The organism is Rhodanobacter sp. TND4EL1 (assembly GCF_054061035.1).
Genome location: NZ_JBSSDT010000002.1, coordinates 339,264 through 567,025 on the forward strand (window position 1 = coordinate 339,264; position 227,762 = coordinate 567,025).

The 227,762-nt window shown below is 64.8% G+C and carries 195 protein-coding genes and 1 riboswitch (2 of these 196 cut by a window edge); of the genes, 129 read left to right on the forward strand and 66 right to left on the reverse strand.

Going from position 1 to position 227,762, the window contains the following annotated elements:
• The 5 genes from ACVWWQ_RS08155 to lpxC all read left to right on the forward strand — a co-directional run.
• Positions 1 to 526, forward strand: partial view of a D-alanine--D-alanine ligase gene (locus ACVWWQ_RS08155; RefSeq protein ID WP_457383357.1) — the 3' portion only. It extends 458 nt beyond the left edge of the window; only the last 526 of its 984 coding nucleotides appear in the window; the start codon falls outside the window, past its left edge; it ends in the stop codon at positions 524 to 526.
• Positions 523 to 1,257, forward strand: coding sequence for a cell division protein FtsQ/DivIB (locus ACVWWQ_RS08160; RefSeq protein WP_099652685.1), 735 nt, complete (start codon positions 523 to 525; stop codon positions 1,255 to 1,257). The genes ACVWWQ_RS08155 and ACVWWQ_RS08160 overlap by 4 nt, the downstream gene beginning before the upstream one ends.
• A 10-nt stretch (positions 1,258 to 1,267) precedes the next feature.
• Complete coding sequence (gene ftsA / locus ACVWWQ_RS08165; protein WP_099652684.1) at positions 1,268 to 2,500, forward strand: cell division protein FtsA; 1,233 nt, start codon at positions 1,268 to 1,270, stop codon at positions 2,498 to 2,500.
• Positions 2,501 to 2,623: 123 nt separating this feature from the next.
• Complete coding sequence (gene ftsZ / locus ACVWWQ_RS08170) at positions 2,624 to 3,817, forward strand: cell division protein FtsZ (protein WP_099652683.1); 1,194 nt, start codon at positions 2,624 to 2,626, stop codon at positions 3,815 to 3,817.
• A 478-nt stretch (positions 3,818 to 4,295) separates the two neighbouring features.
• Entirely contained in the window at positions 4,296 to 5,210 is a 915-nt protein-coding gene (gene lpxC / locus ACVWWQ_RS08175; RefSeq protein WP_133948205.1) for a UDP-3-O-acyl-N-acetylglucosamine deacetylase, read from the forward strand.
• A gap of 182 nt (positions 5,211 to 5,392) precedes the next feature.
• Here the strand turns inward: lpxC and ACVWWQ_RS08180 are convergent, their stop codons facing one another.
• Positions 5,393 to 5,875 carry a DciA family protein gene (locus ACVWWQ_RS08180; RefSeq protein ID WP_099652681.1) on the reverse strand — a complete coding sequence of 161 codons (483 nt, stop codon included), beginning with the start codon at positions 5,873 to 5,875 and terminating at the stop codon, positions 5,393 to 5,395.
• A gap of 27 nt (positions 5,876 to 5,902) precedes the next feature.
• On the opposite strand from ACVWWQ_RS08180, the gene ACVWWQ_RS08185 reads away from it, so the two are divergent.
• Both ACVWWQ_RS08185 and secA read left to right on the forward strand, forming a co-directional pair.
• On the forward strand, positions 5,903 to 6,832 hold the full coding sequence (locus ACVWWQ_RS08185) for a M23 family metallopeptidase (protein ID WP_099652680.1): 930 nt from the start codon (positions 5,903 to 5,905) through the stop codon (positions 6,830 to 6,832).
• A 195-nt stretch (positions 6,833 to 7,027) separates the two neighbouring features.
• Complete coding sequence (gene secA, locus ACVWWQ_RS08190) at positions 7,028 to 9,763, forward strand: preprotein translocase subunit SecA (RefSeq protein ID WP_133948203.1); 2,736 nt, start codon at positions 7,028 to 7,030, stop codon at positions 9,761 to 9,763.
• A gap of 94 nt (positions 9,764 to 9,857) precedes the next feature.
• Here secA and ACVWWQ_RS08195 read toward each other — a convergent pair whose 3' ends face one another.
• The 9 genes from ACVWWQ_RS08195 to ACVWWQ_RS08235 all read right to left on the reverse strand — a co-directional run bounded on the left by ACVWWQ_RS08195 (position 9,858) and on the right by ACVWWQ_RS08235 (position 19,046).
• Positions 9,858 to 10,709, reverse strand: coding sequence for a symmetrical bis(5'-nucleosyl)-tetraphosphatase (locus ACVWWQ_RS08195; protein WP_133948201.1), 852 nt, complete (start codon positions 10,707 to 10,709; stop codon positions 9,858 to 9,860).
• A gap of 15 nt (positions 10,710 to 10,724) precedes the next feature.
• On the reverse strand, positions 10,725 to 11,108 hold the full coding sequence (gene apaG / locus ACVWWQ_RS08200) for a Co2+/Mg2+ efflux protein ApaG (protein WP_099652677.1): 384 nt from the start codon (positions 11,106 to 11,108) through the stop codon (positions 10,725 to 10,727).
• Between the two features lie 57 nt (positions 11,109 to 11,165).
• Positions 11,166 to 11,954, reverse strand: coding sequence for a 16S rRNA (adenine(1518)-N(6)/adenine(1519)-N(6))-dimethyltransferase RsmA (gene rsmA / locus ACVWWQ_RS08205; protein ID WP_133948199.1), 789 nt, complete (start codon positions 11,952 to 11,954; stop codon positions 11,166 to 11,168).
• A gap of 51 nt (positions 11,955 to 12,005) precedes the next feature.
• Entirely contained in the window at positions 12,006 to 13,010 is a 1,005-nt protein-coding gene (pdxA, locus tag ACVWWQ_RS08210) for a 4-hydroxythreonine-4-phosphate dehydrogenase PdxA (protein ID WP_133949319.1), read from the reverse strand.
• Between the two features lie 15 nt (positions 13,011 to 13,025).
• Positions 13,026 to 14,363: a peptidylprolyl isomerase gene (locus ACVWWQ_RS08215; RefSeq protein WP_099652675.1), complete on the reverse strand. Its 1,338-nt coding sequence runs from the start codon at positions 14,361 to 14,363 to the stop codon at positions 13,026 to 13,028.
• A 33-nt stretch (positions 14,364 to 14,396) separates the two neighbouring features.
• The gene (locus ACVWWQ_RS08220) at positions 14,397 to 16,811 is read right to left on the reverse strand and encodes an LPS assembly protein LptD (RefSeq protein ID WP_133948197.1); all 2,415 of its coding nucleotides are present in this window, start codon (positions 16,809 to 16,811) and stop codon (positions 14,397 to 14,399) included.
• Positions 16,812 to 16,939: 128 nt separating this feature from the next.
• Positions 16,940 to 17,860 carry a histone deacetylase family protein gene (locus tag ACVWWQ_RS08225; RefSeq protein ID WP_133948195.1) on the reverse strand — a complete coding sequence of 307 codons (921 nt, stop codon included), beginning with the start codon at positions 17,858 to 17,860 and terminating at the stop codon, positions 16,940 to 16,942.
• Positions 17,861 to 17,867: 7 nt separating this feature from the next.
• Positions 17,868 to 18,440, reverse strand: a complete 573-nt coding sequence (locus ACVWWQ_RS08230; protein WP_133948193.1) for a cob(I)yrinic acid a,c-diamide adenosyltransferase — start codon at positions 18,438 to 18,440, stop codon at positions 17,868 to 17,870.
• 9 nt (positions 18,441 to 18,449) lie between these two features.
• Positions 18,450 to 19,046, reverse strand: coding sequence for a hypothetical protein (locus ACVWWQ_RS08235; protein WP_099652671.1), 597 nt, complete (start codon positions 19,044 to 19,046; stop codon positions 18,450 to 18,452).
• An 88-nt stretch (positions 19,047 to 19,134) separates the two neighbouring features.
• Here ACVWWQ_RS08235 and ubiH point away from each other — a divergent pair, with 88 nt between their 5' ends.
• From ubiH to ACVWWQ_RS08250, 3 genes are all read left to right on the forward strand, one after another.
• On the forward strand, positions 19,135 to 20,364 hold the full coding sequence (ubiH, locus tag ACVWWQ_RS08240; RefSeq protein ID WP_133948191.1) for a 2-octaprenyl-6-methoxyphenyl hydroxylase: 1,230 nt from the start codon (positions 19,135 to 19,137) through the stop codon (positions 20,362 to 20,364).
• A complete protein-coding gene (locus ACVWWQ_RS08245) occupies positions 20,361 to 21,572 on the forward strand; it encodes a UbiH/UbiF/VisC/COQ6 family ubiquinone biosynthesis hydroxylase (RefSeq protein ID WP_133948189.1) in 1,212 nt (403 codons plus the stop codon). The genes ubiH and ACVWWQ_RS08245 overlap by 4 nt, the downstream gene beginning before the upstream one ends.
• A gap of 62 nt (positions 21,573 to 21,634) precedes the next feature.
• Positions 21,635 to 22,429: a dienelactone hydrolase family protein gene (locus ACVWWQ_RS08250; protein ID WP_133948187.1), complete on the forward strand. Its 795-nt coding sequence runs from the start codon at positions 21,635 to 21,637 to the stop codon at positions 22,427 to 22,429.
• Between the two features lie 87 nt (positions 22,430 to 22,516).
• Here the strand turns inward: ACVWWQ_RS08250 and ACVWWQ_RS08255 are convergent, their stop codons facing one another.
• Both ACVWWQ_RS08255 and ACVWWQ_RS08260 read right to left on the reverse strand, forming a co-directional pair.
• Positions 22,517 to 22,969, reverse strand: coding sequence for a hypothetical protein (locus ACVWWQ_RS08255; protein WP_133948185.1), 453 nt, complete (start codon positions 22,967 to 22,969; stop codon positions 22,517 to 22,519).
• A 48-nt stretch (positions 22,970 to 23,017) separates the two neighbouring features.
• A complete protein-coding gene (locus tag ACVWWQ_RS08260; protein WP_133948183.1) occupies positions 23,018 to 24,484 on the reverse strand; it encodes a GTPase in 1,467 nt (488 codons plus the stop codon).
• A 173-nt stretch (positions 24,485 to 24,657) separates the two neighbouring features.
• On the opposite strand from ACVWWQ_RS08260, the gene ACVWWQ_RS08265 reads away from it, so the two are divergent.
• Both ACVWWQ_RS08265 and ACVWWQ_RS08270 read left to right on the forward strand, forming a co-directional pair.
• Positions 24,658 to 28,215, forward strand: coding sequence for a hybrid sensor histidine kinase/response regulator (locus ACVWWQ_RS08265; protein ID WP_166669705.1), 3,558 nt, complete (start codon positions 24,658 to 24,660; stop codon positions 28,213 to 28,215).
• Between the two features lie 140 nt (positions 28,216 to 28,355).
• Entirely contained in the window at positions 28,356 to 31,925 is a 3,570-nt protein-coding gene (locus ACVWWQ_RS08270; protein ID WP_133948181.1) for a two-component regulator propeller domain-containing protein, read from the forward strand.
• A 1-nt stretch (position 31,926) separates the two neighbouring features.
• Here ACVWWQ_RS08270 and ACVWWQ_RS08275 read toward each other — a convergent pair whose 3' ends face one another.
• Positions 31,927 to 32,349, reverse strand: coding sequence for a DNA polymerase III subunit chi (locus ACVWWQ_RS08275; RefSeq protein WP_099652664.1), 423 nt, complete (start codon positions 32,347 to 32,349; stop codon positions 31,927 to 31,929).
• Positions 32,350 to 32,425: 76 nt separating this feature from the next.
• Positions 32,426 to 33,910 carry a leucyl aminopeptidase gene (locus ACVWWQ_RS08280; RefSeq protein ID WP_133948179.1) on the reverse strand — a complete coding sequence of 495 codons (1,485 nt, stop codon included), beginning with the start codon at positions 33,908 to 33,910 and terminating at the stop codon, positions 32,426 to 32,428.
• A gap of 98 nt (positions 33,911 to 34,008) precedes the next feature.
• Between ACVWWQ_RS08280 and lptF the strand changes: the two genes are divergently transcribed.
• The 3 genes from lptF (at position 34,009) to ltaE (ending at position 37,612) form a co-directional block, all read left to right on the forward strand.
• Positions 34,009 to 35,124: an LPS export ABC transporter permease LptF gene (gene lptF / locus ACVWWQ_RS08285; protein WP_099652662.1), complete on the forward strand. Its 1,116-nt coding sequence runs from the start codon at positions 34,009 to 34,011 to the stop codon at positions 35,122 to 35,124.
• Positions 35,121 to 36,221, forward strand: coding sequence for an LPS export ABC transporter permease LptG (lptG, locus tag ACVWWQ_RS08290; protein WP_133948177.1), 1,101 nt, complete (start codon positions 35,121 to 35,123; stop codon positions 36,219 to 36,221). Before lptF ends, lptG begins: the two co-directional genes overlap by 4 nt.
• A gap of 371 nt (positions 36,222 to 36,592) precedes the next feature.
• Positions 36,593 to 37,612 (forward strand): low-specificity L-threonine aldolase, encoded by a 1,020-nt coding sequence (gene ltaE, locus ACVWWQ_RS08295; protein ID WP_133948175.1) that lies wholly within the window; start codon positions 36,593 to 36,595, stop codon positions 37,610 to 37,612.
• Between the two features lie 163 nt (positions 37,613 to 37,775).
• Here ltaE and ACVWWQ_RS08300 read toward each other — a convergent pair whose 3' ends face one another.
• The 3 genes from ACVWWQ_RS08300 to ACVWWQ_RS08310 all read right to left on the reverse strand — a co-directional run bounded on the left by ACVWWQ_RS08300 (position 37,776) and on the right by ACVWWQ_RS08310 (position 40,441).
• Positions 37,776 to 39,029 carry a polyhydroxyalkanoate depolymerase gene (locus tag ACVWWQ_RS08300; RefSeq protein ID WP_133948173.1) on the reverse strand — a complete coding sequence of 418 codons (1,254 nt, stop codon included), beginning with the start codon at positions 39,027 to 39,029 and terminating at the stop codon, positions 37,776 to 37,778.
• Positions 39,030 to 39,109: 80 nt separating this feature from the next.
• A complete protein-coding gene (locus tag ACVWWQ_RS08305) occupies positions 39,110 to 39,886 on the reverse strand; it encodes a methyltransferase domain-containing protein (protein WP_133948171.1) in 777 nt (258 codons plus the stop codon).
• 51 nt (positions 39,887 to 39,937) lie between these two features.
• Positions 39,938 to 40,441: an RDD family protein gene (locus ACVWWQ_RS08310; RefSeq protein ID WP_133949315.1), complete on the reverse strand. Its 504-nt coding sequence runs from the start codon at positions 40,439 to 40,441 to the stop codon at positions 39,938 to 39,940.
• A gap of 49 nt (positions 40,442 to 40,490) precedes the next feature.
• Between ACVWWQ_RS08310 and xerD the strand changes: the two genes are divergently transcribed.
• The 6 genes from xerD to ACVWWQ_RS08340 all read left to right on the forward strand — a co-directional run bounded on the left by xerD (position 40,491) and on the right by ACVWWQ_RS08340 (position 49,026).
• Complete coding sequence (gene xerD, locus ACVWWQ_RS08315) at positions 40,491 to 41,408, forward strand: site-specific tyrosine recombinase XerD (RefSeq protein ID WP_133948169.1); 918 nt, start codon at positions 40,491 to 40,493, stop codon at positions 41,406 to 41,408.
• 133 nt (positions 41,409 to 41,541) lie between these two features.
• Positions 41,542 to 42,318: a DsbC family protein gene (locus ACVWWQ_RS08320; protein ID WP_208321592.1), complete on the forward strand. Its 777-nt coding sequence runs from the start codon at positions 41,542 to 41,544 to the stop codon at positions 42,316 to 42,318.
• Between the two features lie 100 nt (positions 42,319 to 42,418).
• Complete coding sequence (gene purL / locus ACVWWQ_RS08325; protein WP_133948165.1) at positions 42,419 to 46,285, forward strand: phosphoribosylformylglycinamidine synthase; 3,867 nt, start codon at positions 42,419 to 42,421, stop codon at positions 46,283 to 46,285.
• A 29-nt stretch (positions 46,286 to 46,314) separates the two neighbouring features.
• On the forward strand, positions 46,315 to 47,058 hold the full coding sequence (locus ACVWWQ_RS08330) for a hypothetical protein (protein WP_133948163.1): 744 nt from the start codon (positions 46,315 to 46,317) through the stop codon (positions 47,056 to 47,058).
• Between the two features lie 65 nt (positions 47,059 to 47,123).
• On the forward strand, positions 47,124 to 48,044 hold the full coding sequence (locus tag ACVWWQ_RS08335) for a glycosyltransferase family 2 protein (protein ID WP_133948161.1): 921 nt from the start codon (positions 47,124 to 47,126) through the stop codon (positions 48,042 to 48,044).
• 64 nt (positions 48,045 to 48,108) lie between these two features.
• On the forward strand, positions 48,109 to 49,026 hold the full coding sequence (locus ACVWWQ_RS08340; protein ID WP_133948159.1) for a DMT family transporter: 918 nt from the start codon (positions 48,109 to 48,111) through the stop codon (positions 49,024 to 49,026).
• A gap of 7 nt (positions 49,027 to 49,033) precedes the next feature.
• On the opposite strand, the gene ACVWWQ_RS08345 is transcribed toward ACVWWQ_RS08340, so the two are convergent.
• The 3 genes from ACVWWQ_RS08345 to ACVWWQ_RS08355 all read right to left on the reverse strand — a co-directional run bounded on the left by ACVWWQ_RS08345 (position 49,034) and on the right by ACVWWQ_RS08355 (position 51,929).
• Complete coding sequence (locus ACVWWQ_RS08345; RefSeq protein ID WP_457383358.1) at positions 49,034 to 49,495, reverse strand: DUF2127 domain-containing protein; 462 nt, start codon at positions 49,493 to 49,495, stop codon at positions 49,034 to 49,036.
• Between the two features lie 153 nt (positions 49,496 to 49,648).
• Positions 49,649 to 49,843 (reverse strand): YbdD/YjiX family protein, encoded by a 195-nt coding sequence (locus ACVWWQ_RS08350; RefSeq protein ID WP_099652652.1) that lies wholly within the window; start codon positions 49,841 to 49,843, stop codon positions 49,649 to 49,651.
• Between the two features lie 10 nt (positions 49,844 to 49,853).
• Positions 49,854 to 51,929, reverse strand: coding sequence for a carbon starvation CstA family protein (locus tag ACVWWQ_RS08355; RefSeq protein WP_133948155.1), 2,076 nt, complete (start codon positions 51,927 to 51,929; stop codon positions 49,854 to 49,856).
• 172 nt (positions 51,930 to 52,101) lie between these two features.
• Between ACVWWQ_RS08355 and ACVWWQ_RS08360 the strand changes: the two genes are divergently transcribed.
• From ACVWWQ_RS08360 to ACVWWQ_RS08380, 5 genes are all read left to right on the forward strand, one after another.
• Positions 52,102 to 52,899 (forward strand): DUF4197 domain-containing protein, encoded by a 798-nt coding sequence (locus tag ACVWWQ_RS08360; protein ID WP_133948153.1) that lies wholly within the window; start codon positions 52,102 to 52,104, stop codon positions 52,897 to 52,899.
• A 78-nt stretch (positions 52,900 to 52,977) separates the two neighbouring features.
• Positions 52,978 to 53,517, forward strand: coding sequence for a peptide deformylase (gene def / locus ACVWWQ_RS08365; RefSeq protein ID WP_099652650.1), 540 nt, complete (start codon positions 52,978 to 52,980; stop codon positions 53,515 to 53,517).
• Entirely contained in the window at positions 53,514 to 53,795 is a 282-nt protein-coding gene (locus ACVWWQ_RS08370; RefSeq protein WP_133948151.1) for a DUF427 domain-containing protein, read from the forward strand. The genes def and ACVWWQ_RS08370 overlap by 4 nt, the downstream gene beginning before the upstream one ends.
• 66 nt (positions 53,796 to 53,861) lie before the next feature.
• Positions 53,862 to 55,058, forward strand: coding sequence for an acyltransferase family protein (locus tag ACVWWQ_RS08375; protein WP_133948149.1), 1,197 nt, complete (start codon positions 53,862 to 53,864; stop codon positions 55,056 to 55,058).
• Between the two features lie 279 nt (positions 55,059 to 55,337).
• Positions 55,338 to 55,706 carry a hypothetical protein gene (locus ACVWWQ_RS08380; RefSeq protein ID WP_133948147.1) on the forward strand — a complete coding sequence of 123 codons (369 nt, stop codon included), beginning with the start codon at positions 55,338 to 55,340 and terminating at the stop codon, positions 55,704 to 55,706.
• Positions 55,707 to 55,806: 100 nt separating this feature from the next.
• On the opposite strand, the gene ACVWWQ_RS08385 is transcribed toward ACVWWQ_RS08380, so the two are convergent.
• On the reverse strand, positions 55,807 to 56,556 hold the full coding sequence (locus ACVWWQ_RS08385) for a hypothetical protein (RefSeq protein WP_133948145.1): 750 nt from the start codon (positions 56,554 to 56,556) through the stop codon (positions 55,807 to 55,809).
• 200 nt (positions 56,557 to 56,756) lie between these two features.
• On the opposite strand from ACVWWQ_RS08385, the gene ACVWWQ_RS08390 reads away from it, so the two are divergent.
• A complete protein-coding gene (locus ACVWWQ_RS08390) occupies positions 56,757 to 56,990 on the forward strand; it encodes a hypothetical protein (protein WP_099653336.1) in 234 nt (77 codons plus the stop codon).
• 34 nt (positions 56,991 to 57,024) lie between these two features.
• On the opposite strand, the gene pyrF is transcribed toward ACVWWQ_RS08390, so the two are convergent.
• Both pyrF and ettA read right to left on the reverse strand, forming a co-directional pair.
• A complete protein-coding gene (pyrF, locus tag ACVWWQ_RS08395) occupies positions 57,025 to 57,843 on the reverse strand; it encodes an orotidine-5'-phosphate decarboxylase (RefSeq protein ID WP_133948143.1) in 819 nt (272 codons plus the stop codon).
• Positions 57,844 to 58,023: 180 nt separating this feature from the next.
• Complete coding sequence (ettA, locus tag ACVWWQ_RS08400; protein WP_099652644.1) at positions 58,024 to 59,691, reverse strand: energy-dependent translational throttle protein EttA; 1,668 nt, start codon at positions 59,689 to 59,691, stop codon at positions 58,024 to 58,026.
• A gap of 211 nt (positions 59,692 to 59,902) precedes the next feature.
• On the opposite strand from ettA, the gene glyA reads away from it, so the two are divergent.
• From glyA to ACVWWQ_RS08605, 41 genes are all read left to right on the forward strand, one after another.
• Positions 59,903 to 61,156: a serine hydroxymethyltransferase gene (gene glyA, locus ACVWWQ_RS08405; protein ID WP_133948141.1), complete on the forward strand. Its 1,254-nt coding sequence runs from the start codon at positions 59,903 to 59,905 to the stop codon at positions 61,154 to 61,156.
• A gap of 90 nt (positions 61,157 to 61,246) precedes the next feature.
• Positions 61,247 to 61,759 (forward strand): transcriptional regulator NrdR, encoded by a 513-nt coding sequence (gene nrdR, locus ACVWWQ_RS08410; protein ID WP_099652642.1) that lies wholly within the window; start codon positions 61,247 to 61,249, stop codon positions 61,757 to 61,759.
• Between the two features lie 76 nt (positions 61,760 to 61,835).
• Positions 61,836 to 62,897 (forward strand): bifunctional diaminohydroxyphosphoribosylaminopyrimidine deaminase/5-amino-6-(5-phosphoribosylamino)uracil reductase RibD, encoded by a 1,062-nt coding sequence (ribD, locus tag ACVWWQ_RS08415; RefSeq protein ID WP_133949313.1) that lies wholly within the window; start codon positions 61,836 to 61,838, stop codon positions 62,895 to 62,897.
• 108 nt (positions 62,898 to 63,005) lie between these two features.
• Positions 63,006 to 63,186, forward strand: a riboswitch (FMN riboswitch).
• Between the two features lie 130 nt (positions 63,187 to 63,316).
• A complete protein-coding gene (locus tag ACVWWQ_RS08420; RefSeq protein ID WP_133948139.1) occupies positions 63,317 to 63,958 on the forward strand; it encodes a riboflavin synthase in 642 nt (213 codons plus the stop codon).
• Positions 63,959 to 64,093: 135 nt separating this feature from the next.
• Positions 64,094 to 65,185, forward strand: coding sequence for a bifunctional 3,4-dihydroxy-2-butanone-4-phosphate synthase/GTP cyclohydrolase II (gene ribBA, locus ACVWWQ_RS08425; RefSeq protein ID WP_099652639.1), 1,092 nt, complete (start codon positions 64,094 to 64,096; stop codon positions 65,183 to 65,185).
• A gap of 154 nt (positions 65,186 to 65,339) precedes the next feature.
• On the forward strand, positions 65,340 to 66,269 hold the full coding sequence (ldcA, locus tag ACVWWQ_RS08430) for a muramoyltetrapeptide carboxypeptidase (protein ID WP_133948137.1): 930 nt from the start codon (positions 65,340 to 65,342) through the stop codon (positions 66,267 to 66,269).
• A 108-nt stretch (positions 66,270 to 66,377) separates the two neighbouring features.
• Positions 66,378 to 66,842 (forward strand): 6,7-dimethyl-8-ribityllumazine synthase, encoded by a 465-nt coding sequence (gene ribH / locus ACVWWQ_RS08435; RefSeq protein ID WP_133948135.1) that lies wholly within the window; start codon positions 66,378 to 66,380, stop codon positions 66,840 to 66,842.
• Positions 66,839 to 67,285, forward strand: a complete 447-nt coding sequence (gene nusB, locus ACVWWQ_RS08440) for a transcription antitermination factor NusB (RefSeq protein ID WP_099652636.1) — start codon at positions 66,839 to 66,841, stop codon at positions 67,283 to 67,285. The genes ribH and nusB overlap by 4 nt, the downstream gene beginning before the upstream one ends.
• Positions 67,285 to 67,863 carry a GNAT family N-acetyltransferase gene (locus tag ACVWWQ_RS08445; RefSeq protein WP_133948133.1) on the forward strand — a complete coding sequence of 193 codons (579 nt, stop codon included), beginning with the start codon at positions 67,285 to 67,287 and terminating at the stop codon, positions 67,861 to 67,863. Before nusB ends, ACVWWQ_RS08445 begins: the two co-directional genes overlap by 1 nt.
• Positions 67,864 to 67,872: 9 nt before the next feature.
• Positions 67,873 to 68,841, forward strand: coding sequence for a thiamine-phosphate kinase (thiL, locus tag ACVWWQ_RS08450; protein ID WP_133948131.1), 969 nt, complete (start codon positions 67,873 to 67,875; stop codon positions 68,839 to 68,841).
• Positions 68,838 to 69,353: a phosphatidylglycerophosphatase A family protein gene (locus ACVWWQ_RS08455; protein WP_133948129.1), complete on the forward strand. Its 516-nt coding sequence runs from the start codon at positions 68,838 to 68,840 to the stop codon at positions 69,351 to 69,353. The genes thiL and ACVWWQ_RS08455 overlap by 4 nt, the downstream gene beginning before the upstream one ends.
• An 87-nt stretch (positions 69,354 to 69,440) precedes the next feature.
• Positions 69,441 to 70,415, forward strand: coding sequence for a potassium channel beta subunit family protein (locus ACVWWQ_RS08460; RefSeq protein WP_133948127.1), 975 nt, complete (start codon positions 69,441 to 69,443; stop codon positions 70,413 to 70,415).
• Between the two features lie 73 nt (positions 70,416 to 70,488).
• Entirely contained in the window at positions 70,489 to 70,695 is a 207-nt protein-coding gene (hemP, locus tag ACVWWQ_RS08465) for a hemin uptake protein HemP (RefSeq protein ID WP_099653334.1), read from the forward strand.
• Positions 70,696 to 70,794: 99 nt separating this feature from the next.
• Positions 70,795 to 71,376, forward strand: a complete 582-nt coding sequence (locus tag ACVWWQ_RS08470) for a hypothetical protein (RefSeq protein WP_133948125.1) — start codon at positions 70,795 to 70,797, stop codon at positions 71,374 to 71,376.
• Between the two features lie 173 nt (positions 71,377 to 71,549).
• A complete protein-coding gene (locus ACVWWQ_RS08475; protein ID WP_099653333.1) occupies positions 71,550 to 72,821 on the forward strand; it encodes an efflux RND transporter periplasmic adaptor subunit in 1,272 nt (423 codons plus the stop codon).
• A 177-nt stretch (positions 72,822 to 72,998) separates the two neighbouring features.
• On the forward strand, positions 72,999 to 73,718 hold the full coding sequence (locus ACVWWQ_RS08480; protein ID WP_133948123.1) for an ABC transporter ATP-binding protein: 720 nt from the start codon (positions 72,999 to 73,001) through the stop codon (positions 73,716 to 73,718).
• A gap of 152 nt (positions 73,719 to 73,870) precedes the next feature.
• Complete coding sequence (locus tag ACVWWQ_RS08485; RefSeq protein ID WP_133948119.1) at positions 73,871 to 75,184, forward strand: ABC transporter permease; 1,314 nt, start codon at positions 73,871 to 73,873, stop codon at positions 75,182 to 75,184.
• Between the two features lie 10 nt (positions 75,185 to 75,194).
• A complete protein-coding gene (locus ACVWWQ_RS08490; protein ID WP_133949311.1) occupies positions 75,195 to 76,427 on the forward strand; it encodes an FtsX-like permease family protein in 1,233 nt (410 codons plus the stop codon).
• Between the two features lie 124 nt (positions 76,428 to 76,551).
• Complete coding sequence (locus ACVWWQ_RS08495; protein ID WP_133948117.1) at positions 76,552 to 77,874, forward strand: ABC transporter permease; 1,323 nt, start codon at positions 76,552 to 76,554, stop codon at positions 77,872 to 77,874.
• Between the two features lie 10 nt (positions 77,875 to 77,884).
• Positions 77,885 to 79,141 carry an ABC transporter permease gene (locus ACVWWQ_RS08500; RefSeq protein WP_133948115.1) on the forward strand — a complete coding sequence of 419 codons (1,257 nt, stop codon included), beginning with the start codon at positions 77,885 to 77,887 and terminating at the stop codon, positions 79,139 to 79,141.
• An 81-nt stretch (positions 79,142 to 79,222) separates the two neighbouring features.
• Positions 79,223 to 79,726 carry a nuclear transport factor 2 family protein gene (locus ACVWWQ_RS08505; RefSeq protein WP_133948113.1) on the forward strand — a complete coding sequence of 168 codons (504 nt, stop codon included), beginning with the start codon at positions 79,223 to 79,225 and terminating at the stop codon, positions 79,724 to 79,726.
• A 37-nt stretch (positions 79,727 to 79,763) separates the two neighbouring features.
• Positions 79,764 to 81,068 carry an ABC transporter permease gene (locus ACVWWQ_RS08510; protein WP_133948111.1) on the forward strand — a complete coding sequence of 435 codons (1,305 nt, stop codon included), beginning with the start codon at positions 79,764 to 79,766 and terminating at the stop codon, positions 81,066 to 81,068.
• 7 nt (positions 81,069 to 81,075) lie between these two features.
• Positions 81,076 to 82,305: an FtsX-like permease family protein gene (locus ACVWWQ_RS08515; protein ID WP_133948109.1), complete on the forward strand. Its 1,230-nt coding sequence runs from the start codon at positions 81,076 to 81,078 to the stop codon at positions 82,303 to 82,305.
• Between the two features lie 75 nt (positions 82,306 to 82,380).
• Positions 82,381 to 83,679: an ABC transporter permease gene (locus ACVWWQ_RS08520; RefSeq protein ID WP_133948107.1), complete on the forward strand. Its 1,299-nt coding sequence runs from the start codon at positions 82,381 to 82,383 to the stop codon at positions 83,677 to 83,679.
• A 1-nt stretch (position 83,680) separates the two neighbouring features.
• The gene (locus ACVWWQ_RS08525; RefSeq protein WP_133948105.1) at positions 83,681 to 84,904 is read left to right on the forward strand and encodes an FtsX-like permease family protein; all 1,224 of its coding nucleotides are present in this window, start codon (positions 83,681 to 83,683) and stop codon (positions 84,902 to 84,904) included.
• 102 nt (positions 84,905 to 85,006) lie between these two features.
• On the forward strand, positions 85,007 to 86,329 hold the full coding sequence (locus tag ACVWWQ_RS08530; protein ID WP_133948103.1) for an ABC transporter permease: 1,323 nt from the start codon (positions 85,007 to 85,009) through the stop codon (positions 86,327 to 86,329).
• 86 nt (positions 86,330 to 86,415) lie between these two features.
• On the forward strand, positions 86,416 to 87,630 hold the full coding sequence (locus ACVWWQ_RS08535) for an FtsX-like permease family protein (RefSeq protein ID WP_133948101.1): 1,215 nt from the start codon (positions 86,416 to 86,418) through the stop codon (positions 87,628 to 87,630).
• 34 nt (positions 87,631 to 87,664) lie between these two features.
• Positions 87,665 to 88,978 (forward strand): ABC transporter permease, encoded by a 1,314-nt coding sequence (locus ACVWWQ_RS08540; RefSeq protein WP_133948100.1) that lies wholly within the window; start codon positions 87,665 to 87,667, stop codon positions 88,976 to 88,978.
• An 11-nt stretch (positions 88,979 to 88,989) separates the two neighbouring features.
• On the forward strand, positions 88,990 to 90,222 hold the full coding sequence (locus ACVWWQ_RS08545; RefSeq protein ID WP_133948098.1) for an FtsX-like permease family protein: 1,233 nt from the start codon (positions 88,990 to 88,992) through the stop codon (positions 90,220 to 90,222).
• Between the two features lie 61 nt (positions 90,223 to 90,283).
• Positions 90,284 to 91,603 (forward strand): ABC transporter permease, encoded by a 1,320-nt coding sequence (locus ACVWWQ_RS08550; protein ID WP_133948096.1) that lies wholly within the window; start codon positions 90,284 to 90,286, stop codon positions 91,601 to 91,603.
• Positions 91,604 to 91,611: 8 nt separating this feature from the next.
• A complete protein-coding gene (locus ACVWWQ_RS08555; protein ID WP_133948094.1) occupies positions 91,612 to 92,847 on the forward strand; it encodes an FtsX-like permease family protein in 1,236 nt (411 codons plus the stop codon).
• An 86-nt stretch (positions 92,848 to 92,933) separates the two neighbouring features.
• Positions 92,934 to 94,763: a DUF885 domain-containing protein gene (locus ACVWWQ_RS08560; protein WP_133948092.1), complete on the forward strand. Its 1,830-nt coding sequence runs from the start codon at positions 92,934 to 92,936 to the stop codon at positions 94,761 to 94,763.
• 201 nt (positions 94,764 to 94,964) lie between these two features.
• Positions 94,965 to 96,311, forward strand: a complete 1,347-nt coding sequence (locus ACVWWQ_RS08565) for a sigma-54-dependent transcriptional regulator (protein ID WP_133948090.1) — start codon at positions 94,965 to 94,967, stop codon at positions 96,309 to 96,311.
• A 436-nt stretch (positions 96,312 to 96,747) separates the two neighbouring features.
• Positions 96,748 to 98,133: an ATP-binding protein gene (locus ACVWWQ_RS08570; RefSeq protein WP_133948086.1), complete on the forward strand. Its 1,386-nt coding sequence runs from the start codon at positions 96,748 to 96,750 to the stop codon at positions 98,131 to 98,133.
• Positions 98,134 to 98,412: 279 nt separating this feature from the next.
• Entirely contained in the window at positions 98,413 to 98,796 is a 384-nt protein-coding gene (locus ACVWWQ_RS08575; RefSeq protein WP_133948083.1) for a hypothetical protein, read from the forward strand.
• A gap of 71 nt (positions 98,797 to 98,867) precedes the next feature.
• A complete protein-coding gene (locus ACVWWQ_RS08580) occupies positions 98,868 to 100,154 on the forward strand; it encodes a TolC family protein (protein ID WP_133948081.1) in 1,287 nt (428 codons plus the stop codon).
• Complete coding sequence (locus tag ACVWWQ_RS08585; RefSeq protein WP_133948079.1) at positions 100,151 to 101,275, forward strand: efflux RND transporter periplasmic adaptor subunit; 1,125 nt, start codon at positions 100,151 to 100,153, stop codon at positions 101,273 to 101,275. The genes ACVWWQ_RS08580 and ACVWWQ_RS08585 overlap by 4 nt, the downstream gene beginning before the upstream one ends.
• The gene (locus tag ACVWWQ_RS08590) at positions 101,275 to 104,388 is read left to right on the forward strand and encodes a CusA/CzcA family heavy metal efflux RND transporter (RefSeq protein ID WP_133948076.1); all 3,114 of its coding nucleotides are present in this window, start codon (positions 101,275 to 101,277) and stop codon (positions 104,386 to 104,388) included. Before ACVWWQ_RS08585 ends, ACVWWQ_RS08590 begins: the two co-directional genes overlap by 1 nt.
• Positions 104,389 to 104,520: 132 nt before the next feature.
• Complete coding sequence (locus ACVWWQ_RS08595; protein WP_133949309.1) at positions 104,521 to 105,465, forward strand: SPFH domain-containing protein; 945 nt, start codon at positions 104,521 to 104,523, stop codon at positions 105,463 to 105,465.
• A gap of 10 nt (positions 105,466 to 105,475) precedes the next feature.
• Positions 105,476 to 105,922: an NfeD family protein gene (locus tag ACVWWQ_RS08600; RefSeq protein ID WP_133948074.1), complete on the forward strand. Its 447-nt coding sequence runs from the start codon at positions 105,476 to 105,478 to the stop codon at positions 105,920 to 105,922.
• A complete protein-coding gene (locus tag ACVWWQ_RS08605; protein WP_133948072.1) occupies positions 105,919 to 107,202 on the forward strand; it encodes a threonine/serine exporter family protein in 1,284 nt (427 codons plus the stop codon). The genes ACVWWQ_RS08600 and ACVWWQ_RS08605 overlap by 4 nt, the downstream gene beginning before the upstream one ends.
• Positions 107,203 to 107,375: 173 nt before the next feature.
• On the opposite strand, the gene ACVWWQ_RS08610 is transcribed toward ACVWWQ_RS08605, so the two are convergent.
• The 3 genes from ACVWWQ_RS08610 to ACVWWQ_RS08620 form a co-directional block, all read right to left on the reverse strand.
• Positions 107,376 to 107,699, reverse strand: coding sequence for an H-NS histone family protein (locus tag ACVWWQ_RS08610; RefSeq protein ID WP_099652602.1), 324 nt, complete (start codon positions 107,697 to 107,699; stop codon positions 107,376 to 107,378).
• Positions 107,700 to 107,972: 273 nt separating this feature from the next.
• The gene (locus ACVWWQ_RS08615) at positions 107,973 to 109,670 is read right to left on the reverse strand and encodes a proline--tRNA ligase (protein ID WP_133948070.1); all 1,698 of its coding nucleotides are present in this window, start codon (positions 109,668 to 109,670) and stop codon (positions 107,973 to 107,975) included.
• Positions 109,671 to 109,780: 110 nt separating this feature from the next.
• Entirely contained in the window at positions 109,781 to 110,203 is a 423-nt protein-coding gene (locus tag ACVWWQ_RS08620; protein WP_457383359.1) for a DUF4124 domain-containing protein, read from the reverse strand.
• A gap of 111 nt (positions 110,204 to 110,314) precedes the next feature.
• Here ACVWWQ_RS08620 and ACVWWQ_RS08625 point away from each other — a divergent pair, with 111 nt between their 5' ends.
• Genes ACVWWQ_RS08625 through rimI form a run of 3 tightly spaced genes read left to right on the forward strand, consistent with a single transcriptional unit; the run spans position 110,315 to position 112,073 of the window.
• On the forward strand, positions 110,315 to 111,097 hold the full coding sequence (locus ACVWWQ_RS08625) for a CDP-alcohol phosphatidyltransferase family protein (protein WP_099652599.1): 783 nt from the start codon (positions 110,315 to 110,317) through the stop codon (positions 111,095 to 111,097).
• Positions 111,094 to 111,585 carry a hypothetical protein gene (locus ACVWWQ_RS08630; protein WP_133948066.1) on the forward strand — a complete coding sequence of 164 codons (492 nt, stop codon included), beginning with the start codon at positions 111,094 to 111,096 and terminating at the stop codon, positions 111,583 to 111,585. The genes ACVWWQ_RS08625 and ACVWWQ_RS08630 overlap by 4 nt, the downstream gene beginning before the upstream one ends.
• Before the next feature lie 5 nt (positions 111,586 to 111,590).
• Positions 111,591 to 112,073: a ribosomal protein S18-alanine N-acetyltransferase gene (gene rimI / locus ACVWWQ_RS08635; RefSeq protein ID WP_099652597.1), complete on the forward strand. Its 483-nt coding sequence runs from the start codon at positions 111,591 to 111,593 to the stop codon at positions 112,071 to 112,073.
• A 79-nt stretch (positions 112,074 to 112,152) separates the two neighbouring features.
• Here the strand turns inward: rimI and ACVWWQ_RS08640 are convergent, their stop codons facing one another.
• From ACVWWQ_RS08640 to ACVWWQ_RS08665, 6 genes are all read right to left on the reverse strand, one after another.
• Positions 112,153 to 114,984 carry a valine--tRNA ligase gene (locus tag ACVWWQ_RS08640; protein ID WP_133948064.1) on the reverse strand — a complete coding sequence of 944 codons (2,832 nt, stop codon included), beginning with the start codon at positions 114,982 to 114,984 and terminating at the stop codon, positions 112,153 to 112,155.
• Positions 114,985 to 115,174: 190 nt separating this feature from the next.
• Entirely contained in the window at positions 115,175 to 115,525 is a 351-nt protein-coding gene (locus ACVWWQ_RS08645; RefSeq protein ID WP_133948062.1) for a DUF3147 family protein, read from the reverse strand.
• 23 nt (positions 115,526 to 115,548) lie between these two features.
• The gene (gene hemE, locus ACVWWQ_RS08650; protein WP_133948060.1) at positions 115,549 to 116,619 is read right to left on the reverse strand and encodes a uroporphyrinogen decarboxylase; all 1,071 of its coding nucleotides are present in this window, start codon (positions 116,617 to 116,619) and stop codon (positions 115,549 to 115,551) included.
• A gap of 5 nt (positions 116,620 to 116,624) precedes the next feature.
• Positions 116,625 to 116,885 carry a WGR domain-containing protein gene (locus ACVWWQ_RS08655; RefSeq protein ID WP_133948058.1) on the reverse strand — a complete coding sequence of 87 codons (261 nt, stop codon included), beginning with the start codon at positions 116,883 to 116,885 and terminating at the stop codon, positions 116,625 to 116,627.
• Between the two features lie 199 nt (positions 116,886 to 117,084).
• The gene (gene aroB / locus ACVWWQ_RS08660; RefSeq protein ID WP_133948056.1) at positions 117,085 to 118,176 is read right to left on the reverse strand and encodes a 3-dehydroquinate synthase; all 1,092 of its coding nucleotides are present in this window, start codon (positions 118,174 to 118,176) and stop codon (positions 117,085 to 117,087) included.
• Entirely contained in the window at positions 118,173 to 118,727 is a 555-nt protein-coding gene (locus ACVWWQ_RS08665) for a shikimate kinase (protein ID WP_099652592.1), read from the reverse strand. Before ACVWWQ_RS08665 ends, aroB begins: the two co-directional genes overlap by 4 nt.
• Before the next feature lie 133 nt (positions 118,728 to 118,860).
• Between ACVWWQ_RS08665 and ACVWWQ_RS08670 the strand changes: the two genes are divergently transcribed.
• From ACVWWQ_RS08670 to ACVWWQ_RS08680, 3 genes are all read left to right on the forward strand, one after another.
• Complete coding sequence (locus ACVWWQ_RS08670; RefSeq protein WP_133948054.1) at positions 118,861 to 119,694, forward strand: SDR family oxidoreductase; 834 nt, start codon at positions 118,861 to 118,863, stop codon at positions 119,692 to 119,694.
• Between the two features lie 18 nt (positions 119,695 to 119,712).
• A complete protein-coding gene (locus tag ACVWWQ_RS08675) occupies positions 119,713 to 120,057 on the forward strand; it encodes a YbjQ family protein (RefSeq protein ID WP_099653327.1) in 345 nt (114 codons plus the stop codon).
• Positions 120,058 to 120,166: 109 nt separating this feature from the next.
• Entirely contained in the window at positions 120,167 to 120,370 is a 204-nt protein-coding gene (locus tag ACVWWQ_RS08680) for a dodecin domain-containing protein (protein ID WP_099652591.1), read from the forward strand.
• A 119-nt stretch (positions 120,371 to 120,489) separates the two neighbouring features.
• Here the strand turns inward: ACVWWQ_RS08680 and ACVWWQ_RS08685 are convergent, their stop codons facing one another.
• Positions 120,490 to 121,320, reverse strand: coding sequence for a kinase (locus tag ACVWWQ_RS08685; RefSeq protein ID WP_099652590.1), 831 nt, complete (start codon positions 121,318 to 121,320; stop codon positions 120,490 to 120,492).
• A 233-nt stretch (positions 121,321 to 121,553) separates the two neighbouring features.
• On the opposite strand from ACVWWQ_RS08685, the gene pdxH reads away from it, so the two are divergent.
• From pdxH to ACVWWQ_RS08700, 3 genes are read left to right on the forward strand one after another with little or no spacing between them, the layout of a single operon-like run.
• On the forward strand, positions 121,554 to 122,141 hold the full coding sequence (gene pdxH, locus ACVWWQ_RS08690; protein WP_099652589.1) for a pyridoxamine 5'-phosphate oxidase: 588 nt from the start codon (positions 121,554 to 121,556) through the stop codon (positions 122,139 to 122,141).
• Complete coding sequence (locus ACVWWQ_RS08695) at positions 122,138 to 122,578, forward strand: secondary thiamine-phosphate synthase enzyme YjbQ (protein ID WP_133948052.1); 441 nt, start codon at positions 122,138 to 122,140, stop codon at positions 122,576 to 122,578. Before pdxH ends, ACVWWQ_RS08695 begins: the two co-directional genes overlap by 4 nt.
• 4 nt (positions 122,579 to 122,582) lie before the next feature.
• Positions 122,583 to 123,410, forward strand: a complete 828-nt coding sequence (locus ACVWWQ_RS08700) for a cobalamin-binding protein (protein ID WP_099652587.1) — start codon at positions 122,583 to 122,585, stop codon at positions 123,408 to 123,410.
• A gap of 89 nt (positions 123,411 to 123,499) precedes the next feature.
• Here ACVWWQ_RS08700 and ACVWWQ_RS08705 read toward each other — a convergent pair whose 3' ends face one another.
• Together ACVWWQ_RS08705 and proC are read right to left on the reverse strand one after the other, a co-directional pair.
• On the reverse strand, positions 123,500 to 124,075 hold the full coding sequence (locus ACVWWQ_RS08705) for a YggT family protein (RefSeq protein ID WP_099652586.1): 576 nt from the start codon (positions 124,073 to 124,075) through the stop codon (positions 123,500 to 123,502).
• Complete coding sequence (proC, locus tag ACVWWQ_RS08710; RefSeq protein ID WP_133948050.1) at positions 124,072 to 124,896, reverse strand: pyrroline-5-carboxylate reductase; 825 nt, start codon at positions 124,894 to 124,896, stop codon at positions 124,072 to 124,074. The genes ACVWWQ_RS08705 and proC overlap by 4 nt, the downstream gene beginning before the upstream one ends.
• A gap of 378 nt (positions 124,897 to 125,274) precedes the next feature.
• On the opposite strand from proC, the gene ACVWWQ_RS08715 reads away from it, so the two are divergent.
• Both ACVWWQ_RS08715 and ACVWWQ_RS08720 read left to right on the forward strand, forming a co-directional pair.
• A complete protein-coding gene (locus ACVWWQ_RS08715; RefSeq protein ID WP_099652584.1) occupies positions 125,275 to 126,312 on the forward strand; it encodes a type IV pilus twitching motility protein PilT in 1,038 nt (345 codons plus the stop codon).
• Positions 126,313 to 126,473: 161 nt separating this feature from the next.
• Positions 126,474 to 127,643, forward strand: coding sequence for a PilT/PilU family type 4a pilus ATPase (locus ACVWWQ_RS08720; RefSeq protein WP_099652583.1), 1,170 nt, complete (start codon positions 126,474 to 126,476; stop codon positions 127,641 to 127,643).
• An 80-nt stretch (positions 127,644 to 127,723) separates the two neighbouring features.
• On the opposite strand, the gene ACVWWQ_RS08725 is transcribed toward ACVWWQ_RS08720, so the two are convergent.
• The 7 genes from ACVWWQ_RS08725 to gshB form a co-directional block, all read right to left on the reverse strand.
• Entirely contained in the window at positions 127,724 to 128,092 is a 369-nt protein-coding gene (locus tag ACVWWQ_RS08725; protein WP_099652582.1) for a BON domain-containing protein, read from the reverse strand.
• A gap of 241 nt (positions 128,093 to 128,333) precedes the next feature.
• Complete coding sequence (locus ACVWWQ_RS08730) at positions 128,334 to 130,115, reverse strand: hypothetical protein (RefSeq protein ID WP_457383360.1); 1,782 nt, start codon at positions 130,113 to 130,115, stop codon at positions 128,334 to 128,336.
• 83 nt (positions 130,116 to 130,198) lie between these two features.
• Positions 130,199 to 131,125: an aspartate carbamoyltransferase catalytic subunit gene (locus tag ACVWWQ_RS08735; RefSeq protein ID WP_099652580.1), complete on the reverse strand. Its 927-nt coding sequence runs from the start codon at positions 131,123 to 131,125 to the stop codon at positions 130,199 to 130,201.
• On the reverse strand, positions 131,122 to 131,601 hold the full coding sequence (gene ruvX, locus ACVWWQ_RS08740; protein ID WP_133948046.1) for a Holliday junction resolvase RuvX: 480 nt from the start codon (positions 131,599 to 131,601) through the stop codon (positions 131,122 to 131,124). Before ruvX ends, ACVWWQ_RS08735 begins: the two co-directional genes overlap by 4 nt.
• Positions 131,598 to 132,167, reverse strand: a complete 570-nt coding sequence (locus ACVWWQ_RS08745; protein ID WP_133948044.1) for a YqgE/AlgH family protein — start codon at positions 132,165 to 132,167, stop codon at positions 131,598 to 131,600. The genes ruvX and ACVWWQ_RS08745 overlap by 4 nt, the downstream gene beginning before the upstream one ends.
• A 53-nt stretch (positions 132,168 to 132,220) precedes the next feature.
• Positions 132,221 to 133,090, reverse strand: coding sequence for an energy transducer TonB (locus ACVWWQ_RS08750; protein ID WP_133948042.1), 870 nt, complete (start codon positions 133,088 to 133,090; stop codon positions 132,221 to 132,223).
• Positions 133,087 to 134,064 (reverse strand): glutathione synthase, encoded by a 978-nt coding sequence (gene gshB / locus ACVWWQ_RS08755; RefSeq protein WP_133948040.1) that lies wholly within the window; start codon positions 134,062 to 134,064, stop codon positions 133,087 to 133,089. Before gshB ends, ACVWWQ_RS08750 begins: the two co-directional genes overlap by 4 nt.
• 359 nt (positions 134,065 to 134,423) lie before the next feature.
• Between gshB and pilG the strand changes: the two genes are divergently transcribed.
• The 7 genes from pilG to ACVWWQ_RS08790 all read left to right on the forward strand — a co-directional run bounded on the left by pilG (position 134,424) and on the right by ACVWWQ_RS08790 (position 146,528).
• Positions 134,424 to 134,822 (forward strand): twitching motility response regulator PilG, encoded by a 399-nt coding sequence (gene pilG, locus ACVWWQ_RS08760; RefSeq protein ID WP_099652575.1) that lies wholly within the window; start codon positions 134,424 to 134,426, stop codon positions 134,820 to 134,822.
• A gap of 22 nt (positions 134,823 to 134,844) precedes the next feature.
• The gene (locus tag ACVWWQ_RS08765) at positions 134,845 to 135,216 is read left to right on the forward strand and encodes a response regulator (RefSeq protein WP_099652574.1); all 372 of its coding nucleotides are present in this window, start codon (positions 134,845 to 134,847) and stop codon (positions 135,214 to 135,216) included.
• The gene (locus ACVWWQ_RS08770) at positions 135,213 to 135,752 is read left to right on the forward strand and encodes a chemotaxis protein CheW (protein ID WP_099652573.1); all 540 of its coding nucleotides are present in this window, start codon (positions 135,213 to 135,215) and stop codon (positions 135,750 to 135,752) included. The genes ACVWWQ_RS08765 and ACVWWQ_RS08770 overlap by 4 nt, the downstream gene beginning before the upstream one ends.
• A 125-nt stretch (positions 135,753 to 135,877) precedes the next feature.
• A complete protein-coding gene (locus ACVWWQ_RS08775) occupies positions 135,878 to 137,908 on the forward strand; it encodes a methyl-accepting chemotaxis protein (RefSeq protein WP_099652572.1) in 2,031 nt (676 codons plus the stop codon).
• Between the two features lie 103 nt (positions 137,909 to 138,011).
• Entirely contained in the window at positions 138,012 to 144,245 is a 6,234-nt protein-coding gene (locus ACVWWQ_RS08780) for an Hpt domain-containing protein (protein ID WP_133948038.1), read from the forward strand.
• Positions 144,238 to 146,004, forward strand: a complete 1,767-nt coding sequence (locus tag ACVWWQ_RS08785; protein WP_133948036.1) for a chemotaxis protein CheB — start codon at positions 144,238 to 144,240, stop codon at positions 146,002 to 146,004. Before ACVWWQ_RS08780 ends, ACVWWQ_RS08785 begins: the two co-directional genes overlap by 8 nt.
• Positions 146,001 to 146,528 carry a chemotaxis protein CheW gene (locus ACVWWQ_RS08790; RefSeq protein WP_133948034.1) on the forward strand — a complete coding sequence of 176 codons (528 nt, stop codon included), beginning with the start codon at positions 146,001 to 146,003 and terminating at the stop codon, positions 146,526 to 146,528. The genes ACVWWQ_RS08785 and ACVWWQ_RS08790 overlap by 4 nt, the downstream gene beginning before the upstream one ends.
• Before the next feature lie 21 nt (positions 146,529 to 146,549).
• Here the strand turns inward: ACVWWQ_RS08790 and ACVWWQ_RS08795 are convergent, their stop codons facing one another.
• Both ACVWWQ_RS08795 and ACVWWQ_RS08800 read right to left on the reverse strand, forming a co-directional pair.
• On the reverse strand, positions 146,550 to 147,284 hold the full coding sequence (locus tag ACVWWQ_RS08795) for a 16S rRNA (uracil(1498)-N(3))-methyltransferase (protein ID WP_133948032.1): 735 nt from the start codon (positions 147,282 to 147,284) through the stop codon (positions 146,550 to 146,552).
• Positions 147,285 to 147,354: 70 nt separating this feature from the next.
• Positions 147,355 to 148,734: an adenosylmethionine--8-amino-7-oxononanoate transaminase gene (locus ACVWWQ_RS08800; protein WP_133948030.1), complete on the reverse strand. Its 1,380-nt coding sequence runs from the start codon at positions 148,732 to 148,734 to the stop codon at positions 147,355 to 147,357.
• Positions 148,735 to 148,800: 66 nt separating this feature from the next.
• Here ACVWWQ_RS08800 and ACVWWQ_RS08805 point away from each other — a divergent pair, with 66 nt between their 5' ends.
• The 5 genes from ACVWWQ_RS08805 (at position 148,801) to mazG (ending at position 152,673) form a co-directional block, all read left to right on the forward strand.
• Positions 148,801 to 149,586, forward strand: a complete 786-nt coding sequence (locus ACVWWQ_RS08805) for a type II secretion system protein N (RefSeq protein WP_133948028.1) — start codon at positions 148,801 to 148,803, stop codon at positions 149,584 to 149,586.
• Positions 149,587 to 149,600: 14 nt separating this feature from the next.
• Positions 149,601 to 150,377: an inositol monophosphatase family protein gene (locus ACVWWQ_RS08810; RefSeq protein ID WP_133948026.1), complete on the forward strand. Its 777-nt coding sequence runs from the start codon at positions 149,601 to 149,603 to the stop codon at positions 150,375 to 150,377.
• Positions 150,378 to 150,400: 23 nt separating this feature from the next.
• Positions 150,401 to 150,958, forward strand: a complete 558-nt coding sequence (gene nudE / locus ACVWWQ_RS08815) for an ADP compounds hydrolase NudE (RefSeq protein WP_099652565.1) — start codon at positions 150,401 to 150,403, stop codon at positions 150,956 to 150,958.
• A complete protein-coding gene (gene cysQ / locus ACVWWQ_RS08820; protein ID WP_133948024.1) occupies positions 150,955 to 151,767 on the forward strand; it encodes a 3'(2'),5'-bisphosphate nucleotidase CysQ in 813 nt (270 codons plus the stop codon). The genes nudE and cysQ overlap by 4 nt, the downstream gene beginning before the upstream one ends.
• Positions 151,768 to 151,860: 93 nt before the next feature.
• Positions 151,861 to 152,673, forward strand: coding sequence for a nucleoside triphosphate pyrophosphohydrolase (gene mazG / locus ACVWWQ_RS08825; protein WP_133948022.1), 813 nt, complete (start codon positions 151,861 to 151,863; stop codon positions 152,671 to 152,673).
• A 54-nt stretch (positions 152,674 to 152,727) separates the two neighbouring features.
• Here mazG and ACVWWQ_RS08830 read toward each other — a convergent pair whose 3' ends face one another.
• Positions 152,728 to 153,219, reverse strand: a complete 492-nt coding sequence (locus ACVWWQ_RS08830) for a hypothetical protein (RefSeq protein ID WP_099652562.1) — start codon at positions 153,217 to 153,219, stop codon at positions 152,728 to 152,730.
• Positions 153,220 to 153,365: 146 nt separating this feature from the next.
• Between ACVWWQ_RS08830 and ACVWWQ_RS08835 the strand changes: the two genes are divergently transcribed.
• Positions 153,366 to 154,142: a DUF4097 family beta strand repeat-containing protein gene (locus ACVWWQ_RS08835; protein WP_133948020.1), complete on the forward strand. Its 777-nt coding sequence runs from the start codon at positions 153,366 to 153,368 to the stop codon at positions 154,140 to 154,142.
• A 92-nt stretch (positions 154,143 to 154,234) separates the two neighbouring features.
• Here ACVWWQ_RS08835 and ACVWWQ_RS08840 read toward each other — a convergent pair whose 3' ends face one another.
• Genes ACVWWQ_RS08840 through ACVWWQ_RS08850 form a run of 3 tightly spaced genes read right to left on the reverse strand, consistent with a single transcriptional unit; the run spans position 154,235 to position 158,589 of the window.
• Complete coding sequence (locus tag ACVWWQ_RS08840) at positions 154,235 to 155,356, reverse strand: SLC13 family permease (RefSeq protein ID WP_133948018.1); 1,122 nt, start codon at positions 155,354 to 155,356, stop codon at positions 154,235 to 154,237.
• A 60-nt stretch (positions 155,357 to 155,416) separates the two neighbouring features.
• A complete protein-coding gene (locus tag ACVWWQ_RS08845) occupies positions 155,417 to 157,894 on the reverse strand; it encodes an FtsX-like permease family protein (protein WP_133948016.1) in 2,478 nt (825 codons plus the stop codon).
• Positions 157,891 to 158,589 carry an ATP-binding cassette domain-containing protein gene (locus ACVWWQ_RS08850; protein WP_133948014.1) on the reverse strand — a complete coding sequence of 233 codons (699 nt, stop codon included), beginning with the start codon at positions 158,587 to 158,589 and terminating at the stop codon, positions 157,891 to 157,893. The genes ACVWWQ_RS08845 and ACVWWQ_RS08850 overlap by 4 nt, the downstream gene beginning before the upstream one ends.
• On the opposite strand from ACVWWQ_RS08850, the gene ACVWWQ_RS08855 reads away from it, so the two are divergent.
• The 3 genes from ACVWWQ_RS08855 (at position 158,588) to ACVWWQ_RS08865 (ending at position 161,098) form a co-directional block, all read left to right on the forward strand.
• A complete protein-coding gene (locus ACVWWQ_RS08855; protein ID WP_133948012.1) occupies positions 158,588 to 159,211 on the forward strand; it encodes an arylesterase in 624 nt (207 codons plus the stop codon). The genes ACVWWQ_RS08850 and ACVWWQ_RS08855 overlap by 2 nt on opposite strands.
• A gap of 107 nt (positions 159,212 to 159,318) precedes the next feature.
• Positions 159,319 to 160,050 (forward strand): response regulator transcription factor, encoded by a 732-nt coding sequence (locus tag ACVWWQ_RS08860; RefSeq protein WP_099653325.1) that lies wholly within the window; start codon positions 159,319 to 159,321, stop codon positions 160,048 to 160,050.
• 82 nt (positions 160,051 to 160,132) lie between these two features.
• Positions 160,133 to 161,098 (forward strand): sensor histidine kinase, encoded by a 966-nt coding sequence (locus ACVWWQ_RS08865; RefSeq protein ID WP_457383361.1) that lies wholly within the window; start codon positions 160,133 to 160,135, stop codon positions 161,096 to 161,098.
• A 61-nt stretch (positions 161,099 to 161,159) separates the two neighbouring features.
• On the opposite strand, the gene ACVWWQ_RS08870 is transcribed toward ACVWWQ_RS08865, so the two are convergent.
• Positions 161,160 to 162,521: a 3-oxoacid CoA-transferase gene (locus ACVWWQ_RS08870; protein ID WP_133948008.1), complete on the reverse strand. Its 1,362-nt coding sequence runs from the start codon at positions 162,519 to 162,521 to the stop codon at positions 161,160 to 161,162.
• A 200-nt stretch (positions 162,522 to 162,721) separates the two neighbouring features.
• Between ACVWWQ_RS08870 and ACVWWQ_RS08875 the strand changes: the two genes are divergently transcribed.
• From ACVWWQ_RS08875 to ACVWWQ_RS08885, 3 genes are read left to right on the forward strand one after another with little or no spacing between them, the layout of a single operon-like run.
• Positions 162,722 to 163,090, forward strand: coding sequence for a BlaI/MecI/CopY family transcriptional regulator (locus ACVWWQ_RS08875; RefSeq protein WP_099652554.1), 369 nt, complete (start codon positions 162,722 to 162,724; stop codon positions 163,088 to 163,090).
• Positions 163,080 to 164,615 (forward strand): M56 family metallopeptidase, encoded by a 1,536-nt coding sequence (locus ACVWWQ_RS08880; RefSeq protein ID WP_133948005.1) that lies wholly within the window; start codon positions 163,080 to 163,082, stop codon positions 164,613 to 164,615. Before ACVWWQ_RS08875 ends, ACVWWQ_RS08880 begins: the two co-directional genes overlap by 11 nt.
• Before the next feature lie 47 nt (positions 164,616 to 164,662).
• On the forward strand, positions 164,663 to 165,715 hold the full coding sequence (locus ACVWWQ_RS08885) for an isoaspartyl peptidase/L-asparaginase family protein (protein ID WP_457383362.1): 1,053 nt from the start codon (positions 164,663 to 164,665) through the stop codon (positions 165,713 to 165,715).
• Positions 165,716 to 165,801: 86 nt separating this feature from the next.
• Here the strand turns inward: ACVWWQ_RS08885 and ACVWWQ_RS08890 are convergent, their stop codons facing one another.
• From ACVWWQ_RS08890 to ACVWWQ_RS08900, 3 genes are all read right to left on the reverse strand, one after another.
• Positions 165,802 to 166,260 carry a hypothetical protein gene (locus ACVWWQ_RS08890; RefSeq protein ID WP_133948003.1) on the reverse strand — a complete coding sequence of 153 codons (459 nt, stop codon included), beginning with the start codon at positions 166,258 to 166,260 and terminating at the stop codon, positions 165,802 to 165,804.
• Complete coding sequence (locus ACVWWQ_RS08895; protein WP_133949305.1) at positions 166,260 to 167,423, reverse strand: sialidase family protein; 1,164 nt, start codon at positions 167,421 to 167,423, stop codon at positions 166,260 to 166,262. Before ACVWWQ_RS08895 ends, ACVWWQ_RS08890 begins: the two co-directional genes overlap by 1 nt.
• Positions 167,424 to 167,487: 64 nt before the next feature.
• Positions 167,488 to 169,701: a TonB-dependent receptor gene (locus ACVWWQ_RS08900; protein WP_457383363.1), complete on the reverse strand. Its 2,214-nt coding sequence runs from the start codon at positions 169,699 to 169,701 to the stop codon at positions 167,488 to 167,490.
• 263 nt (positions 169,702 to 169,964) lie between these two features.
• On the opposite strand from ACVWWQ_RS08900, the gene ACVWWQ_RS08905 reads away from it, so the two are divergent.
• From ACVWWQ_RS08905 to ACVWWQ_RS08940, 8 genes are all read left to right on the forward strand, one after another.
• Positions 169,965 to 170,939 (forward strand): DedA family protein/thiosulfate sulfurtransferase GlpE, encoded by a 975-nt coding sequence (locus ACVWWQ_RS08905; protein ID WP_133947999.1) that lies wholly within the window; start codon positions 169,965 to 169,967, stop codon positions 170,937 to 170,939.
• A 258-nt stretch (positions 170,940 to 171,197) separates the two neighbouring features.
• Positions 171,198 to 171,290, forward strand: coding sequence for a K(+)-transporting ATPase subunit F (gene kdpF, locus ACVWWQ_RS08910; protein WP_133947997.1), 93 nt, complete (start codon positions 171,198 to 171,200; stop codon positions 171,288 to 171,290).
• The gene (gene kdpA, locus ACVWWQ_RS08915; RefSeq protein WP_133947995.1) at positions 171,287 to 173,071 is read left to right on the forward strand and encodes a potassium-transporting ATPase subunit KdpA; all 1,785 of its coding nucleotides are present in this window, start codon (positions 171,287 to 171,289) and stop codon (positions 173,069 to 173,071) included. The genes kdpF and kdpA overlap by 4 nt, the downstream gene beginning before the upstream one ends.
• Before the next feature lie 4 nt (positions 173,072 to 173,075).
• Positions 173,076 to 175,148, forward strand: a complete 2,073-nt coding sequence (gene kdpB / locus ACVWWQ_RS08920) for a potassium-transporting ATPase subunit KdpB (RefSeq protein WP_133947993.1) — start codon at positions 173,076 to 173,078, stop codon at positions 175,146 to 175,148.
• Positions 175,149 to 175,274: 126 nt separating this feature from the next.
• Positions 175,275 to 176,087 carry a TorF family putative porin gene (locus ACVWWQ_RS08925; RefSeq protein ID WP_133947991.1) on the forward strand — a complete coding sequence of 271 codons (813 nt, stop codon included), beginning with the start codon at positions 175,275 to 175,277 and terminating at the stop codon, positions 176,085 to 176,087.
• A gap of 74 nt (positions 176,088 to 176,161) precedes the next feature.
• Positions 176,162 to 176,746, forward strand: a complete 585-nt coding sequence (kdpC, locus tag ACVWWQ_RS08930) for a potassium-transporting ATPase subunit KdpC (RefSeq protein WP_133947989.1) — start codon at positions 176,162 to 176,164, stop codon at positions 176,744 to 176,746.
• Between the two features lie 42 nt (positions 176,747 to 176,788).
• Entirely contained in the window at positions 176,789 to 179,455 is a 2,667-nt protein-coding gene (locus ACVWWQ_RS08935; protein WP_133947987.1) for a sensor histidine kinase, read from the forward strand.
• The gene (locus ACVWWQ_RS08940; protein ID WP_133947985.1) at positions 179,452 to 180,147 is read left to right on the forward strand and encodes a response regulator transcription factor; all 696 of its coding nucleotides are present in this window, start codon (positions 179,452 to 179,454) and stop codon (positions 180,145 to 180,147) included. Before ACVWWQ_RS08935 ends, ACVWWQ_RS08940 begins: the two co-directional genes overlap by 4 nt.
• A 44-nt stretch (positions 180,148 to 180,191) precedes the next feature.
• Here the strand turns inward: ACVWWQ_RS08940 and ACVWWQ_RS08945 are convergent, their stop codons facing one another.
• Entirely contained in the window at positions 180,192 to 182,396 is a 2,205-nt protein-coding gene (locus ACVWWQ_RS08945) for an AAA family ATPase (RefSeq protein ID WP_133947983.1), read from the reverse strand.
• Between the two features lie 140 nt (positions 182,397 to 182,536).
• Positions 182,537 to 183,055, reverse strand: coding sequence for a hypothetical protein (locus ACVWWQ_RS08950; protein ID WP_133947981.1), 519 nt, complete (start codon positions 183,053 to 183,055; stop codon positions 182,537 to 182,539).
• A gap of 261 nt (positions 183,056 to 183,316) precedes the next feature.
• On the opposite strand from ACVWWQ_RS08950, the gene ACVWWQ_RS08955 reads away from it, so the two are divergent.
• The 4 genes from ACVWWQ_RS08955 to ssb all read left to right on the forward strand — a co-directional run bounded on the left by ACVWWQ_RS08955 (position 183,317) and on the right by ssb (position 186,592).
• A complete protein-coding gene (locus tag ACVWWQ_RS08955; protein WP_133947978.1) occupies positions 183,317 to 184,261 on the forward strand; it encodes a hypothetical protein in 945 nt (314 codons plus the stop codon).
• Positions 184,262 to 184,475: 214 nt separating this feature from the next.
• Positions 184,476 to 184,943: a DoxX family protein gene (locus tag ACVWWQ_RS08960; RefSeq protein WP_208321576.1), complete on the forward strand. Its 468-nt coding sequence runs from the start codon at positions 184,476 to 184,478 to the stop codon at positions 184,941 to 184,943.
• Positions 184,944 to 185,051: 108 nt separating this feature from the next.
• Complete coding sequence (locus ACVWWQ_RS08965; protein ID WP_133947976.1) at positions 185,052 to 185,426, forward strand: DoxX family protein; 375 nt, start codon at positions 185,052 to 185,054, stop codon at positions 185,424 to 185,426.
• Between the two features lie 632 nt (positions 185,427 to 186,058).
• Positions 186,059 to 186,592 (forward strand): single-stranded DNA-binding protein, encoded by a 534-nt coding sequence (ssb, locus tag ACVWWQ_RS08970; RefSeq protein ID WP_133947975.1) that lies wholly within the window; start codon positions 186,059 to 186,061, stop codon positions 186,590 to 186,592.
• Positions 186,593 to 186,685: 93 nt separating this feature from the next.
• On the opposite strand, the gene ACVWWQ_RS08975 is transcribed toward ssb, so the two are convergent.
• From ACVWWQ_RS08975 to ACVWWQ_RS08995, 5 genes are all read right to left on the reverse strand, one after another.
• On the reverse strand, positions 186,686 to 188,659 hold the full coding sequence (locus ACVWWQ_RS08975) for a M1 family aminopeptidase (RefSeq protein WP_133947972.1): 1,974 nt from the start codon (positions 188,657 to 188,659) through the stop codon (positions 186,686 to 186,688).
• 25 nt (positions 188,660 to 188,684) lie between these two features.
• Entirely contained in the window at positions 188,685 to 189,926 is a 1,242-nt protein-coding gene (locus ACVWWQ_RS08980; RefSeq protein WP_133947970.1) for an AGE family epimerase/isomerase, read from the reverse strand.
• Positions 189,923 to 190,903 carry a carbohydrate kinase family protein gene (locus tag ACVWWQ_RS08985; protein WP_133947968.1) on the reverse strand — a complete coding sequence of 327 codons (981 nt, stop codon included), beginning with the start codon at positions 190,901 to 190,903 and terminating at the stop codon, positions 189,923 to 189,925. The genes ACVWWQ_RS08980 and ACVWWQ_RS08985 overlap by 4 nt, the downstream gene beginning before the upstream one ends.
• A 1-nt stretch (position 190,904) precedes the next feature.
• Positions 190,905 to 192,161 (reverse strand): L-fucose:H+ symporter permease, encoded by a 1,257-nt coding sequence (gene fucP, locus ACVWWQ_RS08990; protein ID WP_457383409.1) that lies wholly within the window; start codon positions 192,159 to 192,161, stop codon positions 190,905 to 190,907.
• A gap of 97 nt (positions 192,162 to 192,258) precedes the next feature.
• The gene (locus ACVWWQ_RS08995) at positions 192,259 to 193,311 is read right to left on the reverse strand and encodes a LacI family DNA-binding transcriptional regulator (protein WP_099654585.1); all 1,053 of its coding nucleotides are present in this window, start codon (positions 193,309 to 193,311) and stop codon (positions 192,259 to 192,261) included.
• A gap of 147 nt (positions 193,312 to 193,458) precedes the next feature.
• On the opposite strand from ACVWWQ_RS08995, the gene ACVWWQ_RS09000 reads away from it, so the two are divergent.
• The 4 genes from ACVWWQ_RS09000 (at position 193,459) to ACVWWQ_RS09015 (ending at position 199,741) form a co-directional block, all read left to right on the forward strand.
• Positions 193,459 to 195,744 (forward strand): GH92 family glycosyl hydrolase, encoded by a 2,286-nt coding sequence (locus ACVWWQ_RS09000; protein ID WP_133947964.1) that lies wholly within the window; start codon positions 193,459 to 193,461, stop codon positions 195,742 to 195,744.
• 113 nt (positions 195,745 to 195,857) lie between these two features.
• The gene (locus ACVWWQ_RS09005; protein WP_133947962.1) at positions 195,858 to 197,651 is read left to right on the forward strand and encodes an ATP-binding protein; all 1,794 of its coding nucleotides are present in this window, start codon (positions 195,858 to 195,860) and stop codon (positions 197,649 to 197,651) included.
• Positions 197,648 to 198,094: a response regulator gene (locus tag ACVWWQ_RS09010; protein ID WP_099654588.1), complete on the forward strand. Its 447-nt coding sequence runs from the start codon at positions 197,648 to 197,650 to the stop codon at positions 198,092 to 198,094. Before ACVWWQ_RS09005 ends, ACVWWQ_RS09010 begins: the two co-directional genes overlap by 4 nt.
• Positions 198,095 to 198,178: 84 nt before the next feature.
• On the forward strand, positions 198,179 to 199,741 hold the full coding sequence (locus ACVWWQ_RS09015) for a response regulator (RefSeq protein ID WP_199107578.1): 1,563 nt from the start codon (positions 198,179 to 198,181) through the stop codon (positions 199,739 to 199,741).
• A 42-nt stretch (positions 199,742 to 199,783) separates the two neighbouring features.
• Here the strand turns inward: ACVWWQ_RS09015 and ACVWWQ_RS09020 are convergent, their stop codons facing one another.
• Together ACVWWQ_RS09020 and ACVWWQ_RS09025 are read right to left on the reverse strand one after the other, a co-directional pair.
• On the reverse strand, positions 199,784 to 201,184 hold the full coding sequence (locus tag ACVWWQ_RS09020; protein ID WP_133947960.1) for a sigma-54-dependent transcriptional regulator: 1,401 nt from the start codon (positions 201,182 to 201,184) through the stop codon (positions 199,784 to 199,786).
• A 57-nt stretch (positions 201,185 to 201,241) separates the two neighbouring features.
• Positions 201,242 to 202,891, reverse strand: a complete 1,650-nt coding sequence (locus tag ACVWWQ_RS09025) for a sensor histidine kinase (RefSeq protein WP_099654590.1) — start codon at positions 202,889 to 202,891, stop codon at positions 201,242 to 201,244.
• 240 nt (positions 202,892 to 203,131) lie between these two features.
• Here ACVWWQ_RS09025 and sucC point away from each other — a divergent pair, with 240 nt between their 5' ends.
• From sucC to ACVWWQ_RS09040, 3 genes are all read left to right on the forward strand, one after another.
• A complete protein-coding gene (gene sucC / locus ACVWWQ_RS09030; RefSeq protein WP_457383410.1) occupies positions 203,132 to 204,343 on the forward strand; it encodes an ADP-forming succinate--CoA ligase subunit beta in 1,212 nt (403 codons plus the stop codon).
• 11 nt (positions 204,344 to 204,354) lie between these two features.
• Complete coding sequence (sucD, locus tag ACVWWQ_RS09035; RefSeq protein WP_099654592.1) at positions 204,355 to 205,227, forward strand: succinate--CoA ligase subunit alpha; 873 nt, start codon at positions 204,355 to 204,357, stop codon at positions 205,225 to 205,227.
• 88 nt (positions 205,228 to 205,315) lie between these two features.
• Positions 205,316 to 206,947, forward strand: a complete 1,632-nt coding sequence (locus ACVWWQ_RS09040; protein ID WP_133947956.1) for an NAD+ synthase — start codon at positions 205,316 to 205,318, stop codon at positions 206,945 to 206,947.
• Between the two features lie 123 nt (positions 206,948 to 207,070).
• Here ACVWWQ_RS09040 and ACVWWQ_RS09045 read toward each other — a convergent pair whose 3' ends face one another.
• Positions 207,071 to 207,901, reverse strand: a complete 831-nt coding sequence (locus ACVWWQ_RS09045; protein WP_457383364.1) for an outer membrane protein assembly factor BamD — start codon at positions 207,899 to 207,901, stop codon at positions 207,071 to 207,073.
• 104 nt (positions 207,902 to 208,005) lie between these two features.
• On the opposite strand from ACVWWQ_RS09045, the gene rluD reads away from it, so the two are divergent.
• Both rluD and pgeF read left to right on the forward strand, forming a co-directional pair.
• The gene (gene rluD, locus ACVWWQ_RS09050) at positions 208,006 to 208,980 is read left to right on the forward strand and encodes a 23S rRNA pseudouridine(1911/1915/1917) synthase RluD (protein WP_133947954.1); all 975 of its coding nucleotides are present in this window, start codon (positions 208,006 to 208,008) and stop codon (positions 208,978 to 208,980) included.
• Between the two features lie 69 nt (positions 208,981 to 209,049).
• Positions 209,050 to 209,805: a peptidoglycan editing factor PgeF gene (gene pgeF / locus ACVWWQ_RS09055; RefSeq protein ID WP_133947952.1), complete on the forward strand. Its 756-nt coding sequence runs from the start codon at positions 209,050 to 209,052 to the stop codon at positions 209,803 to 209,805.
• Here pgeF and ACVWWQ_RS09060 read toward each other — a convergent pair.
• Genes ACVWWQ_RS09060 through otsB form a run of 3 tightly spaced genes read right to left on the reverse strand, consistent with a single transcriptional unit; the run spans position 209,796 to position 213,788 of the window.
• Positions 209,796 to 211,187, reverse strand: a complete 1,392-nt coding sequence (locus tag ACVWWQ_RS09060; protein ID WP_133947950.1) for a trehalose-6-phosphate synthase — start codon at positions 211,185 to 211,187, stop codon at positions 209,796 to 209,798. The genes pgeF and ACVWWQ_RS09060 overlap by 10 nt on opposite strands.
• Positions 211,184 to 212,989, reverse strand: coding sequence for a glycoside hydrolase family 15 protein (locus ACVWWQ_RS09065; protein WP_133947948.1), 1,806 nt, complete (start codon positions 212,987 to 212,989; stop codon positions 211,184 to 211,186). The genes ACVWWQ_RS09060 and ACVWWQ_RS09065 overlap by 4 nt, the downstream gene beginning before the upstream one ends.
• Positions 212,949 to 213,788, reverse strand: a complete 840-nt coding sequence (gene otsB / locus ACVWWQ_RS09070) for a trehalose-phosphatase (RefSeq protein ID WP_133947946.1) — start codon at positions 213,786 to 213,788, stop codon at positions 212,949 to 212,951. The genes ACVWWQ_RS09065 and otsB overlap by 41 nt, the downstream gene beginning before the upstream one ends.
• A gap of 147 nt (positions 213,789 to 213,935) precedes the next feature.
• Between otsB and clpB the strand changes: the two genes are divergently transcribed.
• Complete coding sequence (clpB, locus tag ACVWWQ_RS09075) at positions 213,936 to 216,533, forward strand: ATP-dependent chaperone ClpB (protein WP_133947944.1); 2,598 nt, start codon at positions 213,936 to 213,938, stop codon at positions 216,531 to 216,533.
• A gap of 133 nt (positions 216,534 to 216,666) precedes the next feature.
• Here the strand turns inward: clpB and ACVWWQ_RS09080 are convergent, their stop codons facing one another.
• On the reverse strand, positions 216,667 to 219,111 hold the full coding sequence (locus ACVWWQ_RS09080; protein ID WP_133947942.1) for a TonB-dependent receptor: 2,445 nt from the start codon (positions 219,109 to 219,111) through the stop codon (positions 216,667 to 216,669).
• 280 nt (positions 219,112 to 219,391) lie between these two features.
• Between ACVWWQ_RS09080 and ACVWWQ_RS09085 the strand changes: the two genes are divergently transcribed.
• The 9 genes from ACVWWQ_RS09085 to ruvB all read left to right on the forward strand — a co-directional run.
• Positions 219,392 to 219,718, forward strand: coding sequence for an FmdB family zinc ribbon protein (locus ACVWWQ_RS09085; protein WP_099654601.1), 327 nt, complete (start codon positions 219,392 to 219,394; stop codon positions 219,716 to 219,718).
• A gap of 141 nt (positions 219,719 to 219,859) precedes the next feature.
• Positions 219,860 to 220,381 carry a DUF3011 domain-containing protein gene (locus ACVWWQ_RS09090; RefSeq protein WP_457383365.1) on the forward strand — a complete coding sequence of 174 codons (522 nt, stop codon included), beginning with the start codon at positions 219,860 to 219,862 and terminating at the stop codon, positions 220,379 to 220,381.
• Between the two features lie 120 nt (positions 220,382 to 220,501).
• A complete protein-coding gene (gene aspS, locus ACVWWQ_RS09095) occupies positions 220,502 to 222,271 on the forward strand; it encodes an aspartate--tRNA ligase (protein WP_133947938.1) in 1,770 nt (589 codons plus the stop codon).
• 114 nt (positions 222,272 to 222,385) lie between these two features.
• A complete protein-coding gene (locus ACVWWQ_RS09100; RefSeq protein WP_133947936.1) occupies positions 222,386 to 223,024 on the forward strand; it encodes an alpha/beta hydrolase in 639 nt (212 codons plus the stop codon).
• Between the two features lie 83 nt (positions 223,025 to 223,107).
• Complete coding sequence (locus ACVWWQ_RS09105) at positions 223,108 to 223,842, forward strand: YebC/PmpR family DNA-binding transcriptional regulator (protein ID WP_099654605.1); 735 nt, start codon at positions 223,108 to 223,110, stop codon at positions 223,840 to 223,842.
• A gap of 34 nt (positions 223,843 to 223,876) precedes the next feature.
• Complete coding sequence (gene ruvC, locus ACVWWQ_RS09110) at positions 223,877 to 224,398, forward strand: crossover junction endodeoxyribonuclease RuvC (RefSeq protein WP_099654606.1); 522 nt, start codon at positions 223,877 to 223,879, stop codon at positions 224,396 to 224,398.
• Positions 224,395 to 224,991, forward strand: coding sequence for a Holliday junction branch migration protein RuvA (gene ruvA / locus ACVWWQ_RS09115; RefSeq protein WP_133947934.1), 597 nt, complete (start codon positions 224,395 to 224,397; stop codon positions 224,989 to 224,991). Before ruvC ends, ruvA begins: the two co-directional genes overlap by 4 nt.
• A 51-nt stretch (positions 224,992 to 225,042) precedes the next feature.
• Positions 225,043 to 226,974, forward strand: coding sequence for a potassium transporter Kup (locus ACVWWQ_RS09120; protein ID WP_166669704.1), 1,932 nt, complete (start codon positions 225,043 to 225,045; stop codon positions 226,972 to 226,974).
• 130 nt (positions 226,975 to 227,104) lie between these two features.
• Positions 227,105 to 227,762, forward strand: the 5' portion of a protein-coding gene (gene ruvB / locus ACVWWQ_RS09125; protein ID WP_133947932.1) for a Holliday junction branch migration DNA helicase RuvB. The gene runs 392 nt beyond the window's last position; 658 of the gene's 1,050 nt are visible here — the first part of the coding sequence; it begins with the start codon at positions 227,105 to 227,107; its stop codon lies beyond the right edge, outside the window.

Below are 227,762 nucleotides of genomic sequence, written 5' to 3' on the forward strand. Positions count from 1 at the left end.
GCCCGCTTGTGAAGGCTCCAGCGTCGGCATTACCCGCGTGCTCGACGAGTCGCAGCTGGAGCAGGCGGTCGCGCTGGCTGCGAAGTATCCGGGCGACCTGCTGATGGAAACCCTGATCGAGGGCGACGAGCTGACCGTCGCCATCCTCGGTCGACAGGTGCTGCCATCGATTCACATCGTGCCCAAGGGTGCGTTCTACGACTACAACGCGAAATACATCGCCGAGGACACGCTGTATCTGTGCCCCGGCCAGGAAGGCGACGCCGAAGCGGAGCTGCGTGCGCTGGCGCTGCAGGCCTTCGATGCACTGGGTTGCGCCGGCTGGGGTCGGGTCGACGTGATGCGCGACCGCGCCGGCGGCAACTGGTTGCTGGAAGTGAACACTGCGCCGGGCATGACGTCCCACTCGCTCGTGCCGAAAGCCGCCGCCGCGGCCGGCATCGACTATCAGGAACTGTGTTGGCGCGTGCTCGAGACCAGCTTCGCCCACGAGCCGGCACTCACCACCCGCGGAGGCGCCGAGTGAAAGGAGCCGTCCGCCTCGTCGCCTGGTGTCTGGCCATCGCGCTGGTCGCGCTGCCGATCGTCGGCGTGCTGCGCGGCTGGTTTGCGGCCGGCCGCTGGCCGGTGACCCAGTTGACGGTGCAGGCCGAGTTCAAGCACGTGAGCGAGAGCGACATCCGCGCCGCCGTGCGTCCCCGTCTGGGCAAGGGCTTCTTCGCGCTGGATCTGGACGCGGTGCAGAAAGCCGTGGCCGCGTTGCCGTGGGTGGAGTCGGTCGAGGCGCGCAAGCGCTGGCCGGACACGCTGCAGCTCCGCATTTACGAGCGCCAGCCGTTTGCCCGCTGGAACGACAAGCAGCTGATCAGCCGCCAGGGGCTGGTGTTCGATGCGCCCGGCATGGATCACATCGGCGACTTGCCGGAATTGCATGGTCCGGATGCGCGGCTGGCCGAAGTGGTGAGCTTCTACGCGGAAACGCGCAAGGCTTTCGCCGGCACGCATTTGCAGATCACCGGCGTATCGCTGACCGAACGTGGCAGCTGGAGCGTCGGCACCGCCAGTGGCGCGCAGATCGTGATCGGCGATCGCGAGGAGGCTGGCCGCCGCCTGCGCCGCTTCCTTGACGTCTACCCGCAACTGGTCGCCGGACGCACCGAGGGCTTCAGCTACGCCGATCTTCGTTACACCAATGGATTCGCCGTGCGCTGGCCGCAAGCGGCCGCCGCCAACGCCGGGGGCAAGCCCCGCACATGAGCATTTCTCTATGAAGCCGCGCAACGACAAACAACTGGTAGTCGGGCTCGACATCGGCACCTCCAAGGTGGTGGCGATCGTCGGCGAGTACGAGCCGGGCGAACCGATCACCGTGATCGGCATCGGCACGCACGTATCGCGCGGCATGAAGCGCGGTTCCGTGGTGGACATCGAATCCACCGTGCACTCGATCCAGCGCGCCGTCGAGGAAGCCGAGCTGATGGCCGGCTGCGACATCCGCTCGGTATACGCGTCGATTTCCGGCAGCCATCTGGAAACCCGCAACTCGCACGGCAACGCGGCGATCCGTGACCGCGAGGTCACCGCCGCCGACCTGGAGCAGGTGCTGGAAGCGGCCAGTGCCGTGGCGATCCCCGCTGACCGCAAGGTGCTCTACAAGGAGTCGCAGGAATACCGCATCGACGGCCAGGACGGCATCCGCTCCCCGGTCGGCATGAGCGGCGTGCGGTTGGAGGCCAATGTGCATCTGGTCACCGGTGCAGCCGCCGCGGTGCAGAACATCTCCAAGTGCATCCAGCGCTGCGGGCTGACCGTGGACGAGCTGGTGCCCTCGGCGCTGGCCAGTGCCAAGGCCGTGCTGACCGACGACGAGCGCGAGCTGGGCGTGTGCCTGGTCGACATCGGCGCCGGTACCACCGACATCGCGATCTATACCCAGGGCTCGATCCGCTACACCGCCTCGCTGCCGGTGGGCGGCGACCAGGTCACCAGCGACATTGCCTACGGCGTGCACACGCCGACCGCCCACGCGGAAGAAATCAAGATCAAGTACGCCTGCGCGCAGACCGGGCTGGCGCATGCCGAGGAAACCATCCAGGTGCCCAGCGTCGGCGATCGCCCGCCACGCCGCCTTGCGCGGCAGTCGCTGGCGCAGAGCGTGCAGGCGCGTTACGAGGAAATCTTCGAGATGGTGCAGGACCAGTTGCGCCGCTCCGGTTACGAAAGCCTGGTGGCGGCCGGCGTGGTGCTGACCGGCGGCGCTTCCAAGATGGAAGGCGCGCTGGAACTGGCCGAGGAGATCTTCCACAAGATGGTGCGCATCGGCGTGCCGCAGCAGATCGATGGCCTTGGTGAAGTCGTTTCCAGTCCGCTGCACGCCACCGGCGTGGGTCTGCTGCTGCATGGCGCGCGCGCCGGCGGCATGCGGATGGGTGGACCGGTGGGCGGCAGCGTCGGCGGCCTGGTCGGCAAAGTGCGCGGCTGGCTGACCCGGAATTTTTGAGAACACGGTTTCGGGCGACGCAGGAAGCGTTGCCCAGGGCGGAGGGATATCCGCCCACCACCATGGACCGACAGGAGTCGTCATCCATGGTTAAAACGACAACAACTCTACGGAGGACGGGAAATGTTTGAATTGATTGAAAAACTCGCACCCAATGCAGTCATCAAGGTGATTGGCGTGGGCGGTGGCGGCGGCAACGCCGTGGCGCACATGTTGAACTCCAACATCGAAGGCGTCGAATTCGTCGTCGCCAATACCGATGCGCAGGCGATGACCAGCTGCGGCTCGCGGACCCACCTGCAACTCGGTGGCAACGTGACCAAGGGCCTTGGCGCCGGTGCAAACCCCGAAGTGGGCCGTCAGGCCGCGCTGGAGGATCGCGAACGCATCGAGGCGATGCTGGAAGGCGCCGACATGGTGTTCATCACCGCCGGCATGGGCGGCGGCACCGGTACCGGCGCGGCGCCGGTGGTGGCCCAGCTGGCCAAGGAAAAAGGCATCCTCACCGTGGCCGTGGTGACCAAGCCGTTCCCGTTCGAGGGTCGTCGGCGCATGCAGGTCGCCCTGAAAGGCATCGAGGATCTGCAGCAGCATGTGGATTCGCTGATCACCGTGCCGAACGAGAAGCTGCTCAGCGTGCTGGGCCGCGAAGTGACCTTGCTCAACGCGTTCAAGGCGGCCAACGACGTGCTGCAGGGCGCCGTGCAGGGTATTGCCGACCTGATCACGGCCCCGGGCCTGATCAACGTCGACTTTGCCGACGTGCGTACAGTCATGTCCGAAATGGGTCTGGCGATGATGGGTTCGGGCACCGCTCGCGGTGATGACCGCGCCCAGGCGGCGGCCGAGGCGGCGATCAAGAACCCGCTGCTGGAAGACGTCAACCTCAACGGCGCCTGCGGCATTCTGGTCAACGTCACCGCCGGCCCGAACCTCACCATGCGTGAATTCGACGAAATCGGCCGGATCATCCATGACTTTGCCAGCGAAGACGCTACCGTGGTGATGGGTACCTCGCTCGACCCGGAAATGAAGGACGACGTTCGCGTCACCGTGGTCGCCACCGGCCTCAACCGCGCGATGGCCTCGCGTCAGCAGCCGCCGATTCGCATGGTGGAAACCACCCAGCAGGTGCAGATGCGCCCGCGTCCGGTGGTGCTGCGCACGGGCACCGGCAACGAAGTGGTCGACTACGCCCAGCCTGAGGTGGTGCACGCCCCGCAGAGTCGGACGGAGTCCGCGCCGCCGGCCAAGCAGGCCGAGCCGGGCTTCGACTATCTGGACATTCCCGCGTTCCTGCGACGTCAGGCCGACTGAGCAAGGTGACGCTCGGCAGGCTGTTCCATGACCGGAAGGTTCGGTCGAGGAGTTGTGAAAAGTATTGAACAAACCCGCGTTGCGCCGGTCTTTCCTTGGATCGTGCCGCGTCGTCCACCCGGGCGGCCCGGCCAGGCCGGGTCTTCGGGGCAGGCTTTGCGCAGGTTTCACGATGCTTTTGCCGTTCGTTTGCCGTTTTCGTTCCAAGACTGTGCGTCAGGATGATGCACGGCCCGCCGCCACGCGTTCATGGTGATGGCGGGTCCGATACCCCGTGCCGGATTCCCGTCCCAGGCACGGGGTGTCGTGTCCCACGCCGTTCCCGTCGGGAAACAAAGGCATGGATACCCGGCCACTCAGGGATGAAGGAACCATGAAGCTTAATCAGACTGTACGGTACGGTTTGCTTTTATCGCAGGTTAAAACTGTGTTAGCATCCGCCCCTGATTGGCTGCTGCCTACACAGGTACCAACAAAAATGATCAAGCAGCGTACCCTCAAGAACATCATCCGGGCGACCGGTGTTGGCCTGCACACCGGCGACAAGGTCTACATGACCTTGCGTCCTGCGGCGCCAAATACCGGCATCGTGTTTCGCCGGGTCGATCTCGATCCGCCGGTGGACATCCGCGCTCGTGAAGACCACGTCGGCGACACCCGGCTTTCGACCACCCTGATCAACGGCGACGTCCGCGTCTCCACGGTCGAGCATCTGCTCTCGGCCATGGCGGGTCTGGGCATCGACAACGCGTATGTCGATCTTTCCGCGCCGGAAGTGCCGATCATGGACGGCAGCGCCGGTCCGTTCGTCTTCCTGCTGCAGTCTGCCGGCATCGAAGAACAGAACGTGGCCAAGCGCTTCATCCGCATCAAGAAGCCGGTGAAAGTGCAGGAAGGCGACAAGTGGGCCAAGTTCGAGCCGTTCGAAGGGTTCAAGGTCGGCTTCTCGATCGACTTCAACCATCCGATCATCAGCCAGCGCACCTCGCGCGCCGAGATCGACTTCTCCACCACCTCCTTCGTCAAGGAAGTGAGTCGCGCCCGGACCTTCGGTTTCATGCGCGACATCGAAATGCTGCGTGAACACAACCTGGCGCTGGGTGGCTCGATGGACAACGCGGTCGTGCTCGATGACTACCGCGTGCTCAACGAAGACGGCCTGCGTTACGAGGACGAGTTCGTCAAGCACAAGATCCTCGATGCCATTGGCGACCTGTACCTGCTCGGCCACAGCCTGATTGGCGCCTACCACGCGCACAAGTCGGGTCATGAGCTCAACAACAAGTTGCTGCGCACGCTGATGGCTGATGCTTCGGCTTGGGAAGAAGTGACGTATCACGAGGATCCGGCTGTTTCGCCGATCTCCTACGCCCATCCCGCGCAGGCCATCTGAGCCGCCAGCCGAACCCATTGCGGTTTGTCCGGATCAACGGTCGTGTCGAGAGACACGGCCGTTTTTTTTGTGACGAAGATCCCGCTTTGGCCGGGCGTGGCTTCACGGTCCGGACACATCCGCATTTATCCCTTAACAAAAGCCGTGCTATAAACCTTCACACCGAATTGACGGGCAGCACTTCAGTCCGTGTCGGGAACAGGGGAATCAGCGGTTTCGGCGAGGGACGCCAGCTCAAGGAACAGAGTCCGCAATTCGGGGTCTGTGAATGACGCGGCGGCCGCCACCAAGTGGGCGGCAGCGGCAGGCGAAAGCGGTTTTGACCGATCCGGCGGTGTTGCGGCTGGCGGTTGGGGGACCACTTTCACGGTGACTGAACTGGCGCGCGTGCCAATGGCGTGTGCGGCGGCAAGGATTTGTGTCTGCATCAACCGCAGGCGCGAGGCCCAGCCCGGTGAAGATGCCAGAAAGACGAGGCGGTCGTAGCGCAGGTCGGCGAATCTCACCTGCTCGCGCAACGGCGATGGCAACGTCTGGCGCAATGCGCGATCCAGCGCTTCCAGCGAAGCGGCCTTGCGGGCCAGCGTCGCGAAGGAGCCGCAATCGACAAGGGACCTTGGTCCGTTGTCCCTGCGGCGGGAAGTGGCCGGCGGAGCGCGTTGCATGGTGCCGAAATTCGATCTTGGAAAGACATGCAAATCATACTCGTATCACGTGCTCGCAAACTGCCGCAAACCCTTGATCTGGCAAATCGGCGCTTGCGCTGGAAGCTGTTCGGGGTAGTCTCGGTGGCGGTGCTGGGGTGCATGAGTGCCGGAGTGGCGCTTGCGCTGCTGGTGGCCAGTCCGAAAGACCGCTCCCTTGCCGAGATCCAGACGCTGCAGCATGAAATCCGGCAGCAGAAGGCGCAATTGGGCGGAGTGCGCGAAGATGCGCAGCGAGGACTGGACGCGCTGGCCGTGAAGCTTGGTCAGTTGCAGGCGCAGTCGACCCGCCTGAACGCGTTGGGCGAGCGTCTGGCTGAAGTCGGCAAGCTCGATGATGGCGAATTCAACTTCGACCAGCAGCCGGCGGTGGGTGGCGTGGAAGACGCCAGCGGCACCGCGTATGCGCTGCCGCCTGCGCTGGACAACAGCATCAACCAGCTGGCGACCCAGTTTGATCGCCAGCAGGCGCAATTGTCGGCGCTGCAGAGTCTGCTGCTGGACGCAAAGATCGAGTCGAACCTGAAACCCACCGGCATGCCGGTGCCGGGCTACATTTCCTCCTATTTCGGTGTTCGCGCCGATCCGTTTGATGGCCATTCCGCGCGGCATACCGGCATCGACATCTCCACCCCGCTGGGCACCGCGGTGCACACCGTGGCCGAGGGCATGGTGACCTTTGCCGGGGTACGCAGTGGCTATGGCAACGTGGTCGAGATCGATCATGGCAATGGCTACATGACCCGTTATGCGCATAACAGCGCGCTCGAGGTCCGCCCTGGCCAGCATGTTCAGGTGGGGGATGTGATTGCCAGGGCCGGCTCCACCGGCCGCTCCACCGGTTCACACGTGCATTTCGAAGTCTGGTACGACGGCCGCGTGGTCAATCCGCTGGCATTCGTGCGCAATCACCGCTGATCAACGCTTCGGCACGGAGCGGTGGCTCCCTTGAATCAGGTGCTGAGCGGCGCCATTCAGTAAAGCGGCGGCACGCCCTTGTGCCCCGAATCAGCGCCAGCCCTGCCTGACGGGCGGTGCCAGGTGGGCATGTAGTAACATGACCGATTGGCCCGCACCTGATGTGGGCGTTTCATTCCCCAACCCGGAAAATCGATGTTCAATCGTGCCCTGACGAGCCTGTTTGGTAGCCGCAACGAACGCGTGCTGCGCCAGATGTCCAAGAGCGTCAACCGCATCAATGCGCTGGAGCCCGAGTTCGAAAAGCTGAGTGACGACGAGCTGCGAGGCAAGACCGACGAGTTCAAGCAGCGCGTGGCCGCTGGCGAGTCTCTCGAAAAGCTGTTGCCCGAAGCCTTCGCGGTCGTGCGCGAGGCGGCCAAGCGCACTTTGGGCATGCGTCATTACGACGTGCAGATGATCGGTGGCATGGTGCTGCACCAAGGCAAGATCGCCGAGATGCGCACCGGCGAGGGCAAGACCCTGGTCGGTACGTTGCCGGTCTACCTCAACGCATTGGCCGGCCAGGGCGTGCACGTGGTCACCGTGAATGACTATTTGGCGCGACGCGACTCGGCGCAGATGGGCAAGCTGTACAACTTCCTCGGCCTGAAGGTCGACGTGGTGTACCCGGGGATGGATCACGCGGACAAGCACGCCGCGTATGCGGCCGACATCACCTACGGCACCAACAATGAATTCGGCTTTGACTACCTGCGCGACAACATGGCGCTCAGCAAGGAGCAGCGCTACCAGCGCGGCCTGCATTACGCCATCGTCGACGAGGTCGACTCGATCCTGATCGACGAGGCGCGCACGCCGCTGATCATTTCCGGTCCCGCCGAGGATTCCCCGGAGCTCTACATCGCGGTGAACAAGATCGTGCCGCAGATGATTCGCCAGACCGCAGAAGACGGTGAGGGTGACTACTGGGTCGACGAAAAGCAGAAGCAGGTGCATCTGTCCGAGGCGGGCATGCAGCACGCCGACGAACTGCTCCGTGCCGCAGGCGTCATCGATGAAGACAGTGGCCTGTACGACTCCAAGAACCTTGCCGTGGTCCATCATCTGAACGCTGCGCTGCGTGCCAATGGCATCTACCAGCGCGACGTCGACTACATCGTGCGCGATGGCGAAGTGATCATCGTCGACGAATTCACCGGACGCACGCTGGCCGGCCGACGCTGGTCCGACGGCCTGCATCAGGCGGTTGAGGCGAAGGAAGGCATGCCGATCCAGCGCGAGAACCAGACGCTGGCGACGGTAACGTTCCAGAATCTGTTCCGCATGTACAAGAAGCTGGCCGGCATGACCGGCACGGCCGACACCGAGGCGTTCGAGTTCCAGAGCATCTACGGCCTGGAGGTGGTGGTGATTCCCACCCACAAGCCGATGATCCGCAAGGACAACCCGGACATGATCTTCCTGTCGCAGACACCGAAGTACAACTCGGTGATCGAGGACATCAAGGATTGCCACAAGCGGGGCCAGCCGGTATTGGTCGGCACCACCTCGATCGAGGTGTCCGAGCTGCTCTCCGGCCTGCTGACCAAGGCGGGCGTGGTGCACGAAGTGCTGAACGCCAAGCAGCATGAGCGCGAAGCTCATATCGTGGCCCAGGCCGGCGCGCCGGGGCAGGTCACCATTGCCACCAACATGGCCGGTCGCGGTACCGACATCGTGCTCGGCGGCAGCCTCGAAGTGGCGTTGGCGGCACTGCCGGAAGGCGCCAGTGACGTCGACCGTGCCCGCGTCAAGGCGGAATGGAAGAAGCTTCACGAGCAGGTGCTGGCCGCCGGTGGCTTGCACATCATCGGCACCGAGCGGCACGAATCGCGGCGCATCGACAACCAGCTGCGTGGTCGCTCCGGCCGCCAGGGCGACCCGGGTTCGTCGCGCTTCTACCTGTCGCTGGAAGACAACCTGCTGCGCATCTTCGGCGGTGAAGGCCTGGTGCGCTGGATGAAGCGCTTCGGCATGAAGGACGACGACGCGCTGGAAGATCGCATGATCAGCCGGCAGATCGAAAAGGCCCAGCGCAAGGTCGAGCAGCACAACTTCGACATCCGCAAGCACCTGCTGGAATTCGACGACGTCGCCAACGACCAGCGCAAGGTGATCTACCGCCAGCGCGACGAATTGCTCGACGGCGAGGAAGTGCAGGCGACTGTGGCCGACATCCGCGATGACGTGGCGCAATCCATGGTGCGTGCCTACGTGCCGGATGAGAGCATCGACGATCAGTGGGACTTGGCCGGTCTTGATCGCGAGCTGGAAAGCGAGCTGGGCCTGTCACTCGATCTGAAGCACTGGATCGAGCAGCAGCAGGAGATCGACGCGAAAATGATCCTCGAGCACGTGCATGGCGCGGTGAACGAGTTGTTTGCGGCGAAGGAGGCACAGATCGGCTCCGAGACCATGCGTCAGCTCGAGAAGCACATCATGCTGACGGTGGTGGACAACGCCTGGAAGGATCACTTGGCAAGCATGGACTACCTGCGCCAAGGCATCTATCTGGTGGGTTACGCGCAGCAGGATCCGAAGCAGGCGTTCAAGCGCGAGTCGTTCAAGCTGTTCTCAGCGATGCTTGACCGCATCAAGTCCGAAGTGATCCAGATGCTGGCGCGCATCCGCGTCCGCAGCGAAGAGGAAGTGGCCGCGATGGAGGCCGAGCAGCAGCGCCTTGCCGATCGGCTGCAGCAGCAGATGCTGGCTTCCGGTGGCGGTGCGCCGCCGGCGGGTGCCTTCAATGGCGAGCCGAACGATGCCTCGGCGGCGGGCCTTGGTACCCAGATGGCACAAGCGTCGGATGGCCCCAAGGTCGGCCGCAACGAATTGTGCCCCTGCGGCTCCGGCAAGAAGTACAAGCACTGCCACGGTCAGCTCGCCTGAGCGCGAAGAGCAGGGGTGACTGAAGAGGAATGAGAAAGGGAGGAAGCCGAACAGCCTTCTCACTATTCACTCCTCTTCGTTCACTTCCTGCTGTTCAGTCTTCGCCGCCTGGTGGGCGCGTTCGGTGAGGTTCCGCGTCGATCGTGATGTAGCGAGGCTCGTCGCCATCCAGTTGCAGGGCGGTAAGCTGTCCGCCCCATACGCACCCGGTGTCGATCGCGTGCACGCCCAGTCCGGCGAAGCGGCCCAGCGCCGACCAGTGACCGCAAACAATGCGGGTATCGCGCCGCCGCATGCCCGGCACCGAGAACCATGGATACAGCCCCGGCTTCTGCGAACCGGGCATGCCCTTCGCGTCGAAGTCAATGCGCCCGTTGACGTCGCAATAGCGCATGCGGGTGGTTGTGTTGATGGTCGCGCGGAGGCGGTCCAGTCCCTGCAGGCGGCTGGACCACACGGCTGGACGATTGCCGAACAGATTGCGCAGCAGGCGCGGATGACGGGGACTGGATAGTTCGCGCTCCACGTCCTGGGCGGCACGCAGCGCCTGTCGCAGCGTCCACATCGGTGCCAGGCCGGCGTGCACCATGGTCCAGTTGAGCTTCTCGTCGTGGTGCACCAGTTTCTGCGAGCGCAGCCACTCGAACAGCACGGGGGCATCGTCGGCGAACAGTACCTCGCGCAACTCGGGATTGACCCGCGCTTGCGCTTCCGGACGTCGCTGGGAAATCGCCAGCAGGCTGAGATCGTGATTGCCCAGCGTGATGATGCTGGACTCACGCAGGCTGTGGATCAGCCGCAGGGTGTCGAGGGATTGGCCTCCGCGATTGACCAGGTCGCCGCAGAACCACAACTGGTCCTGCGCCGGATCAAAACGCAGTTTCTCAAGCAGGCGTTGCAATTCGGGATAGCAGCCCTGCACGTCGCCGATTGCGTACGTCGCCATGTCAGTCCCTGACCATCAATGCAGCGTACGCGGGATGGACAGCGTGAACGTCGGGATCGGCGCCTCGAACTCCGTGCCATCATCGGCCAGCATCTGGTAGCTGCCGCCCATGGTGCCTACCGGCGTTTCCAATACGGCGCCGGAGGTATATTCGAAATCATCACCAGGACGCATCCACGGCTGCTCACCCACCACGCCGTCACCGGTGACTTCTTCCACCTTGCCGTTGGCGTCGGTGATCATCCAGCGGCGCGCGAGCAGGCGCGCCGGCATCGCTCCGGCATTGCGCAGCGTGACGGTATAGGCGAAAACATAGCGGTTGTCGCCGGGCTTCGACTGGTCCGGAACAAAGCGGGTCTGGACCTGCACATCGATCGTGTAGGAGGGCTTTTCAGTCATGCGGTGATTGTACGGCCTGCCGCCACGCTTGGGTGGCGTTGCGCCGAACGTGTTGGATCAACGACTGCCGTACACCTTGGCCAGGCGCACGAAATCGGCGGGAGAAAGCGTCTCCGCGCGCGCGCGCGGATCGACATCCGCACTGCGTATCGCGTCGGAATCGAGCAATTGGCCAAGCGCGTTGGACAACGTCTTGCGCCGCTGTCCGAACGCGGCTTTGACGACGCTGTAGACGTGCTCGGGACGTGCGTCGTGCAGATCTTCCGGCGGAAGTGGCACCAGCCGGACCACGGCCGAGTTCACCTTCGGCGGCGGGCGGAAGGCTTCCGGCGGCACTTCGAAAAGCGGCTCCACCCTGCACGCCAGTTGCAGCATGACCGATAGCCGTCCATACGTCTTGCTGCCGGGCTCGGCCGCCATCCGGTCGACCACTTCCTTCTGCAGCATGAAGTGCATGTCCTGGATCGCGGCAGCGTGTTCGACGCAGTGGAACAGGATCGGGCTGGAGATGTAATAAGGCAGGTTGCCGGCGATGCGCAGACGGGGAACGCCATGGCTGTGCGCCATCGCGCTGAAGTCCACCTTCAAGACATCGGCATGCACGATGTGCAGCTCGCCGGCGCTGGCCGCGCGCGCCTGCAGACCGGGAATCAGGTCGGTGTCCAGTTCGATCGCGGTGAGCTTGCCTGCTGCGGCGAGCAGGGGCAGGGTCAATGCACCCTCACCCGGACCGATCTCCACGATGAAGTCATCGGCGCGGGGGCGGATCGCGCTGACGATCCAGTCGATGTAGCGGCGGTCGTGCAGGAAGTGCTGGCCGAAGCTTTTCTTGGGGCGCGCGTTCATAAGGCAGAAACGAGTGGGGAGAAGTAAGGAGTGAGTGCGACGAGCGGGCTTTCAGTCACGCGCCGCCCCGGACCACTCGCTTTTGCGCTGCACGAGCGCCAACGCCATGTTCGCCGCCGCGATCAGGCTGGACGGATCGGCTTTGCCCGTGCCCGCCAGATCCAGCGCGGTGCCGTGATCGACCGACGTGCGAATGAACGGCAGGCCCAGGGTGAGGTTCACGGTACGGTCGAACGCTTCACTCTTCAGCACCGGCAGGGCCTGGTCGTGATACATCGCCAGCACGGCGTCGTAGTGCCGACGCTGGGCCGGCACGAACGCGGTGTCCGCCGGCAGGGGGCCGATCAACCGCATGCCCTCGCGGCGCAGAGCGTCCATGACGGGGATGATCGTGTCGATCTCTTCGTGTCCCAGGTGGCCGCCCTCGCCGGCATGAGGGTTCAGGCCAAGCACCGCAATGCGCGGCTCGGCCAATCCGAACTTCGCCTGCAGTTCCGCGTGCACGATGCGCAGCGTGCGAATCAGCGCGGCCGGGGTGATCGCCGCAGACACGGCGGCCAGCGGCAAGTGCGTCGTGGCCAGTGCCACGCGCAACTCGGGGCTTGCCAGCATCATCACCACATCGGCATGCGCGCGCTCGGCGAAAAATTCGGTATGTCCGCTGAAGCGGATTCCCGCGTCGTTGATCGAGGCTTTCTGCAGCGGCGCGGTGACCACGGCGGCATAGCGCCCGGCTTCGCAGCCGTCGGCTGCTTCACTGAGCGTGTCGAGCACGTGGCGGGCGTTGCGCGGATCGGGTCGACCGGGAACTTCATCGACAGCAAGCGGGATGTGCCGCACGCGCAGCACGCCCGGCGGGCGCTCGGTCGTGGCGGCGCCATCGTCATCGATCAGGGTGATTGCCGCCGAACAGCGTGACGCAGTGCGTTGCAGCAGGTGGCGGTCGGTGATCGCGACGAGGCTGGCTGGCAGCGAGGTGCCAGCCAGCCGGATCAACAGCTCCGGGCCGATGCCTGCCGGCTCTCCGGCAGTGACCGCGAGGCGGGGCAACGGCAGGGCTTTCAACTTCGTTTACGGCGTTTTGGCGGACTGATCGTCCGCGCTGCGAAGTTCGGGCACCAGGATGTCGACGTAGGCATTGGAGCGCAGGTCGCGCAGATAATCGTCGTAGGCCTGCTCGGACTTGCGCGTGCCGATGGCCTGGCGCGCCTGGTCGCGGGCGATCTGGACTGTCTGGTCACTCTGGCGCTCGCCCAGGCGCTGCAGGATGTGCCAGCCGGCATCGCTCTGGAAGGGCTTGGACACTTCATTGTCCTTCAACTGTCCCAACTGGGCTTCGATGGTCTTGCCCCAGGCATCTTTCGGGAACCAGCCCATGTCACCACCCAGGTTGGCCGACGTGTCGTCCTTCGAGTATTCCTTTGCCAGCTTGGCGAAGTCCTCGTGCTTGTCGACGATGCGTTGATACAGGTCCTGCGCCTTCTGCTCGGCCTGTGCCGGCGTCACCAGCTCGCTCGGGCGAATCAGGATCTGACGGGCATGCAGTTCGGTCACCATCTTGCGGCTGTTTTCACGCTGGCCCATCAGCTTGAGAATGTGAAAACCGGTGGGGCCGCGCAGCGCCGGGCTGACTTCGCCAGGCTTCATGGTGGCGATCGTGTCCGCAAAAGCGGGCGGGATTTCGTCCATCCGGCGCCAGCCGAGATCGCCGCCATCCAGTGCGTCCGACGCGTCGGAGTAACGGATCGCGGCCGCGTTGAAATCCATGCCGCCCTTGATCGCGGCCAGTGCTGCCTCGGCCTTGGCCTGGCTGGCCTGGATGGCGGCGGCGTCGCCACCGCTGGGAATGCTGATCTGGATGTGGGCCAGGTGCACTTCGCCGGCCTTGTAGGTCGGGCTGCTGAGCAGGTTGTCGATTTCGCTGTCGGTGACCGACACGGAATCCTGCACCACGCTCTGGTGCAGGCGCTGCACGGTGATCTGGTCGCCGATCTGCTCGCGGAAGGCGGCGAAGCTGGCACCGCTGCGCTCGACCTCGGCGCGCAATTGCTCGGGCGTGAGATTGTTCTGCTGGGCCACGCCCTGGATGGCCTGGTCGATGTCGGCTTGCGATACGCGGATGCCCTGGTCCTGCGCCTTCTGCACCTGCAGGTGCATCAGCACCAGTCGGTTGAGTACCTGCTGCTGCAGCACGTTCATCGGCGGCAATTGTTCGGTGTGGCCCGCATACTGCTGCTGCACCGACGCCACGGCGTCGTTCAGCTGGCTTTGCAGGATCACGTCATCGTTGACCACGGCGACGATCCGATCCAGCGGCTGGCTGGCCGGCGCGGCCGGGGTCACCAGCTGCGCGTGGGCCGGGAGCATGATCGCGAGCGCGAGCAGGAGGGATGCGAGGGTTTGCTTCATCAGTGGAAAGCCTGGTCGCCGCAGCGAATGTGTTTATTGATAGCCGAGAATATCACGGCGCAGCAGGGGGTCGATCTGGCCACCGGTGGAACCCAGTCCCTTGAACACCACTTCGAACATCACCGCGTTGTCCCGCCGATCGAGCTGGCCGGCCGTCGCGACCGGGCCAATGCCGTAATAAGCCTGATTGACGTAGCTGCGTCCCATCAGCCGCAGCGAGACGCAACAGCTGTCGTATTCCACGCCGGCCAGCGCGTCGACACTCTGGCGATCTTTCACCGAGTAAGTCCACGATCCGATCAGCCGCCAGCGTTCGGACACGGGGTAGACCACGGAGGCGCTGTATTGTTCCAGCAGTCCGAGACGGTAACGGTAGGAGAAGTTGAAGATGCCGTCCGTGCCGATCCGGCGCTGCAATTCCAGCATACCCATGTCGGTTTGGCGGGTGTTCGGGCTCCACTGATACGAACTGGCAAGACGCCAGCGATCGCTCAGCCGGATGTCGAGCTGTGCCACGTAATCCGAGCGGGCCCAGTCAACGGGAGGCACCACGCTGTTCTGGCCGTTCGGGAGTTGCACCCGCTGCGGGCTGAAATAGTGGATCTGGCCGATGCTGGCCGACAGTCGCTCCACACCACCCTCGTCGAGCAGGCGTGTGGTCAGCGCGGCGGTAAGGTTGTTCGCATCCATCTGCCGGTCGGCACCGGAGAAGCGGTTCGGCGAGAACAGTTGCCAATAGTCGAACGTCATCGCGTTGGTGTTGAACAGCGGCAGATCGTTCTGGTTGCGATAAGGCACGTACAGGTAGTAGAGCCGGGGTTCAAGCGTCTGCGTGTAGCTGTTGCCGAACAGCGTGGCATCCCGATCGAACACCAGGCCACTGTCCAGGCTGACCACGGGAAGCGCGCGGCTCGGCGACTTTTCCGTGAACGGGGTGCTCCCTCCGCTGCCCAGCAAACCGAAGTAGCCGTAGTTCTGGTAGCCGCCATCAAGCTGATAGGCGGTATAGCGATAGGCCACCTTCGGCCGCACAAACCAGGCCGAAGTGCCGAAATCGGCGGCCAGATAGGGATAGAGGTCTTCGCGTTGACCCTCGACATAGCCGTTCTTGCGGAACGCAGCTGCTTCGCTGTCCATGCCGAACTCCAGCCAGCGCGACAGCGGCACGTTCATGCTGAAATGCGCATAGGGCAACTGCTTGTACGGCAACCCGGCATCGGTGATGAACGGGTTGACGTTTTGATAGATCGTGCCGCCGACTGATGCGTTCCACCACTTGCCACCACCGACGATCGCGGCCGTGGAAGTCAGCGTATAGATCGCGCTATGACTCAGTGTGTCGCCGAAATCGTAGAGATAGCTGCTGTCCGACGCGTGATTGTACGAGCTGACGAATTGCCAGCCTTTCCACAGTTGCGTGCTGTCGGAGAACTGCACCATGTAGCGTGAATCGCCCTTGGTGTCGGCCAGGCCGTCGTTTTCCCCGTGATCCTTCGGCACGTACTGGAGGTTGAGCTGGCCCACGCTGCCCGGCACCAGATAGCGGAACTCGCCGCCCAGCAATACGCCACGCCCGCTGTAGTAGCGCGGATCGAGCGTGGCGTCGTAATTCGGCGCGAGGTTGAGATAGTAGGGCGTACTGATTTCGTAACCGGAGCGACCGCTGTGGCCGATGGTCGGATACAGGAAGCCGCTCTTGCGTCGATCGTCGATCGGGAAGCTGAAGTACGGCAGATACAGGAACGGCACCTTGCCCACGCGCATGGTGGCATTGCGTGCCACGCCGACCCCGTTGGCCTTGTCGATGGTGATCGACTTCGCACGGAATTCCCACACGTGATGGCCAACGTCGCAGGTGGAGTAGGTGGCCTGCGAATAACGGGTGTGCTGCGCGTCCAGCATCTGGCCCTGGCTCGCCGTGCCGTTGCCACGCGCATCGAGCAACTGATAGCGCACGTCGTTGGCAAGGCCATGGCTGGCGTTCGTGTTGCCGCGCATGTGCGAGGCGGCCAGCAGCTCCCCGGCATCCTGGTAGCGCACGTTGCCACGTGCATCGTAATCGGTGCTGTCGTTGTTGTAGTCGATGCGATCGGCTCGAAGCAGCTGATCGGCCCGCTCCAGCCGCACGTCACCACTCAGGTGGTAAACCGATTGGTTCGAACTGTCCACGTGCTGCGCCTGGACCTGGGTCGGACTGGTGTCGCGCAGGCTGCTGTCCCGCATCAGGGTCGGGTCATAGAATTCCAGCAAGGCGTTCGGCCGGCACATCGTGTAATCGAGCGGGCGCGGGGCGCAATGGAACGAACCCAGCGGGCAGGCCAGTTCGGCTTTTCCGGAGGCGTCGCCGGGGGCGTGATTCTGGCGGCTGCGGGCATCAGCCTGCCCGCCGATCAGGGCGAGTGCGGCGGCGACCGCCAACAGGCGGCGTGGAGGTAGCTTGCGCGTCACGGGGAATCTGCCGTCTTCGGAGGCTCGTTAAGCTAACAGAAAGCCCTCTCCGGCGGCAGATGGCAGTTCGCCCGGCAGGTCGGCAATTCAGCGTCGGGCAGATGGCAGGCCGAGCTGGGTGACGGCCGTCAATCCATCAATGCGCTGACATGCGCACTGCTGCTGGCTGCCAGCGCAGCCAGGTCGTAGCCGCCTTCCAGCGAGGAAACCAGCCGGCCGCCAGCGTGGGCGTCGGCCAGCGCCACCAGCCGCTCGGTGATCCACGCGTAGTCTTCGTTGCCCAGCCGGATATCCGCCAGCGGATCGTTGCGATGGGCATCGAAGCCGGCAGAGACCAGCACCAGTTGCGGCTTGAAGGCGTGCAGCCGGGGTAGCAGCACGCCATCCCACAGTTCGCGGAACTCGTGCGAGCCGGAACCCGGAGACAAGGTGCCATTGCAGATATTGCCCACGCCCCGCTCGTCCTCGTGGCCGCTGTCCGGATACAGCGGGGATTGATGACTGGAGACGAACAGCACGCGCGGCTCGCGCTCGAAAATGTCCTGCGTGCCGTTGCCATGATGCACGTCGAAATCCGCGATCGCCACGCGCTTCAGCCCGTGCACGGCCAGCGCATGGGCCGCCCCTGTCGCCATATTGTTGAACAGGCAGAAACCCATCGAGCGGTCGCGGGTTGCATGGTGACCGGGCGGCCGCACCGCGCAGAAGGCGCGTCGCGCGCTCCCACCAAGCACCGCATCCACCGCCGCCACCACTGCGCCGGCGGCACGCAACGCTGCTTCCGTGGAACCCGGCCCCATCACGGTATCCTGATCCAGGGCAAGCATCTCGCCTGCTGGCGCGCCGGTCATTACTTCCCTGACGTGGGCGGCATTGTGCACGCGCAACAGTTGCTCGTCCGTGGCCCGGGGCGCCTCGATCCGGTCCAGGGCGGCGAAACGATCGTGGTCCAGGGCTTGCAGCACCGCGCGCAAGCGTGACGGCCGTTCGACATGGCCCGGACCGGGATCGTGGTCCAGGCATGCCGGGTGCGTATACAGCCGCAACATGCGGCGCTCAGGCGGTCGGCTTGGGCTTGCGGCGGCGCTCGTGCTGCCACAGCACTTCGCCGTGGCCGCTGGCGCGCGCCAGCACACGCGAGATCACGAACAGCAGGTCCGACAGCCGGTTGAGATAGCGCTGCGGCTGGCCGCGGATGTCTTCCACCCGGGCCAGCGCGATCACCTCGCGTTCGGCGCGACGACACACGGTACGGGCCAGGTGACCGCAGGCAGCGGCCATGCCGCCACCCGGGAGGATGAATTCCTTCAACGCCGGCAGCGGTTCGTTGAGCTTGTCCAGGATCGATTCCAGCCGGTTGATGTCGCTGTCCTCGACCATTGCCATGCCCGGGATGCACAGCTCGCCACCCAGATCGAACAGGTCGTGCTGCACCTGGGTCAGTGCTTCGCGCACGTCGTCGGTAACGCCGTCGGCCGCCAGCACCATGCCGATCGTGCTGTTGAGTTCATCCACGGTGCCGTAAGCATTGACCCGCAGGGAATCCTTGCCTACCCGCGAGCCGTCGCCCAGACCGGTGCTGCCGTCATCGCCGGTACGGGTGTAAATCTTCGAAAGCCGGTTGCCCATGCCCGAACGTCAGTGGCTCAGGCCGGTCTGGTCGGCCTGCCCGAGCGAGCGAGCCAGCAAGACCACGCCGACGTGCAGCACGGCGCCGATGCCGACATACATCGCGGTGGTGGACAGGAACGGCAGGTACCAGTCGCCGAGGTTGACGAACCAGCTGCCGAAGTTGCGCGGCAGCGGCACGCTGGCGCTGAGCCAGTAGAAGCTGCCGTTGGAGATCAGGTAGCAGACCGTTTCGCTGACCAGCAGCGCGACAGCTGCCAGACCCAGGGTTGCCGGACGCAGGCCGAGCTGGTGGCGGGCCAGCCAGCTGCCGCCCAGCCACAACGCGCCGAAGTAGACCGGCATGAACCAGTAGGCCGGCGACACGCAGTAGTGGCTCCAGAAATCGAGGCCGGCGCCGGTGATCACGAAGAAGTCGACCAGCACCGCCTCGGCGATCAGCAGCGGAAATGCCCAGCGGGCGGAGCCGCGCAGCCAGAAGCCGGCAAGGAAAAACACGCCCCACGACGCGTCGGGCAGGGCACCGAAATGATGCATGCGGGTTGCCGCCATCACCACGGCCAGCAGCAGGAAGATGCCGATGCGTTGGTTCCGCGTCTTGGTCATGGGGGTACTCCGTGTAGGCGATTGGACAGACCGCTAGTCTAGCCCAAGGCGCCGCGCCACAGTCAGCAGCAGCGGGTATCATCGCCGGATGGACGTCTCCGAAAACCTTCCCGGCAGCGACGCCGGTGTACTGATCGTCGGCGGTGGTCTGGTCGGCGCCAGTCTGGCCATCGCGCTGGATCAGGCCGGCATGGCGGCGACCCTGGTCGAAACCGCCGCGCCACGGGCCGATGCCCAGCCCAGCTACGACGAACGCAACCTTGCGCTGGCCCGGGCCACCGTCAATGGCCTGGTCTCGATCGGGGTGTGGCGCCACGCCGTTGCCGGTGCCACGCCGATCCGGCACATCCATGTCAGCCGCGCGGGCGAGTTCGGCAGCGCCCGGATCAATGCCGCCAGCCAGGGTGTCGACGCGCTTGGCTGGACCCTGCCAGCGCGCGAACTTGGCGCGGCGCTGCTGCGCCGGCTGGACGAATGTACCCGTTTGACAAGGCTGGCACCGGCCACCTTGTCGGCCCTGCAGCCACTGGCCGACGGCTGGCGTGCGCAGATCACCACCGCCGATGGCGTGCGCGCGCTCGATACGCCGCTGCTGGTCGGAGCCGATGGCACGCACTCGTTCGTACGCGCGCAACTCGGCATTGACGCCGAGCATCACGACTACTGGCAAAGTCTGTTCGTCTGCACGGTCACGCCCGAGCGCGACCATGCCCATCGCGCGTATGAGCGGTTTTCCGATGAGGGTCCGATCGCCCTGCTGCCACTGGCCGAGCGCCGTTGCGGCCTGGTGCTTACCGTATCCAGCGACGAGACCGACGCGATCACTGCGCTGGATGACGCCGGTTTCCTCGAACTGGCGCAGCGCCGCTTCGGCTGGCGGCTGGGTCGGCTGAGTCGGCCGGGCAAGCGCCATCCGTATGCGATTCACCGCGTGGCCGCCAACCGGCTCACCGCGCCCCGCGCGGTACTGGTCGGCAATGCCGCGCAAACGGTGCATCCGATCGGCGCACAAGGCTTCAATCTGGGTCTGCGCGATGCGCTGACCCTGGCCGAACTGGTGGCTTCGGCCGCTGATCCGGGCGCCGCCGAGCTGTTGGCGCGTTATGCCGCGCGGCGGGCACCGGACCGCGAAGGCACCATGGCAATGAGCCACGGTCTGGTCCGGCTCGCCTGCCTGCCGCAACCGCTGCTGGCGCCGCTGCGCTCGCTGGCCTTGCTGGCCTGCGACCGATTGCCGCCACTGCAACGTGCGCTGGCACGGCGCGGCATGGGCTTTCGCGGTGAGCCGCCCGCCGCCGTGCTGGAGCGCCTGCCATGAATGCGTCAGCGCAGGACGTTTCCTCGCGCCGTCGACCGCCGGCGCTGGACGTGGCCGTGGTCGGTGGCGGCATGGCCGGCGCCGCTGCGGCGTTGGGATTGGCGCGTGCGGGATTCAGCACCGCACTGCTGGAGGCGCGTGCGCCCGCGGCATGGGATGCGCAGGCCGAAGTGGATCTGCGCGTGGTCGGACTGGCGCCGTCCTCCGTCGAACTGCTTGACGATCTTGGCGTGTGGACGTCCATTCGCGACGCTCGGGCCGCTCCGTACACGCACATGCATGTGTGGGACGCCGAAAGCGGTGCCTCGATCGACTTCGATGCCGCCAGTGAAGGACGTGACCGGCTCGGCTATATCGTCGAGAACAGCCTCGTCCAATCAACACTGTGGCAGGCCTTGCCGGCGGCTGGCGTGCGTTGCCTGTGTCCGGCCGAGGTGAGGGGTTTCGAAGCGCGCGAGGATCGCATCCAACTGGAGCTGGCGTCCGGCGAAGTGTTGTCCGCCGGACTGCTGGTGGCTGCCGATGGCGCCGCCTCGCCGCTGCGTCAGCTGGCGGGCATCGGCACCCGCGGGCGGGATTACGCACAGCGCGCAGTGGTGGCTCACGTGGCAACGGAGCGCTCGCACGAAAGCACGGCATGGCAGCGCTTCCTGCCGGGCGGACCGCTGGCAATGCTGCCGTTGGCCGATGGCCGCAGTTCGATTGTGTGGTCGCTGCCCGAGGCCGAGGCGCAACGTGTCCTGGCGCTGGATGACCAGGCCTTTCTCGACGAACTCGGCGTGGCCAGCGATTTCCGGCTGGGGCGAATCGTCGCCAGTACGCGGCGTGCCGGCTTCCCGCTGAAGCTGCAGCTGGCGCAGCGTTACCAGGCTGAGCGCTTCGTGTTGCTCGGCGATGCCGCGCATACCGTGCATCCGCTGGCCGGGCAGGGGGTCAACCTGGGCCTGCGCGATGTCGCCGAACTGAGCGATACGCTGACCGCGGCACGCCTTGCCGGCCGCGACATCGGCGCTGCGCACGTGCTGCGTCGCTACGCGCGCCGCCGGCGCAGTGGCGACACGCTGGATGCGCTGGGCTTTGATGCGCTGGCGCGCATCTATGCCGGGCAGTCGCCGGCGCTGGTGGCCGCGCGCGGCATCGGTGTGCGCCTGCTCGACCGCCTGTCGCCACTGAAGCGGCGCCTGTCGGAACACGCTGCCGGACTTTGAATTCTGATCCTCTCCCCGGCTTTCAGCAGGAGAGGGTCTGTCGACCCGACCGAGGATGGATCATGCGCATTGCCCGACTTTGCTGTCTGCTGTTGCTGGCTGGTTCAAGCTTCGCCGTGCAGGCGAAGATGGTTCATCGTCCGGTCGAATGGACACAGGCCGGCACGCGCTTCCACAGCGTGCTGGTCTACGACGATGCCTCCGCTGCGAAACGCCCGGGCCTGGTGATGGTGCCGAACTGGTATGGCATCAACGACGCGGCGGTGCAGAAGGCCGAGATGATCGCCGGCAAGGATTACGTGATCCTGCTGACCGACATGTACGGCGCCAGCGTACGGCCGCAACAGGGCAATGCCGCGCAGGCGCAGGCTGCGGTGAAGCCGCTGTACGGCGACCGCGCGCTGATGCGCAAGCGGATCAACCTGGCGCTGGATCAGCTCAAGGCGCAGGCGTCGAGCGCACCGATCGATCTGAACCAGCTGGGCGCGATTGGCTTCTGCTTCGGCGGCTCGGCGGTGCTCGACCTGGCCCGCAGTGGCGCCGATGTCGCGGCAGTGGTCTCGTTCCACGGCGGGCTGGACACCGACAATCCGGCGCTGGCGAAGCACATCAAGGCGCGCGTGCTGGCGATGAATGGCGCCGACGACAAGGGCACCATGCCGGACGCGGACAAGTTCATGGACGAGATGCGGATGAGTCCGGCCGACTGGCAGTTCGTGGTGATCGGTCACGCCGTGCATTGCTTCACCGAAGTCGGCGAGAACTCGCCCGGCTGCCGTTACGACGAACGTGCCGCCACGCGCAGCTATCGGCTGATGCATGACTGGCTGCGTGCGGCGTTTGCGGGTACGCCGTAGCTCTGTGGCAATCGTGGGCTTCGACAGGTGCGGCGGGCATTGCCCGCCGTGCGCAGCGTTTACGGACACGCGGCAACGCCGTTGCGGTCAATCCAGTTCGCGCCAATGCGCCGCGGAGCGGATGCAACCGAAAAGCGCGTATATCGAGCCCACGGTGAACAGGAATATGTACGTGTAATAGATCCAGAAAACGGTCGGCTGGAACGTCATCGACACGAAATGCTGAAAGCTGTGGTGTCTGTGCCCCATGAGGTCGGTGAAGTCATAGCCGTGACAGCGCTTGCCCATGCACTTCACCGCGCCGCAAGTCAACGTTCGGTATGACACGTACGCCAGCAGGCCGGCGGTCAGTGATGAGGCGAACAGTCCCAGCAAGACGCCACTGCGAAAGCCGACCATTACCTTGCGCGTTTGCCTGAAGCGGATCGCTTCGAAAGCGAGGCCCGCGCCTATGGTGGCAACACCAATGGCGACCATCACCCAGACAGGCAGCCGATCGGCGTCCCGGGCAATCCCGAACGCATGGAAGAGGTTGGCCATTTCTGGCGGAAGTGGTTGGGGCATGGGCCATCCCTGGGTTGGACGCGATCAGTCGGTGCCGTCGCGCTCGCGTACCGCGTCCATCGTCAACGCGGCCAGCTGGCGCAGGCGGCCGCCGCCGGCGTCGGCGAGCAGTTCCTTCAGGCGCGCACCAGCGTCATCCTGGTCGAGGCTGTGCCGCTCGGCCAGCGAGGCGGCGAGTGCGCGGCCCATCGAATCGAAGATGAGCGCATAGGCGAAGGCGTGCAGCACGCCGCCGCCCAGCGTGCCCAGGCCGGGGAACGCTTTGAGCGCGTTGCCGGCGACGGCCAGCACGATCGAACTGCCGGTGCGCAGGGTGAGTTTCGCCTGCTGCACGAAATCCTCGATCTGCACGTCGCTGACCTTCACGCCGTACAACTCGGCCAGCGCGCGGGTGAGGCCGGTGGCCAGCACGCCCTGGATGACCAGGTCGCTGCCGGGCGCCACCGCGGCCAGCGCGCCGACGATCGCGCGACGCGCGTATTTGCGCACGATGCGTTCGGCTTGTTCGGCGCGGGTGCGCGATTCGAGGGTGCCGGTGCGTTCATGCAGCCCGGCCAGCACCGCGTTTTCACGCAGGTTTTCCAAGCCTTCGGCGCCGGGGGCACTGAGCCGCTCCAGCGCTTGCAGCAAGGGCTCGATCGCGGGCTTGCGCTGGCGTTCCACTGATTCGTTGCTGCCGTCGGCCAGCTGGCGCTGGTAGCGCTCAACGCCGCCGGCACTGATTGCCAGCACCGCGCTGGCGATGCCGCGTGCGCGCGTGCGCAGGCGCTCCAGCAATTGCGACTGTTCCTGGTCGCTCCACTGGTCGGCCTTGTTCAGCACCAGCAGCAAGGGTTTGCCGAAGTCGGCGAGCCAGTGGAGTTCATCGACCTGGCCGCGATTGAGGTCGCCGGCACACAGATAGACCACGGCGTGCGCCCGCAACGCTTCGTCGCGGGCGAGGGCTTCGTGCGCTTCGCCACCGGACTCGCGACTGCCAGGCACATCCGCCAGCACCAGCGTGCGGCCGTCGGGGAGCAGGCCATCGTAGTGATCGACCATGCGAGTGGTGCCGCCGCGGGCATCACTGGCGACCTGGGCTTGCGGAGCCAGCGCGCGGATCAGGCTCGACTTGCCGGTGGATATTTCCCCAAACAGTGCCACGTAGACGCGTGCCGTTGCGCGACGTCGATCCAGTTCGCCGAGTTCGGCAGCCAGTGCGCCGGTGTCTGCCCCGTGTTCGCGCAATTGATGGATGCGTTGTTCCAGCGTGCCGCGATCGGGTGCCGGAACCGGCCGGCGTTTTCGGCGTGGGCGCAGCAACCACCACAGCACGCTCACGCCGGCCGCAGCGAAGATCAGAAGCGCACTGCCGAGGGTCCATTGCAGCCACGTGGGAAGAGTCAGGAAACGCTGTGCCAACGCCAGTGCGCGTTCGGCGGCCGCGAATAGCAGCCAGAGCAGGGCGGCCAGGGCCAGGGCAGTGAAAAGCAATCGCAGGCGTCGAGACATGGCCCATTCTAGCCAGCTTGCATGCACGTGCCGGCGCCGGAAGTTTCGCCTCCTGCCGGTGTTTGGGTGACTCGCGTTACCAGTCGGGTTTTGGCACTATCGACGAGGGGAGTATTTGGAATGCCGACGTTGCGGGCGCTTTGCCAGGCAATGCGCCACAGGGGAGTCATGGCATGGGATCGAGGTTGTCTGCGTGGCTGCTGAGCGTCGCGCTGGCGCTGATGGCCACGGTAATTGTGGCCGCGCCCACTCCGGCTGACGTAGCGGGCACGCCCTCCAGCCGTCATCTGCCTACGCCGCAATTTCGCCGTTACCAGACCGCCGACGGCCTGCCCGGCAGCACGGTATATACCGTGGCCCAGGATCACCAGGGAGCGATGTGGTTTGGCGCCGGTGTCGATCTGGTGCGTTTCGATGGTGTCGAGTTTCAGGTGTTCGGGCATCGCTCGGATGATCCTGCCTCGTTGCCCGAAGGATCGGTATACAGCCTGTTCGTGGACCGGGATGGCGAGGTATGGGTGGGCGGATTCGGCTCCGGCTTGAATCGCTTCCTGCGCGAGAGCGGTGGCTTTGCGCATTTTCGACATGACCCGGGCGATTCCCGCAGCCTGGCTGGCGACAACGTATGGTCCATCGCGCAAACCACGGACGGTGCCCTGTGGGTGGCGACGGATGCCGGCCTGGATCGCCTGTCGGCCGATGGCAAGCATTTCGATCACGTCTCCAATCCGATCGCCCGGAACGTCGCCGACGGCTTTGGCGCGGTACGGGCGCTATTGGCACAGCCGGACGGCTCATTGTGGATCGGGACCAGCCAGGGCGTGTTTGTCCGCGAGAAGAGCGGGGACGTGCGCGAAGTGGTGATTGATCCTCGCGTCAAGCACCTCAAGGTGTGGCGCATCCAGTCGGACGGTGATGGCGTGCGCATTGCCGTGCGGGGCGGCCTGTTGAAGGTGAACGACAGGGGGGAAGCTTTGTTGCATGCGCCCACCCAGATCCCGTCGACCGATGTCTACAGCAGTACCCGGGATCATGCCGGGAACCTGTGGATCGCCACCCGCAGCGGGCTGTACCTGGATGACGGCAGTGGAAGGCTGCATGCCATTGCCGGTCAGCCATTGCTGCTGGGCAGTCTGCCGGCACAGCAGGTGTGGCAGTCGTTTTGTGACCGTGAGGGCGGTCTCTGGTTTGTCATGGGCGATGGCGGCATCGCCTATCTCGCCCCGGCTTGGAACCAGTTCACCCGGTTCACGCATGTGCCGGATGAGCCGAAGAGTTTGCGCAGCAATGCGGCGACGTCGGTGCTGGCGAGTTTTGATGGCTGGTTGTGGGTGGGTGGCCACGATCTCGTCGACAAGCTCGACCCGGTCAGTGGTGAAGTCCGGCATGTGGTGTCGGGGGTGCAGGGCAACGTCCTGGACATGGTCGAAGACTCGCGCCACCGCTTGTGGATCGCCAGTGAGGGCGGGGTTTACCGCTATGCCGATGACAAGCTGGAGGCGGTGGATCTGTCTGCGGCCGGCGCCAGTCATCCGCGACGGGTGGCGGTCGGGCCCGATCAGAAGATGTATCTGGTATCGGTCCGCGACGGTCTGTTCCGGATCGATCCGGACACGATGGTGGTGGATCCCCATCCGCTTGCCGCGGCCGATGAAACCGGTTTTATCGGAAACCGGCTGACTCCGTGGAACAGTCTGGAGTGGTTCGTCGACAAGGGGACATTGCTGCGCTGGAACGCGGTCCAAGCCAAGCCGGAACCGGTCGATGGCTTGTCTGACCAGGGCGACGTCTACGCTCTCGAGTTGACCGCCGAAGGCTTCTGGGCGGCGCGCAACCGGATGTTCGAGCACTACCGGGTGGATGGCGACAAGGTGGTGCGCGATCAGTTGATTCCCATCCCGCCCAGCTGGCCGTCCATGGTGTTGATCGCTTTGCATGTGGATCACGCGGGGCGCTTCTGGCTGTTCTGCAAGAATGGCCTGTGGCGATTTGATCCGGTCACCGGCGAACTCAAATCGTTCGGTTTGCGCCACGGTCTGGTCAATGGCGAGGTGCGAGGCGATTCACCGGCCATGATGTCTGACGGCACGATTTACGTGGCCAGTCTGGGCGGCGTGTTCGGCTTTCAACCGGATCGCGCCCCGGCCACTCCTGCTGCTGCCGCAGTAGTGATCACCGGAGTGAGGGTGCGCCGGCGGAATGCCATCGTGGATTTGCCCATCGGCGCCGCGCCGATCCGGCTTTCATGGAGCGATCGTGAACTGCGCGTGGAAGCGCGGTCGAGTTCCTACGTGGACCCCGCCGGCAATCGCTATCGGTTCCGCTTGCTGGGCTTTGACCGCAACTGGGTGGACACCGGCAATCACGGCGAGCGCGAGTTCGCGGGCATCGGTGCGGGCGACTACACGCTGGAAGTGGAGGCGGCGAGCGCCAACGGAACATGGGTGAGGCTGAAGCAGCCCTTGCACATCCAGGTGCAGACGCCGCCGTGGGAGCGATGGTGGGCACTGCTGGTCTACCTGCTCCTGCTCGTCACCGCGGTGGGCCTCGCCCTGCATGGCTGGCGTCGACGCCTGGCGCAGCGCCATCACATGCAGATGGCCGACCAGCAACGCCGGATGGCGGAAGCCGCCAGCGCGGCAAAGACACAATTTCTGGCCACGCTCAGCCATGAAATCCGCACCCCGATGACGGGCGTGATGGGCATGGCGGAACTGCTGTTGAGTACCCCGCTGAATCCCCTGCAACACGACTACACCCAGGCGATGCAGCGCTCCGGCACGATGCTGTTGAAGCTGCTCAATGACGCGTTGGACCTGGCCCGGATCGAAGCGGGCAAACTGGAGCTCGATCCGGGTGCGTTCGATCCGCGACAGCTGCTCGATGACGTGGCGCAACTGGAACAGGGATTGGCGCACGCGCGCGGCCTGCGCTTCGTGCTGGAGGTGGCCGAGTCCATGCCTGCGCAGTTGCTCGGCGATGCCTTGCGGATCAAGCAGGTGTTGCTGAATCTGGCCAACAACGCACTGAAGTTCACCGAGCAGGGCAGCGTGACGTTGCATGCGCAGCCTGTCGACGGGGGCGTGCAGTTCAGCATCAGTGACACCGGCCCGGGCATCCCCGAAGCCAGCCAGGCCCGCTTGTTCCAGCGCTTCGAGCAGGCCGCAGGGCCGCAGCGGCGTGCCGGCAGCGGCCTGGGATTGGCGATCTGCCGTGAGCTGGTCGACATGATGGGCGGCAGCATCGAACTGGAATCACGCCTGGGCCATGGCAGTACGTTCCGCGTGCGGCTGCCGCTGGTCGAGCCTTCGGTCGCGACTGCCTTGTCATCCCCTGCTTCGTCCGCCGCCAGCAGTTACCGATTGTTGCTGGTGGAGGACGACACCATCGTGGCGGCGGTGATCCGTGGGCTGCTTGAACGCGAACAGCACACGGTGGTGCACGTGGTCAACGGGCTGGCGGCACTGGCTGAATTGGCCCAGGCGGACTTCGATGCCGTGTTGCTTGATCTGGACCTTCCTGGCGTGGATGGCTTCCAGATCGCCCGCCTGATCCGCCAGCGCGAGCACGAAGGGCAGCGATTGCCCATCGTTGCCGTCACCGCGCGTTCGGGCGCCCGCGACGAAGTGCGCGCGCGCGAGGCCGGAATGGACGGCTTTCTGCACAAACCGCTTACCGGTGATCAGCTTGGCAACGTGCTGGCACGGGTGATCAGGCCGGTTACGCCGTGAGGACGGTGGATTGAGGCTCGCAGCGTGCGGCGGCATTTGGCATGATGGGCGGGGGACAACCTTTCGTTCGTCTGTTCAGTGGCGCGCCGCTGGCCTGTCTGGAGGGCGTGGCGGGAACGGAAGCCACAGGGGAAAATCGGATGTTATCGGCGGTCTTGCTGACCTTTGCGCTGGGTCTGAACGCAGCAGTCGCGGGCGTGCCTTCATCGGCTCCCGTGGCTCCGCCGGTCAGTCAACCCGCGACCAGCCTGCTGCCCACTCCCCAGTTCCGGCGGTACACCACCAGCGACGGCTTGCCCAGCAGTAGCGTTTACGTGGTGGTGCAGGATCGCGATGGCGCCATGTGGTTCGGGACGAAGGGCGGCATCGCCCGTTACGACGGCGTCGAGTTCAAGGTTTTTCGCCATGCCGTGGACGACCCGGATTCACTCTACGAAAACGGCATTTCGGCACTCGTGTTTGACCGCGAGGGCACGCTCTGGGCGGCCGGGATGGAGGCCGGACTCAATCGGCTGGATGCGGGCACCGGGCGCTTCACCCATTGGGGCAATGATCCGCACGATCCCGCCAGCCTGAGCAGCGACAAGGTCTGGTCGATGGCGGCCGATGACGATGGCAGCCTGTGGGTGGGCACGGTGCGCGGACTGGACCACATGGTGCCGGGGAAAAGCGGCTTCGAGCATGTCATCAACACCTTGCTCGGCCCTGACCCGGCCGACGTCGGCGCGGTTGCCGCGCTCTGTATCGACGATCAGCACCAGTTGTGGATCGGCAGCAAGTACGGTCTGTTCCGTCGGGACGTCGATGGGCGGATGCACCGGATTTCACGAGCAGACAGCGATTTGCCGATTGATGCGTGGCATATCGAAAGTGATTCCGGAGAACTTCGCGTCGAAAGCGCCGACGGACTGTGGCTGGTCGGGAAGGACGATGTTGCGCATCGGTTTTCGGCTGCGGGTGCACCGCGCGGAAACATCTTCGCCAGCATTCGTGACCGCAGCGGACGTTTGTGGGTCGGCTCGGCACGCGGCCTGTTCGTGCAGATGCAACCTTCAGGCCCGATGCTGGCCGTGACCGATCAGCCGGTACTGCATGGCGACCTGCCGGGTACCTGGGTGTGGTCGATCCTGGTCGACCATGAAGGCGGATTGTGGGTGACCCTGCTGGACGGTGGCGTCGGTTATCTGGCCCCGGGCTGGAACGACACCAGTCGCTTCACCCACATACCGGATGATCCGGCCAGCCTGCGAGATTCCATCGTCACCGCCATGGCGCGCGGGCGCAACGGGCGGATCTGGGTGGGTGAGCGTGCCGGGCGGGTCGACCGGCTCGATCCGCATACGGGCGACGTCGAGCATGTGCTTTCCGGCCTGCAGGGCGATGTGCTCGGCATGACCCAGGACCCGCAAGGGCGTCTGTGGATTGCCGTCCGCGGCGCACTTTATCGGTATACCCAGGGACAGCCGCCGGAACGGGTCGATCCACAAGGCCGCTGGCTGCGAAATCCGTTGGAGGTGGAGCCCGGTCCGGACGGGCGGATGTATGCACGCACCTTCGGCGAGGGCCTGTTTCGCGTCGATCAGGAAACACTCAAGGTAACGCCGGTCGGAATGGATCAACCAAACCAGCGCGTGTTGTGGGGTAGTCAGCTGACCCTGCACGAAGGGCTTTTCTGGTACGCCAGCGATGGCGGAATGCTGCGCATGTCCCCGCGGAGTGACCGCTTCGAAGTCGTCCCGGGGGTAAGCAACGATCGTGCGGTGAATGCCTTCGACTTCGACGAAGGCGGCATCTGGATGGTGCGCCCCGAGGGACTGGAGCACTACCACTACCGGGATGACACCCTGGTGCTTGATCGCACGGTGGATTCCACGCATGGCTGGCCATCGATCAACGTGCTCGACCTGCAGGTCGATGCCTTGCAACGCGTCTGGATGCTGGGCCACGATGGTTTGTGGCGATTCGATCCGGATACGGGCCGGTTCCGTTCGTTCGGCTTGCAAAACGGCCTGGCCAACGGTGAGTTTTCGCGGGGCTACGCCGCGATGCCCGATGGCAACATGTATGCACCCACGCTGGGCGGGGTGGTGGGCTTCAATCCCGACCGCATACGTGACGACACCACGGTTTCGCCGCTGGAAGTCACCCAGGTCAGTGTCCGCCGTGACGGCACGTTGCACCCCTTGCCATCGGGCGATCGGTCCGTCCAGCTGGGCTGGAGGGATCGCGGCCTGAACGTGGCGACCCGCCTGTTCTCCTACATTGACCCGGTCGCCAATCGCTATCGGTTTCGCCTGCGCGGTTTCGACAGCACCTGGATCGACAACGGCAACTACGCCGAGCGCGAGTTCACCGGGCTGGCTCCGGGCGATTACACCCTGGAAGTGCAGGCTGCCGGCGCAAACGGCCAGTGGGTACACCTGCGTCATCCCTTGCAGATTCACGTTCCTGCTCCACCGTGGCAGCGCTGGTGGGCCTGGCTGGGCTATGCGTTGATCGCGTTGCTGTGCATCTGGCTGGGCCTGTGGATCTGGCGTCGCCGACTCGCACGTCGCCACCATGTGGCCATGGTGGAGCAGCAGCGGCAGATGGCGGAAGCCGCCAGCGCGGCGAAGAGCCAGTTCCTGGCCACCCTGAGTCACGAGATTCGCACACCGATGACGGGCGTGATGGGCATGGCCGAATTGCTGTTGAGCACCTCGCTCAACCCGCTGCAGCACGATTACACGCAGGCCATGCAACGCTCGGGCGGGATGCTGCTCAAGCTGCTCAATGACGCACTGGACCTGGCCCGGATCGAGGCGGGCCGGCTGGAGCTGGAGCCCGCCCCCTTTGATCCGCGACAACTGTTGTGCGAAGTGGCGCAGCTGGAGCAGGGCATGGCGCACGCGAAGGGCGTTCCCTTCGTGCTGGAGATGGCGGACGACCTGCCGCCGCAATGGATAGGCGACGCGCTGCGAATCAAGCAGGTGCTGCTGAACCTCGCCAACAATGCACTGAAGTTCACCGAGCACGGCCAGGTGGTCCTGCGTGCGACGCGCATCGAAGGTGGCTTGCTGTGCAGCGTCAGTGACACCGGCCCGGGTATTTCCGGGGCCAACAAGGCGCGCTTGTTCGAGCGATTCGAGCAGGCCGAAGGTCCGCAGCGCCGTGTGGGCAGCGGTCTGGGCCTGGCGATCTGTCGCGAGCTGGCCGACATGATGGGCGGAAGCATCGAGCTGGAGTCGAGTCTGGGACGTGGCAGCACGTTCCATGTGCGTATTCCGCTGGCCGAGCCAACAGCCATCCCGATCCGCGAGATTGATACGGAGCGCAATTACCGCTTGCTGCTGGTGGAGGACGACCCGATCGTGGCGACGGTGATCTGCGCCTTGCTTGAGCGCGAGGGGCACGTGGTCAAGCATGTCGACAACGGACTGGCTGCGTTGGGCGAGGTGTCCAATGCCACCTTCGATGCCGTCCTGCTGGACCTGGACCTGCCGGGAGTCGACGGCTTCCAGATTGCCAGGCTGATCCGCCAACGCGAGCACGCCGGGCAGCACCTGCCCATGCTGGCGGTCACCGCCCGCTCGGGCAGCGGTGACGAGGCACGGGCACGCGAGGCAGGCATGGATGGCTTCCTGCGCAAACCGGTCACGGGTGAACAGCTGGTTGCGGCGCTGGCAGGCGTGATCATCCGAACCAGTGCCAAGGAAGCGCTTCCCGCCTGAACTACATGTCGTGCTTGCGCACCTCGAAGCCAAGACGCTGGTATTCGCGCCAACGCGTGCGCGATCCGTCGCGGGCGGCGGGATCCGCGGCCACCACTTCCAGCACGCGCTGATAGCGCCCGGCCGGGCAGGTTTCCCGCAAATTGATCACCAGCGGCCGGTCCGCCGTTTCCACGCCTGGTGGCACGATCAGCACCGCGGTGTGCTCGTCGTCGTCGTCGCCCGCGAGTTGGTGCGGGATCATCGCGTCTTCGTCGAACGCCCACAGCAAGTCGTCCAGCGCTTCGGCTTCGGCAAAGTCACGGGTAAGCATCAGCGTGGGCTGTTGTGCGGCAAACGCCTTTTTCGCCAGCTCGCAGGCCAGCAGCAATGGCTGCTCGCGAAAACGTGGCTTGTCGATCAGATAGAAATCGGCTTGGGGCATGAGTCGGGAGTGAGGTCAGTGACGTGAGAAACGAGTGTAGCCGCTCGGCAGCCACTCGTTTCCCATGCCTGATCGCTTACTGCTGATTGAGCAGCCACTGCGCCAGCAAGGCCACCGGCCGGCCCGTGGCCAGGCCCTTGCGGCCTTCATCCCAGGCGGTGCCGGCGATGTCCAGATGGGCCCAGCGCTGGCCGTCGGTGAAGCGGGACAGGAAGCAGCCGGCGGTAATGGCCCCGGCGCTCTTGCCGCCGATATTGGCGACGTCGGCAAAGCCCGAATCCAGCTGGGTCTGGTAATCGTCCCACAGCGGCAGGCGCCAGGCGCGGTCAAGCGTTTCTTCGCCTGCGGCCAGCAATTCCGCGGCGAGGTCGTCGTGCTTGCTCATCAGGCCGGTGGCGTGCTTGCCCAGCGCGACCACGCAGGCGCCAGTGAGCGTGGCGGCGTCGATCAGTGCCTTCGGCTGGTAGGTCTGGGCCGTCCAGGTCAGTGCGTCGCACAGGATCAGGCGGCCTTCGGCGTCGGTGTTGAGCACTTCGATGGTCAGCCCGGACAGGCTGGTCAGCACGTCACTGGGGCGATAGCTGTCGCCGTCGGGCATGTTCTCGACGCTGGGCACCACGCACACCAGATTCACTTTCACGCCCATCTTCACCGCGGCCACGAACGCGCCAAGCACGCCGGCGGCGCCGCCCATGTCGAACTTCATTTCCTCCATGCCGGCGCCCGGCTTGAGGCTGATGCCGCCGGAGTCGAAGGTGACGCCCTTGCCGACGAAGGCATACGGTTTGTCGCCCGCGTCGCCGCCGTGGTATTCCAGCGCGATCAGGCGCGGCTTGTTGACCGAGCCGCGGCCCACGGCGAGCAGCGAGCCGAAGCCCAGCTTCTCCATCTCCACTTCATCGAGCACCTTGCAGCTGACCTTGTCCTGCGCGTCGGCAAACGCCTGCGCCTGGCTCGCGATGTACGCCGGATTGCAGATGTTCGGCGGCAGGTTGGCCAGCTCGCGGGCGAAACGCACGCCCTCGGCGATCGCCAGCGCCTGGTCCAGGCCGCCCTGCGCGTCGGAGTTGGCAGCGAAGGTGAGCGCGGTCAGTTCCGGCTGGCGGCTCTTGTCGCGCGGCTTGAAAGTGGCGGTGTAGCGATAGGCCGCATAGTCGCTGGCCAGGGCCGCGATGCGCACGCGCCACGCGTTGTCGCGCCCGGGTACTTCGACCTCGGCGAGGAACGAAACGGCGCTCGCCAACGGCAGGCGACCCAGTGCACGGGACGCCTCGATATTCACCTTCTGGTAGCGCGCTGCGTCGAACGATTTCTGCGCGCCCAGACCCACGACCAGCACGCGCTGCGCGGTGACGCCCGTGGGTGCGAACAGCAGCGTGGTCGAGCCGGCCTTGCCGCTGATGTCACCCGATTCCACCTGACGCTTGATGGCGCCGCCGCTGGCGGTGTCCACCTGGGCAGCCGCGCTGGTCAGCACGCCCTGTTCGTAGACGCCGACCAGCACGCAGGGACTGTCGACGGTGGCGGGGGCGATGCTGGCGAGGCTGAACTGAAGTGTCATCGGATGGTTCCTGCATGGGCCCGGCTGCGGCCGGACAGGCTAGACTTGCGGTTTGCCGGCGATGGTGCCGGGCCGGTTCAAGCGGACAAGTTTATCGCATGCTGAGCATCCTCGACCGCTATTTCCTGCGCGAGCTGGCGCAAACCGTGGCTGCCACGGTCGTGGTGCTGCTGGTGATCGTGGCCGGCAGTGCGTTCGCGCGGGTCCTGCAGCAGGTCGCCAATGGCAGCTTTCCGGCCAGCGTGATGTTCCAGGTGCTGGGGCTGCGCACGCTCGATGGCCTGACCAACATGATGCCGCTGGCCAGCTTCATCGGCATTCTGCTGGGCCTCGGCCGCATGTACCGCGAAAGCGAGATGCATGTGCTGTCGTCATCGGGCATGGGGCCGCGCGGACTGCTGCGACCGGTACTGATTCTCGGCGCCGTGCTGGTGGCGATCACGGCGTTGGTTTCGCTGTGGCTGGGCCCGTGGGCGGTGCGCACCAGCGATGCGATGGTCGCCGCAGCGAACCGGTCGGTCATTGCCGCTGGCCTCGATGCAGGGCGCTTCACCGAATTGCCGGGCAAGGGAGGGATCATCTTTGTCGACAGCCTCAGTCGTGACGGCAGCAAACTGGGGCGCACCTTCGTGGCGACCCAGAGCGTGAGCAAGGATGGCCCCGTACACCTGAAACTGGTCAGCGCGACCAGCGGAGAGCTGTATCAGGAAAGCAATGGCGACGGTCGCTTCATCGCGTTCAAGGATGGCTGGCAATACGACATTCCACTGGGCGCCAACAACTGGCGTCAAATGCAGTACCAGCGCAACGACACCTCGCTGTCCAGTGTCCAGGCCGACGACGACGAGGATCCCGCGCATTCCAAGAGCAGTGCGGCGCTGTTCCAGTCCGACGATCCGGCCGATCGGGCCGAGTTCGCCTGGCGTGCCAATGCGCCGCCGCTGACCCTGGTGCTGCTGTTGCTGGCGTTGCCGCTGGCCCGGCAGAGTCCACGTGAGCCCCGATACGGTCGCCTGTTGCTGGCTGTGGTCACGTTCTATCTGTATTACACGCTGCTGGCACTGGGGCGCGCCCAGATCGGCAAGGGTCATTGGCACAACGAGGCGCCGTTGTGGGCCTTGCACATGCTGGTGCTCGCCTTGGGCGGCTGGATGTTGTGGAAGCAGTATTCCCCGCGCAAGCCGCGGACCACGTCACCCGGTGTGGCCGCATGAGCGTGTTCAACATCAAGCGGGTGGATCGACTGGTCGCGATGAGCGTGCTCGGCTCGATGCTGATGGTGTGGCTGGTGCTGACCGGCTTTGATGCGGTGACCCAGTTGCTGCGCCAGCTCGGCAACGTCGGCAAGCACGGCTATACGCTGAGCAATGCGGTGGCCTATGTGCTGGTGACGTTTCCGCGTCGCGCCTACGAGATGTTTGGCAATGCCGCGCTGATCGGCGGCCTGCTCGGCCTGGGTGGTCTGGCCGGCACGGGTGAGCTCACCGCGCTGCGCGCCGCAGGCATGTCGCGGCTGCGCATCGCCGGCTCTGCGGTCGGCGTGGTGGCGGTGCTCATCGTTGGCGTGGTGATCATGGGCGAGACGCTGGCGCCGTGGGGCGACCAGCAGGCCCAGGTGATGCAGGCGCGAATGAAGTCCGGCAACCTCGGCATGACCACCAGCAGTGGATTGTGGGCGCGCGACGGCGAGGATGTGATCAACGCACGCGGTACTTCGCTGAAGCGGCAAGATGGGCTGGCGAGCGTGCAATTGAGTGATGTGCGCGTCTTCACTTTCAGTGCGGACGGACAATTGCACCGTTTCATCTGGGCCAAGACGGCCGAGCACGATGGCCGGCAGTGGATGTTGCACGACGCGCGCATCAGCACGCTGGACGCCACGGGCACCCATGCCGTCACCGAAGCGGTGCTGCCGTGGAAGTCCAGCCTGAATCCGCAGGTGCTGGCGCAGTCGGTGATCCAGCCGCAATACCTGTCGATGCGCGATCTGCGCCGCAACATGGATTATCTGGAAGGCAACGGCCAGAGCGCCGGCAGCTATGCGGTGGCGTTCTGGGGGCGGGCGCTGTATCCGTTCAACGTGCTGGTGCTGGTGCTTTGCGCCATGCCGTTCGCGTTTGGCTCGCTGCGTTCGGGCGGCCTCGGCAAACGGATGTTCATCGGTATCCTGCTTGCGCTCGGCTGGTATTTCCTGCAGCAGGCGATGGTGAATTTCGGCACCGTGTACGGCATGCCACCGCTGCTGGCCAACTTGTTGCCGGCCCTGATCCTGATGCTTGTCGCCTGGCTGTACTTCCGCCGGCGCATTTGATCGTCGCGTCGGCAATCCCTCGACGGGCTCGGGCGTGAGCGGTTGCCCATCGGCAATGTGACTGCGTTCTCAGCCTCGTCAATCCGACAGCCTGCGCTATCGAATCGATACCGCGGCGGTGCGATGCTTGCCGGGCGTCATCGCAGGGCGGGAGCCATCTGCTCCGGCCATACCAACTCTCGGGGGGGAGTCATGTCCAAGCCTTTGTGGCACAAGGATGCCTGCGGATTCTGGTTTCTGGCCTGCATTCAGCTGAGCGCGTCGGCGGGCTGGGTAATGGTGCATTACCGATTGCTGTAAGGGCACGACCAACTTGCCGATGAACGCAGATCGCGCCAAGCTGCCGGCTTTGCCGACAGCAGGGGTGCATCGTGGAATGGGTTGATCTGCGCAGCGATACGGTGACCCGGCCGACGGCCGCGATGCGTGAAGCCATGCTTGGCGCCGAAATGGGCGACGACGTTTACGGCGAAGATCCCACGGTCAATGCGCTGCAGGAGCGCCTGGCCGACGAACTGGGTTTTGACGCGGGTCTGTTCGTGCCCAGCGGCACCCAATCCAATTTGCTGGCCTTGCTCGCCCATTGCGAACGCGGCGACGAGTACCTCGTCGGCATGGATGCGCATACCTACAAGTTCGAAGGTGGTGGCGCAGCCGTGCTGGGTTCGATCCAGCCGCAGCCGATCGTGCAGGCCGACGACGGCTCGCTGCCGTTGGCGCGCATCGAGGCGGCGATCAAGCCGGTCGATCCGCATTTCGCACGTACCCGTCTGCTGGCGCTGGAAAACACCTGGCATGGCCGCGCGCTGCCGCTGGACTATCTGGTCGCCGCTCATGACGTGGCGCGCTCGCATGGCCTCGGCCTGCATCTGGACGGTGCACGTTTGTTCAACGCGGCCGCGGCGTGCGGCGTGCCAGCGCGCGAGATCACCCGGCACTTCGACACCGTCTCGATCTGCCTGTCGAAAGGTCTGGGTGCGCCGGTGGGTTCGGTGCTGGTGGGCTCGCACGCGCTGATCGACAAGGCGCGACGCTGGCGCAAGGTCGCTGGCGGCGGATGGCGCCAGGCCGGCATCCTTGCTGCGGCGGGCCTGCACGCACTGGATCACCACGTGGCACGGCTGGCGCAGGATCATCATCGTGCCGAGTACCTTGCCGGTCGCCTGCGTGAGATCGCCGGCATCGACCTGCTTGGCCAGTACACCAACATGGTCTTCATCGACGTGCCGGCCGAACGTCTGCGCGATCTGGACGTCCATCTGCGCGAGGCCGGCATCCGCATCAGCATCGGCTACCTTCCCACGCTGCGGCTGGTGACGCATCTGGATATCGACGACGACGGCATCGAGCGCACGGCGACCGCGTTCCGCGAGTTCTTCGCGCGGCATTGATTGTTTGCGCTCTCGTCGAGCCACTGCGCGCAACATTTTCGCTTCCTCCCAAGCAAAGAGCTTTCGGCGCAAGAGCTTTTGTCCTCCTGGCTCTCCGAAGGAGGACGAAGGCTCTTGCTCGAAAAGCAACGAAACGCGCCGCGCAACGGATTACCCGCCAGCGTTACTTCGCCGCTTGATCAAACTGGCGGATGAAATCCCGCACCTGCGGATACACCGTCTCGCGCCAGCGGCGGCCGCTGAAGATGCCGTAGTGGCCGGCGCCCTCGATCACCTTGTGCGCGCGGCGCTTCGCCGGGATGCTGCTGCACAGGTCGTGCGCCGCTTCGGTCTGGCCCAGGCCGGAGATGTCGTCCAGCTCGCCTTCAATGGTGAGCAGGGCGCTGCGCTTGATCGCCGACGGGTCGACGCGTTCGCCGGCCACATCCCACACGCCGCGCGGCAGCAGGAATTGCTGGAAGACCTTTTCGATGGTGTCGAGATAGAACGTCGCCGGCATGTCGAGCACGGCGTTGTATTCGTCGTAGAACTTGCGGTGCGATTGGGCGTCGTCCTGGTCGCCGCGCAACAGGTCTTGGTAAAAATCCCAGTGCGACGTCATGTGGCGGCTCGGGTTCATCGCGATGAAGCCGGCGTGCTGCAGGAAGCCTGGATAGACCTCGCGTCCGCGACCGGGATAATTCGGCGGCACGGTGTGGATCACGTTGCCCTTGAACCACGACAGCGGCCGTTGCGTCGCCAGGTTGTCGACGCTGGTGGGGCTGCGCCGGGGGTCGATCGGACCACCCATCATGGTCAGGCTGCGGGGGGTTTCCTCACCGCGTGCGGCCATCAGCGAGACGGCGGCCAGCACCGGCACGGTCGGCTGGCATACCGAGATCACGTGAAGACTGGCGGCGCCGATGTGGCGGATGAAGTCCTCCACGTAGGCGACGTAATCGTCCAGTCCGAAGCTGCCTTCGGACGCCGGCACCATGCGCGCGTCGACCCAGTCGGTGATGTACACCTTGTGATCGCGCAGCAGGGTGCGCACGGTATCGCGCAACAAGGTGGCGTGATGGCCGGACAACGGCGCCACCACCAGCACGACCGGATCCTTCTTCATCTTCTCGATGGTGGACGGATCGTCGCTGAAGCGCTTGAAGCGCTTCAGCTGGCAGAACGGCTTGGCCAGCGCCACCCGCTCGATCACCGCAATTTCGTGATCATGTGCGGTGGCAGTGTGGATGCCGAATTCGGGTTTCTCGTAATCCTTGCCCAGCCGATGCATCAGCTCGTAACCGGCGGCCATCCGCTGCGCGCCCGGTACATTGGCGAACGGACTGCTGGTGTCGTTGAGCATGTCGGCGCTGGCTTGCGCGAAGTAGCTCAGCGGGCCGAGGAACGCGCGTTGCCACTCATGGATCTGATAGAGCATCAAGGGAGGATTGCCTGGGGCGAAAGGACCATCTTAGCGTCGTTTTCCCGCTTTGTGTTGCGACGCCGCAACCGCGGCTTTCAATCCAAACAGTGACTTGGCGCCGCCATGGGTCGATAAGTGCAGCGCAGCAGCACTTCATCGACCCCGTGCGTATCGCCCAGCCCGGCCCGCCATTGCAGCGGCTTCTGGAAGCGCAGGCCGAGCGGCATGAAGACCCGGTTGTACCACCACATGGCGCGCTCGCGCTGATGGGTCAGATACCACTGGCCGAGGGCGAGCAGGCGCGAGGAACCGGGTTGCATGCCATAGACGGCGCTCTGTTCAAGGATGAATCCGTGTCGTTCCAGCCGCGCGATGATCTGCGCCGGTTCGTAGCGTCGGTAATGCCCCACGAACTCGTCAAAGGCAGTCCATGCTTCCGGGTGCAGCGGCACCGACAGCAGCACGCTGGCACCGGGCGCGGCGACGCGTGCCAGTTCGGCCAGTGCGCCGTCGTCATCGGCCACATGCTCCAGGATGTCGAGCGCGCAGACCAGGTCAAAGCTGGCGTCGGCGCAGGGCAGGTTGCCGATCATGCCGTGCACCGCGTTGCCACCGCCAGCTTGCAGCCGGCGCAGGGCGGCGTGGCTCAGATCGACAAAGCAGGTCCCGCTCAGCGGCAGTCGCGGGCGCAGACCCGGGGCCACCTCCAGCCGGCGCGCTGCGCCGCTGGCCAACGCGCTCGACAACGGCCAGGTGTTGAACCTTTCCGGCCCGATCAACCGGGCATCCGACCACAGCGATTCGTAGAAGCCGCGATTGAGACGGATCAGCTCGGCGTCGCTGCGCTGGGTGTCGGCTTGGGGTCGGCTCATACGGGGATTGGATCCTTGGCGTGCTGAGTGCGGCGTGAAGCCGGATACGGTTCAGTCCAGCCTGCGCACCTCGGTGCCGGCGGCCAGATCGTGCACCGCGCGGCGACGTCGATCCAGCAGCGCCACGGCAAACCAGCCCGCCCACACCACCAGCAGCGTCCACAAGGTGATGCGCAGGCCGAAGGTCGGCGCCAGCAGCAGCAACACCATCGGCGCGCCGGCTACCAGCAGGCGGATCAGGCTCTGCTGCAAGGTCACCGGGCCACCGTCGTCGCGGGTGACCCGTATGTGCCACGGGCGCATGCCGACGGTCTGTCCGCCACGGCGCCAGGAACTGATGAAATAGGCCGCTATCACCAGGCCCTGCAGCAACTGGTACCAGATCGGCACGATGGTTTTTGCGCCGGTGGTGATCAACCGGCCGCCGGTGGCCAGTTGGCACAACAGTCCGACCACCATCACGATCGCCACGACGATCAGCAGGTCATAGACCAGCGCCAGCAGTCGGCGCCACAGCGGACAGGGGGTGTCGGTAACGGTGAAATCTGCGGGCATCGTGTCCGGTCGCTTGCGTCGTGCGCGCGCAATGGCCAGCATCGTGCGCATGGAAAAGGAAAAAGTTCGCGACAGTATCGCCGAAGCCGACCGCCGGAGCATCGCCGCGTTCATCGAGCGGGTGTGGTCGGAAGACGGACTGGCCGAGCGCACGCTGGAAGCCTACCGGCGTGACCTGGAATCACTCGCCGCCTGGCTGGGCACTCGCGGCCGAGACCTCGCCACGGCGCGACGCGAGGATATCTCCACCTATCACGGCAGCCAGGCGGTGGCCGTGCGATCACTGGCTCGGCGACAGTCGGCGTTCCGCCGTTACTACGCCTTCCTGGTACGCGACGAGCCGAGCCGGGTCGACCCCACGTTGCTGATCGAGCGGCCCAAGCTGCCGCGCAGCCTGCCCAAGGCGCTGGCCGAACGGGAGATCGAAAGCCTGCTGGTCGCGCCGGACACCACCACTGCGCTGGGTCTGCGCGACCGCGCCATGCTGGAACTGATGTATGCCTCCGGCTTGCGCGTATCCGAGCTGGTCGAGCTGCCGCTGGCCGCACTGAATGCGCGGCAAGGGGTGCTTCGCGTCACCGGCAAGGGCGGCAAGGATCGGCTGGTGCCGGTCGGCGAGGAAGCGCTCACGCATATTGCCGCCTATCTCACCGACGCCCGCCCCACGTTGGCCAAGGGTCGACAGCCGCCGGCGCTGTTCCTCAGCCAGCGCGGCGAGGGCATGACCCGTCAGATGTTCTGGACCCTGGTGAAACGCTACGCGCTGCGCATCGGCATCAACCCCAAACGCATCTCGCCGCACGTGCTGCGCCATTCCTTCGCCACCCACCTGCTCAATCACGGCGCCGACCTGCGCGCGCTGCAGATGCTGCTCGGCCACAGCTCGCTCAGTACCACACAGATCTACACGCTGGTGGCGAAAGAGGGGCTGAAGCGGCTGCATGCGCAGCATCATCCGCGGGGGTGATGGGTAGCCCGTGATGCGCGCCACAAATCGCTTGAGCGCGCCCTCTTGCCGCATGGGACGTTCAGGCCGTTGTGCCAGAATGGGCGATCCCGTCGGCCCTCGCGACGGACCGACGTGAATGAGGTTGCTGATGTTGAAGAGTCTGATACTGGCCCTTGGCCTGGGCGGCTTGTCGCTGAGTGCGTGCGCCGTGCAGAACGATGCCGCACCGCCCGCCACCGCCACCGCCACCGTGACGCCGGCCGCGCGTGCGATGGTTCAGCAGGCTATTTCCAAGCTCGCACCGAACATCCGCGTGGACGTGATCGAGCCGGCGCCGATGCCGGGTTTCTACCAGGTCATCGCCTCGGGCCAGATGCTGTACATCAGCACCGACGGCAAGTACATGATGCATGGCGACCTGATTGACCTGGCTCGCAAGCAGAACGCCAGCGACGACGCCTGGGCGCGTTTCCGCAAGGCCGAGTTGGCCAAGGTGCCGGCGTCCGATCGGATCGTCTACGCACCGGCCAACCCGAAATACACGATCAGCGTTTTCACCGACGTCAACTGCGGCTTCTGCCGTGCGCTGCACGAACACATCGCGGACTTCAACAAGGAAGGCATCGCGGTGGAATACCTGGCCTGGCCGCGCGAAGGGCTGGTGACCACGGCCGGCCGACCCACGCCGACCTACACCGAAATGGTGTCGGTGTGGTGCGCGAAAGACCGCAAGGCGGCCTTCACCTCGGCGAAAGAGGGGAAGGTGCCGGCGCCGCTGACCTGCGCCAACCCGGTCAAGGATCAGTTCAACCTGGGCGTGAAGCTTGGCGTCAGCGGCACGCCGGCCATTTACGGCCCGGATGGCCGCACCCTGGGCGGTTACGTGACGCCCGAACAGCTGCTGCAGGCGCTCAAGCAGGGCGGCTGAGGCCGCAACCGCCGGCCTGTCCCCTTCCGGCAGGGAGGGTCATGCCGTATTGCAGCATGGGTTAGAATAGGCGTTTCCCTCGAATAGCGCCGTTCCCCGCATGATCGCACTCGACGGGCAGAGCGCCCTCTCGCCGTTCCGCCTCGAACGCCTCAATGCCCACCTCGATGCCTTGCATCACGGGGTGCGCGTGCAGGCGTCGTGGTTTGTCTATTTCATTGACGCCGAAGCCGCGCCCCAAGGCGAGCTGCGCGAACGGCTGTTGGCCGTGCTGGAGGCGAAGGATGCCCCGCCGGAGCCGGCCACGCTGTGGGTGGTGCCGCGGCTGGGCACGATTTCGCCGTGGTCGAGCAAGGCGACCGACATCGTCCATGGTGCCGGTTTCGATGTCCGCCGGGTCGAGCGCGGGCTGGCCTGGCGGGTCGCCGGGCTGCCCGACACGGACGCGCCGGACCACGCCGCGATCATGGCCGTGCTGCACGATGCGATGACGCAGTCGGTGCTGACCGGCATTGATCAGGCACAGGGTCTGTTTTTGGCCGGTTCGCCGGGCGATCTGGTGCACGTTGCGCTCGGCGCCGAGCCGCAGGCCGCGCTGGCCGAGGCGAACGCGCGGCTGGGCCTGGCCCTGGCCGACGACGAGATCGACTATCTGGTCGATCGTTATGCCGAACTCGGTCGCGATCCCACCGATGCCGAACTCTTCATGTTCGCCCAGGCCAACTCCGAGCATTGCCGGCACAAGGTGTTCAACGCCAGCTGGACAGTGGATGGTGAGGAACAGGACAAGAGCCTGTTCGGCATGATCAAGCACACCCACCAGCAGTCCCCCGCGCATACCCTGTCCGCCTATTCGGATAACGCGGCCGTGATCGAGGGCAGCGAGGGTCGACGCTTCTTCGCTGACCCGGCCGACCGCGTGTGGCTCGGCCATCCCGAACGCATCGATTTCGCGATCAAGGTCGAGACGCACAACCACCCCACTGCGATCGCGCCGTGGCCGGGCGCGGCCACCGGCGCCGGCGGCGAGATTCGCGACGAGGGTGCCACCGGTCGCGGCGGCAAGCCCAAGGCCGGACTTACCGGCTTCTCGGTGTCCGACTTGCGTATTCCCGGTCATCCGCAGCCGTGGGAGGTGCAGCGCCCGCTGCCGCCGCGCATGGCCAGCGCGTTCGAGATCATGCGTGATGGTCCGCTGGGCGCGGCGGCGTTCAACAACGAATTCGGGCGTCCCTGTCTGGGCGGCTATTTCCGCAGCTACGAAACCGAATTGCCCGGCCAGCCGGGTTTTCGTCGTGGTTACGACAAGCCGATCATGCTGGCCGGCGGCCTGGCCAACCTGCGCCCCGACCACGTGCTGAAGCGGCCGGTGCAGCCGGGCAACAAGGTGATCGTGCTGGGTGGTCCGGCGATGCTGATCGGCTTGGGTGGCGGCGCTGCCTCGTCGGTCGCCGGCGGTGCGTCCAGTGCGGAACTGGATTTTGCCTCGGTGCAGCGCGACAACGCCGAGATGGAGCGGCGCTGCCAGGAAGTGATCGACGCCTGCTGCGCGCGCGGTGACCATAACCCGATCGTCAGCGTGCACGACGTGGGCGCCGGTGGTCTTTCCAATGCCATTCCCGAATTGCTCAACGACGCCAGCGTCGGTGGTGTGATCGACCTGTCGAAGATCCCTTGCGACGACCCCTCGCTGTCACCGATGCAGGTATGGAGCAACGAATCGCAGGAACGTTACGTACTCGCCATTGCGCCGGAAGACCTCGCCGACTTCGAGGCGATGTGCCAGCGCGAACGTTGCCCGTACGCGGTGGTGGGTGACGCCACGGCCGAGCGTCAGCTGGTGCTGACCGATCCGCGTCGCGAACTGACCGTGATCGACCTGCCGATGGACGTGCTGTTCGGCAAGCCGCCGCGGATGCATCGCGACGCGAAGCGGGTCAAGCCGCGCGTCGACCTGGTGCCGGATCTTTCCGGCGTGGGTCTGGACGAGGCGCTGATGCGCGTGCTGCGCCTGCCCACCGTCGGCAGCAAGAGTTTCCTGATCACCATCGGCGATCGTACCGTCGGCGGGTTGAACCATCGTGACCCGATGGTCGGTCCGTGGCAGGTGCCGGTGTCCGATTGCGCGGTGACCATCAGTGACTTCGACGGCTATGCCGGTGAGGCGATGGCGATGGCCGAGCGTGCGCCGGTGGCCTTGCTGAGCAGCGCCGATGCCGCGCGCCTGGCCGTGGGTGAGGCCATCACCAATCTCGCCGCCGCACCGATCGCCAACCTCGGCGAGATCCGCCTGTCGGCGAACTGGATGGCGGCGGTGAATCACCCCGGCGAAGACGCCGCGTTGTTCGATGCGGTCAAGGCGGTGGGCATGGAGTTGTGTCCGGCGCTGGATATTTCCATCCCGGTCGGCAAGGACTCGCTGTCGATGCAGACGGTGTGGCATGACGGCGAAATGGACCAGCGCACGGTGTCGCCGGTGTCGCTGGTGATCACCGGCTTTGCCCGCGTCACCGATGTGCGGCGCACGCTGACGCCGCAGCTCAGGCTCGATCATGGTCATTCGGACCTGTGGCTGATCGACCTTGGCGCCGGCCGCGACCGGCTCGGTGGCTCCTGCCTGACCCAGGTGTTCAACCGTTCCGGTGGCGTGCCGCCGGATCTGGATGATCCGAAACGACTCAAGGCACTGTTCGACCTGATCCAGGAAGCGAACGCCGCCGGCTTGCTGCTGGCGTATCACGACCGTTCCGACGGCGGCGTCATCACGACCCTGATGGAGATGGCCTTCGCCGGGCATTGCGGTCTGGAAATCCATCTGGACGGCTGGGCCGAGGCCACGCTGCGGGCGCTTTTCAACGAGGAACTTGGCGCGGTGGTGCAGGTGGTCGAGGCCAATCGCGAGTCCTTCGAGGCCTTGCTGGTGAAGTACGGCCTGGCCGGCATCAGCTGTCGGATCGGTCGACCCAAGGAAAAGCTGGGCATCAAGCTGTTCCTCGGCGACGAGACCGTGTTCAAGTGGAACTGGAGCACGCTGTTCAAGGCGTGGAATGAAACCAGTCATGCGATGCAGCGCCAGCGCGACAACCCGCAGAGCGCCGACGCCGAGCTGGAATGGCGGATGGACGATGCCGATCCGGGCATCAGTCCGAAGCTGAGCTTCGACCCGGCCCAGGATGTGGCGGCAGCACTCATCGCCGGCGGCGAACGTCCGCGCATCGCGATCCTGCGCGAGCAGGGCGTCAATGGCCAGGTGGAAATGTCGGCGGCATTCACCCGTGCCGGTTTCGATGCGGTCGACGTGCACATGTCGGATCTGGCCAGCGGCCGGGTGAAGCTCGCCGACTTTCGCGGCTTCGCGGCGTGCGGCGGATTCTCGTATGGCGACGTGCTCGGTGCCGGCCGCGGCTGGGCCACCTCGATTCTCTACAACCCGATGCTGCGCGAGCAATTCGCGGCGTTCTTCGCCGATCCGGCGAAGTTCGCGCTCGGCGTGTGCAATGGTTGCCAGATGCTCTCGCAACTGAAAGAGATCATTCCCGGCGCCCAGCACTGGCCGAAGTTCCTGCGCAACGCGTCCGAGCAATACGAGTCGCGGCTGGTCACGCTGGAAATCCTCGACACGCCAAGCCTGTTCTTCAAGGGCATGGCCGGCTCGCGGATTCCGGTGGCGGTGGCGCATGGCGAAGGCCGGGTCAGCTTTCCGCAGGTGTGCAGCCCGTCGAAGTCGAACGGCGCAGTGCGCTTTGTCGACAATCGCGGCCGACCGACCGAGAGCTTCCCGCTCAATACCAATGGCTCGCCCGGAGGCCTGGCCGGTTTCACTGCCGCCGATGGTCGCGTGACGATCATGATGCCGCACCCCGAGCGGGTGTTCCGCACGGCCCAGCTGAGTTGGCATCCGGAAAGCTGGGGCGAGGACTCACCGTGGATGCGCATGTTCCGCAACGCCCGCGTGTGGTGCGGCTGAATCCATCACGGCCCGCGGAGCGCTGAGTCATGACTCGGCGTCGCGGGTCCGCGTGGCGCGACGTGCTGCCGGGCCCGCTCTGGATGGTCTTGCTGGCAGTGCTGCCGTGGTGGCTTGGGCTGCCCCTGTTGCTGGCGCTCGCGGCGTTGGCCTGGTTGCTGGAGGAACGTCTGACCACGGCGCATGCCGGGTTGATTCGCCGCGCGTTGCGCTGGGGCTTGCCCGGCATGTTGTTCGCATTGCAACGGAGTCTGGGGGGTGACGCCTTCGCCTGGGGCGCAGCCCTGCTCGGCGCGCTTGCCGGATATACCCTGCTGGCCGGCCTCGAAGCATGGCTTGACCGAGAGCTGCGCCGCGCGCCCGCTGGTGCACCCACGCCGGAGTGGCCGGAGTTGGCACTGGCCCCAGCGCGCATCATCGAGTTGCAACCCGTGCAATGGCAGCGCGTGAACGACGAGCTGCTTGATCCGCTGGGTGGGCACATCAGCTGCGTCGAGGGTGTCTGCAGATTTGCCACGGGAGAATCCCTGGAGGGCGTAGACGATGCCGTGGCTTTCAGCCCCTCGGGTCGCTGGCTGGTGGCTCGCCTGAGCGACGGCCGCACGCTGCTGTTGTGGGATCGCCAGCGCGGTCGGCGACACCGCTTGCGTCGCTGGCAAATGGTTGGCTGGGACGGCGAGCAGCCATGGTTGAGCCGCGGAGACGACACGCTGCCGCTGGCCTTGCCGGCAGCGCTCGGCGAGGATGACGAGGAAGCCGATTTGCCCGGGTGACCGATGCCCTCGGCACTTTGATGCGTGAGGTTTTACGTTCACGCGTCACCGCGCATACTTGTTCGATGGATACCCCCGCATTCCACCGCTCTCCGTTTGCGCTTCCGCTCAGTGTGGTCGTGGTATGTGCCGATAGTGGCCCCGCTCTGCGCGATTGCGTTCGCAGCGTTCTGGCCAGTCCCATGGCGCTGGAATTGCTGTTGGTGGACAACGATTCGCATGACGGCGTGCCCGAGGCGATCGCGCGTGCGCATGCACACGACACCCGGCTCAAGGTCATCTACAACAAGGCAAACCTCGGCTTCGGTCCGGCCGTGAACCTGGCCGTGCGGCAGGCCCACGGCGATGCCTTGCTGGTGCTCAATCCCGATTGCGTTCTGCAAGACGGCGACCTGCAGCGGCTGGTGGGGCTGCTGGTGGGCAAACCGAAGGTCGGGCTGATCGGGGCGGTGGTCTGCGACGCCGATGGACGCGCTGACCCGGCATCCTGGCGGCGCGATCCGCTGCTGCAACGTTCGCTCAACAGCATGCTCAACCGCTCCGGCGAAAAGGTCAACGTGGAGGGTGAGATCCCGCCGCGGCTGATCGAAACCGAGGCCGTGTCCGGCGCGTTGATGCTGATGCCGCGTGCGTTGTTCCAGCGAATCGGCGGCTTCGACGAGGACTACTTCCTGCACTGCGAGGACCTGGACCTCTGTCGGCGCGTGCGCGACATCGGCTATCAGGTGTGGCTGGCCGGGGATATTCGCGTGCATCACGGCAAGGGAAGCTCCAGCCGGCATCGGCCGGTCTTCGTCAGCCGGCACAAGCATCGCGGCATGTGGCGATGGTTCCGCAAGCACGATCCGGCAGCCGGGAATCCGCTGGTTTCGGCCGCGGTGTGGCTGGGCATCTGGGCGCACTTCGCGCTGCAAGTCCCCGGTCAGTTGGGGCGGTTGCTGTTGCTCAAGGCGCGGCGCAGCACCCAGGCCATCGACAACGATTGAGATATGACATCCGCGGGCGTGTTTGCGCTACCGTGCCCGCCTCACCGCCCCTTGATTCCCTCCCATGTCTTCCACCATCCGCGGCCTGACCACGCTAGCCACCCTGGGCCTTGTCGCGATGACGGCGGTCTGGGGCTCGACGTTCGTGCTTATCAAGGACGTGATCGGTCGGATGCCGGTGGCGGACTTCCTCGCCGTGCGTTTCGCGATCGCCGCCGCGGCGATGCTGCTGTTGTTCGCACGACCGGTGTGGCGGCTGGGCCGGCAACAGGTGCTGCGTGGCCTGCTGCTTGGCGTGGTCTACGGTGTCGGCCAACTGCTGCAGACCTGGGGGTTGTCGCTGATCGCGCCCAGCGTGAGCGGCTTCGCCACCGGCATGTATGTGGTGTTCACGCCGATCCTGGCGATGCTGCTGCTCGGCCAGCGGATGGCCGGCATCGTGTGGATTGCCGTGCTGCTGTCCACGCTCGGCCTGGGCCTGTTGTCGTTGAACGGCGTGTCAGTGGGTCCGGGCGTATGGCTGACGCTGGCGTCCGCGGTGATGTACGCGCTGCATATCGTGCTGCTCGGCCAGTGGTCGCGACAGGGCGAGGCGTTCGGCTTGTCTGCGGTGCAAATGGTGGCGATCGCCACCGTGTGTCTGCTCGCCACCGCGCCGCACGGCCCGGTGTTGCCGCCTGATCGCAGCGCGTGGTTCGCCGTGCTGTACATGGCGCTGATCGCCGGCGCCGGCGCGATGCTGATGCAAACCTGGGCGCAGTCCCACCTCCCAGCGGCGCGTGCGGCCATCGTGATGACCACCGAGCCGGTCTTCGCCGCGGGCTTCGCCGTATTGCTGGGCGTGGATGCGCTGAGCTGGCGCATGTTGGCCGGTGGCGGCTTGATCCTGGCGGCGATGTATCTGGTCGAGCTGATGCCGCGGCGGCAGGGTGAGGCCGAAGCCGAAGCGCCGCCCGCCGAGGCTATCCATCACGAAGTGTAGGGCCGCGTTATTTCGGCGTGCGTGGCTGCAGCGCGATGCGCACCAGATAAATGATGATGGCGACATTGCCGACCAGGGTGGCCAGCTTGAGCCAACCGAAGTGGTAGAGCGTTTCGTACAGCTCCAGCGGAATCAGCGAGCCGGTGGCGATCACCGTGAACCATTCCGCCCAATGCTTGCCCAGCCACAGGCCGATGCCCTCGATGCCGAACAGCACCGCATAGCCGAGCGCCACCAACCCCACGGCGACGAACTTGCTCGGCCCGAACTCCTGCAGCCATTCCACCAGTTTCCAGCGCAGGCCGTTGCTGTCCGCCAGCGAAAGATGTTCCAGCCAGTGCACCAGCCGATCGAAATTCTGTTCACGGTAGAAATGGAACGCCATCGCCGCGACCAGCAGCAGGCACAGCGTCTTGATGATTTCGTAGATGGCGATGACGCGCAGGCCGGCATGGCGCTGCGCAGGCATGGCGGCTGCGCGGTTCTTTGGGGTCATGAATGCTGGGCTGGACAGGCAATCTGACCATTGTCCTCTCTTGCGCGCAGATCGCCAGTGCGCGTCGACCGGCGAGGGTGTTGACCGATGCAGGAACCGGCGGGCGCGGGTTCCTGCCCGGAGAGGTCAGCAGCAGCGCCCGCCGCCGCCCTTGTAGCGGGCTTCCTGCCGCTCGCGAAAGAACTCGTCGTAGCTCGGCACCTTGCGCTCGGGATGGTGCTCGCGCAGGTGCTTCACGTAGATGTCGTAGTCGGGAATGCCGCAGCACAGGCGGGCGGTTTGCACCGCCCACTTGCGTACGGACTGGAAGGTCGCGTTCATCACGTCTTCCTCAGTTGACCACGCTGCTCAGCGCCACATAGGGCTCTTCGTGCGCGGTGGGGTGGTCGGTCTGCCACGCCCGGATCAGGGCCCGCAGGCAGAACAGCACCATGACCACGATCAGCGCCATGAACAGGCCGGTGAGTGCCATGTCCACGTAGTTGTTGGTGACGATCTGCTGCATGGTGGCCTGGGTCTTGGCCGGCGCCAGCAACTGGCCTTGCTGCATGGCGGCGTTGTACTTGTTGGCAGCGGCAGTGAAGCTGATCGGGCCGACCAGTTTCTGGTAGCCGGCGGTGAGCGTGCAGACGATCAGCCACAACGCCGGGATGCCCGGCACCAGCACGTAGCGCTGGCGCTTGAGCTTGACCACCACCACGGTGGCCAGCATCAGCGCGATCGCGGCGAGCATCTGGTTGGCGATGCCGAACAGCGGCCACAAGGTGTTGATGCCGCCCAGCGGATCGACGGCACCCTGGTAAAGGAAGTAGCCCCACAGGAACACGCAGATCGCGGTGGCCAGCAGATTGCCCGTCCAGGAGGTGGTTTCCTGCAGCGGTTTGTGGATCAGGCCGGCGATCTCCTGGATCATGAAGCGGCCCACGCGCGTGCCGGCGTCGACGGTGGTGAGGATGAACAAGGCTTCGAACAGGATCGCGTAGTGGTACCAGAACGCCATCATGCCGCCACCGGGCAGGATGTTGTGCAGCAGCTGGGCCATGCCAACGGCCAGCGTCGGTGCGCCACCGGCGCGGCTGAGGATGGTGCTTTCACCGATGTCCTTCGCGGTGCGGATCAGTTCGTCCGGCGTCACCACGAAGCCCCACTGGCTGATCGTGGTGGCCGCTTCCTGCACCGTGGTGCCGATGATCGCGCTGGGCGAGTTCATCGCGAAGTACACGCCGGGGTGCAGATAGGTGGCGGCGATCAGCGCCATGATCGCCACGAACGCCTCCATCAGCATGCCGCCGTAGCCGACCATGCGTGCCTGGCCTTCATTGGCGAGCAGCTTGGGCGTGGTACCGGAGGCGATGATCGAATGCCAACCGGAGACCGCACCGCAGGCGATGGTGATGAACAGGAACGGGAACAGGTTGCCGGAGAAGACCGGGCCACTGCCGTCGATGAAGCGGGTGACCGCCGGCATTTGCAGGTCCGGTGCAGCGATCAGGATGGCCAGCGCCAGCAAGGCGATGGTGCCGATCTTGAGGAAGGTGGACAGGTAATCGCGCGGCGCCAGCAGCAACCATACCGGCAGCACCGAGGCGCAGAAGCCGTAGGCGATCAGCAGCCAGGCCAGTGCCTTGGCGTCGAAATCGAACATCGGCCCCAGCGTGGCCGAGTCGGCCACGAACTTGCCGAACCAGATCGACGCCAGCAGCAGGATAAGGCCGATCACGGACACTTCGAGAATGCGTCCCGGACGGAACCAGCGCATGTAGCCGCCCATCAGGAACGCGATCGGAATCGTGCAGGCCACGGTGAAGGTGCCCCACGGGCTGTGCGTGAGCGCCTTGACCACCACCAGCGCGAGCACCGCCAGCACGATCATCATCAGCACCAGCACGCCAACCATCGCCACGATGCCGGGCACCGGGCCCAGTTCCTCACGCAGCATGTGGCCGAGCGAACGGGCGTCGCGGCGCAGCGACAGGCCCAGAATCATGAAGTCCTGCACGGCGCCGGCAAATACCACACCGAACAGAATCCACAGCGTGCCGGGCAGGTAGCCCATTTGCGCGGCCAGTACTGGGCCGACCAGCGGACCGGCGCCGGCGATCGCGGCGAAGTGGTGACCGAATACCACCCACTTGTCGGTGGGCACGTAATCCAGGCCGTCGTTGCGCAGCACCGAAGGTGGCGCTCGGGTCGGATCCAGTCTGAGCACGGAGTGCTCGATGAACTTGCCGTAGAAGCGATAGCCGATCGAGAAAACCGCGATCGAGGCGGCGACCAGCCAGATCGCGTTGACCGGCTCGCCGCGTCTGAGCGCGACCACACCGAGGCAAACCGCCCCGACAATGGCGATGGCGACCCACAGGATCTTGCTGGCCGGGCTGGGCTTGGGCATGACGGCGGCTTGCATGGATGAGCTCTCCTCGATGGCTCCCCAAGGGTCTGCCCGTACGCCACTGCGGTCAATCCCAAAACCGTTCAAGCCGCATTAGCCATTGGTCGAATGGCACAAGCTTTGTGATCGCGTCATGCGGCGTCGACGGGACTACACTGGCCGCACTGTCGACCAGAAGGAATTCGTCATGCGTACTGCCATTCGCCACAGCCTGCTTGGTCTTGCTCTCGCGGCGGCGGTGGTGCCGCTGACGGCGCTGGGTTCAGGCCAGTTCAAGGAACTGTTGAACAAGGTCAAGCAGTCCACGCACGGCACCCATGCGTCGCAACTGAGCAGCAACCTGCCCACCGGCGACATCGCCGCCGGTCTGAAGGAGGCGCTGGCCAAGGGCACCACCAACGCGATCAACAGTCTTGGCCGCGACGGCGGCTTCTGGAATAACAGCAAGGTGCGCATTCCGTTGCCGGGCAAGCTTGAACAGGCCGGCAAGCTGGCGAAGCAGTTGGGACAGGGTGCCAAGGTCGACGCGTTCGAGTTGAGCATGAATCGCGCGGCCGAGAAGGCGGTGCCGCAGGTGGCCCAGATCTTCGGCGACGCGATCCGCAAGATGACGCTGAGCGACGCACGCGGCATTCTTGCCGGCGGCGACCACGCGGCCACCGACTTCTTCCGTCGCGTGGCCGGAGATGCGCTGACCGCGCGGATCCATCCGATCGTGGCGAAAGCTACCGAGAGCGTCGGCGTCACCCAGAAGTACAAGTCATTCACCGCCGGCGGCATGGGTGGTCCATTGGGTGGCGCGCTCGGCGCATTCGGCGGCAGCAAGTCGGGCACGGGCGGCAGTGCGCTGGACCTGGACGACTATGTGACGAGGAAGACGATCGATGGCCTGTTCACGGAAATCGGCGCCGAGGAGCAATCGATCCGTACCAATCCTGGCGCGCGCACCACCGAACTGTTGAAGAAAGTGTTCGGCGGTCGCTGAACGACCGCCGGGCGTGGCCTTGTGTCGGTGCGACCAAGGCCACACGAAGGGGAGAGGTTCCCAGCGCGAGGCTCCCGCATGATTCGTGAAATCCTGAAGATGGGCGACCCGCGCCTGCTGCGCATCGCCCCGACCGTGCCTGCGGGCATGGTCGGCAGCGCCGAACTGGATGCCCTGATCGCCGACATGTTCGACACCATGCACGCCGCTGATGGCGTGGGCCTGGCGGCGCCACAGATCGGTGTCGATCTGCAGCTGGTGATCTTCGGCTTCGACAACAACGACCGCTACCCCGATGCGCCTGCCGTACCACGCACGATCCTGCTCAATCCGGTGATCACGCCGGTGTCGCAGGACATGGAGGACGGCTGGGAAGGCTGCCTGTCGGTGCCCGGCTTGCGCGGGGCGGTGAGCCGCTACAGCCTGATCCGTTACCAGGGCATCGACCCGCAGGGCGCGCGCATCGACCGCACTGCCGAAGGTTTTCATGCCCGCGTGGTGCAGCACGAATGCGACCATCTCATCGGCCGCCTGTATCCCTCCCGGATCACCGATTTCAGCCAGTTCGGCTATACCGATGTGCTTTTCCCGGGGCAGGATTTGGGGGACGACGGATGAAAGCCCTCTGGAATGGCATCGTGCTCGCCGAAAGCGACGATATCGTCGTGGTCGAGGGCAATCCGTACTTCCCTGGCGCCTCGCTGAAGCGCGAGCATTTTCGCGAAAGCGAGCATCACAGCATTTGCCCCTGGAAGGGCACGGCAAGCTACTACGACGTGGTCGTCGGTGATGCGGTGAATGCCCAGGCGGCGTGGTATTACCCGCAGCCCAGGGAGGCTGCCGTGGAGATTGCCGGCCGCGTCGCTTTCTGGAAGGGCGTGCGCGTGATCGACTGAGTCGGCAGTTGCCGCTGGCGTAATGCTCGTTGATGATGCGGCAGATCATTCATGCGTCCCTGATTCATGCAGACAGTGGCAGCAAGCTCGCGGAACTCGCTTCCGGCGACCCTCCGCAACCCTGGTATCGACCTGCTGCGCGGTCTGGCGATCGTGCTGGTGGTCTTCAACCATCTCGGTCTGCGCATTCCCCTGAAGCAGACGGTGCTGGCCGACTTCGTGCCGGCGTGGTTCCTCAGCCGCCTGAACTACAACGGCTATGAGGCGGTATTCGTGTTTTTCGTGATCTCCGGCTTCCTGATCGCGGGCAACGCGCTGCGTCGCTGGGGCAGCCTGCAGCGGATCGATTTGCGCGTGTTCTATGCGCGACGCTTCGCCCGCATCATGCCGTGCCTGCTCATCCTGATCGCCGTGTTGAGCGTGCTGCATCTGCTTGCCGTGCCGGAATACACCATCCGTCGTCCGGGCCAGTCGTTGCCGGGCGCGATCTGGGCCGCGCTCGGCCTGCATCTGAACTGGTACGAGGGGCACAAGGGATATCTGCCGGGCAACTGGGATGTGCTGTGGTCGCTGTCGATCGAGGAAGTGTTCTACATCGGCTTTCCACTGGCCTGCCTGATGACACGGCGACGCTGGGTGCTGGTGTCATGGCTGGCCTTGCTCGCGTTGTCGATGCCATGGACGCACGCTGCCCTGCGCAGCAACGAGATCTGGCAGGAAAAGGCTTATCTACCCGGGATGTCGGCCATTGCCATTGGCGTGCTGGGCGCACTGGTGGCATCCGCGTGGCCACTGCCGTCGCGACGCACGAGCATCCTGCTGGGAGGGTGTGGCGCGATCGCCCTGACGGCCACAACAATCTATGGCGCGTGGATGTGGAGCCTGCTTCGCGATGGCTACCTGCTGTTGCTGGCCGTGTCGGCGCTATGCCTGTTGCTGGCGTGCGACCAACGTCAACGACGTGGTCCGTGGCGAGCATGGCGAGGGTTGGACTGGATGCGTTCCTGGGGGCGGCTCAGTTACGAAATCTATCTGACTCACATGTTCGTGGTGTTTGCGGCAGTACGGCTATTTCGACTGACTGGCGGCGATCTGCGTGGAGGGTTCCTGTGGTATCTGGTAACCCTGCCAGTCTGCTGGCTGCTTGGCGCGGCGGTGGAACGCTGGCTTTCGGTACCTTGCGAGCGCTGGCTCCGTGCAAGGCTGCTGGGCAGGGTTGGAACGCCGCATGCCGCGCCGGTAGTCGTGACGTCCGACGGCTGACGGGTGTGGTCAGCCGGCAGCTTCCCGTTCCAGGCGACAGCGCGCTTGTTAATGAAGCCTTTCGGCCGGATTCGGCCTGCGCCTGGTACCGCCTCTCCGCTCAAGCATGCGGCGGTGTGGACGATATCTTGACCAAGACGCGTGTAGTTTTGCTGCAGGCACTGTGGATGCCTTGCCCGCCCGATCACCGCGTGGTGGATGTCAGCACGACGACTTTTGACGCGCGGACTCGCGCCTGAAGCGGTTTTGAATGAAATTGAGGATTGGCCCATCGGCCCCATGAAATACGGCACCAACCCGCCCTCGCGACACCACGTCGATTGGGACGATCCCGAGTTGAAGTCCCTGCTTGAAAAGACGGCGGGTTGGGCGCTGGACAACCGCGGCGTGTTTTCCCCGGTGGCGTGCGAGCTGTACGTGGGCTGGGGCGCAGGAACGGCCAAACCCGCGACACTGGTGTTCGAGCGCGAAGGTTCGATGGTGGTCGAGGCCGCCTTCATCATTCCGCAGGGCGAAAACGTGCGCATCGACTTCGTCCAGGCAGGCGAACGGAAATCGAAGTGGGGCCTTGTCGTGGATGGACGCCCGGGGCGTCGGGCAGATGATCAGGCCAATGGCATCCATGTCTACTGGGTGCACATGCGCTGAGGTGTTCCCGATGGGGAGATTCCCGTGGCGTTGAGACGGGAGCATGTTCCGCGTGTTCGGGCCTTCCCTGGCCCGGATGCTCGAGCGATTCGTGGCGCGGTCAGTGCTTTTCCGCCGGCGCCGCCTGTTCCTTCTCCGCGGCTGCGCTTGCCGAGGCGGCGTCGTCGAATCGCCACGCCGGCTTGTTGGTGCCGTCGAAGTCCAGATTGGCACGTGGCCGGCCGTCCTTGCCGTTGATCTTTATCTGGGCCGTGTTGGCATCGGTACCAAATTCAATCGCCGAGTCCTGCGCCTTGGGATCGCCGTAGTTGATGTACATCCCGGCAAAATTCTCCTTGTCATCGATCATCAGGCCGATTCCCTCGTACGGCGGCGTGGCGCGATCGAGCGCGAGCCCGACGCGTCCGGTACCCATGAAAGCCATGCCGCCGCGCTCACTGCCCTTCGTGTCGTAGAGCGTCATCCCGTAATTGTTGTCATCGCCTCGGCGCTTGTAGGTCTTGCCATCGATATGCAGTGTGGGAAGTTGCCCGAGTGCAAGGCGATCGGCGCCGGTCTCGCCGAGGAAGATGATGCCGTCAGAGGCATCATCCTTGCGTGTGCGGCTTTTGCTGAGCGGTACCGGTGCGCCGATGAGGATGCGATCGCGACCCTGCGCATCAGTGATCACCAAGCCCTGTGCATGCAGGATCGTGTCCGCTTTGGCGGGCGCCTGTGGTTTACGCGACAAGGACATCGCGGCCAGCGCGATCACCGCGAGCAAGGCGATGATCACCAGCACGCGCAAGCGCCCCACCTCGCCTTGCAGGCGATTCCAGTCTTCCACGCGTATGGCGGTTTGCTCAGACATGCATTGCTCCTTGAGGTCAGTGGGGTCTGCACGCGGGAGGAGGCGACAGTGCGCCAGTCAGCGGGCAGGTCTGAAGATTACTGCGATGCCGCGTTCACCGTAGCGAATGACAACATGGAATGACAGGGCATGGCGTAGAGTGGGGTAGGGGCGGAATCCCGCCCGGGAGAAGTTCGGTGAAGAAAGAAGATGAAACGCACATGCAGATCGTGTCTGCCGATATCAGTTCGGAATCACTTACGGGCATGGTGATTTTTCGCCCGCATTGCGTGTCGCGCGCGGGGCGCAACGTGGCTGAGCTGGGCAAGAGCGGCAACTGGTATGCCTTGCGCCCCGCCGAGGTGCGCAGTTTTGCGCGCGCGTTGCTTGATGCAGCGGATGCGCTGGATCTGAAAACGAAGATGCAGCACGCGGCAAAGTCCGCCGCGGTGTGATCGATGCGCCGGCGACTTGCCGGCGCATGAGCTCTCAACCGTGCCGATGACGGTTGATGGTGTCGCGCAATTCGCTGGCAGCAGCCCGCGCGGCCAGCGCGAAGTGCTCGTCATGACCGGCGTAGAGAATCGCCCGTGACGAGCTGATCATCAGGCCGCTGCCGTCAGCCGTGCGACCGTGCTGCAGCACCGCTTGCACGTCACCACCCTGGGCACCGATGCCGGGCACCAGCAGTGGCATGTCGCCGACCACGGCGCGCACCTTGCCCAACTCCTCCGGCCAGGTGGCGCCCGTGACCAGGGCGCAATTGCCGTTCGCATTCCAGTCGCGCGCGATGGTTTCGGCCACGCGCAGATACAGCGGCGAACCACCGCAATCCAGCGCCTGGAAGTCCGCGCCACCCGGGTTGGAGGTGCGGCACAGCAGGATCACGCCCTTGTCGGCGCGATCGAGGAAGGGCTGGATCGAATCACGGCCCAAGTACGGGTTCAGCGTCACCGCGTCCGCACGATAGCGATCGAACGCCTCGGTCGCGTAGTGCTGCGCGGTGGAGCCGATGTCGCCGCGCTTGGCGTCGAGGATCACCGGCACACCGGGATGCCTGTCATGGATATGCGCGATCAGCCGTTCCAGCGCGTCTTCCGCGCGCAGCGCGGCGAAGTGCGCGATCTGCGGCTTGAATGCGCATACCAGGTCGGCAGTGGCATCGACGATGGCGGCACAGAACGCGAACACCGCGTCCGGCGTGTCACGCAGATGCGCGGGGAACTTCGCCGGTTCCGGATCGAGGCCGACGCAGACCAGTGAGTCGTGGTCTTTCCAGGCCTGTTGCAGTGACTGCATGAAGTGCATCGAGATCTCCTCATCGCCTTTTACTCCCTCTCCCCTCTGGGGAGAGGGTTGGGGTGAGGGGACAATCTTGCGTCGTCGCTGGATGGTGGTGCTGTTCTCTTGGGAGATCGAGGTCAGCTGTGGCCCCGCACCTCAATCCTCTCCCCGGAGGGGAGAGGAGGCAAACGCAAAGAGCCGTACTCAAGCCAGCTTCTTGTACTTCACCCGATGCGGACGCGCGCCTTCGTCGCCGAGGCGACGCTTCTTGTCGGCTTCGTACTCGTTGTAGTTGCCGGGGAAGAACTCCACGTGCGAGTCGCCTTCGAACGCGATGATGTGCGTGGCGATGCGGTCGAGGAACCAGCGGTCATGCGAGATCACGATCGCGGAGCCGGGGAATTCCAGCAGCGCATCTTCCAGCGCGCGCAGGGTTTCCACGTCCAGATCGTTGGAGGGCTCATCGAGCAGCAGCACGTTGCCGCCCTGCAGCAGGGTCTTGGCCATGTGCAGGCGACCGCGCTCGCCACCGGACAGGCTGCCGACGATCTTCTGCTGGTCGGTGCCCTTGAAGTTGAAGCGGCCGATGTAGGCGCGCGACTGGATCTCGAAGTTGCCGATGGTGAGGATGTCCGAGCCGCCGGACACCTCCTGCCACACGTTGTTCTTCGGGTCGAGCGCGTCGCGTGACTGGTCGACATAGGCCAGCTTGGTGGTGTGGCCCAGCTTCACCTCGCCGGTGTCCGGCGTTTCCTTGCCCATGATCATTTTCATCATGGTGGATTTGCCGGCACCGTTCGGGCCGATCACGCCGATGATCGCGCCCGGCGGCACCTTGAACGACAGGTCCTCGATCAGCACGCGGTCGCCGAACGACTTGGTGACGTTCTTGAATTCGATCACTTCCTGGCCCAGGCGCTCGCCCGGCGGGATGAAGATCTCGTTGGTTTCGTTGCGGCGCTGGTAGTCGACCGAGTTCAGCTCCTCGAAGCGGGCCAGACGGGCCTTGCCCTTGGACTGGCGGCCCTTGGCGGCCGAACGCACCCATTCCAGCTCCTTGGCGATCGCCTTCTGGCGCGACTTCTCGGAGCTGGCTTCCTGCTTCAGGCGGGCATCCTTCTGCTCCAGCCACTCGGTGTAGTTGCCCTTCCACGGAATGCCGCGGCCGCGATCGAGTTCCAGAATCCACTCGGCGGCGTTGTCGAGGAAGTAGCGGTCATGGGTGACCGCCACGACGGTGCCGGCGTAGTCGTGCAGGAATTTCTCCAGCCAGTCCACCGATTCGGCGTCCAGATGGTTGGTCGGCTCGTCCAGCAGCAGCATGTCCGGCTTGGACAGCAGCAGGCGGCACAGCGCCACGCGGCGCTTCTCACCACCGGACAACGGCCCGATGATCGCGTCCCAGGCCGGCAGGCGCAGCGCGTCGGCGGCCACTTCCAGCTGGCGCTCCAGCGCGTGGGCGTCGTTGGCGGCCAGCAGGTTCTCGAGCTTTTCCTGCTCCTTGGCCAGCTTGTCGAAATCCGCGCCTTCCTCGGCATAGGCGGCGTAGACCTCTTCCAGCCGCTTCTGCGCGTCGAGGATCTCGGCGACGCCTTCCTCGACCACTTCACGCACGGTCTTGTCAGGATTCAGGTCCGGCTCCTGCGCCAGGTAGCCGATCTTGGTGCCCGGCTGCGCGCGCGCCTCGCCCTGGAAGTCGGTGTCCACGCCGGCCATGATCCGCAGCACGGTGGACTTGCCCGCGCCGTTGACGCCGAGCAGGCCGATCTTGGCGCCGGGGAAGAAGCTGAGCGAAATGTCCTTGATGATCTGGCGCTTCGGCGGGACCATCTTGCTGACACCGTTCATGGTGTAGATGTACTGCGAGCTCATGCAACCTCCGAAAGCGGGCGCCGCGTCGCCGGCAAGGCGGCTGCGGAAAGGGAATTCATCAAACCGCGCATTATAAGTCAGGAGGGGTCAGAGTGCCTTTTCGTCGAGACGAAAAGGCACTCTGACCCCGGCCCTGGCGGCTTGCTGGCCGCAAAGGTGCGGCAGCGCTACACTTTCCGGCTAAACCCGCTCCCCACTTGCCGAGGCCAGAATGTTTCCGAAGAACTGCACGATCGCCGGTTATGACGACGAACTGGCCCAGGCCATCGCCGATGAAGGCAGGCGCCAGGAAGATCACGTCGAGCTGATCGCCTCGGAAAATTACGCCAGCCCGCGAGTGATGGAAGCGCAGGGCTCCAAGCTGACCAACAAGTACGCCGAAGGTTATCCGGGCAAGCGCTACTACGGTGGCTGCGAGTACGTCGACGTGGCCGAGAAGCTGGCGATCGAGCGCCTGAAGCAGTTGTTCGATTGTGATTACGCCAACGTGCAGCCGCATTCCGGCTCCCAGGCGAACCAGGCGGTGTATCTGGCCCTGTTGCAGCCGGGCGACACCATCCTGGGTATGAGCTTGGCCCACGGCGGGCATCTCACCCACGGCGCCAAGGTCAATGTCTCGGGCAAGCTGTTCAACGCGGTGCAGTACGGTGTCGACGAGAACGGCTTGATCGACTACGACGAAGTGCAGCGCCTGGCCACCGAGCACCAGCCGAAGATGTTGGTCGGCGGTTTCAGCGCCTATTCGCAGGTGGTCGACTGGGCGCGCATGCGCCAGATCGCTGATTCGGTCGGCGCGATCTTCTTCGTCGACATGGCCCACGTTGCCGGCCTGATTGCCGCCGGCGTATACCCAAGCCCGCTGCCGCACGCGCACGTGGTCACCTCGACCACCCACAAGACCCTGCGCGGTCCGCGCGGCGGCCTGATCGTGGCCAAGGGCGCTGGCGAAGAGATCGAGAAGAAATTGCAGTCGATCGTGTTCCCCGGCATCCAGGGCGGCCCGCTGATGCACGTGATCGCGGCCAAGGCCGTGTCGTTCAAAGAAGCACTGGAGCCGGCGTTCAAGGCGTACCAGACCCAGGTGGTGAAGAACGCCAAGGCCATGGCCAAGGTCTTCATCGAGCGTGGCTACAAGATCGTCTCCGGCGGCACCGAGAACCACCTGATGCTGGTCGACATGATCGGCAAGGAAGTTACCGGCAAGGCGGCGGAAGAGGCGCTGGGCAAGGCCCACATCACCGTCAACAAGAATGCCGTGCCGAACGATCCGCGCAAGCCCTTCGTCACCTCCGGCCTGCGCGTGGGCACGCCAGCGGTCACCACCCGCGGCTACGCGGAAGCGGACTGCATCGAGCTGACCAACTGGATGTGCGATGTGCTTGACGCGCCCGAAGACGAGGCGGTCCTTGCCCGTGTCCGTGATGCGGTGACGGCGCAGTGCAAGAAATTCCCGGTATACGGTTGAGAGCGAGAAGTGAGTGAGGAGTAGTGAGAAGTGAGAGAAAGCAGACGCTGATGCTTCGTTTCTCACTTCTCTACCCTCACTCCTGACTTTATGCATTGCCCCTTCTGCCAGCACGAAGACACCCGCGTCATCGACTCGCGCCTGACCGAGGACGGCAGCAGCGTGCGCCGTCGGCGGGAGTGTCCGCAGTGCGGCGAGCGCTTCAATACCTACGAGACGGCCGAGTTGAAGTTGCCGGCCATCGTGAAGAGCGGTGAGCGGCGCGAAGCGTTTGACGAGCGCAAGCTGCGGGTGAGCTTCGAGCGTGCGCTGCAGAAGCGCCCAGTTTCCAGCAACGATGTGGATGCCGCCGTGCGTGCGATCATCAACGACTTGCGCCGCAGTGGCGAGCGCGAAGTGCCATCGCGCCAGCTCGGTGAACTGGTCATGCGTGAGCTGAAGAATCTGGATCAGGTCGCTTACGTCCGCTTCGCCTCGGTCTACCGCAAGTTCGAGGACGTGCAGGCCTTCCGCGAGGAGATCGAGAGGTTGGAACGTGATCTGCCGGGCCTGTCCGAGCTGCAGTTGCCGCTGCTCGGTGGCGGGAAACGCGAAGGCAAATGACGCCTGTGGACAGGGTGCGTTCCTACAAAGGCGCCGCATCGTGACCGGTTCCTTTTCGGCTGTTGATCACATCAACATGGCGCACGCCTTGTGCCTGGCCGAGCGTGGCCTCCATACGACCCAGCCGAATCCGCGCGTGGGTTGCGTGATCGCACAGGGCAACGAGGTGATCGGTGCGGGCTTCCATCAGCACGCTGGCGAGCCGCACGCGGAAGTGTTCGCGCTGCGCGATGCCGGCGGAGCAGCGCGCGGTGCCACGGCTTATGTGACGCTGGAACCGTGCGCGCATCACGGGCGCACGCCGCCCTGCGCTGATGCGCTGATCGCCGCTGGCGTGAGACGCGTGGTGATCGCCAGCGAGGATCCGTTTCCGCAGATCAATGGTCGCGGCATCGACAAGCTGCGTGCAGCCGGCATCGCCGTCGAGTCCGGCCTGCTGCGCGAAGCGGCACGCGAATTGAATATCGGCTTTTTCAGCCGGATCGAGCGTGGTCGCCCGTTCGTGCGGGTGAAGCTGGCGATGAGCCTGGACGGGCGCACCGCGCTGGCCGATGGCGAGTCCAAGTGGATCACCGGCGAAGCGGCGCGAGCCGACGTGCAGCGTTGGCGCGCGCGCAGCTCGGCGATCCTCAGCGGTAGCGGCACGGTGCGGGCGGACAACCCACGACTTACCGTGCGACTGCCTGCTGACGACGCCTTCTGCCCGCCGTTGCGGGTGGTGCTGGACCGTCAATTGCGCACGCCTTCCGGCAGTCATGTGCTGGACGGTTCGACATCCACCTTGCTGTTGCACGCCGCCAACGCATCCTGCGCGGACGATCGCTTCGCACGGGTCGAACGAGAGGTGGTGGCGACCAGCGGCGACGCCATCGACCTGCATGCCGTGCTCGCCCTGCTGGCGGAGCGCGGCTGCAACGAGATCCATGTCGAGGCCGGCCCCACCTTGTGCGGTGCGCTGTTTGCCGCCGGCCTGGTGGACGAACTGCTGCTGTACATCGCGCCGCTGCTGCTGGGTGACAGCGCCCGACCGCTGCTGCAATTGCCCTCGCTCACCGACATGGCGCAGCGCTGGCAGCTCCGGGCGCTTGACCAGCGCCAGCTCGGCGCGGACTGGCGCCTGCGATTGCGCCCGGCCTGATCATCCCGGTGTTGCGCGCCGCGGAACACTGCATTCGCCATGGCGTCATGCGATCGCACACTGCTGCGGTGCTAGAATTCGCCGTCGGCCTCGGCCGGCAACCATGCACAACGTCTTCAGGGCGGGGCGAAATTCCCCACCGGCGGTAGGTTGAAAGGCTCACGCCTGACAACAAGCCCGCGAGCGCTTCCGGCCAGGCCGGAAGGTCAGCAGATCCGGTCAGATGCCGGAGCCGACGGTTGAAAGCGGGCAACCGCTTTCTCACAGTCCGGATAAAAAGAAGACGGCACGGCGCAAGGCCTCGCGGCGCTGCGCCTGGCCTCATGCCTGGAGGCGTACTCGCTCACACCACGCGGGATACGTTTCATGAAAAGCCATGCACCCAGGCGATCGATCGCCCTCCTGGCGGAGGCGCGCTGATGTTCACCGGCATCATCCAGACGGTAGGCCGCATCGTGCGGCTCGAACCACGAGGTGGCGACGTGCGCCTGCACGTCGATACCGCCGACCTCGACCTGGCTGACGTGCAGCTTGGCGACTCGATCGCCGTCTCCGGCGTCTGCCTCACCGCGATCACGCTGGCGGCGCGCGGGTTCAGTGCCGATGTCTCCAATGAAACGCTGTCGTTGACCTCGCTGGGCCAGCTGAAAGCCGGCGATCCGGTGAATCTGGAGAAGGCCTTGCGGCTGGCCGACCGCCTCGGCGGGCATCTGGTGTCCGGCCACGTCGATGGCCTCGGCAAGGTGGTCTCGATCACCCCCGATGGCCGTTCGCAGCGCTGGACGTTCGAGGTGCCAGCGGCGATTTCACGCTACATCGCCGCGAAAGGCTCGGTCTGCATCGACGGCACCAGCCTCACGGTCAACGAAGTCGCGGGTCATCGTTTCGGCGTCAACCTGATCCCGCACACGGTTGAGCACACCGCATTCCACGCGCGTCGCGTCGGCGACGCGGTGAACATCGAGGTGGACGTCATCGCACGCTATGTCGAGCGGCTGTTGTCCAGCGGCGAGACGCCGCGGCTGGATGAAAACTTCCTCAAGCAACACGGCTTCGCTTGAAGGCGAGGAGTGAGTAGGGAGGAGTGAGAAGTGAGAGGGAGCATCTCGATTCGATGCCGCGGCTTTCTCTCACTCCCCACTCCTCTCCAATCACTTCCTTCCTTGCGATCAGATCAAAACTCCCTGGACTCCCTCATGCCTTTCAACACCATCCCCGAAATCCTCGAAGACATCCGCGCCGGCCGCATGGTGGTGATCCTCGATGACGAAGACCGCGAGAACGAAGGCGACCTGATCATGGCCGCGCAGATGGTGCGGCCGGAGGACGTCAACTTCATGGTGCGCGAGGCGCGCGGCCTGCTGTGCCTCACCCTGACCGAGCAGCGCACGCGCCAGCTCGGGCTGCGTCCGATGGTCAGCGACAACACGTCGTCGTACCACACCAACTTCACTGTCTCGATCGAGGCGGCCGAGGGCGTCACCACCGGCATCTCCGCGCATGACCGCGCCCGCACCATCCAGGTGGCGGTGAAGTCCGACGCGAAGCCGCAGGATCTGGCCCAGCCTGGCCACATCTTCCCGCTCACGGCGCAGCCCGGCGGCGTCTTGACCCGCGCCGGTCACACCGAGGCGGGCTGCGACCTGGCCGCGCTGGCTGGCCTGGAACCCTCGGCGGTGCTGATCGAGATCCTGCACGAGGACGGCTCGATGGCGCGTCGTCCGGAACTGGAAATCTTCGCCCGGAAGCACGGCCTGAAGATCGGCAGCATCGCCGAGTTGATCCGCTATCGCCTGGAAACCGAGAAGACCGTGCAGCGCGTGCATGAGGAAGCGGTGGAAACCGAGTTCGGCCCGTTCCGGCTGGTGGCCTATCGCGACGTGATCCGCCGCGGCCTGCACTACGCGCTGGTGCGTGGAACGGTCGACGATGGCGCGCCGGTGCTGTCGCGCGTGCATGTGCGCAACACGTTGTCCGACGTGCTGCACCTCAAGCGCGACGACCTCGGCCTCACCGTCACCGCCGCGCTGCGCCGGATCGCCGACGAGGATCGGGGCGTGTTGCTGGTGCTGTCCGGCGAAGACACTCCCGAAGCGCTGCTGGCGCGCCTGCAGGGCCAACCCAGCAGCCAGGCCCCGGAAGATGCGCAACAACAGGAATGGCGCCAGCTGGGCCTGGGCGCGCAGATCATGGGCGATCTGGGCGTGCGCAAACTGCGCGTGCTGGGTACGCCGCGCAAGCTGGTCGGCCTGGCCGGTTTCGACCTGGAAGTCGTCGAGTACGTTTGAGCCATCTACCGCAGGGCGGGCGTGAACGATGGCATGCAGTACCCGTCCTGCGCAGAACGAGACTTCGGGGTGTCTGCCTCGATCCATCATCACCGTGGCATGGTTGTGCCTTGCCGCTGCCGCATAATCCAGCTTTCATTCATCGACCATGCCCATGTCTGAAACCCGCATCCGCCTGATCGCCCCTTCCGGCTACCCGCACGATCGCGCGGCGATGAGCCGGGGTGTCGAGCGCCTGCAGGCTGCGGGTTGCAGCGTGAGCGGGTTGGAGGTGCTTGATCGCACCGAGCAGCGTTACGCCGGCAGTGATGCCGAGCGGGCGGCCGACCTCAACGCGCTGGCGACTCTGGACAACCTGCCGGATATCGCGTTGGCGATTCGCGGCGGCTACGGCGCCACGCGCTTGCTGGCGAGCCTGAACTATGACGCGCTGCGTGAGCGGCTGGTCGGCAGCAATACGCTGCTGGTCGGCTACAGCGACTTCACCGCGCTGCAGCTGGCCCTGCATGCAAAAACCGGCCTGACCACCTTCAGCGGGCCGATGCTTGGCGCCGATTTTGGCGCAGCCACACTCAGTGACTTCACCTGGCGCCACTTCTGGGACACCGTGCGGGCGCCGTCCAGCGAACTCGAGTGGCCGACGACCGCAGAGGCGGAACTCGACGTGGAGGGTCCGTTGTGGGGCGGCAACCTGGCCGTGTTGTGCAGCCTGATCGGCACGCCGTACTTCCCGAAGATCGAGGGTGGCATCCTGTTTGTCGAGGATGTCGGTGAACCGCCGTTCCGGATTGAAAGACTGCTGTATCAGCTGCATCTGTCCGGTGTGCTCGGTCGCCAGCGCGCCCTGGTCCTGGGCGACTTCAGCCAGTGTCGCGCGGCGGACTACGACAACGGCTATGGCCTCGCCGACAGTTTCGGACAGATCCGCCGGGCTAGCGGCCTGCCGCTGGTCGACGGCCTGCCGGCCGGCCACGAGCCGGCCAAGTTCACCCTGCCGTTTGGCGTGTCGGCTCGGCTCAGCGTCTCCGACGGCACGGCCCGGCTCACCTTCAGTGGCTATCCGCATCTGTCGCCAGGCCACTGAGCGAGTACCTGCAAAGCAGGACAACCCACCCACGCCAAGCAGGACGGCGGGCAAACCCGTAAAATGGCCGGTCTGCATGGGCCACGCGTCCAACCAAGGAAATCTGCAATGAAGATCATCGAAGGCGATTTCGCCACGCCCAAGGGCCGTTTCGCCATCGTCGCCGGCCGTTTCAACGGTTTCGTGGTCGAGCCGCTGGTCGCCGGTGCCCGCGACGCGCTGGTGCGCCACGGCGTGAAGGACGACGCGATCGACCTGGTTCGCGTGCCGGGGGCGTGGGAAATCGCGCTGGCCGCGCACAAGCTGGCGAACTCCGGCAAGTACGCCGCGGTGATTGCGCTGGGCGCGGTGATCCGCGGTTCCACCCCGCACTTCGATTTCGTGGCCGGCGAATGCGCCAAGGGCCTGGCCCAGTCCGCGTACAGTTCCGGCGTGCCGGTGGCGTTCGGCGTGCTGACCACCGACAGCATCGAGCAGGCGATCGAGCGCTCCGGCACCAAGGCCGGCAACAAGGGTGCCGACGCCGCGATCGCCGCGCTGGAAATGGTCAACCTTTACGGCCAGCTCGCATGAACCAGCACCCGACTGGCCTGGACATGCAGGCGCGTTCGCGTGCCCGTCGCCGCGCACTGCAGGCGCTTTACGCGTGGCAGCTCTCCGGCAGCCACATGAACGCGGTGATCGACCAGTTCCGCCATGAGCAGGACATGGAGATTGCCGACCTGGAGTACTTCGAGGATCTGCTGCACGGCGTGGAGAAGAACGTCGACGCGCTCGACGAAGCGCTGCGCCCGCACATCGACCGTGAAGTGGCCCAGGTCGATCCGATCGAGCGCGCGGCCTTGCGTCTGGCCGCCTATGAATTGAAGTTCCGCCCCGACGTGCCGTATCGCGTGGTCATCAATGAAGCGATCGAGGTGACCAAGCGCTTCGGTGCCGATCACGGCCACAGCTACGTCAACGGCGTGCTGGACAAACTCGCCAGCGAGTTGCGCACCGTGGAAAAGCGCGGCTGATGCCGCCGTCCGGCGTGGAGCCGGGGTCGCCCGACCCGGTACCCCGGATCGAGACGCCGCGGCTGCGGCTGCGCGGTCATCGCGCCGATGATCACGCCGCGTTGCTGGAGATCTGGTCGGATCCGGTCGTGGTACGCCATATCGGCGGCAAACCGTCCACGCCTCAGGAAGCCTGGTTGCGCTTGTTGCGCTATCCGGGACTGTGGTGCGTGCTGGGCTACGGTTATTGGGCGATCGAGGAGAAATCCAGCGGTCGCTGCATTGGCGATATCGGCTACGCGGATTTCAAACGAGACATCACGCCGCCGCTCGATGGCATGCCCGAGCTGGGTTGGGTGCTGGCTGCGGACAGCCATGGCAAGGGCTATGCCAGCGAGGCGTTGGCGGCGGTGATGGCATGGGGTCGCGCGCATCTGGGCAGCCACACCGCGGTGTGCATCATCGACCCGGAAAACACCGCGTCCATCCGGCTTGCCACCAAGGCCGGCTTCACGCTTCAGCAGCAGACCACCTACATGGGCGACTCCGTGCTGCTTTTCACCTGCCCGGATTCCGTTTTCCCTTCATCACCGAGGTAGCCAAGGCCCATGGAATTCGACCTCATCGAACTGCTTCGGCAACGTACCGCGCAGTCGCGCGACGACGTGCACCTGGGCATCGGTGACGACGCGGCCATACTGGTGCCGCCGATCGGTCAGCATCTTGCCGTGGCGCTCGACACCCTGGTCGAGGGCGTGCATTTCCCGCGCGGCACGGCGGCGGCCGACATCGGCTGGAAGGCGCTGGCGGTGAATCTTTCCGACCTTGCCGCGATGGGCGCGAGCCCGGCGTGGGCATTGCTGGGGTTGACCCTGCCGACGGCGGACGCCGCCTTCATCGAGGGTTTCGCGGACGGCTTCGGCAAGCTGGCCAAACCGCATCGGCTGGCGCTGGTGGGCGGCGACACGACTCGCGGGCCGCTGGCGATCAGCGTGACCGTGCATGGCTTCGTGCCGCCGGACAAGGCGCTCACCCGTGCCGGCGCACGGGTGGGGGATGCGGTGCTGGTGACCGGCACGCTGGGGGATGCCGCGGCGGGTCTGCAGGCATTGCAGCAGCCATTGGCGCAGGACGACAGCCGCGCCAGCCTGCGCACCTTCCTGATCGAACGTCTCAATCGGCCCACGCCGCGTTTGTCGGCGGGCGTTGCGCTGCGCGGCCAGGCCAGCGCCTGCGTCGATGTTTCCGACGGGCTACTGGCCGATCTTGGGCATATTTGCCGAAGCAGCGGCGTCGCCGCGGAAATCGATGCGGCCTTGCTGCCGCGTTCCTCGGCACTGATGGCGCTGTACACCGAAGCCGCGGCGCTGCAGTTCGCCCTGGCCGGTGGAGACGATTACGAACTCTGCTTCACCGTGCCCGCGTCGCGAGTGGCGGACGTGCAGGCCGATCTTGCCCGGTTGGGCTGTGGCGTGACCAGGATCGGTCGCATCGTGGAAGGCGAGGACGTGCGCGTGCGCGGCCTCGATGGCGAATGGTTGGCGACCGACCATGCCGGCTGGGAGCATTTCGCGTGAGCGCCAAGAAAACATTGAGCGCCGATCAGCGCCACGCCTTGCTGGCCACGCCGGCCGGCTGGCTGGCCTGCGGTTTCGGCTCGGGATTGACCCCGGTGGCTCAGGGTACGTTTGGCTCGCTGGCTGCGCTGCTGCCTTGGCTGCTGCTGCGCGAGTTGGCGTTGCCGCTGTACGTGCTGGTGCTGGTGGTCGGTTTCGGCGTGGGTGTCTGGGCCTGCAACCGGGCCAGTCGCGCGCTGGGCGTGGCCGATCATCGCAGCATCGTGTGGGACGAGTTCATCGGTCAGTGGATCGCACTGCTGCCGCTGCTGGTGTGGCCGGCACCGTGGTGGACGATCGCCGTCGGCTTCGCGCTGTTCCGCTTGTTCGACGTGTGGAAACCCTGGCCGATCAGCTGGCTTGATCGCCGTGTCAAGGGCGGCATGGGCGTGATGATCGACGACGTGGTCGCCGGCATGTTCGCGGCGCTCGTCTTGGCACTCGGCCTGCTCGCGCTGGTGCAGGGCGGGTAAAAAGCCTGCAACCTGCATGCCGGGCGGAGAATCACGCGTCGAGGCGTAAGCTTCCCGAATCCGCCATCCCGCTTCCAGGAGATCTCCATGCAATACCGTCGCCTAGGCACTTCCGGCCTGCAACTTTCCGCCCTGTCGTTCGGCGCCTGGGTCACCTTCGGCAAGCAGGTGGGGCGCGCGCAGGCGCGTGACATGCTGGCGCTCGCGCACGAGCGCGGCGTGAATTATTTCGACAATGCCGAGACCTACAACAACGGTGTGGCCGAGCAGGTGATGGGCGACGTGCTGGCCGACCTGCGCTTTCCGCGCGACAGCTACTGCGTGTCCAGCAAGGTCTTCTTCGGCGCGGTGGACAAGCCGCTGCCGACCCAGCGGGGGTTGTCGCGCAAGCATGTGATGGAAGCCTGCACCCAGGCACTGCAGCGCCTGCGCGTGGATTATCTCGACCTGTATTTTTGCCATCGTCCCGATCCGGATACGCCAATTGCCGAAACAGCGGCCGCGATGGATACGCTGATCCGCCAGGGCAAGGTGTTGTATTGGGGCACCAGCGAATGGCCGGCCGAGGCCATCCACGAAGCGCATCGGCTCGCGCGTGAAAACCACTGGTATGCGCCGGTGATGGAGCAGCCGCAGTACAACCTGTTGCATCGCGAGCGGGTGGAAGTGGAATACGCGCCGCTATACGACGCATACGGCATGGGCACCACGACCTGGTCGCCGCTGGCTTCAGGCTTGCTCAGTGGCAAGTACAACGACGGGGTGCCCCCGGATTCGCGCCTGGCGCAAGCCGACTACACCTGGTTGCGCGAAAGCGTGCTGGGCAAGGGCGACGAACGACTGGGCAAGGTCCGCGCCCTGCAGCCCATCGCCGATGAACTGGGCTGCAGCCTGGCGCAATTGTCGATCGCGTGGTGCCTGCTCAATCCGCATGTGTCCACCGTGATGCTGGGTGCCAGCCGACTCGGGCAACTGGAACAGAACCTCGCCGCACTGGAGGTGCTGCCGCGTCTGGACGCTGGCGTGGCGCAGCGAATCCGGAGCATCGTCGAGGCGGCTTGAGCGGAGCGGGAGTTGACAGTCAAATGAGAATCATTATCATCATTGACGTCACTCCACTTTCATGGATTTGCCCATGTCCGTCTTGTCCCTGAGCCAGCCCATGTCTTCCCGGTCGCTCCAGCGGCCAGTACCGTCGTTGCCAGCGGTCAGCCCGGTATCGGCACGCCGCGTCTCCAGCCATGCCCTGCTGGAGGGCGAGCGCGAATTGGTGATCCAGCACCAGGGCAGCGAATACCACCTGCGCCTCACCCGCAACGACAAGCTGATTCTTACCAAGTAACGCTTCGCTGCCCGCATCTGCGCGGGCAATGCGCATCTTCTGCCTCAGCCAGCGCGCCGGTCCGGCGCCAGCCGGGCCACATCCTGCCCGAGGTGATCGATGTTCGATTCGTTAGTCCACCGGCTGCAGGATCTGCAGCGGACCAGGTCGGCCCCGTCGCTCAACCGGCGCAGCCTGCCAACCACGCCCGAGCGCGTGGTTGACGGTTTGCCGGAGTTGGGCAGCGTGCTCTATGTGCCGATGTGTCCCGAGGGCTCGGTGCTGCGCGAGTTGCCGTGCGGCTTGCTGGTGGAAATGATGCAGCTGGTGCCGTTGCTGCAGACCCGTACCCTGGCTGCAGCCAGCACCATTACGGTCGAAGGGCCGCGCGAGTGGATCGATTGCCTGGATCGCGAAGGCCGCAGTTGTGCCCGCCTGTATTTGTTGCCTGATACGGACTATCTCGCGTGGGATCGGCTGCTCGAGCAGGGCCGGGCGATGCCGGCGGAGCGGCCTTCGCGCTGGTTGCGACAACCGCGTCCGGCGTGCGCCAAAGTGTTGCGTTTTCACGTCCGTCGGTTGGCCGGTCTCACCGTCCTTGGCGCCGAAGTGCGCACTCCGATCTCATCGTTGAGCCGACAACTTGCCGACCAGATCGCACGCGCCGAGGCGGTCCCGCTGCAGGCGGCGTTCAGCGACTGAGCAGGAGTTTCCGTGTTCGTCCGGCTGTCCGAAGAGTGTCCGCGGACACGCGGGCCGCGTTCGATCTTGATGCAAGCGGTTGATTTCAAGCGATTCATCTGATGCTGTGAGTGTGGCACGCGGATTGCAGAGAACCGTTGGCAACCGCGCTGTACGCGGTCAGGAACGGCATGATGATTCGCGACACTTCCGCTCAGGACAAACTGGTCGAGGTCAAACCCAACCGCAAGCGCCAGCTGATTTTGGCCGGCGCCGGCGTGCTGGTGCTCGCCCTGCTGGTGTGGCTGGCCCCCGGTATCGGCCGGCTCTTTTCGGCCTCCGCCTCGGTCAGCAGCTCCCGGCTGGCCTTCGCCACGGTCGAACGCGGCCCGTTCGTGCGCGACATCGCTGCCGAAGGCAAGGTGGTCGCGGCGGTCAGCCCGACCCTGTATGCCACCTCCGGTGGTGCAGTCACGCTGAAGGTGCATGCCGGCGACACGGTGAAGATCGGACAGGTGCTGGCCACCATCGTCAGCCCGGAGCTGACCAACAAGCTGGCCCAGGAACAAAGCAACGCCGACGCGATGGAAGTGGAATACCAGCGCGCGCAGATCGACGCGCGCAAGCAGCGCGGCGAACTGCAGAAGGCCTATGACAACGCGAGCGTCGATGCGCAGGCGGCCGAGCGCGATCTTGATCGCAACCAGAAGGCGTTCGGCAAGGGTGCGGTGCCCGGCATGGACGTGGACCGAGCGAAAGATGCGCTGCAGAAGGCGAAGATCACCTTGCAGCATGCGCATGCCGACCTCGGCATGGACAACGCCAGCCTGAGCTTCGACATCCAGGCCAAGAAGCTGGCGCATGAGCGCCAGCTTCTGCTGGTGAAGGATCTGCAGCGGCAGGTGGACGACCTCAACGTGAAGTCGCCGGTGGATGGCCAGGTCGGTCAGTTGTTCATCGCCGAGCGCGCCACCGTGGCGAAGGACGCGCAGCTGCTCAGCGTGATCGACCTTTCCGCCTTGCAGGTGGAGATGCAGGTGCCGGAGAGCTTCGCGCGTGACCTCGGCATCGGCATGGGCGGCGAAATCAGCGGCAATGGTCACACCTGGAAAGGCCTGGTCAGTGCGATCTCGCCCGAAGTCGTCAATGGTCAGGTCGCGGCGCGGCTGCGCTTCGAAGGGGAGACGCCGAAACAGCTGCGCCAGAACCAGCGCCTGTCGGTGCGCGTGCTGCTGGACAAGCGCGACAACGTGCTGACCGTGCAGCGCGGTTCCTTCGTTGACGAATCCGGTGGCAGTTATGCCTATGTCGTGCGCGATGGCATCGCCAAGAAAACCCCGATCCGTGTCGGCGCTTCCAGCATCGACAAGGTGGAGATCCTCGAAGGCCTGAAGGAAGGCGACAAGATCGTGATCTCCGGTACCGACAGTTTCAAGAGTGCGGCGACGGTCGCGATCAGCAATTGATGAAAACGGGGAACGAGGAACAGGGAACGGGCAACGTGTCAGGCGACGTTGCGTAACGATCCGGCCTTTAGGGAGGTCGGTGCAGACAAGACACCGCATCGGCAAAGAGTCACCCGTTCCCTGTCCCCCGTTCCCTGTTTCCGCTCCATAGACGAATACCACCACCGAGGAACAACCATGCTGAAGATGACCCACCTGTCCAAGGTCTACCGCACCGAAGTGGTGGAGACCTATGCGCTGCGCGATTTCAACATCGACGTGAAAGAAGGCGAGTTCGTCGCCGTCACCGGCCCGTCCGGCTCGGGCAAGACCACCTTCCTGACCATCGCCGGCCTGCTGGAAACCTTCACCGGTGGTGAATACCACCTCGACGGCATCGAGGTCAGCAACCTCAACGACAACGCGCGTTCGAAGATCCGCAACGAGAAGATCGGCTTCATCTTCCAGGCGTTCAACCTGATTCCCGACCTCAACGTGTTCGACAACATCGAGGTGCCGCTGCGCTACCGCGGCATGAAAGCCGCCGAGCGCAAGCAGCGGATCATGGAATCGCTGGAGCGCGTCGGCCTGGCCTCGCGTGCCAAGCATTACCCGGCCGAACTGTCTGGTGGTCAGCAGCAACGCGTGGCGATCGCCCGCGCACTGGCTGGCAGCCCGCGCCTGCTGCTGGCGGATGAACCGACCGGCAACCTGGATACCCAGATGGCCCGCAGCGTGCTTGAACTGCTCGAGGAGATCCATCGCGACGGCGCCACCATCGTGATGGTCACGCATGACCCCGAACTGGCCGCTCGCGCCCAGCGCAACGTGCACGTCATTGACGGGCAGGTCGTTGAACTGTCCGAAGATCCGCGCTTCCACGTCCCGCATCCTGCTGCCGACGAAGTTCACGGCTGAGCGCCGTGCGTGCTCGCTCGTAGGAGCCCGCTCGCGGGCGATGCTTTTGCTTCGACTCTTCATCGGGCATCAAGACAAGGGCATCGCCCGCGAGCGGGCTCCCACGAAGAATTCGCGTGGCCACCAACGCCGTCATCCACAGGAATCGACGCATGTTCGTCTACTATTTCCAACTCGGTCTTCGCAGCCTGCGCCGCAACCCGGCGCTGACGGCGTTGATGGTGATGGCGATAGGTTTCGGCGTGGCGGCCTCGATGATCACCTGGTCGGTGTTTCGTGCCGTGTCGGGTGACCCGATTCCCGGCAAGTCATCCCAGCTGTATACCGTGCTGGTCGACAACCGTGGCCCGCAGTACAACGAAAATGGTGAGCCGCCGGAAGCACTGACGTACACCGACGCCACCGCGCTGGTCGCGGCGCACAAGGCCACCCATCAAACCTTGTTCTACGACGTGGCGCCGTCGGTGCTGCCCGCGGGCAACCAGAGCCTTCCGTTCATTGCCGATGGCTACGCCACCAATGCGGACTTCTTCGGCATGTTCGACGTGCCGTTCGAATACGGCGGCGCCTGGCATGCCAGCGACGACGAGGGTCGTGCCGCGGTGGCGGTGATCAGCCACGAGCTCAACCAGCAACTTTTCAACGGCGCGGACAGCGTCGGCCGTGAAATCACCATGGATCGGCGCAGTTACCGCATCGTCGGCGTGACCGCACACTGGGACCCCAAGCCGCGCTTCTACGACTTGTTCAGCGGCAACCAGTTCGGTGATCCGGTCCAGGTGTATCTGCCGTTTGCTCGCGCGGTGGACGCGGAGATGGACACCGCGGGACGCAACAATTGCGGCAGCAATACGGACCTGGGTGTCGGGCGCGATGCCTGGCTGCATGGCGAGTGTGTGTGGGTGGCGATGTGGGTGGAGCTGGCCGACCCCGCTGCCGTCACGAGCTATCGCGAATTTCTCACTCACTACGCTGCCGAACAGCAACGTGCCGGTCGCTTCCGCTGGGCACCCAACGTGCGCCTGCGCGACGTCACCGACTGGCTTGATCACATGCACGTGGTGCCACCGGAGAGCCGCATTTCGCTGCTGGTGGCGCTGGGTTTCTTCGTCATCTGCCTGGTCAACACCATCGGCCTGCTGCTGGCCAAGTTCCTGCGCCGTGCGGCGGAGATCGGCGTGCGCCGCGCACTCGGTGCGCCGCGCCGGGAGATTTATCGACAGTTCCTGATCGAGGCGGCCACGGTGGGGCTGGCCGGAGGCGTGCTCGGCTTGCTGCTGACGGCATTGGGCATGTTCGGCGTCGGCCTGTTGTTCGAGCCGGAGATCGCGCAGCTCGCGCACCTGGACTTCTCGCTGGTGGCCATGACCTTGCTAGTCGCCATCGCGGCAGCCGTACTGGCGGCGTTCTACCCCGCCTGGCGCGCCGCACGGGTGCAGCCGGCATGGCAGTTGAAGAGCAATTGAGGACGCCATGATGCAGATCAAGCCCATCCTCGCCGCCATGCGCCATCACAAGGCCGGCACCGTATTGATCGCTCTGCAGATCGCGTTGACCCTGGCGATCGTCTGCAATGCACTGTTCATCATCCAGCAGCGCACCGCGCGGATGTCGCGACCGAGCGGCGTCGACGAAACCAACCTGTTCGTGATCCGCAGCGACTGGGCGGACAAGTCCGATCCGCAGCGCATCGATGCGCAGATGCAGGCGGACCTGATCGCGCTGCGCCAACTCGGCAGCGTGCAGGACGCCTCGTCGACCAACAGTTTTCCGCTGCGCGGCACCGGTTGGGACAACTACATCAAGTTGCGCCCTGACCAGCCGAAGATGACCACCGACGCGGCGATGTTCTTTTCCGATGAGCACACACTGGCGACGCTGGGTACGCATCTGATCGCGGGTCGCAATTTCAGCGCCAGCGAAGTGGCGGCACAGCAACCGCGCGACGCGATGCATGCCGCCCAGGTCATCATCAGCAAGGGCCTGGCGCAGCGGTTGTACCCCGATGGTTCGGCGCTGGGCAAAACCATCTACGTGTCGATGGGCTCGGCGCCCTCCACGGTCATCGGCATCACCGATACCTTGCAGGCACACATGATCAGCAGTTGGGCAAACGCCTACGCCTACAACGCGGTGCTGGTGCCGGCGCGACTGCTGAACGACTACACCTATTACCTGGTGCGCGCGCGTCCCGGTCAGCTCGACGCGGCGATGCGCGATGCGCCGAAGGCGCTGTATGCGCAAAGCCGCATGCGCATCATCGATCACAAGGACGGCGTGATGAGCTTCGCCCAGGTGCGCCAGCGCGCGTACTCACGCGATCGGGGCATGGCGATCCTGATGGGCATCGTCAGCCTGGTGCTGCTGGCGATCACCGCGGCGGGCATCGTCGGGTTGGCCAGTTTCTGGGTCGGCCAGCGGCGCAAGCAGATCGGCGTGCGTCGTGCCCTGGGTGCCACGCGGAACGACATCGTCAGCTATTTCCTTACCGAGAACCTGCTGATCGGCATCGGTGGCGTGCTGACCGGCACGGTGCTGGCCTTTGGCATCAATCTGTGGATGGTCACCCAGTTCGAAATGGCACGGCTGTCGCTGCCCTATGTGGTGGCAGGCGTGGTCGTGTTGCTGCTGCTTGGTCAGGGCGCCGTGTTGGCGCCGGCGTTGCGAGCCTCGCGTGTGTCGCCGGTGGAGGCGACCCGCTCGGTTTGATGCTTTTCGTCCTCCCGCGCGAGCACGGGAGGGCCGGGGAAGGGGGTTTTTGCCCAGGCGAAAGGCAACTTCTCCCCACCTCCCGCTGTTTCAGCGGGAGGAGACAACTCATGGAGTACGTGGAATGTTCAGCTATTACCTCGAACTGGCCCTGCGCAGCCTCAAGCGAAGTCCGGGCCTGACCTTGCTGATGGTGCTGGCGATCGGCTTCGGCGTCGCGGCGTCGATGACCACCTATTCGGTGTTTCGCGCCGTATCGGGTGATCCGATTCCGTGGAAGTCGTCGCAGCTGTTCGTGCCGCAGATCGATGCCTGGGGGCCGAAGGGGCACGACAACTCCGGTGAAAACGAGCCTTCGGACGCAATGAACTACACCGACGCGCTGGCACTGATGCGCGACCATCGCGCCAAGCGCCAGTCGGCGATGTACCAGATCGCGCCGTCGGTGGTGCCGGCGCAGGCCGGCAAGCATCCGCTCAATGTCAGCGGGCATGCGGTGTTCAGCGAATTCTTTCCGATGCTCGACGTGCCGTTTCTGTACGGCAGCGGCTGGAGTGCGGACGACGACGCGCAGCGCGCGGCGGTGGCGGTGATCAGCAGCAAGCTCAACGAAAAGCTGTTCGGCGCCGTCAACAGCGTCGGCCGCACGGTGAACATCGAAGGCCGGGATTACCGCGTGGTCGGTGTGCTGAACAACTGGAATCCGCAGCCACGCTTCTACGATGTGGTCAACAGTGGTGGCTTCAACGAAGGCGTCGAGGATGTGTTCGTGCCGTTCGAGCGGGCCATCGCGATGGGCATTCCCAATGACGGCAATACCAACTGCGTGGAGACGCCGAAGGAATCCGGCTTTGTCGGCTTGCAGCGTTCCAGTTGTGTCTGGATCGCCTACATGGCCGAGCTGCCCGATGCGGCGGCGGTGACGACTTACCGCAATTACCTGCAGGGTTATGCAGAAGCACAGCAGAAGGCCGGGCGTTTCGGCTGGGCGCCGAACAACCGTCTGCGCGATCTGCCGGCTTTTCTTGAACACGAGCAAGTAGTGCCGCGCGACACCAAGGTGTCACTGCTGGTGGCGCTGGGCCTGTTGCTGGTGTGCCTGGTGAACACGGTGGGCTTGTTGCTGGCCAAGTTCCTGCGCCGCAGCGGCGAGATCGGCGTGCGCCGCGCCCTGGGTGCACCGCGCAAGGCGATCTACCTTCAGTTCCTCACCGAGGCCGGCGTGGTCGGTGCGGCCGGCGGCCTGCTGGGCTTGTTGCTGACCGGTGTCGGCGTGGCCAGCGTGGGCCTGGTCCTGCCCGAGAGCATTTCCAAGCTGGCGCGAGTCGACCTGCCGCTGCTGGTGATCTCGTTGGTGGTCGCCGTGGTGGCGACGTTGCTGGCCGGGCTCTATCCCACCTTCCGTGCGTCACGCGTGCAACCCGCGTGGCAGCTCAAGTCCAATTGAGGATCGACCGATGACTATGCATCCCATCCTCGCCGCGTTGCGCAAGCACAAGGCCGGCGTCGTCCTGATTGCGCTGCAGATCGCGTTGACCCTGGCGATCGTCTGCAATGCGGTGTTCATCATCGGCCAGCGCATCGAGCGGGTGAACCGCCCGACCGGCCTGGACGAAAGCAACCTGTTCCTGGTCAGCCAGCAGTGGGTGGGCGCGCCGGGCGAGGACACGCCCGGCGGCGTGGACAAACTCGACGCCATGCAAGTGGAGGATCTGTCAGCCTTGCGCCAATTGCCGGATGTGGCGTCAGTGGCCGCGATCAATTCGATGCCGTTGCTCGGCTCGTCGTGGAACGGCGCGATTGCCGACAAACCCGGTGATCCGCGCAGCGGCGGTCGCAGCTTCACCCGCACGACCTACTACTTTGGTGACGACCAGATGTTGTCCACCCTGGGCGTGCGGCTGGTGGCGGGGCGTGCCTTCAACGCCGGTGACGTCCAGCATCAGGGCTTTCGCGACCAGCGCGATCCGACCATCGTGATCCTGACCAAGGCACTCGCCGACAAGCTGTACCCGACCGGCAGTGCCGTGGGCAAGTCGGTCTACCTCAATGGCGGCACCGTGCCGGTCACCGTCATCGGCGTGATCGAGCGCATGCAGGTGCCCAACACCGGCGCCGGCGACGAATCCGCCTGGAACGCCACCCTGGCGCCGGTTCGCCTGAACGCGAATTTCTCTCGCTATGTCGTGCGGGCCAAGCCAGGCCGGCTCGATGCGGCGATGAAGGCGGTGACCCCGGCACTGTACAAGGTGAATCCGATGCGCGTGCTCGACGACGACAGCGTGCGCTCGTTCGCCGATATCCGCGACAAGGCCTATCGGGCCGACCGCGGCATGGCGATCCTGATGGGCGTGGTTTGCCTGATCCTGCTGGCCGTCACCGCCGCCGGCATCGTCGGGCTGACCAGCTTCTGGGTCGGTCAGCGCCATCGGCAGATCGGCGTACGCCGTGCGCTGGGCGCACGCAAGATCGACATCCTGCACTACTTCCAGATCGAGAACCTGCTGATCGCCGGCACCGGTGTGGTGATCGGCGTGCTGCTGGCGATAGGGCTCAACCTGTGGCTGATGAGCCACTACGAGATGAGTCGCATCCCGGTCATGTACGTACTCACCGGGGTGCTGGTGATGCTGGGCATCGGGCAGGCCGCGGTGTTCGTGCCGGCACGGCGCGCCTCCAACGTGCCGCCGGTGGTGGCCACGCGCGCGGTCTAGAAAGCAGTTGGCCAGGACCGCCGGTGCACAGCCTGTCGCCGGCGGACGTGGATTCGATATTCGTCGATTGTGGATAGTCCCATGAACAGATTTGTCGCCTTGATGATGGCCCTCCCGACGCTTGCGCTGTCCGGATCACCCGTTGCTTCAGCGGCGGAAGCGCGGCCGGCGATGGAGCTCTCCGCCGACGCCTTGTTTGACACGATATCGGCACTCGACAGCGCCACTTTCGACGCGTTCAACCACTGCAGTGATCCCGCGCAACTGCAAAAGCATGCCAGTTATTTTGCGCCCGACGTCGAGTTCTATCACGACACCGGCGGGGTCACCTGGACGCGCAAGGCCATGATCGAAAAGACCAGGCAGAACGTCTGCGGCCATTTTCGTCGCGAACTGGTTCCCGGCAGCCTGAAGGTTTTTCCGATCAGGGATTTCGGTGCCATCGAACAGGGCGTGCACCGCTTTTGCCAGTTCGATACCGGCAAGTGCGATGGCATCGCCGACTTCGTGATCGTGTGGCGCCATCAGGGCGACGCATGGCAGATCACGCGGGTTCTCAGTTACGGCCATCGGACTGCCCGATGAGCCGGTTCCAGCCAAAGACGACCACGGAAGCCTGCTGATGTTCGCCTACTACCTCGATCTGGCCCTGCGCAGCCTCAAGCGCAACCGGGTGCTGACCACGCTGATGGTCTTGGCGCTTGCGCTGGGTATCGGAGCCACCATCACCACCTTGACCGTGCTGCGGCTGCTGTCCGGCGATCCGTTGCCGCAGAAGAGCGCGCAGTTGTTCTACCCGCAGATCGATCCCGGTTCGAAGGATGGCTACATCGAGGGGCAATCCAAGCCGGACTCGATCATGAGCTATCCCGATGCGATGAATCTGCTGCATGCGCGACGAGGCACGCACCAGGCCGTCATGGCGCTGACGCAAGCCAAGATCATGCCGAAGCAGGCCAACGCCCATCCATCTTTCAACGATGCGGTGATGACCACCGCGGACTTCTTCACGATGTTCGACGCACCCTTCCAATACGGCGGCGGCTGGACGGCGGCGGACGACGACAGTCGCGCGCAACTGGTGGTGATTGCCGGTTTCCTCAACGACAAGCTGTTCGATGGTGCCAACAGCGTCGGTCGCATCATCCGTGTCAATGATCATGATTTGCGCATCGTCGGGGTGCTCAAGCCGTGGGCGCCGCAGCCGCGCTTCTATGCGCAGAATCTGGGTGGACGCAGCTACGGCGATGGCGATGCGGTGTTTCTGCCGCTGCACACGGCGCGGGCGATGGAGATGGGACCACAGGACACCGAGTGCTACGCCGCGGTGCCGGACATCCGCCACCTCGAGACCGCGCCATGCGAGTGGCTGGGTGTCTGGGTCGAGTTGAACAGCAGCGAGGCGGTGGCCAGCTACAAGACCTTCCTCGACGGCTACGTCAGGCAGCAGGTCGCATTGGGGCGCTTCCAGCGTACCGAAACGTCCTTGCTTGACCTGATGGGCTGGCTGCGACAGGAGCAGGTGGTACCCGACGATGTACGCCTGCAGGCCGGCCTGGCGTTTGGTTTCCTGCTGATCTGCGTAGTCAACACGGTGGGGTTGCTGCTGGCCAAGTGCCTGCGCCGCTCGCAGGAGATCGGCGTGCGCCGTGCGCTGGGCGCCACCCGGCGCGAGATATTCACCCAGTTCATGGTCGAGGCGGGCATCGTCGGCCTGGCGGGAGGCTTGCTGGGGCTGCTGTTCGCCGAGCTCGGGCTGCTGGGCATCCGCCACCAGCCGGCCGAATACGCCAGCCTCGCGCACCTGGATCTGTCGATGTTCCTGTTCACCTTTGCCGTGGCCCTGGTGGCCAGCCTCATCGCCGGCATCCTGCCAGCCTGGCGTGCCTGCGTGCTGGCACCCGCTCCCCAACTGAAAGCGGCCTGAGGTCATCATGGAAATCCGACCGATCTTCGCCAGCCTTCGCAAGCATCGCATTCCCGCCATCCTGATCGTGCTGGAGATCGCGCTGGCCTGCGCGGTGCTGTGCAACGCCGTCTTCATGATCAGCAAGCGGGTAAGCGACATCCGCCTGCCCAACGCGATCGACGAGCAGGGCCTGGTATCCGTCGCGCTGCGTGGCATCGACGACAAGCTCGTCGGCAGCGACATCCCGCGCAATCTTGCTGCCCTGCGTGGCATTCCCGGGGTGCAACAGGCGGCCGTCACCAGCAGCTTGCCACTCAGCCACAACAACTGGGGCTGGAGCTTCGGGGTGACCCCGGACTCGGTCATCGCCAACAAGAAGAACGTCAATGTGTCGCTGTATTTCATCGGCGAGGGCGGCGACAAGACCCTGGGACTGCACGTGCTGGAGGGGCGGTTCTTCAGCGACGACGAGCTGGCCGGCAGCAAGTTCGACACCGCACCCCTGCCCGAGACCCATGTGGTGGTCATGACTCAAAGCGCCGCCAGACAGTTCTGGCCAACCGGGTCGGCGCTGGGCAAGACGATCTATTCCAAGCCTTTCTACTACACCGTGGTTGGCGTGGTCGAGGATGTCCTGCGCCCGAACGTGTACACGCAGAACACCGGCAAGTCCTACGAGGCGGTGTACTTCCCGATGAGTGCGGCGGGCAGCAAGGGCGCCCTGGGTTACTACATCCTGCGCGCCGCGCCGCAGGATCGCGACCGGATCATGCGCGAGGCCGAACAGAAACTGGCCGCGCTGGATCCGGCGGCAGTCGCCAAGGGCAAGGTCTACGTGGATATCCGCCACGATTATTTCGCCGACATGAGCAGCATGGCCTGGATGCTGGTGCTGGTCTGTGTGGTGATGCTGGCGGTGACCGCGTTCGGCATCGTGGGCCTGACCAGTTTCTGGGTCGGCCAGCGGCGCCGGCAGATCGGCATCCGCCGCGCGGTGGGCGCCACCCGTGGCCACATCATGCAGTACTTCCAGACCGAGAACTTCCTGCTCACCGCGGCAGGCGTGTTGCTCGGCATGGCCCTGGCCTTCGGCATCAACGTCTACCTGATGCAGCACTACGAGATGGATCGGATGCCCTGGTATTACCTGCCCGGTGGCGCCCTGGCGCTGTGGGCGCTTGGCCAGCTCGCGGTGTTTGGTCCGGCGCGCCGCGCTGCCAGCGTGCCACCGGTGGTGGCGACGCGGAGCGCGTAAGGGCGGATATCCGCCGAAGCCGCCCCCAAGCGGATTGCTGCCGACAGTGATGCGTTGAACGGAGAGATCTGGAACATGTTCGCCTACTACCTCGACCTGGCCCTGCGCAGCCTCAAGCGCAACAAGGCGCTCACCGCGCTGATGGTGCTGGCCATTGCGCTGGGCATCGGTGCGAGCATGACCACCTTGACGGTGCTGCACGTGCTGTCGGGTGATCCGCTGCCGGGCAAGAGCAGCAAGCTGTTCTATCCCCAACTCGATCCGCAGGACATGGCTGGCTACAAGCCGCAGGACGAGCCGGCGGCGCAAGTCACCTGGATCGACGGCATGGCGCTGCTGCATGCCAAGCGCGCCCGTTACCAGGCGTTGATGACCGGTGGCGCGATACCGATCCAGCCAGCGCAGTCCGCCATCGATCCGTTCTTCGAGGACGCGCGTTACACCACCGCCGATTTCTTTCCGATGTTCGAGGTGCCGTTTCTCTATGGCCACGGCTGGAATGCCACCGACGACGAAGCCAGCGGGCGCGTGGCCGTGCTCACCCGCAAGCTCAACGACAAGCTGTTCGACGGCAAGGACAGCACCGGGCAGACCTTGCGCATGGACGACGTGGCGTTTCGCATCGTCGGCGTCCTCGACAGCTGGCGACCGACGCCGCATTTCTACGATCTCAACACCGGCAGTTACTCCGACGACGAGGGCATATTCGTTCCGTTGACCACGGCGACGGATCTGAAATTCCCCCGCAATGGCTCGACCGATTGCTGGGACAAGGGGCAGAGCAACAACATGAAAACGGCGACCTGCACCTGGCTGCAATTCTGGGTGCAGCTGGACACGCCGGCCGAAGCGGCTGCCTACCAGGCTTTCCTGCTGAACTACTCGCGGGATCAGAAATCGCTGGGCCGCTTCCAGCGACCGGCCAATGTCCGCCTGCGCGACGTGATGGGCTGGCTCGACTACAACAAGGTGGTACCCGGCGACGTGCATCTGCAGGTATGGCTGGCGTTCGGCTTTCTGCTGGTGTGCCTGGTCAACACGGTCGGACTGATGCTGGCCAAATTCCTGCGCCGCTCGGGCGAACTCGGCATTCGCCGCGCGCTGGGCGCGTCGCGCCGTTCGCTATTCGCGCAATTGCTGGTCGAAGCTGGCGTGGTCGGTCTCGTCGGCGGCGTCGGTGGCTTGCTGCTGGCGCTGTTTGGCCTTTGGCTGGTGCGTCGGCAACCCTCGGACTATGCCGCACTGGCGCACCTGGATCTGCCGATGCTGCTGGCGACCTTCGCCGCTGCCATCGCGGCCACCCTGCTGGCCGGCTTGCTGCCAGCGTGGCGCGCCTGCCTGATCACCCCCGCGTTGCAGCTGAAGAGCAACTGACATGGATATCCGCCCCATCTTCTCCACCTTGCGCCGGCACAAGATCCCCGCGTTGCTGCTGATCCTGGAGGTCGCGCTGACCTGCGCCATCGTTTGCAACGCGGTGTTCCTGATCAGCCAGCGTCTGCAGCGCGACCAGATGGCCAGCGGCGTGGCCGAACATCAACTGGTGCAGATCCAGGTCGCCAACATCGGCAAGCCGGCCGATGCCAAGGCGCGGGCGCAGGAGGATCTGGCGCTGCTGCGACAGGTCCCCGGCGTGACCGCGGCGGCGCTGGTCAACCAGGTGCCGTTCACCAACAGCTCGTCGAACACCAGCGTCAGGCTCGATTCCGCACAGAAGCTGCCCACGCTCAACGCCACCATGTACATGGGCGAGGGCCTGATCCGCACCTATGGGAGCAAGCTGGTGGCGGGCCGTGATTTCAATGCCGACGAATACATGGAATTCGACGACATGCAGGGCGATCCCCACCTGCAGAGCAAGGTCGGTTCGGCGGTGATCACCCAGGCGCTGGGCGAGCGGCTGTGGCCCGGGCAGAGCGCGCTGGGCAAAAACATCTATCTGGGGGATACCTCGGTGCGCGTGATCGGCGTGGTGCAGGCCTTGATCCGGCCATCCCTGTCCATGGGTGACGACGCGGCGCAGTGGACGATGATCTTTCCGCTGCGCATGAGTACCCGAAGCGCCTCGCGCTACGTGCTGCGCACGGCACCCGGACAACGCGAAAGTGTGCTGGCTGCCGCCGCCAAGGCGCTGCGCAAGGCCGACCCGCACCGCATCATCCTGGACAAGAAGACACTCGATGACATCCGCGGCGACTTCTTCCAGAACGACCGCGCCATGGCCGGCATTCTGGTCGGCGTCATCATCGCGCTGCTCGCGGTGACCGCGCTGGGCATTGTCGGCCTGGCCAGCTTCTGGGTCGCGCAACGCCGCCGCACCATCGGCGTGCGTCGCGCGCTGGGCGCCACCCGCGCCAACATCCTGCATTACTTCCAGACCGAAAATTTCCTGCTCGCCACGATCGGCATCGTGCTCGGCATGGTGCTGGCCTACGGCATCAACCTGTTCCTGATGCTGCATTACGAATTGCCGCGACTTCCGGCCGTCTATTTCCCGGTGGGCGCGATTGTGCTGTGGCTGATCGGGCAGCTGGCGGTGCTGGGCCCCGCTTTGCGGGCGGCGGCGGTGCCACCGGTTGTGGCAACGAGGTCGGTGTGATGAGCGCAATACCTGCAGGAGCGCACCTTGGGTGCGATGCTCTTCACGCAAGAGCCATCGCGCACAGGGTGCGCTCCTGCAAAATCGGATGGAGTGATGCACATGTTCGCCTACTACCTTGACCTGGCCTTGCGCAGCCTCAAGCGCAACAAGGTGCTGACCGCGCTGATGGTGCTGGCGATCGCCGTGGGCATCGGTGCCAGCATGACCACGCTGACGGTGATGCACTTGTTGTCCGGCGATCCGGTGCCCACGCGCAGCGGCACGCTGTTCTATCCGCAGGTGGATGGCAACCCGACCCCCGGTGATTTCAAGCAGCCGCTGGACGTGCTCGACTACCAGTCCGCGGTGGATCTGTGGACGGCGCATCGTGCCGACCGCCAGGCGTTGGTGGTGCAGAGTTCGGTGCGGCTGCGTTCGCCCGAGCTCAACCAGCCCGCGTTGATGCCGGACATGTTGTCCACCACCAGCGACTTCTTCCCGATGTTCGACGTGCCGTTCCAGTACGGCGCCGCGTGGACGTCGGAAGACGACGACAAGCACGCGCAGGTCGCGGTGATCTCGGCCGATCTCAACCAGAAGCTGTTCGGTGGCCGCAACAGCATCGGCCATACGCTGCAATTGCGTGACACCGACGTGCGCATCGTCGGCGTACTCCAGCCGTGGCGGCCGAAACCACTGTTTTATGACGTAGCCGGTGGCCGCTTCGCCAACGGTCAGACCTCGGCCTTCTACCGCAAGACAGAGGACGTGTTCACACCGTTTTTCACCGGACTGGATTTGAACGACGGCAATTTCCAGCAATTCACCTGCTGGCACATGCCCGAGACACCGGGCCATCTGCAGAACTCGCCGTGCGTGTGGGTCAGACTGTGGGTTCAGTTGGGCGATGCGGGGAAGGTCGCCGCGTACAAGCAGTTTATCGACGGCTATGCCGCCGAACAGACAGCGTTGGGCCGTATCGTGCGACCACAGAACACCCGTCTGCGCAGCCTGATGGAGTGGCTCGACTACAACGGCGTGGTACCCAGCGACGTGCGTCTGCAGACCTGGCTGGCGTTCGCCTTCCTGGCGATCTGCCTGTTCAACACCATCGGTCTGCTGCTGGCGAAATTCCTCCGTCGCAGCGGCGAGATCGGTGTGCGGCGTGCCCTCGGCGCGAGCCGCAGCGCGGTATTCGCGCAGTGCCTGGTAGAGGCCGGAATGGTCGGCCTGATCGGCGGTGCGGGAGGCCTGTTGCTGACCTTGGCCGGCCTGTGGGTGATTCGCCAGCAACCCGCCGAGTACGCCGACCTGGCGCATCTCGATGTGTCGATGTTTGCGGTCACCTTCGTCTTGGCGATTGCCGCCAGCCTGCTTGCCGGTTTGCTGCCGGCATTCCGGGCCAGTCGGGTGGCGCCCGGTCTCCAGTTGAAGACGCTTTAGCGCGCTGTCCCGGCGCAAGAAATCGGCCATCTGTGGTCGGACTCATCAGAACAGCGGCTTCCATGCAGGTAAAAGGTTTTCTCCTTATGCAGATCCAACCCATTCTTGCCGCGCTTCGTCGCCACCGAACGGCCACCCTGTTGATCACCATGGAGATCGCACTGGCCTGTGCCGTGTTGTGCAACGCGTGCTTCCTGATCGCCAACCGGATTGCCTTGATCCAGCTCGACAGCGGCGTGGACGAGTCCGCGCTGGCCACCGTGCAACTGCAAGGTTACGAAGACAGCAAGGCGGTCGATCTGAACGCGCGGGTGTTGAGCGGTCTGCGCGGTATTTCGGGAGTGAAGTCGGTCAGCGTCCTGAACTCCATCCCGTTTGGCGCGCGTCGCGGCACCGCCGGCATCACGATGGACATGGCCGGCCGGAAGTCCGGCGGCGTGGTGGAGTTCTATGTCGGCAGTCCGGGCAGTCTGCAGGCGCTGGGCACCCGGCTGGTAGGCGGGCGCGGGCCACAGGCCGACGATTTCCAGTCCTTCACAGGCCTGATGCCGGCCAACTCGTCGGTGCAGGTCACCCGCGCGCTGGCCGAGCATTTGTGGCCGGGCGCTGATCCATTGGGCAAAGAGTTCTGGCTCGACAAGTCACATTACCGCGTGGTCGGCGTGATCGATCGGCTGATCCGGCCCGATCCCACCGGCTGGCCCGGCCAGAGCAAGGACTGGTCGGTGTTCGTGCCGGCACAGCCGGGCAAGTATTTGGCCGGCAGCTATCTGTTGCGCGCCGATCCGGCGAAGTTGCTGCGCGTCATGCGCGACGCGCGTGCGCTGTTGCCGAAAATCGCGCCGGACGCGGTGATCGACCAGGATGGCACCCACACCCTCAGCGAACTGCGCCGTACCGTGTTCCAGCAGGACCGCGCGATGATCGGCATGCTCGTCGGCGTCATCATCGCACTGCTGCTGGTCACCGCGCTGGGCATCGTCGGCCTGGCCAGTTTCTGGGTCGGCCAGCGCCGCCGACAGATCGGCATTCGCCGCGCCATCGGCGCCACCCGTGCCGACATCCTGCATTACTTCCAGACCGAGAATTTCCTGATCGTCGCGTTCGGCATCGCGCTGGGCATGGTGTTGGCGTACGGCTTGAACCTGCTGCTGATGACGCACTACGAACTGCCGAGGATGCCGTTGTATTACCTGCCGATCGCCGCGCTGGTGCTGTGGGGATTGGGCCAACTCGCCGTGCTCGGACCAGCGTTGCGGGCCGCTGCCGTGCCGCCGGTGGTGGCGACGCGGTCGGTGTGACGAATTCGGAATAACAGGTTTGCGGGGGAAGGGAATGTTCAGTTACTACATTGACATGGCACTGCGCAGCTTGAAGCGCAGCCCGGTTCTCACGGCGCTGATGGTGCTGGCAATCGGGCTGGGCATCGGCGCGTCGATGACCATGATCACCGTGCTCCATGTGATGACGGCCGATCCGTTGCCGGGGCGCAGCGCGGTGTTGTTCACGCCGCATCTCGATCCCTTGCCGCTGGATCACAAGCACCGGAGCGACGGTCCCGACCCGACCGATAATCTCACCTGGCCGGACGCGATGGGACTGCTCAGTGCACACCGGGCCACACTCCAGGCTGCGATGGCGGGCGGCACGCTGCTCCTTCGCCCCGCACGCGCGGATCTTCGTCCGTTCAAAATCAGTGGCCGTTACGGCACGGCTGAACTGTTTGCCTTGTTCGGCATAGCCTTCGAGCGTGGGCAGGGTTGGTCGGCGGCCGACGATGCATCGCGAGCCCGCGTGGTCGTGCTCAGCCAGACGCTTGCTCGAAAATTGTTCGGCAACGCCAGCGGCATCGGCCAGACCGTGCGCTTGGGTGAGAGCGATTTTCGCGTGATCGGCGTCACCGCGGACTGGCAACCGCGGCCCATGTTCTACGCCGACCTGTCGGCGCAGTCCTTTGGTGATACGGATCAGTTTTTCCTGCCGCTTTCCGCCGCGGTGGACCTGAAATTGCAGATCAATGGCAACCAGTCCAACTGGAGCAAGGATGACTCCGGCGAGCCGATGACTAGTGCCGAAATGACCTGGCTGCAATTCTGGGTGCAGCTGGACAGCACGGCGCAGGTGCAGGTGTACCAGCAGTTTCTGATGGACTATTCCGCCCAGCAGAAGGCGCTCGGCCGATTCCAGCGGCCAGCCACTGAGGCGAAGTTGTACAGCCTGATGGGCTGGCTGGCGCACAAGAATCTGGTGCCGACGGATGTCCGCCTGCAGCTGTGGCTGGCATTGGGCTTCCTGCTCGTGTGCATCGTCAACATTGTCGCGTTGTTGCTGGCGAAGTTCCTCCGCCGCAGCGGTGAGATCAGTGTGCGGCGCGCGTTGGGTGCGCGACGGCGCGACATTTTCCTGCAGCTTGGGATCGAGTCGGCCACGATCGGCATGGCCGGTGGCGTGCTGGGGCTGCTGATCGCTGAGCTGGGCCTGTGGAGCGTGCGCCGTCGCCCTGATGACTACGCGCAAATGGCGCAGATGGACATGTCGATGTTGCTGGGCACGCTGGCGCTGGCTGTCCTTGCCAGCGTGCTGGCCGGTTTGTTGCCCGCATGGCGGGCGTGCCGTGTACAGCCGGCACTGCAGTTGAAAACCCTGTGAGGACATCCAGCATGCAACTGCGCCCGATACTCTCGACCCTGCGTCGACACAAGCTCACCGCGAGCTTGCTGGTGCTGCAGGTTGCCCTCACCTGCGCCATCGTCTGCAACGTCGCGTTCATGATTGCCAATCGTGTGCAACGGATCAGCGTCCCCACCGGGATGGCCGAGAACGAGTTGTCGGTGATCCCGAGCGCGGGCATCGAGAAGGACGAGAATCCGCAGGCCCGGCACACTGCGGACCTGGCGGCGTTGCGCGGGATTCCCGGCGTGCAATCCGCGGTGGCGGTCAGCTATTCGCTGCCGCTGGATCAAAGCGAGTCATCCCGCGGCTTCTGCCCGAGCAAGCAGGCGCTGGATCGGGCTATGCAGCTCAACTCGATCGATGGCAGCGGCTGCATGGAGCCGGCGGTATACGACGGCACGCCCGGTTTGATCAACACGCTCGGTCTGCGCCTGGTGGCGGGGCGCGACTTCCGCCCGGACGAGTACGTTAGCGCGGGCAAACCCGCGGTTGCCATCGTCACCCGCGCTCTCGCGCAGCATCTCTACCCCGACAAACAGGCACTGGGACAGAGCATGTACGACGGCGACAATTACATTCGCATCGTAGGCATTGTCGACAGGTTCCTGCGTCCGAACTTGCGCAAACCTGGCGTCGACGACGACAGCCTGATCTGGCCGCAGCGCCCGAATGATTCCGGTGTGCTCTACGTAATGCGCAGCACGCCGCAGGACCGGGGACGCGTGCTACAGGCGGCTTCGGCGGCATTGCTGAAGGCCAGTCCGAACCGGCTCATCAACCCGAAGCGGATCCAGACCTACACCGAGATCCGTGCCGCCTACTTCCAGCGTGACACCACCATGATCGGGTTGCTGATCGCTTCGGCGCTGGGCTTGCTGTTCGTTACAGCGATGGGCATCACCGGCCTGGCGAATTTCTGGGTGCAGCAGCGCACGCGCAGCATCGGCATTCGCCGCGCGATCGGCGCCACCCGCGGTGACATCCTGCGCTACTTCCAGATCGAGAATTTCCTGATCGTCAGCGCCGGTGTTTTGCTGGGCATCCTGTTGGCCTTCGTGCTCAACGGCGTGCTGATGCAGCATTACGAGTTGCAGCGATTGCCGTGGTTCTATCTGCTGGTTGGCGCGCTGGTGTTGTGGGGACTGGGCCAGCTCGCCGTGCTCGGACCCGCACTGCGCGCCGCGGCCGTACCGCCGGTGGTGGCGACAAGATCGGTATGAGCATGCATGCATTGACTGCGTCCCTTCCGCTTCGGATGCCTTGCGTGCTGGGAGAAACCTGATGTTTCGCTATTACCTTGACTTGGCCTGGCGGCGTTGCCGGCAGGGGCCGGCGATGGTCCTGCTGTTGACCTTCACCATGGCCATCGGGATTGCGTCGTGCATGACGGCGCTGACGATCTTCAGCGCGTTGTCCGGCGACCCGCTGCCGGGGATCAGTCCGCAGCTGCAGGTGGTGACGATGGATGCCCGCGAGGCGCGGGACAGCGACAGCAATGATTACGGCAAACCGGAGAGTTACCTCAGCCGGATCGACGCGAAGGCGCTGTTGGATGCCGGGCGCGCCCGCCAGCAGGTCGCGCTTGCGCAGAGTTACACCCTGGTCGCGCGTCCGGACGGCAAGCAGTCGGAGCAGGTGCAGGGCTTGATGGCCGAGGGTCCATTGCTGCAAATGCTCGGTGTTTCGCTACGCCATGGACGAAGCTGGACTGCCGCCGACCAGGCGGCGCGGGTGCCGGTGGTGATCATCGACAGCGACTTGGCCGTGAAAATGTTTGGCAAGGAGAACGCGGTCGGGCAGAGCGTATCGATGGGGACGCGCGAGTTTCGCGTCATCGGCGTCAGCGCGCCGTGGAAGCCGCGAACCCAGTTTCTTGATCTGCCGCGCAACCAGGGCAATGTGCTGGGTACGCCGGAACAGTTCTTCGTGCCGGCCCAGGCCGCACTGGACGCCGGTGTGGGCCCGCTGACGGCGGGCAAGTGCGGCAAGGGTGCGGCGGTGGTCAGCTTCCAGTCGGCCGAGGTGGAAAAGTGCCGTTGGCTTGAGGTGTGGGTGGCGCTGGACTCGCCGACAGCGGTCAGTGGATACCAGCAATTTGTCGCCAGCTATGCGAACGCCCAACAGGCGGCCGGGCGTTTTGTCTATCCACCGAACGCCCGACTGTTTGGTGTTCGTGCGTGGATGATTTCGAACCAGGTGGTTCCCGATGACGTGGGACTCAACCTGGCATTGGCCGGGGCATTCCTGCTGTTGTGCCTGGTTAACGTGGCCGGGCTGCTGGCCGCGCGCTTCCTGCGCCGGCAGGCGGACGTGACGATCCGGCGTGCGCTGGGCGCGTCGCGCGCCGAGGTATTCGCCCAGCACGTGGTCGAGACCGGGCTGCTCGGCGTGTTCGGCGGCGTGCTGGCGTTGCCGCTGACCTGGCTGGGCCTGTGGATCGTGCGCATGCAGCCGGTGGCGTATGCCGAGGCGGCCAACTTCAGTCTGCAGGCCTTTGCACTTTTGCTGCTGCTGTCCGTTGCCGTGGGACTGGTGGTGGGCATCTTGCCGGCCTGGCGCGTGTGTCGTCAGCCGCCGGCCATGCAGATCAAACTCGGGTAGGTGAAGCCATGCGACATATCATTCATCCACTATTGCGCCATCGTCTGATGCCGATGCTGGTGGTGCTGCAGGTGGCACTGGCTTGCGCCATTGCCTGCAACGCGCTGTTCCTGCTGCAGCAGCGCCTGGTTCCGATCGTTGCCCCGGATGGCATCGGTCAGCCGGAGCGGCTGGTGGTGGCATGGAACATCGCCTCACGGGGAAAGCCATGGCCAGCCAGCCGGATGCGCGAAGTGCAGGCCGCGCTGGCCAGCTTGCCGGGTGTCGAGGTGGTGGCGCTGGCGGGTTCGTTGCCGATGGAAACCAGTGCCCAGATGAACGGCGACGTGATCGGCGAGGGCGTCGGGACCAAGGCCGATGCGGCCGTCTATATCGGCGATCATCTGCGCGAGGCGCTCGACCTGCGGTTGGTTGCAGGTCGCGACTTCAGCGCGGAAGAGCAGCGCATTGATTACAAGGACATTGGCATCAATGCCAGCGGACCAACCATCATCACCAAAGCGCTGGCCGAGCGCCTTTTTCCCGGCGTCAACGCGCTGGGCAAGGTGATCCGCATCGGTCAGGACGCGGATGCGGGTCGGCGTACCGTGGTCGGCATTGTCGATCACCTGATGCGCAACAAGCTGGGGCAGGACAATCGCAGCAACATCGACTACAGCATGCTGTTCCCCGGCGTGCCCGGGCAATGGCCGATGCCGGTGTTTGCCGTCCGCGCGCGCAGCGCCGCCGAGGCGGGGCGCGTGCGCCAGGCGGTGGAGACCACGATCAAGCGTGAGTTGGGAGCCGAGTTGATCCAGGGCTTCGACCCCACGTTCCAGATGTACGCCGCCATGCGCGAGAACATGCTGGCCAAGTCCAAGGCCGCGGTATGGTTGTTGTCCGGCGTGAGCCTGGTGGTGTTGATCGTGGCGCTGGTAGGCATCATGGGGCTGACCGGTTACTGGGTGCAGCAGCGTACGCGGCAAATCGGCATACGCCGCGCGCTGGGTGCAAGGCGTGTCGATGTCCTGCGTCACGTGCAACTGGAAAACCTGCTGGTGGTGGGAGCCGGCATCACGCTGGGCATGTTGCTGGCTTATGCGGTGAACCTGTGGTTGATGCGTCATTACGAGCTGTCGCGTCTGCCATGGACCTACCTGCCATTCGGCGCGGTGCTGATGCTCGTGCTTGGCCAGTTGGCCGTGCTGGCGCCGGCGTTCCGCGCGGCAGCAGTACCACCGGTGGTCGCGACGCGGTCGGTGTGAGATCCATGCAATCCTGCACAGGTCATCGCCGTCGCGCCGTGGTAACTGTGACTCCCTCCATTCTCCGTCCCAAAGGAAGCTCTCTGATGAAGACCCTGCCATTGCTGATCTGCGCGACCCTGTTGGGGTCGGTGACCATCGCGGCTCCCCTGCATGCCAAGTCGCCGCAGGTCAGCGGCAAGACTGACGTGGCGAGCCGCGTGGCGACGTTGAATGCGTTGCTGGCCGAACAGTGGCAGCACACGCTGCAGAACTCGCCCGAGTTCGCCACCATCCTTGGCAACCTGCGCTACAACGATCGCTGGAGCGATCTCTCGCTGGCGCATGCGGCGGCCGAGCACCAGGCCACTGCCGATTTCCTCAAGCGCTTCGAAGCGATCGACACCCGCGGGTTCTCCGACACCGACAAGCTCAATCAGCAGTTGATGGTGCGCCAACTCAATGACAGTCTGAAAAGCTACGACCTGAAGCTGTTCGAGATGCCGCTGGATCAAATGAGCGGTATCCACCTGCAGTTGGCCGGCTTCGTCAGCTCGATCCCGTTCAACAACACGAAAGACTATGACGATTACCTCGCGCGTCTGCGGGCGGTGCCGAAGGCATTCGAGCAGGTCATCGGCGTGGCGCGGCAGGGGTTGGCGGACAAGATGATGCCGCCGAAATACCTGCTTGAGAAAGTGGTGGTGCAGATTGCCAACATCGAGAAGCCGGTCGGCATGGACAGCGTGTTTGCCGAGCCGCTGAAGCATTTCCCGAAGTCGGTATCGGTGGCCGACCAAAAGCGCCTGCACGATGCGATCCTCGCGGCCATCGATGATGACGTGCGGCCGGCCTATGCCAAGCTGGGCCAGTTCGTGGCGAAAGACTATGCTCCGCACGGACGCAGCCAGCCCGGCATCTGGGACTTGCCCAACGGCGAGGCCATTTACCGCTTCGACGTGGAACAGATGACAACCACCGAGAAGACGCCGCAGCAGATTCACGATCTCGGGCTTGCCGAGGTCAAGCGCATCGAAAACGAGATGACGGTGATTGCCAAGGCGCAAGGGTTTGCCGATCTGGCCAGCTTCCGCGCGTCGCTCAAGACCAACCCGAAAACCCACGCGACGTCGCGCGAAGACATTCTCAATCGTTATCGCGGCTATTTGGCGCAGATGCAGCCACAGCTGCCCAAGCTGTTCGGCATACTGCCGAAAACCAGGGTCGAGGTGTTGCCGGTGGAGGCGTTCCGCGAGAAGGAGGCGGCCGGTGCCGAATACCATCAGGGCACGCCGGATGGCTCGCGGCCGGGGCAGATTTTCGTCAACACCGGCGACTTCGCCAACCGCAGCGTGCTGTCGATCGAGTCCACCGCCTATCACGAAGGCGTGCCCGGACATCACTTGCAGATCTCCATTGCGCAGACGTTGCCGAAGCTGCCGCCGTTTCGGCAGCAGGCCGGCTACACCGCCTATATCGAAGGGTGGGCGCTGTATTCGGAGCAGCTGGGCAAGGACATCGGTTTCTATCAGAACCCGTTGTCCGACTACGGCCGTTTGTCCGACGAGCTGCTGCGTGCCGATCGCCTCGTGCTCGACACCGGCGTGCACTACAAGCGCTGGACGCGTAAGCAGATGGTGGACTTCTTCCACACCCATTCCAGTCAGGACGAGCCGGACGTGCAAGCCGAAACGGACCGCTACGTGACCTGGCCGGGGCAGGCGCTGGCGTACAAGATGGGCGAGCTGAAAATCCTTGAGTTGCGTACGCGGGCGAAGCGCGAGCTTGGTGACAAATTCGACATTCGCGCGTTCCATGACGAAGTGCTCAGTGGCGGCGCGCTGCCGCTGGACGTACTGGAAACGCGCGTCAACGACTGGATTGCCGCGGTGAAGGCAGGCACCGCGCCGGCGCATCCGGTCGCTGCGGCGGGTTGATCCGGGGGCACTCTGTGCCGGTTCATGCCATGGATGGCAAGACACCGGGGCGGGCGTCGCCATCTGTGCTCACGATCCCGTGATCGACCCGGGGTACCCATCGCGTCGCGGCCGATGTTACGGTCCGCGATCGAATAGCCCGATAGTCATCACAACCTTTATCACTGGAGCGGCATCCATGTCCGCATGTGCAGAAAAAAGATGACCCGTACCGTTTTGATCATCGACGACAACCCCGCGGTAGGCGAGGCGCTGTCGCTGGCGTTGTCGCTGCACGAAATTCGTGCGCTGGTGGCGCTGACCCCCGAGGAGGGGCTGGCGCTGCTTCAGCGCGAGACGGTCGATGTGCTGATCCAGGACATGAATTTCACCGCTGACACCACCTCGGGCGAGGAGGGCGTGGCGCTGTTCCGGGCCATTCGCGAGCAGCATTCCGATCTGCCGGTGATCCTGTTGACCGCGTGGACGCATCTGGAAACCGCGGTGGAGCTGGTCAAGGCGGGTGCGGCCGACTACATGGCCAAACCGTGGGACGACAACAAGCTGCTGGCGACGGTGGAGAATCTGCTGGAGTTGTCCGAATCCACCCGCGAAGTGACTCGCAGTCGGCGCGAACGGCGCCAGCGGCGTGAACTGCTGCAAAAGAAATACGATCTGGACAACCTGGTGTTCGCTTCCGAAGCGATGGCGCGCACGCTGGATCTGGCCTGTCAGGTAGCACGTTCCGATGTCTCGATTCTGATCACGGGCCCGAACGGTACCGGCAAGGAGCGCGTCGCCGCGATCATGCATGCGAACTCGGCGGTGAAGCGTGGTCCGTTCGTGGCGGTGAACTGCGGCGCGTTGCCGGGCGAGCTGATCGAGGCCGAGTTGTTTGGTGCCGAAGCTGGCGCCTATACGGGCGCGAACAAGGCGCGCGAAGGACGCTTCGAGCTGGCCGATGGTGGCACCCTGTTCCTGGACGAGATCGGCAACCTGCCGTTGCCTGGCCAGATGAAACTGCTGCGCGTGCTGGAGACCGGTCAGTTCGAGCGACTGGGCTCGGGCAAGACACGGCAGGCGAAGGTACGCGTGCTGTCGGCCACCAATGCCGACCTCAAGGCGATGATCCAGGTCGGTACGTTCCGCGAGGATCTGTACTATCGGCTCAACGTGATCGAGGTGAACCTGCCGCCGTTGGCCGAACGCAACGAAGACATTCTGCCGTTGGCCGAATTCTTTCTTGATGGCCGCGCCGAACTGGGCGAGGCAGCACGTGACGCGCTGCTGGGCTATCCGTGGCCGGGCAATGTGCGCGAACTGAAGAATGCGATTGAGCGGGCTGCCCTGCTGGCCGGAGGCAACGCGATCACGCCGGATCTTCTCAATCTGCCGCAACACACCGCATCCACTTCGCCGCGGAATCTTGACGAACCCAGTCGCGAGGCGGTCGAAGCAGCGCTGCACAAGGCCGGCGGAGTCGTCAGTCGCGCCGCGCAGAACCTGGGGTTGTCGCGTCAGGCGCTGTATCGTCGAATGGAGCGGTATGGGCTGGCGACCATTGCTTGAGCCATCTGTGAACCACGTGCTTGCTCTTGACCAAGAGGCGTAGAAAGATGGCTGTCGGTATCCAGCAGGAGGGGCGCCGTGAGATATCGCCGAATGATGGTTCTTTCGAGCTGGCTTGTTGCCGGTGTCGCGCTGGCACAGGTGCCTCCATCCTCCGCCAGCGATTGGACTTTGCAGCCGTCGCCCAGCGCCTCGGGGGACTATCGCGCCGGCGCGCGGCTGGTTCCCGGAGCTTCCGGAACCAGTCCGTTCCGTTTCAGCGACGGGCGCGAGGGCAGTGTCCTCAACAAGCCACCACCCCAGGCGACGGACCGCGATGCCGTCCTGGGTACGGGTCGTCCGTGGCTGGGCGGGCGCCCGCCGCTGGATTGCGCCATGACGCCCCTAGACGCCAGGTGCCACTGAGCCGACCTTCCCCTGCCAAGGAGAGTGGCCGATGTGGCGTTCGCTGAATTCGCTGCGGGGCCGGCTGACGATCCTCCTGGCGGTGGCGGCGTTGGCGGGCGCGGCCATCTATGCCGGTGTCACCCAGTGGCCGTTGCCGCAGCTGCTGTTGTGGATTCGCAAGGACCTGGCGCTGACCATTCGCGCGCCCATGCAGGTAGGCATCTACGGCGGCCTGTTGGCCAGTTCGATCGTCTTGCTGCCGCTGGCGTTCTGGCTGGCTGGCCTGGTGATGGCCCCGGTAAGCCGGTTGCTGCGGGCACTGGAAGGCGCCGTGGCCAGCTATCGGGACGGGGATTTCAGCTTTTCCATTGCGGTCGATCGTCGTGACGAATTGGGTGAACTGATTCGCATGCACAACGCGCTGGGACAGACCTTGCGCGAGCAACGCCAACATCTGGTCCAGCGCGAGTTGCTGCTGGATACGGTGGTGCAGAACACACCGGTGGCGCTGGTGCTGACCGATGCCGTCGGCCGCGTCGCTTACGCCAATATCGCTTCGCGGCACCTCTTCAATGAAGGGCGCAGCCTGCACGGTCTGGAATTTTCCAGCTTGCTCGCCGATGCGCCGGAGGCGCTGCTGAAAGCGGTGCAAGGCGGCGAAGATGCCCTGCTCAGTGTGGAGATGGATGGCAGCGAGGAGATCTTCCATTTGTCGCAACGGGCGTTCCGTCTGCAGGGAAGGCCGCATCGGCTGCATCTTTTTCGCCGCATGACGCGCGAACTTTCACGCCAGGAAGTGGCCACCTGGAAGCGCGTGATCCGGGTGATCAGCCACGAACTCAACAACTCGCTGGCCCCGATCACGTCGTTGTCGCACTCCGGTGCCGAACTGGCCCGGCGCGGTCAGATCGAGCGCCTGCCCGGTGTGTTCGCCACCATCGGTGAGCGAGCCATGCACCTGCACCGGTTCATTGCCGGCTACGCCAGCTTCGCCAAACTGCCCACGCCACAGCCGGTCGATATCGCCTGGAAGCCGTTCCTGGATGGCTTGGCGTTGCACTGCCATTACCGTCTGGCCACGCCGTTGCCCAAGCTGCCCGGCCATTTTGATGCGGCGCAGATCGAACAGGTGCTGATCAACCTGATCAAGAACGCGCACGAGTCCGGTGGCGCAGAAGACGAAGTCACGCTGTCGCTGGTGGAAGTGGGTACCGAACTGCGCATCGAAGTGGCCGATCGCGGCCCGGGCATGAGCGAGACGGTGCTGGCGCAAGCGTTGTTGCCGTTCTATTCCACCAAACGCTCCGGCACCGGTCTCGGCCTGGCGCTGGCGCGCGAGATCACCGAGGCGCACGGGGGCCGGGTGCTGCTGTCCAATCGCGAAGGTGGCGGACTGCAGGTGAGCCTGCGCTTGCCGCAGGCGGCGCCCCGATAGGTCCCGTTGGCCCGAGGCGCATGGAACCGATCCGCGCTGCTTACGTTGAACGACGCCTCGGCCATCACGTCATGCAGGGTTGCCGGTGCAGGTGAATGGCATGAGGGAAGGGGACTTTCCGAACGCCGAAAATGGACGCGGCGATCCAGCGGTGGTCCTTATTGCCGGGTCAGTGAGGCTTGTTTTTCGCATCGTGGACCATCCACTAGCCTGGCCCGCGACGCGCTGCCGCAGACAATGTCATTGTCTAACACGTCGCGGATTGCCTAGCATGCACGGATGTCCCGCGCCTCCGTCCCCCTGCTGACCCGCCTGCGCCGCTATCGCGGGCTGTGGCTGTTGGCGTTTGCGACGCTGCTGATCAAGCTGTTGTCGAGTTCGGTGTGCCTGGGTGATGGCAACACGGACCCGTTTACTGCTTCGCAGGGAACCACCACGCAGACCCTCGCCACCGTTTCCGGGGGCAGCGATGCACCGCTTGATGACGCCTGCCTGCTCGGCGAAGCTGGCAACTGCCATTGCGCCTGTACCCATGCGCTCACCCTGATCTCGCAGATGGCCCCGCCCATCGTGCCGAGGGCCGTGATGATGGAATCGTCCCGACTCTCGCTGGGTCTCATGCCGGACACGACCGGCTCCCTGTTGCGCCCTCCGATCGCCTGAAACCGCCTTGCCGTGCGACGAAACCGCGTTCGCGGTTCGTCGCCTCGTGACCGTTTTCCGGAGATCGTTTCATGCCCGTTTTTCGACCGGTGCCTCTCGGCGCCGCATGTCTGCTGTATGCGACGCTGCTTGGCGCCGTACCTGTCACCGATGTTCCATCACCGCTTGCGACACCCGTCGCGCAGGCGTCGCCCGCCTTGCGCGGCGCAGTACGCGCTGCCTTGCAGAACAGCCCCGAACTGGCTGCGGCGCGAGCGGATCTCGATGCGGCACGCGCCCGCGCCCGAGCCGCCGCACAGCCGCTGTACAACCCGTCGCTGGTGCTTGATGCGGAGCATGCCGATGTGGATCGGCATACCGTGGGCGTCGCGCTGGCGCTGGATGTCTCCGGCAAACGCCGCGCTCGCGCCGACGTCGGTACGGCCGACGAGGAGGTGGCCGAGCTGGGTCATGCACTGTTGCAGCGTGATGTGGCCACACGCTGGCTGAGGGCCTGGGCCGGTGCCACCAGCGCGACACGTCAACGCGAACTGGGCCAGCGCCGCCTGGCGCTGATGCAGCGCTTCGACCAACTCGCCGCGGAACGTTTGCGCGTGGGCGACATCAGCAGTCCCGAGCGTGATCTGGCAGGCCTGGCGCTGGGCGAGGCGCAATGGCAGCAGGCCACGCTGGCCGGTGACGAGGCGGCGGCACGGGCCAGCCTGCGTGCGATCAGCGGTGATCTGGCGGGTCAGGCGCCGGCCTTGCCCGAGGGCCTCGCACCGATGCTGGAGAGCGTCCCGCCACGGGCACTCGATGAGTTGCCCGAACTGCGTCGGGCACGTGCGCGCCAGGATCGTGCCGAGGCCGGTGTGCAGGTGGCACGGCGCGCTCGCATGCCCGATCCCGAACTCAGCCTCACCGGTGGGGAGGTGCGCAGTGGGTCGCGCACGGATCGGGTGCTCGGCATCAGCGTTTCCATTCCCCTGCCGATCCGCAACAGCGGGCGGGCCGAGGTCGAGGCCGCGCGCGCCGAGGCTGCGGCGGCCGATGCCGGCGTGCGTTCGATCGAGTGGGTTTCGAGTGCACGACTGCAGGAAACGCGTGAGCGCTATGCCGCCTTGCGCGAAGCCACCGTCGCCTTCCGCCGCGGCCGCGCTGCGGCGTTCGAGGATCGTACGACGCTGCTGGAAAAACTCTGGCGCGCTGGCGAAATCACCACCTCCGACTATCTGCTGCAACTGCGCCAAAGCCTGGACACCGCGCTGTCCGGCCAGGAACTCGAAAGCCGGACCTGGCAGGCCTGGTTCGACTATCTCTCCGCCGCAGGCCGTCTCGACGACTGGCTCGGCGAACCCACTCAGGATGCCGCCCGATGAACCTTTCCCTTTTGCGACGCAGCCTCCTCGGCCTGGCGTTGAGCACCGTACTGAGCGGTACCGCCATCTCCCACGTGGACGACGCGAAGGCATCGTCCACGCACGCCGGCGAGGACGATCCGCTGACGCTGGATGCGGCAACCATCAAGGAGGTCGGCATCGTCGTTGATACGCTGGCCTCGCGGCTTCTGTTCGATGAACTGAAGGCGCCGGGTGAAGTGCGCGCGGATGCCTATTCCACCATGCTGGTGTCGCCGCGGGTGGAGGCGCAGGTGCTGGCGCGCAAGGCGCGGCTGGGGGATCTGGTGAAGGCGGGTCAGCCGCTGGTGGTGCTGTCCAGCGTGCAGGTGGCCGAAACCCAGGGTGCGTTGATCGTGGCCGAGCAGGACTGGCAACGCATCGCCGCGCTGGGACCGCAGGCGGTGTCGGCGCGACGCTATAACGAGGCGAAGGTGCAACGCGATCAGGCACGCGCCAAGTTGCGTGCGTATGGCCTGGCCGAGGGCCAGATCGCTGCCTTGTTACGCAAGGGTTCGGCCGGTGCGGACGGCAGCTTCGAGCTGTTGGCGCCGACCGCGGGGCGGATCACGACCGATGAGTTTCTGCTCGGCGAGCGGGTGAAGCCGGGGCGCGCATTGTTTACCCTGGTCGAGGAAGACACAGTGTGGGTGGTGGCGCAGCTGGCGCCGGCCGAGGCCGAGCAGATCCGGCCCGATGGCCGTGCACGCATCCTCGCCCATGCGGCCGCGATCAGCGGCAAGGTGATCGGGCGTTCGCACCAGACCGATGAGCGCACGCGCACGGTGCCGGTGCGCATCGCGGTGGACAACCGCAAGGATCTGCTGCATCCGGGTGAGTTGGTCGAGTTACGTCTCGCCGTCGGTGGCGGCGCGCCCCGGCTGGCGCTGCCTGCCGAGTCGATCATGCTGCTGCAGAACCAGTCGACGGTCTTTGTTGCCAAAGGCAACGGCCACTTCGAGCCCGTGGCGGTGATGACGGGCGAGACGCGCGACGGCTGGACGGTGATCCGACAAGGCCTCAATGCGGGCGACCGCTACGTGCGCAAGGGTGCCTTCGCGTTGAAGGCGCGCTTGTTGCGTTCGCAGTTGGGAGAACACTGATGCTGGAACGATTGGTCGCTCTGTCGCTGCGCTACAAGTTGCTGGTGCTGATCGTGTTCGCGGTCATCGCCTTCCTCGGGGTTCAGGCCGTGCGCCAGCTGCCGGTCGATGCCTTCCCGGACGTCACGCCGGTGCAGGTGAACGTCTATACCGAAGCTGCCGGTCTCGCCGCGGAGGATGTCGAACTGTTGCTGACCACGCCGGTGGAGTCGGCGCTGGCCGGCTTGCCCAAGGTGGAGGAAATCCGCTCGGTCAGCCTGTTCGGGCTGTCGTACGTGTCGGTGAATTTCGACGACAGCATGGACGTCTATTTTGCCCGCCAGTTGGTCAATGAACGCCTGCAGCAGGTGGGTGACCGCCTGCCGGCGGGCTACGGCAAGCCGGAGATGGGGCCGAACACCTCCGGTCTGGGCCAGGTGTTCTGGTACACCGTAGAGCGGGCGGATGATGCGTTGAAGGACGCGCCCGATGACATGGATCTGCGCACGCTGCAGGACTGGAGCATCCGCTTGATCCTGCGCACCGCGCCGGGGGTCGATGACATCACTTCGTGGGGTGGGCAGGAGCGGCAATATCAGGTTCGCGTGGAGCCGATGAAACTCATCGCCCACCAGCTCGGCTTCAAGCAGGTGATCGAGGCGCTGCAGGCCAACAACGCGCAGGTCGGCGGCAACTTCATCGACGTCGGTCGCGAGCAATACCTGGTACGCGGGCTGGGCCTGATCCGCAACGCGCAGGATCTCGGCAACATCGTGTTGAAAACCGAAGACGGCACACCGGTGTATGTGCGTGACGTGGCCAGCATTGTCGAGACGGGCGCGCCACGCACCGGCGCGGTGACCCGTGACGGCAAGGAGGTCGTGCTGGGCGTGGCGCTGGCGCGCATCGGCGAAAACGCGAAGAGCCTGGTCGATGCGGTCAAGGGCCGGCTGGAGTTGGTGAAGTCGTCGCTGCCAGCGGGTGTGGTGGTGAAACCGGTGTACGAGCGCACCGAACTGGTCAATGCATCGGTGGGCACGGCGGTACGCGCCCTGGTCGAGGGTTCGATTCTGGTGGCGCTGGTGCTGTTTCTGTTTCTCGGTGAATTGCGCAGCGCGTTGGTGGTCGTGGTGGCCTTGCCACTGGCGATGCTGATTGCCTTCATCTGCATGGGGGAGGCCGGCCTGTCGGCCAACCTGATGTCGCTGGCGGGACTGGCGATCGGCATCGGCATGATGGTTGACGGTGCGGTGGTGATGGTGGAAAACGCCTACCGCATCATGGCCGAACGCAAGGCGCTGGGTGTTCCGGTGGATCGCGGTGCAGCGGTGCTGGAGGCGGCGCGCGAGGTGGCCCAGCCGATCGCCTTCGCGATTCTAATCATCATCGTGGTGTTCCTGCCGCTGTTCAGCCTGCAGGGGCTGGAAGGCAAGATGTTCAAGCCGATGGCGTTCAACATCAGCTTTGCCATGGCCGGCTCGCTGGTGCTGGCGCTGACCCTGATTCCGGTGTTGGCCGCGCTGGTGTTGAAGCCGAAAGAGGAGAAGGACACCCGGCTGGTGGCCTTCCTGAAACGCCACTACGCCATGCTGCTGGCATGGTCGCTGACCCATCGCAAGCGCGTGTTCGGCGTGGCCGTCGGCATGTTGCTGGGCAGCCTCGCGCTGTTTCCGTTCCTCGGCAAGGAGTTCATGCCCAACCTGAAGGAGGGCGCGATCATGTGGCGTGTCACCTCGATCCCGTCGGCGTCGCTGGACGAGTCGATCGCCATTTCGCACCAGATTTCCGCCCTCATCAAGCAGAAGTTTCCCGAAGTGGAAACCACCCTGGCGATGATCGGCCGTGCCGAGAAGGGCGAGACGGCGGACGTGAACTACATGGAGGTCTACACGCCGCTGAAGCCGAAGCGCGAGTGGCGCAAGGGCGAGACGCTGGAAAGCCTCGAGGAAGCCATGTTGAAGGCCTTGTCCGATGCCTTGCCCACGGCGGTGGTGAGCTACACCCAGCCGATCCAGATGCGCATCGAGGAGATGATTTCCGGCGTGCGCGCCACGCTGGCGCTGAAGATCTACGGCGACGACCTGGGCGAGCTGGATCGGCTCAGCGGACGCATCAAGAACGTGTTGGCCGGCGTGCCGGGCGTGGCCGATCTGGCGCTGGAAGCGAATCTCGGCAAGCCGCAGATCCGCATCCAGGTGGACCGCGAGGCGTTGGCGCGCTACGGCCTGAACGCCGACGATGTGCTGACGGTGGTGAAGAACGGCATCGGTGGCGAGCCGGTGACGACCCTGCTCGACGGGGTGAAGCGCTTCGACATCGCGGTGCGGCTGGACGACGCAGACAAGGCTTCGCTGCCGGCGATCCGGCGGATTCCGATCCGCACTTCCAGCGGCGCGCTGGTGCAGTTGTCGCAGGTGGCCGAGGTCAGCGAGGCGGAAGGCTATTCGTTCATCCGGCGCGAGCAGTTGCAGCGTTACGCGGTGATCCAGATGGACGTACGCGGGCGCGACATCGACGGTTTCGTGACGGACGCCAACGCCGCGATCGCGCAGCAGGTGACGCTGCCGACCGGCTATTACAGCGAGTGGGGCGGTGCGTTCGAGAACCAGCAACGTGCGTTGAAGCGGCTGGCGCTGATCGTGCCGGCGACGATCTTGTTGATCTTCGTGTTGCTGTACACGGCGTTCAATTCGGTCAAGCACGCGGCGCTGATCCTGGCGAATGTTCCGTTTGCGACCATCGGCGGTCTGGTCGGGCTGGCGCTCACCGGGCAATACCTGTCAGTGCCCTCCGCGATCGGCTTCATCGCGGTGTTCGGCGTGGCGATGTTGAACGGCATCGTGCTGGTGAGCTTCCTCAATGAACAACGTGCATCGGGTTTGGGCGTGCGCGAGGCGGTGTTGCGCGGTACCGCGTTGCGCTTGCGGCCGGTGTTGATGACGGCCAGTGTGGCAATCCTCGGGCTGGTGCCGATGCTGCTGTCCAGCGGCGTGGGCGCGGAAACCCAGCGACCGCTGGCCACCGTGGTGGTCGGTGGCCTGATCACCTCCACCCTGCTGACCCTGGTCCTGCTGCCGCTGCTCTACGACTGGATGGAACAGCGCGGCGAGCGCCAGGAGGCGACCGGCTTGTAGCGCAGGCGGCGGGGAAGTGCCCTCTGGGCGCTTCCCCGCATCTTGTCTTGGTGCGGAGCGCACAACTGCTTCGAGAGGTCCGTGCTCGCCTATACTGAAACCTTCTTCAGGGATATGGGGCGGGCAATGGGAATCGGACAGTTGTTGGCGCTGGTCATCGTGGCTGTCGTGGTCATCGGCATCGCCAAGCTGGTGCGCATCGTGCCGCAGGGCTTCGAGTGGACCGTGGAGACCTTCGGCAAGTACACCCGCACGCTCAGTCCGGGACTGCACTTCCTGATCCCGATCTATCAGGCGGTCGGGCGCAAGATCAACATGATGGAGCAGGTGCTCGACGTGCCGTCGCAGGACGTGATCACCAAGGACAACGCGGTGGTGCGCGTCGACGGCGTGGTGTTCTACCAGGTGCTGGACGCCTCGAAGGCGGCGTATGAGGTTTCCAACCTCGAACAGGCCTCGCTGGCGCTGGTGATGACCAATATCCGCACGGTGCTCGGCTCGATGGACCTGGATGAAAGCCTGAGCCAGCGCGATGCGATCAATGCCAAGCTGCTCAAGGTGGTGGACGAGGCGACTCATCCGTGGGGCGTCAAGGTCAACCGCATCGAGATCAAGGACATCGCACCGCCGCGCGATCTGATCGATGCGATGGCGCGACAGATGAAGGCCGAGCGCGAGAAGCGCGCGAACATTCTCGACGCCGAGGGCTTTCGCCAGGCGGCGATTCTCAAGGCCGAAGGCGAAAAGCAGTCGGTGATCCTGGCCGCCGAAGGCGAGAAGGAGGCCGCGTTTCGCGCCGCCGAAGCGCGCGAGCGTTCGGCCGAGGCGGAAGCCAAGGCGACCACGATGGTTTCCGAGTCGATCGCCAACGGCAACGTCAATGCGCTGAACTACTTCGTCGCCAACAACTATGTCGAGGCGCTGAAGGAGATGGCCAAGTCGCCGAACCAGAAGATGCTGCTGCTGCCGATCGAGGCTACCGGCATCCTCGGCTCGCTGGCAGGGATCGCCGAATTGGCGAAGGAGTCGCTGGGCCAGCAACAGAAGTCCACTGCCATCCAGCCGCCGCTGCGTTGAGGCCGTCATCATGTGGGAATTGTCGACGCACTATCTGTGGTGGATTCTGGCCCTGCTGCTGATCGCCGGCGAGTTGCTGCTGCCGGGCTACTTCCTGCTGTGGATTGGTCTGGCCGCCGCCGCCATGGGCGGCGTGTTGTGGCTGGATCCGTCGCTTGGCGTGCTGGCGCAGGCCATCCTTTTCGGGTTGTTGGCGTTCGCCGCCTGCATCGGCTACGCGCGCTGGTTGCGACCGCGTATGGAGCGTCGCACGCCCGGTGGCGAGCGTCTCAACCGTCGCGCGGAACAGTTGATCGGCCAGCGTTACCAACTGATCGAACCGATCATCAACGGCCGCGGCAAGGCCCGTGTCGGCGACGGCCAGTGGCTGGTCAGCGGGCCTGACCTGCCACTGGGCAGCACCGTGGAAGTGGTGGCCGTGGATGGCACCACCTTGCAGGTGCGTGCGGCGGCATGAGCGCGGGCGACGTGATCAGCCAACAGCAGTTTGCCACCACGGCCATCACCACGCGCATGGCATTTGCGCTGGAACTGGCGCGTCGCCTGCACCAGTACGGCACCACCGCGCCGCGACTGGAGGTGGCGGTGGCGGGCGTGGCACAGCGGCTCGGATTGCTGGCCGACGTCTGGTCCAGTCCCACCGCGATCATCATTTCCTTCTCCGACTTGGCCCAGGGCGGTGAGGAAGGCGTAGCCCAGACCACCCAGGTGATGCGGCTGGCGCCGGGCGAGGTCAATCTGGAGCGCCTGTGTCAGGCCGACGACATCGCCGATCGCGCGATCGCCGGTGAGCTCGACCTGCGTGAAGGGTTTCGCCTGTTGCGCGAGTTGGGTCGCCCGGACACGCGGCGCGAGAAAATCTGGCTGATCATCAGCTACGGTCTTTCGGCGGCTGCCATCGAGGCATTGTTCCTGCACAGCTCGTGGGTGGATCTGGTCGTGGCGGCGGTGATCGGCCTGATCATCGGCTGCATCTCGCTGCTGGCCGGCAGTCGACCGCGCCTGGCCGTGGCCAGCGATGCCATCTGCGCCATGGTGGCGACCACCGTGGCGATCGTGGTGAGTGCATTCATCGTGCCGCTGGCGATCAAGTCGGTGGTGCTGGCCAGCCTGATCATCCTGGTGCCGGGCATGTCATTGACCACGGCGGTGCGTGAGATATCCGCGCAGCATCTGGTTTCCGGCATGGCACGGATGGGCGGCGCCATGTCGACCTTGCTCAAACTGACGTTCGGCACGATCGCGGCGACCCAGTTGTGTGGTGCGTTGGGCATCACGGCGCGGGACTTTGCCTTGCCCGCATTGCCGAGCTGGACCGACTATCCGGCGTTGCTGGTTGCCGCCGTGGCGTTTGCGATCCTGTTTCGCGCAGCGAAACGGGACTGGCCGGTGGTGATCGTGGCCGTGGTGGTGGGGTATCTGGCGACACGCTGGGGCGGTCAGATATCCAGTTCGCTGCCCGGCGCACCGGTAGGGGTGTTTCTGGGTGGCCTGCTGCTTGGCGCGATGGCGAACATTTTTGCCCGATATGCGCAGCGGCCGGGCGCGGTGATTCGCGAGCCGGGCATTTTGTTGCTGGTGCCCGGCAGCGTGGGTTTCCGCAGCGTGTCGTTCCTGTTGGAACATGACACCACGCCGAGTCTGGATGCCGGGCTGTTGCTGGTCACCCTGCTGGTTTCGCTGGTGGCCGGGTTGATGTTCGGCGACCTGTTGATCTCCCCTCGGCGCTCCCTGTAATTCGCGGGCCTGCCTCGCACGGTGTCATGCAATCCCGTGAACACGCCAGATCCGGTACGGGTCGACACTGCAGCGTCAGCACTCCGGTTCCGCCAGTGAATGCGATGTCGTCCCGGTGCAAATGAAAACGCCGGCGCGAGGCCGGCGTTCTTCATGGCGGGTGTGGTCGGCGATCAGATCGCCAGATCCTTTTCCTTCTTGCCAGCCTTCAATGCGTCGTTGAACCAGTGCGGGCGCTTGCCGCGACCGGACCAGGTCTGCGCGGGGTTGGCCGGGTTGCGATACTTCGGAGCCACCGTGCCGGTGGTGCGCTTGGCCTTGCCGCGAGTGCTGCCGAAAATGTCTTCAAAGGCATAACCCTCGGCCTTGATCATCGCGTGCACTTTCTCGCGCAGCTTGACGACCTTTTCCTTGCGCAATTCATTCTGGCGGACCTGCGCCTTGGAGATGAGGTCATTCAACTGGTTGTGATTGAGGTTCTTGATGTCGACGGCCATGAGTGACTCCCGGTTGGATGTCGTGAATAAATGATCTGGTTATGTTCCGGCGGCATTATGGGGAATGCCGCCAGGATGCGCTGGAATGTTGCGATTTACATTCTCGCTGATTCCCCGAATCCTTGTAAAGCACGGCCTCGCGTGAAATCGACCTTCACATTAACTGGTTAATCAGGTCCGTCCATTTGGAAATAAACCGGGGCGCTTTCCATTTCATGGATGGCGAAACGGCCGCACTGGGCGGCCGTTTCGATAAATGCGCCATCGCCTTTTTCAGGCAAGCAGGGCAAACAACTCGCTTTCATCCACCGCGCGGCTTTCACTGTCTTCGCGACCGCGGTATTCCAGTGTGCCGGCAGCCAGTCCGCGCTCGCTGACGACCACGCGATGGGGAATGCCGATCAGTTCCATGTCGGCAAACATGCTGCCGGCACGGACGCCACGGTCATCCAGTACCGCGTCGATGCCGCGCTCGCCGAGTGCCTGATACAAAGCCTCGGCCGCCGCACTGACTTCCGGCGAGTGCTTGGGGTTGATCACGCAGACCGCCACGCGCCACGGCGCCATGGCTTCGGGCCAGACGATGCCGGCGTCGTCATGGCGCTGTTCGATGGCCGCGGCCACGATGCGGCTGACACCGACGCCGTAGCAGCCCATGGTCATGACTTGCAGCTTGCCGGTTTCATCCACCACGGTGGCGTTCAGTGCCTCGGCGTATTTGCTGCCCAACTGGAAAATGTGACCCACCTCGATACCGCGGGCAATGTGCAGCACGCCGTTGCCATCGGGCGAAAGGTCGCCTTCGACCACGTTGCGCAGGTCAGCAATGCGGGTGACGCGGGCATCGCATGCCCAGTTCGCGCCGGTGAAGTGAGTGCGATCGGCATTGCCGCCGCAGACAAAGTCGGCCAGCACGGCGGCGTCGCGATCGACGATCACCGGAATGGAATCAGGCAGCCCCACCGGACCGATGAAGCCGGGCCGCGTACCGGTGGCGGCCAGGATGTCCTCCTCGCTGGCCAGCACCGATTCGTCGGGCAGTTCGGCCAGCTTGCCGGCCTTGACCTCGTTGACCTCGTGGTCGCCGCGCAGGCACAGCGCAACCAGACCGTCGCGCCCACGCACCAGCAAGGTCTTCACGCATTGCTGCGGGCTGACCTTGAGGAAAGCGGAAACCTCGTCGATGGTCTTCTGGGTGGGCGTGTCCACGCGCTGCAATTCGGCGTTCGGTGCCGGACGCGCGGCCGCAGGTGCCAGCGCTTCGGCCTTCTCGATGTTGGCCGCATAGTCGGAACCGTCGGAGAACGCGATGGCATCTTCGCCGGATTCGGCCAGGACCTGGAATTCGTGGCTGGCATTGCCGCCAATGGCACCGGTATCGGCCTGGACGGCACGGAAGGTCAGCCCGAGGCGGGTGAAGATGCGCGAATATGCCTGATACATCGCCGCATAGGTCTCGGCCAGCGATTCCTGGGTCAGATGGAAGGAATAGGCATCCTTCATCAGGAATTCGCGCGCGCGCATCACACCGAAACGCGGGCGGATCTCGTCGCGGAACTTGGTCTGGATCTGGTAGAAATTGACCGGCAGCTGCTTGTAGCTTTTCAGCTCGTTGCGGGCGTAATCGGTGACCACTTCCTCGGCGGTGGGGGCGTAGCAGAATTCCTGCTGTTTGCGATCGTTGATCTTCAGCAGCTGAGGGCCGAATTTCGCCCAGCGCCCGCTTTCCTCCCACAGTTCCCTGGGTTGGATGGTCGGCATCAGCATTTCGATCGCGCCGGCGCGATCCATCTCCTCGCGGATGATGCGCTCCACCTTGCGCAGCACGCGCAGGCCGAGCGGGCTCCAGGTGTACAGGCCCGAGGCAAGCTTGCGGATCATGCCGGCACGCAGCATCAGCCGGTGGCTGGCGATTTCAGCGTCGGCGGGGACTTCCTTGACGGTGGCCAGGTGGAATTGGCTGAGGCGCATGCGGGTGGTTCCGGCGTGGTGGAAACGCCTAGTGTAGCGGCCACCCGATCCTCACGCCCGAAACATCAGGCCGGCCCGCGTGCCGAAAGGCGGTACGGGCCGGCGATCGTTCACCGGGCCTGCTGGCAGAACTGGTCGTACTGCGCCTGAGCCGAGACGAGCTGCTGCTTGCGCTGGGCTTCGTCGAGCGCGACGGCTGCGCCATTCTGCTGCATCACCACCGGGCCGCCGGCCTGCAACGCGCCGAGATTGGATTTCAGGGTGGTGCACAGGGTGGCGCGGTTCTCCGGCGTGTCTGCCACTGGCTGGGCCGGCGGCGCGGGAGTTTCGCGGTTTTCGGTCGGCTCGCTGGCCGCGGGCGCGACCAGCGGTTCCACCGTGCCGGTGGTGGTGACCTTGTTGAACTTCGTGCCCTGGCTTGGCGGCGTTTCGGAGTAATGCACGGTACCGCTGGCATCGGTCCATTTATAGACCTGGGCGGTGGCCAGCGGCGCCAGCAGAAGCAGCGCCACGGCAATCAGCGAACGACGCATGGGGTTCTCCATTTCGAGGGAATAATCCGGCTCACCTTGTTAACACTCCGCTGGCCCGGACTCAAGTACCCGATGGTTTACACTGCGCGCATCCTGTCACGGTCTTGATTCATGAGTGAGATTTCGCCCGTCCGACCGCCCCGACACCGGGGTATTTACCTGCTGCCGAACCTGTTCACCACCGGGGCGATGTTTGCGGGTTTCTACGCGATCATTGCCAGTATCGGCGGGCGTTATTCGGAGGCGGCTGTGGCCGTGTTCATTGCCGCGGTGTTGGATGGCATGGACGGCCGGGTTGCCCGAATGACCGGCACCCAGACGGAATTCGGCGTGCAATACGACTCCTTGTCCGATCTGATCAGCTTCGGACTGGCGCCATCGCTGGTGATGTATACGTGGTCGCTTTCGGCCTTGCGCGAGTTCGGCCCGCTGTGGGGCAAGCTGGGCTGGGCCGCGGCTTTCATCTACGCGGCCTGCGCCGCGCTGCGACTGGCCCGGTTCAATACCCAGGTGGGCGTGGCCGACAAGCGCTATTTCCAGGGGCTGGCCAGTCCGGCCGCGGCAGCCGTATGCATGTCGTTCGTATGGAGCATGGAAAAGTTCGGCGTGGCCGGCAGCGATCTGTGTTTTGCCACGGCGGTGATCGCCATCGTGGTCGGCCTGTTGATGGTCAGCCGGTTCCGCTATTTCAGCTTCAAGTCGCTGCCCATGGGCGACCGTCAGCGGGTGCCGTTCGGCTGGATGGTCGCTGCGGTGTTGTTGCTCGCCTTGCTGATTCTGGATACCGCCAGGGTGTTGTTCATTGGATTCTCGATCTACATGCTCTCCGGTCCGGTCCTGACGATCTGGGGCCTGGCCACGCACCGTCGCCGCGCCAGGCGCAACGCGGCATGAATTCGTCGTTGCAGCCGCTGGCGGATCCCGCGCATCGCGATCGTGTATTGCGGGCACTGGGTGTGACCCCGTGGGTGCGGCGGGCGATGCCCGCGGGCGAAGCCACGCGCACGGATTCGCCAGCACGTGGATCGTCGGCCGGCGAAGTCGCTTGCGTGGTGGTTCTGCCGCAAGGGTGTGACACGCGCGAACTGGACCTGATCGGGCGGGCGCTCAATACCGGTGGTGCGGTGTTCGCACGCGCTGCGCGGCTGGTTGTGAGTGACGGCCAATTGCCGGCGGATGTACCCGCGGCGCAAGCCTATCTGGTGTTCGGCGAGGCGCAGGCGCACGCGCTGGGACGTGCATTGCCGGCGGCAGTGATGAACCGCGCGCAGATCGTGCTGGCGGATGAGCCGGCCCTCGTGTTGACCCGTGCCGATGCAAAGCGTCGGCTCTGGAATGCCTTGCGCAGCGTGCGTCGCGCGCTGGTCGCGGCAGGCAGCTGAGCGTCGTGGTGGCGGTGATCAAACCGGTGATCCAGGTGCGTGCGATGCGCGCCGAAGATCTGGACACGGTGAGCGCGCTGGAAAACGCTTCCTACGAATTCCCCTGGTCGCTGGGCATTTTCAGCGATTGCGTCAAGGCTGGTCACCCGTGCTGGGTGCTTTGGGTGGACGAGGCGATCGCCGGCTACGGCATCCTCTCGATGGGGGCTGGCGAGGCGCACGTGTTGAACATCTGCATCGGCCCTGATTGGCGCAGTCGCGGACTGGGGCGGCACCTGCTCGGGCGTCTGCTGGACATTGCGCGCTGGAATGGCGCGGAGCGGGTATTCCTCGAAGTGCGTCCATCCAATCCGCTGGCCAAGTCCTTGTACGAGTCCGTGGGTTTCCGCGAAATCGGCCGGCGTCCACGCTACTACCCGGCGCACGAGGGCCGCGAAGATGCCATCGTGATGGCGCTCGATATCGCTGGAAGCGATATCGAGCTCTAGTTGACGGTGCCTTGGCCTTTCGTCTTCCGGGGTACGAAAAAGGCTGTCCATCCTCTCCCGCAAGCGGGAGAGGCGCCATTCAGTCCTGCAACTTCGTCGCCTGCTCGCGCAGCGCACCAAGCGTGGTGTTCCAGTCGGCGATGCGCTGACGTTCCTGGGTGACCACTTCGGGCGGCGCATTGGCGACGAAGTTGGCGTTGCCGAGTTTGCCTTCGCACTTCTTGATTTCGACTTCGATGCGGGCGATCTCCTTGGTCAGACGCGCCTTTTCGGCGCCCAAGTCGATCAGGCCGGCCAACGGGATCATCACGCGCAGAGTGCCGACCACGGCAGCTGCGGCGGCAGGTTCGTCGGCTCCGGCATCGATCCACTGCGGCGTTTCGGTGCGAGCGAGGAAGGCGATCTGCGTGGCAAATTTCGCGGTGCGCGCACGATCACCGGCGTCGCCGTCGGCGAACAGCAGCGGAATGACCTTGGCCGGCGAGATGTTCATTTCCGAACGGATCTTGCGAATGCCGCTCAGCACGTTCTTGAACCATTCGATCTCGGCCGTGGCGGCGTCGTCGGCGACGATCTCGTCGGCGCGCGGCCATGGCCGCTGCATCAGGCTGTGCTCGGTCAGCGCGAGCTTGGGCGCTACCGACGCCCACACTTCTTCGGTGATGAACGGGATCACCGGGTGCAACGCACGCAGCACGCTTTCGAGTACCACCAGCAAGGTGTGACGGGTCGATGCCGAGGCCGCTGCGTCGTCGCCATTCAAAGCTGGCTTCGAGAGCTCCAGGAACCAGTCGCAATATTCGTTCCAGACGAATTCGTACAGCGCCTGCGCGAGGTGGTCGAAGCGGTAGGAAACAAAGTGCTGATCGACTTCGGCCAGCGTCTGCTTCAAGCGAGTGAGGATCCAGCGTTCGGCTTCGGTGACCGGCGCGCCGGCGGGTGCCGCAATCTCGCCTTCCGGCAAATTCATCAGCACGAAGCGCGCGGCATTCCACAGCTTGTTGCAGAACGCCTTGTAGCCTTCGGCGCGCTTGATGTCGAAGTTGATGGTGCGGCTGTAGCTGGCCAGTGCGGCGAAGGTGAAGCGCAGGGCATCGGTGCCGATGGCAGGAATGCCGTCGGGATAATCCTTGCGGATGCGCTTTTCGACCTTGGCGCGCACCTGCGGAATCAACAGCGACTTGGTGGACTTCGCCACCAGCGGCTCCAGTTCGATGCCGTCGATCAGGTCCAGCGGGTCCAGCGTGTTGCCCTTGGACTTGGACATCTTCTGGCCTTCCGCATCACGCACGATGGCGTTGATGTAGACCTCGCGGAACGGGATCTGGCCGGTGAAGTACTTGGTTGCCATCACCATCCGGGCGACCCAGAAGAAGATGATATCGAAGCCGGTGACCAGCACCGCGCTGGGCAGGAACAGCTTGTCGTTCTCCCAGTTCGCGACGACGTCGCCGCGCTCGTTCTTCACCGGGCCATCCGCCGGCCAGCCGAGGGTGGAGAACGGCCACAGCGCCGAGCTGAACCAGGTATCCAGCACGTCGTCGTCCTGGCGCAGCGCGCCGACCGGCTCGCTGGTGGCGCTGGCGCGCGCGTCCGCTTCATCCTCGCCGACGAAGATGTTGCCTGCTTCGTCGTACCACGCCGGAATGCGGTGGCCCCACCACAACTGGCGACTGATGCACCAGTCCTGGATGTTGTCCAGCCACTGGGTGTACGTGTTGGCCCAGTTTTCCGGCACGAACTTGATCTCGCCCGAACGCACCGCGTCCAGTGCCGGTTTGGTGATCGCCTTGCGACCACCGGGGCGGCCATCGGCCTGCACCTCGGAGGTGAGGTCGACGAACCACTGGTCGGTCAGCATCGGCTCGATCACGGCGTCCGAACGATCGCTCACCGGCACCTGCAGTTTGTGCGCCCTGGTTTCGACCAGCACGCCGAGTGCTTCCAGGTCGGCCAGCACGACTTTGCGCGCGTCGTAGCGATCCAGCCCGCGATATTTTTCCGGAGCGTTGTCGTTGACCTTCGCCTCCAGCGTGAAGATGGTGATCGGTGGCAGCTTGTGACGCTGGCCGATGGCGTAGTCGTTGAAGTCGTGCGCCGGGGTGATCTTCACGCAGCCGGTGCCGAAATCCTTGTCCACGTAATCGTCGGCGATTACCGGAATTTCGCGGTCGGTGAGTGGCAGCTTCAGCGTCTTGCCGACCAGGTGCGCGTAACGCTCGTCCTCCGGATGCACGGCCACGGCGACGTCGCCGAGCATGGTTTCCGGGCGGGTGGTGGCCACCACCAGGCTTTCGTCGCTGCCGATCACGGCATAGCGGATCGACCACATGTGGCCGTCGCGCTCGACGTTGTTCACCTCCAGATCGGAGACCGCGGTGCCCAGCACCGGATCCCAGTTCACCAGCCGGTTGCCGCGATAGATCAATCCAGCGCGATACCAGTCGATGAACACCTTGCGCACTGCGGCGGACAGACCCGGGTCCATGGTGAAGCGTTCGCGCGACCAGTCCGCAGCGGCACCGATGCGACGCATCTGGTTGGTGATGGTGGAGCCGGACTCCTCCTTCCACTTCCACACCCGCTCGACGAAGGCGTCGCGGCCCAGGTCGTGACGGGTCTTTTCCTCGACCGCCAGCTGGTTTTCCACGATTTTCTGGGTGGCGATGCCGGCGTGGTCGGTGCCGACCTGCCACAGCGTGTTCATTCCGCGCATGCGCTGGTAGCGCACCAACATGTCCATCACCGTCTGCTGGAACGCATGGCCCATGTGCAGCGTGCCGGTGACGTTCGGCGGCGGCAGCAGGATGCAATACGGCTCGCCCTGGCCGGACGGCTGGAACGCACCGCTGGCCTCCCAGCGCTGGTACCACTTGGACTCGATCTGGGCGGGCTCGAAACTCTTTTCCATGGGGACTCGCGATGGCACGCCATCGGCGCGCGCGGTGTGAATGGGTGTGAGCGGTCCATTGTACGGGCGCAGGCCGGATGGCCCAAGCGGGCTGCGTGCCATGCCGTTCACGATCAACGCGCCTGTATCGCGCAGGACGATGGCCATTCCCGCCCGGCTTTGCGGTCTTTCTCGCCGGGCGAGCCGGGAGCTACAGCAACTCGATGCCGAAGCGCCGCACCAGCAACGCAAACAGCCAGAAGCAGACCAACGTGATCACCACAGATGTCAACAAGGTCGGCCAGAAGCCGATCCGCGGCAGCAGGATGGGAAAGGCGAGGAACATCGGCAGGGTCGGGACCACGTACCAGAAGGTATACCACGCGTGGTTGGCAATCTTCGCCTGCGACTGGCGCTCGACCTGCAGCCAGATCAGCGCCAGTACGGTGACCAGCGGCAGTGCAGCGACCAGGCCGCCAAGCCGGTCACTGCGCTTGGCGACTTCGGAGACCAGGACGACGACGGCCGCGGTGATCAGATATTTGGTAGCGAGCCATCCCATCGTTGGATTCCCCGGATCGTTGCTCAGCTTTCGCGCAGGGTGCGCCCGTAGGCGTGCACTTCATCCACCAGCACCTTCACATGCTCCGGGTTCACTTCCGGGGTGATGCCGTGGCCGAGGTTGAAGATGTGGCCCGGGTGGTTGCCGTAACTGTCCAGCACGGCGCGGGCCTCACGGCGGATCACCTCGGGGCTGGCGCGCAGGATGGCCGGATCGAGGTTGCCTTGCAGGGCGACCTTGCCGGCGACGGCGCGACGGGCGTCGGCCAGACCTATGGTCCAGTCCACGCCGAGGGCCGCGCAGCCGCTGTCGGCCATTTCGGACAGGTGCGCACCGGCGCCCTTGGAGAACAGGATCACCGGCAGCTCGCGCGCGATCGGATCCGCCTTCAGCGCGGCGACGATCTGCGCCATGTAGCGCAGTGAGAATTCGCGGAACGGAGCCGGGCCGAGCAGGCCGCCCCAGGTGTCGAAGATCATCAGCGCCTGCGCACCGGCGGCGGCCTGGGCGAGCAGGTAGGCGGTGACGGACTTTGCCAGCGTGTCGAGGAGCTGGTGGGCGAGTTTCGGCTCGTTCCAGCACATTGCCTTCAGCGTGGCGAAGTCGCGCGAGCCATGGCCTTCGACCATGTAGCAGGCCAGCGTCCACGGGCTGCCGGAAAAGCCGATCAGCGGCACGCGGCCGTGCAGTTCCTGGCGGATCAGGCGTACCGCGTCCATCACGTAACGCAGTTCGCCATCCATGTCGGGCACGGCGAGTCTGGCGATATCGGCCGCCGTGCGTACCGGGTGGGCGAACTGCGGGCCTTCGCCTTGTGCGAATGACAGGCCCAGGCCCATCGCGTCGGGGATGGTGAGGATGTCGGAGAACAGGATCGCCGCATCGAGCTCGAAGCGCTCCAGCGGCTGCAAGGTAACTTCGCAGGCCAGCTCGGGGTTCTGCGCCAGCGCCATGAAGCTGCCGGCGCGGCCGCGCGTTTCCCGGTATTCCGGCAGATAGCGGCCGGCCTGGCGCATCACCCAGATGGGTGTGGTGTCGGTGGGTTCGCGGCGCAGTGCGCGCAGGAAGCGGTCGTTCTTCAACACATCAGTCATTTCAATCAACGTCCGTACGGGCCTTCCAGCCCTTGGGCAAACATCAGGCGAAAGCCGCGTTTGAGTTGGGCGTCGCGGGCTTTCTCGAAGGCGGCGATGGCCTCGTCGCGTTCCAGGAATTGCTCGCGCTTCATCGTGGCGCGGCCGCCCTGGGTGCCGGATTCGCGATACAGCGTCCAGCCGCCGAGCAGATCCTGCTCCAGCGTGATCTGAACGTAGCGAGGTGCGTCGGTACTGCCGGGCACGGTTTGCAGGTAAAGGCGCATGAATTCCAGGGATGCTGCACGAACGGGCGCGTAGCCGGACGCCACAGTTTATAGGATTTGCGCCGTGGTACCCGTTGCGCGGGCGGGGCATGTCGTCACACGCGCGGCGGTTTGTCGTGCGGCCGGCCGTAGGGCGGACACTGTCCGCCGGCTTTTCATTCGCAGCGACCCTTCGGCAAGCGCGGCGGGCAGTGCCGCCCTACGTCGCATCGGTCAGGATGGCCATCACGTCGGATTCGGCTACGCCGCCGACGATCTCGGCTTGGCCGATGCCGCGCCACAGGATCAGCCGCAGGCTGCCGGCGGTGTTTTTCTTGTCCAGTCGCATCAGCGCCAGCAGTTGCCCGGGATCCATGCCGGGCGGAACAGACACCGGCAGGCCGAGATTTTCCAGCAGGCGCAACAGCCGGGTGCCGTCGGCTGGGTTGCTCATGCCCAGCCGCTCGGACAACCGCGCTGCCAGCAGCATGCCCACCGCCACGCCTTCGCCGTGCAGCAGGGTGGTGTAGTGGCCGGCGGTTTCCAGTGCGTGGCCGAAGGTGTGGCCGAGGTTGAGCAGGGCGCGCTCGCCCTGTTCGGTTTCATCGCGAGCGACCACGCCGGCCTTGTATTGCACTTTTCGCGCAATCGCTTCCGTGACGGTGGCGGCATCGCGTGTGGCGAGCGCGTCGGCGTGTTGTTCCAGCCAGGCGAAGAACGGCTCGTCGCCGATCGCCGCACCCTTGATCACCTCGGCCAGCCCGGCGCGGTATTCGCGATCGGGCAGGGTGGCCAGGGTATCGATGTCGGCGATCACCGCGCGTGGCTGGTGGAATGCTCCGGCGAGATTCTTGCCGACCGGCAGGTTGACGCCGGTCTTGCCGCCGACCGAGGAGTCGACCATCGCCAGCAGGGTGGTCGGCATCTGGATGAAGTCGATGCCGCGCATCCAGCAGGCGGCGCTGAAGCCGGCCAGGTCGCCGACCACGCCGCCGCCCAGTGCGATCACGCACGCGTCGCGGGTGGCTCCCAGCTGGCCCAGTGCCTCCAGCGCGCGGCCGACGTTGGCGAACGTCTTGTGGGCCTCGCCGTCGTCGAGCAGAAAGGACGACCAGTGCAGGCCGTCCAGCCCCGCTTCGATGCGCGGCAAATACAGCGGCGCCACCGTGGTGTTGCTGAGCACCAGCGCATGGCGGCCGCGCAGCATCGCCCGCCAGCGGGCATGCTCGCCGAGCAGGCCACTGCCGATCCAGACCGGATAGCTGCGTTCGCCGAGCGCGACGTTGATGTGCTGGATGGCGGGCGGGTTCATGTGCTGTGCCTGGATGATGCGGAAGGACGTTGCCAGTATTGATCGATCAGCGCGATGCAGCGTTCGCTGGCGCTGGCGACACTGCCGTGTTCGCCGGGTATGGCAAGATCGGCCAGGTCGCGATAGATCGGTTCGCGTATGCGGGCCATGGCTTCCAGACGTTCGCGCCGGTCGGGGCCGGCCAGCAGCGGGCGGCGATGGTCGCGTTCAAGTCGTTCAAGTTGTTGCGCGATGGTGGTTTGCAGCCAGACCACGCAGCCGCGCTCGCCAAGGTGTCGGCGGTTGCTCTCGGCCAGCACGGCGCCCGCGCCCGTGGCCAGCAACAGACCGTGGCGGCGAGTGATTTCTTCCAGCAGCAGGCTTTCGCGCTGACGGAAGCCCGGTTCGCCCTCGATCTCGAAAACCGTGCTCACATCCACGCCGCAGTGCTGCTCGATCTCCTGGTCGAGATCGATGAAGATCAACCCGTAATGCGCGGCCAGCCGGCGTCCGATCGAGGTCTTGCCGGCGCCAGTCGGACCGATGATGAAAAGGTTGTGCGACGGATTCATGGCTGAATGCTAGCAGGGCCCGGCGGGCTGATCCGGCCCGCTCGCTGCAATCAATTTGCGATACTCAACCCGAAGGCGGGGCCGGTCCCACGGGCTCTTGATCCATCCCAGCAGATTCAATCGGAGGGTGACGGTGAGCGAACGTATCCTGTTGGCCGGGTGCGGCGACCTCGGTGAACGCGTGGCAGCGCGTCTGCGCGCAAGTGGTGCCGAGGTCTGGGCGTTGCGGCGACATCCTCCGGCACGCAGCGCCGGGGGTATTCACTGGGTCAGCGGTGACCTGACGGATCCGTCCAGCCTGGGGGCATTGCCCGCAGGCATCACCGCCGTGGTCTATCTGCCTGCACCGGACGCGCGGGACAAGGCCAGTTACCGGGCGGTGTTCGTGGACGGGATGCGCCACTTGCTTGAAGCGCTGGATACCAGCCAGCTGCGGCGGTTGCTGTTCGTCTCCTCCAGCGCGGTCTATGGCGAACACGATGGCGACTGGGTGGATGAAGCCACGTCGCTTGATCCGCTGGGGTTCAATGGCGCGGTGTTGCGCGAGGCCGAGCAATGGCTGGCCGAACAGTCGCTGCAAACCGTCGTGTTGCGACTGGCCGGCCTGTACGGGCCAGGGCGGCTGGAGTGGGTCGAGCGGCTGCGTGCGGGCCAGCTGCGGGCGCCGCGCGAAGTGCCGCACTGGGCCAACCGGATTCATGTGGATGATGCGGCTGCCGCGATCGTGCACTTGCTGCACATTGAGACGCCGCAGGCGGTATACCTCGGCGTGGACGACACGCCGATGCCGCTGGATGAGTTGTATGACTTTCTGGCCGCGCTGATCGATGCGGCGCCGCCCGCGGAAGGGGTTGCGCCTGCCGGCGTCGGCAGCAAGCGGCTGAGCAACGCGCGGCTGCGCGCCAGTGGCTGGTCTCCGCAGTGGCCGGATTCGCGTGAAGGCTACGCCGAGCTGGTCGACCTTTGATTTTCGAGGAGCATGATCATGGCGAGAACGATTCCACATCATCAGGTCAGCACCAGCAACGAGATACCCGGTTGCCGCATCGTGCGTTCGTTCGGCATCGTGCGCGGCATCACCGTGCGCTCGCGCAGCGTGGTCGGCAATCTCGGAGCGACGCTGCAGACCATCGTCGGTGGCAACATTTCGATTTATACCGAGCTGTGCGAGAAGGCGCGCGAGGAAGCATTCGAGTTGATGCTGCAGCACGCCGCCATGATGGGCGCCAATGGCGTGGTGGCTATGCGTTACGACGCTAACGACGTGGCGCAGGGCGTGACCGAAGTGCTGGCGTACGGCACGGCGGTACTGGTCGAGGCGTCAACGTGAGGTGATTTTGCAGTGCGGCTTGTCGCCATCAATGAGGGCGGTCCAGACTGCAGCTTCGGGTCGGGGGAAGCGCAGCGTGCCGCTTGCACGAATTCAATGGAGATACGCCATGTCCGTAGCCAAGGTCCTCGAAATCAATGCTTCGTCCGCCAAGGGCGTGGAAGACGCCGTCCAGCACGGCCTGAAGAAAGCCGCCGAGACCGTGAAGAAGATCAAGGGCGCCTGGGTCAACGAGATCAAGGTCATCACCAGTGACGACGGTACGGTGACCGAGTGGCGCGTGAACATGAAGATCAATTTCGTCGTCGACTGATCAGGCGCAGAACGGGAAGCAGGCACTGGGGAACGGAATCAGATCAGGGATGGCGGCAGCGCGATGCTTTGCCGTCCCCGTTCCCCGTTCCCCGTCCCCGTCCCCGTCCGTCGCCCGAGTCACCCGTGACTCAGACCGGTGACATGGCGGTCATCGTCGTATTCCACACAGGTGTCCGACAGCGCCGGCAACGTGTTCAGGGCGTGTCGGCTCAGGCGTTCGAAGTGGGCGAGGAATCGCTCCATCGCCTGGGCGTCCATCGCCAGTGGCGCGTGGCGCGCCAACAGATCCAGTTCCTGCTCGCCACGCCAGCGCCGCACGATCTCCCAGCCCGGTGCCTGCAGCACGATCAACGCGTCGAACTTGCGCCAAAGCGGTTGATAGCCGCGCAGCTGCTTGTTCACCCAGTGGCGCCAGCTGCCATCGGGGTCCTCTTGACGTTCCAGTTCGTTGACCGGCTTGTTCAGCGCGGCCTGCAATTGCGGCCGGATTCCCAGCGCCCAGCCTTCCACGATGACCAGCTTCGGCGGATGGGTGATGCGTGGCCAGCGTGACGGCGGAAAGCGTGTGTCGCGTCCCTTGTCGAAGCGCGGGTGCAGCACCGGCAGTCGTTCGGACGCCTGGGGCAGCGCGGCCAGCACCGACATCAGCAATTCGATCTCGTGGGTGCCGGGGACGCCGCGCGTGCGCAACAGTGGGTGGACTTCCCGCGACAGCGCCTCACGCTCGCTGCGTGCGTAGTAGAAGTCGTCCAGCGACAGCACTTCCGTAGGCCAGCCACGGGCCTCGGCCTGGACCTTCATCACCCGCGCCAGTGTGCTCTTGCCGCTACCCTGCAGGCCCGAAAGACCCAGGATGTAAGGCCGGCGCGATCGCGCGATGCGCCCGGCATATTGGTCGAGCAAATGGCCAGCGAGGCCTTCGTTGTGCAGGTCGGCGTGAGACGTCATCCGCAAGATACCTTGGTTCCCGGAAGTGCTTCCGCCACGGGCAGGCGGTGATCGGGAAGTATCCCCCAAATGGGTGCGCCGCTGTTTCCGGCGCTCGAAGCCGGGAACGGGAACGCCGCCATCCGGGCCGGAAAGGTGTTGGGAGAGTTCAACATTGCACTATCATCGCTCAGGTTCATCTGCGCCATGATGGCGCGTGTCGGCCACGATGCAAAAGGAAAGTTTCAAACATCATGCTCAAACCCGAGATCCTGGACACCTTCCTGAGCTTGCTGGACGAGGCCAAGGCCAGCGGCGATCGTGAACCGACGGCAATGAATCTTTCCACCGTCGACGCCTCCGGCCGGGTCGCCTCGCGCATCGTGCTGCTCAAGGGGGCCGATGAACGCGGTTTCCGCTTCTATACCAACTACCAGAGCGACAAGGGCAATCAGCTGGAGGCGCATCCGCAGGTGGCGTTGTGCTTCCACTGGAAGCAGTTGCGCAACGGCGTGCAAGTACGCGTGGAAGGCGTGGCGCGCAAGCTGCTGGATGAGGAGTCCGATGCCTATTTCGCCAGTCGCCCGCGCGGCAGCCAGATCGGCGCCTGGGCTTCGCTGCAATCGCAGACCCTGCCCGATCGCGACACCTTTGAGCAGCGTGTGGCGCGTTACGAACAGCAGTTCGCGGGTGGCGACGTCAGCCGTCCGCCGCATTGGGGCGGCTTTGTCGTCGAGCCGGACACGCTGGAATTCTGGTACGGCGAAGAGTTCCGTCTGCATGAGCGGGTGCGCTGGGATCGTCACGGACAGACCTGGACCCACCGGTTGCTCTATCCGTGACTCGCGCGTTGCCCGCGCAGCATGTGGGGCAGGGCGGTTTCGTCGTGCACACCCGCGGGCGCGGCTTCAGCGATATCACCGCGCAGGTCGCCGATGCCCTGGCCGGCAGCCATGTCCAGATCGGCATCGCGAACGTGTTCACGGCACACAGCAGCTGTTCGCTGTTGCTCGGCGAGAACGCGGATCCCGCGGTGGGACGTGATCTGGAACGCTGGTTCGCCCGCGCCGTGCCCGACGGCGACCCGATCTTCGAGCACGATGAGGAAGGCCCCGACGACATGCCGGCGCATATCCGCTCGATCCTCACCGGCGTCAGCCTGGTGCTGCCGCTGCATGGCGGCAAACTGCTGCTGGGCACCTGGCAGGGCATTTATCTGTGGGAGCACCGGCTTGAACCTCACCAGCGCAAGGTGACTGTCACCGTGCTGGGTCATTGAGAAGATGGAACATCGCGTGCCCGATCACTATCCGCAGCGCATCGTCTGCCTGACCGAGGAACCCACCGAAGTGCTTTACGCGCTGGGTGAGGAGCATCGCATTGTCGGTATCTCCGGATTCACCGTGCGACCGCCACGGGCGCGCAAGGAAAAACCCAAGGTATCCGCGTTCACCAGCGCGAAGGTCGGCGAAATCCTGAAACTGGATCCGGACCTGGCGATTGGCTTCTCCGACATCCAGGCCGACATCGCGCGCGAGCTGATCAAGGTCGGCGTCGAGGTATGGATCAGCAATCACCGCAGTGTGGACGGCATCCTGGCCTACATCCGCCGGCTCGGTGCGATGGTCGGTGCGCATGAAAAGGCCGAGGCCTATGCGCGGCGCGCGGAGCGGCACATTGCCGACATCGCGGTGGCCGTGGCAAAGCTGCCGCGGCGACCGAAAGTGTATTTCGAGGAATGGGACGAGCCGATCATCACCGGCATCCGCTGGGTGGCCGAAATCATCGGCCTTGCCGGTGGCGACGACTGCTTTCCCGAGCTGGCGCGCGAACCCCTGGCCAAGCAACGCATCCTGCCGAATGGCGACGAAGTGGTGCGCCGTGCGCCGGACATCATTTTCGGCTCCTGGTGCGGCAAGCGTTTCCGCCCCGAGAAGGTGGCGGCGCGCCCCGGCTGGGACACCATTCCAGCCGTGCGCAATGGTGATCTCCACGAGATCAAGTCGCCCATCATCCTGCAGCCCGGTCCTGCCGCACTGTTTGACGGGCTGGACGAAATCCATCGGATCATTGCCGCCTGGGCGTTGCGCGACGGCGACAGCCACCCCTAAACAGCGGCCACCCGCCGATCGGGTCAGCCATCGTCATCTTCAGCCTGTGCGTTGCCCGCTGCCCGACACGGCGAAACGGCGCTGGACCATCACATGCCGATCGCCAGTCGGCCACCCAGATCGATCAGCGGCGCGGCAATCAGCAGGCGTGCCAGCAGCAGCCCAAGCATCACCACCATCGGCGCGAAGTCGATCTGGCCGACGATCATCTTGCCGCGCAGCGGACGCAGCAGGGGAGCCACCAGGGTGCCGGCGAGCTTCAACAGCGGTTGGCGCGGGTCGGCCGAGAACATGCTCAGCAGCGACCAGCCGAAGATCAGCACGATGTAGAACAACAGCGCGAAATCCAGCAGTTCGGCCAGCGCCAGCACCACCAGCCCCAGCGGATGCGCCATCACGCCCAGCAGGGCAATCAGCAGCACGCGCTTGAGCAGCATCGCCAGCCAGGCCAGCAGCAGCGCCGCCAGGTTGATCCGGCGCCAATTGGGTACCACCCGGCGGATCGGCCCCAGCACAGGGTTGGTGTAGCGATAGATGAACTGGCTGAGCGGGTTGTGAAAATCGGCGCGACAGGCCTCCGCCGCCACGCGCAACAGGAGCAGCGTGACGATGGCGTTGAAGGCCAGCTCGATCAGCATGGACAGGGCGTTCAGCAGGTAGCTCACGGAAGTTTGTCCAGTTCGTCGGCGAGCTCCGCGCCACGGCGGGTGGCTGCGTTCACGGCACGGGCCACCAGGCGCGGCAGCCCGTCGGCGGCAAAGCTTTCCAGTGCAGCCTGGGTGGTGCCGTTCGGCGAGGTGACGCGCTGGCGCAGCACGGCGGGGTCTTCGCCGCCTTCCACCAGCATGCGGCCGGCGCCGAGGCAGGTTTGCGCGGCAAGGGCGCGCGCCGTCTCACGCGACAGCCCCTGCGCCACGGCAGCGGTTTCCAGCGCTTCGACCAGCGCGAAGAAATAGGCCGGGCCGGAACCGGACAAGCCGGTGACGGTATCCATCAGCGCTTCATTCTCGATCCATCGGGTGATGCCCGCTGCGTCCAGGATGTGCTGCGCCTGCGCCTTCTGTGCCGGGCTGACCCGGCTGTTGGCGCACAGGCCTGTAGCGCCGGCGCCGATCAGCGAAGGCGTGTTGGGCATGCAGCGCACGATCGGCAGGCCTGCGCCGAACCAGCGTTCGAGCTGATCAAGCCGTACCCCGGCCGCAATCGAAATCAACAGCGGGCGATTGCGTTGCAGGGTGTCGCGCATCTCGGCGTGAATGGCCGGCATGATCTGCGGCTTGACCGCCAGCACGATGACTTCGGCTTCGGCCACGGCCAATCGGTTCTCGGCATAGCAGGCGATGCCGAAATCACGGCCAAGGGTTTGGCGGGCCTCGGCCAGCGGCTCTGCCACGCTGATCGTGGCGGGTGCCACGCCGGTCTTCAGCAGACCGCCAATCAGGCTGCGCGCCATGTTGCCGCCGCCGATGAAGGCAAGTCGTGTCATGCAGGGGCTCCTTGAGTTGTCGAAGTTGAGTTGCACGGACCGCTTACCTTACCGGAGCCAGCGCAGTCCTGACCGATTGGCGCACTTTTCGGTGGCTCCGCACGCGCCATGTTGACCGGCGGCGAGGATCGCGAAATTTCGACGGACTGCGCAAACCGGGTCGACACTTTGCCGAGCAGCGGCCGGAAAGACTGGCCGCACAGCCGGCTGCGCGAGTAGTATCGACCCGGCTGCAGGGGGTTGGGGTCGTTGGTTCGGGTGGTTGGGTGGCGCCATGCAACATGCGTTGCGGCGCACCACGCCTGTCAATGATCGATAGTCCCGATGTGGCACACGAATTGATGCCATCCAGACGATCGGTTTAGGGGAAACGACTTCATGGACATTGCCGAACTGCTTGCCTTCTCGGTAAAGAACAAGGCCTCGGACTTGCACTTGTCCGCCGGTCTGCCGCCGATGATCCGCGTTGATGGCGATGTTCGCCGCATCAACATTCCTGCGCTTGAGCACAAGCAGGTGCACTCGCTGATCTACGACATCATGTCGGACAAGCAGCGACGCGATTACGAGGAATTCTACGAGACCGACTTCTCGTTCGAGATTCCTGGCCTGGCCCGCTTCCGCGTCAACGCGTTCAATCAGAATCGTGGCGCCGGCGCGGTGTTCCGCACCATTCCGTCCGAAGTGCTTACCCTGGAAGATCTCGGCTGCCCGCGCATCTTCAAGGAGCTGATCGAACAGCCGCAGGGGTTGATTCTGGTCACCGGACCCACCGGCTCGGGCAAGTCGACCACCCTGGCGGCGATGGTCGACCACATCAACAAGAACGAATACGGTCACTTCCTCACGATCGAGGATCCCATCGAGTTCGTGCACACCTCGCAGAAGTGCCTGGTCAACCAGCGCGAAATCCACCGTGACACGCTCGGCTTCAACGAGGCCCTGCGTTCGGCGCTGCGCGAAGATCCGGATTACATCCTGGTGGGCGAGTTGCGCGACCTGGAAACCATCCGCCTGGCGCTGACCGCCGCGGAAACCGGTCACCTGGTGTTCGCCACCGTGCATACCAGTTCGGCGGCCAAGACCATCGATCGCATCATCGACGTGTTCCCAGCCGGCGAAAAGCCGATGGTGCGTTCGATGCTGTCCGAGTCGCTGCGTGCCGTCATTTCCCAGTCGCTGCTGAAGAAGGTCGGCGGTGGCCGCATCGCGGCGCACGAGATCATGGTCGGCATCCCGGCGATTCGCAACCTGATCCGCGAGGACAAGGTCGCGCAGATGTATTCCTCGATCCAGACCGGCCAGCAGTTCGGCATGCAGACGCTGGACCAGTGCATGCAGGATCTGGTCAAGCGAGGCTTGATCACCCGCCAGCAGGCTTCGTCCTATGCCAAGAACAAGGACAGCTTCAAATGAAGCCGGGGCTCGGGATTCGGGATTGGCCAAAGCCAAGGTTTGCGCCCGGATGCCGGTTTCGGTGGCCATTGCAGGTTTTCATCAATTGGGTCGGCAGCGCGTCGTCGCGCCGCCATGGATGAATTCCGAATCTCGAATCTCGAATCCTTGAGGTACCCGCCATGAGCGACTTTGATTTCACCTCCTTCCTGAAACTGATGGTGCACAAGAAGGCTTCCGACCTTTTCATCACGGCAGGCGTGGCGCCGTCGATGAAGGTGCAGGGCCGGATCGTGCCGATCACGCAGAGCCCGCTCAGCGTGCAGCAGGCGCGCGACATGGTGCTGAACGTGATGACGCCGGCCCAGCGCGAGGAGTTCGAGAAGACCCACGAATGCCAGTTCGCGATTTCCGCCCAAGGCGTCGGGCGGTTTCGTGTCTCGTGCTTCTACCAGCGCAATTGCGTTGGCATGGTGCTGCGCCGGATCGAGTCAAAGATCCCGACGATCGAGGAACTGACCCTGCCGCCGGTGCTGAAACAGCTGGCGATGACCAAGCGCGGCATCATCATTTTCGTCGGCGCCACCGGCTCGGGCAAATCCACCTCGCTGGCGGCGATGATCGGCTATCGCAACCAGAACTCGACGGGCCACATCATCACCATCGAGGACCCGATCGAATACGTGCACAAGCACGAAGGCTGCATCATCACCCAGCGCGAAGTGGGCATCGATACCGACTCCTGGGACAACGCGCTGAAGAACACGCTGCGCCAGGCGCCTGACGTGATCATGATCGGCGAGATTCGAACACGCGAAGGCATGGATCACGCCATCGCGTTTGCCGAAACAGGTCATCTGGTGTTGTGCACCCTGCATGCGAACAATGCGAACCAGGCGATGGACCGCATCCTGCACTTCTTCCCGGAAGACCGGCGGCAACAGTTGTTGATGGACCTGTCATTGAACCTGAAGGGCATCGTGGCGCAGATGCTGATTCCGACCCCCGACGGCAAGGCACGCCGGGTCGCCGTGGAAGTGCTGCTGGGTACGCCGCTGGTGCAGGATTACATCCGCCAGGGCGAGATCCACAAGCTGAAGGAAGTGATGAAGGAATCCACCCTGCTCGGCATGAAGACGTTCGACCAGAGTCTGGTGGAGCTCTATCACGCTGGCGAGATCAGTTACGAGGACGCACTGCGCTACGCCGACAGTTCGAACGAGGTGCGCCTGCGCATCAAGCTGGCCCAAGGCGGTGACGCGCATACCCTGTCACAGGGCCTGGATGGGGTGGAACTGGAGGAGACGAGCGATTCGAACAACCTCGGCGGGGCCAACTTCCTCAATCGCTGAGTTGTTTCGATACGAAAAGAAAGGCGCCCAGTGGGGCGCCTTTTTTTTTCTGGAGACGGCATCGGGCCGTCAAAGTGCACTTACTTCTCCGCCATGCCTACGGTAAGGCCGCTGGCGTCGACGCTCTTTACGCCCTTCACGCTCTTGGCGACGCGCTCGGCGGCGGTCTTTTCTGCCGCGCTGGAAACGGTGCCGCTCAGGGTCACGACGCCGTCGCTGGTCTCAACCGAAATGTCGGTGGCGGAGATGCCCTTGGTGGTGCCGAACTCGGACTTCACCTTGGTGGTGATCCACGCATCAGCAGCCTTGTCGGGGACGGTCTGGTTATCCGACGCCTTCTGCATGGAGGCGGCGCTGCCCTGTGCCATGACCTGACCGAAGGGGATGGCGGCAAGGCCAACCATCATGGCGGTGGCGCAAAGGCTGGTACGGATCTTGGAATGGCGCATGTCGGTCTCCGATAGTTTTGAAGAGCCTGCCTCGGCAGGCGGGACGCCGCTGCATCGGGCTTCCGTGGATTCATCTCACCAGCGATGGAGTGAAAGGCGCGTCGGCGTGGCCAAGACGGTTCAGCGCGCGATCATCGATGCGAAGAGCGGGTCACGGCGATGTTCGTGACCTGTTTTTGGCACCTCAACAAAAAAGCCGGGACGCGTGAGCGCCCCGGCTTTTGCGTCCGGCTTCCCGCGCCTACTTCAGCAGCGTCTGACTGGTGATCACCATGCCGTCGTTGTCGACATGCATTTCGGCATCGATGCTGTCGACCCGTTCAGCCTGGGCCTTCATCGCGGCGAATTGCGCCTTGGAGCGGGCCAGTTCATCCGTGGTGGAGGTGGCATCACCGTTGTCGTCGATCGACGGCTCGTCACTCTTGCCGATGGTGGCGGTCGCGGCGGCCAGGGAGTCAATCTTTTGTTCCATCAGCTGCAACCAGCTGACGTACATGGGACCGCTGATGTGCATGCGCACCATCTGGCCGGCGTCTCCGCCGGATTCCTTCAAGGTGTCGGCCAGGCGGCTGTCTTCACCAGCGCCCACACCCAATGCCAGCGCCTTTCCGCTCAACGCCACCCAGGCAGGCTGACCCAGCATGCTGATCATGTCCTTGGGCAACGCCTGCGGCTTGCCATCACGACCGGGCTTCAGCTGGGCGAGGGCGGGCACCATCATCTGGCCCATCGCCAGCAGGCCTTCCGGATTGCTGGTACCAAGCACCACGCGCCCGGTGAACGAGGGCATGGCAGAACCTGTACCGGGAGCCAGTGAATCCAAGGCAATGCGCAGACCAAGCATGTCGCCGAACGGCGGAATGGCCGCCTTCTGCATGGCCGGGCCGAGCTTGGCAAAGCTGTCGTTGAGATCCGCCAGCGAGGCACAGGTAAACGGCTTGTTGGCCACCGCATCGGCCTGGGCCATCCAGAACGTGCGCAGACTGGCGACAGGGAAGGCCATGCTCAGATCGAACGGCGCCGCACCGCCCTTGCCGAGTCCTGGCAACGCGACTTTCAACCCGGAAAACGCCTTGCTGATGTCGTCGGCCAGGGCGACATCGACACGCGCGTTCTGGTGTTTGGCATCGAGCTGCGTGTAACCGAAGGTGATGCGCGGAACGCGCGCCGCAATGCGGGCCGCGTCGGTGCTGCAACTGGGGGAAGTCTGCAACTGGGTGGCAACCGGTTCGCCGGTCTTGGCCGAAACCGCCTCGGCACGGGCCTTCTGCACGGCGTCGACCAGCGGGTCTTTGCCGCCGACGGCCAACGGCAGGGCGCGCGTCAGGTCCAGCTCGCCGACCAGCCACTTCTGATAGCCCTTGGCCTTGGCCAGCGTGGCGAGACGGCCATCGTCCTGCAGACTCTTCTGCGGGCGATCCATGCCGAAGGCCTGGCGCAGCAGGGCTGGCGATGCGTCAGCCGGAAGCAGCGCCACAATGGCCTGCTTGCCGATGGTGGCCAGCACCATTTGCGTGCCCGATTCGGGGAAGGCGAACTTGCGATAGGCCTGTTTGTCGATGTCAGTGGCAACGAGCTTCTTGCCGTAGGCCTTTTCCAGCCTGGCGACAAACGCGTCAAACGCGCCGACATCGCTGAGTTCGAAACGCGTCACCGGGGCGAGGCCCAGACCGTACAGGACGGAGTAGCCCTTGAGGTTCATGCCCGCACCCTGGGCGAAGCTCTCGATCGTCTTGCCGGTGAATTCGGCCCGCAACGCCCGCAACAGACGGGCGCCGTCGGGATCCTTGGCGGCGAGCTTGTCCGCGGCAGCGTCCAGTTGGGTCAGCTGGGACGGCAGTTGCGCATCGGCCTGGGTGAGCAGGGCGCTGCGGGTGCTGTCGTCCATGATGTCGAGATTGGCCACGACGTACGGCGTGTCCGCCGGTACGAAAGCCAGTGGTGCGTCCTTGTCCTTGTGCCCGCAGGCCGCCAGCATGACGCCGGCGAAACCCAGCGCGATGTATCGCGTCGTCGATCGCATGGTGATCCCCAGTGTGGTGAATGATGCGCCGCACATTATGCCCGCTTGTCCAGCGGGTTGCTGCGATCGCCTTGACGACGGGATCAGCGCGCCAGCACTTCGTTCAATACGGCCATTCGCACGAAAACGCCGTTGCCGACCTGTTCCAGGATGCGTGACTGGGCGCCATCGGCGACATCGGAGGCAATCTCGATCCCCCGATTGATCGGGCCGGGGTGCATGACCAGGCAACCGGGAGCGGCCCGCGCCAGGCGTCGGCGGTCCAGTCCGTAGTGGGCGAAATAGGCCGCCTCGTCGGGCAATTCCATGCTGGCCATGCGTTCCTTCTGCAGGCGCAGCATCAGGACCGCGTCAGCGCCTTCGATGGCTTCGTCGAAATCGGCAAAACGCGTGCAGTGAGGGGCTTCGCCGGAATCCGGCAGCAGTTCGGCCGGTCCGCACAGGCGGATTTCCTTCACGCCGAGCGCGGTCAGCGCGGCGATGTCCGAACGCGCCACCCGCGAATGCTTGATGTCGCCGCAGATGACGACACGCAGGTTTTCGAAGTCCGGTCGGTGCTGGCGGATGGTCAGCGCATCCAGCAGGCCCTGGGTGGGGTGCGCGCGATTGCCGTCGCCTGCATTGATCACCGAGACGCCGCTCATGGCGTGTCGCACGAGCTCGTCCGGCGTGCCGGACTGCTTGTGTCGCACGATGATGGCATCCAGGTGCATCGCCTCCAGCGTGTGCAGTGTGTCGAACAGCTCTTCGCCCTTGCTCGTCGATGACAGCGCGATGTCGAAATTGACCACGTCCGCGCCGAGTCGCCGCGCCGCCAGTTCGAACGACGTGCGGGTGCGCGTGGAGGGTTCGAAAAACAGGTTGAGGACCGTGCGGCCCGCCAGTACGTCGAGCTTGCGCGTGCCATGCGCGCACGCGTCGCGGAGCGCCTCGGCACGGTCAAGCAGGCGCTCGATCGTCTCGCGCGGAAGATTTTCCAGGGTGGTCAGGTGGCGCAGGCGAGGGCTCATGGCAGTCGGTCTGAAGAAGATGAGGGTTGAGGGTCGAGTGCCGGTTCGCTGACCGCTTCGGCGCCGCCCAGCCAGCGCTCGAGCACGATGGCAGCGGCCTCTGCGTCGATGTCGGCGGCATCGCGACGACGTTTCAGCCCCAGCGAACGCGCGGTGGCAAAGCGTTGCGCCGCCTCCTGGGAGCTGTGTCGCTCGTCGACCAGAACCACCGCCACCCCGTAGCGCTCGCGCAACTGCGCGGCAAAGCGGCGTGCGCGACGGCTGGCCGGTTGCTCGGCGCCATCAAGGGTCAGTGGAAGGCCGACCACCAGGGTATCGGGTTGCCATTCCCGGCGCAGCACATCAAGCCGGTTCCAATCCGGTGTGTCGTCATGCACGGCGAGGATGGTGAGCGCGCGGGCGCTGGCGGTGAATGTGCTGCCGATCGCCACCCCGGTGATCTTGCTGCCGACATCAAACCCGAACGCGCAACTCATGCGTGGCCTGCGTAGCCGGACAATTGGCGCGGATCAAAACCGACCAGCCCGGCTGCAGCGCTCCAGCGATCTTCCAGCGGGGTATCGAACACCACCCGATCGCTGGCTTCGGCGGTCAGCCATGCATTGGCCATCAGCTCCTGCTCCAGCTGGCCGGCGTCCCAGCCCGCATAGCCGAGCACCATGATGGCCTGGCGCGGGCCTTCACCGGCAGCCATTGCCACCAGGATGTCGCGCGAGGTGGTGACCGACCATTGGTTGTTGACCCGGTAGCTGGCATCCCATGGCCCGGGTTCGCGATGCAGGACGAACCCGCGCTCCTGCTGGACCGGGCCGCCAATCAGCACCGGTGCATCAGCCAGTTCGCTGTCGGTGCATTCCAGCTTCATCTGCCCCAGAACCTCGCCGAAGCTGTAGTCGGACAGCTGGTTCACCAGCAGACCGACCGCGCCACCCTCATCGTGCTGGCACAGCAGGGCAACGCCGCGCGAAAACGGAGGATCGGCCAGGTTCGGCATGGCGATCAGGAAGTGCCCGGTGAGTGTGGATGGCTGCACGGCGGTCATGGGCGCATTGTAAGCGCAGTGCGCGCGCTTCGGTTGGGCGCCGATGTTCCGCGTCAGCGGGTTTGCAGGATGTTGTTCGGCTGGAATCGCCAGGTACGGGTGATGTTGAGCTCATCGATGTGCTCCGAGCTCTTTGGCGCCGGCGGGAACGGCGCGGCCAGGCGAACGATGCGTTCGGCCGCAAGATCCAGCACTTTGTGGCCGGAGCTCTGGATCACATCGATGTTCTTGATGCTGCCATCCAGGTTGAGCACCACGGTCAGCAGCACGTCACCGTGCAGGCCTTGGCGACGGGCATCTTCCGGATAATTGAGGTTGCCGACCCGCTCCACGCGATCGGACCAGCCGCGCATGTACGCCGCGTATGCGTATTCGCGGGTGCTTGCGGTGAGATATTTCACCTTGGGCCGCTTGGCGTAATCCACTTTTTTCTTGCGCAGTTCGGCGGCCAGCTGCGCGATGGCCTGCCGGCGCTTGAGCTCTTCCGCGGTCGGAGTGGGCTGTTGCGGGTCGACCTGGTTCCGGGCGGTGTCGCTGGTCACCTCGAAATCACTGACGCTGCTGGTGGTGACCATGCGGGTGGGCGTGGCTTCGCGCGGGGCAGGGGTGGTGGAATCAACCGGCTGCGCTGCAATGCCCGGGTCCGGCTTCGGGATGGCGCCGGAAAAAAGTTCCGACGGGCGCGCGGCACGGTCGCTCTGGCCGCCGCCGGTGTTGTTGGCCTGGGCCAGGAAGTCCGCCTTGTCCGGCGCCTGGCGGTTGGCCACGTTGACCAGAGTCACGTCCAGCGTGGGCAGGCTGGGCAAAGGCTTCACGAAGTGGAACGTGATGCCCAGCAACAGCACGCCATGCAGCAGCAGCGAGAACAGGAAAGTCGCGCCGATCGGATCGGGCGACGGGTTGACGGTTGCAGTGTGGCTCACGCGGCGCGGTTTCCGATGACGTGCTGCTCGATGACGTCGAACAGCTGGCCGGCAATGTTAAGCCCGAACTGGGCATCGAGTTCACGGACGCAGGTCGGGGATGTGACGTTGATCTCGGTCAGGTAGTCGCCGATCACGTCCAGACCGACGAAAAGGAGGCCGCGGCGACGCAGTTCGGGCGCGACCTGTTCGACGATCCAGCGATCGCGATCGGACAGCGGAACACCCTCGCCGCGACCGCCGGCGGCGAGGTTTCCACGAAACTCGTTGCCCTGCGGAATGCGTGCCAGCGCGTACGGAACCGCTTCACCGTCGATCACCAGGATGCGTTTGTCGCCCGCCGTGATTTCCGGAATGTATTTCTGCGCGATGGCGAACTGACGGCCGCCGCCGTGGGCGTCACCGCCAAGCAGGGTTTCCAGCATCGAGTTCAGGTTGCTGTCGCCGGCACGCGCACGGAAGATGCCGCGTCCACCCATGCCGTCCAGCGGCTTGAGCACCACCTCGCCATGTTCGGCGGTAAATCGGCGAAGTTCGGCGGCGTCGCGGGCGACCAGAGTCGGGGCAATGCATGACTCGAATTGCAGCGCGAACAGCTTTTCGTTGCAGTCGCGCAACGAGCGCGGGTCGTTGATCACCGCCACGCCACCTTGCTGGGCAACCTCCAGCACCATGGTGTCGTAGATGAACTGCGCATCGACCGGCGGATCCTTGCGCATGAGCATCACGTCGAGCTCGCGCAGATCGCGCCAATGGGCTTCGCCCAGCGTGTACCAATGCCGCGGATCGTCACTGACCTCAAGCGAGCCACTGCGCCCCCAGGGCGCCCCATCACGCAGGGCCAGGTCGCCGTGTTCGAGGTAGTGCAGCGAATGGCCGCGGCGCTGCGCTTCCAGCAGCATCGCGAAGCTGGTGTCCTTGGCCACCTTGATCGCGGCAATGGGGTCCATCAGTACGCCGACCGAGAGGGTCATCGTGATTCTCCGGGAGTGGTTGGCCTCAAGCGTGAGGTCATCAGGCCGCTATACTAAGATGGAAGACTGCACCGGCGGTCGGGGATTTTCGACGCAGCGTCAAGGCTGTCGCCATGGGCCAGATGGTGCCACTATGGGTCACCTTGTGCGGTCGTCAGGCAGCAGGGGTGAGAATTGCTTGACAGTCTCGGCGGGCAGGCGGTAAACAGCAAAGCCATCGGATTCGCCGTTCCCATGCGGTTGCCGGTAGCTCGATCAAGAAAAATCTTTGCATGCGCACCATCCGGCATGGCTGTTGCATGTCGTGGTGCCTATCCTGAGCTCGGGGCGGGCCGCAGGGGGAGTGAGTGAATTTGAACATGAGTGCTAACGATTTGGCTGGTCTCAAGGTCATGGTGATTGATGACTCGAAGACTATCCGCCGTACAGCGGAAACCCTCCTGAAGAAAGAGGGGTGCGACGTATTGACTGCCGTCGACGGATTCGAGGCCCTGGCCAAGATCTCCGACCAGAAGCCCGCCATCATCTTCGTGGATATCATGATGCCGCGGCTGGATGGTTATCAGACCTGCGCACTGATCAAGAACAATCCCCAGTTCCGTGCCACGCCGGTGATCATGCTGTCCTCCAAGGACGGTCTGTTCGACAAGGCGCGCGGCCGCATCGTGGGTGCCGAACAGTATCTGACCAAGCCGTTCACGCGGGACGAACTGCTGGGTGCCATCCATCGCCATGTCAGTTCGGTAGCGAACCACTGACTGCAGATTCTGAGGGGGACCTGTGGCCAATATTCTCATCATCGACGACTCGCCGACCGACATTCGCGTGTTCACCACCCTGCTTGAGCGGGCAGGGCATCAAATGACTGCCGTGAGCACGGCTGAAGAAGGCATCGAGCGCGTCCGCAGCGATATGCCCGACCTCGTCATCATGGATGTCATCATGCCCGGCATGAATGGTTTCCAGGCGACGCGTACGCTCACTCGCGACCCGAGGACCCAGAGCGTCCCCATCGTGATGATCACCACCAAGTCGATGGAGACCGACCGTGTCTGGGGTCTTCGCCAGGGCGCGCGTGCCTTCATCACCAAACCGGTGAACGAAAAAGAGTTGCTGGCCTGCATCAACGATCTGTTGCCGAGCGAGAAATGAACCAGTCCGTCAACCGCACCCCGTTCGAGATACTTGCCCAGTACGAGCGCCTGTCGCTCGCTCACGCGTCGGATACGCAGGAAAAGTTCGAGGCGCCAGGGTTGTGGCGCGGGATTGGCTTCCGGGTCGGTTCGCGCCTGCTTGTCAGCGGCATCGACGAGATCAACGAATTGCTCGCCGTGCCGGTGCTGACACCCGTGCCGGGAACGCAATCGTGGCTGCTTGGCGTCGCCAATGTCCGCGGCAACCTGGTACCGGTGATCGACTTCGGTCGATTCCTTTTTGGCGAGCGGACGCAGCACACCGATCGCACGCGCTTGCTGGTGGTTCGACAGGGTGGCGGCAACGTGGCCTTGCTGGTGGACGAAGTGTTCGGTCAGCGCACCGTGGATGAAGAGCAGCGGCGAGAGGCGGGGCGCGAAGATGATCCGCGCCTGACGCGTTTCGTCGACAGCCGGGTGGGCGACCAGCAAATGGCCATTTTCAGCATGAACCGGCTTGTGCGTGCGCCGGATTTCCGCCAGGCCGCCGCCTGACCGGGCAACGGCGGAAGCGGCATGGGGGCGGTGCCTGCACGGGCCGGAAACTTGGGACAACATTCCCTGGCCGGTATCCGCTGTGCGGGGCCGGCAACGTAATCAGTTAGACGGATGAGGTGAACATGAGCACTACAGGGGGCGTCAGCAGGGAACGCGGGTATACCGCACTCATTGTCCTGCTGCTGATTGCGATCGGCTTCGCGGCACTCGACTTCTTCCTGCTCAACCAGAAGAACGGTGAGGATCGCCAGGCCATTGCCTTGACCACGCAGATCCAGGTGCTGTCGCAGCAGACGGCCAAGTTCGCGCTGGAATCCGCAGACGGCAACACCGACTCCTTCAAGGAGCTCGAGTCCACCCGCAATGCGATCGATTCGGCGGTGCAACGGCTGAACAAGGGCGACCCCGCCAGCGGTATGCAGCCGTACGCGGACAACAAGGTCACGCCGGCCGGTCGCGCGGTGAGCGAGCTGGACGCGTCCTGGCGGCAACTGGATGCCGACATCGGCAAGATCCTGTCCAACAAGGCCGTGGTGCTCGACTCCGGGCAACGCGCCACCACGCTTTCGCAGCAGATGCCCTTGCTCAACTCGAGCATGGAGCAGGTGGTCAACATCCTGCAGCAGCGCAACGGCAGCTCGGAGCAGATGCTGGGCACCTCTCGCCAGATGCTTTCCGCTGACCGAATCATCCGTCGAGTGCAGGAAGTTCTGCAGGGTGGCGACACCGCGCAGTCGGCGGCTGACGGCCTGTACCGCGACGCGCAGCTGTACGGCAACGTGCTCAAGGGCCTGATCGAAGGCAGCCCGGACAGCGGCGTGAAGCCGATCAACGACGCCAACGCGCGCAAGATCCTCACCGACATGGATGCGAGCTGGGGACAGTTGGCTGACCCGGTGTCCAAGCTGGTCGCCGCGGCGGGCAACATCGCCGACGTGAAGCGCGCCGGCAACCAGGCCTCGCTGGATTCGCAGACTGTGCTGCTGCGCGCGAACGACCTGTCCGAGCAAATCGGCAAGTTGCCGTTGCGTCGCCTGTTCCCGAATGTCTGGTGGGGCCTGCTCGGTGCGATCGCCGCCGTGGCTTTCGCTCTGTTGCTCGTCATCACCCTGGTGCGCGACCAGCGCCGCCGGTTCGCCCAGAGTACCGAGCTGAACCAGCGTAACCAGGAGGCGATCATGCGTCTGCTGGACGAGATGGGCTCGCTGGCAGAAGGCGACCTGACGGTGAAGACCACGGTGTCCGAAGACATCACCGGCGCGATCGCCGACTCCGTGAACTACGCCATCGACGAGCTGCGTTCACTGGTAACCACCATCAACGAAACGTCCGAGCAGGTCTCCTCGTCCGCCCAGGAAACCCAGACGACCGCGCGTCATCTGGCCAACGCGGCAGAGCAACAGGCGCAGCAGATCAGCTCGGCCACCTCGGCCATCAACCAGATCGTGACCTCGATGGACACGGTGTCCAGGGATTCCGCCGAATCGGCCGACGTGGCCGAGCGCTCGGTGAAGATCGCCTCGCACGGTGCCGAAGTGGTGCGCGAGACGATTTCGGGCATGGACTCGATCCGCGACCAGATCCAGGAAACGTCCAAGCGAATCAAGCGCCTGGGCGAATCCTCGCAAGAGATCGGCTCAATCGTGGAACTGATCAACGACATCGCCGAGCAGACCAACATTCTGGCGCTGAACGCAGCGATCCAGGCGGCCTCGGCCGGTGAGGCCGGTCGCGGTTTCGCGGTGGTGGCGGACGAAGTGCAGCGACTGGCCGAGCGTTCGACCAGCGCAACCAAGCGAATCGAGACACTGGTGCAGACGATTCAGTCCGATACCAACGAAGCCGTGAACTCGATGGAGCAGACCACCGCCGAGGTGGTCGCCGGTGCACGCCTGGCTGAGGATGCCGGCAGCGCACTGGGCGACATCGAGCGCGTTTCGCACGATTTGTCCGCACTGATTCAGAACATCTCGACTGCGGCACGTGAACAGTCCGCAGCAGCAACCGATGTCTCTGTGTCGATGAACGCGATTCAGGAAATTACTTCGCAGACCTCGCAAGGTGCCAGCCAGACAGCCGACTCGATCGGTACGCTGGCGCAGTTGGCGAGCGATCTGCGACGCTCGGTGGCGCATTTCAAGCTGCCGGGTTGACGGCGGCCGTGCCGATTTTCGGCGTGATTGAGAAAAGCACAAGACAGGGGGCAATCCCGATGGTTGCAGGACGCTGGCGTTGTGCAACCGTTGAGAGAGGCGCATGAGACTTCAAGACCACATCGATTTCACGACGCTGCAATGGGTCAAGCCGGAGCTCGACGATACCTTGTCGATCGCCCGCGAGGCGCTGGAGTCTTACGTCGACAATCCAGGCAAGCGCGATTACATGCGCACCTGCGCGGATCATTTGCATCAGGTGCAAGGCACCTTGCAGATGGTCGAGTTGTATGGCGCGGCCATGGTAAGTGCGGAGATGGAAGCCCTCGCCGTCGCCTTGCTCGAAAGTCACGTCGCCCAGCGTGAAGAAGCCTATGCCGCGCTGATGCGTGGCTTGATGCAGTTGCCCGACTACCTGGAACGGCTCTCCAGCGGTCACCGCGATGTACCCGTGGTGCTGTTGCCGCTGCTCAATGACCTGCGGGCCAGTCGGGGTGAGGAAGCGCTGACCGAATCGGCGATGTTCCGCCCCAATCTGGATGCCTTCCTGCCCGAACAGGCGCCGGCGGCGATGAGCGAGGCCTATGCCGAGGCGCATCGCGCCGAGCTGGCTGATCTGCGCCTGCGCTTCCAGCAACAACTGCTTGGCTGGTTCCGTGGGCAAAACGCGGCAGCGCAACTGGTCAACATGCGCAAGACGCTGCTGGCCATCGCGGCACGCTGCTATCACGTGCATGGCCGCCGCCTGTGGTGGATCACCGCTGGCGTGCTGGAGGGCCTGGAACAGGGGGCATTGAAGGCCCATGCGGGTGAAGTGCGTCAGCTGATCGGCAAGGTCGATCGCAACATCCGCCTGTTGATTGAACAAGGCGAACAAAGCCTGCGCGGTGGCGAGGCGGATGAAGTCGCCTGCCGGCTGCTCTACATCGTGGCCCAGGCCAAGCAGCGCAGCCCGCACATGGATCTGCTGCGCAGTACCTATGGCCTTGATGCGCTGCTGCCGGATGCGGGTGAGCTGGAACACGCGCGCGGCTCCATGGCCGGTCACAACCGGGCCTTGCTTGACTCGGTTTCCCGCGCGCTCAAGGACGATTTGTTGCGCGTGAAGGAAGCGCTCGATCTGTTCCTGCGTCAGCAGAATGCCGACCCGGCCCAGCTGGCCGCTCAGGGTGAAGTGCTTGAGCGTGTCGGCGACACGTTGGGCATGCTGGCGCTGGCGGTTCCGCGCCGCGTGGTCAGCGAGCAGCGCCGCGTGCTCGACGAGATCGCGAATCGCCTGCGTGCTGCCGATGAGGAAACCCTGCTCGACGTCGCCGGTGCGTTGCTCTACGTCGAGGCATCGCTGGATGACCACATCGAAAGCCTGGGCTCCGAAGGCGAGCCGGGTTCCGGCGACGGAATGCAGTCACTGCCGCGCAGCGAAGCGCTCGGCGTTGTCACCACCCTGATGCAGGAAGCGATCGCCAACACCGGCCGGGTCAAGGACGCCATCGTCGCGTTCGTCGAATCCGGCTGGGAACACGATCGGCTTGCCGGTTCGCCGGAACAGATGAACGAAGTGGCGGGCGCCATGCGCATGCTTTCTTCACCACGCCCGGCCGAACTCGCCCAGGGCGTCGGTCGCTTCATCGATTACGAATTGTTGCAGGATCGGGGCGTGCCCAGCGGCACGCAGATGGATCATCTCGCCGACGCACTGGCTGCATTGGAGTATTACCTCGAGGCAGCGCGCGAACATCGCGGTGGCCTTGAACACATACTCGACGTGGCCGAGCACAGCCTTGGCCTGCTGGGTTACTGGCCGGTGCCCGCAGCGCGCGACGCGGTTGCCTCCGTGCCTGCCGCCGAGCTCGTCGCGCCGGTCGCGATGCCACTGGGCGAAGCTCATCCGGAGCTTTCCGAGTCGGTCAGCCTGCTGCCAGGCGAAGACGTGAGCGGCCTGTTCCTTGGCGAAAGTGGCGCGTCCGCCGAACCGGTACACGACCTGGACGGATTGCGGTTGGCCCAGACCGAGGCCACCGCCTCGTCGATGCTCCAGAGCGGCGACGCGGACGATCAGGAAGGCGACTGGATCGAAGTCGAGGAAGAGGTGGTCGAGCAGGTTCCGGTGCGCGACGTACTGGCCGAGAACACCCAATTCAACATCCATGCCGAAGGCATTGATGACGACATTCGCGAGATCTTCCTGGAGGAAATGCAGGAAGAGATCGACAATCTGCGCTCTGCCGAGAAGGACTGGCTTGCCGATCCGGCGCAGACATCCTCGTTGGTCAGCATCCGCCGTTCGTTCCATACCCTGAAGGGCTCCGGACGACTGGTCGGTGCCGGCGTACTGGGCGAGTTCGCCTGGAAAGTCGAGGACATGCTCAATCGCGTGCTCGACGGCAGCATCCAGCCTGATGCCAATGTTCAGGCGCTGGTGCGGCACACCATCGAGGCGCTGCCCCAGCTGCTCGATGCGCTCAAGGGCGAAGGTCAGCCGAGTGCGCCCCTCAGCGCGATCATGCGTACCGCGGAACAACTGGCTGCGGGCAAGTCGGCGCGCCTGGAAGACAGTGCGCCGATGGGTACCGAAACGGTGCGTCGCACCGTGCGTCGACGTGTCCCCCGCACCGAGGTTTCCGCCGATTCGGTGCCGGCTGCCGCACTGGCAGGGCTCGTGCCGGACGCTTCCGCTGACGAAGCCTTTGCGTCGGATCACGCTATCGCCATGCCGGTGATGCCGCCGGTGGACCCGGTACTGCTGGAAATCCTGCGCAGCGAAGTGGCTCAGTATCTTCAGACGATTCGTGGTGCGATCCAGCGCTGCGATGGCGAGTTGCCCGTGGGCGAAGAGCTGCTTCGCGCGGCGCACACGCTGCACGGCGCGATCGCCATGGTCGACATTCCGTTGCTGACACAGCTGCTGTCGCCGCTGGAAGGGCTGTGCAAGCGCCTGCGAGCCGCGAACCTCCCGCTCCCGCGCGAAGGCGTCCGGTTGCTGGGCCAGGCGATGGACGTGGTCGACCACGTGATGGCGCAGTTCGACGCTGTCGAGCCGCAGTTGCCAAATGCGGACACGCTGACCGCACAGCTCAGCGACATGCGCGATGCATACCCCGAGTCGCGCAAGCCACACGTCATGTTCGAACCGCATCTCGACGATGCCGACATGCCGGAAGCCTTTGTCCGGAATGACCATGCGGCGACCGATGAGAGCCTCATGTCGGCGTCGATCGAGGCCGGGATGGCCGAGGCAGCTGCCTCACAGGTGTCGGCTTCGCTCAGCGAAGCGCCCGATGGCACACAGGAGGCTCATCCGGACGACATGCATCACGCCGAAGCCACTGCCCAGTTCGCCGCGGCGCTCGACGCATTCGCTCCTGATCAAGCTGCTGCCGAACGCGTCGCGGAAGAACAGGCGGCAGCCGAGAAACTGGCCGCCGAGCAGGCTGCGGCGGACCAGGCTGCGGTCGAGAAATTGGCAGCCGAACAGGCCGCCGCGGAGCATGCTGCTGCCGAGAAGCTGGCCGCCGAGCAGGCTGCGGCGGACCAGGCTGCGGTCGAGAAATTGGCAGCCGAACAGGCCGCCGCGGAGCAGGCTGCTGCCGAGAAGCAGGCCGCCGAGCAGGCTGCCGCGGAGCAGGCGGCGGCCGAGAAGCTGGTCGCCGAGCAGGCAGCGGCGGAGCACGCTGCGGCCGAGAAATTGGCAGTCGAGCAGGCCGCTGCGGAGCACGCTGCGGCCGAGAAGCTGGCCGCCGAGCAGGCAGCGGCGGAACACGCTGCGGCCGAGAAGCTGGCCGCCGAGCAAGCTGCCGCGGAACACGCTGCGGCTGAGAAGCTGGCCGCCGAGCAGGCTGCCGTGGAACAGGCTGCGGCCGAAAAGCTGGCCGCCGAACAGGCCGCCGCGGAACAAGCTCCGACCGCCGAGCCGGTGGCGAGTACGAGCTCGGCCCCGCCGCTGGAGTCCGGCTACGCGCTGGCGGGTTCCGGTCATATCGATGCCGACCTGCTCGAGGTCTTCATCGACGAGGCGCGCGAAATCCTGGATCACTCCGATGGTGTACTGGCCCAGTGGCATGAGGATCCGGCGCAGTTGTCCCATGTGGCAGAACTTCAACGTGATCTGCATACGCTCAAGGGTGGCGCGCGCATTGCCGGTTTGCTGGGCGTGGGCGATCTGAGCCATGCGATCGAAACGCTGCTTGAAAAGCCGATCCGCGACACCGCCAAGGCCGGGGCGCTGATCTCTGCACTGGAGGCCGGTTTCGATCAGCTGCACGCGATGGTGCAGCAGGTTTCGCAGGGTCAGCAGTCCGATTATCCACAGGACATGATCAACCACCTGTTGGGGCTGGCCGGCGAGACCACATTCGCCGACGAAGCCTCGCTGACGGCTGCGGTGATGCCCAGTCCGGTGGTCACGAAGGTGGTCGCGCACCCGGTGGAACATGCGGATCTGCCCGAACTGTTGCCCGAGGCGGAGGAGGAAGTCCGGTCCTCGCAGGAACAGATCCGCGTTCGCGCCGACCTGCTCGACAGCCTGGTCAACCACGCCGGCGAAGTGGCGATCTACCGCTCGCGACTGGAGCAGCAGGTTGCCGGTTATCGCTTCAACCTGGTCGAGCTGGAACAGACCGTGGCGCGTCTGCGCAGTCAGCTGCGCATGCTGGAAATCGAAACGGAAGCCCAAATCATTGCGCGCTTCCAGCGCGAGCATCGCGAAGCCGGCCTGACCGTCTTCGATCCGCTCGAGCTCGATCGTTACTCGCAGTTGCAGCAGTACTCCCGAGCGCTGGCCGAGTCGGTGTCCGACCTGGTGTCCATCCAGACCATGCTGGATGAACTTACCCGTCAGGCCGAGACGCTGCTGATCCAGCAATCGCGGGTCAGTACCGAGTTGCAGGACGGCTTGCTGCGCACGCGCATGCTGCCGTTCGACACGATGGTGCCAAACCTGCGTCGTACGTTGCGCCAGGCTGCCCAGGAAGAGCACAAGCAGGCCCAGCTCTATGTGGACGGTGCCCACGGCGAAATGGACCGCAATCTGCTCGATCGCATCAAGGCGCCGTTCGAGCACATGCTGCGCAACGCGATCGCGCACGGCATCGAAAGCCCGGCCGAGCGTCGCAAGGCCGGCAAGCCGGTCGAGGGTTCGGTGCATATCACGGTGGCCCGCGAAGCCACCGAGGTCGTCGTCCGGGTCAGCGACGACGGCCGCGGCCTCAATCGCGAAGCGATCCGCAAACGCGGTATCGAACGCGGCCTGCTGCGTGCTGAAACGCGTCCGACTGACAACCAGCTGCTGTCGATGATCACCCAGCCTGGCTTCTCCACAGCCAGCAAGGTGACCCAGCTGGCCGGACGCGGCGTCGGCATGGACGTGGTGGCCAACGAGATCAAGCAGCTGGGCGGCTCGCTGTCGATCGAATCGGAAGAGGGCCAAGGCACCACCTTCATCCTGCGCCTGCCGTTCACCCTGGCGGTGACACAGGCCATTCTGGTTCGTATCGGCGAGGCGACGTTCGCCATCCCGATGACCTCCGTGCAGGGCGTGGCTCGGGTCAATCCGGAAGAGTTGACCGCCTTGATGGCCCAGGACGAACCGTCGTTCCAGTACGGCAACGAGGCGTTCGGCATTCACGACCTGGCCGAGTTGCTCGGTCTGCCACCGGGTCTCCCGGCCGAGGACGAACAGCAGCCGTTGCTGCTTACCCGCGCCGGCGACCTGCGTGCGGCGATCCGCATCGACGCAGTGCTGGGTTCGCGCGAGATCGTCGTCAAGTCGGTGGGTCCGCAGATCAGCTCGGTGCCCGGCCTGCTCGGTGCAACGATCATGGGTGATGGCTCGGTGCTGATCATTCTCGATCTGGCCCCGCTGGTGCGTCACGGCATGATCCGTCGCGACCAGCGACTGTCCGAAGGCCTCAGTGCGGTGCAGGCACCGGTGATCGAGGAGATTCAGGTACGTCCGCTGGTGATGGTGGTCGATGATTCCATCACCATGCGCAAGGTCACCGGCCGCGTGCTGGAACGCCACGAGTACGAGGTGAGCACGGCAAAGGATGGTGTCGACGCGCTGGAGAAGCTGCACGAGCGCGTGCCGGACCTGATGCTGCTGGATATAGAGATGCCGCGCATGGACGGCTACGAGCTGGCCACGCACATGAAGGCCGACCCGCGGCTGCGCGACGTGCCGATCATCATGATCACCTCGCGCAGTGGCGACAAACATCGCCAGCGTGCGTTCGACATCGGCGTCGACCGCTACCTCGGCAAGCCGTATCAGGAAGCCGAACTGCTGGTGCAGATCGGTGAGGTACTGGAGCAGCGGGCAACGGAGTCGGTTCATGACTGAAATGGCGCCAGCGGTTGCCCTGCTGTTTGACGACACCGATCTGGTTGGCCAGCTCCGCGAGGCGCTGCAGGAACGAGGCGCACGCATCGTGCACGAAGGCGGCGTGTCCAGCCTGAGTCGCGAATTGCTGCAGCAGGTCGGTGCCGACGTGTTGGTGATCAATCTGGATGACGGCGCGGATGATGCGCTGGATCATCTGTACGAGGTGATCGACGACGAGCGCCCCCGCGTGGTCTTCAATGACGCGCAGGCAAGTCGCACCCTGGCAGGGTGGGATCGTGCCCGGTGGGCGCGCCATCTCGCGGTGAAGGTGCTGGCGGCTGGCGACATCGACCCGCCACGACCGGATGGTTCACGCCTGGTTGATACACCGAGCGCCGCGCCCGCCGTCGAAACATCGGTGGCCTTGGCGGTGGCACAGCCCTCGGAATCGGCGCAGGGCAGTGCAGCCGGTGCGACCTTGAGCGAGACACCTGGCGAAGCGGCGATCGTCGAAACCATGCCAGTGGCGGAGCCTGAAGTGGCAGCCGCGGCGGATGAGGACTTTCTGTCTCTCGACGACGATGCGGTCGGTCAGGACGAAAGCGCCACGACGGCCGATTCCGAGAATCTGGCGGCAGAACTCGAAGCTTTGCTCGCCTCTGGTGAGCTGCCGGACGAAGACGACATTGCGGAAGGTTCCGGCCTCCGTTTCTCCGGAGATGTCGAACCACCGCCATTGCATGACGGCGACTTTGGCGCGGATACGGCGGTGGCCACCTCGCATGCGGTCGCGATGGACCCGTCCGGTCCTGACGTTGCGGCGCTGCTTTCGTCCAGCACGACTCCACCGGCATTCCAGATCGATCACCTCGAGTTGTCCGCGCTGGAAGATGCCGACGTCGCCGCCGAGCCTGCTTCTGTGCCGCATCCGGAATCCGCCGCCAGCACACCTGCGATAAGCGCCCCGGACGCGTGGGCGCTGGTGGAGGATCATGTCGAGTCGACGCCACCGTCCGGCGCGAGCCTCGATCCCGGCATGTTCGGTATCGAAAAAATGAGTGCCGCCGACTTTCTCGCTCCGGACGCCGACATCGCCATTGCAGACGTCGAGCCGACAATGAGTCTGGAATTGGTCTCCATGGAGGAGGCGGTGGCACCGCAACCTTATGAGCGCTCGCCCGACCACGAGATGGTGCTGGACGAACTCGGCAGTGCCCTGAGTCGGGTGGTCGCCCTGGGCGCCGCCATTGATGGCGTTGACGCCGTTTGCGAATTCTTGCGTGCGTTGCCCTCGACCACGGGATTGACCTTCCTGCTTACCCAGCACATGGGTGATCAATCCGATGTGGTGCTGGCAGACAAGTTCGCATTACACAGCCAGCTGCCGGTGCGCCTGGCTGAGCAAGGCGCCCGTGCGGGCAAGGGTGAAGTGTTGCTGGTGCCGATGGGACAACAGGTGCGCTTGCGTCGTGACGGCAGCATCGAGTTGCAGTCGAGCGGCAATGACTCCGTTGAGGGGCCATCGATCGACGCCAGCCTGACCATGGCTGCCGGCGTGTTCGGCCGGGATGCGCTGGCGATCGTATTTGCGGGACGCGGCAACGACGCGGTGGCCGGAGCTCAGGCGATCCACGATCGCGGCGGTCAGGTATGGGTAGAGTCGTCGTCCGGTGATCATTTTGCTGACATGGTCAGCGGAATCTTTGCCGAACGACTGGTCAGTTTTTCCGGCACGCCGAATGAATTGGCGGCGCGCCTGATCGAGGTGTTTCCATGAGTGATCCGCTGCCGCGTGAAATTCGCTGCGTCCTGGTGCCGGTGGGCAATCAGCGTTTGCTGTTGCCCAATGCGAATATCGCCGAAGTCATCACCCAGAGCCCGCCGGAGCCGCTGGCTGGTGCGCCCGCCTGGTTGCTTGGGCGGATCCAGTGGCGTGGCTGGCGCGTTCCGCTGGTGTCGTTCACGGAGCTGGCAGGCACCGAGGCCGGTGACGCTGGCCTGAGCGTTCGCGTGGCGGTACTCAAGGCGCTCGGCGGCAATCCCAAGTTGCCGTTCATCGCGATCCTGACCCAGGGCTTTCCGCGCCTGACGACGTTGAACGCCGAGCTGATCATTCCCACTCACGACGGCAAGGAGCTGCCCCCAGGCGTACGCGCCCATGTGCTGGTGCGCGATGACGTGGCGATGATCCCGGACATGGAGTGGCTGGAGGCCACCCTGCTCGATCTGTATGACGACACAGGTTTGACGGAACCCACCGAAGCGGCGATTTCCGACGAGACGATGGACACGAACGACTGACAGCTTCCGGGCGGCGATGAATCAACCGTCGCCGTGCAAGGCTTGCAGTGCGGCCATTGCGGCGAGTCCCGCCGTTTCGGTGCGCAGGATCCGTGGCCCCAGTCGCAACCCTTCGAAGCCGGCCTGAGAAAGCGCGCCAATGTCGCGTTCACCCAGGCCACCTTCCGGGCCGACAACCAGCAGACCCCCGGCGGCGCCGAACTGCAACTCGCGCGTGTAACGGCTGGCTTGCGGCAACAAGGCAAGGCGCAGCGCGCCATCGTCGACAAGTTCTGCTAGCCAGGCCCCCAGCGATTGGGCCGGGCTGATCAGCGGCAGCCTCGCCCGCCCGCATTGCTCGCAAGCACTGGCGGCCACCGCGCGCCAGTGCGCCAGGCGCTTCTCGGCCCGAACCGGGTCCAGTTTCACTTCGGAGCGCTCGGTCAGCAGCGGGACGATGCGAACAACGCCCAGTTCCGTCGCCTTCTGCACGATCAGATCCATCTTTTCACCGCGTGCCACGCCCTGCGCGAGGGTCAGCGGAAGTGGTGATTCGTTCTGCACGGCAAGCTTCGCCTCCACCCTCACCCTGAGCTCGCGTTTGCCCATCGCCACGATGACCGTGGCGTAGTCGTGCCCGTCGCCGTTGAACACGGTGAGCGGATCGCCGGATTGCATCCGCAGTACACGCCCCACATGCTCGGCGGCCTGGGCCGGCAGCTCGATTTCCTGCGAAATGTCGAGGGGCTGGTCGACATGGATACGGATCGTGCGCATGGGATGAGACTTGTGAAGAGCGGTCGGCCAGCATAACGCGAGGCATGGCACGCCAGCAGCAAGCTGGCGATCAGTCGCTGACAGCGCGCTCGATCCCGGCCATGGCAGTGTCCACCAGCAGGTCGATTTCGCTCTCGGTGACCACGTAGGGCGGCATGAAATAGATCACATTGCCGAGCGGGCGCAGCAGCACGCCGTGCTGCAAGCCGTGCAGATAGACACGCAGCCCTCGACGGTCCTGCGCCGGGAACGGCGTTCGACTGGCCTTGTCGGCCACCAGCTCGATCGCCGCGATCATGCCGGTCTGGCGGATGTCGGCCACGTGCGGGTGATCGCGCAACGCTTCCAGCCGGTTCCCGAGGTGGGCGGCAAGCTGGCGATTGCGTTCGAGCACCGGCTCATCGCGGAAGATGGCCAGCGTCTCCAGCGCAACCCGGCACGCCAGCGGGTTGCCCGTGTAACTGTGTGAATGGAGGAATGCCTTGCCGGCGTTGTATTCGGCATAGAACGCCTGATAGACCGTTTCGCTGGTCAGTACCGCGGACAGTGGCAGGAATCCGGCGGTCAGTCCCTTGGACAGGCACATGAAGTCCGGCGATATCCCGGCCTGTTCACACGCGAACAGCGTGCCGGTACGGCCGAAGCCGACGGCGATTTCGTCGGCAATGAAATGCACGGAGAATTCATCGCACAGTGCGCGCAGCCCGGTCAGATAGCTGGCGTGATACATGCGCATGCCGCCGGCGCATTGCACCAATGGTTCGACGATCACCGCACAGGTTTCGTGGGCATGCCGCTCAAGCAGCGCGCGTAGCGCATGCAGCGCACGCCGGGCGGCCTGCTCGGGCGATTCGCCGGGCTCGCCTTCGTAGGCGTCCGGAGATGGCGCCAGGAACGGGGTAAGCAGCAGCGGCGCATAGGTCTTGCGATACAGCGCCACGTCGCTGACCGACAAGGCGCCCAGGGTCTCGCCGTGATAGCTGCCAGTGAGTGCGATGAAGCGCGTCTTCTCGCCATGGCCGCGATTGAGCCAGTAGTGAAAGCTCATCTTCAACGCCACTTCGATCGCCGACGAACCGTTGTCTGCGTAGAACACCCGGTCGAGCCCGGGCGGGGTGATCGCCACCAGCTGCTCGGCCAGCGCGATCGCCGGCTCGTGCGTGAAGCCGGCGAAGATCACGTGTTCCAGTGTGCGTGCCTGGTCGGCAAGCGCTTCGGCGATGCGCGGATTCGCATGGCCGAACAGATTGGTCCACCAGGAACTGATGCCGTCGAGATAGCGCCGGCCCTCGGCATCGATCAGCCAGGCTCCTTCGCCGCGCACGATCGGGAGCATCGGGACGCCGCCATTGCCGGCCGGGTCGTGATCGTGCATCTGGGTGCATGGGTGCCATACATGGCGCAGGTCGCGCGCTGCGAGCACGCTGTTGCCGTTTGCGGGATTGTTCATCCGGCTATGATCGGTGCAGCGGGGCGGACGCTCAAGTCCGCTGCCATTCATTTCTGGAATAGCCGTTTGAAGTTCTTGCGAAAGGTCCTGGTTGTTTTCGTCCTGTTGCTGATGCTGGCTGCAGCGTTGCTGTGGTTCCTGCCGGCGCGTTGGGCACTGCCCTGGATCGAGCCCCGGCTGCATGGCATCCAGCTGCAGCAGGTCAGCGGCAGCGTGTGGAACGGGCGGGCCAATGCGGTGGTGACCGCTGATGCGCAAACGCTTGGTCGGTTGCAGTGGCAATTGTCGCGTCGGGCCTTGCTGGGCCATCCGCGCCTGCAGCTGAATCTGGACGGACCGCAACTGATGTTCTCCTCCGAACTGGAACGCTTGCCGGACGATCAGACGGCGCTGCGCGAGACCAGCGTTCGGCTGGACGCGACGGCGTTCGGTCACCGAATGTCGACGCCTTGGGGGCAGCCGCGTGGCCAGTGGCAAGTGTCGATCCCGCATGCCATGTTGCGCGCCGGGTGGCCGATGGACATGGAGGCGAGTGCGACATGGCGTGACGCGGTCATGCGCACCGCCGGTGGCGACGTGGCGCTGGGTGAACTGAAGTCAACGGTGCAGGCGAGCGGTGGAGTCGTCCGCGCGCAGTTGCATGATGCCGGCCGTGGGCCATTGCAGCTCGCCGGCGATCTGCAATTCAGCCCGCTTGGCTGGCGACTGGACGCCACCTTGCGCGCCCGCCAGCCGGACCCTGCCCTGCAGCACTGGCTGGCCAAACTCGGTACGCCGGCTTCCGATGGAAGCGTGCATATCCAACGCCACGGTGGCCTGGCTGGCAGCACGCCGGCGCTGCCCACTCATTGAAGGAACCGAGACGAATGACCCCCGAGATCGCCACCACCGCCCTGACTGCCGCCCGCGAAGCCGCTGCGGCAGCAGCCGAGGTGATCCGTCATTACTGGCGTCGTGGGGTGGAGGTGGAGCTGAAGCCCGACGCCACCCCGGTCACCGTGGCCGACCGCGAAGCCGAGCAGGCCATCCGGCGGATCCTGCAGGCGGCGCTGCCGCAGGCGTCGATCTATGGTGAAGAGTTTGGCCTGGAGGGCGAACGCGGTGGCCTGCTGTGGCTGGTCGATCCACTGGATGGCACCAAGAGCTTCGTGCGCCGCACGCCGTTCTTCTCCACCCAGATCGCCTTGATGGACGGTGACGCCCTGGTGCTTGGCGTGTCCAGCGCGCCGATCTACGGGGAAACCATGTGGGCCAGCGCTGGCCAGGGGGCCTGGCTTGATGGCGAGCGCGTGCGCGTGGCCGGCACCGATGGCATCGGCGAGGCGTCGATCTCCACCGGCAACATCAAGACGCTCACCGGCGACTCGCGCTGGGATGCGCTGGGTGCGCTGATCCGGGAAAGCAACCGGATCCGCGGTTACGGTGATTTCTGCCACTACCACCTGCTGGCGCGCGGCAGCCTGGATCTGGTGATCGAGTCGGACGTGAACATTCTCGACATCGCCGCGCTGGCGGTGATCGTGCGCGAAGCCGGCGGCGTATTCACCGATCTGGATGGCGGGGAGCTGACGCTGGATACGCGCAGCGTGCTGGCCGGCACGCCGTCGATCCATGCACAGGCCCTGCAGCGCCTGCGGCGTTGATCGCTGCGAGCTAGAATGATCGGATGCAAAAGCTACCGATCATCCACGCGACCCGCGACGTCACCGACAGCCACTTCCTGCACGTGGAGCAACTCGACCTGGAGTTCTCCAACGGCGTGCGGCGCACCTACGAGCGACTGAAGGGCAGCGGGCTGGGCGCGGTAATCATCGTGCCGATGCTGGACGACGACACGGTGCTGCTGGTGCGCGAATACGGCGGCGGCGTCGGGCGCTACGAGCTGGGACTGCCGAAGGGCCGTCTTGATCAGGACGAAACGGCCGAACAGGGGGCCGAGCGCGAGCTGAAGGAGGAGATCGGCTACGGCGCGCACAAATTGAAGATCCTGCACAACCTGTCGCTGTCACCGTCGTACATGACGCACATGGCGCACGTGGTGCTGGCACAGGATCTGTATCCCGAGAAGCTGGTGGGCGACGAGCCGGAAGAGCTCGAAGTGGTGCCGTGGAAAATGTCCGAGCTGCATACCCTGCTGGGGCGTGATGACGTGACCGAAGGGCGTTCGATCGCCGCCCTGTTCATGGCACGCGAATATCTCGCCGGGCGTTTTCAGCGGACATGAGCATGCCACCGGAACTGGCGCGCCGGATCGGTGCGATTGCGCGCGACGCCGGAGCGGCGATTCTCGACGTCTACCACAGCAATTTCGCGGTGCAGACGAAGGATGACGCCTCGCCGCTGACCGCCGCCGACCTCGCCGCGCAGCAAGTCATCATGGCCGGCCTGACCATGCTCGGGGAACAGTTGCCGGTGCTGTCGGAAGAGGCAAAGGCGCGACCATGGTCCGAGCGCCAGCACTGGATGCGTTACTGGCTGGTCGATCCGCTCGACGGCACCCGCGAGTTCGTCAAACGCAATGGCGAGTTCACCGTCAACATCGCGCTGATCGATGATCGTCGCAGCGTGCTGGGCGTGGTGCTGGCGCCGGTGACCGGCGAGCTGTACGTGGCCGCACGGGGACAGGGTGCCTGGCTGCAGACGCAGGCTGAAGGCCAGTGGCGGCGTATCCACGCGCGACCGCTGGGCCAACCAGCGACGGTGGCCGGCAGCCGCTCGCATGGCGGTGCTCAGGGCGACGCCTTGCAGCAACTGCTCGGCAACGACTATCAGATGATTCCGCTGGGTTCGTCGCTGAAGTTCTGCCTGATTGCGCGCGGGGATGCGGACGTCTATCTGCGCCTCGGCCTGACCAGCGAGTGGGACACCGCCGCCGCGCAATGCGTGCTGGACGAAGCCGGCGGCGCGGTACTCGACCTGGCCGGTCAGCCGTTTCGCTACAACCGCGGCGAGTCATTGCTCAATCCGGAGTTCATCGCGGTGGGTGATCGCACGGTGGACTGGGCCGCACGGTTGCGGGAGATGCACGCGTGATTTCGTTGGACGTTCCGTGTGGCATGACTACTCATTCCTGCCTTCTTTCCTGCAGGGAGAAGTTCTTCCGGCAGTCTCGGGTTTGGTCGCGGCATGAGTGAATCGAGCCGCCACACATTGGACGACTTGCTGGCGATCACGGCGCGCCTGCGCGACCCGGAGACGGGTTGCCCGTGGGACGTGAAGCAGGATTTCGCCTCGATTGCCGCCTACACGATCGAGGAGGCCTACGAGGTCGCCGATGCGATCGATCGGCAGGACTGGACCGACTTGTGCGACGAACTGGGCGACCTGCTGCTGCAGGTGGTCTTCCACGCGCAGATGGCGGCCGAGCAGGGATTGTTTGAATTCGCTGATGTCGCGCATGCGATCAGCGAGAAGATGTTGCGTCGTCATCCGCATGTGTTCGGCGACACGCGTTACGCCGATCTGGCCGAACAGATGCAGGCATGGGAGCAGATCAAGGCCGCCGAGCGGGCGGAGAAGGGCGGCGCGGCCGATGACAGTGCGCTGGCCGGCATCTCGAGCGGGCTGCCGGAATGGAAGCGCGCGCACAAACTGCAGCAGCGCGCCGCCGCCACCGGTTTCGAGTGGCCCGGTCCCGCTCCCGTGCTGGAAAAGCTGGTCGAGGAAGTGGAGGAGGTGCGCGTGGAGTTTGCCAACGGCTCCGATCCCGCACGTTTGCAGGATGAAATCGGTGACGTGCTGTTCGTGATGGTGAACCTGGCACGCCATGCCGGCGTGGATTTCTCTGAAGCCCTGCGTCATGCCAACGCGAAGTTCGAACGCCGCTTTCGGCAGATGGAACAGCTGGCGGCGGCCGATGGCAACGCTTTCGCCGACTGCACGCTGGCGCAGCAGGAGCTGCTCTGGCAGCGCGCCAAGCAGGCCGAACCCGGGAACTGAAGCGGCGCGATGGTCGAAACCATCGCGCCGCCGGTAGTGCGTATCAGCAAGAAATCACTTGGCCGGTGGGACGGATTTGTCAGCCCGCTGCTGCCAGTTGGCGCGCATCGTTTCGCGGTCGGCCCGCATCTTCGCCTCGTTTGCCAGGCTTTCGTCCAGTCCCTTGCGCAGGGTGGCAATCGCCTGGTCCACGTTGGCCGGCTGGGACTGCAGGCGAGCCAGGCGGTGATAGACGTAGTCGCGCACGCGCGGGTCCTGCGACTTGGCCAGTACGTCGTTGTAGACCGCAGTCATGTCCTTGCTGCGGCCGGATTGCATGTACAGGCGCTCCAGTCCTCGCAGGTCACCGATCACGCCGCCGCGCTGGCGATCGGCGTGATGCCACGGCATGCCGTGTGCGCGATCGCCGTGGGCGGATTGCATGTCTTTGCCGGCCATCGCATGCGGCGCGGAGGGCGGAGGCGGCGTATTTTGCGCCATCACGAACGAGGATGATCCGGCGATCAGCAGGGCCAGCGTGGAAGCGAGCACGGTCTTGCGATGCATGGTTTGTCTCCGTGAGAGGTACTCGACAAGAACGCGGTCGGCGCCGACGGGTTGACCTGAGCGTTGCGCATCCTTGCAACCCTTTCGTCGGCAGCTGCATCCCAACTGCTACAGATCCTTCCGCTCCAACCATCCAGGAGAGTTCCATGCGCCGCCTTCTTGCTGCAGCCCTGCTGCTCGCCCCGATCGCCTGTTTAGCCGCCAGCCCGTGCAAATACGAGGCGCCGCGCAATCTGCAGCTCGACCTCGCTGGCGTGCACGGCATCCAGATCGATGTGCACAGCCAGGATCTCCACCTGACCGGCAGCGACAACGGCAAGGCCGCGAGCCTGACCGGCCGTGCCTGCGCATCGAGCCAGGCGGTGCTGGACAAGTTGCAGGTCACCCAGCGCCGCGACGGCGACCAGTTGCTGATCGACATCGGCAGCGATGGCGGTTTCAATTTCAGCCTGTTCGGCGGCAACTCCTACGCCAGCCTCGACGTCACCATGCAATTGCCGGCCAGCCTGCCGGTGACCTTGCGCGTGGGTTCCGGTGACGCGGACGTCAGCGGCATGCAGCAGTTGCAGGCCAACGTGGGCTCGGGCGATCTGCACGTGCGTCAGCTGTCAGGCAAGCTGGCAGCCAGCGTGGGCTCGGGCGATATCGATGCCACCGACATCGGCAGCCTCGACCTCGGCTCGGTCGGCTCGGGCGACTTCAAGGCCAAAGGCATCAAGGGTGACGCCCGCATCGGCAGCATCGGCTCGGGGGATGTCACGTTGGGCAACGTGGGCGGCAGCGTGCACGCCGACACGCTGGGCTCCGGCGATCTGGACGTCAGTGGTGTCGGTGGTGACTTGAGCCTGGGCGCCAAGGGTAGCGGCGACGTCAGCCACTCCGGCGTGAAAGGCAAGGTCAGCGTGCCGCGCGACGACGATTGACAGATAGGCCCCGCCAAACCGTAGGAGCCCGCTCGCGGGCGATGCTCCCTTTGTGGTCGATCAAGGCAGGAGCATCGCCCGCGAGCGGGCTCCTACATGTTGAACCAGCGCCACGTCAGGTACACCAATGGCGCGCAGACCAGCAGGAATGGAATCGACACCCGATGCAGCAGCCGCAGGCCGTGCGGCTGCTTCGCCAGACGCAGGGCGATCAAGTTTGCCAGTGAACCGATCGCCACGCCGAAGCCGCCCACGTTCACCGCGACCGCCAGCGCCATCGGATTCGGCGCGCGCTCCAGCAACAGCACCGTTGCCGGTACATTGCTCATCAGTTGCGCGGCGACGATGCCGCTGACGTACACGGTCAACGGCTGCTGGAAGTCGAGCCGGTCCAGCGCATGCTGCACCCAGGACAGTTCGGCGAAATGACCCAACCCCAGGAAGATGGCGGCAAACGTCGCCAGCAGCAGCCAGTCGATCCGGCCCAGGCTTGAGCGCGCCAGCAGCGCGAACAGCACCAGCAACAAGCCGGCACCCAGCGGAGCGTGGCCGTATTCCATCAGAAGCACCATGCCGGCGAGGGCGGCCATCGACCATCCGCCGAGCCGGGCGGAGGTCACCGCGCCGTCGATCCGCTCCGCGGTCAGTGCCACGCGATCACGCGGCAGCCACAGCCAGGTGAATAGCGCCACCAGGGCCAGCATCACGGTCGCCGCGGGCAACATCGCCGCGACGAAGTGCAGGAACGGAAGTTGCGAGTGTTGCCACAACAACAGGTTCTGCGGATTGCCGATCGGGCTGAGCGTGGAGCCCGCATTCACCGCCAGCGCCTCCAGCACCACCATGCGCAGCACCGGCAGGTTCGAGACACTGCCGATCGCCAGCGTCAGCGGCACGATCAGGAACAGGCTCACGTCGTTGGTCAGCACCATCGACAGCACGGCGGTCGCCGCGACCAGCAACAGGCCCAGACTGCGCAGCGAATGTGCTCGCGCCACCACGGCCACGGCGGCATGCTGGACCAGCCCGCTGTCGCGGATGCCCTGGATCGCGATCAGCAGCCCGGTCAGGCCCGCCAGGGTGGGCAGTTGCAGCCAGCGTCGGTAGTTCGCCCAAGGCTGCGGATCGAACACCGCCAGTGCGATCGCCAGGCTCGCGAACAGCCATAACAACCATTCCTCCCTGAGGCGCTGTCGCGTTCGGCTTGCCAACATCAGGGTGGTCCGCAGGGCTAATGACGGCACAACTTTATCAGTCGCGCGGTGGAGGCCGGCTCAGCCTTCGCGCAGCAAGCGCATCGGTGGTGTGCGACTGACCTTGCGCGTGCCGGCCAGGCCCAGCAGCATCACCACGAAGCCTGCCGCCAGTGCCGCCAGCGCCAGTGGCACGAGCGGCGGCATGAAGCTCGCGACATGGAATACGGCACGGCCCAGCCACAGCCCGGCCCCGGCCGCGCCGAGTGCCGCCGTCAATCCGGCGACCAGGCCGAGCAGGGCGAATTCGCAGGCGGCGGCCACCCGCAATTGCGCGCGACGTGCGCCCAGCGTGCGCAGCAGGGCCGCTTCGTGGCGTCTTTCCGCGGCACTGGCGGCGAGTGCTGCGGCCAGCACCAGGGCGCCGGCCAGCAGGCTGAAGCCGAGAATCCAGCGCACGGCGTTGCCGACCCGGTCGATGATTTCGCGAACGCGGTCGAGCAGTGAGTCGACATCGACCAGGCTGAGGTTCGAGTACTCGCGCGACAGTTTCGCCAGTTGCGTCGCATGCCCGGAAGACAAGTGGAAACTGGCCAGCCAGCTATGCGGCAGCTCGCTGGCGTGGGCCGGATCCAGCAGCAGGAAAAAGTTGACCCGGAACGAGCTCCAGTCGACCTTGCGCACGCTGCTCACGGTGGCGTCGATGCGTCCCTCGCCAACATCGAAACTCATCGTGTCGCCCAGCTTCAGGCCGAACATGTCGCGCCACATGGTGTCGACGGACACCTCGGCACGGTCCGGGTGCGCGCCTTGCCAGTGCCCTGCAACCACCTCGTTCGCCGGCGGCAGTTCCGCGGACCAGGACAAGCGCAACTGGCGATCGGCCCAGTCCTTCGCGCGCTCATCGTCGAAATGCAGCTGATCGATCGCCCGGCCGTTGATTGCGGTGAGCTTGCCGACGGCCAGCGGCAGCATGTTCAACTGATCGCCACCGTTGGCGGCGAGCGCCTGCGCAAATCCCGCGCGCTGATCATCCTGCAAGTTCAGCGCAAACCAGTTCGGTGCATTCGCCGGCAGTTCCTGCCGCCAACCCTGCAGCAGGGCCGGTGCCACCACGGCCAGCAACAGCAGTGCGCACAGGCCAAGGCTGAGCGCGGTGGCCTGGATCACGCTGAGCGCGGGACGCCGCGCCAGTGCCGACAGACCCAGACGGAGAGCGGGATGCACGCCGGGCGCGATACGCCGCGCCAGCCACAACAACGCGGCGGCCAGCAGCGCCGCGATCAGCGCCACGCCGAGCAGGCTGGCGGCGAGGATGCCGGCCAGCTTGAGCGAATTGCTTTGACTCCAGATCAGGCCCAGCGCGACCAGCACCGGTATCAGGTACAGCGCGTCGAAGCGGCGTACCCGTCGCTGCACGCTCTGTCGGAACACCGCCACCGGTGGCACCTCGGCCAGCCGGGCCAGCGGTGGCAGGGCAAAGCCGACCAGCACCGCGACGCCCATCGCCGCTGTCGCGAACGACGGCATCAGCGGCAGCAGGGTCGGTACATTGCCGAACAGCTGACTCGCCAGCAGCCAGGCCAGTTGGGACAGCCCCAGCGCCAATACGATGCCGAGCGAAGTCGCCGGCACGGCCAATGCCGCAAGCGTGCCCAGCAACAGTGCCAGCACGCGCCGGCGCGGCGTGCCCAGCGCGCGCAGCAAGGCGACTTCGGCGGTCTTGCGACGCGCGTAGCGCTGCGCCGACAACGCGATCGCGATGCCGGCCAGCAAGGCGGAAAGCAGGGCCGTCAAACGCAGGAAGGCACCGGCCCGGTCGAATGCACTGCGCATCCGTTCCTGGGTCTGCTCGGGCGTGATCAATCGGGCGCCCTGCGGCAAGCTGGTCGATTGCGCCCAGTCGCGCCAGCGCTGCACGGCCGTCGGCGGGCCGGCCAGCAGCAGACGATGGCGGGCGCGACTGCCCACACCGAGCAAACCGGCTTGTTCGGCATCGGCCAGATTCATCAGGGCGCGCGGCGCCAGCGCCAGCAGTTCGCCGCCATCGGGTTGCCGGACCAGCTCGGCGGCGATGGTCAGTTCGCGTCCGCCCAGTTGCAGCGGCTGGCCCACTTTCAGGCCCAGCGCGATCAGGGCGCGATGGTCGAGATAGACCTCGCCTGACGCGGGTCCCGAGTTTGCGCGTGTGGTGGCACCGGCGAGCTCCAGCGTGCCGCGCAACGGGTAATGGGCATCGACCGCCTGCACGTCGAGCAACTGGGTCTGCTCGTGGGCAAACGCCACGCTGGGGAAGCTTGCGGTGCGGGCGAGTTGCAGGCCGTCCTCGCGTGCCTGGTCGGCATAAGTCGGTGGGAGCGCCTGTGGTGAGGCGATGCCGATGTCGCCGCCGATCAGTTCGGCGGCGCTGGCCAGCATGCCGCGCTCGATCCGGGTGGCCAGCGTGGCCACCACGCCGAGTGCGACAACGGCCAGCACCAGCGACGCGGCCAGCGTGCGCAGTTCGGGCAAATGCCACTCGCGGCGCAGGCTGCGCAGGGACAGACGCAGCAAGTTCACGCGTGATCCTCGCGCGCCATCAACACGCGGCCTTCTTCCAGCTCGATGTGTCGATCACAGCGTTCGGCCAGGGTTGCATCGTGAGTGACCAGCACCAGGGTAGTTTGATGGTCGCGGTTGAGTGCAAACAGCAGGTCGCAGATGTGGTGACCGGTGCGCTGGTCGAGATTGCCGGTGGGTTCGTCGGCGAACAGCACGCGCGGGCGGTGCACGAACGCGCGGGCGATCGCCACGCGCTGCTGCTCGCCGCCGGAAAGTTGTGCCGGATAGTGCCGGCGGCGCGCGCCCAGGCCCACCGCTTCCAGCGCTGCGCGAGCGCGCGAGCGCGCATCGTTGCTGCCCTCCAGCTCCAGCGGCAGCATCACGTTTTCTTCGGCAGTCAGCGCCGGCAGCAGGTGGAACGACTGGAACACGAAGCCGACCAGGCGGCGGCGCAGATCGGCGCGCGCTTCTTCGTCGAGCGTCTCCAGTGGATGTCCGTCGAGCAAGATGCTGCCGCTGTTTGGCGTGTCCAGCCCCGCCAGCAGGCCGAGCAGGGTGGTCTTGCCGGAACCGGAGGCGCCGACGATGGCGAAGCTCTCGCCGGGGCGGATCTGCAGGCTGACCTGGTCCAGAATGTCCAGTCGTCCCTCGGGACCCTCGACCGACTTGCTAACATCGCGGGCTTCAAGAAGCGGCTGGGAAGAATCACTCATGCGTCGAAGCCTTGGCTGGTGGTTGTGTTGCGGGTTGCTGCTGGGCTGGCTCGGCGTGGCGCATGCCGCCGCGCCGAAGACCGTGTTGGTGCTGGGTGATTCGCTGTCGGCCGCGCACAACATTCCGGTCGAGTCAGGCTGGGTGCATCTGCTGGATGCGCGTCTGTCCAACATGGTGCCGAAGTGGGCCGCGGTCAATGCCAGCATCAGCGGCGAAACCTCGTTGAGCGGACGCCATCGCCTGCCCGCGCTGCTGACGAAGTACCGGCCTGCCGTGCTGATCATCGAGCTGGGCGCCAACGATGGCCTGCGCGGCCTGCCACTGCCGGAGCTGCGCGCGAATCTGGAGGCGATGCTCGTGGCGGCGCATCAGGTGAAAGTGCGCGTGCTGCTGGTCGGTATCGAATTGCCGGTGAACTACGGCCCGCAATACCGCGATGGCCTGCGTTCGATCTACACAGAGTTGGCCCGCAGCCATGACACGGCGTTGGTGCCATTCCTCCTCGAGGGAGTCGCTCTGGATCCCGAAAAGATGCAGGCCGACGGCTTGCATCCGGTCGCTGGCGCGGAACCCGAGGTGCTGCAAACGGTGTGGAAGGCTCTGCGGCCGTTGTTGCGCTGAGGCCAAACCAAACAGGTTATGAATAAGCCTGGGTGATTTCACGTTACTCTCACCCCGCGATCGCTTTCATCTTCACTTATGTGAAATCGCAGATGGGGAAAGACGACATGACCGTACACGACGAACAAGCCGGACTGATCCTGCTGGTGGAAGACAATCGCCAGATTGCCGAGATGGTGGGCGAGTTTCTCGAGCGCCGCGGCTATTCAGTGGACTACGCGGCCGATGGCGTCAGCGGCCTGCACCTGGCGGTATCCAACAGCTACGACGTACTGGTGCTGGATCTCATGCTGCCGGGTCTGGACGGGCTGGAGGTTTGCCGCAAGCTGCGCAAGGATGCGAAAAAATCCACGCCGGTGCTGATGCTGACGGCGCGTGACACGCTGGAAGACAAGCTGGCCGGGCTTGAGGCGGGCGCCGACGACTATCTGGTCAAGCCATTCGAAGTGCGCGAGCTCGAAGCGCGCGTACGCGCCCTGATCCGTCGCGACCGACGCCAGGTGTCCACCGAGGTGCTGACGGTGGGCGACATGACGCTGGATACCGCCACCCTGCAACTGACCCGAGACGGCCAGGAGCTGACCGTGTCGCCGATTGGCCTGAAGCTGCTTGCGATCCTGATGCGCGAGTCGCCGCGCGTGGTCAGCCGGCGCGATATCGAGCGCGAAATCTGGGGTGATACCCTGCCGGACTCGGATACTTTGAGGTCGCATCTCTACAATCTGCGGCGGGTCATCGACAAACCCTTCGCACGCCCCCTGCTACATACCATCCATTCAGCGGGTTATCGCCTTGCGGATCTGGAATCCGAAGTCGCCTCTTCGCCCGAGACGGCGTGACACGGGACGGTAAAAAAAGGTAATGGATAGCAGGGTCAACGCAGTGACATCGCGGGTGGGAGCCTTTCGCCGACGCATCGCCATGGTCTTCGCGTTGCAATTCGTGACGGTGGTTTTCGTCTGCGTGCTGGGCATGTACAGCGTCGTTCCCACGCATATGGTGATCGCGGTCATCGTGATCATCACGGCGCTGGCCTGGTTCATCACGCGGCGCGAGTGGCGACCGGTGCGCGCACTGGCCCGCGTGGTCAATCGCTGGGATGGTCAGGCACCGGATCCGGGCTTGCTCAAGGTGGAGCAATTGTCAGCGCATACGGACGCCGACGTCGCCTCGCTGACGCGGGGTTTGCACGGCTTTGCCGTGCGACTGGCCAGCTTCAACCAGCGCGAGCGCAACTTCACCCGCGACGCCAGCCATGAACTGCGCAGTCCGCTCACCGTGATCAAGATGTCGGTGGACATGCTGGCCGAGGAAGAGGGGCTGAGCGAGTTCGGCGCCCGTTCGGTCCGGCGCATCAAGCGGGCCACGCGCGAAATGGAAGTGCTGGTGGAGGCCTTGCTGGTGTTGGCGCGGGAGGCTGACAGCCCGGCCGACGATCGGCATTTCATCGTCAACGACGTACTGCGCGAGGAAATCGAGGCCGCCCGCGAGATGCTTTCCGGACGACCGATTGTGTTGACGCTGGAAGAGCCGGCGCGATTTGCCCTGCAAGGTTCACCACAGGCCCTGTCGGTATTGTGTTGGCAACTGATCCGGAATGCCTCGCAGCAGACCGAGCAGGGCAGCGTGGTGATCACGGTGCTTCCCGGCATGGTCAGCGTGCGCAACCAGATTCACGCATCAAGCGGGCATACGGCAGCTCATCCGATCCGGGATGAAAGCGTTGATCGGCACGGGTTTGAACTGGCCATCGCGCAGCGCATCAGCGACCGCTTTGCGTGGCCGCTGGAGCTGGAAACCACTCCGGGCAGGGACAATATCGCCAGCATCCGCTTTCCGAATCCGCTGCCGGCGGACGCCGTGGCTGCGGCTTCCGCCCCCCGCTAAAAGGTCATGGCGTGGTCGCGGGCAGCCACCAGGAAAAGTGGCTGCCCATGGAAACGTGGACTCAACGTTTCTGCAGCGACGGCGCGACCTTGAAATCGCAGCCGGTCTTCGCCTTCACGTCATCCAGGCTGACGCCGTCGTTGAGTTCGATCAGGGTCAGGCCCTTGCCTTTCTCCACCGAGAACACGCACAGGTCGGTGATGATCAGATCCACCACCTGCTTGCCGGTCAGCGGCAGGTCGCACTCGGTCTTGATCTTCGGGCTGCCGTCCTTCGCGCAGTGCTCCATCAGCACCACCACGCGCTTGACGCCGCTGACCAGATCCATCGCGCCACCCGGGCCCTTGACCATCTTGCCCGGCACCATCCAGTTGGCCAGATCGCCGTGCGCGGAAACTTCCAGACCGCCGAGGATCGACAGGTCGATGTGGCCGCCGCGGATCATCGCGAACGAGTCGGCGCTGGAGAAAAAGCTGGAGCCGGGCAGGGTGGTGATGGTCTGCTTGCCCGCGTTGATCAGGTCGGGATCGAGCTGGTCTTCGGCCGGGAACGGGCCGATGCCGAGCAGGCCGTTCTCCGACTGCAAGGTGACGTTGACGCCAGCCGGAATGTGATTGGCCACCATGGTCGGAATGCCGATGCCCAGGTTCACGTAGAAACCATCCTGCAGTTCCTGCGCGGCGCGCTGTGCCATCGCCGTGCGGGTCGGGTTCTCCTTGCCGGCAGCCACCCCGGAGATGGTGCGGAACTCGATCCGTTTCTCGTACTTTTCGCCCTGCACGATGCGATCGACATAGATGCCCGGCACGTGGATGTTGTTCGGATCCAGCTCACCGACGGGCACCAGGTGCTCGACCTCGGCCACGCAGGCCTTGCCGCAGGTGGCGATCATCGGGTTGAAGTTGCGCGCGGTCTCGCGGAACACCAGGTTGCCGTGCGCGTCACCCTTCCACGCCTTGACGATCGACAGGTCGGCGGTGATGGATTCCTCCAGCACGTATTCCTTGCCGTGGAAGACCTTGGTCTCCTTGCCCTCGGCCAGCTTGGTGCCGAACGCGGTGCGCGTGTAAAAGCCGGGGATGCCAGCGCCGCCGGCGCGCAGCTTCTCGGCCAGCGTGCCCTGCGGGGTCAGGTGCAGCTCCAGTTCGCCGGCCAGTGTCTGCCGCTCGAACTCCTTGTTCTCGCCCACGTAGGAGGCGTATACGCGCTTGACCTGGTGGGTCTTCAGCAGCGGACCCATGCCGAAATCGTCCACGCCGGCGTTGTTGCCGACGATGGTCAGATCCCGGGTGCCGGCTGCCAGCAAGGCACCGATCAGGTTCTCGGGGATGCCGCACAGGCCGAAACCGCCCGCTGCGATCGTCATGCCATCGAACAACAGGCCATCAAGGGCTTTCGCCGCACTCGGGTAAACCTTGTCCATTGCTGTGCCTTTCTCGTGGAGAGTCAGCTGCCAAGGATACGACGGATTGACCTTGACCGGCCTTGTACCAAGGTCGCAAGCCAGACAGGTCGCCGTCTTCCTGCCCGCTTTGCAGCGGACGACAGGGGGAGAGCAAGCGCTTGACGCAACCAATTACGCATGTAAACATGATCATCACTTACACACGTAAACGGTGACTCATGGCAATCAGTGAAGCCGAGGCAGTCGTGATGGATGTGCTCTGGCGCGAAGCGCCACGCACGGCCGAAGAGATCCTGGCCGAAGTGGGCCCCGCGCAAAACTGGCAGGAGGGCACGGTGAAATCCCTGCTCAACCGGCTGCTGCGCAAAAAGGCGGTGCATGCCGAACGCGACGGCCGCCGCTATCTCTACACGCCGCTGCTTGCGCGCGAGCAATACGTGCAGCAGGAGAGCAAGGGCTTGCTCGATCGCCTGTTCGGCGGTCGCGTGGCCCCGCTGGTCGCGCACTTCTCCGAGCAGCGCAAGCTGTCGAAGAAGGACATCGCCGAACTGCGCAAGCTGCTCAAGGAGCTCGACGATGACCAGTGACCTGATGGCCGTCGACTGGCTCGGTCGCGGCTGGCTGCTCGCGCTTGCGTTCACCGCTGCCGTGCTGTTGGTGGCCGTGCTGCGTCGACCCTGCCGCCGATTCTTCGGCACCGAACGTGCCTTCCAGCTGTGGCTGCTGCCACCGTTGGCGATGCTGGCCAGTCAGTTGCCGCATGCGTCCGGCGCAAACAACACGACACTCTCCGCGGCGGTCTACCGGATTGTCTCGGCGGCCGATGCGCTGCCCGTCCAGGCCATTTCCGCCACCGGCACGGATTGGCGCAGCGTGACCATCTTGATCTGGTGCGCGGGTGTGGTGTCTTTCCTGTTGCTGGCGGCTTGGGCGCAGTGGCGCTATCACCGTCGCCTGATCGGCGCCGAGCCGGTAGCCGGTGCCTCATCACGCTGGCTGGTGGTGCGCGCGGCAGCCAATGATGTGGGGCCGGCGCTGGTGGGTGCATGGCGGAGTCGCATCGTGCTGCCATCCGATTTCGAACATCGCTACGACGTCGCCGAGCAGGCATTGATTCTCGCCCACGAGAGCGCCCATGCGCGACGTCGCGACGGATGGTGGTGCCTGCTGGCGCAGCTGGTGCTGGCTTTGTACTGGTTCCATCCCCTGGCGTGGTGGGCGCTGTCGGCGCTGCGTCACGATCAGGAACTGGCTTGTGATGCCGTCGTGCTGCGCAAGCACGGCGCGCATCGTCGCCGCTATGCCCATGCGATGTTGAAGACCCAATCGGCCGCCTTCGCGTTGCCGGTGGGTTGCGCGTGGTCCCCTCGTCATCCACTTGCGGAGCGTATCGCCATGTTGAAAATGCCTGCACCCAACCGTCCACGCCGACACGCCGGCTTGATCGCCGGTTGCGCACTCGCCATCGTCGTGGCCGGCTCGGTCTATGCCGCCAGCGCGCCCCAGGCATCGCCACCCGTTCAGAACGGCCAGGGTTCCGACTACCAGTTGGACATGATGATCGAGCTGGCGAACGACGACGGTCACAAGCGCCATACGGAGGCGGCGCAGTTTGCGTTGTGCGTCGCTCCCGGCAAGGTCGCCACCGCGAGCGTCGGCGACTTCGAGGTGCAGACCACGACCGTCCCCGCAGGGGATGGACAGCTGCGCATCGATCTTGCCGTGACCCGCGCCGGCATGCAGCCGGTGACGCATGACGTGCTGCACGGCACGCTTGGCAAGACGCTTCATCGCACCGGTACGGCTGTGGATGGCAAACAGACGTACGTCATCGACCTCACGCCGCAGGCGGGTTGTCCGGCGCGCGCGATGGCCGAAGCGTCACCGGTCAAGGTGACCGAACACGTCAAGAACGGCACGGCACTCGCGGTGGCCGAGTCGATCGCCGCGAAAGCGGGCTGGACGCTGGTCAACCCCGACGCCCTGGCGCGCGCGCCGGTCTCGCTGTCCTTCAATGACATGCCGGCAGGGACGGCATTGCAGCAGGTAGCCGACCTGGCCGGACTGAAGCTGGTGCTGGACGGCAAGCAGGCACGCTTCGAGCCGAAGTAGCCCACAGGGCTGGCTATACTCTCCCGGCCACTGACCGGGAGAGTTTCGTGAAGCCGCACCATCTGTTTGTTGTCCTGGCCACCCTCGGTATGGCCGCCACGAGCCATGCCGCTGTTACACCCGTCCTGGTGATCCACGGCGGTGCCGGCGTGATCAAGCGGGACATGACGCCCGCCAGGGAGCAGGCTGTGCGTGCGGCGATGACGCAGGCTTTGCAGAGCGGTTACGCCCAGCTCACGACCGGCAATTCGGCCCTGGATGCGGTGACGGCGGCCATCACCGTGCTGGAGGACGATCCGAACTTCAATGCCGGCAAGGGCGCGGTGTTCACCCACGACGGCACCAATGAGCTGGATGCGGCGATCATGGACGGCTACACGCGGCGCGCCGGTGCGGTGGCGGGCGTGCAGCGGGTGAAGAATCCAATCCTGCTGGCGCGTGCGGTGATGGAGCAGTCACCGCACGTGATGTTGTCCGGCACGGGTGCGGAGGCTTTTGCGCAAAGCGTCGGCATGCCGCTGGTCGATCCGGCCTATTTCCGCACTGACGCGCGCTGGCAGCAACTGCAGCGGGCGCTGAAGGAAGACGCCGCGAAGCAACCGCATGCCGATGAAGAGACGGCCAAACACTTTGGTACCGTCGGTTCGGTGGCGCTGGATGCGGAGGGTCACCTGGCCGCCGGCACTTCGACCGGGGGCATGACCGACAAGCGCTGGGGCCGCATCGGCGACTCGCCGATCATCGGCGCAGGTACCTACGCGAATTCCGGTTGCGCCGTGTCTGCCACGGGCTGGGGCGAGTTCTACCAGCGCACTGTCGCCGCGCACGAAATCTGCATGAAGGTCACCCAGATGCGCGTGCCGATCAAGCGCGCCGCGGCCGAAGTGATCAACCAGGAAATTCCGTCGATGGGCGGCAACGGCGGTGCGATCGCGCTGGATGCGCAGGGCCACATTTCGATCCCGTTCAACACCGACGGCATGTATCGTGGCTGGATCGGCGCCGACGGCGTGCCCCATGTGGCGCTCTACGACGACGAAGACGACGGCACCGCCGAGAAGCCGGAGCCGGCACCCGCCGAAAGCATCGCGCAGCCGTAGCGCATAACGCCGCTTTTGTAGGAGCGCACCCTGTGCGCGATAGCTCTTCGTCACATGACGAAAAGCATCGCGCACAGGGTGCGCTCCTACAGCAGTTTGTGCAGCTGCGCCGGGGTCAACGCGCCGCTGATGCCGAGCCGGCTGCCATCGGCGCGGATCAACAACACGCGCGGGGTTTCGCCACCCCAGGTCGGGTCGAGCAGGAAGTTGATGTGCTCGGGCGAGGCTTCGGCATAGGCGCGATTCGGATAGACGTCCATCTTCATGCCGCGCAGGCGCGACTCAATCGCTGCGCGTTGCTCGATGCTGTCGGTGGTGACGATCACCAGCTCAATGTTGTCCGGATGCTGGCGCTGCAGTCCGGCCAGTGCTTCCAGATTCGGTTCGCAATACGCGCAGTCGAGCGCCCACAGCGCGATGATCCGCTCGCCGTGTGCGGGCGGTTGCAGCAGCGCGGGAATGTCGGCGGCAGACAGGGGCTTCAATGATCCGGCATTCGCCAGTGCCGGCAGCAGCAGGGCGAGGGCGAGGAACCAGCGCGTCATCACTTGACCTCCACCAGGCGGAAGCCTGTGGCGGTATTCCACGCCGCAAACGCACGCCCCTGCTTCTGCAGCAGCTGCGGTGAACCCACTGCACCGCTGCTGCGCGCGATTTCACGGGCAGCGTCGAAGTGTGCGCCGTTGTCAGTGGAACGGCGCAGTACCAGCGCGTACCCGTTGGCATTGACCTGATTCCACACTACCCACACCGTGTGGTCATGCACCGCCACGTCCGCATGACTGGCGCCCATGCCGGCGATGACCAGCGGATGCTTCGGCGGATGGCCGGGGTCGAGTTGGCCATAGTGGATCGTCGGCGCCTCCTTCGCCTCGTACCACACGGCGTGGCGGATACCGTCGTTGCCGATCGCCAGGCCGGGGCCGTGGTGCGGGCAGCCGGCGATGTGCCAGTCACTGAAGGTGGCGCGCTCGACCTGGCTGGGCTTGCCGTCGGTACGCAGCACGGCAAAGGCGTGGTCGCGGATGTTGTCGCCGTAGATGCTGCGGAAGAACGCGGCGATCTGTCCGTCCGGCATGCGTGCCAGCGCGATGCGACAGCATTCGCAGCTCTGATCGACCAGCTTGCGTTCGGGCACGAAGCTTTTGCCGCCGTCGTCCGACCAGCTGTAATAGACCGCGGCACCCAGATAGGGCTTGCCGGCGGCGGTGGCAGCGGTCAGGTCACGCTTGTCGATCCAGGCGATCACGATGCGGCCCCTGCCGTCGACGGCAAGGGCATCGAAGCGGTGGGTGATTTCGGCGCGGTCGTGATGCACGGTGATCGGTGGGGAGAAGTGCTCGCCACGATCCACGGAATGGGCGAAACGAACGAAGCCGGTGTACGGCTGGGCACGGGGTTGCGACCAGCTGACGTAGAGTTCGTCATGCGGTCCGAACGCGATCTTGGGTCGGTTCTCGCCCTCGGCGTAAATGCGCTCGGCTTGCGCATTCACCTCGACCGGCGCACTCAGCGTGCGGCCGTCATCGTCGGAGTGGCGCAGTCGCACGTGGCCGTCCGCGGCATCCACCAGATACAGCCGGCCATGGCTGTCGAAGGCGGCGCTGGCGCCCAGTTCGGGCCCTTTGGGCATGTCCATGTGCATGCCATCGTTCGCCAGCAGCACGGACGGGAACAGGCAGAGCAGGATGATCAGCAGGTAGCGCATAGACATTCCTCGATCTTCGGGTTCGCTCCTCTCCTGCAGCGCGGGCGAGGGTCGGGATGAGCCGTCACAACTCCCAGCGCAGCTCACCGAACCAGGTGCGGCCGGCGTAGGGATGGTAGACCCAGTAGCTTTCATTGGTGAGGTTGTCGACGCCGAGCGCCGCGGTCCATCCCGGAGCGAACTTCCAGCGCAGTTTGGCGTCGGCCACGGTGAAGCTGCTCACGGCGCCGTAGCTGTCCACGTAATCGCTGTTGTCCAGCGAGCCGTACTGGCGGCCGGAGTGACGGATGCCCAGCGAGGCGTCCCACTGCGGGGCGAAACGGTAGTCGGCGAAGACGCTGGCGCGAACCTTGGGTATGCGCGGAAAGTACTTGCCGTTGGCCAGAGGGTACTGACTGTCGTCCAGCGTCCTGGCATTGTTGAAGGCCAGGCTGGCCTGCACGTCGAGTCCGTCGAGCCACAGGTTGGCGAGGCTGATTTCGCCCTCGATCCCGCGACTGCGCATGCGGTCGATGTTCTGCACGCTGGTGACGGTGGGGGTGACCGTGATGTCGGTCTGCGAGTACAGCGAATTGGCGATGCGATCCTGGTACAGCGAGACTCGCCAGTGGCCGTTCGCCAGATGGCGGTTCAGCGTGAGGTCGGTGGATTCGTCGATCTCGGGCTTGAGATCCGGATTGTTGTTGACGATGGCGTTGGCCGACAGGCTGCCCTGGAACAGCTCGTTCACGGTCGGGTAGCGCACCGCCTTGCCGTGGGCGAGGCGCAACTCCCAGTCCTCGGCGAAGTCCCAGCTCAGCGCGGCCTTGGGTGAAAAGTCGGTGCGCTGGCGATCGGCATAGCGCAGCGTGGTGCTGGCGCTGCCGCGCAGGCCGCCGTAGGCACGCCATTGCTCCAGCCGGCCACCCAGGGTCAGCGCCCAGGCATCGGCGAAGCTCCACACATCCTGCAGGTACAGGGCGCGGGTCTGGGTACGGCCGGCAAACGCGCTGACCAGCGAGCCGTCGGCATCGCCTTGCCAATGGCTGGCGTTGTGCACCTGGCTGTCCAGCACGTAGCGATCGCCATGCACGCCGGCATACAGTTGGTGGCGGTCGCCGATCGGGCCGGAACTGCGCAGATCCAGCGTATCCCAGCCCGAGCCCGCTTTGTTCGCGACCGTGCCGGGACCTCCGGTCGGCGTGCCGGGTTCGGCGAAGCTGGCGGTGTTGGCCAGCGAACGCAGAAAGTCGTAATGGCTGGCCACGGCCGTCCAACGCCAGCCATTGTCCAGATGGCCGTTCAACTCCACGCCGTACAGCATGTGCGTATCACTGGCCGAACTCGGCGCCAGGCCGCTGGCTGGCAAGATCCAGGTTTGCCCGCCGGCGCTGATGGTGCCGGCGCTGACCGGGTTGCCGTTGCGATCGCGGATCAGGCTGCGGGTGGAGTCTTCGGCGCGGTTGTGCCACCAGCCGACGGTGAACAGCGCGGCGACGTGGTCGTTGATATCCACGCCGACTTTCAACTTGGCCTGGTCCTGCACCGTGTGTTCGATGCTGTTCGCGCCGTAGACCAGTCGGGATGAGCCATTCGGATTGCGATCCAGCACCGCGCCGCTGACCGGCACGGCCGTGGCGGGGTCACCGCCGGCCTTGGCCGTGGCGTATTGCATCGGTTGGCCGTGGTTGTCGAGCCGGCTGTACGTGAGCAGCCAACTCCAGCGCCCCTGCTTGTTGCCCAGCGTGGCCGCGGCCTGATGGCCGTTGTAGTGGCCGCCGGCACCGTAGGCGTCGTGATAGTCCTGGTTGAAGAGCTGGGTGCTCACACTGGCAGTCAGGCGTTCGGGCAGCACGGTGTGAATGAGCACGGTCGTGCCCAGCGAGTTGCCCGGATATAGCGCGGAGTAGGGGCCGTACAGAATGTCGACCGCACCGATCTCCTGCGGCGCCACCATGCCCCAGCGCGGCGCGCCGTCGTAACCGTTGGTCATCAGGTTGGACAGCAGCAGGCCATCGGCATACACCAGACTGCGTGCGCTTTGCAGGGTGCCGGCGTTGCGGCCGCTGATCACCGCATTCGGATCACCGATGTAACGCTTGCGCACCATCAGGTTCGGCGCGTACTTCAGTGCGTCGGCGCTCTCGGTGACGTTCTGCTGCTGCAGCTTCTGCCGCTTGATGCGCACCTGCACGCTCGGTGTTTCCATCACCATGCTGTCACTGGCATGCACGGATATGGGCGTGAGGGTGGTGGTTTGCGGCGGCGTGTCGGCAGCGAGCAGGGGGCCGGCCGTCATGACGACGGCGAGGGTGCAAAGACCAAGCGGGAGGGCGTTCAAGCGATACTCTGGATGTGGGTCTAGGGTTGCAAGGATAGTCCTCTGCTCCGCGCGCGACAGATGGCGAGTTGTCGCAGCAGTGCAGCCATGGGACGCGCACGCGCACCGAAAGGTGCCCGGAGCCGGCGTGCGAAGCGCACGCGCTGCGCAAGTGTTTGCAATAGCCGGGCGGCGGCCCAATCATGGGCTCTCGCGGTCTTGCTGCATCGGGTAACGCTGTCATGGCTCATGAAATCATCGCATTGATGGCCCAGTACGGCGTGTTGCTGGTGTTTTTCAACGTGCTGGTGACTCAGTTGGGTGCTCCCGTGCCGGCGGTGCCGACGCTGGTGGTGGCGGGTGCGCTGGCCGCGGGCGGCCAAGTGCCGTTGCTGGCGGTCGTGCTGGTTGCCGTGGTGGCCTCGTTGATCAGCGATGCAGTCTGGTTTGCCGCGGGTCGGCGTTACGGCGGCGGCGTGATGCGCCTGCTGTGCCGCATTTCGCTGTCGCCGGATTCCTGCGTGGAGCGCTCCGAGCTGCACTTCCAGCGCTGGCGCGGACAGATCCTGCTGATTGCCAAGTTCGTGCCGGGATTGTCCACCGTGGCGCCGCCGCTGACTGGCGCTATGGGCCTGCCGTTTTCGCGGTTTCTGCTGTTCGATGGCGTCGGTTCGCTGCTGTGGGCGACCGTGGCGATCGGGCTGGGTTACGTGTTTGCCGCGCAGATCGACACGCTGCTGGCGGCGATCGCGAGCGCCGGCACGATGGCGCTGGAGGCGATGCTGGTCGTGCTGGCGTTGTACATCCTGGCGCGCTGGTGGCAGCGCCGGCAGTTGCTGCGCACGCTGCGCATGGCGCGCATTTCGGTGGATGAATTGCATCAGGCGTTGCAGTCGGCACGGGCGCCGGTGGTGCTCGATGTGCGCGCGGCCGGATCACGCCTGCTGGATTCCCGCGTACTGCCTGGCGCCCTGCTGCTCGATGAGGGTCGCATCGACCCTCGTGCGCACGACATTCCGCTCGATCGCGAGCTGGTCGTGTATTGCAATTGCCCGAACGAGGTCTCCGCCGCGCGGGTCGCCAAAGTGCTGATCAGTCAGGGCTACCGACGTGTACGCCCGCTGCTTGGCGGGCTGGAAGCGTGGGATGCGGCTGGCTATGGCATCGAGCGGCTGCCGGCGATGGCCGATGACACAGGCGTGCGCGCGATCGCCTGATCCCGTCACTGCGGCGCCTCAAGACTTTACGCGTTCTATACGCGAAGCGGCCAAAGCGATACCCCGTTCTTATACGGCACTTTCTACAGTGCGCGTCGTCCCTATCGGAGCGTCGACGCCATGGATCTTGTCTGCCTGTTGTTCCTGCTTGTGCTGAGCGCTGCCGCGCTCGGCTTCCTGCTGATCTGCGATCGGCTCGGCTCGCGCCCCTGAGCGCGTCTGCCACCTTTTTCCGCCATTCCGCATGAGTGTCCTTCCATGAATGTTCTCTATCTCCTCGCGGGGCTGATCGCGGTGGCCCTTGCCGGCTACCTGTGCGTGGCCCTGCTCAAGCCGGAGTGGTTCGAATGACCACCAATGATCTTGTCCAGATCGGCCTGTTCCTGGCGGTGTTGCTGCTGCTGGTGAAGCCGGTCGGCAGCTACATGGCGCTGGTGTTTGCCGATGCGCCCAATGGCGTGACCCGCTTCGGTGGCCGGGTGGAGCGCGGCATCTATCGGCTGTGCGGCATCAGCCCGAGCGAGGACATGGGCTGGAAGCGTTATGCGCTGGCCATGCTGCTGTTCAACGTGCTCGGCGTGCTGGCGGTGTTCGTCCTGCAGCGCGTCCAGGGCTGGTTGCCGTTGAATCCGCAGCACTTCGGCGCGGTGTCGGCGGATTCGGCGATGAATACCGCGATCAGCTTTGTCACCAACACCAACTGGCAGGGCTACGGCGGCGAGACGACGATGAGCTACCTGACCCAGATGATGGGCATGGCAGTGCAGAACTTCCTCTCGGCCGCGACCGGCATCGCGGTGCTGGTGGCGGTGGTTCGTGGCTTTGCCCGCCGCAGTGCGAAGGGACTGGGCAACTTCTGGGTCGACCTGACGCGCAGCACCCTGTACGTGCTGGTGCCGCTGTCGCTGCTGATGACCTTGTTGCTGGTTTCGCAGGGCGTGGTGCAGAACTTCCATGCGTATGTGGATGTGCCGGTGGCGCAGACCACCAGCTATGCCGCGACGGTGAAGGATCCGGCCGGCCGCGATGTCATCACCCGCACGGCGGTCACCACGCAGACCCTGCCGATGGGCCCGGCCGCCTCGCAGATCGCGATCAAGCATCTGGGCACCAACGGTGGCGGTTTCTTCAACACCAACTCGGCGCACCCGTACGAGAACCCCACACCGTTCTCCAACTTCATCGAGATGCTGGCGATCTTCCTGATCCCGGGCGGCCTGTGCGTGATGTTCGGCCGGCTGGTGGGCGATCGGCGCCAGGGCCGGGCGATCCTGGCCACGATGCTGGTGATCTTCGTGCCGCTGGCGATCGCGCTGGTGGCGGCGGAGCAGGCCGGTAATCCCGCACTGCACGGCCTGGCGGTCGATGCCCACGCGTCGGCGCTGCAGGCCGGCGGCAACATGGAAGGCAAGGAAACCCGCTTCGGCATCGCCTCCAGCGGCCTGTTCGCGGCGATCACCACGGCCGCCTCGTGCGGCGCGGTCAATGCGATGCATGACTCGTTCACGCCGCTGGGCGGGATGATTCCGATGTGGCTGATGCAGCTGGGCGAGGTGATCTTCGGTGGCGTCGGCTCGGGCCTGTACGGCATGCTCGCGTTCGCCGTGGTGGCGGTGTTCATCGCCGGATTGATGGTCGGTCGCACGCCGGAATATCTCGGCAAGAAGATCGAGGCGCACGAGATGAAGATGGCCAGCCTGGCGGTGCTGATCCCCTGCGCTCTGGTGGTGATCGGCACGGCGATCGCGGTGATGGTGCCGGCCGGCGCGGCGGGCGTGGCGAATCCCGGGGCGCACGGTTTCAGTGAAATGCTGTACGCGGTCACCTCGGCCTCGAACAATAACGGCAGCGCCTTCGCGGGGCTCTCGGCGAATACGCCGTTCTGGAATGCGCTGCTGGGCGCGTGCATGTTCCTGGCCCGGTTCCCGCTTGCCATCGCGATGCTGGCCATGGCCGGTTCGCTGGCGGCCAAGCGCCACGTGCCCGAATCCGCCGGCACCTTGCCCACGCACACGCCGCTGTTCGTCACGCTGCTGGCCTGCGTGGTGATCGTGGTTGGCGCACTCACCTTCCTGCCGGCACTGGCCCTGGGGCCGATCGCCGAGCAACTCATGTCCACCATGGGGCACTAATCCGATGACTTCACACTCCCAAGCCGCGCGCGGTTTCGATCGCACGCTGGTGCTCGCGGCCATGGCCGATGCGTTCCGCAAACTGTCGCCGCGGATGCAGTTCCGCAACCCGGTGATGTTCGTGGTGTTTGTCTGCAGCGTGCTGACCAGCTTGCTGTGGCTGCAGGCGCTCACCGGTCATGGCGACGAACCCACCGGCTTCATCTTCTGGGTCAGCCTGTGGCTGTGGTTCACCCTGCTGTTCGCGAATTTCGCCGAGGCATTGGCCGAAGGGCGCGGCAAGGCGCAGGCCGATACCTTGCGCAGTTCACGCAAGGACGTGCTGGCGAAGAAGCTCGCGTCGGCCGACCGTCTGGCGGCGATCACCTTCACGCCGTCCAGCGAACTGCGGACCGGCCACCATGTACTGGTGGAGGCGGGCGACGCCATGCCGGGCGATGGTGAAGTGGTGGCTGGCGCGGCCAGCGTCGACGAGAGCGCGATCACCGGCGAATCCGCACCGGTGATCCGTGAATCCGGCGGCGATCGCAGCGCGGTCACCGGTGGCACCCGCGTGCTTTCGGACTGGCTGGTGGTACGCATCACCAGCAATCCGGGGGAGAGCTTCCTCGATCGCATGATCGCGATGGTGGAAGGCTCCAAGCGCCGCAAGACGCCCAATGAAATCGCGCTGACCATCCTGCTGGCGAAGTTCTCGCTGATCTTCCTGCTCGCTTGCGCCACGTTGCTGCCGTATTCGATCTACAGCGTGCAGGCGGCGGGCAGCGGCAATCCGATCACGCTCACCGTGCTGATCGCCTTGCTGGTGTGCCTGATCCCCACCACCATCGGTGCACTGCTGTCGGCGATCGGCATTGCCGGCATGGACCGGATGATTCGGGCCAACGTGATCGCCACCTCCGGCCGCGCGGTCGAGGCCGCCGGCGACGTCGATGTGCTGCTGCTGGACAAGACCGGCACCATCACGCTGGGCAACCGCCAGGCGGTGGCGTTTCAGCCGGCGCCGGGCGTGGACGAACGGGTGCTGGCCGAGGCCGCGCAACTGGCTTCACTGGCCGACGAAACGCCCGAAGGTCGCAGCGTGATCGTGCTGGCCAGGGAAAAGTACGGCTTGAAGGAGCGTGAACTGGCCCCGGGCGAGGCGCAGTTCGTGCCGTTCACCGCGCAGACGCGGATGAGCGGGGTGGATCTCGGCGATCGGCATGTCCGCAAGGGCGCGCTGGATGCGGTGGAAAAGTACCTGGCGGCCCGGCAAGGTCATCTGCCGCCGTTGCTCAAGCGCATGGCCGAGGACATCGCCCGCCGCGGCGCCACGCCGCTGATCGTCACCGAAGGCGCGATCGCGCTCGGCGTGATCGAGTTGAAGGACATCGTCAAGGACGGCATCAAGGAGCGCTTCGCCGAGATGCGCAGGATGGGCATCAAGACCATCATGATCACCGGCGACAACCCGCTCACCGCCGCTGCCATCGCCGCCGAAGCGGGCGTCGATGACTTCCTCGCCGAAGCCACGCCGGAAGCGAAGCTCCAGCTGATCCGCGACATCCAGTCCGAAAACCGCCTGGTGGCGATGTGCGGCGACGGCACCAACGATGCGCCGGCGCTGGCCCAGGCCGATGTCGCGGTGGCGATGAACACCGGCACGCAGGCCGCGAAAGAGGCCGGCAACATGGTCGACCTGGATTCCAACCCGACCAAGCTGATCGAGGTGGTGGCGATCGGCAAGCAGTTGCTGATCACCCGCGGCTCGCTGACCACGTTCTCGATTTCCAACGACATCGCGAAGTATTTCGCGATCATCCCGGCCGCGTTCGCGACCACCTATCCGGCGCTCAACGCGCTCAACGTGATGCACCTGGCGACGCCGCAGAGCGCGATCCTGTCGGCGGTGATCTTCAACGCGCTGATCATCGTGGCGCTGATTCCGCTGGCACTGAAGGGCGTGAAATATCGCGCACTCGGCGCCGCCGCGCTGCTGCGTCGAAACCTGCTGGTCTATGGCCTGGGCGGCATGGTGGTGCCGTTCCTGGGCATCAAGCTGATCGACATGTCGCTGGTCCTGTGCGGACTGGCCTGACCCATCATGACCGTCATCTCATCCTCCTCATCCCATGGGCCGTCGTTCCGGCGCGATGCCTGGCCGGCCCCGGTCCCTCCTGGAAAGCGTCGCCGCACCATTCTGGCGACAGCGGAGTCTTGCCCCATGAAATTGCGTTCCCTCGCTGCCACGGCAGCATCCCTCGCCATCGGCTGCATCGCCGTCGCCCATGCCGATGACGCGCGCGCCGATGCGGTCACCGGCAACGTCGCGGTGACTTCCGACTACGTGTTCCGCGGACTGACCCAGAGCTGGGGCGGCCCGGCGATACAAGGCGGCGCCGATTACGCCAATCCCGCCGGTTTCGCCGCCGGTGTCTGGGCTTCCAGCGTCAGCGGGCGCAGCTACCCCGGCGGCGCGATGGAGCTGGACCTGTATGCAAATTACGGCCGCGCCATCAGCAGCGACTGGTCGTGGCGTGCCGGCCTTTACGGCTATGTCTATCCCGGTGCCAACCTCGACCACGCCGGCCTGCCTGCGCGCTCGTTGAACACCGCCGAGGCCAACGTCGCGCTGAGCTGGAAGCAGTTCACGCTGACCTACCACCGCGCGCTCACCGACTATTTCGGCGTCGATACGGAGCAGGGCTATCGCGGTGACTCGAAGGGCACGGGCTACCTTCAGCTGGATGCCGCGATACCGCTGAGCGAGCTGTGGAGCCTGACCCTGCATGCCGGACATACGCACTACACCACCACCCTGGTTGCGCCGTTGGCCAACGGCGCGCGCAGTCCCGATTACAGCGATTTCGACGCGACATTGCAGTATCGGCTGGCGCGCCATTGGTCGCTGAGCGGGGGGATGACTTATGCGACGCATCCGGACTTCTATCGCCGCAGCGCCAGCTTTCTCGATGCCGGCGACACCCGCAACGTCGGCGGCGCGCGGGGATTCCTGATGCTGCAGGGAGTCTTCTGAAACGCCGCTCCCCCTGATCGCAACAGTCACGGCCGGCCATCGCGGCCGTGGCATTCACCGATACCGAGACCGCCATGAGCAAACTACTGCGTCAATCATTGTCCCTGTTGCTGTTGATGACCGTCATCACCGGGTTGCTGTATCCGCTGGCCGCCACCGGACTGGCCCAGCTGATCTTTCCGAGCCAGGCCAACGGCAGCCTGATCGTCAGGGACGGCAAGCCGATCGGCTCGGCCTTGATCGGTCAGTCATTCACCGAGGCGAAGTACTTCTGGGGCCGGCCGTCGGCCACCAGCCCGAATGCCTACAACGCCGCGTCCTCGTCCGGTTCCAACCTGGGGCCGACCAATCCGGCGCTCACCGACGCGGTGAGGCAACGCATCGTCGCGCTGCGCGCGGCCGATCCGGGCAACCTGGCACCGGTGCCGGTGGATCTGGTGACGACTTCGGCCAGCGGACTCGATCCGCAGATCAGCCCCGCTGCGGCGCAGTACCAGCTGGCCCGCGTGGCAAGGGCGCGTGGCATGGCGGCAACGCAGGTGCAGGCGCTGGTGAACCAATACACTGACGGTCGCCAGTTCGGCCTGCTGGGCGAACCGCGGGTCAACGTGCTGGAGCTCAATCTCGCCCTGGACGCTGCCCCGACGCATGGCGGGTAATCCGGTTAACGTAGCGGCATTCCAACGGCAGCACCTGTTCCCATGAGCGACCCCACCCGCGAAGCCCGTGCCGATGCCCTGCTCAGCACCGCGCACGATGAACGCAACCAGCGGCTGAAGGTTTTCCTCGGCGCCGCTCCCGGCGTGGGCAAGACCTATGCGATGTTGTCCGCGGCGCGGGAGCTGAAGCGGCAGGGCGTGGATGTGGTGATCGGCCTGGTCGAAACGCATGGCCGCGCCGACACCGCCGCGCTGCTCGAAGGGATGGAGGTCCTGCCGCGTCGCCCGGTGACGTATCGCGACCGCCAGTTCAGCGAGTTCGACCTGGACGCCGCGCTGGCGCGCAAACCGGCGGTGCTGCTGGTCGACGAACTGGCGCACGGCAATCTGCCGGGCGGTCGTCACCAGCGGCGCTGGCAGGACATCGCCGAGCTGCTCGATGCGGGCATCGAGGTCTACAGCGCGCTCAACGTGCAGCACCTGGAAAGCCTCAACGACCAGGTGCGCCGGATCACCGGCATCACTGTGCGCGAAACCGTCCCCGATGCATTCCTCGATCGGGCACGTGACATCGTGCTGATCGATCTGCCCCCGCGCGAGCTGATCGGTCGGCTGAAGCAGGGCAAGGTCTACGTGCCGGAAACGGCGGCCGCGGCGCTGGACGCGTTCTTCTCGCCGACCAACCTGGCCGCGTTGCGCGAGCTGGCGCTGGGCACCATTGCCGACCATGTCGACAGCGACCTGCGCGAGCACATGCTGGCGCGCGGCAGCGCGATGCCGGTGCGTCGCCGGGTGCTTGCGGCGATCGACGGTCATGGCCAAAGCGAATACCTGGTGCGGGTGGCCCGGCGCATCGCCGAGCGTCGCGGCGCGCCCTGGAGCGTGGCCTTCGTCGATACCGGCAGCCGGCTCGATCCTGCCCGTCGCGAACAGCTGGATGCGGCGATGCGGCTGGCGCGCCGACTCGGCGGCGAGGCGTTCATCCTGCGCGGCCACGCCATCGCCGACGAGCTGCTGGCGCACGCCGATCGCGAAGGCGTCGGCCAGATCATCATCGGCCGTACCCGCGAGCGCATCGTGGCGCGCATGCTGGGCCGCTCGCTGACCCAGCTGCTGCTGCGCCGTGGCGCGCACATGGAGCTGACCATCATCGCCACCCCGGGCGAGCGGGCGAAAGCGCGTCGGCGGCGGCGTTTGCCCGTGACCGGACGCGCACGCGGCGAATACCTGTATGCCACGCTCGCCACCCTGGTGGCGTTCGGCCTGGCGTTCATCGCCGATCGCTACCTGTCCGTGGCCAATCTGTCGCTGATCTTCCTCACCGCGGTGCTGATGGTGGCCGCGCGCACGCGCATGACGGTGGCCGTCTATACGGCCGTGCTGTGCTTCCTCGGGTACAACTTCTTCTTTGCGCCACCACGCTACACGCTGGCCATCGCCAGCCTCGACGACGTGCTGGCGGTGGCCTTGTTCCTGCTCGCGGCGCTGGTCTGCAGCCGCCTGGCCACGCGGCTGGCCAGCCAGGTGGAATCCCTGCGTGGCGCGCACGTGCAGGCGCGTGCGTTGCTCACGCTCGGCCAGCAGCTGACCAGCAGCACGGACGCCGGCGGCATCCGTGATGCTGGCAGCAAGGCACTCGCGCATGCGCTGCGCTGCGATGCGGCGATCCTGGCCCGCGATGCAGCGCAGGTTTTGCGCGTGGCGGCAAGCGTGCCGCCGGGGCGCGCGCTGTCCGCACAGGACCTGGCCGCCGCCGACTGGAGCGACCGGCATGGCGAACAGGCCGGCCGCTATACCGACACCTTGAACGGTGCGCCATGCTGGGTGCTGCCGCTGGGCAGCGAGGGCCGTCCGCTGGGTGCGGTGGCACTGCGCTTCGATCCGGCGCAGGGCGAGCCTGATCCCGACCAACGCAGTCTGGCGCTGGCGATGTCGCAGGACATCAGCCAGGCGCTGGAGCGCGCCCGATTGTCCGATGAACTGGAAGGCGCGCGCGTGCAGGGCGAAACCGAGCGCCTGCGCAGCGCGCTGCTGTCCTCCGTCTCGCACGACCTGCGCTCGCCGCTGGCCTCGATGATCGGCGCGGCCGGCACCCTGGTCAGTTACGAGGAAAAGCTGCCGCCGGAGGAGCGACGCGAACTTCTGCAGGCGATCCTCGGCGAGGGTCAGCGGCTCGATCGCTACATCCAGAACCTGCTCGACATGACGCGGCTCGGCCACGGCACACTGAAACTCAACCGCGACTGGACCGACAGCGCCGAGATCGTGGCGGCCGCCGTCACCCGCCTGCGCAAGCTGTTTCCGGACCTGCATGTGGAAACGATGGCACCGCCGGATACCGTGCTGCTCTACGTGCACCCCGCGCTGATCGAGCAGGCCTTGTTCAATATTCTCGAAAACGCCGCGCGCTTCTCGCCGCCGGGCCAGCCGGTGCGTGTCATGGTGCAGGTGCACGGCGAACACTTGCTGATCGACGTCAGCGATCGCGGCCCGGGCATTCCGGACGACGAGCGTGCGCGCATCTTCGACATGTTCTACTCCGTGTCGCGCGGCGATCGCGCCAGCCAGGGCACCGGCCTCGGCCTGGCGATCTGCCGTGGCATGATCGGGGCCCATGGCGGCAGCGTGGAGGCCTTGCCCGGCGACGGCATCGGCACCACCATCCGCATCAGCCTGCCGTTGCCGGCGCCACCCGAAACGGACTCATGACCTCAGCCGCACCGCGCATCCTGGTGATCGACGACGAAGCGCAGATCCGCCGCTTCCTCGACATCGGCCTGCGCGCCGAAGGCTACGAAGTGCTGCTTGCCGCCAACGCGGCCGACGGCCTGGCGTTGGCAGCCACGCAATCGCCGGACCTGGTGATCCTCGACATCGGCCTGCCCGATCGCGAAGGCCACGACGTGCTCGCCGAACTGCGCCAGTGGAGCCAGGTATCCGTGCTGATGCTGTCCGTGCGCGATGCCGAAAGCGAAAAAGTGCGCGCGCTCGATCATGGCGCCAACGACTACGTGACCAAGCCGTTCGGCATCCAGGAATTGATGGCGCGCCTGCGCGCGCTGCTGCGCAATCGCGCCGGCGAACCCGAACTGCCGCCGCGCTACGACGACGGCCACCTCGCCATCGACCTCGCCCGCCGGGAAGTGAGTCTGGACGGCACCCCCGTCGCGCTGACCCGCAAGGAATACGCCGTGCTGGAACTGCTGCTGCGCCACAGCGGCCGCGTAGTCACCCAGCAGCAGGTGCTGCGCGAAGTGTGGGGCCCCACCCATGTGCAAGACACCCACTACCTGCGCATCGTGCTCGGCAAACTGCGCCAGAAACTCGGCGACGATCCGGTGTCACCACGCTGGTTGAAGACGGAGCCGGGGGTGGGGTATCGGTTTCTTGGGGGCGGTTGAGGGTTTGAGGGTGGCTGGTGTCGGCCAAAAGCGGACCTAGATCCCTAGGTGGTTTCCGCCACCAACACTGAATAATGATCAGGGTCCACGCGCTCCAATGCCTGCATGACGCGCTCTACCATCCCTCGCGACATTGCGGGGAAGTCGGAGAACTCCAGTAGGCGGAGCGTTGATGCACTATGCGACCCCTCGTCCACATACCTTGCGACCGCGCCTCGCTCCACTTCGTCGTCGAACAACACATCAAGCTTGGTCAGGTAGCCCTTGGGTGTGGGCCGCCGGAAGCCGAGATACATCTCCAAGAACCGTCTGAGCAAGTTCGGACAACTCAGGTAAGCATCAACCTCCAGGCTAGTGCTCGCTTGGAACTGGCGTAGGCAATAGAAGACGTGGTGATAGTCGGAACGGAACTTCGCCAGGTGATCCGGCAGCACGAGAAGCTGGCTGGCACCTCCCCCCTGCCGGTAGATGAGATATGCCACATGCTGCGGCTTGAAATTACCTCCGCGGCCAGCCCAGTCCTGCTTGATCGTGTTGAAAAACTCCGAGTTGTGCGTCGAAATGAAGAGCTGCCGACACGTCTTTAGGCTCGTGATGAGCAGGTAGGCCACGTCATAGATGTGGTTGGCGTCCAGGCTGCAGATCGGGTCATCCACGAAGACGACCAGATCCTCAAGCCGCTGATCGTTCTGTCTCAAGCTAACCAGGAAGTATGCCAGTGAGATCGCCGTCCGCTCACCATCACTCATATTGGTGGCCGGCTGACCTTCGCGGATGAATTGGATCCGATTGTCCTGAGCCTGCTCGACGGAGATGCTCGGTCCAAGCAACCGTTTCAGTAGTCCGTTGATTTGGCTTGTGGCCACCGAACTACGCTGTAGCTCGGTATTGGCCGTCACCGCTTGCGCCGCGATCTTCTGCCCGACGGTCTTGATTCGCTCCAGATCCGCTTCAACTTGGCTCAAGAAGGCGATCGCTTCCGCCGCTCCGGGGTCGAGCACAAACCGGGCTGCGAAGTGCTCCTTCACTTTCTCGGCTGCGCTCCGACGCCTGGAAGCAAGTTCGTCACACGCGCGGTTGTGGTCGTCCTTTGCCTGATGAAGCTCCGCAAGGATGACCGTCAACTCGGGAGCTTGATCTTCAACTGCCCCCACGGTGAATGCCGTCTCCATATTGGCAAGCTTCTTCCTCAGCAGGCCAGCCCAAATCGCACGAATCTCGCTTTCCCGAGCTTCCCAAGCCGAGAGCCGACTCAGTGCTGCCTGGACCTTGGCCCGAACATCGGGAACCCACTCCTTTTCATGAGGGAACGTGTGTGCCTGCCTAGGCTGTTCCAACTGTCCGATTGCCGCCGTGATGGCAGCGTGCTGCCGGCGATATTCGTCGGAGAAATGGTTAGCGTAAGCTTCCAGCGCTTGCGCCGCATCGTTTCCACAGAAGGCGCAGGTCGTACTGTGCTCATGAAATCGCAGGCCGGTACGCACCCAATCGCTCAGTGCGGGGTCGTCAGCCAAGCGCTTGATCGTGTTCTGCCTGGGTGTCTCCCGCAACAACCCAGCGACGTCATCTACCCTAGACGGGAGCGGAGGGATCACCACTGGCAGGTTGCGAATGGGAGCGAAGTCACTCTGGTCGCGCGCCTGGTTGACCAATACTTGCAAAGTGGAGGCGTCGAGAAGATGGTCATCCAGCGCGTTCAGGCTTTGCTGGATTCCTTTCAGGTTTGGTGCCCTAAAGTCGCGGACACCCAGCATCGTTCCGCACTCTCTGGCTAGGTCGGTTGCCGCTTTCTCCTTGGCGGCACTGGTCTCGCCCTGCTTCTTTTGGACCGAGCGATACATCGCCAACACACGTTCCCGCCGTCGGGTCAACGACGCGATGCGGTTACTCAGCCGAATGTTGTCTTCGCCCACGATGAACAAGGCAGGCGCTTGCGTGTAGTCGTCCCGCTGCAGGTTTGCGTCAATGAAGTCCCGGTTGAAGATGCAGACGGGGACCCGCCCCCGATCCTTCTCTTTCCGGCTATCCAATACATCCTGCCCAACGCTGACTCGTACAAATGCGCCGGTCGGCAGCCGATTTGTGGAGGTCTTGTTCAATAGCCCGAAGACACGGGAAAGGGTTGTCTTGCCGGAAGCATTCCAGCCATAGATCAAGTTGTATCGAGCGAAGTCAGGTGCTGGGCTCGTTCGTCCGTCATAGCCGTCCCAAACTGCCGATTGAGAAATGGATTCAATTCGTCGAAACATACTTCCCCCTGAAAGCATGGCTCTTCATGAGCGCCTACCTTGCCGACAATCTACCGCAGTGCGTTTTGTCGTCGCTGCCACCGATCCCAGCACCGACCGCTTTGGGTCGGAAGCGGACATCCTATCGCTCTCCCGGCAGCCTATTTCGGAGTCTTCGACTTCTTGGAGTTGGGTCTCTTTAGCTGAGGCTTTCCACGCGCCTCGGACAATGCGACGAAGACTTTTCCGGCCGCACCATATAGATCAGACGCTAGCCTTTCCGCCCGCCCAGCAAAGTCTTGCAGCTCACTCAGAGTGATTTGTCTTTCCTTATGGAGCGCATTGATGACTTCTTTATGGAATATGGTTCCGTCGGCGCGCTGATAGATATTCATAACCAACGGGTTATGCGCGATGAGATTTCGAGTCGAGGTCATGATTCTCGCCTCTTCGAGTTTGGTCGCGAGCTCGACAAATATTTCGCCTCGGTAAGCGCTTAGAATCTCGGTGATCAGCTCAATTCGGTGCGCAAGCCCGAGCTTAGCGGTTGATCGCACAATTGAGTCCAGCGGAATTTGTTCCAGACAGGCCACGGTGACGTGTTCGAAAGATCCAAACGCAACGAATGCCTGTCCTATAGCCTCAGCCCACTTTCCAGTTAGGTCGACCAGCTTAGCCATTACGCCTCCTGTTAGCTGTGGACAGAACCTATTCGCGTCATGGCGAGGCGCACCGGCGATCGCCCCTGAACTTCTTGAAGATTATGCGATGTCCGCAATGGGTCGCAAACGGACAGTTCCAGCAAGCTGACCTTGCCCCCGAGGAACGTATCCCTTGCATCAACCCGTTCCCGGCACAGCGATGTGGCGGGGTTCTCTTTGCTGCTCACTCCGACCAACGTCGTTATGATCGACCGGCACGCACGATAGGGGAAGGGAGTCATGCAGGAATACAAACCTGGCGCTTCGGTGCCGCAACAGACGAAGCAACCCACGCCAGTGGCAAGCGCGGCACCTGTGCCCGCGCATCCGGCTGACTCGGGTGTCAGCTACGTCATGCAGGCCGCCAAAGCCGCACCTGCTGGGGCTGCACCCGATTTCTTGGGTGGGTGGGGGCCAGCCGGCTTAGCGTTTTTTGGCGTGATAGTGACGCTGGTGGTGAAGTGGATTTTCGATGCCAAAAAGCGGAGGTTCGACGCCAAGCGCAAGCTCTACCTTGACGTGGCAGACGCGCTCCATGACGGGGCCGCACTTTTCGGTTCGTTCGGGAACATGCAACTGCAGCTCACCGAAATCATGAATCGCTTTGACAGCGTCATTAAGCGGCTTTCCAAAGCTGAAGTGGTCGCCGGAAATGACCTCCTGCGCGCCCTCGCAAATCTAAAGAACTTTGGAGGCGGCAAGTTTGGTGAATTCCTCAATGAGCGGATGAAAGCCGAAAAACCCACCATGGACATCCAGATCAATGTGCCACTGCACCAGCAGTTGCAGGCAGACATTGAATGGTGCTTGGCCGAGCAGCGCCGGCTAAACGTAGAAGGTCCACACGATCAAGCTGGATACCAGCGATTCCAGCGCGTGCAAAATCAATTTAACCAATCGCAGCAGAGACGACAAGAATTGATTGACAAGGACAAAGCCAGCCATGACCAGATCATGGCTGCCGTTCTGAAGCTGGCAGAGATGAGCACAGTCTTCTCCCGCGAGGTTATACCTTTGCGCGTAGAAGCACTTTCACAGATGCGCGAAGAATTGGATTTTGCGTTCGACGCTGGGGCCTATCGGTCTTTACAAGAGGACATGGCTACTAAAGCCGCCAACATGATCGAAAATACCGCGAAGGCAACGAAGGACGTGTTTGAGGACAAGTCGTCTACTGGCGAGTGACGTCGCACCTGGCGGGCGCAGCTTCGGGCACAAAGAGCAATGTCTAGAATGTCCGCTACGGGTCGAAATCGGACATCCATAACTCGCCCAACAGTAGTGGTGACGACAGCCACCGCTACTGACTAGTGGGGGCTGGCGACTCCACTCTTGGTAACGCCCTCAAGTGTTCGCGATCTGCTCCAATGCCACGACGACTCGCCCACGGCAGCCACCCATGCAACGATCGCTTCCCCGTTGGCTGCTCGCGCTATTCTTCGTCGTCGCGGGTATGTTGCACTTCCTGTTCATCGCGAACTACATGGCGATCATGCCGACATGGTTGCCCTGGCATCGGGCGCTTGTCGTCATCAGCGGCTTGTTTGAGGTGGCCGGTGGGCTTGGGGTGCTGTGGCATGTCACGCGTCGTTGGGCGGGGTACGGGTTGATCGCCTTGTGTGTGGCGGTGCTGCCGGCGAATGTGCAGATGCTGTTGAATGCGCAGGCTGCGCATGCGTCCGGCTGGTGGTTGACGCTGCTGTGGATGCGTTTGCCGTTGCAGATCCTGCAGAAACCCGGGTCAGAGTGCACTTCCAGACGTTCGCTTAAGCAGAAACCCGGGTCGAAACCCGGGTCAGAGTGCACTTCCAGACGTTCGCTTAGGGTCGAAATCAGACATTCGGACTTTGCCCGGCTGCGGCGGTGACGACAACAGCCCTACTGGCAAGTGAGAGCTGCCGACCTCATTCTTCAGTGCCCTCAAGTGTTCACGATCTGCTCCAATGCCACGATGACTCGTCCACGGCAGCCACCCATGCAACGATCGCTTCCCCGCTGGCTGCTCGCGCTGTTCTTCGTCGTCGCGGGTATGTTGCACTTCCTGTTCATCGCGAACTACATGGCGATCATGCCGGCATGGCTGCCTTGGCATAGGGCGCTCGTCGTCATCAGTGGCCTGTGCGAGGTCGCTGGTGGCCTTGGCGTGCTGTGGCATGCCACGCGTCGTTGGGCGGGGTACGGGTTGATCGCGTTGTGTGTGGCGGTGCTGCCGGCGAATGTGCAGATGCTTCTGAATGCGCAGGCTGCGCATGCGTCCGGCGGGTGGTTGACGCTGCTGTGGATGCGTTTGCCGTTGCAGATCCTGCTGATTGCATGGATCTGGCACGCCACCCGTCGGCGCGCGGACTGATGGGCATCGAGGACGTGATGGCGCAGACCATCCGCCCAGCATCGCCGCACGCTGGCTCGGGGAATCCGGTACTGCCCGTTCAGTAGCGCTGGGGCAGCGGCGTGGAGGGCATGGCACCCAGATTTGGCTGATGGATGCCTGTGGGGTAGGCGAGGTGCGACCGTCGGCTGAATGATGCCCCGGATCGCATGGCACTTGTTTGGGGGCAATCCGGCTTCCCACCGTTCGCGCTGAGCGTAGCCCGCGCTGCGGGCGAAGTCGAAGCGCCGCCTGGGACGGACAAACCTTCACCGACGGCCCTTCGACTTCGACCTTCGTTCTACGCTCAGGGCGAACGGGCGTTGAGCAGGTGCCATGCTGCCCCGGACCCTTTGCGTGGGCTAAGTCCGTGCCTCATGGCGGTCGGCGTTCCAGCGCCGTTCGAGCCTGCGTTGGGGCATCCCTGAAGCCGGCAAAACCGTGGCGGGGCCTCGCTTCCGGTGCGGACGAGCCCTGTCGGAGTCGGCCCACGCCGCGGCGGGGCTCGCGCAGGTGGCATCGGTCGCCGGCGCGGTTATGATATCCAGCCAGCTTCATCACTCCGGCCGCAACCCATCGAAGAATTTGCGGCCGGCTCAACCGAGGACACACCCATGGCACGTGGCGTCAACAAAGTCATTCTGGTCGGCAACCTTGGCTCGGATCCCGAGCTTCGCAGCACCGGCAGCGGCACCAGCATCTGCAGCTTCAGCCTGGCCACTTCCGAATCCTGGACGGACAAGCAGAGCGGCGAGAAGCAGGAGCGTACCGAGTGGCACCGGATCAAGATTTTCGGTCGCCTGGGCGAGATCGCCGCGGAGTACCTGAAGAAGGGTCGTCAGGTCTACATCGAAGGTTCGATCCGCACCGACAAGTTCACCGGCAAGGACGGCGTGGAAAAGTATTTCACCGACATCATTGCCAGCGAGATGCAGATGCTGGGCAGCAATGAAGGCGGCGGCGGCGGTGGTGGTGGCGGTGGCTACCAGCGCGAGCGGCCGCAGAGCGGTGGTGGCCAGCGCCAAGGTGGCGGCAATTACGGTGGCGGCCAGTCGCGCGGTGGCGACAACTACGGCAACGAATCGCGCCAGGCACCAGCTCCCGCTCCGGCCGACAACGGCTTTGCGGACGACGAGATTCCGTTCTAAAAAATCACCTTGGTTCGACCTTCAAAAGAAAGGCGGCAGTCGCAGGACTGCCGCCTTTCTTGTTGCCAGCGGACGCCGTTCAACGCTGCATGGTCACGGCATGGTGTAGCGGTTGTTGCCGCGGTCGATGTCCGGCAGCGCGTGCGCGGGATCGATGCTGACGGATCTCACCGGCTTGCTGCCGTCCACGTGGACCACGTAGCTGCGGTGCTGCTGCCAGGTTTCCACCGGCACGCGCACCTCCTGCTTGCTGCCGTCGGCGTAGGTCACTTCCAGGGTGGAAGGCATCACCAGCTGGTCGAGATTGGCCACGGTGACATCGACGCCCTTGCGGTAGTCGCCGTCGGTGTAGGCGGCCTTTTGCACGGCGAGGTCGAGCGTCCAGTTGTGCTCGTACCAGCCGCGCCAGAACCAGCCGAGATCCTCGCCGGTTTCGCTTTCCATGAAGCGGAAGAAGTCGGACGGGCTGGGGTGCTTGTAGGCCCAGGTGGCGATGTAGCGGCGGAAGGCGGGGTCGAAGCGTTCCGGCCCGATGATCTGCTCGCGCAGCAGCACCATGCCGAACGCACCCTTGAAGTAGGTGATCGGGTGGCGGTATTTCTCCGGCACCATGTCGGCGCCGATCAGCAGTGGCGGCGCACTTTTGTCCTGCATCACCTTGGCGATCTCGTCGGCCGGGTTGCCGCCGCCGGGTGCGTATTCGCTGTCGCGCTTGGGTGCGTATTCGCCGTGGTTGAAGGCGTCGTCTTCGTAGACGTCGATGAAGGTGTTGAAGCCTTCGTCCATCCACGCGTCACGGCGCTCGTTGCTGCCCACGATCATCGGGAACCAGATGTGCCCGATCTCGTGCGCGATCAGCATGTGCAGGCTCTTGCCCTTGGCATGCTTGGAATCGAAGGTGATGCCGGGATATTCCATGCCGCCGGCGGTGCCGGCCTCGTTGATCGCCACCGGCCACGGGTAGGGATACCACTGCTTCGAGAAGTATTCGGTGGAAGCTTTCAGGAATTCGGTGGCGCGACCCCAGGCGCCATCGCCGCCGCTTTCGACCGGATACACCGACATCGCCAGCGCAGTCTTGCCTTCGGGCAGGTTGATGCGGGCGGCATCCCACACGTAAGCCTTCGACGCGCCGAACGCCACGTCGCGGGTGTTGTGCATGCGGAAGTGCCAGGTCTGCGTGCCGCTTTGCTTTGGTCGGCTGGATGGCTCGGTGACTTCCTCGGCGCTGCGGATCATCACCGTCTTGTCGCTGTGGCGAGCCTGCTCCAGGCGTTGCTGTTCGGTTTTGGTCAGCACGTCCTGCGGGTTCATCAGCTCGCCGGACCCGGCCACGATCATGTCCCACGGCACGGTGATGGCGTAGTCGAAATCACCGTATTCCAGGTAGAACTCGCTGTTGAGGTACGGCGCGGTGTCCCATCCGCGCAGGTCGTCGTACACGGCCATGCGGGGATACCACTGCGCGATCTCGAAGATTTCGCCATTCTTGCTAGCGTTGACGTCCATGCGTCCACCGAACTCGCCCGGGACGGTGAAGCTCCAGGTGATGTGCAAGCGCAGCTGGCCGTCTTTCGCTTTCAGCGGAGTGGGCAGCTGCACCTGCATGCGGGTGTCGGAGACGATCCACTTCACCGGCGTCTTGTGGCCTTTGGCGTCCTCGACCTCGATCGAGGCGATCTTGTAGCCGTCGGTGAATTCGGTGGGGAACTTGCCGCTGGTGAACGCGCCGCGGGCGTCACGCTTGTAGCGGTTCTGGTCCAGCTGCAGCCACAACACGTCGAGCGCGTCGGGACTGTGATTGGTGTAGCTGATCACCTCGCTGCCGCTGAGCAGGCGCGTGGCCGGATCGAGCGCGGCGGTGATCTTGTAGTCGGCGCGGTTCTGCCAGAACAGCGGGCGGGGCTTGCCGCTGGCCGAACGGTAGGCGTTGGCCGGTTGCGGATAGCTGTACGGCGCGAACGTCTGCTGCGGATCGTAGGTCGAAGCACTCTGGTCGGCGGCGAAGGCCGGTGCGATCAGCAGCATGGCGAGTGCGGCGGCCAGCGGTGGCGTGAAGTGCTTCATGCGATGCCTTGAGGAAGTTGGAGGTTTACGGCGTGCCGCCGCGGCGGATCAGTGCCAGCACTTCGTGGCAGGCGCCCATGGTGTGGTAATCGGTCTTGCCGGCCGGGCTCTTGTCGTCGTCGTATTTGCGGTTGTCGCGGGTGAGGATGCGGTACCACGCGCCATGGCGGTGATCGACCAGATGCTGCCACGCATAGGCCCACAGGTTCACGTACCAATCGTCATAGGCGGCCAGTCCGGTGTGTTCGTGCAGCAGTGCGGCAGCGGCCAGCGATTCGGCCTGCACCCAGAAATACTTGTCGTCGTCGCACACGCTGCCGTCGGGTGCGAAGCCGTAGCAGATGCCGCCGTGCTCGGGGTCCCAGGCGCGTGCCAGCGCGGTATCGAACAGGTGCTGCGCGGTCGGCAGCAGCCAGTCCTGCACGATGCCGCGCTCGCGCAGCAGCGGGTCCATGATCAGCAGCAGCTTGGCCCATTCGGTCTGGTGACCGGGCTGGAAACCCCACGGGCGGAACAGGTGCTTCGGATCGTCGCGGTGGTAGTCCCAGTCGATGTTCCAGTCGCGGTCGTAGTGTTCCCACACCAGCCCGTCGGCCTGGGCCGCCTGCCTGCGGGTCATGTGGTCGGCAAGGGTCAGCGCGCGTTCGAGGTAGCGCGGTTCGCGACTGGCCTGATACGCCGTCAACATCGCCTCGCACATGTGCATGTTCGCGTTCTGGCCGCGGTAGTCGCTGAAGTGCCAGTTTGCGTCGGCTTCGTCGCGGTACAAGCCGGCATCCGCATCCCAGAAGTGCTGCTCGAGCAGGTGCCAGGTTTCGTCCATCCAGGCAGTGGCTTCGTCGATGCCGGCCTTGCGCGCGCTGGCGTAGGCGAGCAGCACGAAGGCAACGCCGTAGGCGTGGTTGGTGCGGTCTTCCGGCTGGCCGTCGCGGATCGTCCAGGCGTAGCCGCCGCTGCGCGGATCGCGATGCACCTCGCGCAGGTAGCGCAGGCCGTGGCGCGTGGCGTCCAGATAGGCGTCGCGAAGTGTCGCGTCATCGCCGAACTCGATCGCCGCCATCGCGTAGTTGAAAACGAAGCGGGTGCTGCTGACCAGGTGCCGATGGCGGCGATCGTAGATCGTGCCGTCGTCCTTGAAGTAGTGGAAGAAGCCGCCTTCGGGATCGATCGCGTGCGGGTGGTAGAACGCCATGGTCCGCGCAATGTGCGCGCGCAGGAACTGGGCGCAGCGGAAGTCGGTGTCGGGCGTATGGGGAAGATCGTTCATGCGTGCTGCTCCATGAAGGTCAGCACCTGGGCGGTGCCTGGCATGGCGGAGAATGAACCACGCATGGTCACGGTCAGTGCACCGCAGGCGGCGGCAAAGCGCAGCATCGCGTGCAGGCACGGGAGTTCGGTGACCAGGTGGTCGAGTCGGTCGGGGACGGGTTCCAGTTCGGCGAGGCGGCACAGCAGGCCGCCGACAAAAGCGTCGCCGGCCGCGGTGGAATCGATCACTTCGACCGGGTAGCTCGGAAATTCGCCTTCGGCATCGGGATGGAACCAGCGGATCGGGCCGCCGCCGTCGGTCACCACCAGCAGGCGGGTGCGACCGAGCCATAGCCGCTCCAGTGCCGCCGGTTCGCCGTCGACCGCCAGGTAGCTGAATTCCTCGGCCGACATCTTCACCACATCAGCCAGATGCAGGGCCGGCCACAGCAGGGGGCGCGCATCCACACCGGCCGGCCACAGGGCGGGGCGCAGGTTCACGTCGAAGCTGACCAAGGCCCCGCCTGCATGCGCGCGCTGCATGCCGTCGCGGGTGGTCGCGGCCAGTTCCGGCTCGGTCATGCTGTTGGAGCAGACATGGAAGACGCTGGTATCGCTGAAGGCATTGCCGCGGAAGTCGGCGGGCCGGAACAACAGGTCGGCCGAGCGGTCGCGATAAAAACTGAAGCTGCGTTCGCCTTCCGCGTCCAGGCTGACCAGCGCCAGTGCGCTGTTCGCCGCGTCGGTGCGGACCACGTCCTCGGTGCCGACGCCGGCACGTTGCAGGCTGTCGAGCAGGAAGTCACCGAAGCGATCCCGGCCGAGCATGCCGGCGAAACGTGCTTGGCCACCAAGCCGTGCCGCGGCAACGGCCACGTTGGCGGGCGCGCCACCGGCGAATGGCACGAAGCGAGCCGCAAAGCCATGCTCGTCGACGCCTTCGGCATGCAGGTCGATCAGGGCCTCGCCGAAACACAGGATGGAGTGAACCGCCATCTCAAGCGCCCCGCTTTGTGTCAGCGGCGGGGAGGCTGCGGATACGCGAACCGCTCAGGCCGTAGAACACGATGTACAGGTAGCACAGCAGTGGCAGGAAGAACGCGTGCTGCAGGCCGATGTGGTCGGCGAAAACGCCTTGCACGTAGGGGATGATCGCGCCGCCGACGATGGCCATGATCAGCAGGCTGGACGCCTTGCTGGTCATCGGTCCCAGCCGCTCGATGCCGAGCGCGAAGATGGTCGGGAACATGATCGAGTTGAACAGGCCGATCGCGATGATGCTGTACATCGCCACGTCACCCTTGCTGAGCATGGTGGTCAGCACCAGCAAGGTGTTGATCGACGCGAACGCTGCCAGCAGCTTGCGTGGGGAGAACTTCGCCATCAGCGCCGAGCCGACGAAGCGGCCGACCATCGCACCACCCCAGTACCACGACACGTAATGCGCCGCCTGCTGTTCGCTGATGTGGCCGATGTCGGGCATCGACAGGTAATTGACCATGAAGCTGCCGATCGATACCTCGGCGCCCACGTAGAAGAAAATGCCCAGCACGCCGAACAGCACGTGCGGATGACGCAGCACGTCGGCATAGCTGTGGTGGCCCGTATCGGACTGATCGGTGGCCTCGCTCAAGGCAGGCAGGCGAAACAGCCAGACGAACAGGGCGAGCAGGAACAACACCACCGCCAAGCCGATGTACGGAAACTGCACGGCCTGCGCCTGCTGGGTGTCGTACAGCACGCGTTGAGCCGGTTCCAGCGCCGCAAGTTGTTCGGGGTTCTTGACCACGTTGGACAGGATCAGCAGCCCGCCGAACAGCGGCGCCAGCGTGGTGCCGAGCGAGTTCAGCGCCTGCGCCAGGGTGAGTCGACTGGAACTGGTCTGCTCCGGTCCGAGCAGGGCGACATAGGGGTTGGCCGCCACCTGCAGCACGGTGATGCCGGTGGCCAGCACGAACAGTGCACCGAGGAAGGCGGCGTAAAGATGCAGGCTGGCGGCAGGCCAGAAACCGAGCGCGCCGACGCCTGCAATCGCCAGGCCGGCCACGATGCCCTTCTTGTAGCCGACCGCGGCGATCAGCCGGCCCGCCGGCATCGCCATCAGGAAGTACGCACCGAAGAAGGTGAATTGCACCAGGATCGCCTGCGCATAGCTGAGCTGGAAGATCGACTTCAGGTGCGGGATCAGGATGTCGTTGAGGCAGGTCAGGAAGCCCCACATGAAGAAGATGGTGGTGAGCACGCCCAGCGCCATCGGATTGTCGGTATAGCGCTGGCGCTGCTCGCCGGGGCGGGGCGCGGTAGCGTCGGGCGGAGTGACAAAAGCCATGGGCGTCTTCCTGAAAGTGGAGTCAGAGGGCAGGGGGTGGGCAGCTGCTGGCACGAACCACCAGCTGCACGGCGGCAATGGTGCGCCGGGTATCGGCCGCCGGGTCGCGCAGGCGTTGCAGCAGCATGTCGGCAGCCTGGCGGCCGCGCGTGCGTGGTGCGGAAGTCAGGGTGGTCAGTGCCGGCATGCACAGCGCAGCCTCGGCAATATCGTCGAAGCCGGTCAGCGCGATGTCGTGGCCCGGGCGCAGTCCGCGCTGGTTCAGACCCAGCATCAGCCCCATCGCCACCGCATCGTTGTAGCAAACCACGGCGGTGGGCGACGGTTCGGCGGCGAACAGGGCGGCGGTGGCGGAGGCGGCATCCAGCCGCGTCGGCGCGCATTCGACATCCCAGTGCGAGGCGATGGCCAGGCCGGCTGCCTGCATCGCCTCGACATAGCCGCTGTGCCGCTGTCGGCATGAACTGGATTCGCGATGACCGCCGAAAAAGGCGATGCGCTGATGGCCCTGGCTCAGCAGATGTTCCGTGGCCAGCTGGGCGCCACGACGGTTGTCCAGCGCCAACAGGTCCCAGTGCGCATATTCGGGCAGGTCGCCGCCCAGTTCACGGTTGAACAACAGCACCGGCATCTGTCCACCGACGGCAGCCAGCACCTGCGCGGCGTTGCTGCCTTCGGCGGGCGACAGGATGATGCCCGCCGGGCCGTGTTCGATCAGCGATTCGAGCACGGCCTGCTCGCGCTTGGGCGATTCGCTGGTGCAACCGAGCAGGGTGACGAAACCGCTTTCGCCCACGACCTCATCGACGCCAGCGGCAAATTCCGCAAAGAACGGATTGGCCAGGTCGTTGAGTACCAGGGCGATGCTCGAGGACGTCTGTCGGCGCAGGTTGGCCGCCGCGCGGTTGTAAACGTAACCCTGCTTGCGCAGCTCCGCCTCGACGCGGGCCCGGGTGTTCTTGTTCACCAGCGGGCTGTTGCGCAATACCAGCGATACGGTGGCACGGGAGACACCGCAGCCGGCGGCGATGTCGACGAGGGTGATCTTGCGTCGGATGGGTGAGGCGCTGTCCATGGTCCTGCCTGATTTGGAACGATCCAAATGTACCTGATCCCTCGACCCAATGGGCAACTCGCGAAGTTCTGCAACGCAGCATGCGTGGCCGAGTATTCGATGGTAGCTTGCAGTATTTGGAACGATCTAAATTTCTGGAGAAACCTCATGGCCCGTCCCTGGCTGATCTCGCTGCTGGTCGCGGCTGCCCTGACCCCGGCCTTTGCCGCGGCAACGCCGGGACATGCCGGCGCGGTGGATCCGCGCATCGGCACCGGTGGCGACGGGCATACCTTTCCCGGCGCCACGGTGCCGTTCGGCATGATCCAGCTGTCGCCAGATACCGCGATGCCGGATTTCAAGCACGCCTACAAGTGGGCGGCGGGCTACCAGTACGGCGACAACAGCATCCTGGGTTTCTCCCATACCCACTTCTCCGGCTCCGGCCATTCGGACCTGGGCGATGTGCTGGTGATGCCGATTGCCGGCGACGTGCGGCTGGAGCCGGGCGATCCGGCGAAGCCGGGCAGTGGCTACCGCTCGCGCTTCTCGCACGCCAGCGAAGTGGTGCAGGCGGGCTATTACGCGGTCACCCTGGACGACTACGACGTGCGCGCCGAGCTCACCGCGGGGCGCCGGATCGGCTGGCACCGCTACACGTTCCCCGTCGGCAAGCCGGCGCACGTGCTGCTGGATCTGCGCCCGAGCATTTACGACTACGCAGGCAAGGTGCTGTGGTCGAGCCTGCGCGTGCACCCCGACGGCACGGTCACCGGCTGTCGCACCACCCGCGGCTGGGCGCCGGGACGCGAATTGTGTTTCGCGATGCGTTTCTCGCAGCCGATGACCTCGCGTGAACTGCTGAACCGCGAGACCGATGTCACCTACAAGGGCTTTGCCGGCCCCGGCAATCATGCCGAGGATCACGATGCCCAGAACGGTCGCGCACTGGTTGGCGTGTTCGACTTCGGCAAACTCAAGCAGCCGCTGGAAGTGAAGGTGGCGATCTCCACGGTGAGTGAAACCAACGCCGTGGCCAATCTCGACAAGGATGGCGCGGGCTGGGATTTTGACGCGCGCCGGGCCGAGGCGACGGCCGACTGGAACAAGGCGCTGGCGGTGATCGACGTCGACGCACCGAAGACCGCCAGCACGATGTTCTACACCGCGCTGTACCACGCGATGCTGTCGCCCACGCTGAGCATGGACGTCAACGGCGAGTACCGCGGGCCGGATCACGCAGTGCACCGGGCGAAGGATTTCGAGTTCTACTCGACCTGGTCGCTGTGGGACGTGTACCGCGCGCAGCAGCCGTTGATGGTGCTGTTGAATCCGCAGCGAAGCACCGATTTCATCCGATCGCTGATTGCCGCACGCGAGGCCAGCCCGTTCGGCATCCTGCCGGTGTGGGCGTACCAGGGTCTGGAAACATGGTGCATGATCGGCTATCACGCGGTGCCGGTGATCGCCGATGCGTACATCAAGGGCGTGCGTGGTTTTGACGTCGACAAGGCGCTTGAGGCGATGGTGGCCAGCGCGACTTATGGCCCGTACGGCGACCTTGCCGATTACATGAAGCTCGGCTACGTGCCGATCGACAAGGAACCCGAAGGCGCTTCGAAGACGCTGGAATACGCCTATGACGACTGGTCGCTGGCGCAAATGGCCAAGGCGATGGGCAAGAACGACATTGCCGCCACGTTCGAAAAACGTGCCGGCAACTGGCGCCATGCATGGGATCCGAAAACCGGCTTCATGCGCGCGCGGTTGAGCGACGGCAAGTTCCGCGAACCGTTCGATCCGGAAGCGGCCGGCTATGGCAGCGACTACACCGAAGGCAACGCCTGGCAGTACTCGTGGTACGTGCCGCAGGACGTGGCCGGGCTGATCAAGGCGATGGGCGGCGACGCGAAATTCATCGCGAAACTTGACGCCCTGTTCGACGCGAAGATCGATCCCGCCCACTTCAAGAACGTCGAGGACATCACCGGCCTGATCGGCTGGTACGCACACGGCAACGAACCCAGCCACCACATCGCCTACCTGTACGACTATGCCGGTGCGCCGTGGAAGACCCAGGCCCGCCTGAAGCAGATCATGGACAGCCAGTACGCGGCGCGCCCGGATGGCTTGAGCGGCAATGACGACCTGGGCCAGATGTCGGCGTGGTACGTGTTCACCGCGTTGGGCTTCTATCCGGTGACGCCGGGAAGTGACATGTATGCCATCGGCCGGCCGTTCGTGTCGCGCGCGGCAATCCATCTGGGCGGCGGTCGCACGTTCACGATCACTGCTTCGCCGCTGGATGATGCGCATCCCTATGTCGGCTCTGTCACGTTGAACGGCAAGCCGCTGGACGGCCCCTGGTTGCATCACGGCCAGATAACGGCAGGTGGCGAGTTGCATTTCACCATGCAGGCCAAGCCGGCTCCCGCAGCGAAAGCCGCGCCATGAGGGTCCCGACACGATAGAGAACCGGATGGCGGGTCCTCTGGTCAGGTCGCCTGGCAAACATGCAAGAATGCCGGGATACCTGTCGTGACGGTTCGACCGAGGTCGCTGGCCATATGAAAAAAAGCGCATTCCCGAGGTGGCGTACGGCCGGACTCCTGCTGGCGGTGCTGGTCATCGTCGGGCTGCCTTATGCGGTCACCAAGACCAGCATCCTGGATACGCAGCGGGCTGCTTCCTGGGTGGCGCACTCCAGTGAAATCAAGGCGGCCACCTATCAGCTGGCCTATCTGGCGCGCGACGGAGAGAGCGCGAGCTATCGGATGCTGGCGGGCGACTCGGATCCGCATACGCGACAGCGGGCGGCAGCCGCGGACCAGCAGATCCCGGAGGACATTCGCCAGTTGCGCGCGCTGACCCGCGACAATCCGGATCAGCAAAGCCTGATCGGTGCGTTGGACAACGCCCTGACCGGGCGCATCGTGCTGATGAAAGAGGCCAGGGCGCGGATCGACCGTGGCGATCTCGACGGTGCCCGGCAATCGCTGCACAACGCGGGCGATCTGTTCGGCATCAGTGCCGAAATTGAAAAGGTGGTCCACAACGAGGACAGGCTGCTGGAGAGCCGGCAGGCCGCGGCGAAGGCCAAGGCGGCTGACGGTCGCGTGGTGCTTGGCGTCACTGCGCTGGCCCAGCTTTTCCTGCTCGCGGTCATCGTGTGGATGTCGGAACGCCAGATCGGTCAACGACAACTCGCCGAGGGTCGCGAAGACCGCGCCGTACAGCGATCCCGACTCATTTTCCAGGCTGTGCGCGAGCCGATCGCGCTGTTTGACGACCAGCTGAGGACCCTGCTGGTCAACAATGCATTTGGCGAACTCTATGGCATGGACCCGGCCGGCGCGTCCGTGCCGCTGTCCGAAATTGGCGACGGGGCGTGGAACAATGGCGTTTTGTTGCAGCGATTGAAGGACGTGCTGTCGCGTGACCGCGAGTTGTGGGACTACGACATGGTCCAGCGCACCGCCGATGGCATGGAGCGCAACCTGGTGATCAATGCCCGTCGCCTGCAGCAGCAGGACTCGGATGCCCGGTCGTTGTTGCTGACGGTCAGTGACGTGACCACTCGCGCGCTGGCCGAGCATCAGGTCAACGAGCTCAATCGCCAGCTGGAAGGCAAGGTCAGCCAGATTTCCGACGTCAACCGGGAGCTGGAGGCCTTCAGCTATTCGGTATCGCATGATCTGCGCGCGCCACTGCGTCACATCGCCGGCTTTGCGCGCAAGCTGGAACAACATCTGGGGGAACGCCTCGACGAGAAATCGACCCACTATCTGGACGTGATCGGCAGCTCGGCGCAGCGCATGGCGCTGTTGATCGACGATCTGCTGGTGTTCTCGCGGCTGGGACGGGGCGCGCTGAGGCTGCAGGGCGTGGACATGCAGTCGCTGGTCGAGGAGGCCCAGGCGCTGGTTGAAACGGGGGCGGAGGAACGGCGTATCGTGTGGACCATTGCTCCTCTGCCGATGGTGATCGGCGACCAGAACATGTTGCGTACGGTGTGGCAGAACCTGTTGGGCAATGCGGTGAAGTACACCGGGCAGTGCGAGGTGGCCCGGATCGAGGTCAGCGTGAAGCAGGGGCGCCATGGCAACTACGAATTCACCGTGAGTGACAACGGTGCGGGTTTCGACATGCAGTACGCCGAGAAGCTGTTCGGGGTGTTCCAGCGTTTGCATCGCGCTTCGGAATTTCCCGGCAACGGCATTGGACTGGCCAACGTGCGACGGATCGTGGCCCGTCACGGCGGCCGGGTCTGGGCCGAGGCCGAGCCGGGTAAGGGTGCCCAATTTCATTTTTCGCTGCCGGCCACTGATGCCGCCGGGGCGAGTAGCGAGAGCACGACATGAACAAGAAAGATTTGCGCACCATTCTGCTGGTGGAAGACAGCATGGCCGATGCCGAGATGGCCATGGACGCGCTGGGAGAGGCGCATCTGGCCAACCCCGTCGTGCACGTGGAGGACGGCGTCGAATGCCTGGACTACCTCTATGCGCGCGGTGCCTGGGCGACGCGCGAGCCGGGCAATCCCGCGGTCGTGTTGCTGGATATCAAGATGCCGCGCATGAACGGTCTGGACGTGCTGACCGCCATGCGTGCGGATGAGCAGATGAAGCGGATCCCGGTCGTGATCCTGTCGTCCTCGCGCGAGGAAAGCGATCTGGCGCGCAGCTGGGACCTGGGCGCCAACGCCTATGTGATCAAACCGGTCGACGTGGATCAGTTTTTCGACGCAGTACGGACACTCGGGCAGTTCTGGGCCGTGCTCAATCAGGCGCCGGAAAGAGAATGATTCACCCGGCGATCCGGTATTCCGCAGGAGACCAGGCAGTGATGCCGCCGCCCCCGTGGACGTCAGAAAACTAGCGAGGACACCATGTCGCAGCGGCCGCTTCGAAACATACCGACCATCCGGGTTCTGCAGGTGGAGGACAATGCGCTTGACGCCGAGCTGGTGCTGTCCGAACTGCAGGCTGACAACATCGATTACGAAGTGCGCCTTGTCGATGATGAACGCCACTTCGTTTCAGCGCTGGACGATTTTTCACCCGACATCGTCCTGTCGGACCTCAGCATGCCGGGCTTTTCCGGACAACGTGCCCTGGAGCTGTTGCGCCAGCGCGACGAGGACCTGCCCTTCATTTTCGTGTCCGCCACGCTGGGCGAAGATGCCGCGATCGAAGCGCTGCGCAACGGTGCGACGGACTACATCCTCAAACAGAATCCGGCGCGACTGGCCAGCGCCGTGCGGCGCGCGCTGGATGAAGCCAAGGCTCGCAGCGCCAACCGGCGCGCCGAAGCCGAGCTGATCCGCGCCCAGCGTTTCGAGAGCCTGGCGATGCTGGCCGGTGGCTTGAGCCATGACTTGCGCAACCTGTTGCAACCGCTGTTGCTGGCCGGTGACAGCCTGCAGGATTACGACGACGATCCGCGACTGGCGCGCCTGGGCAAGCTGGTGCGTGATTGCGGCCGGCGCGGCCTGGAGATGGTGCATTCCATGCTGTCTTTCGCCAGTGGCGCGCGACGTGCCGAGCAGGTGAAGCTGGGGGCGCTCTTCAGTGCGTTTGATTTGCTGATGCAGGGCAGCGTGCCGCGCAGCGTGGAAATGCAACTGAACATCCACGACGCGGAGCTTTCCTTTGAAGGCAATCACACCGAACTGCAGCAGTGCCTGCTGAACCTGTGCCTGAACGCGATCCAGGCCATGCCCGATGGTGGCAAGCTTCACATCGAAACATCGCAATGCGAGTTGGCTGATGACTTCTTTTTGGCCGAAGAACAACCGCGGTTGGGTCCGTACCTGCGCATCAGCGTGGTCGACGACGGTCCCGGCATGGAGCCGGCGGTGCTGGAGCACATGTTCGAACCGTTCTTTACCACCAAGGAAGCCGGCACCGGGCTTGGCCTGCTCTCGTGCAAGCGCATCGTCGGCAGCCATGGCGGCGTGATGCGGGTGGACAGTGCGCCCGGTCGCGGTACCCGTTTCGACCTGTACATACCGCTGGAGGAGCTGGTGTCCGAAGCGGGCGAAAATGCCGGCGATGACGATCTGGAAGGTGCGGCCGAGCGCGTACTGGTGGTGGTCGAGGAGGCGGCCCAGTTGTCGCTGCTGTCCGACACACTGGACGCCTACGGCTATCAGGCCCATGCCAGCCAGAGCGGTACCGCGGCATTGCAGTGGATCGAGGCCGCAGGCCTGCCCGACCTGGTGGTGCTGGATGCCGACATGAACCTGCTGACCGGCGTGCGGACCCTGGCCGCGCTGCTCGACGAAGGTTATCGAGGCGCGGTGGTGCTGCTTGCCCGCGCCGGCTCGCCGCCAGATCTGCACGAGCTTCCGCCGCTGGAGAAGCTGCACGTGATCGAAAAGCCGGTGACCACCCATACCCTGCTGCGGACCTTGCGCAAGGCGCTGACAACGGAGCAGGGTGGTGCCTGAGGGCCGTTCGCGTGGCAACGCGATCGGCCCGATCCTGCCTGGTCAGTCGATGCCCAGTTTCTTCAGCTTGTAGCGCAGTGCGCGGAAGGTGATGCCGAGCTTCCGCGCCGCGGCGGTCTTGTTGTAACGGGATTCTTCCAGCGCCTTGACGATCGCGGTGCGTTCCAGGTTGCTGATGTAGTCATCCAGTCCGCCATCCGCGCCAGCGTCCGTGGTCGGCGTGGTTGCCGTCGCTGCGTTGATACCCGCCGACGCGCCTCCCTCCATGCTGACCCGCGCGCTACGTTGGGGCAGCATCAGATCCACCGCCTCGATGGTGCTGCCATCGCACATGGCCATGGCGCGTTCCAGCACGTTCTCCAGTTCGCGCACGTTGCCGGGGAAATCGTAGGCCGCCAGCGCATCGCGTGCGCCGGGCGCCAGCTGGCCGACGTTCTCGCCACTCTTCCCCGCCAGTGCCATGAGGATGAAGGCGGACAGTTGCGCCACGTCGCCGCGCCGTTCGCGCAGCGGCGGCACACGCAGTTCGATCACGTTGATGCGGTAGAACAGGTCCTGTCGGAACTGGCCCTGCTCGACCAGCTGACCGAGATTCTTGTGGGTTGCGGACAGGATGCGCACGTCGACCGGAATCTCGTCACGGCCGCCAATCGGGCGCACCGCCTTTTCCTGGATCGCGCGCAGCAGCTTCACCTGCATGTGCAGTGGCAGTTCGGCCACCTCGTCCAGGAACAGGGTGCCACCCTGGGCGGCCTGGAACAGGCCTTCCTTGTCGGTGCTGGCGCCGGTGAAGCTGCCCTTGCGATGGCCGAAGAACTCGCTTTCCATCAGCTCGGAGGGAATCGCGCCACAGTTGACCGGCACGAACGGTCCGCCGGCACGCGGACCCTGTTCGTGGATCAGCCGGGCCACCAGTTCCTTGCCCACGCCCGATTCACCGGCGATATAGACCGGCGCCTGGTTGCGCGCCAGCTTGCCGATGGTGGCACGCACCTGTTGCATGGCCGCCGAATCGCCGATCAGGCGATTGCTGGAATCGCCGGGTGTCGATGCCGCGCCGCCGTTGCGCTTTTCCTCGGCCAGGCGCAGCGCGGTGCGCACCAGTCCGCGCAGCATCTGGATGTCCACCGGTTTGGAGACGAAGTCGAATGCGCCGGCTTTCAGCGCATTCACGGCGGCGTCCACGTTGCCATAGGCCGTGATCATCGCCACCGGCATGTCCGGGTGTTCGGCCGCGATCAGCTCGATCACTTCCTGGCCATTGCCATCGGGCAGTCGCATGTCGGTGAAGCAGAGGTCGTAACTGCGCTCGGCCAGCGCGCGACGCGCATCGCCAACGGTACCCACGGCGTCGACCTGAAGGTCCATGCGTCCGAGCGTGATGGTCAGCAGTTCGCGGATGTCGCGTTCGTCGTCAATGACCAGGACGGTCTGTGCAGTCATGAGTGGTCCAGGTTTCCTTAGGCAATCGATGGAAGGTTACTAGTGCGGGTCAAAAGGTCAACGCGTGGCAGTTTGTGCGTGTTCGGTCACATCCGCCGGGCTGCGCGCCGGCGGTGTCAGCACCAGTCGGAAGCAGCTGCCGCCGCCGGCCACGCGCACATATTCCAGCGCGGCCTGGTTGGCATCGCTCATCTGTCGGGCCAGGTAAAGGCCCAGTCCGGTGCCGTATTCGTGGGTGGTGTAGAACGGCTCGAAGATCTGCGCGGCCACTTTCGGCGCGATGCCGGGGCCACGGTCGATCACTTCCAGGATGGGTACGCCGTGTTCGCCCTGGCGACTGACCACCATCACGCGTGCCGGCTCGCCGGGCAGGCGGCCGTAGCGCAGCGCGTTCTGCACCAGGTTCCAGACCACCTGCTGCAGTTGCTGCGGGTCGGCCACCGCCGCCACCGGAACGCCGCTGCTGGCGATGGCGCGCAGCGAGTCGGCACCCAGGTCGTTGCCCTGCACGTATTCCTCGACGAAGGCCTGCGCCCAGTGGCCCAGATCCAGCGTTTCCGGCCGCGAGCGCTCGCGCCGCGACAGCTGCAGGATGTTCTCGATGATCTCGTTGAGCCGGATGCAGTGGTTGTTGATGATCTCGACCATGCGCTGGTCGGTGGCATCCATGCTGGTGGATTCGGCGAGCAGTTGGGCCGAATAGCGGATTGCCGCCAGCGGATTGCGGATTTCGTGGGCGATCGAGGCAGACAGGCGGCCCAGCGATGTCAGCGTGAGTTCCTCCGCGCGGCGCGACAGCAGGGAAGTGTCGTCGAGGAAGATCAACACGTGCGAATCGTCGTTCGGCGCCAGCCGGGTAAAGCGCGGCACCACCTCGGGCACGCCGTCGGCGAGCTGGGTGGCGGTTTCGTCCAGCTTGCCCGAGGTCATCCAGTGATACAGCCGGCGCGACAACTCCGGCGCCAGCTGGCCCAGATCGCGCTGGTCGGCGCCCGGGTTGCCCATCAGCATCCACGCCGATTCGTTGATCTGGTGGATGCGGTTGGCGTCATCCACCAGCAGCACGCCGGTTTTCATGCGGCGGATGATCAGTTCGTTGACTTGGGCCAGGTTGGCCAGGTCGGTGCTGCGCTGCTCGGCGAGCGCCTCGGTGGCGCGCAACTGCCGCCCCAGCACGTTGCACAAGGTGGTGGTGGCGAAATAGGCCAGGCCGAACAAGCCTGCTTCAAGCAGGTCGCGATCACCCGGGTTGTTCCCGAACCCACCAAACAAGGTGTGCCCGAGAATGCCCAGCGTGGCCAGCGCCGCGAAGAACGCGGACAGCCGCAACGGCAGGATGAGGGCGCCTGCGCTCAGATTCACCGCCAGCATCATGGCAATGCCGATGCGTGCATCGTGCATCGCCGCGATGGCCGCCACCGCCGCCGCGATGTCCACCACCAGGGTCGCCGCCACCACGCCCAGCGCATGCGGCATGCTGCGCCGATTCACCAGCAGCATGACCAGCGCAAACAGGAGATACAGAAGGACCATGCCGTGCGCATAGCTGGGCGCGCTTAGTTGCGGCCAGCCCATGCCCGGCGGACTGAACGCGAGTCCGGCGTAGACCAGGGCCTGCACCAGCCGGAACCCGTTGAGGAAAGACAGCTCGTGGCGAATCGTCGCGGTGGCAGTACGGGTGGCGACGAACGGCGGGCTGCTGGACACGAATGGGCTACTCCGGGCGGTTCCGCACGAGTATAGACGGCCCGCCAGACGCTGTGGCACCGCGCAAAAGCGCATGGAACCGCGCCGCAAGACCGTTTCGGAGCCGCGGGCCTTTCCATCGGGGCCCGCTTCCGCGAAAATAGGCGGCCGCATGGCGCGGTAAGCCGGGTTTCACCTGGCAGGCGCACTGCTTCCGGCAGCGCGCTCCTCCGCCGTCCGACCTCCCTGACCCACGCTGCAATACAGGCGTGCGGCCGCCATCGTTTTTCCGTTCGCTCGAGGTATCGAATGAATTTCCACGAATACCAGGCCAAAGAACTGTTCGCGCAGTACGGCATTGCCGTTCCGCCGGGCAAGGTTGCCAACTCCCCCGATGCCGCTGTCGATGCCGCCAAGGCGCTCGGTGGCTCGCAATGGATGGTCAAGGCCCAGATCCATGCCGGCGGTCGCGGCAAGTCCGGCGGCGTCAAGTTCTGCCGCAGCTTCGACGACGTGCGTGCCGCCGCCAAGGGCATGCTCGGCACCCACATGGAAACCTACCAGTCGGCCGGCCGCGCGCTGCCGGTGAATCTGGTGCTGGTGACCGACGCCACCGACATCGCCCGTGAGCTGTACCTGTCGATCCTGGTCGACCGCGACTCCAAGTCCGTGTCCTTCATCGCCTCCAAGCATGGCGGCGTGGACATCGAGCAGGTGGCGAATGAAACGCCGGAAGACATCCACACCATCGTGATCGACTTCGTCGAAGGGCTGCAGCCGTACCAGTGCCGCCAGCTCGGCTTCGCGATGGATCTGAATGGCAAGCAGGTCAACCAGCTGACCAAGATCATGTTGGGCCTGTACAAGCTGTTCAACGAGCAGGACCTGGCCCTGGTCGAGCTGAACCCGCTGGCCGTGCTGGAAGACGGCAACCTCGCCGCGCTGGACGGCAAGGTCAACTCCGACGACAACGCCGAATTCCGTCACCCCAATCTGGCCGCCATGCGCGACCTGAGCCAGGAAGACGCCGCCGAAGCGGCCGCGCAGCAAAACAACCTGAACTACGTGACGATGGACGGCACCATCGGATGCATGGTCAATGGCGCCGGTCTGGCCATGGCCACGATGGACGTGATCAAGCTGGCAGGCGGCGAGCCGGCCAACTTCCTCGACGTCGGCGGTGGCGCCACCAAGGAGCGCGTGACCGAGGCGTTCAAGCTGATCCTGTCCTCGGACAAGGTCAACTGCATCCTGGTCAACATCTTCGGCGGCATCGTGCGCTGCGACCTGATCGCCGAGGGCATCATTGCCGCGGTCAAGGAAGTGGGCCTGAAGATCCCCGTGGTGGTGCGCCTGCAGGGCACCAATGTCGATCAGGGCCGCGAACTGCTGGCCAACTCCGGCCTGGCGATCACGCCGGCGGATGATCTCAACGACGCGGCCCAGAAAGCCGTGGCTGCCGCGAAGGCCTGAGGAGTAATCGAATGAGCGTTTTGGTCAACAAGAACACCAAGGTGTTGGTGCAGGGCTTCACCGGCCAGCAGGGCACCTTCCATGCACAGCAGTGCCTCGATTACGGCACCCAGATCGTCGGCGGCGTGACCCCGGGCAAGGGCGGTTCCGAGCACATCGGCCTGCCCGTGTTCAACTCGGTCGATGAGGCCGTGCTGGAAACCGGCGCCGACGCGTCGGTGATCTTCGTGCCGCCGCCGTTCGCGGCCGATTCGATCCTCGAGGCGATCGACGCCGGCATCAAGGTGATCGTGGCGATCACCGAAGGCATTCCGGTGCTCGACATGCTGCGCGTGAAGAACGTGCTGCAGCAGCATCCGGAGATCGTGCTGATCGGGCCGAACTGCCCCGGCATCATCACCCCGGGTGAATGCAAGATCGGCATCATGCCGGGTCACATCCACAGCAAGGGCAAGGTCGGCGTGGTCTCGCGCTCCGGCACGCTGACCTATGAAGCGGTGTTCCAGACCACCAACGAAGGCCTCGGCCAGAGCACGGTGATCGGCATCGGCGGCGACCCGATCAACGGCCTGAGCTTCATCGACTGCCTGAAGCTGTTCCAGGACGACCCGCAGACCGAAGGCATCATCATGGTGGGCGAGATCGGCGGCAGCGCCGAGGAAGACGCCGCGGAATTCATTTCCGAGTACGTGACCAAGCCGGTGGTGTCCTTCATCGCCGGTGCTTCGGCTCCGGCCGGCAAGCGCATGGGCCACGCCGGCGCGATCATCTCCGGCGGCAAGGGCACGGCAGAAGCCAAGTTCGCTGCTCTGGAAAAGGCTGGCGTGACCACGGTGAAGTCGCCGGCGGATCTGGGCAAGGCGCTCGCCAAGCTGATGAAGTAATCCGCCCGGCGCAAGTCGGCACTGCCGTACCGTAAAATGCGAAGGCCGCGATTCGTCGCGGCCTTCGTCGTCTCTGGAGCTCTGGTTCATGGCAAAGCTGCGTTTGGCGCTGGCCCAATACGATTTTGCGGTCGGTGCGGTGGCGGCCAATGCCGCCAAGGTGGGCGAGCTGATCGCGCAGGCGCAAGCCGGTGGCGCGGATCTGGTGGCTTTTCCCGAGTTGACCCTCAGCGGCTACCCGCCCGAGGACCTGCTGTTGCGACCGAGCTTCCTGGCTTCATGCGATCACGAACTGGCGACTTTGGCCGCCGCGACCCACGGCATCGCCGCGCTGGTCGGTCATCCGCACAGCGAGGGCGAGGTTTTCAACGCCGCCAGCCTGCTGTGCGACGGCCACGTGGAATCCATTGCGCACAAGCAGGCCTTGCCGAATTACGGCGTGTTCGACGACAAGCGCTACTTCCGCCCCGGTCATGCCTCGGTTACCACGGTCATCGACGGCGTCACCGTCGGCCTGCTGATCTGCGAGGACGTCTGGCAGCCTGAACCGGCAGCGCAGGCCGCCGCCGCAGGTGCCCAGTTGCTGGTGGTGATCAATGCCTCGCCCTGGGATGAGCGCAAGCAGGCCGAGCGCGAACAGGTGCTGACCGCGCGGGCTCGGGAAACCGGTTGTGCCATCGCCTATCTCAACCTGGTCGGTGGCCAGGACGATGTCGTATATGACGGCAGCTCGATGCTGGTCAATGGCGACGGCTCGATCGCGGCGCGTGCGCCGGCGTTTGTTGATGTGCTGTTGTGGGCCGAGTTCGACGCCGCCACGAGAACGCTTGCCGCGCAGGACTGGCCGGTGGCGGCGGATGCATCGCTGGAGGCCACGCTTTACGCCGCCCTGGTGCGCGGCACCCGCGACTACATCGACAAGAACCGGTTCGGCGGTGTGCTGCTGGGCCTGTCCGGCGGCATCGATTCGGCATTGACCTTGGCGCTGGCGGTCGACGCGCTCGGTGCGGACCGGGTCACGGCGGTGATGATGCCCACGCGCTACACCTCGCAGCTGTCGCTGGACGGCGCGCGCGTGCAGGCGGAAAAGCTCGGCGTGGACTATCACGTGATCGACATCGAGGCGACCTATCAGTCATTCGTCGACGCGCTGAGTCCGGCATTTGCCGGCAAGGCCGCCGACACCACCGAGGAAAACCTGCAGTCGCGCACCCGTGGCGTGATGCTGATGGCGCTGTCCAACAAACATGGCCGGCTGCTGCTGGCCACCGGCAACAAGAGCGAGATGGCGGTGGGTTACGCGACCTTGTATGGCGACATGTGCGGTGCCTACGCGCCGCTGAAGGATGTCTACAAGACGGTGGTTTACCGCTTGTCGCGCTGGCGCAATGCCGCCGCGGCGAAAGCGGGGGAGCGTGACATGATTCCCCCGGCCGTCATCGAGCGCCCGCCCTCGGCCGAATTGCGTGACAACCAGACCGATCAGGATTCGTTGCCGTCCTACGACGAGCTGGATGCGATCCTCGAACGTTTCATCGAACGCGAGCAGTCTCAGCCAGAGATCATCGCGCAGGGCTTTCCGGCGGACACCGTGCACCGAGTGGTGCGGCTGGTGTTGTTGAACGAGTTCAAGCGTCGCCAGTCGGCGCCCGGTCCGCGGGTGACCACGCGGGCGTTCGGGCGGGAGCGGCGCTACCCGATCACTTCCGGCTGGCGTTGAGCCAGCTGGCGGCACTTTCGTTTTCACGAAGGTGTCAAAAAGACAGGGCCGGTGATTGCTCACCGGCCCTGTCTGCATTTCCCGATGGATCGATTCGCGGCAACTCGTGCCGTTCCCCGTTCCTCAGTGGTGACCCGAGAACGGCACCATCTTGCGCAGCGTCGAAGGCGCATGCGGCCACTTGGGGTCGGTCAGATAAGGATGGTTCGGGTAGTTCAGCGCCAGCACCTGACGGCTCTGGTCGGCCAGACCCTTGTGATCCAGGGCGAGGTAGCTGCGCGTGAGGATCGCCAGGGCATCGCCGGTCTGCGGCGCCTGCTGATAATGCTCGATCACGTACTGGGACCGGTCCGCAGCGGCAACATAGGCCTTGTTGCGCAGGTAGAACTCGGCCACGTTGATTTCGTACTGCGCCAGGATATTGCGCAGGTAGATCATCCGCTGGCGTGCGTCGGCGGTGTAGGCACTGTCCGGGAAGCGGCGCGACAGCTCGGAAAAGTCATCGAACGACTGCAGGTTGTAGCCTTGGTCGCGACGCGAATCCTTGTCGGCGCGGGGGAAAAAGCGCTCAAGGACGGTGCCGGTACGATCGAAATTGATCAGACCGCGCAGGTAGTAGGCATAATCGACGTGCTTGTTGGCCGGATAGGTCTTGATGAAGCGGTTCACCGTGGACAAGGCATCATCGGGCTGGTTGTCCTTGAACTGCGAGTAGGCCATATCCAGCTGGGCCTGCTCGTTGTACTCACCGGACGGGAAGCGGGCGATCAGACGCTGGTAGGCTTTGGTGGCTGCAGCGTAGTCACCGTTCTCAAGCGAGCTGTGCGCATTGCTGTACAGCGCCTCCAGCGGCATGGTGTCGATGTTCTGCTTCGACTTGAACATCGAACATGCACTCATCGAGACCGCGACCACCAGCAATACAAGCACTTTCGTGACAGTCAATTTGATCATCGGCAGCTTCGGCGAGTCGATTGTTGGGCGCATAAGGAAGGAATTCAGATGTTTGAGCGAACAGGCATGATAGCCGAAACCGGCCGTCACCCGCGGATGCCCGCATGACCACGATCCGGCACGAAGGGCAGGTACCGCTGACGGCGGCGGGACGCAGGTTCGACCAGGCTTTGGCCGAGATGTTCCCCGATTATTCACGATCACGGCTCAGTGGCTGGATCAAGGCTGGCGCGGTGACCCTCGACGGCGCCGAGGTGGCTGCGCGGCAACTGTTGCGCGGTGGTGAACAGGTGCGCCTCGAGGTCGAGCTGGAGAATGAGGTGTCCAGTGCTCCTGAAGCGATGGAGCTGAACATCGTTTACGAGGACGAGCACCTGCTGGTACTGAACAAGACCGCTGGCTTGGTGGTCCATCCGGGCGCAGGCAACCCGGTGGGTACGCTGCTCAATGGTCTGCTGCACCACGATCCGAAGCTGGCCGAACTGCCGCGCGCCGGTATCGTGCATCGGCTGGACAAGGACACCTCCGGCCTGATGGTGGTGGCGCGAACCCTGCCCACCTACACCGCACTGGTCGACCTGTTGTCGCGGCACGAGGTGGAGCGACAGTACGAAGCGGTGGTGCTGGGCACCATGGTCGCCGGTGGCACGGTGGACGAGCCGGTCGGCCGCAGCATGGGCGATCGCCTGCGCCAGGCAGTACGCGACGAGGAGGACGGCAAGCGGGCGGTCACCCATTACCGCCTGCGCGAGCGCTTTCGTGCCCACAGCCTGCTGCAGTGCCAGCTGGAAACCGGTCGTACCCACCAGATTCGCGTGCACATGACGCACATCGGCCACCCGCTGATCGGCGATCCGCTTTACGGCGGTGGCCTGAAGTTGCCCAAGGGGGCCAGCGCTGAGCTGGTCAACACCTTGCGCGGCTTTCGACGACAGGCACTGCACGCCGAGAAGTTGTCGTTCGTGCACCCGGCCACCGGCGAGGAGATGTCGTTCGAGGCCGAGCGCCCGGCGGACCAGCGTGAGCTGATCGAGGCCTTGCGCGCGGACCTGGCAGAGCACGGCAGCGACCATTACTGATCCGCTGCCGCAGAACGGCGGCCACGAGTATGCGATGCTCTGTGGTCCCCGATTTCGATACCCGGCCTGATGACCGAACGCGAAAGCTGGATTTTCCCCGACTGGCCCGCGCCCCCACAGGTGCATGCGGCGATCACCACGCGGCTCGGCCCCGGCGTTTCCGCCCCGCCGTTTGATCGCTTCAACCTGGGGTGGCGCAGCGGTGATGCACTGGATGCCGTCATGGCCAACCGCAGTGCGTTGCAACAGACACTGCGGTTGCCGGCGGATCCGCGCTGGCTGCATCAGGTGCACGGCATCGACGTGGCGGAACTCGGGCCACTGCCCAGCAACGTCGAGCCGCAAGCTGACGCCGCGGTGTCGCACATCCCCGGAACAGTGCTTTCGATCCTCACGGCCGACTGCCTGCCGGTGCTGTTCTGCGCCGACGATGGCAGCGAGATCGGCGCGGCGCATGCGGGATGGCGGGGCCTGGCCGGCGGTGTGCTGGAAGCCACGCTGATCCAGTTGATTGCCGCTCCCGAGCGCGTGCTCGCCTGGCTGGGGCCGTGCATTGGCCCTTCCTCGTACGAGGTCGGCGAGGAGGTGCGTGATGCTTTCATGGCGCACGACGCCATGGCTGCGTCATGTTTCGAGGCCTCGCGACCCGGCCATTGGCGGTGCGATCTGGCCGGGCTGGCTCGGCAGCGCCTGATGACGGCCGGCGTGACACGCGTCCATGGTGGCGGCTGCGACACGCTCACCGATACGCGCTTCTATTCCTACCGGCGTGAGGGTGCTGCAAGTGGGCGTTTTGCCAGTCTGATATGGCTGGATCAGGGCTGAGCGCGAAGGGTTTCCAGGAAATTCCTGCGCCACTGCGTGATGTCATTCTTGCGCAGCACCGCCATCATCGCCTCCCAGCGCTGGCGCCGCTCGGCCAGCGGCATGTGCAGGGCCTTTTCCAGCGCGTCGGCCACTTCTTCGGTATCGGCGGGGTTGACCAGCAGGGCGTCACCGAGTTCGAAGGCGGCGCCGGCGAAACGTGACAACACCAGCACCCCGGGATCAGCGGGGTCCTGGCAGGCCACGTACTCCTTGGCCACCAGGTTCATGCCGTCACGCAGCGGTGTGACCAGTCCCACCCGCGCGCTTCGGTAATAACCGGCCAGCAGCCGGTGCGGAAAGGATTTGTTGATATAGCGCAGCGGCGCCCAGTCGGGCGTGGCGTATTTGCCGTTGATGTGGCCAGCGCTGCGTTCCAGTTCGCGGCGTATCTCGCGGTATTCGAGCACCGCGCCGCGCGAGGGCGGCGCGATCTGCAAGAAGGTGACGCGCCGATGCAGCTCCGGATTGCGTTCAAGCAGGCGCGCATAACCCTGGAAGCGTTGCGGCAAACCCTTGGAATAGTCCAGCCGATCCACGCCGATGATCAACGCCCGGTTTTCAAGGCTGTGTTGCAACTGCGTTATCTCGCGGATCGAGGTGGCCTTGGCTGCAGTGTCGGCTATGCCCGCGGTGTCGATGCTGATCGGGAACACGCCGGCGCAGAACTGGCGGCCATTGGGCATGCGCATGCGCCCACCCAGCCGCATCACTGCCCCGGCCTCGTGCAGGAAATAGTCTTCCAGCGCCCGCAGGTCCCGCGGGGTATGCACGCCGATCAGGTCATGGCTGGCGAGGGTTTCCAGCAGCTCACTGTGGTTGGGCAGCGCGATCAGCAGGCCCGCGGCGGGCAACGGTGTATGCAGGAAGAAGCCGATGCGGTTCTTCACGCCGCGCTTTCGCAACATCGAGGCGAGCGGAATGAGGTGGTAGTCGTGCACCCAGATCACGTCTTGCGGACCGATCAGCTGAAGCAGCTTGTCGGCGAACAACTCGTTGACGCGAAGATAGCCGGCCAGGTGGCTGCGCCGGTAGTTCACCACATCCGGCCGATAATGCAGCAGCGGCCATAGCGCGCCGTTGGCAAAGCCGGTGTAGAAGTCATCGTGGTCGGCACGGGAGAGGTCGATGGTGGCGTAGTCGACCGGTCCTTCCTGCTGCTGGTGCACCTCGGCAGCGGTTTCCCCAGCCACCTTTCCGCTCCAGCCGAACCACAGCCCACCATGTTCATTGAGCGCAGCCTGCAATGCGGAGGCCAGGCCGCCCGGTGCGCCCTGCCGCGGCAGGGCAACCCGGTTGGAGACCACCACCAATCGTCCCCCCGACTTGTGCCCGGCGTTCACAAGGCGTCCTCCCAGCGTCGCGAGAGGCGCATGGCCGCCTGGATCAGGCCAACCAGCGAATAGGTTTGCGGGTAATTGCCCCAGTGTTCGCCGCTGGCCGGCGCAATGTCCTCCGACAGCAACCCCAGCGAATTTCGCTGCTTCAGCATGTGCTCGAACATGGTCCGCGCGCGCTCCTTGCGGCCGGTGGCCGCCAGCGCCTCGATGTACCAGAACGTGCAGATGTTGAAGCTCGTCTCCGGCGCGCCGAAGTCGTCCGGTGCGATGTAGCGGAACAGATAGTCGCCGCGCCGGAGTGCTTCGCCGATCGCGTCGACCGTGGCGACGAACCGCGGATCGTCGGCTTGCACGAAGCCGATGTCGGCCAGCAGCAACAGACTGGCATCCAGGTGTTCGCCATCGTAGGCATCGACAAAGTGGCCGAGTTTCCCGTTCCAGGCGCGCGCCTCGATGCGTGCGTGGAGCTGCACGGCCTCCTCATGCCAGTAGCGGGCGCGATCATCCAGTCCCAACTCGGTGGCAATGTGGGCCAGTCGGTCGCAGGCGGCCCAGCACATCGCGGCGGAATAGGTGTGCACCGCGGCGCGGCCGCGATATTCCCACAATCCCGCGTCGGTCTGTTCGGCCATGCGCAACGCCGTCACGCCCATGCGCTCAAGCCGCCGGAAGGTCACGTCGTCGCCGCGGTGCTGCAGGCGACGGTCGAAGAACAATTGGCTCGACGCGAGTACCACCGAGCCATACACATCGTTCTGCCGCTGACGCCATGCGTCGTTGCCGACCCGCACCGGGCCCATGCCGCGGTATCCGGCCAGGGTGTCCACTTGGCGTTCGGTCAGTTCATCCTCGAAAGTGATGCCGAACACCGGTCCGATCTCCGCGTCGCCGCGGTTGGCGATCAGGTTGAAGGTGTAGCGGATGTACTCCTCCATCGATCGCGTGGCGCCGAGTCGATTCAGTGCGCGCACGGTGAACGCCGCGTCGCGCAACCAGCAGTAACGATAATCCCAGTTGCGCGCGCTGCCTGCCGATTCCGGGATGGAGGTGGTCAGTGCGGCAACGATCGCGCCGGTGGCCTCGTATTGGCACAATTTCAACGTGATCGCGGCGCGGATCACCGCCTCCTGCCATTCATAAGGAATGGACAGATAGCGCGACCATTCGCGCCAGTAGTCGAGGGTTCGTTCCAGCGCGAGGTGGACGAAATCGGCAACGGTATCCACCAGGGTCTCATCCGGGCCGAACACGAAATGAGCGGGCCGGTCGAGCCCGAACGGCAGCTGGCGTTCGATCAATGGCGGCGCAATATCCGTGGTCAGTCGCTGCACCACGTCGCTGAGCAGGTAGCGGATGTGGTTGCTGCCGGAAGTCGACTGCGGCGTTCGAGCGCCGTAGTCGCACAGCGGCCGCATGCGCACGCGGATGCGCGGCGATCCGGCGATGGGCGCCACGCGACGCACCAGCATCTCGGGATGGTAAAGGCGGCCGCTGGATCGATGTCGCGGCGCAAAGTCGGTGATCTCGATGGCGCCGCCGTGATGGTCGAACAGGCGCGTCACCAGCACCGCGGTGTTGGCCAGGTAAAACTGTTCGACATGATCGAAATCTTCCAGCTCGATCGCCCAGTCGCCGCCCTCGATCCTGGGTGAAAGCAGGCTGCAGAAGCTGGCGTCTGCGTCGAATCGTGGCAGGCAGCACCAGACGATGCGTGCATGCGGGTCGATCAGGGCGGCAACACTGCCGTTGCCGATCACGCCGAGCTCAAGGCTCGCGCGCGGTGCCTCCGTCGGGAAGTCGGGCATGGGTGGAATCTCCGTGCGTCAACGCGTGCAGTACGCGAGTCAGCCAGGCCTCCGCTGCAGCGGGGCTGGCCAAGGTGAAATGGGCCGCACTGGGTTCCCGTGCGCCCACGCGAATGCTGAGGCCGTCGAGGCGATTGACCACCTCGAACGCATGCTCGTCGGTCAGGTCGTCACCGAGGTAGATCGGGGTGCGGCCGGAAAACGGAGCGTGTTGCAGCAGCTCCAGGACAGCCCGGCCCTTGTCCATGCCGGTCGGCTTGAACTCCAGCACCTGGTTGCCCGGTTGCAACTCGTAACCGGGCAAGCGCTGCACCAGGGCGCAGGCGGCATCGTGCAGGCGCGACCATTGATGTGGCGCGCGGCGGCAGTGCAGCGCCACCGCCAGGTGCTTGTCTTCGACCTGCACACCATCAAAACAGGCAGCAAGGGCCAGCGCCTCACGATACATCCGCGCTTGCAGCGATGGCTCCACGGACAGGCGACGGAACGTGCCATTCGCGCGGCGCAGCTCCAGCCCATGCATGCCGATGGCGGCCCAGCGTGGCCGCTCGAAGATGCCATCCAGGTCGTCCAGTGCGCGCCCGCTGACCAGCGCCAGCGCGCCGTCGGTCGCTGCGTGCAGAGCATGCAGGAGGCGCAGCAAGGCGGGGGTGGTGCGGACGGTGCGCGGGTCGTCGACAAAGTCGAGCAGGGTGCCGTCGACATCAAGAAGCAGCGCCCAATGGCTGTCGGCAGCAGGCAGCGGAGGCGCCGGCAAGGTGGTACCCGGTACAGAAGCAGTGGCTCGATGAATCGACATCTGGGCGACGTTAGCAAGGCAAATGTGAAGAGTCGGCCATGTCGACGATCAGACAGATCGAGTCCTGTCGGCTTGAATCGGCACCAGCCGTCCACACTTTCGATCAGTAGCGGACGTGACACCAAACCAGTTTCGGGGACTTACGACATGCGGATGGACAAACTCACTTCGCGGTTCCAGCAGGCGCTGGCCGATGCACAATCGCTGGCCGTGGGCCGCGACAACAACATGCTCGAGCCGGCCCATGTGATGGCCGCGCTGCTCGACCAGCAGGGCGGCTCGACCGCGCCCTTGCTGACCCAGGCCCAGGTCAACGTGCCCACGTTGCGGCAGCGCGTCGCGGCCATGCTCGACGCGCTGCCGCGGGTCAGCGGGCAGGAAGGCAACATCAACCTGGGCAACGACCTCAATCGCCTGCTCAACCTTACCGACAAACTGGCGCAGCAGCGCGGCGACCAGTTCATCGCCAGTGAGCTTTTCGTGCTGGCAGCGCTGGACGACAAGGGTGAACTGGGCGCGGCATTGAAGGCGGCCGGCGCGAACAAGGCGAATCTGGAGGCCGCGATCGACAAGCTGCGCGGCGGCGAGAAAGTGCAGAGCGAGAACGCCGAGGAACAGCGCCAGGCGCTGGAGAAATACTGCATCGACCTGACCGAGCGCGCCGAACGCAACAAGCTCGACCCCGTGATCGGCCGCGACGAGGAAATCCGGCGCACCATCCAGGTGCTGCAGCGGCGCACCAAGAACAACCCGGTGTTGATCGGCGAGCCCGGCGTGGGCAAGACCGCGATCGTCGAGGGTCTGGCCCAGCGCATCATCAAGGGCGAAGTGCCCGAGGGCTTGCGCGACCGCCGCGTGCTGGCGCTGGACATGGGCGCGCTGATCGCGGGTGCGAAATTCCGCGGCGAGTTCGAGGAGCGGCTGAAGGCCGTGCTCAGCGATCTTTCGAAACAGGAAGGGCGGGTGATCCTGTTCATCGACGAGCTGCACACCATGGTCGGCGCGGGCAAGGGCGATGGCGCGATGGATGCGGGCAACATGCTCAAGCCGGCGCTGGCGCGCGGCGAGCTGCACTGCATCGGCGCGACGACGCTGGACGAGTACCGCAAGTACATCGAGAAGGATGCCGCGCTGGAGCGCCGCTTCCAGAAGGTTTTCGTGGGTGAGCCGTCGGTCGAAGACACCATCGCGATCCTGCGCGGGCTGAAGGAGCGCTATGCCGTGCATCACGGCGTCGAGATCACCGATCCGGCCATCGTCGCCGCGGCCACCTTGTCCAATCGCTACATCGCCGACCGCCAGTTGCCGGACAAGGCGATCGACCTGATGGACGAGGCCGCTTCGCGCATCCGCATGGAGATCGACTCCAAGCCGGAAGAGCTCGACCGGCTGGAGCGCCGGCTGATCCAGCTGAAGATCCAGCGCGAGATGCTGAAGAAGGAAAAGGACAGCGAATCGAAGCAGCGCCTGGCGGATCTGGAAACCGACATCGGCAAGCTTGAACGCGAGTTTTCCGACCTCAACGAGATCTGGAAATCCGAGAAGGCCGCGCTGCAGGGCACCACCAAGGTCAAGGAGCAGATCGAGCAGGCACACCAGCAGCTCGAGGCCGCCCAGCGCACGCAGGACTACGCCCGGATGAGCGAGATCCAGTACGGCAAGTTGCCCGAACTGGAGAAGCAGCTCGCCGCCGCGCAGGCCGCCGAAACGCAGGATTTCAAGCTGGTGCAGACCCGGGTGACCGCCGAGGAGATCGCCGAGGTGGTCGCGCGCTGGACCGGCATCCCGGTCAGCAAGATGCTCGAAGGCGAGCGCGACAAGCTGCTGAAGATGGAAGACGAGCTGCACAAGCGCGTGGTCGGTCAGGACGAGGCGGTGCACGCGGTGGCCGACGCGATCCGCCGCTCGCGTGCGGGCCTGTCCGATCCGAACCGGCCGAACGGCTCGTTCCTGTTCCTTGGTCCCACCGGCGTGGGCAAGACCGAGCTGTGCAAGGCGCTGGCCGAATTCATGTTCGACACCACCGACGCGATGGTGCGCATCGACATGAGCGAGTTCATGGAGAAGCATTCGGTTTCGCGTCTGGTTGGCGCACCTCCCGGCTACGTCGGCTACGAGGAAGGCGGCTATCTGACCGAGGCGGTGCGCCGTCGCCCGTACAGCGTGATCCTGCTGGACGAGGTGGAGAAGGCGCATCCGGATGTGTTCAACATCCTGTTGCAGGTACTCGACGATGGCCGCCTCACCGACGGACAGGGGCGCACCGTGGACTTCCGCAACACCGTCATCGTGATGACCTCGAACCTCGGCTCGCAGATGATCCAGGAAGCGTCCGAGAACAGCGAAGGCGGCGACGAGGAAGAGCAATACACCCAGATGAAGGCGTCGGTCATGGGTGTGGTGCAGGCGCACTTCCGCCCCGAGTTCATCAACCGGCTGGACGAGCTGGTGGTGTTCCGCCCGCTGGACAAGGCACAGATCCGCGCGATCGCCCGCATCCAGCTGGCCTATCTGGAGAAGCGCCTGGCAGAGCGGCAACTGAAGCTGGAGGTCAGCGACGACGCGCTGACCCTGCTGGGCAATGTCGGCTTCGACCCGGTTTACGGTGCGCGGCCGTTGAAGCGGGCGATCCAGCAACAGCTGGAGAACCCGTTGGCGAAGCAGATTCTCGAAGGGCGCTTCCAGCCGGGTGACACGGTGATGGTGGCCGCCGAAGGCGGGCAACTGGTGTTTCGCCAGGCCTGAGCAACCCCACGGCTGTCAACGCGGCAAAGAAAGGGGCCATCCGTGACTGGATGGCCCCGTTTTCATGGCGCCGATCACGGATGGTCCAGCCCCGTGGTGCGCCGCCGTTTGCCCCGTCCTGACGGGGGCGGATCTACCAGCGGTAAGCGACCTTGCCGTAGACGTAGGAGCCGTTGAAGCCGAACGGCGAAAACACGGAGTAGGGGAAGGTACCGTTATTGTCGTTGTTCAGCGCGGCAGATGCCTTGTCCGGGTAAGTGTTGAAGACATTGTCCGCACCCAGGCTGAAGGTCCAGCGATCGAGGTTGTAGTTCACCGCCAGATCGAACAGCCATTTGCTGCCATAGGTCTGGTCCAGCGCCGGGTTGCCCGAATTGTAGGCGGTGAACTTGTCATAGCGCGTCAGCGTGCCGGTGGTGCTCCAGTTGCCCACGTTGTACACGCCGCTGAGGATCAGCTTGCTGCGCGGCGTGGTGTCGGCCAGCAGGCCGTACTGGTCGCGCCGGTCAATGCGCTTCAGGTTCAAGCCCAGCGAATCCAGAATCGCCGGATTCGGCTTGACGTCGATCACCTTGTTCTTGTTGTAGTTGTAGCTCAGCGTGGTTTGCAGCGAGCCGGCATTGCCCAGATCGAACAGGTAGCTGCCGACCACGTCGACGCCGCGCGTACGGGTGTTCACCGCGTTGGTGAAGTAGGCGATGCTGCTGTAGTTGGTGTTGGTGATGCCGTTGGCGGCCAGGTACGACTGCACCGCAGGCGTGGTGATGGCCAGGTTGCTGGAGAGCGTGATGCGATCGTTGATCGTGATCTGATACACGTCCATGCTGAGGTTGAACGGGTCAACCGGGTTCCACACCATGCCGACGGTGAAGTTGCGCGACTTTTCCGGCTTCAGCGGCTGTCCGCCCAGCAACAGACCGATCGGGCTGGTGGCGCCGACCAGGCCGGTATTGTAGATGCCGGGGCTGAGTCCCGGCGGAGCGTTGCCAGGGCCGTAGTACAGCGATTGCGTGTACGCATAGAACTGCTGAGCCAGCGACGGCGCGCGGAAACCGGTGGACGCGCTGGCGCGCAGCGCGAAGCGATCGGTGAAATCGAAGCGACCGGCCAGCGACCCGGAGGTGGTGGTGCCGAAGTCCGAATAGTCCTCGTGGCGTACCGCCAGCGAGGCGCCGAGGCGGTCGGTGAGATTGGTTTCCAGGCTCAGGTACTCGGAAACGTTGTGTCGGGCATGCGTTGCCGCGTCAGTGGGCTGAAAACCACCGAAGCCCTGGCCGCCGCCGGAAACGCCAGACGTGCCCACGTAATACGAGGCGGGTTCACCCGCCACGATCTGGTAGCTCTGCCGCAGGTATTCGGTGCCGAACGCCAGCGTCACCGGGTTGGGCAGCCAGCCCACCGAGAGATCCTTGGCGATGTCGATGTCGAACGACTGCTGGCCGGCCTTCAGGATGCCGTCGTGGAACCGGGTGGGGCTGGCGCCGGTGTCATGCAGCAGCGCGCGGTTGACGCTGTTTTGCGTGGCGTAGGAAACCCGGTTCTGGCCGTAGTTGCCGCTGATGTCCCAGCGCCAGCCGCTGCTGGTCTTGCCGCGCAGGCCGAGCACCATCGACTGGTCGGTCGAGTCGGCGTTCTCCAGCGGCAGGTAGCCGTCGGGATAGACGGTGGGTGCCGAATTGGAGTTCGTCACGCTGCGGAAGAACGCGGTCGAGGTGCTCTTGCGGTTGCCGTAATGGCCGAACGCGTACAGCTGCACATCGGGGCTGAGGTCGTACTGGCTGTTGAGGAACAGGTTGTGGTCGCGCACGGCCGGATCGCCGAAGCGCTGGCGAATGCCGTCCTGCGGACGCCGACGGTCCGGTTGCGCCCGGTTGGTGATGTTCTGGTTGCCGTCCTGCAGGCTGAAACGCAGCCAGCCCTTGTCGTTGTTCAGCGGAATGCCGAAATTGGCCGAACCCTGCCAGATCTGGCCGTCGCCCGCCGAATACTGGCCGCCGCTCAATTCCACGTCGCCGCCGGTGGCACCCTTCTTCAGCACCACGTTGATGACGCCGGCAATCGCGTCGGAACCGTACTGGGCCGACGCGCCGTCACGCAGCACCTCGATGTGGTCGATCGCCGACATCGGAATGGTGTTGAGATCCACCGCCTGCGAACCGCGGCCGAGCACGCCGTTGGTGACGATGATCGCGCCAGGGTGCCAGCGCTTGCCGTCCACCAGTACCAGTACCTGGTCCGGGGACAGGCCGCGCAACTGCGCCGGACGCTGCGAGTCGGCGGTGTCCGCTGCCGAGGGCCGCGGGAAGGTCAGCGATGGAATGATCCGGGCCAGCGCCGTGGACAGCTCGCTGGTACCGGTCTGCTGCAATACCTTGGCCGAGACCACGTCGATCGGCGTCAGCGAGCTGCTTTCGGTGCGGCTGTCGGAACGGGTGCCGGTGACGATCACTGCGCTGAGGTCTTTCGCCTTGGCTGATGTCGGGGTGGTGGCATCTTGTGCGGTGGCATTGCCGGCCAACGCCAGCAGGATGGCGGCAGGCAGCCAGGCGAGAGCTGTCGGTTTGTGGCTGGTACGCATGGGGAACTCTCCTGGATCATGGGGTTGTTGCGTCGCAACAACTACAGACTAGTGATGCTCATGGCATCCGTCAATGGACGTATAGACGTCTATAAGTCCAGTTGGTGTTGGCGACCTCATTGCGGTGTAAGGATTGGTGTCGGAGGTGGTTCCCCCTGAGCGCAAGCTACTCGCAAGCTGTCTGGCCCGCCACACCTCGGGTGGGACGTTGAAATCCGGTCGAACACGCCGATAATGGGCTGTTGCCAGCCTGACGCTGGCTTGGACCGTCCGGAATTTCATGCCTATCTACGAATTCGAATGCACCAGCTGCGGTCATCATTACGATCGCCTGCAGAAATTGTCTGATGCCGACCCGTCAAATTGCCCGGTGTGCGGTGCACCGCACCTGCGACGCGTGGTCACGGCCCCCTCGTTCCGATTGGCTGGCAGCGGCTGGTATGAAACCGACTTCAAGAAGGAAGGGGACAAGAAGCGCAATCTGGTCGACGCGGCTCCTTCGGAGTCCAAGCCCGCGGCCAGTGAATCAGCATCGGTTGCGGCCGCTCCTGCGCCTGCGCCCAGCCCGGCACCGGCGGCCGGGAAGTCCGGAAGCAGCGGGAGCTGAACCGCTGAAGGAAGCCGCAGGTTCATGCGTGACGGCGCAGGATATGCTGACTTTCAGAGAGGCTGGCGATGGCGCCGCCTCCGTCGCCAGCAGGGAGCCCATCTGATGCGTGCAATCAACGGTTGGACAAGTGGAATCATCATGGCGGGGCTGCTCGGCAGCCTGCTGTCGGTCGCGCCGTCGGTGCGCGCGCAATCCGATGCGCCGGTGCGTTGCGAGAGCAAGGACGGCCACTATTCCCGCTGTGCCGTGCCGTGGCGCCGGGTCGAGTTGTACAAGCAGGAATCCAAGGGCGCCTGCATCGAGGGACAGAGCTGGGGCATGGACCACGGGACCCTGTGGGTCGACCGGGGTTGTCGCGGACTGTTTGGTCCGGGCGGCCGCGGCGGCTATGACAACGGTCGCGGACACGGCCATGGCAACCCTCAAGGTGGCTGGCAGCCTGGTCCGGACTGGAACCGCCGGATCAGCCTGCGGTGCGACAGCAACAGCAAGAAATACCAGATGTGCCAGGTCGACGTGGGGCGCAACGGCAGCGTACGGCTGGAGCGCCAGCTTTCCGATGCCCGCTGCACCGAGGGCTACAGCTGGGGCTGGAACCGCGCCGGCGTCTGGGTTGCCCATGGTTGCCGCGGCCAGTTCCTGGTCGATCGACGCTGGTAAGTCCTGTCCCGGTCGGCGGTGTCCGGCTTCGCCGGCCCGCCTCGGCGCATCGCAGTGGTAAACTTGGCGGTCTTTTCCCCCGTTTGAAGTCGCCTCGAGGCGGCGCCGGAGTTCCAACGCATGCGCACGCATTACTGCGGCCTCATCGATGAGTCGCTGATCGGCCAGACCGTCACCCTGTGTGGCTGGGTCAACAAGATTCGTCTGCAGGCCCATGTCGCCTTCGTCGACCTGCGCGACCACGAAGGTCTGGCACAGGTCGTGATCGAGCGCGAGAACGCCGAAGGTTTTGCCGTAGCCAACGAAATCGGCAACGAATATTGCCTGCGTGTCACCGGCACCTTGCGCCAGCGCATCGCGGTGAACGAGAAGCTCAAGACCGGTACCGTGGAGCTGCTCGCCGAGACGGTGGAAATTCTCAACGCCGCGAAGGATCTGCCATTCGCGCTGCACGAGAACCCGAACGAAGACATGCGGATGACCTACCGCTATCTCGACCTGCGCCGCCCGGAAATGCAGGCAATGATGCGCAAGCGGATCAAGCTGGTGCAGACCTTGCGCCGCTATCTGGACGAGCGCGGCTTCCAGGACATCGAGACGCCGATCCTGACCAAGGCCACGCCGGAAGGTGCGCGTGACTACCTGGTGCCCAGCCGCGTGCATCCGGGCCAGTTCTATGCGTTGCCGCAGTCGCCGCAGCTGTTCAAGCAGATCCTGATGATGGCCGGCTTCGATCGCTACTACCAAATTGCGCGTTGCTTCCGCGACGAGGACCTGCGTGCCGATCGCCAGCCGGAATTTACCCAGCTCGACCTGGAGTTCGCCTTCGTCGAAGAGAAAGACGTGCAGGACTTCGTGGAAGAACTGATCCGCCACGTGTTCCGTGAAGTGCAGGGCGTGGAACTGGATGCCGCATTCCCGCGCATGACTTGGGCCGAGGCGATGCGTCGCTTCGGTTCGGACAAGCCGGACCTGCGCATCGCGCTGGAGCTGGTCGACGTGGCCGACGTGCTCAAGCACATCGAATTCAAGGTGTTCGCCGAGCCGGCCAACGATCCGGCCGGTCGTGTCGCCGCGCTGCGGGTGCCTGGTGGCAGCACGCTGTCGCGCAAGGACATCGACGTACTGACCGAATATGCCTCGCGCTACGGCGCGAAAGGCCTTGCATGGCTCAAGGTCGACGATCTGGCCAAAGGCCGCGACGGCATCACGTCGCCGGTGGCCAAGTTCCTCGACGACGCGGCGCTGGAAGGCGTTCTCAAGGCCACCGCGGCGCAGACCGGCGACATCGTGTTCTTCGGCGCAGGGGCGTGGAAGACCGTCACCGACTTCATGGGCGCCGTGCGCCTGAAGGTGGCCAAGGACCGCGGCCTGGTCGAGGACAGCTGGAAGCCGCTGTGGGTCACCGATTTCCCGATGTTCGAATACGACGCGGAGGAGCAGCGCTACGTGGCCCTGCATCATCCGTTCACCGCACCGAAGATCGACGACATCGCCGACCTGAAGAGCCATGCCGCCACTGCCGTCAGCCGGGGCTACGACATGGTGCTCAATGGCAACGAGATCGGTGGCGGTTCGATCCGTATCCACCGGCCGGACATGCAGAGCGCGGTGTTCGAGCTGCTTGGCATCGGTGCGGCCGAGGCGGAGGCGAAGTTCGGCTTCCTGCTGAAGGCGCTGAAGTTCGGCGCGCCGCCGCACGGTGGCCTGGCGTTCGGCATCGATCGCATTGCCGCGTTGATGGCCGGTACGGAATCGATTCGCGACGTGATTGCCTTCCCCAAGACCACCAGCGCGCAGGATCTGATGACCGACGCGCCGTCGCCGATTGGCGGTGCGCAGCTGAAGGAACTGCACGTGCAGGTGCTTGGCGAGGCGGCTCGCAGCTGATCGCGCGGCGTGCGGGCCGGACCGCCGCGGGAAGGCGGCTTGGCCCGATCGCGCTGCAGCGCTTCTCCAGCGCCCTCGCGGTGTTGTTGGCAACACTCCGGATCAGGTTCCCGTATGTCTGAACATGTGATCCTTCTGCACGGCCTCTGGATGCGCGGATTCGCGCTGTCCATGCTGCATCGCCGCCTGATCGAGGCGGGTTTTCGCGTGCATCGGTTCGACTACCTCAGCGTGGCCGCCACCGAGCAACGCATCCTCGATCGACTGCACGCGCGCATGACCGGGCTCCTCGCCGAGGCTGACACCGTGCATCTGGTCGGGCACAGCCTGGGCGGATTGCTGGCCTTGCGCGCCTGCCATCCTGCCGCCGAGTTGCCGCCCGGGCGGATCGTCTGCCTGGGTTCGCCACTGCGCGGCAGTGCGGCCGCCCGGAGCTTTGCCGGCTGGGGGCGCGGTGGCGAGGTGCTGCTGGGACACAATCGCGAGCTGCTGGAACAGGGGCTTGAGCGCTGGGATGGTCCGCGCCAGGTAGGCATGATCGCCGGATGCACGCCGCTGGGTCTGGGCGCCATGCTGGGCCATTTCCAGGGTGACCACGACGGCACCGTGGCTGTGGAGGAGACCCGGCTGCCGGGGCTTGCCGATCATTGCGTGGTGGAGACCAACCACACCGGCCTGCTGTTTTCGCCCGAAGTGGCGCAACTGGCTGCGAGGTTTCTGCACGACGGGCATTTTTCGCCGGAGGCGCGTTGAGACGCCGCACCCGTCGGCCCGGCACGACGCCTGAATTCAGGTAAAATTCCCGGCTCTCCAACCGCCGTCCTGCAGGAATCGTCATGGGTAGAGGTCCGTCCATCGAAGGTCGCAAGAACGCCGAAGACGCCAAGCGCGCCAAGGTGTTCACCAAGCTGATCCGCGAAATCACCGTCGCCACCCGCGCCGGAGTGGCCGACCCTGGCGGCAACCCGCGGCTGCGCGCGGCCATCGACAAGGCCCTGTCGGCGAACATGACCCGCGATACCATCGATCGCGCCGTCAAGCGCGGCTCCGGTGTCGACGGCGGCGCCGACATGCAGGAATTGCGCTACGAGGGCTATGGCCCGGCCGGCACGGCGCTGATCATCGAAAGCTTCACCGACAATCCCACCCGTACCGTGGCGGACGTGCGTTACGCATTGACCAAGCATGGCGGCAACCTGGGCACCTCCGGGTCCGTGGCATTCCAGTTCACGCGTTGCGGCGAACTGGTGTTCGCCACCGCTGGCGACGAGGCGGCCGAGGAAAAAGTGCTGGAGGCAGCGCTGGAAGCCGGCGCCGACGACGTGGTGAACGAGCATGGTGAAAGCATCGTGTTGTGCGCCCCGGAGAACTTCGAGGCGGTGCAGCAGGCGCTGATTGATGCCGGCCTGAGTGCCCAGCATGCCGGCGTGGTGATGCGCCCGAACAATCGCGTCGAGGTGCCGGAAGAGGCGCTGGAACAGCTGATGGACCTGCTTGAGAAGCTGGACTCGCTGGACGATGTCAGCGAGGTGTCGCACAACGCCTTGCTGCCCTCCGAGGCGGCCGGCTGAGTCGAGGGCTTCCCGCCTTCGGCTCGCAGCGCCCATGACGCGCATTATCGGCATCGACCCGGGCAGCCAGCGGACCGGGGTGGGCATCATCGACGTGGATGACACGGGCAAGCTGGGTCACGTATTCCACGGCGCGCTGGCCGTGGCGGGGGAGGCGACCTTCCCGCTGCGCCTCAAACGCATCTTTGACGAGCTCTGTGACATCATCGCGACGCATCAGCCGGCCGAGTGCGGGATCGAGCGCGTATTCATGGCGCGCAACCCGGATTCGGCACTGAAGCTTGGGCAGGCGCGCGGCGCCGCCATCTGCGCAGTGGTGAGTCAGGGGATCGTGGTGCACGAATATGCGGCAACCGAAGTGAAGCAGTCCGTGGTCGGCAGTGGTCGCGGCGACAAGACCCAGGTGCAGCACATGGTCGGCATTCTGCTGGGTCTGAAAGGGCCGCTGCAGGCCGATGCCGCCGATGCGCTGGCGATCGCGATCACCCACGCGCACACGCGCGCCAGCCTGAATCGGGTCGGCATTCCGCGCACCGCCTGGAGGCGGCGCCGGTGATCGGGCGTCTGCGTGGCACGCTGATCAGCAAGCAGCCACCGTCCTTGCTGATCGAAGTGGGCGGCCTCGGCTACGACGTCGAGGCGCCTATGTCGACCATCTACGACTTGCCGGGCGTGGGCAAGGAAGTGGTGTTGTTGATCCATCACGCGGTCAAGGAAGACGGCATCACGCTCTACGGTTTTCTGCACGAGACCGAGCGCGCGCTGTTTCGCAACCTGCTCAAGGTCAGCGGCATCGGCGCGAAAATCGCGCTGTCCGTGTTGTCCGGCGTTTCCACCGACCACTTTGCGCGTCTGGTGCAAGCCGATGACGTGGTCGCCCTGACCAAGATTCCGGGCATCGGCAAGAAGACCGCCGAACGCATCGTGGTGGAGCTGCGTGATCGGCTCGATGGTGTTGCCAGTGTTCCCGGTGTTTCGCCGCAACGCGCCGGTGTGCCCCTTGATGCTTCCGGTGAAGCTGCCGTGGCGCTGCAGCAACTGGGCTACAAGCCGGCCGAAGTCAGCCGATTGGTGCAAAAAGTCGCCAGCGAGGGCGACAGCGCTGAAGCCATCATTCGCAAGGCGCTGCGCGCCGCTCTGGGCAGCTGATCAGGCGTCCGACGACGTCATGAAGCTGCCAGTCAGTTCCTCGGGATTTCAATGAGCCAACCATCAGACAATACCGTCCCATCCTCGGCCCACGGGGATGCCGCTCACGTTCGTGGTGCCAAATCGGCGCTGATCCTGGGCGCCATCGGCGTGGTATTCGGTGACATCGGCACCAGTCCGCTGTACACCATGCACGAGACGTTCCTGCCCGAACACGGCTTGCACCCGCTGCCGAGCACGGTGTTGGGCATCCTGTCGCTGGTGACCTGGTCGCTGATCATGGTGGTAGCGGTGAAGTACGTCAGCCTGGTGATGCGCGCGGACAACAAGGGTGAGGGCGGCATCATGGCGCTGATGACGCTGGCGCAACGGGCCAGCGGCAAGTCGGTGGCCATGCGTCGTGCCGTCATGCTGATGGCGTTGCTGGGTGCGGCATTGTTCTTCGGCGACGGCGTGATCACGCCATCCATCTCGGTGCTTTCCGCGGTCGAGGGTTTGCAGGTGGCGGCACCGGCGCTGTCGCACTGGGTGGTACCCATCACCGTGGCAGTGCTGCTCGGGCTGTTCTGGCTGCAGCGTCACGGCACGGCGAAAGTCGGTGCGATTTTCGGGCCGGTGATGGTCTTGTGGTTCCTGTCTTTGGGCGCCATCGGCGTGTGGAACATCGTGCAGGCACCCGAGGTGCTGCGCGCGCTCAATCCCTGGCATGCGGTGCAGTTCTTCATGACCCACGGCAAGACCTCGATCCTGGCGCTGGGTTCGGTGGTGCTGTGCGTGACCGGTGCCGAGGCGTTGTATACCGACATGGGCCACTTCGGCCGGGTGCCGATCCGCGCCGCCTGGTTCTTTTTCGTGATGCCGGCCCTGCTGTTGAACTATTACGGCCAGGGCGGCCTGCTGCTGGTCCATCCCGAGGCGATCGCCAACCCGTTCTATCATTCGGTGCCGGACTGGGCGCTGTACCCGATGATCGGCCTGGCCACGCTGTCCACGGTGATCGCGTCGCAGGCGGTGATCTCCGGGGCGTTCACCGTGACCCGCCAGGCGATCCAGCTCGGTTTCCTGCCGCGCATGCAGGTAGTGCATACCTCGCGCGACGCGATCGGGCAGATTTTCCTGCCGTGGGTGAATCGGGCGCTGATGGTGGCGGTGATCGCCACCGTGGTCGGTTTCGGCTCGTCCAACGCGCTGGCTGGCGCCTACGGCATTGCGGTGACCGGCACCATGGCGATCGACACGATTCTGGTGATGATCGTGGCCCGACGCATGTGGCAATGGAGTCGCGTGCTGGTGATCGGACTGGGCCTGATCCTGCTGACCATCGACCTCAGCTACTTCGGCGCCAACACGCTGAAGATCCTGCAGGGTGGCTGGTTCCCGCTGGTGCTGGGCCTGCTGATGTTCGCGGTGATGACCACCTGGCGCCGTGGCCGCGAGCTGGTCGTGCGCGAGATCAAGCAAGGCGGTCTGGCGCTGACTCCGTTCATCGAGAACATGACGGCGCATCCGCCGTTGCGGGTACCCGGCACGGCGGTGTTCCTCACCGCCAATCTCAACGCGGTGCCGCACGCCCTGCTGCACAACCTCAAGCACAACAAGGTGTTGCATGAGCGCAACGTGCTGCTTACCGTCGGCATCCTGGAAACGCCCGTGGCCGAGCCGGACGAGCGCATCCAGCTCACCGCGCTGACGCCCGGCAGTGACAACTTCTATGCACTGGAATTGAACTTCGGTTTTGCCGAGGATCCGAACATTCCGCAGGCGCTGTCGCAGTGTTCACGTGAAGGCCTGGCCTTCGACATGATGGATACCACCTTCTTCCTCTCGCGCGAAAGCATCGTGGCGGACGAACGTCGCCCCGGCATGGCAATGTGGCGCGACAAGCTGTTCGCTTTCATGTCGCGCAATGCGCTGCCGGCCACCGCGTTCTTCCAGATTCCCGGCAACCGGCTGATCGAGTTGGGGGCGCAGGTGGAGATCTGATGGCGAGGAGTGAGTGGAGAGGAGTCAGTGGAGAGGAGAGAGAAGGTAGAAAGAGCATGAAGTTGCCGGCTCCGGCTGTGCTCTCGTTCCTTTACTCCTCTTCACTCGCTTCTCGCTTCATAATGCCGGCATGACCGATCACCGCATCATCACCGCTGCCGCCCAGCTCGACGACGAGGCGCTGGAAGCCACCATCCGGCCAAGGCGGCTGACCGAGTATCTCGGCCAGCAGGCGGTGCGCGAGCAGCTGTCGATTTATATCGAGGCGGCGAAGAAGCGCGGCGGCGCGCTGGATCATGTGCTGATCTTCGGGCCACCGGGCCTGGGCAAGACCACCCTCAGTCACGTCATCGCCAACGAACTGGGCGTGAACGTGCGCTCCACTTCCGGACCGGTACTGGAGCGTGCGGGCGATCTGGCCGCCTTGCTGACCAACCTGGAAGCGAACGACGTGTTGTTCGTCGACGAGATTCATCGCCTGTCGCCGGTGGTCGAGGAAGTGTTGTACCCGGCAATGGAAGACTTCCAGATCGACATCATGATCGGCGAGGGGCCGGCTGCACGGTCGATCAAACTGGACTTGCCGCCGTTCACCCTGATCGGGGCGACCACGCGTGCCGGCATGCTCACCGCGCCGTTGCGCGACCGATTCGGCATCGTGCAACGGCTGGAGTTCTACACGGCCGACGAGCTCACCGCGATCGTGCGGCGCGCCGCGAAGATCCTCGGCATCGTCTGCGCACCCGAAGGCGCGCAGGAGATCGCCCGTCGTTCGCGTGGCACGCCGC

What these genes read in the sequence shown, in the direction of transcription:
- ftsA (WP_099652684.1), top strand. Translation starts at nt 1,268, where the DNA reads ATGAAGCCGCGCAACGACAAACAACTGGTAGTCGGGCTCGACATCGGC.
- ftsZ (WP_099652683.1), top strand. Translation starts at nt 2,624, where the DNA reads ATGTTTGAATTGATTGAAAAACTCGCACCCAATGCAGTCATCAAGGTG.
- lpxC (WP_133948205.1), top strand. Translation starts at nt 4,296, where the DNA reads ATGATCAAGCAGCGTACCCTCAAGAACATCATCCGGGCGACCGGTGTT.
- ACVWWQ_RS08180 (WP_099652681.1), bottom strand. Translation starts at nt 5,875, where the DNA reads ATGCAACGCGCTCCGCCGGCCACTTCCCGCCGCAGGGACAACGGACCA.
- ACVWWQ_RS08185 (WP_099652680.1), top strand. Translation starts at nt 5,903, where the DNA reads ATGCAAATCATACTCGTATCACGTGCTCGCAAACTGCCGCAAACCCTT.
- secA (WP_133948203.1), top strand. Translation starts at nt 7,028, where the DNA reads ATGTTCAATCGTGCCCTGACGAGCCTGTTTGGTAGCCGCAACGAACGC.
- ACVWWQ_RS08195 (WP_133948201.1), bottom strand. Translation starts at nt 10,709, where the DNA reads ATGGCGACGTACGCAATCGGCGACGTGCAGGGCTGCTATCCCGAATTG.
- apaG (WP_099652677.1), bottom strand. Translation starts at nt 11,108, where the DNA reads ATGACTGAAAAGCCCTCCTACACGATCGATGTGCAGGTCCAGACCCGC.
- rsmA (WP_133948199.1), bottom strand. Translation starts at nt 11,954, where the DNA reads ATGAACGCGCGCCCCAAGAAAAGCTTCGGCCAGCACTTCCTGCACGAC.
- ACVWWQ_RS08215 (WP_099652675.1), bottom strand. Translation starts at nt 14,363, where the DNA reads ATGAAGCAAACCCTCGCATCCCTCCTGCTCGCGCTCGCGATCATGCTC.
- ACVWWQ_RS08225 (WP_133948195.1), bottom strand. Translation starts at nt 17,860, where the DNA reads ATGTTGCGGCTGTATACGCACCCGGCATGCCTGGACCACGATCCCGGT.
- ACVWWQ_RS08230 (WP_133948193.1), bottom strand. Translation starts at nt 18,440, where the DNA reads ATGGGCAACCGGCTTTCGAAGATTTACACCCGTACCGGCGATGACGGC.
- ACVWWQ_RS08235 (WP_099652671.1), bottom strand. Translation starts at nt 19,046, where the DNA reads ATGACCAAGACGCGGAACCAACGCATCGGCATCTTCCTGCTGCTGGCC.
- ubiH (WP_133948191.1), top strand. Translation starts at nt 19,135, where the DNA reads ATGGACGTCTCCGAAAACCTTCCCGGCAGCGACGCCGGTGTACTGATC.
- ACVWWQ_RS08245 (WP_133948189.1), top strand. Translation starts at nt 20,361, where the DNA reads ATGAATGCGTCAGCGCAGGACGTTTCCTCGCGCCGTCGACCGCCGGCG.
- ACVWWQ_RS08250 (WP_133948187.1), top strand. Translation starts at nt 21,635, where the DNA reads ATGCGCATTGCCCGACTTTGCTGTCTGCTGTTGCTGGCTGGTTCAAGC.
- ACVWWQ_RS08255 (WP_133948185.1), bottom strand. Translation starts at nt 22,969, where the DNA reads ATGGCCAACCTCTTCCATGCGTTCGGGATTGCCCGGGACGCCGATCGG.
- ACVWWQ_RS08260 (WP_133948183.1), bottom strand. Translation starts at nt 24,484, where the DNA reads ATGTCTCGACGCCTGCGATTGCTTTTCACTGCCCTGGCCCTGGCCGCC.
- ACVWWQ_RS08265 (WP_166669705.1), top strand. Translation starts at nt 24,658, where the DNA reads ATGGGATCGAGGTTGTCTGCGTGGCTGCTGAGCGTCGCGCTGGCGCTG.
- ACVWWQ_RS08270 (WP_133948181.1), top strand. Translation starts at nt 28,356, where the DNA reads ATGTTATCGGCGGTCTTGCTGACCTTTGCGCTGGGTCTGAACGCAGCA.
- ACVWWQ_RS08275 (WP_099652664.1), bottom strand. Translation starts at nt 32,349, where the DNA reads ATGCCCCAAGCCGATTTCTATCTGATCGACAAGCCACGTTTTCGCGAG.
- ACVWWQ_RS08280 (WP_133948179.1), bottom strand. Translation starts at nt 33,910, where the DNA reads ATGACACTTCAGTTCAGCCTCGCCAGCATCGCCCCCGCCACCGTCGAC.
- lptF (WP_099652662.1), top strand. Translation starts at nt 34,009, where the DNA reads ATGCTGAGCATCCTCGACCGCTATTTCCTGCGCGAGCTGGCGCAAACC.
- lptG (WP_133948177.1), top strand. Translation starts at nt 35,121, where the DNA reads ATGAGCGTGTTCAACATCAAGCGGGTGGATCGACTGGTCGCGATGAGC.
- ACVWWQ_RS08300 (WP_133948173.1), bottom strand. Translation starts at nt 39,029, where the DNA reads ATGCTCTATCAGATCCATGAGTGGCAACGCGCGTTCCTCGGCCCGCTG.
- ACVWWQ_RS08305 (WP_133948171.1), bottom strand. Translation starts at nt 39,886, where the DNA reads ATGAGCCGACCCCAAGCCGACACCCAGCGCAGCGACGCCGAGCTGATC.
- ACVWWQ_RS08310 (WP_133949315.1), bottom strand. Translation starts at nt 40,441, where the DNA reads ATGCCCGCAGATTTCACCGTTACCGACACCCCCTGTCCGCTGTGGCGC.
- xerD (WP_133948169.1), top strand. Translation starts at nt 40,491, where the DNA reads ATGGAAAAGGAAAAAGTTCGCGACAGTATCGCCGAAGCCGACCGCCGG.
- purL (WP_133948165.1), top strand. Translation starts at nt 42,419, where the DNA reads ATGATCGCACTCGACGGGCAGAGCGCCCTCTCGCCGTTCCGCCTCGAA.
- ACVWWQ_RS08330 (WP_133948163.1), top strand. Translation starts at nt 46,315, where the DNA reads ATGACTCGGCGTCGCGGGTCCGCGTGGCGCGACGTGCTGCCGGGCCCG.
- ACVWWQ_RS08335 (WP_133948161.1), top strand. Translation starts at nt 47,124, where the DNA reads ATGGATACCCCCGCATTCCACCGCTCTCCGTTTGCGCTTCCGCTCAGT.
- ACVWWQ_RS08340 (WP_133948159.1), top strand. Translation starts at nt 48,109, where the DNA reads ATGTCTTCCACCATCCGCGGCCTGACCACGCTAGCCACCCTGGGCCTT.
- ACVWWQ_RS08345 (WP_457383358.1), bottom strand. Translation starts at nt 49,495, where the DNA reads ATGCCTGCGCAGCGCCATGCCGGCCTGCGCGTCATCGCCATCTACGAA.
- ACVWWQ_RS08350 (WP_099652652.1), bottom strand. Translation starts at nt 49,843, where the DNA reads ATGAACGCGACCTTCCAGTCCGTACGCAAGTGGGCGGTGCAAACCGCC.
- ACVWWQ_RS08355 (WP_133948155.1), bottom strand. Translation starts at nt 51,929, where the DNA reads ATGCAAGCCGCCGTCATGCCCAAGCCCAGCCCGGCCAGCAAGATCCTG.
- ACVWWQ_RS08360 (WP_133948153.1), top strand. Translation starts at nt 52,102, where the DNA reads ATGCGTACTGCCATTCGCCACAGCCTGCTTGGTCTTGCTCTCGCGGCG.
- def (WP_099652650.1), top strand. Translation starts at nt 52,978, where the DNA reads ATGATTCGTGAAATCCTGAAGATGGGCGACCCGCGCCTGCTGCGCATC.
- ACVWWQ_RS08370 (WP_133948151.1), top strand. Translation starts at nt 53,514, where the DNA reads ATGAAAGCCCTCTGGAATGGCATCGTGCTCGCCGAAAGCGACGATATC.
- ACVWWQ_RS08375 (WP_133948149.1), top strand. Translation starts at nt 53,862, where the DNA reads ATGCAGACAGTGGCAGCAAGCTCGCGGAACTCGCTTCCGGCGACCCTC.
- ACVWWQ_RS08380 (WP_133948147.1), top strand. Translation starts at nt 55,338, where the DNA reads ATGAAATACGGCACCAACCCGCCCTCGCGACACCACGTCGATTGGGAC.
- ACVWWQ_RS08385 (WP_133948145.1), bottom strand. Translation starts at nt 56,556, where the DNA reads ATGTCTGAGCAAACCGCCATACGCGTGGAAGACTGGAATCGCCTGCAA.
- ACVWWQ_RS08390 (WP_099653336.1), top strand. Translation starts at nt 56,757, where the DNA reads ATGCAGATCGTGTCTGCCGATATCAGTTCGGAATCACTTACGGGCATG.
- pyrF (WP_133948143.1), bottom strand. Translation starts at nt 57,843, where the DNA reads ATGCACTTCATGCAGTCACTGCAACAGGCCTGGAAAGACCACGACTCA.
- ettA (WP_099652644.1), bottom strand. Translation starts at nt 59,691, where the DNA reads ATGAGCTCGCAGTACATCTACACCATGAACGGTGTCAGCAAGATGGTC.
- glyA (WP_133948141.1), top strand. Translation starts at nt 59,903, where the DNA reads ATGTTTCCGAAGAACTGCACGATCGCCGGTTATGACGACGAACTGGCC.
- nrdR (WP_099652642.1), top strand. Translation starts at nt 61,247, where the DNA reads ATGCATTGCCCCTTCTGCCAGCACGAAGACACCCGCGTCATCGACTCG.
- ribD (WP_133949313.1), top strand. Translation starts at nt 61,836, where the DNA reads ATGGCGCACGCCTTGTGCCTGGCCGAGCGTGGCCTCCATACGACCCAG.
- ACVWWQ_RS08420 (WP_133948139.1), top strand. Translation starts at nt 63,317, where the DNA reads ATGTTCACCGGCATCATCCAGACGGTAGGCCGCATCGTGCGGCTCGAA.
- ribBA (WP_099652639.1), top strand. Translation starts at nt 64,094, where the DNA reads ATGCCTTTCAACACCATCCCCGAAATCCTCGAAGACATCCGCGCCGGC.
- ldcA (WP_133948137.1), top strand. Translation starts at nt 65,340, where the DNA reads ATGTCTGAAACCCGCATCCGCCTGATCGCCCCTTCCGGCTACCCGCAC.
- ribH (WP_133948135.1), top strand. Translation starts at nt 66,378, where the DNA reads ATGAAGATCATCGAAGGCGATTTCGCCACGCCCAAGGGCCGTTTCGCC.
- nusB (WP_099652636.1), top strand. Translation starts at nt 66,839, where the DNA reads ATGAACCAGCACCCGACTGGCCTGGACATGCAGGCGCGTTCGCGTGCC.
- ACVWWQ_RS08445 (WP_133948133.1), top strand. Translation starts at nt 67,285, where the DNA reads ATGCCGCCGTCCGGCGTGGAGCCGGGGTCGCCCGACCCGGTACCCCGG.
- thiL (WP_133948131.1), top strand. Translation starts at nt 67,873, where the DNA reads ATGGAATTCGACCTCATCGAACTGCTTCGGCAACGTACCGCGCAGTCG.
- ACVWWQ_RS08460 (WP_133948127.1), top strand. Translation starts at nt 69,441, where the DNA reads ATGCAATACCGTCGCCTAGGCACTTCCGGCCTGCAACTTTCCGCCCTG.
- hemP (WP_099653334.1), top strand. Translation starts at nt 70,489, where the DNA reads ATGTCCGTCTTGTCCCTGAGCCAGCCCATGTCTTCCCGGTCGCTCCAG.
- ACVWWQ_RS08470 (WP_133948125.1), top strand. Translation starts at nt 70,795, where the DNA reads ATGTTCGATTCGTTAGTCCACCGGCTGCAGGATCTGCAGCGGACCAGG.
- ACVWWQ_RS08475 (WP_099653333.1), top strand. Translation starts at nt 71,550, where the DNA reads ATGATTCGCGACACTTCCGCTCAGGACAAACTGGTCGAGGTCAAACCC.
- ACVWWQ_RS08480 (WP_133948123.1), top strand. Translation starts at nt 72,999, where the DNA reads ATGCTGAAGATGACCCACCTGTCCAAGGTCTACCGCACCGAAGTGGTG.
- ACVWWQ_RS08485 (WP_133948119.1), top strand. Translation starts at nt 73,871, where the DNA reads ATGTTCGTCTACTATTTCCAACTCGGTCTTCGCAGCCTGCGCCGCAAC.
- ACVWWQ_RS08490 (WP_133949311.1), top strand. Translation starts at nt 75,195, where the DNA reads ATGCAGATCAAGCCCATCCTCGCCGCCATGCGCCATCACAAGGCCGGC.
- ACVWWQ_RS08495 (WP_133948117.1), top strand. Translation starts at nt 76,552, where the DNA reads ATGTTCAGCTATTACCTCGAACTGGCCCTGCGCAGCCTCAAGCGAAGT.
- ACVWWQ_RS08500 (WP_133948115.1), top strand. Translation starts at nt 77,885, where the DNA reads ATGACTATGCATCCCATCCTCGCCGCGTTGCGCAAGCACAAGGCCGGC.
- ACVWWQ_RS08505 (WP_133948113.1), top strand. Translation starts at nt 79,223, where the DNA reads ATGAACAGATTTGTCGCCTTGATGATGGCCCTCCCGACGCTTGCGCTG.
- ACVWWQ_RS08510 (WP_133948111.1), top strand. Translation starts at nt 79,764, where the DNA reads ATGTTCGCCTACTACCTCGATCTGGCCCTGCGCAGCCTCAAGCGCAAC.
- ACVWWQ_RS08515 (WP_133948109.1), top strand. Translation starts at nt 81,076, where the DNA reads ATGGAAATCCGACCGATCTTCGCCAGCCTTCGCAAGCATCGCATTCCC.
- ACVWWQ_RS08520 (WP_133948107.1), top strand. Translation starts at nt 82,381, where the DNA reads ATGTTCGCCTACTACCTCGACCTGGCCCTGCGCAGCCTCAAGCGCAAC.
- ACVWWQ_RS08525 (WP_133948105.1), top strand. Translation starts at nt 83,681, where the DNA reads ATGGATATCCGCCCCATCTTCTCCACCTTGCGCCGGCACAAGATCCCC.
- ACVWWQ_RS08530 (WP_133948103.1), top strand. Translation starts at nt 85,007, where the DNA reads ATGTTCGCCTACTACCTTGACCTGGCCTTGCGCAGCCTCAAGCGCAAC.
- ACVWWQ_RS08535 (WP_133948101.1), top strand. Translation starts at nt 86,416, where the DNA reads ATGCAGATCCAACCCATTCTTGCCGCGCTTCGTCGCCACCGAACGGCC.
- ACVWWQ_RS08540 (WP_133948100.1), top strand. Translation starts at nt 87,665, where the DNA reads ATGTTCAGTTACTACATTGACATGGCACTGCGCAGCTTGAAGCGCAGC.
- ACVWWQ_RS08545 (WP_133948098.1), top strand. Translation starts at nt 88,990, where the DNA reads ATGCAACTGCGCCCGATACTCTCGACCCTGCGTCGACACAAGCTCACC.
- ACVWWQ_RS08550 (WP_133948096.1), top strand. Translation starts at nt 90,284, where the DNA reads ATGTTTCGCTATTACCTTGACTTGGCCTGGCGGCGTTGCCGGCAGGGG.
- ACVWWQ_RS08555 (WP_133948094.1), top strand. Translation starts at nt 91,612, where the DNA reads ATGCGACATATCATTCATCCACTATTGCGCCATCGTCTGATGCCGATG.
- ACVWWQ_RS08560 (WP_133948092.1), top strand. Translation starts at nt 92,934, where the DNA reads ATGAAGACCCTGCCATTGCTGATCTGCGCGACCCTGTTGGGGTCGGTG.
- ACVWWQ_RS08565 (WP_133948090.1), top strand. Translation starts at nt 94,965, where the DNA reads ATGACCCGTACCGTTTTGATCATCGACGACAACCCCGCGGTAGGCGAG.
- ACVWWQ_RS08570 (WP_133948086.1), top strand. Translation starts at nt 96,748, where the DNA reads ATGTGGCGTTCGCTGAATTCGCTGCGGGGCCGGCTGACGATCCTCCTG.
- ACVWWQ_RS08575 (WP_133948083.1), top strand. Translation starts at nt 98,413, where the DNA reads ATGTCCCGCGCCTCCGTCCCCCTGCTGACCCGCCTGCGCCGCTATCGC.
- ACVWWQ_RS08580 (WP_133948081.1), top strand. Translation starts at nt 98,868, where the DNA reads ATGCCCGTTTTTCGACCGGTGCCTCTCGGCGCCGCATGTCTGCTGTAT.
- ACVWWQ_RS08585 (WP_133948079.1), top strand. Translation starts at nt 100,151, where the DNA reads ATGAACCTTTCCCTTTTGCGACGCAGCCTCCTCGGCCTGGCGTTGAGC.
- ACVWWQ_RS08590 (WP_133948076.1), top strand. Translation starts at nt 101,275, where the DNA reads ATGCTGGAACGATTGGTCGCTCTGTCGCTGCGCTACAAGTTGCTGGTG.
- ACVWWQ_RS08600 (WP_133948074.1), top strand. Translation starts at nt 105,476, where the DNA reads ATGTGGGAATTGTCGACGCACTATCTGTGGTGGATTCTGGCCCTGCTG.
- ACVWWQ_RS08605 (WP_133948072.1), top strand. Translation starts at nt 105,919, where the DNA reads ATGAGCGCGGGCGACGTGATCAGCCAACAGCAGTTTGCCACCACGGCC.
- ACVWWQ_RS08610 (WP_099652602.1), bottom strand. Translation starts at nt 107,699, where the DNA reads ATGGCCGTCGACATCAAGAACCTCAATCACAACCAGTTGAATGACCTC.
- ACVWWQ_RS08615 (WP_133948070.1), bottom strand. Translation starts at nt 109,670, where the DNA reads ATGCGCCTCAGCCAATTCCACCTGGCCACCGTCAAGGAAGTCCCCGCC.
- ACVWWQ_RS08620 (WP_457383359.1), bottom strand. Translation starts at nt 110,203, where the DNA reads ATGCGTCGTTCGCTGATTGCCGTGGCGCTGCTTCTGCTGGCGCCGCTG.
- ACVWWQ_RS08625 (WP_099652599.1), top strand. Translation starts at nt 110,315, where the DNA reads ATGAGTGAGATTTCGCCCGTCCGACCGCCCCGACACCGGGGTATTTAC.
- ACVWWQ_RS08630 (WP_133948066.1), top strand. Translation starts at nt 111,094, where the DNA reads ATGAATTCGTCGTTGCAGCCGCTGGCGGATCCCGCGCATCGCGATCGT.
- ACVWWQ_RS08640 (WP_133948064.1), bottom strand. Translation starts at nt 114,984, where the DNA reads ATGGAAAAGAGTTTCGAGCCCGCCCAGATCGAGTCCAAGTGGTACCAG.
- ACVWWQ_RS08645 (WP_133948062.1), bottom strand. Translation starts at nt 115,525, where the DNA reads ATGGGATGGCTCGCTACCAAATATCTGATCACCGCGGCCGTCGTCGTC.
- hemE (WP_133948060.1), bottom strand. Translation starts at nt 116,619, where the DNA reads ATGACTGATGTGTTGAAGAACGACCGCTTCCTGCGCGCACTGCGCCGC.
- ACVWWQ_RS08655 (WP_133948058.1), bottom strand. Translation starts at nt 116,885, where the DNA reads ATGCGCCTTTACCTGCAAACCGTGCCCGGCAGTACCGACGCACCTCGC.
- aroB (WP_133948056.1), bottom strand. Translation starts at nt 118,176, where the DNA reads ATGAACCCGCCCGCCATCCAGCACATCAACGTCGCGCTCGGCGAACGC.
- ACVWWQ_RS08665 (WP_099652592.1), bottom strand. Translation starts at nt 118,727, where the DNA reads ATGAATCCGTCGCACAACCTTTTCATCATCGGTCCGACTGGCGCCGGC.
- ACVWWQ_RS08675 (WP_099653327.1), top strand. Translation starts at nt 119,713, where the DNA reads ATGGCGAGAACGATTCCACATCATCAGGTCAGCACCAGCAACGAGATA.
- ACVWWQ_RS08680 (WP_099652591.1), top strand. Translation starts at nt 120,167, where the DNA reads ATGTCCGTAGCCAAGGTCCTCGAAATCAATGCTTCGTCCGCCAAGGGC.
- ACVWWQ_RS08685 (WP_099652590.1), bottom strand. Translation starts at nt 121,320, where the DNA reads ATGACGTCTCACGCCGACCTGCACAACGAAGGCCTCGCTGGCCATTTG.
- pdxH (WP_099652589.1), top strand. Translation starts at nt 121,554, where the DNA reads ATGCTCAAACCCGAGATCCTGGACACCTTCCTGAGCTTGCTGGACGAG.
- ACVWWQ_RS08700 (WP_099652587.1), top strand. Translation starts at nt 122,583, where the DNA reads ATGGAACATCGCGTGCCCGATCACTATCCGCAGCGCATCGTCTGCCTG.
- proC (WP_133948050.1), bottom strand. Translation starts at nt 124,896, where the DNA reads ATGACACGACTTGCCTTCATCGGCGGCGGCAACATGGCGCGCAGCCTG.
- ACVWWQ_RS08715 (WP_099652584.1), top strand. Translation starts at nt 125,275, where the DNA reads ATGGACATTGCCGAACTGCTTGCCTTCTCGGTAAAGAACAAGGCCTCG.
- ACVWWQ_RS08720 (WP_099652583.1), top strand. Translation starts at nt 126,474, where the DNA reads ATGAGCGACTTTGATTTCACCTCCTTCCTGAAACTGATGGTGCACAAG.
- ACVWWQ_RS08725 (WP_099652582.1), bottom strand. Translation starts at nt 128,092, where the DNA reads ATGCGCCATTCCAAGATCCGTACCAGCCTTTGCGCCACCGCCATGATG.
- ACVWWQ_RS08730 (WP_457383360.1), bottom strand. Translation starts at nt 130,115, where the DNA reads ATGCGATCGACGACGCGATACATCGCGCTGGGTTTCGCCGGCGTCATG.
- ACVWWQ_RS08735 (WP_099652580.1), bottom strand. Translation starts at nt 131,125, where the DNA reads ATGAGCCCTCGCCTGCGCCACCTGACCACCCTGGAAAATCTTCCGCGC.
- ruvX (WP_133948046.1), bottom strand. Translation starts at nt 131,601, where the DNA reads ATGAGTTGCGCGTTCGGGTTTGATGTCGGCAGCAAGATCACCGGGGTG.
- ACVWWQ_RS08745 (WP_133948044.1), bottom strand. Translation starts at nt 132,167, where the DNA reads ATGACCGCCGTGCAGCCATCCACACTCACCGGGCACTTCCTGATCGCC.
- gshB (WP_133948040.1), bottom strand. Translation starts at nt 134,064, where the DNA reads ATGACCCTCTCGGTCGGCGTACTGATGGACCCCATTGCCGCGATCAAG.
- pilG (WP_099652575.1), top strand. Translation starts at nt 134,424, where the DNA reads ATGAGTGCTAACGATTTGGCTGGTCTCAAGGTCATGGTGATTGATGAC.
- ACVWWQ_RS08770 (WP_099652573.1), top strand. Translation starts at nt 135,213, where the DNA reads ATGAACCAGTCCGTCAACCGCACCCCGTTCGAGATACTTGCCCAGTAC.
- ACVWWQ_RS08775 (WP_099652572.1), top strand. Translation starts at nt 135,878, where the DNA reads ATGAGCACTACAGGGGGCGTCAGCAGGGAACGCGGGTATACCGCACTC.
- ACVWWQ_RS08780 (WP_133948038.1), top strand. Translation starts at nt 138,012, where the DNA reads ATGAGACTTCAAGACCACATCGATTTCACGACGCTGCAATGGGTCAAG.
- ACVWWQ_RS08785 (WP_133948036.1), top strand. Translation starts at nt 144,238, where the DNA reads ATGACTGAAATGGCGCCAGCGGTTGCCCTGCTGTTTGACGACACCGAT.
- ACVWWQ_RS08790 (WP_133948034.1), top strand. Translation starts at nt 146,001, where the DNA reads ATGAGTGATCCGCTGCCGCGTGAAATTCGCTGCGTCCTGGTGCCGGTG.
- ACVWWQ_RS08795 (WP_133948032.1), bottom strand. Translation starts at nt 147,284, where the DNA reads ATGCGCACGATCCGTATCCATGTCGACCAGCCCCTCGACATTTCGCAG.
- ACVWWQ_RS08800 (WP_133948030.1), bottom strand. Translation starts at nt 148,734, where the DNA reads ATGAACAATCCCGCAAACGGCAACAGCGTGCTCGCAGCGCGCGACCTG.
- ACVWWQ_RS08810 (WP_133948026.1), top strand. Translation starts at nt 149,601, where the DNA reads ATGACCCCCGAGATCGCCACCACCGCCCTGACTGCCGCCCGCGAAGCC.
- nudE (WP_099652565.1), top strand. Translation starts at nt 150,401, where the DNA reads ATGCAAAAGCTACCGATCATCCACGCGACCCGCGACGTCACCGACAGC.
- cysQ (WP_133948024.1), top strand. Translation starts at nt 150,955, where the DNA reads ATGAGCATGCCACCGGAACTGGCGCGCCGGATCGGTGCGATTGCGCGC.
- mazG (WP_133948022.1), top strand. Translation starts at nt 151,861, where the DNA reads ATGAGTGAATCGAGCCGCCACACATTGGACGACTTGCTGGCGATCACG.
- ACVWWQ_RS08830 (WP_099652562.1), bottom strand. Translation starts at nt 153,219, where the DNA reads ATGCATCGCAAGACCGTGCTCGCTTCCACGCTGGCCCTGCTGATCGCC.
- ACVWWQ_RS08835 (WP_133948020.1), top strand. Translation starts at nt 153,366, where the DNA reads ATGCGCCGCCTTCTTGCTGCAGCCCTGCTGCTCGCCCCGATCGCCTGT.
- ACVWWQ_RS08840 (WP_133948018.1), bottom strand. Translation starts at nt 155,356, where the DNA reads ATGTTGGCAAGCCGAACGCGACAGCGCCTCAGGGAGGAATGGTTGTTA.
- ACVWWQ_RS08855 (WP_133948012.1), top strand. Translation starts at nt 158,588, where the DNA reads ATGCGTCGAAGCCTTGGCTGGTGGTTGTGTTGCGGGTTGCTGCTGGGC.
- ACVWWQ_RS08850 (WP_133948014.1), bottom strand. Translation starts at nt 158,589, where the DNA reads ATGAGTGATTCTTCCCAGCCGCTTCTTGAAGCCCGCGATGTTAGCAAG.
- ACVWWQ_RS08860 (WP_099653325.1), top strand. Translation starts at nt 159,319, where the DNA reads ATGACCGTACACGACGAACAAGCCGGACTGATCCTGCTGGTGGAAGAC.
- ACVWWQ_RS08865 (WP_457383361.1), top strand. Translation starts at nt 160,133, where the DNA reads ATGGTCTTCGCGTTGCAATTCGTGACGGTGGTTTTCGTCTGCGTGCTG.
- ACVWWQ_RS08870 (WP_133948008.1), bottom strand. Translation starts at nt 162,521, where the DNA reads ATGGACAAGGTTTACCCGAGTGCGGCGAAAGCCCTTGATGGCCTGTTG.
- ACVWWQ_RS08875 (WP_099652554.1), top strand. Translation starts at nt 162,722, where the DNA reads ATGGCAATCAGTGAAGCCGAGGCAGTCGTGATGGATGTGCTCTGGCGC.
- ACVWWQ_RS08880 (WP_133948005.1), top strand. Translation starts at nt 163,080, where the DNA reads ATGACCAGTGACCTGATGGCCGTCGACTGGCTCGGTCGCGGCTGGCTG.
- ACVWWQ_RS08890 (WP_133948003.1), bottom strand. Translation starts at nt 166,260, where the DNA reads ATGACGCGCTGGTTCCTCGCCCTCGCCCTGCTGCTGCCGGCACTGGCG.
- ACVWWQ_RS08895 (WP_133949305.1), bottom strand. Translation starts at nt 167,423, where the DNA reads ATGCGCTACCTGCTGATCATCCTGCTCTGCCTGTTCCCGTCCGTGCTG.
- ACVWWQ_RS08900 (WP_457383363.1), bottom strand. Translation starts at nt 169,701, where the DNA reads ATGACGGCCGGCCCCCTGCTCGCTGCCGACACGCCGCCGCAAACCACC.
- ACVWWQ_RS08905 (WP_133947999.1), top strand. Translation starts at nt 169,965, where the DNA reads ATGGCTCATGAAATCATCGCATTGATGGCCCAGTACGGCGTGTTGCTG.
- kdpF (WP_133947997.1), top strand. Translation starts at nt 171,198, where the DNA reads ATGAATGTTCTCTATCTCCTCGCGGGGCTGATCGCGGTGGCCCTTGCC.
- kdpA (WP_133947995.1), top strand. Translation starts at nt 171,287, where the DNA reads ATGACCACCAATGATCTTGTCCAGATCGGCCTGTTCCTGGCGGTGTTG.
- kdpB (WP_133947993.1), top strand. Translation starts at nt 173,076, where the DNA reads ATGACTTCACACTCCCAAGCCGCGCGCGGTTTCGATCGCACGCTGGTG.
- ACVWWQ_RS08925 (WP_133947991.1), top strand. Translation starts at nt 175,275, where the DNA reads ATGAAATTGCGTTCCCTCGCTGCCACGGCAGCATCCCTCGCCATCGGC.
- kdpC (WP_133947989.1), top strand. Translation starts at nt 176,162, where the DNA reads ATGAGCAAACTACTGCGTCAATCATTGTCCCTGTTGCTGTTGATGACC.
- ACVWWQ_RS08935 (WP_133947987.1), top strand. Translation starts at nt 176,789, where the DNA reads ATGAGCGACCCCACCCGCGAAGCCCGTGCCGATGCCCTGCTCAGCACC.
- ACVWWQ_RS08940 (WP_133947985.1), top strand. Translation starts at nt 179,452, where the DNA reads ATGACCTCAGCCGCACCGCGCATCCTGGTGATCGACGACGAAGCGCAG.
- ACVWWQ_RS08945 (WP_133947983.1), bottom strand. Translation starts at nt 182,396, where the DNA reads ATGTTTCGACGAATTGAATCCATTTCTCAATCGGCAGTTTGGGACGGC.
- ACVWWQ_RS08950 (WP_133947981.1), bottom strand. Translation starts at nt 183,055, where the DNA reads ATGGCTAAGCTGGTCGACCTAACTGGAAAGTGGGCTGAGGCTATAGGA.
- ACVWWQ_RS08955 (WP_133947978.1), top strand. Translation starts at nt 183,317, where the DNA reads ATGCAGGAATACAAACCTGGCGCTTCGGTGCCGCAACAGACGAAGCAA.
- ACVWWQ_RS08960 (WP_208321576.1), top strand. Translation starts at nt 184,476, where the DNA reads ATGCAACGATCGCTTCCCCGTTGGCTGCTCGCGCTATTCTTCGTCGTC.
- ACVWWQ_RS08965 (WP_133947976.1), top strand. Translation starts at nt 185,052, where the DNA reads ATGCAACGATCGCTTCCCCGCTGGCTGCTCGCGCTGTTCTTCGTCGTC.
- ssb (WP_133947975.1), top strand. Translation starts at nt 186,059, where the DNA reads ATGGCACGTGGCGTCAACAAAGTCATTCTGGTCGGCAACCTTGGCTCG.
- ACVWWQ_RS08975 (WP_133947972.1), bottom strand. Translation starts at nt 188,659, where the DNA reads ATGAAGCACTTCACGCCACCGCTGGCCGCCGCACTCGCCATGCTGCTG.
- ACVWWQ_RS08980 (WP_133947970.1), bottom strand. Translation starts at nt 189,926, where the DNA reads ATGAACGATCTTCCCCATACGCCCGACACCGACTTCCGCTGCGCCCAG.
- ACVWWQ_RS08985 (WP_133947968.1), bottom strand. Translation starts at nt 190,903, where the DNA reads ATGGCGGTTCACTCCATCCTGTGTTTCGGCGAGGCCCTGATCGACCTG.
- fucP (WP_457383409.1), bottom strand. Translation starts at nt 192,161, where the DNA reads ATGGCGCTGGGCGTGCTCACCACCATCTTCTTCATGTGGGGCTTCCTG.
- ACVWWQ_RS08995 (WP_099654585.1), bottom strand. Translation starts at nt 193,311, where the DNA reads ATGGACAGCGCCTCACCCATCCGACGCAAGATCACCCTCGTCGACATC.
- ACVWWQ_RS09000 (WP_133947964.1), top strand. Translation starts at nt 193,459, where the DNA reads ATGGCCCGTCCCTGGCTGATCTCGCTGCTGGTCGCGGCTGCCCTGACC.
- ACVWWQ_RS09005 (WP_133947962.1), top strand. Translation starts at nt 195,858, where the DNA reads ATGAAAAAAAGCGCATTCCCGAGGTGGCGTACGGCCGGACTCCTGCTG.
- ACVWWQ_RS09010 (WP_099654588.1), top strand. Translation starts at nt 197,648, where the DNA reads ATGAACAAGAAAGATTTGCGCACCATTCTGCTGGTGGAAGACAGCATG.
- ACVWWQ_RS09015 (WP_199107578.1), top strand. Translation starts at nt 198,179, where the DNA reads ATGTCGCAGCGGCCGCTTCGAAACATACCGACCATCCGGGTTCTGCAG.
- ACVWWQ_RS09020 (WP_133947960.1), bottom strand. Translation starts at nt 201,184, where the DNA reads ATGACTGCACAGACCGTCCTGGTCATTGACGACGAACGCGACATCCGC.
- sucD (WP_099654592.1), top strand. Translation starts at nt 204,355, where the DNA reads ATGAGCGTTTTGGTCAACAAGAACACCAAGGTGTTGGTGCAGGGCTTC.
- ACVWWQ_RS09040 (WP_133947956.1), top strand. Translation starts at nt 205,316, where the DNA reads ATGGCAAAGCTGCGTTTGGCGCTGGCCCAATACGATTTTGCGGTCGGT.
- ACVWWQ_RS09045 (WP_457383364.1), bottom strand. Translation starts at nt 207,901, where the DNA reads ATGATCAAATTGACTGTCACGAAAGTGCTTGTATTGCTGGTGGTCGCG.
- rluD (WP_133947954.1), top strand. Translation starts at nt 208,006, where the DNA reads ATGACCACGATCCGGCACGAAGGGCAGGTACCGCTGACGGCGGCGGGA.
- pgeF (WP_133947952.1), top strand. Translation starts at nt 209,050, where the DNA reads ATGACCGAACGCGAAAGCTGGATTTTCCCCGACTGGCCCGCGCCCCCA.
- ACVWWQ_RS09065 (WP_133947948.1), bottom strand. Translation starts at nt 212,989, where the DNA reads ATGCCCGACTTCCCGACGGAGGCACCGCGCGCGAGCCTTGAGCTCGGC.
- otsB (WP_133947946.1), bottom strand. Translation starts at nt 213,788, where the DNA reads ATGTCGATTCATCGAGCCACTGCTTCTGTACCGGGTACCACCTTGCCG.
- clpB (WP_133947944.1), top strand. Translation starts at nt 213,936, where the DNA reads ATGCGGATGGACAAACTCACTTCGCGGTTCCAGCAGGCGCTGGCCGAT.
- ACVWWQ_RS09080 (WP_133947942.1), bottom strand. Translation starts at nt 219,111, where the DNA reads ATGCGTACCAGCCACAAACCGACAGCTCTCGCCTGGCTGCCTGCCGCC.
- ACVWWQ_RS09085 (WP_099654601.1), top strand. Translation starts at nt 219,392, where the DNA reads ATGCCTATCTACGAATTCGAATGCACCAGCTGCGGTCATCATTACGAT.
- ACVWWQ_RS09090 (WP_457383365.1), top strand. Translation starts at nt 219,860, where the DNA reads ATGGCGGGGCTGCTCGGCAGCCTGCTGTCGGTCGCGCCGTCGGTGCGC.
- aspS (WP_133947938.1), top strand. Translation starts at nt 220,502, where the DNA reads ATGCGCACGCATTACTGCGGCCTCATCGATGAGTCGCTGATCGGCCAG.
- ACVWWQ_RS09100 (WP_133947936.1), top strand. Translation starts at nt 222,386, where the DNA reads ATGTCTGAACATGTGATCCTTCTGCACGGCCTCTGGATGCGCGGATTC.
- ACVWWQ_RS09105 (WP_099654605.1), top strand. Translation starts at nt 223,108, where the DNA reads ATGGGTAGAGGTCCGTCCATCGAAGGTCGCAAGAACGCCGAAGACGCC.
- ruvC (WP_099654606.1), top strand. Translation starts at nt 223,877, where the DNA reads ATGACGCGCATTATCGGCATCGACCCGGGCAGCCAGCGGACCGGGGTG.
- ACVWWQ_RS09120 (WP_166669704.1), top strand. Translation starts at nt 225,043, where the DNA reads ATGAGCCAACCATCAGACAATACCGTCCCATCCTCGGCCCACGGGGAT.